The sequence below is a fragment of the Paenibacillus sp. MMS20-IR301 genome, assembly GCF_032302195.1.
Lineage (GTDB): Bacteria > Bacillota > Bacilli > Paenibacillales > Paenibacillaceae > Paenibacillus_AQ.
In genome coordinates, this window is the sequence record NZ_CP135275.1 from 7,484,043 (window position 1) to 7,692,718 (window position 208,676).

A 208,676-nucleotide genomic window follows, 5' to 3' on the forward strand; every position below is an offset into this window, starting at 1 on the left:
ACTTATTGAGAATGCAGCCGCCGTGCTGAATAACACACAGGGCATCAAGGCGGAGGAAATTCAGAAGCTGAAGAACTCTGTGGTCTCCTCCAGCCAGGCTGCTCTTAATAAAGCTGGTGAAGTAACAATCGCCAAAGAGAATGTGAAAGTGGATGGGAACGCTGTATCATCAGAGCTGAGTTCAGAGTTAATCAGCACACAGATTCAAACGGCAAAGCAGGCGCTGCAATCTGTCTCCGGGGACCTGACCAGCAAGCTTGGAGCAGGAACTGCTGCGGATCTGCAGCTGAACCTTACAGTGAAAGTGCCGCCGGTAAATGAAGGCATTCATAAATTGAATACTTCGCTTCCATCAGAGATTCTTACGCTGGTGAAGGAGAATGATATTACCGGATTAAAAATCCAAATGGATCAGACGGCATTCACCATTGAGCCTGATACGTTTGGTCCTGTAGCAGCAGGACAGAAGATCAACCTGGCGGCAGAGGTTGTTGAGAATGCTGTTATTAACAAACCTAGCCAAGCAGAGCCTCTGGCAAGCATTCCTGTAATGGAATTCAGTGCGTCTGTCGGAGATCAGCCTGTCAAGGACTTCGCGAAGCCTGTTGATGTGACTTTCGATGTGTCTTCCATTGATACATCCAAATATTCAGCGGCTAACCTTGAGAATCTGACCGTGTACCTCCTTAACGAGGAGAGTCTTACTTGGGAAGCAGTAGGGGGCAAATATGATCCTGTTACCCGGACTGTAACTGCACCAAGAGGTCACTTTAGCAAATATACTGTGATGATAGGAACGGCAAGCTTCTCTGATGTTCCGGGCACTCACTGGGCAGTACAGGAAATCAATTACCTGTCAGCCAAGGGGATTGTGGAGCATGGTGACAAGTTCAGACCATCTGATAAGATTACCCGTCAGCAATTCGCGGCCATGATTGCCAGAGCTTACGGCCTGACTGGTGCGGGGCAGACCTTGCCATTCAAAGATGTGTCCGCCACTAATCCTTATGCTGATGAGATTGCTGCTGCATATGCAGCAGGGATAATCACTGGCAAATCATCTGTTGCTTTTGATCCTGAGGCTACGATCTCCCGTGAAGAGATTGCGACAATGCTTGCACGGGCACTCACTGCATATAATGGTAAAGCAGCAGTTGCCGAGCCGGCAGCAGTGAATGCCGCCTTCACAGATGCAGCTAAGATATCGAAATGGGCAACATCAAGTGTGGCGTTGACGAAGAGTATCCAGCTATTCGAAGGGTTCGAGGATCAAAGCTTCCGTCCGGCCCAGACAGCCAGCAAAGCGGAGGCCGCTGCCTTGATCTACCGGTTGTATCAGCTGAAGTAACGGCTTATCTTCATCATTGAAACAGTATAAACCGCAGCTATAAGAGGCCCCATGCGCTCTTGTGGCTGCGGGTTTTTTTAATCCATAAATTACAATAAGCAATGCTGAACGACCATGCGTATGAGATAGAAAAGTGTTAAGAAGGAATAGCCTATTTCAAAGTGGACAATAGGGAGCAAGCTGATCCTGGAGAGCGGCCGGCTCTTGAAGGACAAGCAGGTCTAATTCTGGCGTCCAAATTAAAGCAATTCACTTTTTCTTATGCTGATTTGCCATAGGGCTGAACAGGGAGGGGAATGAAAATATCTATACCACATGACGAAGCATTTAAGAAACTGCTGGAGACATTTTTCAAGGAGTTTATAGAATTGTTTTTTCCTGAATTGGATTCTATGCTGGACTATACTGAAACAAGGTTTTTGATGCAGGAGCTGCTGGTAGATATTGTTGGTGAGGAAGCACGGGAATTAGATTTGTTACTGGAAACGCGCTATAAAGGGATGGACGGCTATATTCTGATTCACCTGAACCGCAGTCGTATAGAGATTCCAGGTTTCATGAGCGGATGTTTATTTACTTCAGCCGACTATTCGAGCGCTACCGGAAGGAGCATAAGCTGATTATCCCTATTGCCATTTTCACTTCCGAAGAGATCAGGGAAGAACAGGACATTCTGGAAATGAGTATTCCGGAGCACCAGATTCTGCGCTTCCAATTTCTGAAGGTGGAGCTGCGCAAGCAGAACTGGCGGCAGTTTATCAGTTCGGACAATCCGGTAGCTGCTGCGTTACTGGCCAAAATGGGGTATACTACAAAAGAAGCAAGAGAAGTACGCGGGGAGTTCCTGCGAATGTTCATGCAGTTAAGGACACGCCTGGATGAGGGACGGCTGGCGCTGATTATGTCAGTGGCCGATTTATATTTCAAGCCCGACCGGGCGTTGGATGAAGAGATTCTACGTGAATTAGTGAAACATTATCCGGAGGAGGGTGAAGCAATTATGGAACTCATGCCAGCCTGGAAACGTTGGGGATATGAAGAAGGTAAAGAAGAAGGAAAAGCTGAAGGTAAAGAGGAAGGACAGGCTGAGGTTATCCGTAAGTTGCTGCTTCACGGATTTACTCCGGAGGCTGTGTCCAAAGCTGTGGAGATCCCCCTGGATGAGATTAAGAAGTTGATGTAGGGCTTTTTATATATACGTATTAAATTTGAACTTGTGATCTTGTGATCTTGGGCTTGAGGCTGGTGAGGGAGCGGGCAATTCATTCTATTGTACTATGTGCAGCAGATCACGGTTAAATTGGCCTGAAATTAGAATCTATTGTAATTTGTACACTTGTTTTTTGTTATTCTGGCATTTTAAGCCCATTTCCCTGAAAAGCATTGTACGGAATACAATAGAATGGATTTTTCGGCTGTTTAGTGAGGAATCTGTTGTATAAAATGCAATTGCCCCCTTTCTATGGGCATTCTGCATTCGCAAGTTAACCTTGACGTTCCAGTTCAAGCTATATAGTAATTAAAGTGCAATAAACAAACCCGCAGTACGGGAGGCTGGATGCTCCTGGACGGCGGGTTTTATTTTGTTCCAATATGTGTAATGGAAAGACTGGAATACTAGCAGGAAGCTTCCCTACCCCCACACCCCGATAAGCAGAATGCCGCAGAAGATCACAATGGAGCAGGTAATCCGCCGCAGCCCCTGCTGCTCTTTCAGCAGCAGAATGCCGAGGAAGGTGGCGAAGATTGTGCCGCTCTCCCGCAGGGGGCTGATGTGGGCCAGCGGCGCCTGCTGCAGGGCGAAGAGAAACAGCAGGTACGAGCCCGGGTTAAGTACACTGCCCAGCAGGATGGTGAACTTGTTGTGCTGCCACTCTTCACGCAGCTTGCGCGAAGCCAGCACGGCAGGGGTCAGGCCGGCGACAAAGCCGATATTGGTAACCTCAAGCAGCGCCAGCGGAGAGACATGCTGGAGGTTGAGCTTGTCGATGAACACGTAACAGGTCGTACACAGCCCTACCGTTAATGCCATTAGCATGGGCTTGAAGCCCGGGCCGGTATGGCCTAAGGAGCGAGTATTGAATCCGATTCCGCTGAGCACGGCGAAGCCGCCGAGCATGAGGCAGATGCCCAGCCATCCGTAGAGGGACAGGGATTCCCCGAGGAACAGCACACCAATCAGCGGAATCAGCAGCGTGCCTGTTCCCCGCATAACCGGATAAATCTGTGACAGGTCTCCCATCTCATAGGTTTTGGATAAGAGCCAGGAGTATAGAGCCTGCAGCGCTACAGACAGCAGAAGCAGGGCATAGGCACCGGCAGAGAGCGGCTGTGTCCACAGCTCACGAAGCAGGACAGGGAGCAGCAGCAGCGTGGAGACCATCATAATTGACCACAGGAAGACGCTTTTACTTAAGCTTCTCTTGGTGAACATGCTCCATACCGCGTGACACATCCCGGAAGCAATAACCAGAAGAACGGGCAGCAGCATTGATTTTCAACCTTTCTTGTATACAGTCTTGACTTTGAATGTATGTCCCGGCACCGCACCAGTGATTCTGCTTGCAGCTTAGGGACAGAGCAGTCCTTATATCGAATTTAACTCATCATTACGCAAGCTAACGGACACCATGGGCTTTATTTGCTGATACTCCCTGTAATTTGTTCAGTTTGAGAGGTAATAAGACGGATTCTTATCACAATGAAGCAATAGCTATCTTCAGTTCCAGAAGGAAACTCAGGGATAACTGTATTGTGTGCAATTAAAAGAAGCGGTAAGGAGGTGCCGGATCATATAGCTGCATTCGGTACAACTAAATCCGTCCAAATACGTAATAACAAGCTACTCTTGGCAGTTTAGTTGCACGAAATACAGCTAAACCGGTAATGGGCAGACAATCAGATCATTTAGCTGTACGAAGTGCACTTATCATAACGTTGTTGGGATGAAACAAACCTGGCGCAAACGAGCTCTCCCTTTTCATTTCACTGGTTAAAATCTGCTGCCAATTTGCTGCTCGGTCAGTGTTCTGAGCCGTCAGCAACAGCAGGCGTGTGGACAGGCTGCTCCAGCAGCTGTGAGCCGTCCTCAAGCCGGAGCCAGGTCGTGAACTGCCGCTCACCCTGCGTTAACCGGATAACGCGTGCTCCGCGCATGAAGCCCTCACGGCCGTATGTATTGTAGCCGGTGGCCCGTCCATAGCTGAGCCGGATTCCGTGCAGGCTGCCGGTGAAGTCGTTCACATGATCATGTCCGCAAAAAGTCCCCATCACATCGCCCATCTCCACCAGTGCCGTGAACAATCCGGAATTCAGCACCGGAGCGCAGACCTGCTCATGCTTGTGTCCGTAACAGGTCTCCTTAGCCCACATCTCGGCATATTCCGGCAGCGGGATATGGAAGAAGGCCAGCGCAGGCAGCTTCTCCTGGCCGGGCCGGGAGTTCAGCTGTTCTGATTGTGCGGTCAGCCATTGAATCTGATTGCGCTGCACCCAGTTGTAGCCGGGGATCTGCTCCAGGCTGGAGTAAGCGCCTGTGTCCAGCATATAGAGGATTGCGCTTGTACTGCCGTCTGTGCCTGTAATTTCAAGGGTGTAGTTGCCCGCACCGGGCAGCTCCTCAGGGCCGGCTTCAGCCAGGCAGTGCGGGTGCTCCAGTGCCGTCTCCATCAGCTCGCTGTAAGTAACGCCTTTCTCGGTATCATGATTGCCGAAGACGAAAGCCCAGGGAGTGCCTGACGCTTCCACAGCAGCAACAGCATCGCGGAACGCCTGCCGGGGATTGCTGCATTCGGTGTCGCCCTCCGGAACGGGTCCGGTGTATACAAGATCGCCTGTGAAAATAACCAGGTCCGGCTGCTCCGCCTTAAGTACGCGCTCCATAAGCCCCCGGGTACGCTGGTCCTCGGCTCTTCCGTCCATCCAGTGAAGATCGGTGAACTGTACAATGTTGAATGTTCCATCCTGCCGGAATGATAATTTGTGATTCATGCAGCTTGCCCCCTTCTGATCATCCAAATCATGAGTTCAATTGAAGCTTTAGTGTTAAAATGTTGTTTTATATTGATTCATGTGTTTTCATGTTGATTCTATGACTGGAAGGTGATTCTGTCAAGCTCAAGTTTACAAGGATGAGTGTATCCTAGAGTTCTTATTGAAGCTGTGTCAAAAAAGCGCCAATCCCGGTGCACTCGAAAGTGAACAGAATTGGCGCTTGCTGCCTGTGCGGCTGATTGGACTCGAGAATAGCTTACCCGATCCAGATCCGCTGCGTACTGTGGTCGCCGGAGCTGCGGCCCAGCATAATATCGAATTCTCCGGGCTCGAAGATGAGCTGGTCATCCTGGCCGTAGAACATAAGCATATCTCTGGTAATCTCAAAGGTAACTGTCTGCTTCTCGTGCGGGGCAAGCGTAAGCTGCCGGAAGCCCTTCAGCTCCTTCACCGGGCGGACGACGCTTGCGGTCACATCGCGGATATAGAGCTGTACGGTCTCCTTGCCGGGAACCTCTGAGGTGTTCTCCACATCGATGGAGGCCAGCACCCGGTCAGCTCCTGCCGCTTCCACCTGGAGGCCGCTGTAGTCGAAGCTGGAGTAGCTCAGACCGTAGCCGAAGCAGAACAGCGGATCATTCGGGATATCCAGATAACGGGTTACATAACGCACGTTTGGATATTGCGGATCATAAGGGCGGCCGGTCTGGTAAGCATTATAGTAGACCGGAATCTGTCCTACAGAATAAGGGAAGCTCATGGACAGGCGTCCGGACGGATTGTAATCGCCGAACAGGACATCCGCGATCGAGTTGCCGGACTCGTTGCCCAGGAACCAGGCCTGTACCAGCGCATCGCTGGCATCCAGCACCGGTGCAAGCTCCAGCGGGCGGCCGCTGAAGATGATGGTGACCACCGGCTTGCCGGTATCCTTCAGGCGGCGGATCAGCTTCTCCTGATGGGCGGACAGCCGCAGGCTGGCTTTGCTGCCGCCTTCGCCGGTGTCCTGCTGATTCTCGCCGACAGCGGCCAGAATCACATCGCAATCCTTCAGCTGCTCATAGGCTGCCTCGGTCTCGTCTTCGACATCGAAGATGCCCTCCAGCATACTGCCCAGCTCGCCGGTCATTGCAGTAAGGATATCTCCTGCCGGGATTTTGCCGGTTATACCGGAATAGAGGGAGACCGCCGGATCCTTCTCGGTTCCGGCCCAGCCGCCCAGTACATTGACTGAAGTGGCGAACGGACCGGCGAGGCCGATCTTCATTCCCCGCTTCAGCGGCAATACCTGATTGTCGTTCTTCAGCAGCACCACCGAGCTTGCGCCCAGCTCCCGTGCAGCCTGCAGATGCTCAGGGCGGGGTTTGTCTGCTTCGTCTGCTTCCGGGTCTGCATCCTTGAACGGGTTCTCGAACAAGCCGAGCGCATCCTTAAGCTCCAGCACCCGGGTAACAGCTTCGTCGATCAGGGCGGTATCCAGCAGTCCTTCTTCAACCAGGGCGGCACCATGGTTCAGATAATGGGTGGACATCATCTCAATGTCGAGACCCGCAGCAATACTCTTCTGCGCGGCTTCGCGGCCGTCCCGGGCAGCGCCGTGCGGCACCAGCTCGTTCACCGAGTTGAAGTCGGCGATGGTTACGCCGTCAAAGCCCCATTCCTCGCGCAGAATGCCGCGGAGCAGCTTGCTGTTGCCGCTGGCCGGAATGCGGTCAATGGTGTTGAACGCGGCCATCACCATCGCCACACCCGCATCTACCGCCGCCTTATAGGCAGGCAGGTAGAATTCACGGAGCACACCGCTGGACATATCCACGGTGTTATATTCACGGCCGCCCTCAGGCGCACCGTAGCCGGCAAAGTGCTTCACGCAGGCAGCGATCCGCCCCGGCTCCTTCAGGTCCTTGCCCTGATAGCCCCGGACCATGCTCTCGGTCACGCGGGCATTCAGGTAAGGGTCCTCACCGGAGGTCTCCATGACCCGGCCCCAGCGCGGATCGCGCACGAGATCGGTCATGGGGGAGAAGGTGAGGTGAATACCGGCAGCGGCGCTCTCTCTGGCGGCAACTTCGGCGAACCGTTCGCAGGCTTCGAGGTCGAAGCTGCAGCCCAGTGCGAGCGGAATCGGCAGAATGGTACGGTAGCCGTGGATAACATCGGCCATGAAGAGCAGCGGAATCTTTTGGCGGCTTGCTGCAAGATGCCGCGTCTGCAGCTCAATTACATTCCGTGCTCCAATGCCGTTCAGAACGCTTCCGATTTTATCCATTACCTGCGGCTTGATGTTAAGTTCTTTGAATGGACCTGTTAAATCCACGGTATCATCCAGACCCCAATAATAAGGACCGAGCTGGGTTAGTTGGGCCAGCTTTTCGTCTAGCGTCATATCGTTCACTAGCTCTTGGATAAACGGTTTAGTCATGGCGTACTCCTTCGTAAGCGTACTGAAAAGTTATTGTCTCAAATAGATATGCAGTTCATCGCCAGGCAGCGCAAGCAGGTGGTTCTTCGCAAGGCTTACGGCACCCGGACGGTATGGGTTAGGCAGAATCTGGCCGGTAACTGCTGCTCCTGCTGCCAGCACCTCAGGGGTGCGGGCCGGGCCATGGCCGATATGATAGATGAAGCTCATCCGGCGGCCGAAGCATTCATAAGTGAAGCGCAGCCCGTCCAGGCTGGATGGCAGTACCGGATCAATAATCAGCTCTTCATCGCTGAAGCGGATGCCGAGCACCGCTGAGATGAGCTGGTTGAGATAGATTCCGGGACCGCTGGAATACAGGCGCCAGCCGCCTTTGACCTCTACGCTGCCGTCGCGCAGCTGGTCGAAGTTCTGCTGGTAGCTGTAACGGTCAGGGAAATCCCCGTCCGAGCTGCTGAAGTACATATTGCTCTGGCGCAGCTGGGCGTTAGGAACGGTCTGCCGGATGTTGATCGGATTGATCTGGAACAGCCCGTTCCAGGCGCGGTCCGCTTCGCCGAGCTTGGCGGATGCCTCAAGATAACGGATATGGGCATGCACATACTGCAGGCTGATCTCGCGGCCTACACTGGCTGCCTGCTCAGCACGGCGGAAGAAGGTGCTTACGCCGCCTTCATAACGGGCCGGGCGGTCCATCAGGCGGACGCCGTCCGGACAGTTCAGGTGCTCGTCGATCAGGCGCAGATTCTCTGCCGCCTGCTCCGGAGTGACCAGTTCAGCAATAATGCTGCGGGTCATCGGGAGCAGCCGGTAACGGATGCCGGTCTGCTCATCCAGCGGATGGAGCATATAATCGATGCTGCCGTCTTCCTGGAAGTACGCGAAGCCGGCGATGACGCCATCCTTGATCAGCAGCGTACGGAAGGATTCCTTCATCTCATCAGCCATCTCTGCAAGACTGGCGGAGAATTCAGGATCGGATACCGTCACCCGTGACAGGTTGCGGATGACCTGAAAGGCCAGAGCCACTGTCCAGGCGCTGACAAGCTTGGTCTTCAGCGCTTCATCAGCAGGCTGGAGGGTATCATCCCAGTCACCGCCTGCATAGTTAATCAGGGCTGTACCCGGTATGAAACGGTCACGGATCGTAACTACTGCATCCTTGACATGCTCCAGGATAGTCGCTGTCTGCCCGCTTGGCTGGGCATCAGCCAGATGGTGGTAGCCGACCTCTTCCTTGAGAATGGAGTAGTCACCTGTAGCGGTGATGTAGTCGCTGATGCATTTCAGCGGCCAGAGCACAACATCGCCATGCCATTCATGGGCCTGGACCGGATGCTGGTCGAACATGAACCATTGCGGCCATTCCCGGCTCTCCCACAGCTGATGCGAGTAGATCGTCAGCAGTACATTCCGGGCCAGCTCATAGTGCTGGGTCATCAGGAAATATTCTATCGGCCCCTGGCATACATCACGGGTGCCCCAGGCGGCTCCGCCCGGCTGTTCGAGGCCATGCGGCATAATGAAGTGGGTCATGGCATTGTGGGTATACCACCATACCGTTTCGTTCAGAATCTCAACCCGTGACTGCTCTGTACCTTCAAGCTGAAGCTGGAAGCCGGAGCTGAAGGCTTCGTAGAATTTGCTGTATAATGCCGTCTCAGTCTCCAGGGTGTAAGGGAGCGCCAGCGGCTCAAGATCACCTTTAGTAAGCCGGCCTTGCACAATCAGCTGGAAGCCGGCCGACTGCGTTACCGAGAGGGTCAACAGTGTTCCGTTACGCGGCTGATTATCCTGGTAGAATACCCGGTCATCGCTGTAGGTATAGGCTGTTCCGGGCAGCTGGATATCGAAATGCAGGCCGGGATAAGGATGCTGCGGCGGCAGGGCTTCCGCCGGAAGAATCCGCAGAATTCCGTCCTGCGGCTCCACTCTGACCGGATGCTGGAATTCATGCTCGCCCATAACGAGCTGATTCGTAATGTAATAATCGTAAGCCTGGCCGGTCTTCGATTGGACCTGCAGGGCAAGATCAGGCTGGCCTGCTGCTGTGAAGACGGTTACCGTCAAGACATCGCCCGGCAGCTGATAATGCCATTTGGCAAAGTTAACGCCCATTTCGTATGCCGCCGGCAGTGTGAGCAGCCGGTAGACACCGTCCAGACGGACATAGATACGCTGGCCGCTGTTATGCTGGATATTCAGCAGGCCGCGCGGTGTAGAGAGCAGCTTATGGAAAGAGGTATTCCCGGCAACGGTCTGGCCGTTGAACAGTCCGTACATATAGTTGGTGGAGGAGATCAGGTTATTGTCGACTTGTTTATCGTCCAGCAGAGTAGTGATGATATGGCCGTGCGGGCGTTCAACCCGCAGCTCCTTCGGCTGGAGAACTACATGGACATGCCCTTCGGTGAAGAAGGAGAGCAGCTCGCCATCCTCGGTCTCTTCAAGCTTCCGCTGCGGGTAGGCGGCATTAATCTCCGCCTGTGACCACTGCGGAGAGACATAAGGTGCGCCGATGGAGCTGCTGAGCACAGTTTCTTCTCCATGCCGGAGCTCTTCACCCTGGTTCCAGTCAATCTCTTCATAAGCCGCCTGCAGCTCGTCCTGGAACTCGAGTTCTGTAACCGCAGCCGGATGAGTAGGGCGGAACAGCCCGTAGAAGGCGAACGCCACAGGCTCACTCAGAGTTACAGCCTCAGTCTGCAGTGCAGTGTAGGCCAGCTCATATTGATAATTGCGGCTTTGCAGATTGCCCTCCAGCGCCTCAGGCACATAGCTGCCCTTGTAGGACAAGCCGAAGAACTGCGTGGCATCTGTCGAATAATGGATGGCCCGGGTGCCTGTAACTCCCTGCTGAAGATAAGGGAAGTCCTCGCCCTGCGGCTGATTCTGGCGGGAGCAGACGGCGTAACCGTGAGGACCTTCCCAGATGCTATGATCCAGATACTGGCTCATATACAGCTCGTTGGCAAGCACACCGCCTTTGCCGGCGACGCCGATATCCTGCCCGTATACCACATCCACTTTCTCGCCGCTGCCGGAGAGCTGAACCTGCCAGAACCAGATTCCGTTCCGGGCAGGCGCGAATGTCACACGGTAACCGATCGCTTCAATAGAGCCTGTATAAATTAGCCTGTCCTGGGAATAAGCCAGCTTGGAGCCGGAGCGGATGCCGAGCAGCGGATAACTGCGGATACCTTGCTCCGTATACACGCGCAGATAAATATTGTTAGCCGATCCGTCTGCCGGATTGCCTTGGAACTGATTGATTAGCGTAGCCTCATGGGTGAATTCGAAGATATCCCCCGAAGGCAGGAACGTATACTTAAGATCATCCCGGGTTAAGGTAATCAGGTTCATATGTTGTTTGAAAATCATAACAACCCTCTCTTTCAAGAATCATGGTTAGGACATGGATTAGAATAGGGGAATTCGTTATCAGCTGTCACAAATACAAACTGACATGTCCGTGTAAAGAATTAATAGAAACGTTTCCATAAGTGATACACCTCGATATTAGTCTGAAGATGAAAAAAAGTCAATTCTCAGCAAAAAAAAGGCTGTTTTATATTTTTTAACGGACTGTTTGTAATAATAGTACTTGTAATTCAAAAAAAAATTTATTTGACAGCGTATACAATCTGGAGTTATGCTCTGTGCAAGGGGAAACACAAAGAAATGATGGAAACGTTTCTATAACGTTCAATACGGTTAATAGTGAGTGACAAGTATTATTCAGTACAAGTAATAGTTAAGGGCAGATGCGCAAATGTTATTAAAGCTGCAGGACAAGAACTGAAACAAAGACAAGAAATGTATGCGGCTATGCATCGTTCAATTTGGAGGTGGGCTCATTGGCAAGAATTGTACAAGGGGGCAGGAATATTGCCCGGGATTTACTGAAGAACAAAGTGCTGTATCTCATGCTGCTGCCTGTTATTGTGTATTTCGCGGTCTTTCATTATGCGGTAATGCCCGGCGCTTACGTTGCATTCGTCGATTACAAGCTTAACAAAGGGATCTTCGGCAGTGACTTCATCGGGCTCAAGAACTTCGAATTCCTGGTGCAGACCGGAGAGCTCTGGAATATCACCAAGAATACACTGCTCTATAATCTGGTTTTCCTTGCTTTAGGTAATATTATTCAAATTGTGTTTGCCATCATGTTATCGGAGATTGCCGGTAAGTGGTTCAAGAAGATCTCCCAGTCGGTTATTCTCCTGCCGAACTTCATCTCAATGGTTATCGTCGGTGTATTTGCTTACAACCTGTTCAACTTCAACTCCGGGTTCATCAACACCATCATGTCCGGAGCCGGACTTGACCGGTATGAGTTCTATTCCGATCCTGGCATCTGGAAATATATCATTGTGGCTTTTAAGATCTGGGCCGGTACCGGTTACGGTATGATTGTCTATCTGGCAGCCATCACAGGCATTAACCATGACCTGTACGAAGCCGCCTACATGGACGGGGCAACCACCTGGCAGCGGATCCGCTACATGACCCTGCCGATTCTGAAACCGACTTTTATTCTGCTTCTATTGTTCGGTATGGGCGGAATCCTCAAGGGCTCCTTCGACCTGTTCTACAATCTCATTGGCACAAACTCCGTGCTGTATCCGCAGACGGATATTATAGATACTTATGTCTTCCGTTCCCTGGTGGGACAATTCAACTTCTCGATGGGTGCAGCTGTAGGCTTCTATCAATCCTTATTCGGCCTGCTTCTGGTGCTTGTGGTGAACTTCATTGTACGCAAGGTTGAACCGGACAGCGCGCTGTTCTAAGACAAGACACGAAACAGGGGTGATAAGCATGGCAAGTACGTCCACTAAAATTAAACAGGATTCCGGCAGCATTTTCATAAAACTGATCAGCTATATCTGCATCACAATCTTTGCACTGTTCTGTCTGTTTCCCTTTGCACTGATGATCTCCTCGTCCTTCATGAACGAGCAGGAAATTGTGCGCGAGGGTTACAAGCTTATTCCGAATGAGTTCTCCTTCAAGGCCTATGAGGTGCTGCTCGGCAGTTCCACCAAACTGCTCGATGCCTATCAGGTCACTATTTTTATAACAGTTGTAGGTACGGTACTGGGTCTGTTCATGATGTCGATGGCCGGATTCGTCCTGAACCGCAAGGATTTCAAATACCGTAACTTCTTCTCGTTCCTGATCTACTTCACAACGCTGTTCAGCGGCGGTCTGATCCCGACTTACATTCTGATGGTGAAGCATCTTCATCTGAAGGACAGTCTGTTCGCCATGATTCTGCCGGCTGTAGTCGGAGCCTGGTCGATCTTCCTGATGCGTAACTTCATGAAGGCGATCCCGGACTCCCTGTATGAATCGGCTACAATTGACGGGGCTGGTGACTTCCATATTTACTGGAGGATCTTCATGCCGCTGGCGGTTCCGTCTCTGGCAACGATCGGGCTGTTCTCGGCGCTCGGCTTCTGGAATGAATGGTATAACGGGATGCTCTATATGGATACCCCGGCCAAATATCCGCTCCAGTACTTCCTGCAGCGAATGGTGGCCCAGACTAATATGGGCAGCCTGATTAACTCGGGGGCGGTCATTAATACCGCTGATCTGCCGACGCAATCCATCAAAATGGCAACAGCAGTTATGGCCACAGGCCCAATCATTCTGCTCTATCCATTCGTTCAGCGTTACTTCGTAACCGGTCTGACGATCGGTGCTGTTAAGGGTTAATGGACATCTTCCTGATCAAAAGGTGTTTATTATAAATGCAAGACTTTTACAAACAGAAAAAGGGAGGCTTACCTAATGAAAGGTAAAAAGATTGTATCTTCTTTAATTACTGTCCTAATGCTTACCGGAGTGCTGGCCGCTTGTTCATCGAACAATAATGCTAATAGCAGCAATACCCCTGCAGCATCGGACGCTCCGGCAGCTTCTACAAATACTGGTGGTGTAGATACCTCCAAGGAAGCAAAACTGGTGTATTACCTGTGGGGCAGTGAAGGTGTAACCAATAAGGAAATTCTGGCAGCTATTAATACCAAGCTGAAAGCTGATATTAACGCTACTATTGAAGTGAAATATATTGACTGGCCGGATCTGGCGACCAAATATCCATTGCTGTTCGCTTCCGGTGAACAATTCGATATGTCGCATGCTTCCCCGGGTGCAGCTGTATCCTATTTCACCCTGGCCAGTGAAGGTGCACTGACAGATATCACGGATATGCTGGACACTGTAGCTCCTAAGCTGAAAGCAGAGATTCCTGAAGCCTCCTGGCAAAATACGAAATACAAAGGCAGAATCTATGGTGTGCCAAGCTTGTACAGCGAATATACGCCAGCAGGTTATGCATACCGTATCGACCTGATGAAGAAATACGGCATGACTGAAATCAAGACCATTGCTGATATGGAAAAATATATGGACAACGTTGTTGCCAACGAATCCTACCCGCCAATCAACGGCAAGGCTGAGGACGCAGCCAACATGTTCAGAATGCTGGTAGATACTACCGGCATGTGGCTTAACGCGCCTGGTATTTCCCTGAACGAATTGAACCTTGTAACGAAGAGCCCTGAGGACTACAAGACAGTCTTCCATCCGGCCTTCACGCAGGAATTCGAAGACTGGGCTGTGAAAATGCGTGAATGGGCAGATAAAGGCTACTGGAGTAAAGACGTTCTGTCCGCAACTCTCGGCAGTAAAGATAACTTCAGAGCAGCGAACTCTGCAGGCTACCTGACTCATGCCCAGGACTGGATCGGCCAGTACGGCGCAGATCTGAAAGCACAACCTGAGGGTGCTACCAACTTCTATACTTTTGCCGAAGCTAACAAGAAGATCAAACGCAAGATGGGTGTCGACAACTCCACTGTAATCAGTGCGAATTCCGAGAATCCTGAACGCGCTCTGATGGCTATTGAGAAGTTCATGACAGATGAAAGCTACTACAACCTGATTCAATACGGTATTGAAGGCAAGCATTATGTAATGGAAGACGGCGTGAAGAAACAGCCTGCAGGCTTCAACGAAAAAACAGACGGCGGCGGCTTCTCGGCCTGGTCTCTCAGAAACGATAAGTTCGTAGTACCTAGTGAAAGCGAGAACCCTATCCGTAACAGCCTGTTCGCAGACTGGGATAAAGTGGCTATCGATGATCCGTACAACGGCTTCAGCTTCGATCCGTCTAACGTGACTACAGAAATCGCATCAATCTCGAACGTTAACGCACAACTGGGTATTCAGCTCATGCTGGGTAAAACAAGCAAAGATCCGAAAGCAGCTGTTGCTGAATACCGCGAGCAGCTGACAAAAGCAGGAATTGACAAGGTTATTGCCGAAGTAGAGAAACAACTGGCAGAATTTGTACCTGTCAACTAAGCGGAATGTTAAAGGGTTCGGGGGGGCTATAACCTATAGCTCCCTTAACCCATAAATGGGGGAGTAGAGTGGACGTTAATATTAAGGATATCGCGCGGATATCCGGTGTCGGCATTTCAACAGTTTCCAGAGTCATTAACAACAAAGGCTTGGTGAGCAATGCGACCCGGGAGAAGGTTCTGAATGTCGTCAAGGAATACAATTATATTCCCAATTCCAACGCACGGAATTTGAAAACCACGCAATCCAAGAACATTGCGCTCATGGTCAAAGGGATCACGAACCCGTTCTTCGCCATCATGATTAAAGAAATTGAACGGCAGGTCAATCTGCGCGGATATCCGTTCCTCATTCATCAGGTAGAGGACGGGATCGATGAGATCAATGCCGCCATTCAACTGGTGAAGGAGAAGAACTTAAGCGGGATTATTTTCATGGGCGGTACTTATAATCACTCCGAAGAGAAATTCAAGCAGTTAACGGTTCCGTTTGTACTCACGACCATCACGACTTCACAGGAAGTGGATCCGTCTATATTCTCGAGCGTAACGATCAATGAATCGAAAGAGGCCTATAAGGCCACCAATTATTTAATCTCACTAGGACATAAACATATCGGTTTTCTGGCGAAGTCACCTTTACTTGATGAAACCACGGGCAGCCGGCGTCTATCGGGCTACAAGCAGGCCTTAGAAGAAAATAATCTGCCCTACAGTGCCGGACTTGTAGAGGATTGCGAATATAGTCCAAGCTCAGGCTTCAACGCTGCACGCAGATTGCTGAACCGGAACAGGGAGGTAACGGCGATCTTTGCTGCTGCAGATACAATTGCTATCGGTGCGGCCAAGGCTGTGCTTACCGCCGGATTGTCTATTCCGGATGATATATCCATTATCGGCTTTGACGGCATTGAGATGGCGGAGTATTATCATCCTGCACTTGATACAATCAGCCAGCCGGGTACAGAAATGGCGCTGACCAGTGTCGGGGTATTATTCGATCTTATTGCCAAGCGGTCAACCCATCAGCATATTGTCTACGATGCGGTACTGCTCAAACGGGGCTCCTGCAAGATGATTAAGGGCCGTTAGGGCAAGGCGCTGACTATAGAACTAATTCTTATAACAAGACAATGACCTCAGCCAGCCACGGTGAAGTGGAAGCTGAGGTCATTTTTCATGGCTGAACCTATACGAAACGCTTGATTGTCCAGTAGGGAACAGTGAAGCTGCCTTTGCTCGTATCAATACGCAGAACATCTGAGGTTTGATCTATGGTACATACTCCGGCGTAGGTTTCTCCGCTAATCAAGTGAACGCGTTGCCACAGATTGCTGAGGAGCGCATGTTGAATGTCCTTTTTTATCATATCGTTCACTTCCCTTAGCGGCGGTCTGTCTGAAAGCTTATGTACTTTATATTTAACCCGTAGTGAAAAAAAGTAACAGATAAACTGGTTACAGTTTTGTTCTAATTGCATAGGGGATTCTTGGCAGAAAATGGGGCGGACCGCCGTGCCCTGAAGCAATGATCTGCACAGAGGGTATATATATCCTAGGAGGTGTCACCTATGAACTGGACCACAAGATTACAGCAAATGATATCAACACTCCTTACCGTAAGCTTACTTGCCCTGCTGGGCTGGGGGGCAGCGGCTTCACCGGTTCAGGCGGCAGTACCGGCGCAGACAGCAGCTCCGGCGTGCGGCACCGGGGATCACGGGCTGCTTCAGGATCTGCAGAAGGCCCATAGCGGAGCTGACGCCGTGCCGCTGGGCTTCGCCGATGTAGAGTTTCTGAACGGGAAGACAGGGCGGGCAGCCGGGAACGGATTTCTGATCGGGACCTCGGACGGGGGCTGCCATTTCCAGGAGATCTACAAGGGGCAGTGGAACTTCCAGCAGATTGTATTCCCTGATAATGTTCATGGCTGGGCGCTCGCAGCGGTCAATGACGGTCAGGCCAAATATTTGATCCGTACCACCGACGGAGGCTCTACCTGGACAAGGCTGACGAATAAAGCGGTGACCTTTGAGCGCGTGGATTTTCTGGACGGGAGCAGGGGATTCGGATACAACCGTACATCGACGTATTATACGAGTGACGGCGGCGGGAGCTGGAGCCTGATCAAGACGCCGGCGAATACACGCGGGGCGTATTTCTCCAGCCGTAACAGCGGCTACGCCGTAGTGGTTGTCCCGGGCAGCGGCTACCGGGTGATGCGGACAACAGACGGCGGCGCGAACTGGAAGCTGCTGCTGAAGTCTGCCTATACTGATCCGGGCTATGGACAAATTTATGCCGACGGCAGCCAGGTCTATGCTCTGCTGTACGGCGGATTCGGGATGTCGCAGACCTCGTATTCGCTCTACGGCAGCGCGGATGCCGGGGCGAGCTGGACCCGGGTGATTGCCCAGGAGACCGCCGGCGGCGGGCCGGCTCCCGGCAGCGGTGCAGCCAAGGCTGTGAAGGGTCCTGCTTCCGGCACACCCGGGAATATGGTGCTGATCGGCGGCACTACCGCCTTCCTGGCGGGCTATCATCCGGCAGCGGAGCAGGCCGGTGTCGGAGTCACGAAGAACAACGGGGTGACCTGGAGCAACCAGCAGACGGTTCCCGGTTATGAAGCGTCGATTTCTTTCACCGATCATAATACGGGCTGGCTTGCGGTGCGGGACCTGAACAGCTCGACATTGTACTCCACCAAGGATGCGGGTGCTGCGTGGACGGCTAAGTTTTCTTTTGCGGGCGCCGGGAAATAAAGCTAATTGAGGAACGGGTACTGTCCCTTCGGGGGCGGCCCGTTTTTTTGTGTGGTACACAAGCAATTGTTGTATAAAGGAGACCATTTCATAGTTCACAACCAATACCCGCTTACCCTCACGAAGGCATATTGTATACGGTCACAATGAGCGGGGTAATGAGATAGATAAAGCATGGGGGTGGAGCATGTACAAGTCTGTCAGAGTGCTATGGATTAGCGCGGTTGTGGTGAATATTTCTTCATTTATCTTCTATTTCCTGTCGACATACCACTGGTTTAGCGAAGGGTTGGTCCTTGATATCATCAACACGCTGCTGCTGCAATTATTCGGCATTCCTTCTGCGGTTCTGATCATTGCTTCGCTCTGTATTCTTATATTCAACCGGAAACCGGCGGGCTGGGCGGTATACACTGTGGCCTTGCTCATTATTGCTGCATTGCTGTTGATCTCAGGGTATTTGATTTTGTTGGGCTCGTTGGGCTATTGAAGCCGGAGAGCAGGAAATATGAGAACGAGCGGTAAAAATAATACTTTACTGATCGTTCTCATTATGCTAACATGGCAAATGTAAGGCGGATATTTTTTTGATTATAATAGAACGATCAGTCTCAAAAGGTATTAAGTGCAGTCTGCATGAAGATAGTCTGACAAATAACAAGGGAGTGGATCATGATGGGAAAGCTTGACGGGAAGGTTGCATTGATTACTGGGGGAAACAGCGGAATCGGCTTGGCCAGCGCTAAATTGTTTGTAGCGGAAGGAGCCAAAGTGGTGATTACCGGACGCAATCCGGTGTCCCTGCAGGCCGCTGTAGAAGAGTTAGGTGCGGAGAATGCCGTGGCGGTTCAGGCAGATGTAGCTGATCCGGAAAGTGCTGTGCTGGCGGTGAACGCAGCGGTTGAAGCTTTCGGCAGACTGGATGTAGTCTATGCTAACGCTGGTATCGCCGGTTCTACGCCGCTGGGCAGTACGGAGCTGGCTGCTTTTGAGGAGGTGCTCCGCATCAATGTGACCGGCGTCTTCTTCACCGTTCAGGCTGCACTGCCTCATCTGCAGGCCGGAGCGTCGGTCATTCTGACCGGCTCGGTGCTCGCCAAGGCGGGCCGGCCGGGCAATTCCGCATATGCCGCCAGTAAAGGGGCGGTCAGCAGCATGACGAAAGTGCTCGCTTCGGAGCTGTCGCCGCTCGGCATCCGGGTCAATAATATTGCGCCGGGTGTGACGCGTACGCCAATCTGGGGACAGTCTGCAGTGGACAACTGGGCCCAGGTGGAAGCGGCGATGTCACTTTCGATTCCGCTGAACCGCGCCGGTGATCCGGAGGAGATTGCCAAGGTTGCCCTGTTCCTGGCGTCTGATGATTCCTCCTACATCCAGGGGGCCGATATTGCCGTGGACGGCGGTGCAGGCAGCTCACCGCTGGGCGCGCCGGTTTACCGGCAGAAGGCGTAAGGGGACAATGGCAGATAAGGGATTTGAGAAGGACCGGAGAGCTGCGGGAGATGAATCGTAGTGCACCGTGGCAGACTGTGGAAATACCGGAGGAGCACCTTAGAAGTACTGTAGGAGCATCTGAAAAGTAGATGGATAGCTGCCGGTGAAGTACTGACGAGGCATTGACGAGGCATGAAAAGCACCTTTACCGGTGCTTTTTTTCGTATGATCAACTGTAAGTTAACGGCCTATGCGAGATATCCGATTGTGGCTACCCACGCCGAAGCATTGGATCCCTTGCGGACTGAGCGGACCCTATTGCCGATATTCAGCTCATTTTCTCCGGCTAACGGACTGAGATGCACTTATCCTATTCCAATACGCCCTAATTTACTTAAAATCATCCAAATAGCGTCACTGGTGTCCGTTAAGCGCAGAAATAAAGGGTTTTTGGACAAATAGTTATCATGAACGAAACCGACATCGCAATTTGTTTATCTCGTAGGTTAAATTGGAAATCCTAAGAGTGAATGGCTCAAAGATCCCAATTCAGAGCTAACAAACAAAAAGGAGTCGGTTTACTAATGAGTATCGCCAAAAAGTATATTGGATTAGACGTATCCAAAGCCAAAATTGCTGTAGCCATCGCAGATGAGGGCCGTGGCGAACCCCGCTTTTGGGGGATTATTGAACATACCAAGGAACGCATACTAAAGCTTCTACATCAACTGCAAGGTTCCGGTGAATCCCGAGTGGAACTGGAAGTCTGCTACGAAGCCGGGCCCACCGGGTACATGCTTCACCGTTGGCTCCTCGAAGCCGGCATTGCCTGTACCGTTGTTGCTCCTTCTCTTATCCCTCAGCGCGCTGGGGACCGGATTAAAACCGACAAGCGGGATGCGCTTCGCTTGGCTCAACTCTTTCGGGCTGGCGAACTAACGGGGATCTACATCCCCTCTCCTGAGGAGGAAGCGCTCCGGGATCTCGTTCGAGCCCGCGAGGACGCCAAAGAAGATATGAACCGCCACAAGCAGCGCATGGGCAAGTTCCTGCTGCGTTTGCAGCTCTTCCCTCCAAGCAAGGTCAAGGCCTGGACCTTCGCCTTTGAAGAGTGGCTGGATACCCTCCGCTTCGAGAGTTCCTGCCACCGCATAGTCTTCCAGGAATACCGGGAGAGCATTCGAGAAACGGCAGAACGACTTCGGCGTTACGAAAAAGAGATCGAGCGTCTCTCTCACACCCATGTGCAGGCGCCACTTATTGAAGCCCTTCAGGCGCTGCGAGGAGTGGCCACACTCACCGCTACCACACTGGTGTCGGAGATGGTCAGTGTGACGCGGTTTGCCAGCGCCCCCTCGTTCATGAGCTACTGTGGGTTAGTACCCAGTGAACACTCCAGCGGTGTGAGCCGTAGTCAGGGAAAGCTGACCAAGGCAGGCAATGCACATTTGCGGCGGGTGCTGGTCGAAGCGGCCCACCATTACCGGCACTCACCGGGCGTACGGCGCAAATTGCGGGAGCGAATCAGCGGACTGCCGCCGGAGGTGCAGCGAATGGCCTTTGAGGCACAAAATCGACTTCATCGCAAATACATGACGATGCTGGGAAAAGGGAAGCACAAATCGAAAATCGTAGCCGCCATTGCCCGGGAGCTTGCCGGCTTTGTATGGGCTATTGCCAGAGTTCTGGAGAAGGGCGACCGAAACCCAGCCACGGATTCTCTAATTGCCGGATAACCCTTGCCGTACATGGACGACAAGGCCACACGTTACGTTACTGAAAAAAAGTCCCACCCTAAAAGAAAGGAAGTGAAAACCGGGAAGCTAGAGCATGACTTACCTTGGAGGCAAAATCGAGCAAGGTGAAGAGAAACGCCGCGGAAGACCTTTGTGCCCGTTTGCTTGCAAACGACGGACGAAAATAGTTAGCGGCAGGCTCTTCAGATGGATAGATACCATGTGTAAACCCACGAATATCAGGATGCCAACCAGCGAATGATTTTTGCCTCCAAGTTAAGAACATGCTCCTCCCTATGTGTTGAGAAGAAAGGTTAAACACTGCGTCAACCCTTTGGGAAAAAGGGAACCTCCTCTAAAAGACGTCAATTGATAGGTTTGTTTAAGTGCGCCAAAAACGGGATTGCTACTGCGGCGCTTGACTGTTTCGTTCATATCAAGGTCTCTCCGGTCCGTAACGGTCAGTATGCAATAACCTCATCATCCGCTCGCAGCACTCCACTGTATCCTAACCGTTACTTGGAGTATCTTATAGTTACTTTGCAATAAATTTACGCCCGCACACTGTACCCGGCATCGTACTCCCGCTGTCCCCGTCTATTTCTGATTAACCTTCCTGTAGACTGCCGGAGTCACGCCGTATCTTTTTTTGAAGGCAATGTAGAAGGTATTTAATGAAGCGAAGCCGTATTTCAGGACGATGGGCTCGATCGGTGCTTCGCTGGAGACCAGCTCCTCGCAGATCATACTCAGGCGCTGCTCAGAGATCGTCTCGGTAATGGATCGGTTCGTCTCGTTCTTATACAGGTTACGGATGTAGTTAACCGACAGGCCAAGTTCATCCGAGAGCATCTTGACGGACAGGTTGGCATCGGTCAGATGAGCTTCGATGAGCTGTTCTACCTGCCCTACCAGCCCGGCATTCCGGGAGATGCTGCGGACAGCCGCGACCTCATGCAGGAATTTGGCGGAGACCTCGGCCATCCATCCGATCACAGCTTCCAGTGTCTCAAGCTTCATAATCTGATTCTCCACCGAAGTCAGGCTCCAGGAGCTGGGCAGTGCCGGCTGGTGGGCAATCTCCTGCATCGAGCGGCGGATGGTCATGAATAAAGTGATCAATGACATTTTGCATTCAAAGTAAGGGCGTTCCCGGAGTGCGGCAATTGCGGTATCCAGGCTGTCCAGGAATGCGGGAGCATCCGCCCTGTGGATGGCCTGCATCATTTGCCGTTCCAGCTCCAGCGGCATATGGTACAGCTCGCCGGGACTTGCATCCGTATGCTCCCCGGTGATAAATGCGCCCTGCCCCAAGCGGAAACGCTCCTGGGTCATCTCATAGGTCTCCATATACCCCTCATGAAGCTCGTTTAACCCCTCTAAATATTTACCGCAAGCAACCGTGGTGCCGATGGACAAGAACTGCCCCACAAGCCGCTGCGACTGCTGCAGCTTATCTAAGTATGCGGCTGCTGATTGTCCTCTGCCTGCGGGAAGAAGCACGGCAACATGATCTTTGCCCATATCAACGGTCAGAATCTGCGTTACTGTGTCCGGCTGAAGCGACTCCTGAATAATATTAGCCATGGCAAAGCGCAGCAGCCGCTGGTCTTTGTCAGAATACCGTCCGGTGAAGCCGGTAAACTGGTCGATCCGGAAGATGGCTACGGATACTCCCCCGCCAGGCAATTCAATCCCAAGCTCCTTAAAGGTATTGCGGATCTCTGCAGCAGATAAGGTTGTTCCTCCTAATAAATCCCGCAGAAACCGCTCCTTGGCCAGAAACTTGTCCTTCCGGCCATGCTCTGTCAGCTCGTGTATCCGCTCATTCTGTGAGACGAACACCTGGGAGAGATACACCAGCTCATTGGCTTCATTTTGCCCGTCCAGCTGCTCCGCCTTATGCTGCTCCATCACATTGTGCACCAGCTCCTGAATTGGCGAATACACCCGCTTGGACAATAAAATAATTACCCAGAGGGAAGCGGCAAACAGTCCGGCGAACAGCAGCAGGGTCAAATTCCGCAGCCACGTGATTTTGTTCAGAATAACGGATTTGGGAATAGCCTCGATAAACTTCCAGTTCTGAATGCCGTTGATTGAGGTGTTGGCATAGACCAGCATTTGCTCCGGGAGGTTCTGCGGCTTGATGATCTTCCAGCCGTTCGCATTCTTCTCCACCGCCCGGCTGAACTCCTGGATCTGCCCTGCGTCCAGCTTCACGCTGCTGAAGACCAGCTCCTTCTTGTCATTGAGCACAAAGACGCTGGTCTCCAGCACATTGCTGTTATTTTGCAGCAGCGTCATGATCTTGTCCGCATCGACGTTCAGCACGAAGGCAGAGATGGATTTGCCTGTCTCATAGGGGACGATGGCTGTAATCACTTTCTTCTCCTGGCCGGATTCCAGCGGCAGCACAAGATTGCGGGGAATCAGAAAAGCACCGTCAGTCAGCTTCCGGGTCCGCAGCCGCGTGAGTACCTCCTGATCATAGAAGCTGGCGAATTCATTCATGCCCAGCCGGGAATCGATAATCTGCTGCGTATAATCATTAATCAGATAGACCGAATCAATGGAGGGATTGCCGTTCTTGATATTCATCAGCCGGCTCCAGACGGCATAGGTGTCCAGATCACTGTGCTGCTCTGAGAGTGCATATGCCTCAATTTGAACATCTGAGCTGGAGGAGTAGGCATAATTAATAGACCATTCCATGAGCTGGGCTGTATTCTTCGCACCATTCACTAACAGTGACTCGGAGTGGTCACCGATTTCCTTGAGCAGTGTTTGGGAGGATAGCGAAAAGAGGGCAATGAAGGATACCGCCAGTACGATCACATTGGCACTGACGAAATAAATGATGATTTTGAGAAAAGTCGGACGTTGCTTCACAAAATAGAGCCGGGATAGTTTGAATTTGGGCATGTCGTACCCCCGTCTGGGTCGCTGTGGATTGATAAGGCAGGTTTATTGTAACATATCGCTGCTTTTGATAAAGGCAATCGATGGTTCCTGAAAGGGTGATGCTTTTGGGAAGTCCGGCCATTCATGCATACAGTAGCCACAGTTAATTCCTGCAATAGCCGGAGTAAGCACCGGCCTGCTATATTTCTCCCAGACAAAGCTTTTACGAATGATTCAAGGGGGGACACGGGAATGCCAAATGTCCGGAAACGCGGGGCGGGCTACAAGCTGCAGCAAATTGCACGTAATCCTTTTTTATACGGGATGGCGGTGCCGGGATTGCTCTTCTTTCTTATCTTCAGTTATTTTCCGATTTACGGAATTATGATTGCATTTAAGGATTATGACTTTTCCAAAGGAATTACCGGGAGTGAGTGGGTGGGCTTCCGCAACTTCAATTATTTCTTCACCTCGGATGATTTCTGGATTATCCTGCGTAACACGCTGCTGCTGAATGTGCTGTTCATTATCTTTACTACCGTGGCGGCGGTGCTGATTGCGCTGATGTTCAATGAGATCCGGAGCAAGTATTTTAAAAGAATATCCCAATCGCTGATCTTCCTGCCTTACTTCATGTCATGGATTGTGATCGGGATGCTGGTCCAGTCCTTCCTGGGCGGAGAAGCTCCGCCGGTCAATACGCTGCTGCAGAATCTGGGCTTTGAACCGGTCAACTGGATGTTTGAATCGTCCCTGTGGCCATGGATTCTTACAGTTATCCGCGTATGGCAGGGCGCCGGGTATTTATCGATTATTTTCCTGGCGGCCATTACAGGCATCTCCGAGGATCTGTATGAAGCGGCGCGGATAGACGGTGCCTCCAAGCTGCAGATTATGCTGCGGATTACACTGCCTCTGCTCGTGCCGACCATATCCATTATGACGCTCTTATCGGTTGGCAAAATCTTCAACGGCGACTTCGCCATGATCTATGCGATTATCGGTGACAATTCGCTGCTGTATCCGACGACCGATGTCATTGATACCTTCGTATTCCGCTCCATGCGGCAGCTTCATGATTTCGGGATGTCCTCGGCAGTCGGGCTGTTCCAGTCGGTAATGGGTCTGATCTTCGTCATTATTGCCAATGCGGTCACACGCAAAATGTCCAAAGAATCCGCATTGTTCTAGGAGGGAAAACACTTGAAACAGACATTGTCTGACCGCTTATTCAGTTTTGTTGCCTATGCCATCCTCATGGTCTTCACGATATTCTGCATTCTGCCGTTTCTGCTGATGGTCATCGGCTCATTCACGGATGAGAGTGAGCTGATTGTTAACGGCTATACGCTGTTCCCGAAAGCGTTCTCGGTTGCAGCCTACAAGGCGCTCCTGCACTCGGACGCTCTATACAACGGATATGGAATTACGATCATCATTACCGTTGTTGGTACGTTAACGGCGCTTTGCATTTCAGCCATGCTGGCCTATTCCCTGGCCAATAAGCGTAATGTGCTGCAAACGCCATTCCTGCTGTTCTGTTATCTGCCTATGCTGTTCACGGGCGGGATTATTCCGTTCTACATCGTAGTCAGCCAATGGCTGCATCTGCAAAATACAATTTGGGCGCTGATTCTGCCGCTGCTCTGCCAGCCCTTCCTGGTATTCCTGCTCGTAAGCTTCTTCCGGACGGTACCGGAGGAGCTGGAGGAGGCGGCGCGCATAGACGGGGCCAATGAAATGAGAGTATTCTTTCAGATCATCCTGCCGATTTCCAAGCCGATTCTGGCCTCTGTGGGGTTATTCTATGCCCTTTACTATTGGAATGACTGGTTCATGGGCCTGATGTTTATCGATAACGAGAAGCTCTTCCCGCTGCAGCTGATTCTGCGCCGGATGGTTTCCAATATGGAAGCGGCCAAGAATCTGATTCCTTCTTCCGCGGCGATCTCCACCGTAGTTCCAACCTATGGGGTGCGTATGGCAACCACGGTTCTGACGATAGGCCCGATTATTCTCCTCTATCCGATGCTGCAGAAATATTTTGTCAAAGGGCTGACTGTAGGAGCTGTTAAAGGATAGGCCAGTCTCGGCATTAACCGGATTTTCCGGTTACCGCATATAGCTTTATAATTCATTTATGGGGGGTTATTGAAATGAAATCAAAGAAAATATTCAGCTTTACGCTCACTGCGTTACTCTCGCTGTCCATGCTATTGTCCGGCTGCGGGGGGAACAATGGAAGCAATAATACGGAAGCAGGGGCTGCGGATAACGCTAAGGGTACGGAACAGAGCAATTCCGCCGGCAGCCCGAAGGAAACTGTCGAATTAAAGGCTTATTTCCCGGGTGATAAACCTGCCGGCTTCGAGGATGTGCTGAAGGCGGTAAACGACAAGCTGAAGGCGGATAACATCGGTGCTTCGCTGAATATCAATTTTCTGCCCTGGTCTGATTACGGCAATTCGGTCTCGGTAAAAATGTCGGCGGGCGAGGAGTTCGACATGTATCTGGATGCACCGTGGCTGTCTATGTCGCAGATGATTGCCAGCGGCTCGATCATTGCGCTCGATGATCTGGTTGCTTCACGCAAGGAATTGAAGGAATCCATTCCTGACCAGATGTGGGAAGCCAACAAGTTCGGCGGCAAGATCATGGGAATTCCGCTTGGCACAGTACAAGGAACTTTATACGGCTTCGTAATCCGCAAGGATCTGCGTGAGAAATACGGGATGCCTGAGCTGAAGACGGTGGCAGATGTGGAGAAATTCCTCTATACCGTCAAAGAAAAGGAAACAGCGATCAAGCCGTTTGTTATTGACGGCCGCAAGGCGGATAAGCTTCCGGCGATGTTCAAGGATACGCTGAACACCAGCAAGGACAGCTACATTGAGACGCTGGTGCCTATGTTCTACTACTCGCTTGCGGACAAGAAGGTGGTTGGAGCCTGGGAAGACACGAGCTTTGACCAGTCCTTCGAAAGAGCGACTAAATATTATCAGGACGGTATCCTGTCCAAGAATATTGCCCAGGAGCAGAATGCCCAGACCTTGTTCAATCAGGGCAAATATGCAGCAACCTATTATGCGGCTGACGGTGTAGAAGGCCTGAAGTATCTGGATGCGCTTAAGATTGAAGGCGCTGAGCTTGAAGTGGTCGTTCCGCATGATGACAATTCGAAGCCTTATTCCAATTATCAGCAGTGGAACTTCCTCACTATTCCTAAGGCTTCAAAGCATGCCGAGCTGGTGATGGATGTAGCCAATTGGCTGTCGGTGAAAGAGAATCATGACCTGATGCAGTACGGGGTTGAAGGAAAAGACTGGGAGCCTGTAGGGGATTCGAGTTATAAGCAGCTCTCCGGTTACGTATTCCCGGGCTTTGTGCTCACCTGGCGTCCGCAGCTGGAGCGTACTCCGGATAATATGCTGGCCGGAGATAAGGAATGGGTTGAAAAGGCCGGCGCAGCGGAGTTCTTCACCTTAAGCCCGATTACCGGCTTCAGCTTTGATGCCGAGCAGGTAAAGACCGAATACGCCAAAACAACCCCGTTCTTCGACTCTGTGTTCCTGCCGCTGTCCCAAGGCGTTCTGCCGGCGGATAAGGGCAAAGCGATGCTGAAGGACAAGATTCTTGGTGTCGGCGGGCAAAAGGTCATAGATGAGATTCAAAAGCAGATTGATGCCGTGGTAGCCGAATAGCGCAGAAAGAGGAGATATTAATGCCAGTTATACGTGCTGAACAGAATCCGGTCGTAAGACCTAATGATGTGAAACCTTCGAGGCCGGACTTTAAGGTGCTGGGAGCCTTCAATGCCGGAGCCGCTGTGTATGGGGATGAGACCATTTTGCTGCTCCGGGTAGCTGAAGCGCCGGTCAGCAGCTCAGAAGCAGAAGTGCTGATCCCGAAGCTGAATGAGACTACAGGGGAGATCATCGTAGAACGCTTGTCTGCCGGTGATGAACGGTATGACTTCAGTGATTCCCGGTTTGTAGCGGAGAACGGCCAGGTGGTGATGCTGACCTCGATGTCCCATCTGCGTGTGGCCCGCAGCAGGGATGGTATTCATTTCACGGTAGAGGATCAGCCGGCGCTCTTCCCGCAGACTGCGCTTGAAGCCTGGGGAATAGAAGACCCGCGCATCACGCAGATCGAAGGCAAGTATTACATCACCTATAGTGCGGCTTCGTCCCGGGGTGTTGGTGTCGGGCTGGCTGAAACCGCCGATTTCCGCAACTTCAAGCGCCACGGGCTGATGATGGCTCCGGAGAACAAGGATGTCATGCTGTTTCCTGAGGCCATCCAGGGCAAATATTATGCCCTGACCCGTCCGGTGCCGCATGCATTCGGTGCTCCGGAAATGTGGATTGCCGAATCGCCCGACCTGCTGCATTGGGGCAATCACCGGTTCCTGATGGGGCTGCGCAAGGCATCCTGGGATGGCGGCCGGATGGGCGGCGGCGCAGTACCGGTCCGCACGGAACGCGGCTGGCTTGCCCTGTATCACGGGGCCGATTCCAAGCACCGTTATTGCATGGGCGCTGTGCTGCTGGACCTGGAGGATCCCGGCAAAGTGCTGGCCCGGTCCACCCGGCCGTTCCTGGAGCCGGAGGCTGATTATGAAGTGAACGGCTTCTTCGGCGGAGTGGTTTTCTCGTGCGGGGCTCTGCTGAACGGGGATACGATCCGTATGTACTACGGTGCTGCTGATGAGGTCATGGCGGTTGCTGATATTCCGCTGGAGGAGATTTGGGCTACCCTTGCACCTGAGGCGGATTAACAATCTGTTTAATAAAAAAGGGCAATTCTTCAGATTACTGAGGAATTGCCCTTCTTGCACATGGGTTTAGTTGCCTGTCTCTACAATCCAGACCTCCGGCAGATTGCGGTATTGCTCCGCGTAATCCAGGCCATAGCCGACGACGAATTCGTCAGGGATATCAATGCCGCTGTAATCAATCGGAACATCGACCAGCCGGCGGGACGGTTTGCTTAAGATCGTACAGATGCGGACGCTGGCCGCTTCGCGCAGCGCGAACAGCTGCTTCAGGTGCTGCAGCGTCAGGCCGGTGTCGATCAGATCCTCGACGAGCAGCACATGCTTGCCGCGGATATCCATATCGATATCCTTTTTGATCGTGATGACACCGGAAGAGGTAGAGCTTGCACCGTAGCTGGATACCGACATAAAGTCAATGCCGACCGGGAACGAAATTTCGCGCATCAGATCAGATGTGAACACGGCTCCGCCCTTGAGGATGCAGATGAGTACAAGCTCCTTACCCTCATAGTCACGCGATATTTCGGCTCCCAGCTCCTTAACTCTTTGCTGCAGCTGGTCCTTGCTGACCAGAACTTTGGTGATTTGGGTCATGATTTACTCTCCTTATGGCTCAGGATCGGATCAGGAAGATGATCTGTCCTTTTCCTTAAGCATAACATCATGTGCGCCGCCTTCAAAGATCGTCGTAGAGGAGACCAGTGTAATCTTGGCTTTCTGCTGCAAGGAAGGAATGGTCAGCGCGCCGCAGTTGCACATGGTGGATTTGATTTTGCTGATGCTGAGATCGAGATTATCCTTGAGCCGTCCGGCATAAGGGATGAAGGAATCCACGCCTTCCTCGAACTCCAGCTTGCTCTCCTTGCCCTCATTGCCGAAGTCATAACGCTGCCAGTTGCGGGCACGGCTCGAGCCTTCACCCCAGTATTCCTTCACGAAATTGCCGCCGACCAGCAGCTTGCGCCCGGGACTCTCGTCGAATCTGGCGAAATAGCGGCCCAGCATGACGAAGTCCGCCCCCATAGCCAGCGCCAGCACAATATGATAATCATGGACAATCCCGCCGTCCGAGCAGATCGGGACATAGATGCCGGTCTGCTCATAATATTCCTTGCGGGCCGCCGCGACCTCGATGACGGAGGAGGCCTGGCCGCGTCCGATGCCTTTCTGCTCACGGGTAATACAGATGGAGCCGCCGCCGATGCCGACCTTGATGAAATCCGCTCCGGCTTCCACCAGGTACAGGAAACCTTCCTTGTCGACAACATTGCCTGCGCCGACCTTCACATTGTCGCCGAAAGTATCCTTAATATAGCGGATGGTCTCGGCCTGCCACTCGGAGTAGCCGTCAGAGGAATCGATGCAGAGCACATCCGCCCCGGCCTCGACCAGCGCCGGAACGCGGTCCTTATAATCCCGGGAGTTAATGCCCGCCCCGACAATCAGCTGTTTGTTATCGTCATGCAGCTCCAGCGGGTATTCCTGGTGGCTGTCATAATCCTTGCGGAATACCAGATGGACCAGATGGCCGCTGGTACTGACAATGGGCAGGCAGTTCAGCTTATGATCCCAGATCATATCATTGGCTTCGGTTAAAGAGATGCCTTCTTCGGCGTAGATCAGCGACGATAGAGGCGTCATGAATCCCGTAATCGGAAATTCCGGAGGCAGGCGGTTCTCACGGTAGTCGCGGCTTGTGACGATGCCCATCAGCTTGCCTGTCGGTTCCCCGTTGTCCGTAATGGCGATGGTGGAGTGGCCGCTGCGCGCTTTAAGAGCAAGAACATCCTGAAGCGTATCCTCCGGACGGAGGTTGGAGTCACTGAGGACGAAGCCGGCCTTGAACTTTTTGACCCGGCGGACCATCTCGACCTGCTGTTCAATAGACTGTGAGCCGTAGATGAAGGAGATGCCGCCGCTTTTCGCCAGTGCAATCGCCATATTATGGTCCGATACCGCCTGCATCACCGCCGAGGTAACCGGAAGATTCATCGTCAGCGCCGGGGCCTCTCCTTGGCGGAATTTGGTTACCGGGGTCCTGAGATCGACATTGCCGGGAATACATTCCTTGGTCGTCAGGCTGGGCACCAGCAGGAACTCGCTGAACGTTCTTGACGGCTGCTCGTAATAATAAGCCATTGCTGCTCACTCCTTCACTTTTGTTATCCTTATACACTTTATACCTTCGACAGAAACCGCACGGGCACTCCGATGTCGCTCTCCAGCTGCTTGTAGTGCTCTCCTTTGGCCAGAATCGCCTGCACGCCGACAAGCTCAATCCCCATCACGGACATTTGCGCGGCTATGCAGCGGATCGTAGCGCCTGAGCTGATCACATCATCCAGCAGCAATACCCGGTCACCGGCAGAGAAGCCGTCAAAATAAATATAGTTCTCGTTATACGCCGTCTCCCGCTTGATGCTGACCTCGTAATTCTCATACAATTCCGTACTGAGGCGCAGGATATTCATCGGCTTCATCAGCTTGTAGGCGGCAAGCATGCCCCAGGTATGCCCGCCCGGTTCAGGCGACACGATGTAATCAAAGTCCGGGAACTGCTTCGCGGCGGCCTCAGCCAGACTGTCGGTGATCTCACTGATTAGCTCGGGGGCAATGTAGGTTCCGCGTTCACCGAAGGGATAGAGCTTGAAATCGTAAGCGGTGTCCTTATTTTTGTAAATCCTCACATTCCTGGCTGTACTGATCGATTCGCTTAACCGTGCGTAGGATGCACTCATTGCCCTCACTCCTTCTAATATTGTAGATGGTGCAGATGCCAAAAAACCCCGGGGTTCAAGAGGCACAGGCAAGACAAAGTACATCAGGGGAACTCGCGGCGGCAGCCGTGTCCCGCAGTCTGATATCTTCAACGTCTTATCTGGCCTCTTGTAGCCTGGGGCAATTAACGGTTGCCTGTAGATACGCTCATACCGGATTAATGAGCTTATACAAGAGATTTTGAGTCATATTATATGACGTGAGTATAACGAAGTAATTCGTTATCATATAAAAGTGCATATCGAATGTTAAATAATATTACTTTAATTATTTTTTAATATGCTAACACTCGCAATATTGTGTGTCAACAACTGATTTTATGTTAGTTTATATAACTTTAATTCTGTATTTGTATAATCGTCTGTAAGCACATGCGAAAAAGCATCCCGACATCCCGCTGTCTAACGGAATGATCCGGATGCTTATATAAGCTGCAGATTTTTTTGTGCAGATGCCCCGCTTCAGGATTTGACGGTCTCCGGCCTTCTGATTTGCAGCGGAGGCGGGATCAGCCAGCCCTTTTCCTTACTCAGCTTAAGAATGCGCGAGCCAAGCGCGGCCTTCGTCAGATGGTATTTGGCGAAAAGCGCGCCGACATCCTCCCGGATGCTCTGGGCCATGGCCTGACTGCACGCGACAAGTCCGGTGGCAATGGCGGTGGAGATGCTTGCGAATATTTCGGTATCTGCAAATCTTGCGCCTGCAGGAATATCTTCAAGTCTGGCCGCCGGACGGCCCGGCGGATTCGGAACGGTGGCAATACCGTTCTTGGTAAGCAGTGTATCGCATTCACTGACCTCAAGTTCAGCCTGGTCAATGAGTGCTTCGATGATTTTTTTCAGATCCTTGTCACCTGCGTGGATTAAATAAGCCCTGTAGGTCGAGATGGCCACTTTAGCTACCATGGAAGCCTGCCACACATTGTAAATTTCCCCGTAATGCATAGGCTCGTCGTGGGGGCTGCCGCCAAAAATTCCGATCATTATAATCACTCCTTCCGGTTGGTTCAGACTTGCAACAGTATTCCCTTAAGCAGCTGGCTTATGTACGGGGGAGATTCATAAATAAACTCCAAATAACTCATTCTAAAGCATGGTACTTTTGCTGATTTTTATTTATAATAATTATTATCTGCAATTCATAAATAGTTCATAGGTTTTGTAAAAAGCCGTATTTTGATGTGATATACTTAACACAGCGTTTTTGGAACTTGTGAATGTGATACTGAGATATGCTTTTAAGCTGTAACAGTGCCTACACCAATGAATAGAGATTAGGATGGTGAACAAGCGATGCATATTGTCGTCGTTGGCCTGAATTACCGTACGGCTCCCGTAGAGGTGAGGGAACAGTTCGCTTTTGCCGAGCAGGATCTGCCTGCAGCGCTGCATCAGCTGATGCAGACGAAGAGCGTTCTGGAAGGGGTCGTCGTTGCCACCTGTAACCGGACGGAAATTTATGTGGTCGTGGACCGCCTTCATATGTGCGGTTATTTCATCCGCAGCTACATGGAGCAGTGGTTCGGTGTAAAAAGCGATGTATTTGCGCAGCATATGTATATATATGAAGACGAGCAGGCGATTGCCCACCTGATGCGTGTAACCTGTGGTCTGGATTCGATGGTGATCGGCGAGACACAGATTCTCGGCCAGGTGCGCAATGCTTTTTTGACTGCCCAGGCGGAGGGCGTGACCGGAACCTGGTTCAACCGGCTGTTCAAGCAGGCGGTGACGCTTGGCAAACGTGCGCATAGTGAGACTTCGATCGGCGAAAGCGCGGTGTCGGTCAGCTATGCGGCAGTGGAGCTGGGCAAGCGGATCTTCGGGATGTTTACCGGCAAAAGAGTGCTCATTCTCGGCGCCGGCAAAATGAGCGAGCTGACGGTGAAGCATCTGTACAGCAGCGGTGCGGCGGAGGTGATTGTCGCCAACCGGACGCTGTCCCGGGCGGTAGAGCTGGCCGAGAAATTCTCGGGCAAGCCGAGTACAATTGAAGCGGCGCTGAAGCGGCTGGACGAAGTGGATATTGTCATCAGCTCGACGGGGGCTGACGGTTATGTGCTGACGGCTGCCCAAGTGGCTGAAGGCATGAAACGCCGGCCGTCACGGCCGCTGTTCATGATTGACATCGCTGTGCCGCGTGACATTGATCCGGCGGCGGCAAGTGTGCCGGACGTGTTCCTCTATGATATCGATGATCTGGAAGGTATTGTGGAGAACAACCTGGAGATGCGCCGCAGTGAGGCGGCCAAGATTGAAGTGATGATCCGCCAGGAGATGGATGAATTCCAGCTCTGGCTGAAGACACTCGGGGTCCGGCCGGTCATCCGGGCGCTGCAGGACAAATCGAACGGCATTTATGAAGAGACGATGGATAGCCTGTTCAACAAGCTGCCGGAGCTGGATGAGCATCAGCGTAAAGTCATCCGCCGGCTGACCAAAAGTATTGTAAATCAGATGATGCATGACCCGATTAATGTAATCAAGGAGCTTTCCGGCGGTAAGCAGGGAAATGAAGCGCTCGATTACTTCACCCGGATCTTCGCGCTGCAGGAGCAGCTGGATTCCGGCCCGGAGGGCAGTGATGCTGTGCCGGCCCCAGAGGTGCCTGCTGAAGTCTCCTCCGGCGGAAAGTTTGCCGTACCGGGGACGGTGTTTGCTCCGGCCGGTCTGCTGGGCGGGTGAACAACATGCAACTGCTGAACGGAATATATGATGCCGCTCTGCTGCTATATGCCCTGAGCCTGCTGTTTGTTTTCTCGGATTGCCTTCGGCGTAATCCGGGCGGAAAGCGGCTGGGCACAGGGCTTCTTGCTGCTACAGGCCTGCTGCAGCTCGCCGGGCTGGCGGTCCGCTTCTCCCAGGAGGGCGGGCTGCCGATCTTCACGCCGTATGATTTCCTGTTCTGGTTCTCGTTTAGCATCGTAGTAACCTCACTGGCGGTGGCATTTACGCGCGGCGGCGAGTTCACGATCCTGCTGCTCAGCATGGCCGGCTTCAGCGTGTTTCTGCTGAACCGGGTATGGCTGACCGCTGAGGATCATACGCTGCAGAGCTGGAGTGCGGTGCATGGCTGGCTGGCGATGCATGTGATTTTGGCTAATTTGAGCTTTGCCGCACTGACACTGGGAACGGTATTTGCGATAATGTATCTGTTCCTGCATACGAAGCTGAAGAATAAGAAGTGGGATGACCGGGTCCGCCGGCTGCCAAGCCTGGAGACGATGGACAAATATTCCTATACCGCCATCCTGGCCGGAGTTCCGCTGCTGCTGGCTTCGCTGGTGCTGGCCGGCTTATCCATCATCGCGGAGGGCCGGACGCTGCTGTTCCAGGATCTGAAGGTGCTGACTACGCTGGCCGGCCTTGGCGTCTACATCCTCTATATCGTGCTGAAGCACTCCGGCCGCAGAAGCGGTACCGCGATGGCCCGCTGGGCTATTGCCGGCTACGGCTTCATTATCCTGAACTTTCTGCTGAATTCATGGTCGGAATTCCATGGCTGGGGCGGGGAGTAGGGGCTGCGCGGGCTCCGGTTAAGGTAATATGAGGAAGTGCTGCTGGGCTAGCGCATGCGGATGAGTAGCGCTGTGAATAACAGGCGGATAGGATAAGCGGCTGTGCTGGAGTTATGGAGGATGTTTCTGAGGATTGAGTAATATATTTAGTTTCGGGCGGAAACTCTGGGATAGTTGTATCCTGTACAACAAAAAATGATATTGCGGTCTCCATGCAGCATATAACTGTATTCTGTGCAATTAAAAATGCCTGAACAGGCTGAAACACTCTATTGCCGCCAGTTTAATTGCATGAAATACAGCTAAACGGATGACAGGCGGAATTTATGAAGATTTAGTTGTACGAAGTGCACTAAAGCTATGCTGGTTGAGCTAAAATCAAAGTGCGCCAAAGCCGTAAGTAACTACCCTGCATGATCCTCGGGGCAGCAGGAGCGTCTTACGCTGTTGCAGTGCTGGGAGTGTATAATTCAGATTAAGCGAAAGATTAAGTTCTTGCTGGAAGTGTATCTTGATGCCGGCTGGAGGTGAAGGATGAGCCGCTATTTACCGATTATGCTGGATGTGCAGGGCAAGCTTGTCGTGATGATCGGCGGCGGCGCTGTGGCGGAGCGCAAAGCGGCCCCGCTGCTGGAAGCAGGAGCTGCGCTGGTGATTGTCAGTCCCGCGCTCAGCGGGACGCTTGCCGCAGCGGCTGCGGCCGGGCGGCTGCGCTGGATCAGCCGCCCCTATGCCCCCGGAGATCTCGACGGGGCTGTTCTGGTCTATGCCGCCGCGGATGACGAGGCGGTGAATGAAGCTGTGGCAAGGGAGGCCCGGAGGCTGGGACTCCCGGTCAATGTCGCCAGCCGGGCAGAGGCGGGCAGCTTCATAACCCCCGGCATCCTCCGCCGGGGGCGCCTGACGGTTGCGGTCACCACCTCCGGTGCGGGACCGTCGGTTGCCGCGGAGATTACGCGGCAGATTGCGGGGCTGCTGGGCGAGGAATACGAGCCCTATCTCGACTTCCTGCATGAGCTGCGGACGGCAGTCAAGCGGCTGGAGCCTGCGCCAGAGCCGCGCGCCCGGCTGCTGCGAAGGCTGGGTCAGCTTGATGTGTTGAATGACATGAGACAGGGTACCTTTATACCATGGACCCCGGAAGACATCGAAGCCTGGGTGGAGAGTAACCGGGAGGAATAGCCAGGCAATTAACTTTGCCGACTGAAGCTGCAGCTTGCGTTGACTACGGTGAAACCTAAGGCTACGGCACTCCCCGGAAGGAATGCTGCAACTGTTCAGGCTGCTTCTGGAATGAATGCCGGGGCGACTGGGTGAACTTAGCACAGCATATTGTTTGATGAATGGTTTAAAGTGAACGAAGACGGAGCTTGTTGCGCGGCAGGGGAACGTATGGGCTGGTATAAGTAGCTACTTAAAGTGTTGTTTACGGAAGACGAAACGTATTAGCAGGGGAAGTTACGGTCTGGCACGAGCATTCTGCCTGCTGGTGGCTGAAATGAGTGAAATAAGGGTAAAAGTGCCCTTAATTTCAGCGAACACGGCTAAAACGAGCGAAACAAGGGTAAAAGTGCCCTTAATTTCAGCGTAAATGGCTGAAATGAGTGAAATAAGGGTAAAAGTGCCCTTAATTTCAGCGAACACGGCTAAAATGAGCGAAATAAGGGTAAAAGTGCCCTTAATTTCAGCATAAACGGCTGAAATGAGCGAAATAAGGGTAAAAGTACCCTTAATTTCAAACGTAAGCGGGGTAGAGCAGGTGACTTGAACAGGAGGAATGGTTCATGCGGAAGATTATTGTGGGGAGCAGACAGAGTGCGCTGGCGTTAACGCAGACGGGGCAGGTTATTGCTGATCTGGAGCGGCTGAGCAGCGGGCATGGTTTGGATTTTACTTTTGAAGTGCATAAGATTGTTACTAAAGGTGATCGCATTCTGGATGTTACTTTGTCCAAGGTGGGCGGCAAGGGTCTGTTCGTCAAGGAGATTGAGCAGGCTATGCTGGCCGGAGAGATCGATATGGCTGTACATAGTATGAAGGATATGCCTTCCGAACTGCCGGAGGGTTTGATTAATGGTGCGGTGCCGAAGCGCGAGGATCCGCGTGACTGCCTGATCTCCGGCGGCGGGGATGGACTTGAGGAACTGGCACAGGGAGCACGGGTTGGAACGAGCAGCCTGCGCCGTTCCAGCCAGCTGGCTGCACTCCGGCCGGACCTGATCATTGAGCCGGTGCGCGGTAATATTGACTCGCGGCTGAAGAAGTTGGAGAACGGTGAATATGATGCGATTCTGCTTGCGGCAGCAGGCTTGTCACGCATGGGGTGGCAGGACCGGGTAACCGCTTATCTGCCGCCGGAGGTTTGTCTGCCCGCTGTGGGGCAGGGGGCACTCGGCATAGAATGCCGGGAAGATGATGCAGAGCTGCGCAAGCTGCTTGCCTTGTATAACGATGAGCAGACGGCGATTACGGTCACGGCTGAGCGGACGTTCCTTGGTGCGCTGAACGGCGGATGCCAGGTGCCGATAGGTGCTTTTGCGGTGCTTACGGAAGGTAATGCTGCTGCCGGCAACAGTACTGACGGAACGGCTGCGGCACAAGAGGATATCCCGGCTACAAGCGAGAGTAAAATAGCGGGTACTGCAAGGCCGCAGATCACATTAACCGGAATGGTGGGAACACCGGATGGCTCAGTGATCTTGAAGGAGACCTGTACAGGCGAAGATCCGGTGCAGCTCGGTATGGAGGTTGCCCGTAAGCTGATTGCCAGGGGAGCGGAGAAGATTTTGGCGGATGTTAAGCACTAGTCAGCCGCAAGCCAGCAGATGTACAGAATAGCTGATGTTAAGAGTAAGCAGATATTAGGAGCAAGAGTTGCAGGGTAGCGGATGAGGTTGGACAGTGCTGTGAATGGTGACGGATAAGGTGATAAGGGGATGACGGAAATGGCGGGGAAGGTTTATCTTGTAGGAGCAGGTCCGGGAGATGCGAAGCTGATTACAGTGAAGGGTCTGGAGTGTATCCGGAAGGCTGATGTGCTGGTCTATGACCGGCTGGCCAGCCCGAGACTGCTGAAGTGGATGAAGCCTGGCGGAGAGAAAATATACGTTGGCAAGCTTCCGGACCGCCATACGATGAAGCAGGAGGCTATCAATCAACTGCTGGTCGATCTTGCGCTTGAGGGCAAGACGGTGGTGCGGCTGAAGGGCGGGGACCCGGTGATTTTTGGCCGGGTGAGTGAAGAAGCGGACCTGCTGCGGCGGCATGGCATCTATTACGAGATTGTGCCGGGTATTACCTCGGCCATCAGCGTCCCGGCCTATGCCGGCATTCCTGTAACCCACCGGGAGGTAGCCTCCTCCCTGTCGATTATTACCGGCCATGAGAGCCCGGATAAGCTGGATCATTCCATCCACTGGGATAAGGTGACCAATGCCACCGGTACCCTGGTGTTCCTGATGGGCGTTGCCAAAATCGGCTATATCAGCGCCCAGCTGATCAAGCACGGGCGTCCGCCGGAAACGCCGGTGGCGCTGGTGCGCTGGGGTACGCGTGCCGATCAGGAGACGCTGACGGGTACGCTTGCCGACATTGAGGCGAAGGTCAAGGCGGCGGATTTCCAGCCGCCGGCTGTTATCGTTGTCGGCGATGTCGTGCTGCAGCGTGAGCAGCTCATGTGGGCAGAAGCGCTGCCGCTGTTCGGCAAGCGCATTGTCGTGACGCGGGCCCGGAGCCAGGCAAGCGAGCTGGTGGAGCGGATCGAGGAGCTTGGCGGCGAACCGTATGAGTTCCCGGTCATCGAGACGGTAATGCAGCGGGATGCGGACAAGCAGGCGGAGATTGCTGCGGCGCTTGGCGGGCTTGCAGCGTATGACTGGGTGTTCTTCACCAGTCCCAACGGTGTAGACTTCTTCATGCGCCATCTGACGCAGCTGAAGGCGGATATCCGCGGATTGCACCGTGCGCGGATATGCGCGGTAGGACCGGCTACGGCTGCAGCGCTCGCGGAGCGCGGGCTGATCGCCGAAGAGCTGCCTGGGCGGTTCCAGGCAGAGGGGCTGATTGAAGCCTTTGGCGGTCAGCTGCAGCCGGGGCAGAGGGTGCTGCTCCCGCGCGGCGATCTGGCACGCGAATGGCTGCCCGGCAAGCTGAGGGAGCTGGGGCTTGCGGTGACCGAGGTGGATACTTATGAGACGGTGGCCACCGGTGAGGATGATATTGAACTCATGAAGCTGCTGGAGGAGAAACGGATTCATGCCGTGACGTTTACAAGCTCTTCAACGGTGCGGAACTTCATGGATATCCTGAAGCGGATGGGTCTGGAAGACCCGCTGGAGCTGCTGGCGGGAGTCAAGATCGCCTGTATCGGTCCGGTCACGGAACAGACTGCAGTAGAGGCCGGACTGACTCCGGGACTGCTGCCGGACGAAGCGACTATTGAAGGACTGGTTCAGGAGCTGTGCCGCTGGAACGAATCCACAAGACTTAGATAATCCTGCGGCTCAGATGACGGGATGGGCTTAGTCTCAAGCGGATAGGCTGGATTTATATACTTACTGTACAGGAGGATTTAGCAATGAGCTTTCCAATCGTTAGACACCGCCGTTTGCGCGGTACAGCCGGAATCCGGGGGATGGTGCGGGAGACTGTCCTGAACGTGCTGGACTTTATCCAGCCGATTTTTGTCACCTACGGCACCGGTGTGAAGAATGAAATTGGCTCCATGCCAGGCGTGTATCACTTCTCGCTTGATACCCTGAAAGCGGAAGTGGATGAGATTGCTGCGCTGGGGATTCCGGCGGTGCTGCTGTTCGGGATTCCCGAAACGAAGGATGCTATCGGCTCGTCGGGTTTTGCAGAGGATGGGATTGTGCAGGAGGCCACACGGCTGATCAAGCAGTGGTATCCTGAGCTGCTGGTCGTCGCTGATACCTGTCTGTGTGAATTCACCGACCACGGCCACTGCGGCATGGTACATACCCATACGGTTGATGGTGTGGTGCATGGTGACGTGATTAATGATGCTTCGCTTACGCTGCTCACCCGCACGGCGGTGTCACAGGCCCGGGCCGGAGCCGATATTATTGCGCCTTCCAACATGATGGACGGGTTCGTGCAGGCAATCCGCACCGGGCTTGATGAGAATGGCTTCGAGCATGTGCCGATCATGTCCTATTCGGTTAAGTACGCTTCCGCCTTCTACGGCCCGTTCCGTGAAGCGGCAGATTCCGCGCCCCAGTTCGGCAACCGCAAAACGTACCAGATGGACCCGGCTAATCTCCGTGAAGCGATCCGTGAGGCTGATTCGGATGTGCTGGAGGGGGCCGATATGCTGATGGTTAAGCCGGCGCTGGCCTACCTCGATGTCATCCGTACCATCCGTGACCAGTTCGACCTGCCGCTCGTAGCCTACAATGTCAGCGGTGAATATTCGATGGTCAAAGCGGCTGCGCAGCAGGGCTGGATCGATGAGCAGGCGGTTGTGCTCGAAATGCTGACCGGCATGAAGCGTGCGGGAGCCGATATTATTATTACTTATTTTGCCAAGGATGCAGCCCGCTGGCTGCGCGGCTAAGGAAAACGTCCCACCAATCCAGCAGAGCAGGAGTGAACAAGCATGAGTGATATGCCACTTAAGCGGCGGGAAGAGGCTTCCCGGGCGGCTTTTGAAGAAGCGAAGCAATATATTCCCGGCGGTGTGAACAGCCCGGTCCGGGCGTTCAAGTCTGTAGGATTAACCCCGATTTATGCCGACCGGGGCGCAGGCTCGCGCATTTATGATATTGACGGCAACAGCTTTATCGATTACGTCTGTTCCTGGGGACCGCTCATTATGGGTCATGCCCACCCTGAGGTCGTGAAGGCGCTCCAGGAGACGGCAGTCAAAGGGACAAGCTTTGGTGCGCCTACTCTTTTGGAGACGGAAATGGCCAAGACTGTAGTTGAACGTGTAGCTTCGGTAGATATCGTGCGTATGGTGAATTCGGGAACGGAAGCCACCATGAGTGCGATTCGTCTGGCCCGCGGGTACACCGGACGCAGCAAGATCCTTAAGTTCGAAGGCTCCTATCATGGTCACGCCGACAGCCTGCTGATCAAAGCCGGTTCCGGGGTGGCTACGCTGGGCTTGCCTGATAGCCCTGGTGTTCCTGAAGGAGTAGCGGTTAACACGATTACAGTGCCTTATAATGACCTGGAAGGGGTCAAAATCGCCTTTGAGCGCTACGGCAACGAGATTGCTGCTGTTATTGTCGAGCCTATTGCCGGGAATATGGGCGTTGTGCCGCCGCTTCCGGGCTTTCTGGAGGGGCTCCGCAAGGTGACTACGGGGTATGGGGCGCTGCTGATTTTTGATGAGGTGATGACCGGTTTCCGGGTAGACCGCGGATGTGCGCAAGGGCTGTTCGGCATGGACCCTGACCTGACCTGCTTCGGCAAGGTGATCGGCGGAGGACTCCCGGTAGGAGCTTATGGCGGCAAAAAAGAGATTATGGCGCAGATTGCCCCGTCCGGCCCGATCTATCAGGCTGGCACGCTCAGCGGTAATCCGCTGGCGATGGCGGCCGGCTACAGCACGCTGAAGCTGCTGACACCGGAGGTCTATGCCCGTCTGGAAACGCTGGGTGCCCGCCTTGAAGCAGGACTGAAGCGCAATGCGGAGGAGACCGGGATACCGCTTACGATTAACCGTGTGGGCTCTATGGTCTGCCCGTTCTTCACGGAAGGGCCAGTGTTCAACTTCGAAACAGCAAAGACCAGTAATCTGGAGCTGTTTAACCGTTATTTCGGCGCGATGCTTGATCAGGGCATCAGCGTTCCGCCGTCCCAGTTCGAAGGGATGTTCGTCTCTGCTGCACACAGTGAGCAGGATATAGATGATACGATTGAGGGCCATTATAATGCCCTGAAATCGCTATGACGGCCGGGCCGGAGGATCAGTCCGGCAAGCACGGCAGCGCTGAAGCTGCCCCTGGCGGGGAAGCCGGCGCAGGGGCTGCCGCTGCCAACGCTATAGGCTTTGCCGGCGGCGGCAAATGGACCCGGCGCGGGGAATGGCTTGAGGCCATGCCGGGCCGGGTCATCACCGGCGCAGCCGACCGGCAGGCAGCCATCGACCAGTGGCTGCTCGGCACAGCCGGGATGCCGGAGAAGCTGCATGCGCGGCTGCGGCGTGAGGACGGCATCCAGTGGAGGGGCGACCGGCTGCGGCTGGCGCTGTTCCCTGAGCGGGAAGCGGGAATTGAGCCGGTCTGGCAAGACTTAACTGTGCTGTACGAGGATGATTTCTGCCTCGTGGTCCACAAGCCGGCTGGGCTGGCAGTTCATCCCGACGGCAGCGGTACAGGTGTAACACTGGATCATCTTGTAGCAGCGCATTATGCTGCTTCCGGCGGCGGTACAGCTGTGCGGCATATTCACCGGCTGGATAAGGACACAACGGGTCCGGTGCTATATGCCAAGAATGAATATGCCCAGCTGGTGCTGGATGAAGATATGCGCGGCAAAAGCGTGTCCCGGCTCTACGCCGCAATTGTCGCAGGCAGCGTACCTGCCGAGCTTACGGTAATTGACGCTCCGATTGGCCGTGACCGCCATCATGCGGCGCGCAGGCGGGTCTCACCTGGAGGGCAGGCGGCGGTAACGCGGATTATAGGGCGCGAGGTCCTGCCGGGCGGCGGAACGGTGCTGAAGGTTCAGCTGGAGACGGGCCGCACGCATCAGATCCGGGTCCACCTCAGCCATGCCGGCCACCCGCTGTACGGGGACAGCCTGTACGGCGGCCCGGGCTGGGACACGGCCGGCAGTTCAGCGGGCAGCAGAGCGAATGCAGCTCCGCCGCAGCGCACTGCGGCAGGCGGGGCGAAGTCGGCGATTACGGCCTGGTTTGAAGAGCAGGAGAAGGCAGGCAACACCTTCGGGCTGCAAGGGACGCTTAAGCCGGGAGCTCCGGCGAAACTGGAGCCGGGGACGAAGCTGGAGGCCAAGGGAGAACTGAATCTAAAGCCGGGCGCTTCCGACCGGCAGGCGCTGCATGGCGAGATGCTTGTATTTGCCCATCCCTGGACCCGGAAGCCGGTCGAAGTGGCCGACCCGTGGCCCGGGGATATGCTTCGCCTGCGCGGGAAGCTGGGCGGTGAACCGCAGGAGTAACTTATCATTCGCTCCTGATACATTTCCGCTGAAACGTTCGTCTTACTGTATAAGGAGATGAGCAGCCTGTGGGACTTAATTATAAAAAGATTCTAATTGTAACTGCCGCAGTAGTATTGGCCGCCGGTATTATGCTGGCGGTGCGGCTGGAGCAGGAGTTCGGCATATTGAAGCTGGCGGACCAGTTCCGCAGCTTCAGGGTTACGGTGCATAACCAGTCAGATTATAAGCTGAATATTACTGCTGCCGGAGTGACCACAAGCGCATCGGCCCTGGCAGGAGCGGAAGCTGCAGCCAAGGACGAGCTTGGGCACACGCTAAGCAGCGGACGCACTCTCACGATCAAGCCGGAGCTGAGCTTAAGCGGCGAAGGAAGCATTTATCTGCATTATACGGATCCGCGGGAGCCGGATGAAGTAAAGACAATTGGGGTATGCTCCTACACGGAATATTTGTCGGGATCGTCCACGGTAACCATCAGCAATGACGGAATAGAGGTTGAAGAAAACTGCAGCTGATTTTACAATCGGCTGCTTTTTCTTGGCTTTCAGGCCGATTTTCTCCAGATGCCCCCTTTTATTTCCTTCCGGCAATAGATGTACCAGGTATTTACATTTTCCTAGTAACATTTGTAACAGACGAATATCCAATATATTGATAAATATAGTATGTAAGCGTTTCTTATCACTTTAACTGGGGGAATCTTTGTGAAAAAATTAACAAAACTAATGCTCGTAGCCGGCATCTCTTTGGCGGTTGTAGGAGTAGGCAACAGCGGTGCTCTTAACAACGTAACTTCTGCAGCAAGCGCACCTCTTAAGGTAGGCCGTGTAGAAGCAGCAGCTCATGGTACCAAATGCTTTACAGTAGCAGTAGCTGTAGTGCAGAACGGCGTAATCGTTGCCGCTTCGCTGGATGATTATCAATTCCTGAGCACTGATGTAGCAACTGGCGTACCAAACTCCGATAAGGACTTTGGCACAAACGGCTACAAAGACCCTGCCGTAGTTCTGGCTTCCAAGAAAGCCAATGCTAAATATTACAGCGAGCATATGGCTGAAGCAGGAGGCTCTACCGTTGCTTATGACAAAAACCTGGCTGCTATCGAGAAATTCGCTACAGGCAAAACTATCAAATCCCTGGAAATGACTGTTACCAAGAAAACCGCTGAGCAGGTAGTTGATGCAGTAAGCGGCGCTACTCTGGTAGATACCCAAGGTTATCTGAAAGCGATTGTGGAAGCTGCCAAGGCTGCGAAGTAATTGCTGTTCTAACCATAGATAAACGTGACTCCTTCACGGCTCCGGCTGTGGGGGAGTTTTTTGTCGTACAGGAAATGATATAAACTGAACAATTGTGGATAGCAGCAGAACAATAGACCAAAGTAAGCAAAATGTGCGGAATTAAGATACGTTTATCCTGATCCGGATACTTGAGAGTAGATGTCCTGCAAATATGGGTATACAGTAATAAGATGAAATATATCCTGTAACCGGAAATAGACTTGGGGGTAAGACTATGAAATGGCAGGGCAGAAGAGGCAGCAGTAACGTGGAAGACCGCAGAGGCCGCGGGGGCGGAGGCGGCAAGCTGGTTGGCGGAGGGATCACCGGGATCATTGTGATTGTGATCGTTACTCTGCTGAGCGGCGGAAATATCGGTGACATCATGGGAAATCTGACCTCCACCGGCGGCTCAGACACCAGCTCGAACGTTCCCTACGAGCAGAGTGCGCAGGAGAAGGAATTGTCCGAATTTGTATCTGTAGTTCTGGCAGATACCGAGGATGTCTGGTCCGAGATGTTCCGGGAGCAGGGAATGACCTATCAGGATCCGACACTTGTGCTGTACAGCGGAAGTGTGAATTCTGCCTGCGGAACCGCCAGCTCGGCTGTCGGACCGTTCTATTGCTCAGGCGATGCCAGGCTGTATATTGATCTCAGCTTCTATGATGAGCTGCAGCAGCAGTTCAATGCGCCGGGTGATTTCGCGATGGCTTATGTAATTGCCCATGAGGTGGGCCATCATGTCCAGACGCTGCTTGGAGCTTCCGATAAGCTGAATTCCCTGCGCCAGAGTCTCAGCGAGACCGAATTCAACCGGTATCAGGTCCGTTTCGAGCTGCAGGCGGATTACTATGCCGGGGTATGGGCGAGTCATGCCCAGGGGATGAATCTGCTGGAGGAAGGCGACCTGGAGGAGGCCTTGACTGCGGCGAGTGCGGTCGGCGACGATACGATCCAGAAGCGGGCGCAAGGTTATGTGGTGCCGGACAGCTTCACGCACGGAACCTCCGAGCAGCGTAAGCGCTGGTTCTACAAAGGGTTCAACTCCGGCACGATTGAAGGCGGAGATACCTTTAATGCGGCTGAATTGTAACAGAAGCAGTAACTTGAACTGGATCTTGTACTGGAACTGGAACTGGAACTTGTACACCTACACTACAACCACATGAGCTGAAAAGACAAGAGGGCTGTCCAACGCCGTTATACGGTGGCGGGGACAACCCTCTTTTTGCTGTGATGCAGCGCTCCCGTACCTCGTCTTCACCGTTCTAAAGCCTTATTGCGGACGAAGGTCATTGCGGTACGAGAGCCGGTTGCGGCCGAGCTTTTTGGATTCCAGCAGCAGCTGGTCTGCGCAGACATAGCCTTTTTCCATAGACGACTTCTGGCCGGGGTCCGCCTTGTAATAATAGAGTCCGAAGGAGGCGGAATACGGCACACTGATCGGCCTGTCCTCGAACTCGGCAGTTACGCTCTGATTATGGAAGCTGTCGAGAATCCCCTGAATCTGCGCCTGGCATTGCCTGAAGGATTTATTGCGGAGGAACAGGGTGAACTCTTCCCCGCCGCTGCGGAACAGGATGTCCCCCTCCTGCAGATGTTTGGTCAGCGTGCCGGCAAAATGAATAATTACACGGTCGCCGACGGCGTGATTATACGTGTCATTGATTTTTTTGAACCGGTCGATGTCCGCTACTACAATTCCGATGTACTCCCCGCTCTGGTTAAGCTCCTTCATCATCTTATCCATGTAGGCCCGGTTATAGGTCCCTGTGAGGAAATCACGGTAAGCCATCTGCTCGAACTTGTCGCGTTCATATTTGTGCTGGGCGCTTTGCGCCTTGGAGTAGAAGGACAGGCTGACGATGTAGTTGAGCAGGAAGAGGGCGACCAGCATCTCCCATTTCTCCATTTGCAGCAGCCGCAGCAGCAGGGCATTGGTCAGGGCTACCTTGCTGAAGTCCAGCAGGCTCCGGCTTCTGAACAGCAGGTTCAGCGCTTCTTTGCGTGTCTTGATGTCTCCCGTGAGTGTAACGGCGATCACCAGAAACGTAGAAGAGAGCAGCGTTGTAACACAGACAACCAGCAGGAACAGCAGCCAGTAGCCAAACGGAATTCTCCCGGCCAGCGGGGTAAGCGCGGTGTACAGATAATAAGCCGCCGAGCCGCCCAGAGTGAAGGAGCCGATGTTGTAGAAGGTATCCAGGAATTCTCCGGGATCGGCGGTGCCTGTTTTCTTTTTGTAGAAATAGATGATGAACCGGTACACGGCCTCGAACAGAAACGTGCCCAGCGGTCCGGCAAAAATCCCAAACGAAGAAGTATAGCTGATAGCGTAATCTATTGTGGAATTCCCGCTCCTGGTTACGATCCGCAGTTGAAAGTAGAAGGTGGAGAAGAGTGTATAGAGCAGCATTGCCAGTATATATGTATGGTCCAGGGCCACAGGATATTCGGGGATGAATGCTATAGCCGCCGAAGCAACGAACAGAAAAAGGTCAAATAACCTTGCTTTAGCCATAAGCGGAGTGTTCCTTTCAGTATTTATAACGATTATAACCGAAAAGATGTTTTTTGATTAAAAGTTATTTTGGAATATTTATAGATTGAAACAGATACCCGTGTCCCATAGACTTCAGCATTCATATAATAATCTGATAATACGGGGCGGCGTAGCCCGTGCACAAGTCATTTGATAAGCAGGGGAGAGGAGATAAACGTATGAAGATACTGCTGGTTACCTACTGGGGGCTGACCAATATGGGCGGAATCTGGACGTATATGAGGCAGCTGGCTGACAAGCTGAGTGAGCAGGGCCACTCCGTAACGCTGATGGGCAGTCATGCAGAGAATAATACGTTGTATTTGCTGGACCGGAATGAAGCTTTTGATAAAAAAGCCTACTATACACAGCTGCTGCCGCAGCTTGATAGTGTCCGGTTTCCGCATCTGCATCTGGAGCACGGGATATTCAGCTTTGAGCTGGGCCGTTATGTGTTTGAAGGGGGAGCGGCCGTACTGGGCCTTGAGGAGTATGATGTTATTCACGCCCAGGACCCTATTGCATCGTATGCGCTGCGGCGGATTATGCGGCGCCGGATTCCGCTGGTCACAAGTGTACACGGAGCGTTAACCCGGGAATCATTCTATGAGTACAAAGGGCTGGAGCCTGAGCTCACCCGGGAGAGGTATGAGAGCCGCCCGATCTGGAAATATTTCCGCAGGATGGAGACGCTGGGCGCAAGGTCGGCGGATAGGATTCTGGTCTCTTCCAATTGGATCGGCGGGCTGACCCGGGATCTGGGGGTGGACGGGGAGCGGATTCATACCTTGCCGTACGGAGTGAATCTGGAGCAGTATGCCGCCAGGGCGGAGGAGCCTTCTGTGCTTAAGATTAGCGGCGGGAAACGTGTCATCATGTTCGCCGGGCGGCTTGAATATATCAAAGGCGTGCATGTGCTGATCGAGGCGCTTGGAATTCTGCAAAAGCGCTGTCAGGACTGGGTCTGCGTAGTGGCCGGCATCGGCAGCCTGCTGGAGGAGCTGAAGGAGCAGGCCGTCCGGCTGGGGGTGCTGGAGCAGATCCTCTTCACCGGGAAGCTGGATAATGTTCCGGCAGCGCTTGGGGATGCGGATATTTATGTCCAGCCCTCCCTGCAGGATACACAGCCCTTCTCGGTCACTGAAGCACAGCTGGCCGGGATTGCGCCGGTTGTGGCCGGAACGGCGGGGATGCCGGAGATGGTCCGGCATGGAGAGACGGGCTGGATTGTTCCGCCCGGGGATGCCGCCCGGCTGGCCGGCCTGCTGGAAGAGCTGCTCGGCGATGAGGAGCTGAGGGTAAGGACCGGCTTCCAGGCAAGGGAATGGGCTGCGCAGCAACGCTCACTGGATGTGATGGCAGCGGGCACGCTTGCAGTGTACCGCAAGGCCATTGCGATGCAGAGCCTTGCGGAGCGCCCTGATCCTGCAGCGGGGCAGGCGGCGGTAAGCATTCCCCATGCCTTCCATCCTGCCGATGTACTGAACGGGCTGCAGCCGGGGCTGCCGCTTGCAGATACGCTCCGCCGCAGGCTGCCGCAGCATTATTCTATTCCGGATTGCCGTACGGCGCTGCCGCTCGCCTGATAAATATCCTGTCCGCAGGTTAAGCCCAAAGTTGTCATGCCTTCCTGTTTGAAGCATATACATGAGTGGAGTAACATTTTGGGCTTATGCTCTGGGCTTGTCTCAGGGATAGATTATGCCAAGAAGGAGGACATTTCCCGTGTTTGACCAGTCACACGGCTTGCGGTTTGATATCTATGAGCGGATTCATCTTTCAGAAGAGCTTCCGGGAATAGCTGAGCTGGAGGAAGTCGAACTGATTCCCGACATCAAGGTAATCCAGCGGGAGGACCGGGCGGAGCTGTACGGCCAGCTGCTGCTCACCGGGCTCTACCGGGGGGAAGATGATCGCACGCAGCGTCTGGAGCATGCGATTCCCGTTGAAATCACAGTCCCGCTGACCCGGGTCAGCTCACTTGAAGACATAGGGGTGGAGATCGAGAATTTCGATATTGACCTGCTTACGATGCGAACTGTCAATATTACAGGAGTACTCTCCCTGCGCGGAATCGGCAGCGCGGATGCACAGCCGGCCTGGCAGCAGGAGGAATATACGGTAGCCTACTCGCCCGCAGCCGGGCCGGACAGCCGTGCTCAGGAGGGCGATGTTCTTTATGAGAACTCGCTCTGGACTTATGGCGAGGGGGTGGCAGAGGTGCCTGTGGAGGAGCAGGAGTATGCGGCTCCGGCAGAAGCCGCCGGTAACCCGCTGTTCCTGGAGGGCTCTGTGTATACCCAGCCGGCGGCCTTTGTTAGCGCACAGCTGAAGGACAAGGAACCCCGGGCAAGAACACATAGCCTGGACAGTGCCGGAGCTGGAGCTTCGCCGGGAGCGGCTGCAGCCGGACAGCCATCCTACAGCCAGCCGGCTGCAGAACCGGTATCCAGCTACTTCCTGTCCGCCAGAGAGAAAGCTGAAGCGCCGCCGGTGCGGGATACATTCCAGGCTGAGCCGGTATCTGCCGCGAATTACGCGAATCCGTTTGACCGGGCGGAAGCGTCTTATATTTCTGCCCTGCCGCAGGATGAGGACCCGGGAATTCCTGCAGGCACAGCCGCCCAGCACTGGGGGAATGTTAACCTGCATGCGGTCCAGCCGGCGGAGCCGGCAGTCATTTCTGCAGCCAGTGAGGCCGCTGAGGCCATAGCCGGTAATGAAGAACTGCCTGAAGTGCCGGAAGAGATTCAGGCAGCAGAGAATGTGAGTCTTGAGGCAGAAGAAGTTCTGCCGCTCCAGGAGGAGAAGCAGGATCTCAAGATTGGCCTGGGCAGCAAGCAAGAGCCGGGAGCAATAGGACAGGAGCCGCTGACCTTCTCGTCCCTGCTCAGCTCAAGCCGTGCCAACAAGGAGCTGGAGGTTCAGAATTCCGAGAGGAATGCCCCGAAGGAAGCCGCCATTCCTGAGCCCGGCAATGATACCGAATGGAAAAGCCGGTTCATCGGCGGCCTTAGCGGAGCGGAGCTGTTCCGCAAAGTGCGGCTCTGCATTGTGCAGCGTGAGGAAACACTGGATACGATCGCTGAGAAATATCAGCTCAGTGCAAGAGAGCTGTCTATGTACAACCGGCTCTCCGGGCAGAGTGTTGAAGAAGGCCAGGTTCTGTATATTCCCTGAGACAGAATATAGTAGGCAGCCCCCGCTTCCGGCGGGGGCTGTTTGTTTGAAGAAATGGCTGTGATGTCAGCTGATACGGCTTTTCTGTGCCGGCTGCCTTCAGGCAGGGCGTCTGCCGGTCAGACCGTTTGAAAACGGTTCAGGACGGGTTAATGGTCACTATCGACTCTAAATACATGCGTTGTTCAGACAGCTTCGTGTCGGTGTACCCTAATTGTGGAAGGATGAGATATCAATGAGGAAAAAAGTGACGGCAGCCGCGATCCTACTGGGCGCGGTAATGACGGCATCGGCCGGCTATGCCGCAGGCAATTTGCAGGAGATCCGGGCGTCGCTGAATCACAAGCTGGCGATTATCGTGAACGGTCAAGCCTATTCGCTCAAAGACGGAAACGGCAAACCGCTTGCCCCGATCACATACAACGGCATAACTTATCTGCCTATCCGCTCAGTCGGTGAAGCGGTGAATACCTCCGTCACCTACGATGCTCAGAACAGCCGCGTTATTATCGGCAGCTCTTCATCCTCCGGGACAACTTCCGGGGCCTCCCCGGCAGGAACGGCCGCAGCAGCGGTGCAGCGTCCGAAGAGTCTGCCGGCTGACTTCCCGCTCCCCTCTGACGCCAAGGTATTTGATCTGATCGAAGGCGCTGTGACCGGTACGCCGTCCGCGACATTCAGCTATTCGACGAAGCAGGACCTGGAGACGCTCGGCAATACGTATAAGGAATATTTTGCGCAGAAGGGTGCTGTCAGCAAATCAGAGGAGATATCTGCGGCAGCTTTCACCATTATTGATGCCGGAAGCACGTTTTCCGTTACGCTGGATGCCGCTCCGGGAACGGGCAGCAGCCAGAGCTATAATATCGTCGACGTGATCTGGAGCGGGAAGTAAGCGGTACTGCGGCGGGACGGTGTTTCATCCGCTGCGGTATAAACACAGCGATTTGTGCGTATGCTGGTTGACTAGGAATAGCACTAAATGTATTATTGAACTAAGTATTAACTACAATAAAGACTGGGAACGGGAAGAGTAGGCGGTCAGCCCTTCAGAGAGCGGAATGGTAGTTGCTGTGAACTTCCGCAGGATGCAGCCCCCGAAGTCGCCCCGGAGTCGCCCTTCTGAGCTTGTTTTTCCTATGGGGAGCAGGTTAGGATGGGCCGGACGCAGCCGTTATCTGCATGAGTGTCGCGCTGGGCTTCAGGGACCCGTAAGGGAGCCGGAGTGGAGGTGACGGAGACTGTCCTTAGCAGGACGGTGCAGCCGTTGTCACCCTGTTAGCGCGAAACAAAGGTGGTACCGCGAAAGAATGGCCTTTCGTCCTTTGAGACGAAGGGTCTTTTTGTATTTCCAGAAACTCACAGAATACAAAAAACATCTCATTATTATCTAATGGAGGGTTCACAATGGCTGATAACAACAACACAGCAGAGAAGCTGCCGGACCAGCTGGAAGCGGCGGAAGGCACCGCAGCTGCGGGTCACAAGCAAAGCGATATGCCGACCACCTATGATCCGGGAGCGGCAGAGAAGAAATGGTACGCCTATTGGATGGAGAACGGTTTCTTTGAAGCCGGCAAACGCCCGGATGCCGAGGCTTACAGCATCGTAATCCCGCCGCCGAACGTAACGGGAATGCTGCACATCGGACATGCGCTGGATTTCACCCTGCAGGATGTGCTGATCCGCACCAAGCGGATGCAGGGCTTCGATACACTGTGGCTGCCGGGCACAGACCATGCCGGAATTGCTACGCAGACCAAGGTGGAGCAGAAGCTGCGCCAGCAGGGCATTTCCCGTCATGATCTGGGACGCGAGAAATTCCTGGAGCAGGTATGGGCCTGGAAGGAACAGTACGCGGAAACCATTCATGAGCAGTGGGCCAAAATGGGTCTGTCGCTGGATTACTCGCGTGAGCGTTTTACCCTGGATGAAGGCATGTCCGCCGGCGTACGCCAGGTGTTCATCCAGCTGTATCAGAAGGGCCTGATCTACCGCGGCAAACGTATTATTAACTGGGACCCTGCTGCCCGTACGGCGCTGTCGGATATCGAGGTTGAATATAAGGAAGTGAACGGCCATCTGTACCACCTGCGTTATCCGCTTAAGGACGGCAGCGGCTACATCACTGTAGCTACAACCCGGCCGGAAACGATGCTGGGCGATACAGCGGTAGCGGTGCACCCTAAGGATGAGCGTTACAAGGATATGATCGGCAAGACGCTGATTCTGCCGATTACCGGCCGGGAGATTCCGGTTATTGCCGATGATTATGTGGATAAGGAGTTCGGCAGCGGTGCGGTGAAGATTACACCGGCCCATGATCCTAACGACTTTGAGATGGGCATGCGCCATAATCTCCCGCAGATTAATGTGATGGATGAAGGCGGCGTTATGAATGAGGAAGCCGGCATCTATCAGGGGCTGGACCGCAGTGACTGCCGCAAGGCGATTGTTGCCGACCTGAAGGAGCAGGGCGTGCTGGTGTCGATCGAGGATCATGTGCATCAGGTTGGGCACAGTGAACGTTCGGGAGCTGTAGTTGAGCCGTACCTGTCCACCCAATGGTTCGTGAAGATGCAGCCGCTGGCTGAAGCGGCTATCGCTGCGCAGAAGGATGGCAACGGTGTTAATTTCGTACCTGACCGCTTCGAGAAGACTTACCTGAACTGGATCGAGAATGTCCGCGACTGGTGTATTTCCCGCCAATTGTGGTGGGGCCACCGGATCCCGGCCTGGTATTCTGAGTCTACCGGTGAGATTGTAGTGGCGAATGATGAAGAGGAAGCACGCCGGATCAGCGGCCTGACGGACCTGAAGCAGGATGAGGATGTCCTGGATACCTGGTTCAGCTCGAACCTCTGGCCGTTCGCGACACTGGGCTGGCCTGACGAGAGCAGCAGCGACTATCAGCGCTACTATCCGAATAATGTGCTGGTTACCGGCTACGATATTATTTACTTCTGGGTAGCCCGGATGATCTTCTCGGCACTGGAATTCACCGGGCAGAAGCCGTTCTCCGATGTGCTGATGCATGGCCTGGTACGGGATGCGGAAGGCCGCAAAATGTCCAAATCCCTCGGCAACGGGATCGATCCGCTGGATGTTATTGAGCAGTACGGTGCAGATGCTATGCGCTACATGATTACTACAGGCAGCACAGCCGGCCAGGATCTGCGGTTCCGGATGGAAAAGGTAGAGCAGGCGCGCAATTTCGCCAACAAGATCTGGAACGCTTCCCGGTTCGCACTCATGAATCTCGAAGGCGTATCCTTTGAAGATATTGATATTACAGGTGAGCTCAGTACAGCCGACCGCTGGATTCTGCACCGCCTGAACGAAACTTCCCGCGACATTACGCGTCTAATGGACTCGTACGAGTTCGGCGAAACCGGCCGCCTGCTGTACAACTTCATCTGGGATGACCTGTGCGACTGGTATATTGAATTCGCCAAGCTTTCACTGTATGGAACGGACACTGCCGCCAAAGCCAAGACACAATCCGTTCTGGCCTATGTGCTTGACCGTACACTGCGCCTGATTCATCCGTTCATGCCGTTCATTACAGAGGAGATCTGGCAGCATCTGCCGCATCAGGGCGAGACGATTACGCTGGCTGAATGGCCGAAGTACGACACCGCGCTTGAGAATCCGCAGGCTGTAGCGGAAATGAATCTGCTGATGGATGTAATCCGTGCGGTTCGGAATATCCGTGCGGAAGTGAACGTGCCGATGAGCAAGAAGGTCGAGCTGATCATCAAGGCCGGCAGTGAAGAGACCTTAAGCATTATTTCCCGCAATGACAATTACATCGGGCGCTTCTGCAACACCTCCTCCTTCGAAGCGGGCCTTGCGCCGCAGACTCCGGATAAGGTAATGTCTGCTGTGGTTACCGGAGCCGAGCTGCTGCTGCCGCTGTCGGGGCTGATTGATATTGATCAGGAGATTGCCCGTCTGGAAAAAGAAGTGCAGACCCTGAACAGCGAAGTTGAGCGTGTGGAGAAGAAGCTCAGCAACCAGGGCTTTGTTGCCAAGGCACCGGCCAAAGTCATCGAAGAGGAGCGGGCGAAGCAGGCGGACTATTCCGATAGACGCGATAAGGTGCTGGCCCGCATCGCAGAGCTGAGAGGATAAGAGACATGGAAGAGATCACCCGGAGCGGCAGTGCCGCTCCCTTAAATTCTTATACTGAAGCGGTAGCATGGATCAACAGCCTGATCCCCTTTGGCATCCGGCCGGGGCTGGAGCGGATAGAGCTCCTGATGGAACGGCTTGGACATCCGCACCGCAGGCTTAAGTTTATTCATGTGGCGGGGACGAACGGCAAAGGGTCAACCTGTGCCTTTCTGACCCGGGTGCTCATTCAGAGCGGTTATACGGTGGGGACTTTTACTTCACCCTATATTACGAAATTCACGAACCGCTTCCAGTATAACGGAACGGATATTCCCGAGGAGACCCTGCTTGCACTCGCGAATAAGCTGCTTCCGCTCGTTCAGGAGATGGCTGCCGGGGAGCTCGGCTCACCGACGATGTTCGAGGTGTCGACTGCGCTGGCCATCCTCTATTACGGGGAAGTCTGTTATCCGGATGTAGTCGTATGGGAGACTGGTCTTGGGGGAAGGCTGGATGTAACGAACATCGTTACTCCGGTGGTGTCGGTCATTACCAATGTCGGGCATGATCATACCGATGTACTCGGCGATACACTGGAGCTGATCGCGGGTGAGAAGGCCGGAATTATTAAGCCGGGCGTTCCTGCGGTCAGCTGTGTAAGCCAGCCGGAGGCGGTTGCTGTGCTGAAGGCCAAAGCCGCGTCTACCCGTTCTACACTCTACTTGGCAGGAGAAGATTTCAGCTACAGCGGTGTAGAGCAGAAGGACGGCTGCCAGCATTTCACCTTCAAGGGCCCGTTCCGCAGCCTTGCGCTTGATATCGCTATGAGAGGCGAGCATCAGCTGGAGAATGCAGCCGGGGCCATGATGGTGCTTGAGGTGCTCCGGCAGTATATGGCTTTCATGCTGGAGGACGAAGATGTGCTGGAGGGCTTCCGCAGCACTTTCTGGGCCGGAAGGCTGGAGGAAGTAAGCACTTCGCCGCGAATTATTCTGGACGGGGCGCATAATCCGGAAGGTGCAGAGAGCCTGGCCAGGAGCCTGCCGCAGTTCCAGCCTTACGGTAAATTAAATTTGCTCATGGGGATGCTGGCAAATAAGCATCACGAGCCGTATCTCAAGCATATACTGCCTATAGTGGATACGCTCATCCTGACCGAACCGGATTTCCGGAAGAAAATGGACGCGGAAGCTCTGCAGGCTATCGCAGAATCTCTGCGGAATAAATATGCCAAGGAAAACTTGGAAATCATAGTAGAACGTAATTGGGGCCAAGCGCTAGAGCTGCTGAAGAGGATCACAGCGGATGATGACCTTGCCGTCGTATCCGGAACGCTGTATTTGATTTCTGATGTGCGCAGTACGCTTTTACGGCAACCCGATTCTGAAAAAGGCTGGTGACGAACTGTTGGATACTACTGAACGCGTGCATTTTATAGGGATCGGCGGCTACGGTATGAGCGCGATTGCCCGGGTGATGCTGGAGATGGGATATACAGTTACAGGCTCTGATGTAGCTGCCCAAGAGTTAACGGAGAAATTGATTGCCAAAGGCGCCAAGGTCTATATCGGACATACGGCGGAGCAGGTCAAAGGCGCAGACCTGGTCGTATATTCTACAGCGCTGGCTTCAGACAATGTAGAGTGGGTAGAGGCAGAACGGCTGAAAATCCCTGTGCTGCACCGTTCGCAGATGCTTGCCCGGCTGCTGAATGAGCGCAAAGGCGTAGCTGTCGCCGGTGCGCACGGCAAGACTACAACCTCTTCAATGATCGCTCTGGTCATGGAAGAGTGCGGTGTGGACCCTACCTATATCATTGGCGGGGAGATTATGAATGTCGGCACGAACGCCAAGGCAGGACAAGGGGAGTATGTTGTTGCTGAAGCGGATGAAAGCGACGGTTCTTTCCTGCAGTACCATCCCTGGCTGGGGATTGTTACGAATATTGAAGCAGACCATCTGGAGAATTACGGCGGCGACTTCGGCCGGCTGAAGGAAGCTTATGTGCAGTTTATGAATCAGCTGCGTGAAGACGGAACGGCCATTGTGTGTGCGGATGATGAGAATGTGAAATCGCTGCTGCCGCAAGTGACCGGGAAGGTGATCACCTACGGAATTCATTCCGCGACTGCGGACTACACGGCAACGGATATCGTTCTGGGCGACCGTCAGGTGTCCTATACCATGAATCACGGAACGGAGGTTCTGGGCCGTATTGAGCTGTCGATTCCGGGACAATACAATTTGTATAATTCGATGGCGGCAGTCATCTCCTGCCTGAAATCTGGAATTGCCTTTGAGGAGATTGCTGCGGCGATCGTGAAATTCCATGGAGCAAAGCGGCGCTTCCAGGTGCTCGGAGAGGTGGATGAGATTCTCGTCATTGATGACTATGCTCATCACCCTACGGAGATCCAGGCAACGATCAGTGCGGCGAAGGCCACCGGTAAACGGATTATTGCAGTATTCCAGCCGCAGCGCTATACACGGACCTTCTTCCTGCTTGATGCGTTCAGCCGTGCATTCAGTGAAGCGGATGAAGTAATTATCACGGACATCTACTCGCCTGCCGGCGAGAAGCAGATAGAGGGCGTTACCTCCGCCAGACTGGTGGAGCTGATTGTGCAGAACAGCAATGCGGGAGCGAGACATCTGCCGACCAAGGAAGCTGTGCTGGCAGACCTGCAGGGCCGCATTGCCCCTGGCGATCTGGTCATTACCATGGGGGCCGGCGATATCTGGAAGGTCGGATATGCGCTGGCGGACAGCCTCAAGAACCGTTAAGCAAGCCTGGTAAGTTATTCTTGGCCTTCCGGATGATAAGCATTGTTGCAGAAACGGCTTTCGCTCCTTGAACAAGGACGGCGAAGCCGTTTCTTTGTGTATCCGGAGGATTCCTGAAAATAGAAGTGAAATTATACACTCATTGTGCCGATATAGCTTGTGAAAGATTTCATTCCCGGGATAAGAGAATGTATCTCCGCACATTTGGTGGTGTATTTATGGACGTTCAGCTAGATATTGAGACCTTGTTATATTTGTTCATTCTGGGGAATTTATTTTCCGCGCTGCTGATTACTTTTTACCGCTATCATTTCTCCAAGGATACGGGCTCTATTCTGTTTATTATTTCCAAGTGGATTCAAGTTGTCTATTGGAGCTCTATTCTGCTGTGGGATTGTATTCCGCAGACGGCTGCCATACCGCTCAGCAATGCGCTGATCTTAGCCGGAGGCGGACTGGAAATAACATCACTGCTTAAGCTGATGGGAATGCTGGACCGCAAGGCCAAGCTCTATTATTCAGGGCTGGCTGCAGGGAGTATCCTCAGCTTTGCTATAATTATCCTGTTCTTCAATCATGCCAATCTGCGGGTAGCCTCGACCTCATTGTGGGTGCTGCTGTTTGTGATATATCCCGGATACCGCCTGAAAACAGCTAAGGGACGGACGCCTCTGCAGAACATTCTGGGCAGTATATTCTACTCCGTTGCCGCCGTAATGCTGCTGCGCACCTTCGTTGCCCTGTTCGTAGAACCGGGGATGGGACCGCTGACAGCTAATCCGGCGCAGTATTTATATTATATGGGGATGTTCATCATGCTGGCCGGAGGCATTGCTGCGTTCGTTATGCTCTCAAATGAGCATTCTTACGAGAAGCTGAAGCGTATAGCCACCTATGACAGCCTCACCGGTATTCTTGGCCGCAGGGCGTTCCTGCTGGAGGCCGAGCTGAAGCTGGCTCTGGCAGCGAGGAAGCAGGAATGCTGTTCCCTGCTGCTGCTGGATCTGGATCATTTCAAAAAAGTGAATGATACCTACGGGCATGATAACGGCGACAAGGTGCTCCAGGACTTCGCGCTGACTATTGAGGGCGCTCTGGATAACGGTGACCTGTTCGGCCGGGTAGGCGGCGAAGAGTTCGCCATCATGCTGTGCGGTCAGGATGTGCAGAGCAGCAGCCTCAAGGCAGAAGAGCTGCGGGAAGCCGTCAAGGCGGCCTCGGTGCACGGATTAGCCTGCCTGTATACCGTAAGCATCGGCATCATTACAGTACTGCCGGATCAGCAGACCGGTTTAAGTACCTTATTCAAGCTCAGCGACCGGGCGCTCTACCAGGCGAAGCAGGAGGGAAGAGACCGGGTGGTCAGAGCCGGATAAAGGATCAGGCTGAATGGTTATCATACATATTGATATCGCGGGGCAAGGGAGGGAAACGTTATGCCTGCCAGTCTGGATTTCGCAACACTGCTGGCTTGCCTTTTTTTCGGCAATTTTTTTACGGTTCTGCTCATTCTGGCTTACCGTTCGCATTATCCGAATGAACGCACAACCTTGCTGTTCCTTACAGCCAAAGTGCTGCAGCTGATCATTATGACCCTGCTGATGCTTTGGCAATATAATCATTTCAGATTCGCCATACCTGTCATTGTTCTCCTGAATCTGGCCGGAGGCATGATTGAAATCTTCGCGCTGCTGAAGCTGCTGGAGGTTTACTCCAGCCGGATTAAGCGGATTTATTATGCGGTTACCGGAAGCATAGCGCTTTGCCTGCTGCTGCTGTACCTGCTGCGTTCCGATATTCAGCTGCTGGTTGCCTCGGCTGCCCTGGCCGGAGCACTGCTGCTGGTTTATCCTGCCTATATTCTCGGCTGGAAGGTAAGAAAGACTCCGTTGCAGGAAATTATGGGCCTGCTGTACGGGATTGTCATACTGTCGCTGCTGGGCATGGCGAGCAGGCTGTTCTATCTTCCGCCTGCAGAATCACACGCCGGAGAGTGGGTGCAGTTTCTTTACTATATCGGAATCTATCTGCTCATGTTCCTTGGAACCGCCGGGTTCATGCTGCTCTCCCGGGAGCAGTCTTATGCGGAGCTGGAGCGTGTTGCCACCTACGATGAGCTTACCGGCATACTTAACCGCAGAGCCTTCGTGCTGCGTGCCCGGCCGCTGATTGCTGCTGCTGCCAGGGAATTCACCCCGTTTTCTTTCCTGCTGCTGGATGTGGACCATTTCAAGCAGGTGAATGATACGTACGGCCATGACACGGGTGACAGGGTGCTGCAGGACTTTGCCCGCAGAATTGAGCAGCAGCTGGGAAACGGCGACCTGTTCGGAAGATTTGGCGGTGAGGAGTTTGCCGTGCTGCTGCACCGGTCGGATGAGGCGGAAAGCGGGGAGACCGCAGAGCGGCTGCGCCAGGCAGTGCATGATGCCACAATTGAAGGCATTCCGCTCTCGTATACGGTCAGTATCGGCCTGATCACGATTGTCTCGGGTGAGCGGGTACCGCTTAATACGCTATACAAGCTAAGCGATACCGCGCTTTACCAGGCGAAGCAGCAGGGAAGAGACCGTGTCGTCAGAAGCTACGGATAACAGGGAGCAGGAGGAAGCTCCTGATTTTTGAAATATATTCAGCTTTCGAGTATGCTATAAGGCCAGCCAGCGTATCCGGTATTGTACCGGGAAACCGCCGGCTGGTCTTTTTGCATACAATCAGGCTGAATTACATTTTTTTGAAAATATTATATTAATGTCAAACTACGACAAAGGTCAGAGGGGATTTGGGGTAATATATGCTAGAGACAGCCGGCAGTGCCGGACACAAAAAGCTGAGTGGAGAGTAGGAGAAGAAGCCATGAGAGATCAATTGTTATTCATATCTGCAGAAAACCCGTTTCCGCAGGATAGCGGAGGCAAGCTGAGAACAGGCAATATTCTGAATATTGTACTCGCCAAATACGATGTGGACCTCCTGACCTACCGCGGTTCAGGTACGGACACTGCGGAGACAGCCATACCGTCTCTTACAGTGCATGAAGTAAAGCGTACAATGAGTTACCGCAAAGCTATGCTCCGCTCGCTGTACACCTGGCGCAATTGCTCTTACATGAGCCATGCCGATGTGGACATGAAGGAGAAAATCCGGGAGCTCTGCGGCGGACATGCTTACAGCCATGTATTTATTTCACACAGCCTGCTCGGCAGCTGTATTGATATTGTACGAAGCTGCCTGCCCGGAGCTGTCATTGTAGCCGACGCGCATAATTATGAGAGCGGCCTGTCCGCGCAGCTGGCCGGTAGGAAGAAAGGGCTGGCCCGGGCCTTTTATTCACTCAATGCGCTGTGGACGCGCCGGGATGAGCTGAGATTGATGAATAAGGTTAATCTTCTGCTGACTACCTCCGCGCAGGACGGCCTGGCATTCAAGGCGCTTTCCTTCCGTAATTCCTCCAAAGTCCATGTAATTCCTAACTTCATCCGTATGGAGGAATACCGGACAAACAGCATTCCCCCTAAAGAACCGTGGATTATTTTACCGGGTAATATGAACTATTTTCCTAATATTAACGCTGCTTTATATTTCTCCCGTGACATTTATCCGCTCATTAAGGCAAGGGTCCCGGGAATCAAATGGTATATTGTCGGCCGGGATGTTCATCCTGATGTAGCCGCTCTGGCCGGGAAGGATCCGTCTATCATCATTACCGGGTATGTGGACAGTGTAGCCGAGTATATAAGAAAGGCGCAGGTAGTCATTGCTCCTCTGAAGGAAGGCAGCGGAACGCGGCTGAAGATTCTCGAGGCCTGGGCCCTCAAGACTCCCGTAGTCTCAAGCAGCAAGGGGGCAGAGGGGCTGCTCTATGAGCATGGGGCCAATATTATGATCGCCGATGACCCGGCAGCTTTTGCCGCCAGTGTGACCGGGCTGCTCCAGGATCATGAGAAGGGGATTGTGCTGGCAGACCGCGCCTATCATACTTTGCTGGCAAATTACGAAGCGGAGAGCGTCAGGGATAAGCTTCTTAATTTGGTATAAATAACCTGAAAGCAAAATAAAGTTTTTTTTCTCCTATAAATCGACAATCTTCTGGTTAATTCTGCGTTACTATTGATCTACATCTTAAGTTTCATACATAAACCGGCTGGATGTAATCCGGCCTGTTTTTCTTTGTATACAATACTAACTTTCACATAGAACCAAGGAGCTATTGTCATGAGAGAGAGAATGCTGTTCCTGTCAGCCCAGAGTCATTACCCCGAAGATATAGAAGGAGAAATCCGGACAGAGAATTTTCTTGATATTCTGCTGCAGCGGTTTGATATTGACCTGCTGGAGTATTGCCATTGCCGCAAGGACTTGCCGGCCCAGCCCAGACCTGAGCTGACAGTGCACCGGGTTAAGCGGGCTATGGCCCCGCGCAGGCCGATGCTGGTACCGCTTAACAAGCTGCGGTCCTATTCTCCGCTGGTCCGTACGGACAAGACCCTGCGGGCTGAACTCACGGAGAAATGCCGCTTGAATGCTTATACCCATGTGTTCATTTCATACTGTATGCTCGGGAACTGTCTCGACGTTGTAGCCTCACTGCTGCCGGAAGCGGTCATTATTACCGATGCGCACCGGTACGGCAGCAGAACCCTGGAGAGCAGGACGGCAGGGAAACGCGGCATCAGCAACGGCTATCACAAACTCGGGGCCGCCCTGATGCGCCGGGAAGAGCGCAGGCTGATGAACAAGACCAGCCTGCTGCTGACCGCTACGGAGTGGGATGCCCTTTCCTTCAAAGCGGTATCCTTTGCGGATGCAGGCAAGGTGCATGTGGTTCCGCCCTATATCAACCTGAATGAGCCTAAGTATAATGCCGCTGAAATTGCCCCCAGGGATCATTCGGTTGTGCTCCATTGGAACATGCATACCAGTCAGGGCAAGAGTGCTGCGCTCCTCTTCCTGAAGAAGGTATACCCGCTGGTTAAGGCGGCGGTGCCGGACTTCGTGTGCCGGATCATCAGCGATAAAGTGCATCCGGAGATTGCGGCGCTGGCCGGCCCGGATGCTGCAATTGAGCTCGTGGCAGGAGCGGGCCAGACAGCGGAATACATCCGGCGGGCCAGCGCTGTGGTTACTTCACTGCGTGACGGCTGCGGCGGGGTAATCAAGATACTTGAGGCTTGGGCACTGCGCACTCCTGTAGTATGCGGCCCGAGAGGGGCGGAGGATCTGATCTGTGAGCCGGGCCGGGATATTCTGCTTGCGGGAACGACGGCAGGCTTCGCGGATGAACTGGTGAAGCTGCTGATGGCGCCGGAGCTGGGCTCCATTATTGCCGACCAGGCCTACCGGACGCTGGAGAAGCACTATTCTGCCGACGGTGTGAAGGAGAAAGTGCTCAGTCTGGTGTGATTATATTAAAATAGCATATCCGCCTCGCATCTATCATACATTTCAGTATAGAACTGAAGATAGCGAGGTGTAGGCGCTTGAGTAACGGAAGAATGACATTCAGATTTGACCGGGAGACAGATACCCGTATCAGTGATCCGGCAGTACGCCGGAGTACCAGTGTGCCTGGTACGGCTCCGGAGACGGAGCGGCGGGGGCAGGCGGAGAATAGCGGGCCGGCGCTGCAGCCCCGGGCAGACAGATATATTCTTGACATGGAGCGGGTAGAGCTGCCGGGAGCTGCTGAAGTTTCGTATATGAAACCTCCGGGCCCGCGCCGCCGGAACTGGGATGAGCCTGATGAACGCGGCGGGTATGACAATGGCTATGACGAGGAGATGGAACCGGGGTATGTGCAGTACAGCCAGCCCGTTAACCATGCGGGCAGATACGGCGGCTCTTACCGTACACGCCGGCCTTCTTACTGGTGGAAGCTTGCCCTGTCGGTTGCCGGCGCGCTGGGAACGGGAGTACTGCTCGGCTTTGCAGCCCTGTCCTTTATCGGCAGCGGAGGCACAGATACCGGTAGCAGGGTCGTCCAGCCCGCTGCGGAGCAGAGCCCCGGTGCTGTGGATGAAGCCGTGTCCGGCATCACCGGCCTCTCCATCACCGGCTCCGGAGGAGAAGCAGCCGCGCAGGTGCCGGTGATGGTCGCAGCGCAGAGTTATTATCTGCTGCAGTACGGCGTCTTCAGCACACCGGCCGGTGCGGCACAGGCCCAGCAGGAACTGCTGGCTGCAGGTCTTGCAGCGGGTCTGGATCCTGCAGACGGCAACCGGGTGTATGCCGGAATATCTCCTGACCGCGAGCAGGCCAAGCTGCTCAGCAGCGGCCTGAAGAACCAGGGCATAGAGCTGTATGTACGCGAAGTGCCGTTGCCTCCGGTAAGCGAGGTCAATTACGGCGGGACGGCGGATGCGGTGAATGAATATTTTGCTGTAAGCGGCAAGCTGTTAAGTGAACTCAGCGCCCTGTCCGCTTCGCTGCTGAGCGGTACAGGCAGCGCGGCAGACAACCAGGCGGTGAGCGACCTTCATATGCAGTGGACCCAGGCGGTCAAGCAGCTGGAGCCGGGGCTGTCTGCGGAGGGACAGGGCATATCCCTCGGGCTGGAGAAATCCATGAGCCGGGGAATTGCCGCACTGAACGAGTACGGCAAGAACCGGGCAGAGGGGCTGCTCTGGGAAGTGCAGGAAGCGATGATGAGCTTTCTGACCGGCCAGAAAAGCCTGCTTGCCGGCATGAGCTGAACCCGCAATAAATTCAATATAATGTTAAATATCCCCCGTTTCCGGCGGTATGCCGGGTGCGGGGGATTGCTTTTGTTAACGGTATGATAAAAACGGTTGCCTATTATGCCGGACTCGGCTACTGTTAATGAACTGCAGCTGCCTGGGCTCCGGCTGATTTATGCCTCCTGTGTGGTAAACATTCCCTGGGCGGATTTAGCGTTTGTGTTGGACTCCTTTTCACCGTATAATAATTAGGGTGTCAAAAAATGGCGAGGGAAGACTTAAATGAAGAAGAAAAATGTAGGAACACTGCTGTTATTTCTTATTCTGGGCTGGCTGGCAGGAGCATGGATTGCCAAGCTGCTGGAACCTGTGAAAGCTTTGTCTTTTCTTACAACCTCGACTGTACTTAAGTGGTCACCGCAAGCCGATTTGGACATCATAACCTACGACATCACTATTCAATTGAAATTGTGCCTGCTCAGTCTTGCGGGTATTATAACAGCTGTATGGCTGTACCGCAGGCTGTAGCTGCAGTTAGCCGGCACCGGGAAGGGACGTTTATTACAGTGGAGCAGTACAACCCGCGAATGATTATTCTTGCTTCGGGTTCACCGCGGCGGCGCGAACTATTAGCCTCGCTAGGCCTGCCTTTTGAGGTTCTGGCCAGTGATGCTGACGAGAGTACGCCGCCGGACTGGACGCCGGAGACCATTGTGCGGAATCTGGCTCTGCGCAAAGCGGAGGCGGTAATTCCTGCTGCCGGAGACCGTGATGCCGTAATCGTCGGCAGCGACACCATTGTTGTGCTTGACGGTCAGGTGCTCGGCAAGCCGGTGGACGCAGAGGATAGCGCTGCTATGCTGTCCATGCTTCAGGGCCGCACACACCAGGTGTACACCGGAGTAGCCTGTATCGGTCTTGCTGAAGGCCGGACTCTGGTAGAACACCGGAGAACGTCTGTAACCATGAGAGCAATGAGCAAAGCTGAAATCTCTGCTTACATAGCGACCGGAGAGCCTGCCGACAAAGCCGGCTCTTATGCGATACAAGGGCTGGGCGCAACACTGGTGGAAGAAATTGAAGGATGTTATTTTAACGTGGTCGGACTGCCGTTATCGCTGCTTAGCAGCATGTTGTCCGGGTTTGGCATTACGGTGCTGAACGGGCAGGGCTGACAGGAGAAGGAAGGTTAAGGGATGGAGCCGCAAACATTATTGCTGCGTGACCTCCCCCATGAAGAACGACCACGAGAGCGCATGATGCATTATGGGGCGGAATCATTAAGTCAAGCGGAGCTGCTGGCTATATTGCTGCGTACTGGTGCGCACCGTGAATCAGCTATTCACATCGCCCAGCGGCTGCTGGGTATAGCCGGCGGCCTCCGCGGACTGGCGGACCTAAGCATTGAAGAATTGACATCAATTAAAGGCATCGGCCCGGCCAAGGCCGTGCAATTGAAAGCAGGCATAGAGCTGGGAAGGCGCATGGCGAATTCCCGGCTTGCAGAGCCGGTGATTATCCGCAGTCCCCAGGACGCGGCGGAGATTCTGACCGAGCAGCTGCGTTATTTGCAGAAGGAGCATTTTATCTGTCTGTTCCTGAATACAAAGAATCATGTTATTGCGCAGGAAACATTGTCCATGGGCAGCCTTAATGCCTCCATTGTGCATCCCCGCGAGGTGTTCCGGGCAGCCATGAAATGCAGCAGCGCAGCTATTATATGCGCACATAACCATCCGAGCGGTGATCCGGCGCCAAGTCCGGAAGATATCTCACTGACCTCAAGGCTGATGCAGGCCGGCGAAATTGTCGGCATTGATGTGCTGGATCATCTGGTTATCGGCGACAGCAGCTACGTAAGTTTGAAAGAAAAAGGGTATATGTAATACAATTGTCTAGATTCACAAGGAAAAGGAGCATACAAGATGTTAGGTGGTTTCACGAAAGATTTAGGAATTGATTTGGGGACAGCGAATACGCTTGTCTATGTGCGCGGTAAAGGTATCGTAGTCAGAGAGCCTTCCGTGGTAGCTATTAACACTGATACTAAGACGATTGAAGCTGTAGGCGAGTCTGCCAAAAAGATGATCGGCCGCACACCGGGGAACATTCGTGCCATCCGTCCGATGAAGGACGGGGTTATCGCTGATTTTGACACTACAGCAACTATGATTAAATATTTCATCCGCCAGGCCCAGAAGCAGCGTTCCATGTTCCAGAGGCACCCGAATGTCATGGTCTGTGTTCCGTCCGGAATTACAGCCGTTGAACAGCGTGCGGTTGAAGATGCAACGAAGCAGGCGGGAGCGCGTGAGGCCTACATTATCGAAGAGCCTTTTGCAGCTGCCATCGGTGCCGATCTGCCCGTATGGGAGCCTACAGGAAGCATGGTCGTGGATATCGGCGGGGGGACAACTGAAGTAGCCGTAATCTCGCTCGGCGGTATTGTAACAAGCCGTTCTGTACGGGTTGCCGGTGATGAAGCGGATGAATCCATCATCCAGTACATCAAGCGCCAGTACAATCTTATGATCGGGGAACGCACCTCCGAGCAGCTGAAGATGGATGTAGGCTCGGCTCTGCCGCTGGAGAAGGCGGAAACGATGGAAATCCGCGGACGGGATCTCGTGACCGGACTGCCGAAGACGCTGACCATTACCTCGGATGAGATTTGTGAAGCTTTGTCGGATACGGTTAATGCTATTGTTGATGCTGTAAAAGTTACGCTGGAGAAATGTCCGCCTGAGCTTGCGGCTGACATCATGGACCGCGGCATTGTGCTTACGGGCGGCGGCGCACTCCTGCGCAATCTGGACAAGCTGCTGGCGCGCGAGACAGGAATGCCGGTTATCGTTGCTGAGAATCCGCTGGACTGTGTAGCTATCGGCACGGGGAAGGCGCTGGAGAATATTCACCTGTTCAAGAGCCGCAGCAGCTCCAGCCTCCGTTCCAAGCGCTAGGACAATTCTGACCTGTGAACGTCAACCCCTGAAGTGGGAGAAATACGGTTGTTAGAGGGTGTTGAAACTGTTTAAGCTGTTTAACAATAAACGTCTATTTATATTGCTGATTACACTGGTCATGTTCATCGTTGTAATGGGCTTCAGCCTGGGGACAAGAAAAGCCCTGTCCTGGCCGGAGAACTTTGTCAGGGATACGACCGGTTTCGTGCAGAATTTGTTCTACAAGCCCGCTGGATACGTAGCGGGCTTGTTCCAAGATATCGGCAATCTGCATGACCTGGCAGAGGAGAACAAGGAGCTCAAAATCCTGGCTGCCCAATACGCCAGGGATAAGGCGCAGTACAATTTCATCAAGGCCGAGAATGAACGGCTGCAGGAGCTTAATAATTTTACTGAAGCGCAGAAGCTGATTTATCACTATGAATATCATATTGCCCAGGTGCTTAGCATAAGTACGGAACCGAGCAACAGTACAGTTGTGATTAATCTGGGGTCCAAGGACGGCGTGAAGCAGAATATGTCTGTGATTTCAGTGGATGGCCTGGTAGGGGTAGTCAGCAACGTCAGCAACTTTACCTCAACGGTGAAGCTGATGACGATGATGGATATTAATGATCCGAATTCCCAGTCACCGATTTCAGCAACAGTGCTTAATAAGGAAGGCGAGACCTTCGGGATGATCGAGAGCTATGACCAGCAGACCGGAATGCTGATGATGAACAAGATTCCTGCAGGCAATCCGGTCGCCAAGGGAGATACGATTATATCTTCAGGAATTGGTGGACTCTATCCCCGCGGGCTGACGATCGGAACCGTAGAGAGTGTTGAAATCGGGAAATTCGGATTAACCTCTACTGCAGTCGTTAAGCCGCTGGCCGGATTCCAGGACTGGAAGGAACTGATCGTTGTCTTTACGGAGGAGCGTGCCGAATAGTGAATATGCGCAGATCCGTGCTAGTCTTGTTGCTGATTCTATTGTTTATGCTGGAAGATACGGTTCTCCCCTGGCTGATGCCTGATGCCTGGGAGATGCGGATCATTCCGAATCTTGTGTTTATCGTAATCCTCTTTGTAACGGTATATCATCACCGTCATACGGCTCTTATTCTCGGATTATCCTTCGGTATGCTGCATGATGTGGTGTTCTACGGGCGCATTCTGGGCGCGCACTCCTTCGCAATGGGATTGTCTGCTTACCTGATCGGCCTGGTATTTCAGATTCCGCGTGCCCCGCTGCCGCTGATGATGGGGGTAGTGCTGCTTGGCAGCCTGCTGGAGGACAGCGTACTTTTTGCTATATACAGTGTCTTCAATCTCGGCCAGCAATCCTATAACTGGGCGCTTCTGCACCATATGCTGCCTACTATGCTGTTTCATTTTGCTGCCGCTTTGCTGCTCTACATTCCGCTCCGGCGCCAGCTGGAGCTACTGAAGAAAGAGACCCGCAAAGAGGAAGCGGCCTGATGAGCTGCCCGTGCATTTTCTTATCCCTTAAAGAAGGAATTTGCCCGGCCCGGCACGAATGAATGAAGATGGGGGGGCAGGCATATGACAGTTAAATCCAAGCATGTAAGGATTAAGGGCATCAAGGATGGCCTGGTATTCCTGTTAGACGACAAGTGTCCCTTTGAAGATCTGTTAAGCGAACTCCGGTATAAGCTGGAGCACAGCCACCAAAATATTCTGACCGGACCGATTGTGCATGTGGATATTAAGCTGGGCAGCCGCTCAGTAACCGAAGAAGATAAAGACGCGGTTCTGGATATTCTCAAAAGCCAGGGGAATCTGCTGGTCCGGTCCGTTGAAGCACTGGAGAATCCGGTGGAGAAGGATCCGGACGCCTTGTTCCTGATGAGCGGAATTGTCCGTTCCGGACAGGTGCTGCATCACGACGGCAACCTGCTGTTCCTCGGTGATGTCAATCCGGGAGGGTCGGTTACCTGTTCGGGGGATATCTATATTCTTGGAGCACTGCGGGGAATGGCGCATGCCGGGGTAGACGGCAACCAGGAGGCGGTCATTGCAGCCTCTCTGCTGTCACCTACCCAGCTCCGGATAGCGGATATTATCAGCAGGCCGCCGGATGAATGGGGAACCCGGGAGAGCAGCATGGAATATGCCTATCTGGCAAGCGGGGCTATGCAGATCGACAAAATTCATAATATAGTTAAATTACGTCAGGGTTTAAATGTGTTCAAAGGGGTGTAGCCTCCATGGGAGAAGCGATTGTCGTAACCTCGGGCAAAGGCGGAGTTGGCAAAACAACCACAACAGCCAATATTGGAACCGCACTTGCATTGCAGGGCAAAAAAGTATGTCTGGTTGATACTGACATTGGACTGCGGAATCTGGATGTAGTCATGGGGCTGGAGAACCGGATCATCTATGATCTTGTCGATGTAGCGGAAGGCCGCTGCCGCCTGAATCAGGCGCTGGTCAAGGATAAGCGCTTCGATGAGCTGTATATGCTGCCCGCAGCCCAGACCAAGGACAAGACAGCAGTCACACCGGAGCAGGTTAAGGATATTATTCTTGAACTCAAGAAGGAATATGAATATATCCTGATCGATTGTCCGGCCGGGATTGAGCATGGCTTCCGCAATGCCATTGCCGGTGCCGACAAAGCCATTGTCGTTACGACACCGGAGCATGCTGCAGTACGTGATGCAGACCGGATTATCGGCCTGCTGGAGCAGTCGCATGTGGAATCGCCTAAGCTGGTGGTCAACCGTATCCGCCCGGGACTGGTGAAGTCCGGAGATATGCTCGATATTGAGGATGTTCTGCAGGTGCTGAATATCGATCTGATCGGGATTGTGCCTGATGACGAGCTGGTTATCAAAGCCTCCAACAACGGTGAGCCTACCGTGATGAATCCGGATTCTGCTGCTGCGATTGCTTACCGCAATATTGCCCGGCGTATCCTCGGTGATGCGGTGCCGCTGATGCAGCTTGACTACAAACTGGGTGCATTCAAGAAGTTCAAGAAGTTTTTCGGAATGGGCTGAAACCGGGCCAGGCACTTATAGTAGCAGTCATAACGCCAAGAGCCCGCCTGCTGAGAAATCTGCGGCGGGTTTTTTTTGTGAAGCTATATAGATGCAATAAAGCCTATAGTACATAGGAAATTGAAGTCCAGGCCTCACTTTGCGTGGGGTTATTTTGCGCGGCGTTCCCTCTGAGGATCACAGACTTCCCGGGGCTTGTTCTAAAGCTGCTTCCGCTCCTCATAAAATGGAAGTAAAACAAGCCCGTCCGGAGGGATCGATATGGAATACCCGAGAGATATCAAAAACCGGCGCAAGAAGCGCATACAGAGTCTGCTGGAAGAGCCGGCGGAGGCTGGAGCGGCCGCGCCCGCATTGTTCACGCTGCCGGAGAAGGCCCCGTCTTTCAGAGAGTGGGGGACCAATGCGGAAAAGGATTTCACCTCAACGCCTGAGCCAGACCCCGAGCTGGTGTGGAAGCAGCAGCGCAGCAGCTGGGAGGATGAGGGAGGGGGCGGCCCGCGCTTTGGTGCAAGCTTCATCCGGCGGACGGTCGCCAGTCTGCTGGTCTTCGGGGCGGTGTGGGGCATCTTCGCAGCCCGGGAGCCCTGGGCCCTGAAATCGCAGTTTTTCATTACAGATGCCCTCAGCAATGATATGGATTTTGCTGCGGTTCAGGTATGGTATGAAGAGCATTTCAACGGGGCTCCATCCTTTATTCCTATTTTTGGCGGCCGGGAGGAGCCGGCGGAGAAGGTAACTGCGGCCCATGAGCTGACCCCTCCGCTAGCCGGAAGTATTGCGCGGCCGTTTGCCGCTTCCCTGAACGGGATCGAAATTATTCCGTCAGCAGATTCAAGCGATAGTGTGACGGTGAAAAGTGTAGATACAGGCCGTGTGTTGTCCGTTTCCAAAGAGGCTCAGGGCGGTATCCGCATTACGGTCCGGCATACAGGAGACATTACGGCGGAATATGGCCATTTAAGCGGAACAAGGCTTGCAGTGGATGACTGGGTCCAGAGCGGGGATCCGGTGGGCTGGCTTCAGGGGACGGAGGATGCGCAGGTTCCCCTGCTGTTTTTTGCGATTATGAAAGACAAGTCTTATATTGATCCCGCTGAAGTGGTATCGTTTGATTAGGGTCCTTGGCATCGAGCTGTCGCTGCATCCGCTCTTCGTGCTAATTCTGCTGTTCTCTGTATTTACCGGGCAGTTCCTGGAGCTGATCACCTTGTTCTCGATTGTGTTTATACATGAAATGGGACATGTCTGTGCCGCTTATCTCAGCGGGGTGACCGTCAAATCGGTGCAGCTGCTGCCGTTCGGCGGAGTGGCGGTGATTGAGGATCACGGACGGCTCACCGCCGGGCGTGAAATCGGGATTGCCCTGGCCGGGCCGCTGCAGAACGGGATTATGATCCTGATGGCAGCGGCGCTCCGGCAGGCTGAGTACGGCAGCACCGCTTATCTGAATTATTTCATCGGAGCCAATGTGATGATTGCCTTATTTAATCTGCTGCCGGTGCTTCCGCTGGACGGCGGCAAAATCCTCCAGGCGGCCTTGAGTCTGCTGCTTCCGTATTATTACACCCTGCTGTGGACCGGCAGAGTCAGCATTGCGGCCAGTCTGGTTGTTGCCGTGTTCGCGCTGCTTCCGCTGGGTACAGGCGGAGGCCTCCGCCTCAACCTGCTGATGATCGGGGCATTTCTGCTCTATTCCAATCTTACGGATCACCGCAACCTGCCTTACCGGTTCGTTGCTTTTTTGATGAACAGGGAGCTTATCTATGAGCGGTACCAGCAGTCGGGGGAGGCTGCCCGCCCGATAGTTGCCTTCTCAGCGAAACCTTTAGATGAGATATTGCGTCTATTTAAACGTAACCATTATCATTTTATCTATGTAATGAACGACGACAGAAATGTAGTAGCCGTTGTCCCGGAGCAGCGCCTGATTACCTCTTACTTCGGAATGTGAAGCCGGAGGAGCTTGTTCTATGCGGGCAGCGGGAATGAATGATGCAAACCAGAGGTGAAGCCATGAAACAAATGATCGTTCATTGTACACAGCATATTACCCGGATGGCTCTTCTGGAGAACGGGAGGCTGGTGGAGTACGCCGCTGAACGCGATCAGCAGCAGGGTCTGGTCGGGAGTTATTATAAAGGTCGGGTTATGAATGTGCTGCCGGGCATGCAGGCGGCTTTTGTAGATATCGGACAGAAGAAGAATGCTTTTCTATACGTCGATGATGTACTGCATCCCCATCTGGAGAAGCAGCCGCAGGTCAAACCCTCCATTGAGACACTGCTTCAGCCGGGCCAGGAAATTATTGTCCAGGTGAGAAAAGAACCGCGGGGCGGTAAAGGTGCACGCGTGACTACCCACTATACCTTGCCGGGACGCTGGATGGTATACATGCCGTTCGCCGAATATGTCGGCGTATCCAAGAAGATCAGCCGCGAATCCGAGCGCAGCCGGCTCAAAGGCATCGGCGAGCGGCTGCGCCACGGGGAAGAGGGCCTCATTATGCGTACGGTCTCGGAAGACGAGCCTGCGGATGCGGTGGAAGGTGATCTGGCCTTCCTGCGGGCCCAGTGGGAGGTCATTACCCGCCGGGCTCAAGAGGCAACGGCGCCGGCGCTGCTGCACTGTGATCTCAGCATCGTCCAGCGCTTCATCCGCGATGCCTTCAATCCGCAGCGTGATGAGCTGATGATCGATTCAGCCAAGGCGGTGAAGGAAGCGGAAGCCTTCCTTACGGATATGGCCCCGGAAGGGTACAAGCCTGTAGGATTCTACCGGGGTCAGGAGTCTATCTTCTCCGCCTACGGCGTTCAGGAGCAGCTGCATAAGAGCTTTGGCCGCAAAATCATCCTCGAAGGCGGCGCTACGCTAATCTGGGATGAGACGGAGGCGCTGACTGTCATTGACGTCAATACGGCCCAGTATACAGGCGGGACGAATCTGGAGGATACTGTCACCCGGACGAACCTGCTGGCGGCGGAAGAGATCGGGCGGCTGGTCCGGCTGCGGGATACGGGCGGTATAATCATTGTTGACTTCATAGATATGGAGCGGGAGGAGCACCGCAGGCAGGTCACGGACAAGCTGGAGAGCATCATCAGCCGCGACCGGACCAAGACGCATATTCTGGGCTGGACCCACCTCGGCCTCCTGGAGATGACCCGCAAGAAGGCCAGGCATGACTCGGCCGGATTTGCTCCGGTGATCTGCCAATGCTGCGGAGGAACGGGCAAAGTAGGGGCATGGCTGGAGTAGTCAATCTGAGTTTTTAATTAGAGACACCGTTGACTCTGGTGAATTTCTATGATAATATCTTCAAGTATGTGTTTGGTTGTTATTTTCCTGCACATGCTGTAACCGCTCCGATCGGGTATATTAAGTGTAATTCCTGCGGGGGTTACCACCTAGACTAGGCGAGTCTGAGACATGAGGAGGTGCAAGTACAATGTATGCAATTATCGAAACTGGCGGTAAGCAATACAAAGTCCAAGAGGGCGATGTATTGTTCATTGAGAAGCTGGAAGCTGAAGACGGCGCAAGCGTAACGTTTGACCGTGTATTGGCTATTTCTAACGAAGGTGGTTTGACTGCAGGAACTCCGCTGGTAAGCGGCGCGTCTGTAACAGCCAAAGTCGAGAAACATGGTAAGGGTGCTAAGGTTGTAGTTTACAAATACAAACCTAAGAAGAACTACCACAAGAAACAAGGCCATCGTCAACCGTACACCAAAGTAACTATCGAGAAGATTCAAGCGTAAGAAGGTGCGTTAATGATTAACGTGCGGATTACACGGGCTTCTGCTCAAGGTGTCATTGTCGGTTTTGCCGTCAAGGGGCATGCGGAATTTGCAAGGAACGGCAAGGATATCGTCTGTGCAGGTGTTTCGACCGTTACGGTAGGAACCGTGAATGCGATTGAGAGCCTGACCGGTGTGGTTCTGGATACTTCGATGAAGGATGGATTCTTGAGCGGAACCCTGGTTCCCGTGAATGATCCTGAAGTCTCCGCCAAGGTACAGCTCCTGCTGGAATCCATGGTGCTAATGCTCAAGGATATCGCTAAATCTTACAGGAAATATGTTCAGATACAGGAAGTCATCATTTGAAGAAGGAGGTTGACAACATGTTGAAATTGGATCTTCAATTATTCGCATCGAAAAAAGGTGTAGGTTCCACAAAGAACGGACGTGATTCCCACTCTAAGCGTCTTGGCGTGAAACGTGCTGACGGTCAAGCAGTAACCGGCGGCAACATCTTGGTTCGTCAACGCGGAACAAAAATCCACCCGGGCACTAACGTGGGCATCGGTAAGGATGATACACTGTTCGCACTCGTGGACGGCGTAGTGAAGTTCGAACGTTGGGGTCGCGATCGCAAAAAAGTGAGCGTGTATCCGGTTGATGTCGCTCCGGTAGCAGCGGCACTGGAAGCGTAAGCTTTCGGAACCTATTTAGATGAGAAGCCTCCGGCATGAGTGCCGGGGGCTTTTTTTGAAATCTAAGCATGTATTTTCGGGGTCCCCGCAAAGTACCTGAGTCATCATCGAAGCGTTGGCCTCACTTTGTGGGGTTGATTTGTGGGGTTATTTTGAACGTGATTGCAGGGAATGCCTATGTTATACTGGGAAATGGTAATTATGAAGCAAGCTTAAGCAACTGCTACGTTGAAATGAATTTTGCGACCGAGGGACGGGGAGAAAGAATGAAATCCTGGAAAAGTATCATCTGGGCAGTCATGTTATCCGCAGTGCTTCCTTTAGGTCTCGTGTATTGGCAACCTTCCCTTTTCACTTGCCTGCTGCTGGGAGTTTGGGTGGCAGGAGTGCTTGCATTCAGCTCTGTTTACAACCGGCGTCATTATGAAGAGGAACTGCGCATACAGGAGAAAACTCTGCAGCAGGCGGCAAACCGGACACTGAATCATCATCGCCATGATTGGATGAACGATCTGCAGGTGCTTTACGGATATATCCAGCTGGGTAAGCCTGATAAATCCAAGTTATGTGTGGAAAGAATAAAGGAACGTATTGCGCTGGACAGCCGGATTGCCAAGCTGGGAGTTCCTTCACTTGTGTTCTATCTGCAATCGTTCCGTACCTTCAGAAGCAGTCTTGAGCTGGAAGTGCAGGTGGAAGAAGGGCTGACGCTTGAGGACAAGCTGAACCCCGGTACGGGCGAGGAGCTGACCTCAGTGATTATGCAGACGGTAAGAGCGTACCAGTACAGCGGATTAACACCGCAAGGAGACACGCGGAAGCTTCGGATCGGCTTTTCACAGGAGGGAAGAGATATTCTGATCTCTTTCGAAGGCGAGGGAGAGCATTGTAATCCTGAGCTGCTGCAGGGGCAAATTTATAATATAGTACAAGGAAAAATCATGAAGGCGGAGCAGGTTCAGCCGGCTGCAGGCTATGTGGAACTGCGTTTACCGCTGGAGATGTAAGGAAGGTGAACTTTAATGTTCGTAGATAAAGCTAAGATTTATGTAAAAGGCGGCGACGGCGGGGATGGCCTCGTAGCGTTCCGCCGTGAGAAGTATGTACCGGAAGGCGGACCGGCCGGTGGTGATGGAGGCCGCGGCGGTGATGTGATTTTCCGGGTAGACGAAGGTCTGCGCACCTTGATGGATTTCCGGTATCAGCGCCACTTCAAGGCTGAATGCGGAGTCAAAGGGCGCAACAAAAGCCAGCACGGGGCGAATGCTGATCATATGATCGTACGCATCCCTCCGGGCACTGTGCTGATTGATGATGATACCCAGGAGATCATTGCCGACATGACCCGTCATGGCCAGCAGGTTGTAGTAGCCCGCGGGGGCCGGGGCGGCCGGGGAAACACCCGGTTTGCGACGGCAAACAACACGGCACCTGAGCTTGCCGAGAACGGTGAAGAAGGCCAGGAGCGTTATGTAGTGATGGAACTGAAGGTTATGGCAGACGTGGGTCTGGTCGGATTCCCGAGTGTGGGGAAATCCACCTTGCTGTCCGTAGTCTCCGCAGCCCAGCCGAAGATTGGTGCTTACCACTTCACAACAATAACACCGAACCTTGGTGTAGTTGATGTTGGAGACGGCCGCAGCTTTGTAATGGCGGATCTGCCCGGTCTGATCGAAGGGGCAAGTGAAGGTGTGGGCCTGGGGCATGAGTTCCTGCGCCACGTTGAGCGTACACGGATCATCATTCATGTAGTGGACATGTCCGGCTCTGAAGGCCGCGATCCGTTCGAGGACTGGGTGCTGATTAATGATGAGCTGAGACAATACAACGCGAACCTGATTGACCGTCCGCAGATTGTAGCCGCGAACAAGATGGATATGCCGGATTCCGAAGAGAACCTGAATGCCTTCCGTGAGCGTGTCGCTGAGCTTCGTCCGGATCTTGAGATTATGCCGATCTCGTCACTGACCCGTCAGGGCATTCAGGAGCTGCTCTACCGGGCAACGGATGTTCTCGACAGCATTCCTGTTGCACCGGTGCTTGAAGAAGTTGCTGAAGCTTCTGAGCGTAAAGTATACAAACTCGAGGCGGAAGAGGATAATTCCTTCACCATTACCCGTGACAATGAAGCCTATGTGGTCACTAGTCCGCGGATTGAACGGATGCTGAAGCGGATGCAGCTGAGTACACATGATGCCATTCTCAAGCTGGCCCGCACGCTGCGTCATATGGGTGTGGATGCCGAGCTGCGTAAGCGCGGTGCTGTAGAAGGTACGATCGTGCGCATCGGCGAGTTCGAATTCGAATTTGTGGAGAACAGCAGCTACTACTAAAATCCCAGCTGCGGCTGAATATGCCGGTTGTGTTTCCCGTGAGGGAACGCAACCGGCTTTTTTTGAAAGATAAGAATTTTATGTTGCGGGGTTATTTTAGTTATTATGATTAATTGTGAAGCGAATGTTCGTAATTATCGTATATAATTAAGGATTATAAGCACTTATTTCCAGCTGAAAGAACCGATAACTATATTACATACCTGTCAGGAAAGAGGGAGAAGGCAGATGGCAATTATTGAAGTGGTCAAATATGACGGGCCTCCGGGAGTATTCGCCTGGAAATATCCTAATCAGGAGCTTGGCACATGGACACAGCTGATTGTAAATGAATCGCAGGAGGCGATCCTGTTCAAAGGCGGTCAGGCACTGGATTCTTTTACAGCAGGCCGCCATACACTGAGTACAGCAAACATACCGGTTCTCTCCAATGTCGTGAATCTTCCGTTCGGCGGCAGATCACCGTTTACGGCTGAAGTATGGTTCGTGAACAAAATGAACTCGATGAATGTCAAATGGGGCACAAGCTCGCCGCTGCAGCTGCAGGACCCCAAATACAAAATTATGGTTGGCGTCCGGGCATTCGGGCAGTTTGGGGTAAGGATTGATGATCCCCGCAAGTTCCTGCTGAAGTTGGTTGGGACTCTGCCTTTATTCGATCAGGAGACCATGGTAACTTATTTCCGCGGTCTGCTGATGTCTAACATCAATGAACTGATTTCTTCTTATCTGGTGCACAAAAAAATCAGCATCCTGGAGATTAACGCTTATGTTGTAGAGATTTCAAAGCATATCCAGGGACGGCTGGCGTCTTCATTCCTGGACAACGGGATTGAGCTGAACAACTTCTTCATTGATTCCATCAATATTCCTGATGATGATCCGGCGACTGTGCGCCTCAAAGAAGCCCTGGCCAAAAAAGCGGAGATGGACATCATCGGCTTCACCTACCAGCAGGAACGCAGCTTCAATACCATGGAGGAGGCTGCAGGCAATCCCGGTAATATGGGTGCCGGAATGATCAATACCGGCCTTGGACTTGGCATGGGCTTCGGCATGGCGGGTCCGGCGGCAGATATGCTGAACCGGATGACCCGGGGGATATCGCTGGACGGTGCTTCAGGCAGCGGGACAGGAACCGGAACACCGGCTAAAGCCTGCTCAGGCTGCGGAACCCCTAACCCGGCAGAGGCGCGGTTCTGTACGGGCTGCGGACAGAATCTGCAGCCGGCACCGGCGGCAGAAGGCGTTGCCTGCCACAGCTGCAGCCAGCCGGTTATGCCGGGAGCTAAGTTCTGCCCGCACTGCGGAGCGGGTCTGATTATCAAATGCACGGGCTGCGGCCGGGAGCTGAAGCCCGGCCAGAAATTCTGCGCAGAATGCGGAACACGCGCGGCAAACGGGCAGCAGGATGAATAAGCGCAGACCCGGCACCGGTCTTATTACTGTTATTTATATTGCCGTTCTGGCGGTCACTCTATTTGCTTTTTTTAGCCTGGGCTTCTCTGAATCGCTGATGCGGTTCATCATAACCCTGCTTGCCGTATGCGCAGCAGAGACAGCCGTATATGTATACAGCCTTTTTTGGCTGCGGACCGCTCCTGATGTCAGCCGGACTTCACCGGTTCTTCTAAGCGGTGCCTGGATTGTGCTTGTATATGTATTTGCGGTACTAGGCTCGGCTGTACTGTTTGACTGGCTGCTGGAGCTGAATCCTCTCTGGTATGCTGTGGAGCAATTCATTGTATTGATCATTGCAGCACTTGTCCTTGCGGCAGCCGGTGTATACGGCTGGAATGCGGCATCCCAGGAACGTCAGGCTGCGGACGCTTCGGGGAATTTGCGCCATTATCAGCAGGAGCTGCGTGAGATTACAGAGATTGCCCGCAGCTGGAAGCATCCGGAATCGGTGCATTTGCTGGAGCTGGTGGATGCGCTGGCGGAGAAATTCCGGTATAGTGATCCGGTGTCGCGGCCGGGACTGTCCGCTACTGAGGATATCATCGGCCAGCAGATCTCACTGCTCCATGATCATGTGGCCCTGCTGCTGGTCCTGAAGGAGCTGCCGGCGGATTGGGACAGGGAAACGCAGGAACTAACAGGGAGCATTGCCGGTACACTCCAGCGGCGCAACCGTGAGCTGGCGGCACTTAAATAGGAGGAAGAGGAAGAATGGGTACAGTGAATTCGCTGGGCGGCCTGCTGCCAGGCAGGGAAGGCCAGCCTTCGGACAGTCTGCCTAAATATGAGCGGACTACCTTTGATTATGTGATTATCGGAGTGGGCTACCTGTTTATGCCGCTCGGGCTTGTGCTTGCTTTAATACGCTTAATTGGAACGCACTATAAAAACTACCGCAAAGCCGTCAATCACAGTTTGCTTTACCATGTATTTGTGGGCGGTTTTGTGCAGATGATGGGCTTTGTGCTCTTTGGAATTTTCAGTACGGGGATAGATACCACAACGCTTATTATGATGCTGATTCTGTTTGCCCTTGCTTTGCTCTTGCCTGCTTCAGCCTTTGCCAAGGGAGCGGCCAAAGCCAGATTCCGGTTCTCACAGCTGGCGAACAATTATGTATACCTGATTACGGATGAAAGAATCCGCTATACCGGAAACCTGGCTGACCGCACCGGCCAAAGTGAGAGTGATGTGAACAGGGATCTGGAATATCTCCGCAAGTATGGAGTGCTGGACTCCGGGCTGCTGTTTAGCGAAGGAACGGATGCGCCTCCGCCTCCCCAGAGCCGGGCGGCGTTCTCAGCAGCAGGCGGACAACAGCCCCCGTATCAGCCGCCAAGGCCTCAGCAGCAGCCGAAATCGGTCCGTTGCCCGGGCTGCGGTGCACAGAATACCGTCTCGCCTGACCAGCCCAAGAGCTGCGACTATTGCGGCACGACCATCTCTTACAGCTGATCAGCAGTAGAGCGCATACCAGAAAAGGCTGTTCCTCCTGATTGTCTGGGAAGGAATAGCCTTTATTTTGAATTGAAAAGTTGTTGCAATTTCAGTCTGCCATCACGTATAATGTCCACTATGTACACACAAAAGTCTTTGGGGTGAGGACGTTCGTGAAAGAACGCTATTATTTGGTCCGGGAGGACATATTGCCCGATGCGGTACTGAAGACCATGCAGGTCAAGCAGCTGCTGGAAGCAGGAGATGCGAAAACGGTGCACGAGGGCGTGGAACAGGTCGGGCTTAGCCGCAGCGCTTTTTATAAATACAAAGACGGGATTCACTTAATCCATCAGCTGGAACGTGAGCGTATCGTGACGATTTCCATTGATCTGGAGCATGAGTCGGGTATGCTGTCCAAGGTGCTGGGTTCTGTAGCTGTTCACGGAGCCAATGTATTGACCATCAATCAGAGTATTCCGCTGCAGGGGCGGGCCAATGTGGTAATCTCCATCGAAATTTCCCATCTGAATGAAGAATTGGGTGATTTGCTGGACAGTCTAAAGGCGATCCCGGGCGTGAAGCGGGCGCTGATTATCGGACAGGGGTAGTAAATTTTAGGAGGAAAACAATGAAGCCGGTTAAAGTAGGTCTGCTGGGTCTGGGTACAGTAGGTACGGGAGTAGTCCGTATCGTTGAAGGAAATCAGGAGGATCTGAGCAGCCAGGTGGGCTCGCCGATTCTTATTGAACGTATTGCTGTGAAGAATACCGAGAAGCCCCGCGATATCCTAGTCGATCCGTCCAAGATCACTGATGATCCATGGGCCGTAATCCGCGACCCGGAAATTGATGTCATTGTTGAAGTGATGGGCGGTATCGCGGGAACGAAGGAGTACATTCTTGAGGCGCTGGAGCGCGGCAAGCATATCGTCACTGCGAACAAGGACCTGATGGCTCTGCATGGCTCAGAGATTCTGGCCAAGGCGCAGGAGAAGCAGTGCGATGTATTCTACGAAGCCAGCGTTGCTGGCGGTATTCCGATTATCCGCACGCTTATTGAAGGCTTCTCCTCCGATAAGATCATGAAGATTATGGGTATCGTGAACGGGACAACTAATTACATACTTAGCAAAATGAGCCGGGAAGGCGCTTCTTACCATGATGTGCTGAAGGAAGCACAGGAGCTTGGATACGCGGAGTCTGATCCTACCTCTGATGTGGAGGGCCTGGATGCGGCACGCAAGATGGCTATACTGGGTACGCTCGGTTTCCGGACTAATGTTGAACTGAGCGATGTCAGTGTCAGCGGTATTTCCAGTGTAAGCAAGGAAGATATCGCTTTTGCCAAAAGACTGGGCTATGAGATGAAGCTGCTCGGCATTGCCGAATGCCAGGATGAGGAATTCAGCATCAGTGTACAGCCGACGATGATCCGGGCCGGACATCCGCTTGCCTCGGTGAACGGGGTGTTTAATGCGGTGTATGTGTTTGGCGAAGCGGTCGGGGAGACGATGTTCTACGGCGCAGGTGCAGGGGCAATGCCTACCGCTACCTCGATTGTGGCTGATCTTGTAGCCGTGATCAAGAATCTGAAGCTGGGTGTGAACGGGCTCAAGCAGATTGTTCCCTACAAGCAGAAGAAGCTGAAGAGTGATGAGGATATTTTCTATAAAAATTTCCTGCTGCTGCATGTAGATGATAAAGCCGGTGTTCTGGCGAAGATTACTATGGTGTTTGCAGAGTATGATGTCAGTCTGGATTCCGTGGTACAACAGGCAAATCCTAATAACCCTGATGCAGAAATTATTATTGTGACGCATAACGCCAGCAAGGCGAGTATGAATAAAGTATTGCGCCATCTGGAACAGCTGAAGGTGATCCACCGGATCAAAAGCCATTACCGCGTCGAAGGCTAACCCCCGTGCATGCCCGGCTTCACCGGTTTGCCCGCAAAACTATTGAAGGAGATTTCAAGCGCCATGAGTATTTACGGAAGGTCTAGAGTTAAAGTCCCGGCCAGTACAGCCAATCTCGGCCCTGGATTCGATACACTGGGTATGGCCCTGCCGCTGTATGCCTGGATTGAAATGGAAGAGTCGGCGGAGACCGTATTTCACCTTTACGGTGATGAGATGGCCGACCTGCCCCGTGATAAAAGCAATCTGCTGTACCGGGTTGCCCAGATGGTCTTTGAGGAAGCGGGGGTTCAGGTCCCTGAGCTGTCCATTTCAATGTACTCGGATATTCCGCTGACCCGGGGCCTCGGCAGCAGTGCTTCAGCAATTATTGGCGCACTGGCCGCTGCAAATGCTATGATTGGTTCACCGCTTGATGATGCGAAGCTATTCGATATGGCTACTGCGCTTGAGAAGCATCCCGATAATGTCGGTGCCTCACTCTTCGGGGGAATTATCACGGCGGTCTGGGATGGTGAGCATGCCGATTATATCCGGATTGAGCCTCCGCAGGAGCTGGAAGTCCTTGTGATTATCCCTGAATTCGAACTGGAGACTGTCAAAGCGAGAAAGGCGCTGCCTGCTGAAGTTACTATGGGCGATGCTGTCCATAACATCAGCCGGACCTCGATGCTTACCGCCGCACTTGCAGCCGGCAGGCTGGATATGGTCGGGAGAGCTATGCAGGACCGGCTGCACCAGCCGTACCGTGCACCGCTCGTGCCCGGGATGGAGAAGCTGCTGGCCGAGGCGCCGGCGCATGGTGCCCTGGGGATCGCGCTTAGCGGAGCGGGCCCGACACTGTTATGCCTGGTTGAGCGGAGGGAGCAGCGGAAGCAGGAGCTCGAACGCTTCCTGCTTGCAACAATGCAGGAGCAGGGAATCTCTGCCCGCACCCTGTGGCTGACTCCTTGCAGCTCGGGTGTCACTGCAGAGCTGCTGGAAAGAAACGGGATGCAAAACGGATCATTTTTGGATATGATAAAAGGAGAATTACATTCATGAAGTCAATAGCGGTATTGCCTTTGGGCTCGGTGTCGCATGAAGCGCTGCTGCATCTGTTTGACGGTAAGCCTGTCCGCATTGAGCATCATAAGCTGATCTCCGATGTCTTTCTGTCTACCGCGGACGGAACCACTGATTACAGTGTCATTCCGATCGAGAATACGATTGAAGGCTCGGTTAGTCTGCATATTGACTGGCTTATTAACGAGGTGAACCTGCCGATGCAGGCGGAGTGGATCTTTCCGTCGGTTCAGAATCTGATCAGTAATCCGCGGGAATTTACGGGTGAAGACGGGCATAAGGATTATACGAAGCTTGTCAAAATCCTCTCCCATCCGGTCGCCATGGCCCAGTGCCTGCAGTTTATCCGCAAGGCGGCACCGTGGGCTGAACTGGAATCTGTAGGAAGCACTTCCGAGGCTGTGGAGATTGTCAAGAATAATCCCGGCAAAGGATGGGCAGCCATCGGCACTTCACTCGGTGCAGCAACGCACGGGCTGGAGGTTGTGGAAAGGCAGATTACAGACCACAACAACAACTACACAAGGTTTGTACTGGTGGGTCCGGAGAAGCTGGAGCTTCCGCGGAAGAGCAGCGGGGACAAGACAAGCATTCTTGTAACGCTGCCTGAAGATTTCCCTGGTGCACTGCATCAGGTGCTGGCTGCATTTTCATGGCGGAAGCTGAATTTATCGCGGATTGAATCACGGCCGACGAAGAAGAAGCTGGGTACTTATTATTTCTATATTGATGTGCTGGAGCCTATAGAGTCGGTGCTGCTCCCGGGAGCGATCGAAGAGATCAAAGCCCTGGGCTGTCAGGTACGGGTTCTGGGGTCCTATCCCACATACACCTATGAGGAAGAGAAAGCGGAGGTGCAGTAATTTCATGGCTGAACAATGGATCTATCTGGACGGGCAACATGTAACGAAGGACAATGCAAAGGTATCCGTATTTGATCACGGCTTTTTATATGGGGACGGCATTTTTGAAGGTATCCGTATTTATAACGGCAATATCTTCAAATGCAAAGAGCATCTGGACAGGCTGTACGATTCGGCCAAATCCATCATGCTGGAGATTCCGCTCACTTATGATGAGATGCTGGAAGCTATGGCTGAAACTATCCGCCTGAACGATATGCGCAACGGATACATCCGCCTGATTGTTTCCCGCGGTCCCGGCAACCTGGGGCTTGACCCGCGCCGCTGTCCCAAAGCGAGTGTCATCATTATTGTAGAGCAGCTGGCGATCTACTCGGAACAGGCCTATCTGAACGGTTTGCGCGCCGTATCTGTATCCCAGCGCCGTAACTTGCCGGATGCGCTCAACCCTAAGATCAAGTCGCTTAACTACCTCAACAACATTCTGGTGAAGCTCCAGTCCAATCTGGCCGAGGCCGATGAAGCGATTATGATGAACGCCCAAGGGTATGTGACTGAAGGCTCGGGCGACAACATTTTTATCATTAAAAGAGGGGTAGTATACACGCCTCCTTGCTATCTGGGTGCGCTTGAGGGCATTACCCGGCTCGCGATCATTGAGCTGTGTGAGAAGCTGGGCCTGCCGCTTAAGGAAGAGCCGTTCACTATGCATGATGTGTATATTGCCGATGAGGTCTTCTTCACCGGTACGGCAGCTGAAGTTATTGCTGCCCGGGAGATCGACGGCCGGATCATCGGTTCAGGCCAAGCCGGGCCAATCACCCTGCAGCTGCTTGAAGAGTTCCGTAATGTGGTCGATAAAGACGGTTATAAAGTCTGGGAATAGAATAGAGCATCAATCCTCTCATGGAGACATGGGAGGATTTTTTTTGTTTTTGGGATGTCATTCGCCCATGGGCTGCATAAGATGTAGTAACGAAGGAGGCGGCTGTACCGCATATACCGGTTCAAGCGGGGTGTAGGCGCCGTTCAGGCAGATTGGCATCCTGATGAACTCCGGCGCATGCTTCCGCTGGTGGTTGTCACAACACGGCCTGCGGATGCCGGGACTCAAGAAGTCTATGCTCATAAAAATTTAGGAGGTAAATGCTGCGTGAAAATACACATTGTGAAGCAAGGCGATTCGCTGTTTGCGTTATCGCAAAAGTATGGAGTGCCGCTGCAAAAAATAATTGAGGCTAACCCGCAGATCAGTAATCCTGATGTGCTTGCCGTAGGGGATAAGGTCAAAATACCTGCAGCCCCGGTACCTGTACCTGACAATAACAACATCTATTACAAGCATACCGTCAAGCAAGGTGATACCTTATGGAAGCTCTCCAAAGCATGGGGGATTACACTTAAAGATATGATCGATGCCAATCCGCAGCTTAAGAATCCCAATGCCCTGATGATCGGTGAAGTAGTCAATATTCCGAAGAAAGGGAACACCGCTCCTATCCAGGCTGAATCTGTAGCTGCTCCTGCAGTAATCGATAAAACAGCCATTGGCGGCAAAACCTATACGGGGCCAATTGAAAATCCGCCTGCCGCAGTATCGCCCGTTGCTGAAGCTGTTCCGCTTCCAGCGCCTGTTCCTAATAAGGCACCGGAAGTTATGCCCATTCAGGAAATCACCCATGAGTCCAAGAGCTTATTTGTGCAGATTTCTGTTCCTGCCCAGGAAGCAATGACGTATGAAATGCCTAAGGAAGCACACAAAACGAAGACAGAACCTGCAGTCTTCAGCGAAAATAAGCCAGCTCAATGTGAGAAGTCGGAGGGATACCCGGGACTAAACGAAAATCCGTACTTTATGAATTGTCCGCCGGTCTACCCTGTGTATGAACCGATGGGAATGATGGATGTAAATGCGGCCCCGAATTTCATTCAGCCGGCAGCATTTATGCCGGATTGCCCGCCACCGTTCATTTATCCGGGCAGCGTATATCCCGCGAATGAATATCCTGGCGGCTGGAACGGCTGGAATCCTAATATGGCTCCGGATTATAACAATATGTCTATGCCTGCTGTTAGTCCTGTCAGTGATAATGCTTCGTTTGTATCTCCTGATTACAGCAGCCAGCCGGTCAATCTGCCTTGGCCTTCCTGCGGATGCGGAGGAATGCATATTCAGCCTTATCCGTATGAGCAGCCTATGCAGCCTATGTACAACACTATGCCGGTCTACGGCATGCCGCAGGCAGGAATGGTGTCACCATATATGGCTGGGATGAATTCAATGCCTAATGCTGTATCCCCGCTATATGAGCAGCCTATGGTTTCGAATATTCCGCCATATCCAATCTATCCCGTAGCTGAGAATGCTGTCCATAACCGTGTGCCGGAAATTCAGGTTCCGGAATTAGCAGTTCAGGAGCAGATTAATCAAGCGGAAGCTTCACCGGCCAAGAATGTAAAAGGCGGGTCAGCCAAGGCAGCAGCTAAGGTGAAAACCTCAAGCCAGCCGGCAGCGCCTAAAGCCAAATCCGGCTCCAAGTCACGCACAAACACTAATAGCCGTTCAAGCGCAGCCAAAAAGAATAAAAATCCGTGGATCTCCAATTAAGCTGCCTTTAAGTGAGGTTGTGATTATGCAGGCGGGTACCGCAATAGGAATTGCGGACCTGCCTGCGTTTTTCATGTGATTTATAGCGTACGAAAGGCTGGTAGAGAATCGGAAAAGTTGCATTAATAGATTGAATCGGATAGTATACGAGACACACGCTTGTGTATATTAGGGATATGGTAAATTTTGATGGTTGTATTTTGTGGTAAGTCCATGGTATATTATAAATCCAGTCATAAAGCGGATATTTGAAGCGTGATTGGACATGTTATTCTAAGCGAAATGCAAGCATCTTATCAAAAATAAGTGTTGCATTCGAAAAGAAAACATGATATATTATAAGAGTTGCTGGTGACGAGATAATCGCCGCTGACAACGAGATAATCGCCGCTGACAACGAGTTTGATCTTTGAAAACTGAACAACGAGTGAGTATCGGAATTCACTTATGTGATTCCAAAACAGAGAATGTAAATTCTCGTCAGATGTTTCAAAATGAGCAATCGCTCTTTTCAATACAAATTGGAGAGTTTGATCCTGGCTCAGGACGAACGCTGGCGGCGTGCCTAATACATGCAAGTCGAGCGGAGTATTCCCTTCGGGGAATGCTTAGCGGCGGACGGGTGAGTAACACGTAGGCAACCTGCCCTCAAGACTGGGATAACTACCGGAAACGGTAGCTAATACCGGATAATTTCTTTTTTCTCATGGGAGAAGAATGAAAGGCGGAGCAATCTGCCGCTTGAGGATGGGCCTGCGGCGCATTAGCTAGTTGGTGAGGTAACGGCTCACCAAGGCGACGATGCGTAGCCGACCTGAGAGGGTGAACGGCCACACTGGGACTGAGACACGGCCCAGACTCCTACGGGAGGCAGCAGTAGGGAATCTTCCGCAATGGGCGAAAGCCTGACGGAGCAACGCCGCGTGAGTGATGAAGGTTTTCGGATCGTAAAGCTCTGTTGCCAGGGAAGAACGTCCGGTAGAGTAACTGCTACCGGAGTGACGGTACCTGAGAAGAAAGCCCCGGCTAACTACGTGCCAGCAGCCGCGGTAATACGTAGGGGGCAAGCGTTGTCCGGAATTATTGGGCGTAAAGCGCGCGCAGGCGGTCATTTAAGTCTGGTGTTTAAACCTTGGGCTCAACCTGGGGTCGCACTGGAAACTGGGTGACTTGAGTACAGAAGAGGAAAGTGGAATTCCACGTGTAGCGGTGAAATGCGTAGATATGTGGAGGAACACCAGTGGCGAAGGCGACTTTCTGGGCTGTAACTGACGCTGAGGCGCGAAAGCGTGGGGAGCAAACAGGATTAGATACCCTGGTAGTCCACGCCGTAAACGATGAGTGCTAGGTGTTAGGGGTTTCGATACCCTTGGTGCCGAAGTTAACACAGTAAGCACTCCGCCTGGGGAGTACGGTCGCAAGACTGAAACTCAAAGGAATTGACGGGGACCCGCACAAGCAGTGGAGTATGTGGTTTAATTCGAAGCAACGCGAAGAACCTTACCAGGTCTTGACATCCCAATGAAAGCATTAGAGATAGTGCCCCTCTTCGGAGCATTGGAGACAGGTGGTGCATGGTTGTCGTCAGCTCGTGTCGTGAGATGTTGGGTTAAGTCCCGCAACGAGCGCAACCCTTGACTTTAGTTGCCAGCAGGTAAGGCTGGGCACTCTAGAGTGACTGCCGGTGACAAACCGGAGGAAGGTGGGGATGACGTCAAATCATCATGCCCCTTATGACCTGGGCTACACACGTACTACAATGGCCGGTACAACGGGAAGCGAAGCCGCGAGGTGGAGCCAATCCCAGCAAAGCCGGTCTCAGTTCGGATTGCAGGCTGCAACTCGCCTGCATGAAGTCGGAATTGCTAGTAATCGCGGATCAGCATGCCGCGGTGAATACGTTCCCGGGTCTTGTACACACCGCCCGTCACACCACGAGAGTTTACAACACCCGAAGTCGGTGGGGTAACCCGCAAGGGAGCCAGCCGCCGAAGGTGGGGTAGATGATTGGGGTGAAGTCGTAACAAGGTAGCCGTATCGGAAGGTGCGGCTGGATCACCTCCTTTCTATGGAGAATCGTCTTCTGCAATGAAGACATTCAAATCTTAAATCTAACCGGTCGGTTAGTTACTCACTCGTTGGTCAGTTTTGAGAGTTCAAACTCTCAAGTAAGACTTGATCCTTGAAAACTGGATACCGAAACGAATTTGCGTTTTAGAACATTCCTTTAAGCTGAACTTGTGCAAACAAGTTTCAATATTTTAGTAATGCTAAGCGAAGATTTTGGATGATGAAGCGACCTTTGGCTTTGAAGGCAATAACGAGTAGAGCAATCTGCGAGTGGCCTTCAAAACAAGATGAGCGAATCAGCCAAACATCGTAGCGCTGGTTAAGCTAATAAGAGCACACGGAGGATGCCTAGGCGCCAGGAGCCGACGAAGGACGTGGCGAACAACGAAACTGCCTCGGGGAGCTGTAAGCAAGCTTTGATCCGGGGGTGTCCGAATGGGGAAACCCAGCTGTGGTAATGCACAGTTACTCATACCTGAATACATAGGGTGTGCAGAGGCAGACCAGGGGAACTGAAACATCTAAGTACCCTGAGGAAGAGAAAACAATAGTGATTCCGTCAGTAGCGGCGAGCGAACGCGGAACAGCCTAAACCAAGGGGCTTGCCTCTTGGGGTTGTGGGACGTCTCACATGGAGTTACAAAGGAATATGGTAGGTGAAGAGGTCTGGAAAGGCCCGCGATAGAGGTAAAAGCCCTGTAGCCTAAACTGTGTTCTCTCCGAGACGGATCCCGAGTAGTGCGGGGCACGTGAAACCCCGTATGAATCCAGCAGGACCATCTGCTAAGGCTAAATACTACCTGGCGACCGATAGTGAAACAGTACCGTGAGGGAAAGGTGAAAAGCACCCCGGAAGGGGAGTGAAATAGAACCTGAAACCGTGTGCTTACAAAAAGTCAGAGCCCGATCTATGGGTGATGGCGTGCCTTTTGTAGAATGAACCGGCGAGTTACGTTTAACATGCAAGGTTAAGGTGAGAAGCCGGAGCCGCAGCGAAAGCGAGTCTGAATAGGGCGACTGAGTATGTGGACGTAGACCCGAAACCGTGTGATCTACCCCTGTCCAGGGTGAAGGTGCGGTAACACGCACTGGAGGCCCGAACCCACGTATGTTGAAAAATACGGGGATGAGGTGGGGGTAGCGGAGAAATTCCAATCGAACTCGGAGATAGCTGGTTCTCCCCGAAATAGCTTTAGGGCTAGCCTCGGTGAATGGAGTGATGGAGGTAGAGCACTGATTGGGTGCGGGGCCCGCAAGGGTTACCAAGCTCAGTCAAACTCCGAATGCCATTACCTTCTTGCCGGGAGTCAGACAGTGAGTGCTAAGATCCATTGTCAAAAGGGAAACAGCCCAGACCATCAGCTAAGGTCCCCAAGTGTGTGTTAAGTGGGAAAGGATGTGGAGTTGCACAGACAACCAGGATGTTGGCTTAGAAGCAGCCACCATTTAAAGAGTGCGTAATAGCTCACTGGTCGAGTGACTCTGCGCCGAAAATGTAACGGGGCTAAACACACCACCGAAGCTATGGCTTGATGCAATGCATCAGGGGTAGGGGAGCGTTGTATGTGGGTTGAAGGTGTACCGTAAGGAGCGCTGGACAGCATACAAGTGAGAATGCCGGTATGAGTAACGAAAAGATCAGTGAGAATCTGATCCGCCGAAAGCCCAAGGTTTCCTGAGGAAGGCTCGTCCGCTCAGGGTAAGTCGGGACCTAAGGCGAGGCCGACAGGCGTAGTCGAAGGACAACAGTTTGAAATTACTGTACCACCGTAATCCGCTATGAGCGATGGGGTGACGCAGGAGGGTAGTGACGCGGACTGATGGATGTCCGTCTAAGCAGTGAGGCTGGTGTGTAGGCAAATCCGCACACCGTAAGGCTGGGCTGTGATGGGGAGCGAAAATTATAGTAGCGAAGGTCATGATCTCACACTGCCAAGAAAAGCCTCTAGTCAGGAGAAGGTGCCCGTACCGCAAACCGACACAGGTAGGCGAGAAGAGAATTCTAAGGCGCGCGGAAGAACTCTCGTTAAGGAACTCGGCAAAATGACCCCGTAACTTCGGGAGAAGGGGTGCCTCGGTAGGGTGAATAGCCCGAGGGGGCCGCAGTGAAAAGGCCCAAGCGACTGTTTAGCAAAAACACAGGTCTGTGCGAAGCCGTAAGGCGAAGTATACGGGCTGACGCCTGCCCGGTGCTGGAAGGTTAAGGGGAGTGGTTAGGGGTAACCCGAAGCTATGAACCGAAGCCCCAGTAAACGGCGGCCGTAACTATAACGGTCCTAAGGTAGCGAAATTCCTTGTCAGGTAAATTCTGACCCGCACGAATGGCGTAACGACTTGGGCGCTGTCTCAACGAGAGATCCGGTGAAATTTTAATACCTGTGAAGATGCAGGTTACCCGCGACAAGACGGAAAGACCCCATGGAGCTTTACTGCAGCTTGATATTGAATTTGGGTACGATCTGTACAGGATAGGTGGGAGCCGTAGATAGCGGAGCGCAAGCTTCGCTGGAGGCGCCGTTGGGATACCACCCTGATCGTATCTAGGTTCTAACCTGGTACCCTAAGCGGGTACGGGGACCGTGTCAGGCGGGCAGTTTGACTGGGGCGGTCGCCTCCTAAAGAGTAACGGAGGCGTTCAAAGGTTCCCTCAGAATGGTTGGAAATCATTCGCAGAGTGCAAAGGCATAAGGGAGCTTGACTGCGAGACCTACAAGTCGAGCAGGGACGAAAGTCGGACTTAGTGATCCGGTGGTACCGCATGGAAGGGCCATCGCTCAACGGATAAAAGCTACCCTGGGGATAACAGGCTTATCTCCCCCAAGAGTCCACATCGACGGGGAGGTTTGGCACCTCGATGTCGGCTCATCGCATCCTGGGGCTGAAGTAGGTCCCAAGGGTTGGGCTGTTCGCCCATTAAAGCGGTACGCGAGCTGGGTTCAGAACGTCGTGAGACAGTTCGGTCCCTATCTGTCGTGGGCGCAGGAAATTTGAGAGGAGCTGTCCTTAGTACGAGAGGACCGGGATGGACGTACCGCTGGTGCATCAGTTGTTCCGCCAGGAGCATGGCTGAGTAGCTACGTACGGACGGGATAAGCGCTGAAAGCATCTAAGCGTGAAGCCCCCCTCAAGATGAGATTTCCCAGTATGTAAGACCCCTTGAAGACGACGAGGTAGATAGGTTGGAGGTGGAAGTGCAGCAATGCATGGAGCTGACCAATACTAATCGGTCGAGGGCTTATCCAAAGAATTAATTCGCAGATTCGTTTCGGATTCAGTTTTCAGGAATCAAATTGTAATTTATTGTGCTCAAGCAGCACTGTAAAGAGAATTTGTTTTCAGCATTTGGCGATGCTGAGACCTGAACATGCATTTGTTGCACAAATGCCCGTTTGGTGGCGATAGCGGAGGGGTTCCACGCGTACCCATCCCGAACACGACCGTTAAGCCTTCCAGCGCCGATGGTACTTGGACCGAAGGGTCCTGGGAGAGTAGGACGCCGCCAAGCACTTAAGATCACCGTTGAATATTCAACGGTGGTTTTTTGTTTTGTTAGACAAGCTTAACTTTAAAATTATGCTTACAGCTTGCTGCTGCCGAAAGTGAAATAGTAACGCTACCATAAATCCCTGCCCATAATACAACAATCTGTCCAAATACCCTAAATTATTGGAGCCTAAGTTGTAGTTTGTACAACACTGGGGCTAATGTTCCGTTTAAGCTGACTGAGCCAGAGTGTCAGTGAGTGAAGGAGTAAGGGGCATATGGTAGACACAGCTTATTATTATTTTGCCTTACCAGCATCATCAGAGACCCTGCTGTGCAGACTAGAGCGCCTATATAAGGCAGAGCAATACCAGGCAGCAGCTCGAATTGACAGAGGGGGGAGAGGGGTGGAGGATGAGGGCAGTTACTATATAGATCCTGGACATAAGTCTATTCCACAGACAGGGAGATTGCTAATTTTTATAATAGATTTAAATAATACTGTTATTTCTATTGCATTTTTATTAGATGTTTGATATAATATTTTTTGTTGTCATAAGAATAATTGTTTTGCGGCTCGTTGGTCAAGGGGTTAAGACACCTCCCTTTCACGGAGGTAACATGGGTTCGAATCCCATACGAGTCATTTCTTGAAAAAAATTAGTTGTAAATCTTATGATTATGTGTTATGATCATTAAGTTGCTTCTTCAATGGAGGCTTAGCTCAGCTGGGAGAGCATCTGCCTTACAAGCAGAGGGTCGGGGGTTCGAACCCCTCAGCCTCCACCATCTATTTTAATTGAATAGATTATTGACAATGACGCGGGGTGGAGCAGCCCGGTAGCTCGTCGGGCTCATAACCCGAAGGCCGCAGGTTCAAATCCTGCCCCCGCAATTAATCTCAAACAAGAGATTTGCTTATCTGGAACCGTGGTGTAGTTGGCCTAACATGCCTGCCTGTCACGCAGGAGATCGCGGGTTCGAATCCCGTCGGTTCCGCCATCTTTATTTAGTAACATAATACATACCGTGTGCGGACGTGGCTCAGCGGTAGAGCATCGCCTTGCCAAGGCGAGGGTCGCGGGTTCGATTCCCGTCGTCCGCTCCATAATTTGCGCCCTTAGCTCAGCTGGATAGAGCGTTTGACTACGAATCAAAAGGTCGGGAGTTCGAATCTCTCAGGGCGCGCCATCATAACTTCATTGAATTTACAAAGTGTCCTCAGGATTCGAACGAGTTCGTTGGAGCATTAGCTTCGGTAGAATAACTTCGCAATCGGATGTGTAGCATCCGTATCTCTCAGGGCGCGCCATTATAACTTCATTGAATTATATCCCCTAAACTTAACAATTAATACGCCGGCGTGGCGGAATGGCAGACGCGCTCGACTCAAAATCGAGTGGGAAACCGTGGAGGTTCGAGTCCTCTCGCCGGTATATCATAGCCAAGACAGTTCATTAGATAACTCTAATGAACTGTTTTTTTATTTTTATGACTTCATTCATTGTATTTGCTGAAGAAGAGTATGCGGCTAGCTTTATTCTTCGTAAGGTTTTTGGCGATGGTTACAAGCCTGCCATTGAGAGATCCAGTAGTTACAGTATGCTTTACCGTAAATGTACAGTTTATCTGTAGCAGACCATTTAGTACTTTATCAGCCGGATTAATTGAAACGTTTCCAAAATACTTATTGAAACGTTTCCAACTTAGTGTTATTATATCACTAGAAGAGTTCGGGGGTGTTAAATGACAAGCATTAAAGATGTAGCTAACCTAGCCGGCGTTGCTGTAGGAACCGTATCCAGAGTCATTAACAACTCTGGCGCTGTGAAACCCAAGACACGCAAGAAAGTGGAGGAAGCCATACAAGAACTGAATTATTTCCCTAATGAAGTGGCCCGGAACTTTAAGATGCAGAAATCCAAGATGGTAGCTCTGCTGCTTCCGAGTATCTGGAATCCCTTCTTTTCAGAACTTGCCTATTACATTGAGGATGAATTGGACCGGGAAGGCTTCAAGCTCATGCTGTGCAACAGCGGTGGAAAACCTGAGAAAGAGCTATATTATCTGGAGATGCTCCGGCAGAATAAAGTAGCTGGTATTGTTGGCATAACTTACAACGATATCGAGAATAATGTAAGCAACGACATTCCGATTGTAAGTATCGACAGACACTTTAACAAGAAGATTACCTGTGTGACCTCAGATAATTATGAGGGAGGACGTCTTGCTCTAAGGGAGCTGGTGAAGGCGGGGGCCAGAAAACCGGCTTTCATGGGCAGCGTCACCTCCGTATTCAGCGAGACTATGAACCGGAGACAAGGATTCATTCATGAAGCGGAAGCATTGGGAATCGATTACGTGATCTTCGAGAAGCCGGACCCCATCATGGATACGAATGCCTATATTAACGAGTTTCTCAAGGAGCACGGCGATGATGTCGATGGCGTTTTTGCCATTACCGATATGGTGGCTGCACACTATATAGACGAAGCGCGCAGGCGCGGCATTCGTGTTCCTGAAGATGTGAAGGTGATCGGTTATGACGGTATTCAGGATAATCCCTATTTCCATCCGATTCTGTCCACGATTAGGCAGCCGGTGGAAGAGATGGCACGTATGACAATCAAATTGCTCTATAACAAGATTGAAGGGATCCCCTTAGACCGCCAAGTATACCGGATTCCCGTTATGTTCAAGCAAGGGGAAACGACATGATCCCCTGTGGATCGGAAAACTTCAGCGCATCCTGTGGAAGTCATCTGCAAACTGATGTTTTTCCTTCTAAATTGGAAACGTTTCAAAAATAACTTCACATAGAATTGGAAACGTTTCAAATAAGATTATTTTTTCACGAAAGGGAGAATAAGCGTGAATTCAACAACCCGCGGGGCGGATCATTCTATGATTCAGGCCAGACGTAAACCATGGAGCAGGTTCAAGCGTGACTTTGAGCTATACCTGTTTTTACTGCCAATCATTATTCTTTACCTTGTATTTAAATATTACCCGATGTACGGGGTGCAAATTGCGTTTAAGGATTTCTCACCAAGTCAGGGGATCTGGGGGAGTGAGTGGGTAGGCTTCCAGCACTTTAAAGATTTTTTCAATTCCTATAACTTCTGGACCATTATCACGAATACGCTATCGCTCAGCTTCCTTTCGCTGCTGTTTGGTTTCCCGGCGCCCATCATCATCGCCATTATGCTGAATCAGATGCTTGGCAAGACGTACAAGAAATTTGTACAGACCGTGATTTATGCTCCGCACTTTATATCTACTGTTGTGCTAGTCGGCATGCTTAATGTGTTCTTATCGCCAAACAGCGGCATTGTAAATCATGTTATTACCTTGTTCGGAGGCAATCCCATTCTGTTTATGGCGGATGAAGGCTGGTTCCGCCCATTGTATATTCTGTCGGGCATTTGGCAGGAAACAGGCTTCGCTACCATTATCTATCTTGCTGCACTGGCCGGGGTTAATCCTGAACTGCATGAGGCAGCCATAGTAGATGGGGCTAGTAAATGGAAGCGGGTATGGTATGTGGATATCCCGAGCATTCTGCCGACAATCGTTATCCTGCTGATTCTCGCACTCGGTAATATTATGAGCATCGGCTTTGAAAAAGCTTTCCTGATGCAGAGTGATTTGAATTATGCCACCTCCAATATTATCCCGACCTATGTATATGAAATGGGGATTCAAAAGGCTCAATACAGCTTTTCAACGGCAGTTGGCCTATTCAACTCCCTTATCAATATCATCCTGATCTTCAGCGTTAACCGGATCGCCAAAAAAATGACAGAAACCAGTCTCTGGTAAGGAGGAGTACATTATGAATTCTTTGATGAAGCGAAAGAGCAGAGGAGACGCATGGTTTGACATCATCAACTATGTCCTGCTGACCCTCATCATGCTGCTCGTGTTATATCCATTGTACTTTGTACTGGTTGCATCAATAAGTGATCCCAATTACATCTACTCTGGTGAAGTCTGGCTGTTTCCGAAAGGCTTTACGCTGGATGGCTATGAGCGGATTTTTAAAGATTCCTCCATATGGATCGGATACGGGAATTCCATTCTGTACGCAACAGTCGGAACGTTAATTGGAGTAGCTGTAACGGTATTTGCAGCTTATCCGTTAGCCCGTAAAGATCTGGCAGGCAAGTCTGTGATTATGTGGTTTTTGCTGGTCACGATGTTCTTTAGCGGCGGGCTGATCCCAACCTATCTGCTGATTAAGGATTTGCACATGCTGAATTCGATGTGGGCACTGGTTATCCCGGGTGCTGGCGGTGTCTTCAACGTCATCATTGTAAGAACCTTCTTTCAGTCCTCCATACCGGATGAGATGTGGGAAGCAGCCTCTATTGACGGATGTTCCAACACGAGATTCTTCTGGAGCATTGTACTGCCGTTATCTAAATCCATTCTGGCGGTAATGGTGCTGTACCATGTGGTGGGCTTCTGGAACGGATTCTTCGACGCATTGATTTACCTGAATGACGGGAACAAGTATCCGCTGCAATTGGTGCTGCGCAACATTCTTGTTCAGAATCAGGTCAGTTCCGGCATGATGATCGATGTAGAGTCCTATGCAGCTAAGATGCGCGTTACAGAACTGATTAAATACGGTGTCATCATGGTATCCAGTTTGCCGCTGCTGATTCTGTATCCTTTCCTGCAGAAGTACTTTGTGAAGGGTGTAATGATTGGCTCCATTAAGGGCTGATACGGGACAATTCTTGAGAGGGGGGATGTACAGGATCAGATGAATACTAAGGAAAGCAATATATGATTTTCGCTTGGGGAACGAAATAAGGGGAGGTTATGTACGAATGAAATCTTTATTCAAAGGTGCTGGAATTGTAATGCTGGCTGGAGCGTTTGCGGTAAGCGGATGTTCTGGAAATGGTAACGGGGTAAACAACCAGGCAGGGATTAATCAGACGGGGAATAATGGGAATCAGGAGGCGAATTTCAATCAAACGGGTCTGCCGATTGTTAAAGAAGCTGTGACTTTACGAATAGTATCCCCGAAAGCTGCATTGGCACCTGAATTTTCGGAAATGGAAATTTTCAAACGCCTGGAAAAGGAAACCAATGTGAAAATCAACTGGGAGAACATTCCTGACACCGATTATACAGAGAAGAAAAACCTGCTGCTCGCCAGCGGAGATTTGCCGGATGCCTTCTATGCAGCGGGATTCACGGATTACGAGTTAATCAATTACGGCAAGGATGGAACCATTATTCCGCTGGAGGATTTAATTGATCAATATGCGCCTAATTTGAAAGCGCTTCTCGACCGCCGCCCTGATATCAAATCATCGATTACAGCGCCCGACGGGCATATCTACGGGTTGCCATCCTTTGAAGAGAATAACCTGGGAACCAATCCCTTCTTCCACGTCATCAATAAATCCTGGCTGGATAAGCTTGGACTGAAGGTACCACAGACACTGGATGAATATACGGAAGCGCTGCTTGCATTCAAAACGCAGGATCCGAATGGCAACGGGAAACAGGATGAGATTCCGCTTAGCTTCATGCACATGCAGTGGTGTATGGATATTGCCGGTCTATTCGGAGCTTTTGGACTTCCGGATAATCTGGAGCACCGGGTCGTGCGTGACGGAAAGGTTATTTTTACCGCTGCCCAGCCTGAATATAAGGAAGCGCTTAATTATTTTCATGAACAATGGTATAAGCAAGGCTTGATTGATCCGGAGTCCTTCACCCAGGATGCAGCACAATATCTGGCCAAGGGCAAAACAACGGATGAGACGCTGGGATCTTATGTCTGGTGGGAAGTAGAAGAAGTTGTAGGAACAGAGCGCGCCAAGGATTATGTTCTGTTATCTCCACTGAAAGGACCGGATGGGGACCAAACCATTGGACGCGGCAATGGCGGTGGCCCTGGACGCGGATCTTTTGTAATTACCAAAGAAAACAGCAACCCCGAAGTCACTATGCGCTGGGCCGACCAGCAGTTTGAACCTTACATGGCCGCTCAGATCCACTGGGGTCCGCTGGATGTCGTATATAAGAAGGACGAAAACGGAAAACTCGTAAATCTGCCGCTTCCTGAGGGAACCTCTGCAGGTGAATTCCGTCAAAAGGTTGCTCCGGGATCGGGCGCACCTGGTGTTATTACCATAGAAGATCTGGGGAAAGTTGTGGATCTCGAGCCGCGTGCCCAGCAGCGTGTAAAAGATCTGGAGCAATATTACGATCCGTATATGGAAAAGGAGAACTATCCGAATATCTTCTTTGAACCTGAGGAACTGGACAAAATCAATAAGATTGAGCCTGAACTGATTAAGTATGTAAATACCCAAAGAGGAAGATTCATTGTTGACGGCGGAGCAGATAAAGCATGGGATAACTATCTGAAGACACTAGATAAAATGGGCCTGAAAGAATTGATGGACATCTATCAAACAGGTCTGGACCGTTATAACGCGAACCTGAAAAAATAAATAAATAGATGATAGGTGGAGAGAAACTGTGCTTGATGTTATCGCTATAGGAGAGGTATTAATAGACTTTACCCCGGCGGGGCGTTCAACTGGGGGGAACGAGCAGTTTGAATGCAATCCAGGAGGAGCTCCGGCTAACGTAGCCGCTGCACTATCCCGGTTAGGAGCCAGAACTGCTTTGATCAGTAAAGTAGGGGAAGATCAATTCGGTTCGTTGCTGTACAGGACACTGCAAGACAGCGGTGTTGATGTATCTGAGATTTCCGTTACGAATGAAGCGAGTACAACGCTGGCCTTTGTCCATTTGGATGAGCAGGGAGACAGAACATTCAGCTTCTTCCGGAAGCCGGGAGCAGACACCTTCCTAGACGCGAAGGATGTTCCCCTGGGCCTGATTGAATCCAGCAGGTTACTCCATTATGGCTCATTGTCCTTGACTCATGAACCGGCCCGGACAGCAACCAGAACGGCAGTTCTCAAGGCTAAGGAAGCTGGGGTGTTACTCTCGTTTGATCCGAATATCCGGTTTGCGTTATGGGAGAGCAAGGAGGAAGCCAAGCAACAGATATTTTGGGGACTGAAATATGCTGATATCCTAAAAATTTCAGAAGAAGAACTCTTCTTTATCACAGGAACCAGTGAGGTTGAGAAAGGTTCACTGGAGCTCCAGAAGCGATTCGATATTATGCTCATTGTCGTTACTTTAGCGGAAAAGGGCTGTTATTACCGTTTAGCCGGTCAGGATGGATATGTGCCGGGATTTAAGGTCAAGGCCATTGACACGACGGGGGCCGGCGACGCTTTTCTGGGCTGCTTGTTATCTAAGCTCCTGGAGAACGAAAATTCTCTGCATGATCTAACGAGCCAGCAAATGACTAGCATACTGACCTTTGCCAATGCCGGAGGAGCGTTAGTTACAACACGGAAAGGGGCTCTTGGGTCTATGCCGACGACAGATGAGATTAACCAGATGATAGATTCCAATCCGCAGGATATTGCCGATTGTTATAGACCGGGATTTCATTTCTCACCTCCCACTGGCTGGGCGAATGATCCGAATGGATTAGTCTATTGTGAGGGAAGCTATCATCTCTTTTATCAGAATCATCCTTACAGTAATAAATGGGGGCCGATGCACTGGGGGCATGCTATAAGTAAGGACCTGATTCACTGGGAGCACGCACCTATTGCTCTATATCCGGATGAGCATGGAGCTATTTTCTCAGGCTGCTGTGTAGTGGACTGGAAGAATAGCAGCGGATTATTCGGAGATTCCTATGGACTCGTCGCGATCTTTACCCATGCGGATTCAAATCCGGTAACAGGTCAGCCGCGCCAGCGGCAGAGTTTGGCTTATAGCAGTGATAAGGGCGAAACTTGGCACAAGTATGAAGGGAATCCTGTTCTCGCCGAGGATGAACTGATAGACTTCCGGGACCCGAAGGTGTTCTGGCATCCGCAGAGTGCGCGGTGGATTATGGTTATTGTTGCGGGAGACCACGCACGGTTCTATGAATCTGCTAATTTGCTTGAATGGTCGCTTACCGGTAAATTCGGCAGCGGAGAAGGCTCGCATGACGGTGTTTGGGAGTGTCCTGATCTGTTTGCATTGCCGGTTGATGATACCGGACGATCGAAATGGGTGCTTATCATTAGTATCGGGGATCATCCCGATTGTCCGGAAGGCTCACGCACGCAATATTTCATTGGAGAATTCGACGGGAATACATTCATTAATGACAATCCGGCTGATCATATCCTGTGGCTGGATTATGGCAGGGACAACTATGCAGGCGTTACCTGGTCGGATATTCCTGAGCAGGACGGACGCCGCGTAATTATCGGTTGGATGAGCAACTGGAAGTATGCCAACGAGACACCTACCGGTTCCTGGAGAGGCGCAATGACCCTGCCCCGGGCCTTGTCGTTAACCAGCAAGGACGGAAGTGTAGTGCTGACCCAAATGCCTGTCCGGGAAGTAGCCAGGCTGCGCAATGAATCTCTGAGCTGGGAGGCCATCACCGTTACGCCGGAGGTCCCGTTTAAGCAGGAGACGAATAATGATCTGATAGAGATTGAGGCTGAGATTGATGTCCGGTCCGGGGAGGAGGTGCAGCTTCAGCTGAAATCCTCCGGTCAGAGCGTAATCGTGATTGGATACGACCCTGCCAAGGAGTGGCTGTCCATCGACCGTTCGAAATCAGGTGTGACTGATTTCCATCCGGAGTTCGGATGCAAACATAGTGCCCGCATAGCTGCGGTGAATGGACAACTCAAACTCCATATCTGGCTGGACCGCAATTCGGTTGAAGTGTATGCGAATCATGGACTGGTTGTGCTGACCGATCAGGTTTTCCCTGATGCTCCGATTGAGAAAGTTGAGATAAGCACCAAATCAGGACAGATTGTGCTGGATTCACTTCAGATTCATACACTTCATTCCATTCATATTCCGGCTGGTATTACAACGCAGACTGAAGGGAGGAACGAGGCATGAGCCGTCAGGCAGGCGATTCGGGGTTGATGATGCACTGGGCTTTTGATGAAGGTAACGGAGCAAGTGCTCTGGAGAGCGTATCCGGGGTCAGGGATGATATTCAATATGTTTTTAATCAAGCTGAATTTACTGAACCGTGCACTCCGCAGTGGACACAGGGAGTGACGGGCAGCGGGCTCTTCTTCGATGGTTATTCCACATCCATTGCCCATCCCGTCCGCAGGGAAGTGCGAAATAGCGAGCAAGGATATCTCTCGTCTCTCAGCATCGGAGTCTGGGTGGCGCCGCGCACCTATGATTGGGGTCATGAAGGCAAGCTGACGGCTATTGTGAACCGCCACAATATGGAGCGCAAACAGGGTTATCTGCTGGGTATGTTCAAGCATGGGGCCTGGTCCTTCCAGGTTGGACTTGAAGGAGGAGCGTGGAAGGAGGTCTGGTCGCCGGACGGCTGCGAACTGCCCAAGAATGAGTGGTCTTACGTGAATGCTGTATTCGATGGCAATGAGGGTGGACTCAAACTCTATTTGAACGGCAGCGAAATTGCTTCGAATGACTTGCCCCGCGGCTCCCGTCTGGCGGAGGCGGCAGGAACAGAACTGCTCATCGGCAAGAATAATCACAGCAGCCTGCTGGCAGGCGTGTTCAACCTTCAGATGTTCAGTGGTATTATCGGTGAGCTGAAGATTTATAACCGGGCCTTAAGTGCGGAGGAGGCAGCAGCTTCTTATCAGGAAGTCCTGGCTTCCGCACCCGGAGGCATCCGGCCGCAAGTGCAGTATGACGAAATTAAGCTGGACCGCGCTCCCCTGCTACAGGACCGGCACAGACCGCAATATCATGTCAGTCCGCCCGCTCATTGGATGAACGAACCTCATGCACCTATCTATTTTAACGGGCAATATCACTTGTTCTATCAGCATAATCCGTTAGGGCCGTTCTTTTATCATATCCATTGGGGGCATTGGGTAAGTGAAGATATGGTGCATTGGCGTGATCTTCCGGTAGCCCTGGCGCCTGAGAAGGATCAGCTTGCACCCGACGGGATCTGGTCAGGAAGCGCCACCTATGATGCAGAAGGTCTGCCTGTCTTGTTCTTCACCGCGGGCAATGACAATGCATCGCCGAATCAGAGCGTGGCGCTTGCCAGAAGTACTTACCCGCAGGATGGAGACGCTGATCTGATTCAGTGGATTAAACATCCTGAGCCGCTTATCGTACAGAAGAAAGGTATGGGTGCCTTCGGGGATTTCCGCGACCCGTTCGTGTGGAAGGATGATGACAGCTGGTATGCCTTGGTTGGGTCAGGGATGGATGGCGGAGGCGGAGCAGCGTTGGCCTTTGCCTCGCAGGATATGCTGAATTGGACGTACAAGGGGCCGTTCTATCAAGCGGATATTCAGAGGTTCCCTTATCTTGGACCTATCTGGGAGCTCCCTGTATTTCTTCCTCTGGGTAAGGACAAACAAGGTGTGAGCAAGTATCTCCTGTTGGTCAGTCCGGTGGGAAAGGGGGCAGATGTCGAGGTGTTCTATTGGATCGGGCAGCTTGACAAGCACAGCCTCTCGTTCCTTCCAGATCAGGAGGAACCTCAATTGATTGATGTCGGTGATTTCCATTTCACCGGACCAAGCGGCATGGTTGATCCGAAGACGGGACGGAATATCGTCTTTACGATCGCGCAGGGTGACCGCACATCCGAACTGGAATACCAGGCGGGCTGGGCCCATAACGGCGGCTTGCCGCTAAGCGTGTATTTGCGTGAGGATGGACGGCTGGGCATTGAGCCGGTTCAGGAGCTGGAGTCGCTGCGCGGCGCGAAGCGTTTATCGATTCAAGATAAGTCATTAGCGGAAGCCAATAACCTGCTCAAGGATGTTCAAGGCGACATGCTTGAGATTCAATTGGAGCTTGTGCCGGGCAGTGCGGGACAACTCGGAATCAAGGTCCGGCAGTCACCGGATGGAGAGGAAGAAACACTGCTATTTTATGATTTGAATGAAGCTATGCTCTCAGTGGACCGGTCAAAAACAACGCAACATCCTGGAGAAAAATGCAGTGGAGTTCAAGGTGGCAAGTTAGAACTGCTAGGAGAGAATCTGAGGCTGCATATCTATTTGGACCGCTCTATGGTCGAAGTCTATGCCAACGGATTGAAAAGCCTGACAACCCGGGTGTATCCAAGCCGTACGGATGCCTTGGGGCTGGAGATCTGGGGAGATGGTGCGGCGTTGGTGAAGTCGATGGAAATATGGGACATGCAGTCTATATGGTAATGCGGGGCGCCTAGGCGCTCCTTATCCATGGATACAACAAAACTCTCATGCAAGCTCATTAAAAATGGAAGCGCTTCAATTTTTGTGAAAGAAAAAGCGAAGAAGGAGGCTTATTAATGAGGGAAGCCAAAAGAAGTAAATCGTGGTTCTCCGGAATGATTGTGTGGGTTATGGTTCTTCAGGTTGTGGCTGCAGGAATCCCGGCTGCACCCGCTGCCGCAGCCGGAGTTGAAGTTGATGGCGGGGAAGCTTCTGTTTCAGCAGCCGACACGGGATCATCAGTTACGGATACGGTCTACCAAATTGAGAACCCGGGATTTGAAACTGGGGATATGTCAGGCTGGACGGTTGTCAGAGGCCAAGCGTTTGGTGCAAACAGCGTATCAAACGAAACTGCCTGGTGGGCGGAACAAATCCCGTATAACCAAGAGGGGAATTATCATTTAAATGGTTGGAAGTACAGCGAAGGTGAGACAGGTGTACTCCGGTCCAGTATCTTCGAGCTGGGAGGCAGTGGCTGGATCAGCTTCAAGCTAGGTGCTGCTAAAAACCCTGATAAGGTATATGTGAACATCGTAGAAGCAGATACAGGCCAAGTAATCGCCAGGTATGGTAACAGCAAATTTTCAGATGCTGGCTTCCCTAATCCCGCTCAGGGAATGAGGCTTGCCAATATGGAGCAATACAAGGCCAATCTATCTGAATATTTGGGCAAGAAGCTGTATGTTGAAATCGTAGATAATGCAACCTCGGATTGGGGATTGATTTTTGCAGATGCATTTTTGATGTACCATGAATCAGAGCCAGCCGAAGGTAGTGTTGCTGCCGATATTAAGCCGGATTCCAAACGCTATCAAATCCAGAATCCAAGCTTTGAGTCGGGTGATTTGACCGGATGGACCGTTGTGGAAGGTGAGGCCTTTGGGCCGGACAGCGTATCTGATGAAGCTACCTGGTGGGCGGAACAAATTCCGTATAACCAGGAAGGCACTTATCATCTGGACGGCTGGAAATACGCCGAATCTGAGACAGGAGTGCTTCGTTCCAGCACCTTTGAGTTAGGAGGAACCGGCTGGATCACCTTCAGATTAGGCGGAGGCAAGCATACAGATCAGGCTTTTGTCAGCATCAGTGATGCAGATACAGGGAATTTGATCGCCAGATATGGCAACAGTGAGTTTAATGATTCCGGCTTCCCGGACCCGGCACAGGGGATGAGACTCGCGAATATGCAAGAGTACAAGGCTGACCTGTCCAAGTATATTGGCAAAAGACTCTATATCGAAATTGTCGATCAGGCATTCTCTGATTGGGGGGTGATTTTTGCGGATGCCTTCCACACCTTCAATGAACTGGTTCCGGAAGAGGGTGTTATGGCTGAGAACATCATTCCAACTGAAATCGCAAACCGCAGTTTTGAGACGGGCACCCTTGAAGGTTGGACGGTTGAGGGAAATGCCTTTCAAGTGACTGATCAAGCGGCCGCTGGTAAAGAAGGCAGTTTCTATGCTAAATCCTCTATGGAAGGAGAAGGAGCAATCACTTCCAGTGCCTTTACTCTTCAGGGTAACGGGACAATTACCTTTACTGTTCTGGATACTGTTCAACCTGCGGATGCGTATGTTGCCCTTTATGATGCGAGCACCAATGAATTGCTTAAGCAAACCGGCGATATCAGTGCAAATGAGAAGATTTCATGGAATGTATATGAACACTACAACAAGAGGCTTTATATCAAGGTAGCCGATCAGTCAAATCAGTCCAGCATTTCCGTTGATGCCTTCCAGGCAAACAGCACAGGGAATATCTTCTATATGAATTTTGATGAAGGCGCGGGCAAGATGGCGCTTGAGCAAGTAAGCAATCTTGAGCACGAGGTAAACTATGTGTTTAACAGCGCCAGATATATGGCGTCCAAGGATCCAAGATGGACCCCGCATGGAGTCAAAGGCGGTGCCTTGTTATTTGACGGATATTCAAATGATGTTGAGGTTAATGCAGAGGATACCCTTCCGGTAAGTGACGCGGTAACGATTGAAGCCTGGGTTGCTCCGCGCAGCTATGAATGGGGAGACGGCAATAAGCTTTCTGCCATTGTAAATCAGTCCGATCAGGATAAGGCCGAAGGTTTCGCGCTTGGTATGTACCGGCACGGTACATGGTCATTTCAGGCTGGAATCGGCGGACAGTGGATTCAGGTATGGGTTAATGATCATCCGCTTGAGAAGTATAAGTGGAATTATATCGCGGCCACATTCGATAAGGGGACTGGAGAAATCAAACTATACCTGAACGGTAAGCAGGTTGCTTCTCAGGCAACCCCCCTTAATGTTCCAATCACATCATCTACAGCAAATCTGATTATCGGTAAAAATAATAAATCTGTAGAATTCGCAGGCCTATTCTCTTACAACATGTTCAGCGGACTCATCGATGAAGTGAAGCTGCAGAACAAAGCACTCACAGGTCAAGAAATCCTTGCAGAATACGATAGTGTAAAGACGCTTCACGGCGGCACGGTTCCGGATATAGCAAACGGAGATATCGCTGAGGATCCCGGTGTGTTCGACGGTGATCAGCAACGGCCACAGTACCATGCGATGCCTCCTCAAAACTGGATGAATGAAGCGCATGCGCCTATCTATTATAACGGCCAGTACCATTTGTTTTATCAGCACAATCCGCAAGGTCCATACTGGCATCAAATCCATTGGGGACATTGGGTGAGTGATGATATGGTGCATTGGGAAAATGTGAGGCCAGCACTTGCACCCGAAGCCGGTACCCTCGATCCGGATGGAGCATGGTCAGGCAGCGCAGCGTATGACCGGGATGGAAATCCGGTTCTGTTCTACACCGCCGGCAATGACTCCCTGTCTCCGAACCAAAGAACAGGCTTGGCAACACCGGCTGATTTGACGGACCCTAATTTGGAGGAGTGGGTGAAATATCCTGAACCGGTTACTGAGCAGAACGGAAACGGTATCCATAACGAGTTCAGGGACCCGTTTGTATGGTATGACCAGGAAGCCGATAAATGGTATCAGTTAGTAACCTCTGGTCTTAAGGACTTCAGCAGCGGTACTGCGTTGGTATACGTGTCCGATGATATGTACAACTGGGAGTACAAGGGGCCATTATACGTCAGCGACAGAAGCTTGTATCCGGAGCTCGGTACGGTATGGGAACTGCCGGTGCTTCTGCCTTTAGGCAAGGATAGCACAGGCAAACAGAAATATATTTTCATGATTAATCCGCATGAGAAGCCTGAGCAGGTTCTGCCGGCAAACGATGTGCAACGGGATGTTGAAGTTTTCTACTGGATCGGAACCTGGGATCGGGATAATTTCAAATTTATACCCGACCAGGATGCACCATCCAAAATGGATGTGGGCGACGGCTATTTAACCGCAGAGAGCGGTATGGTGACCCCTGACGGAAGAACGGTCGTGTTCTCCATGGTGCAGAATGTAAGAACACCTCAGGCTGAGTATCAAGCCGGATGGGCTCATAATCTGGCACTGCCGGTTTCCCTGAGCCTGGATGAGCGCGATGAGTTGCGCATAGAGCCGATTCAAGAATTGCAGAGTCTGCGGGGGACCAAGCTGGTTGATTTTGCAGACAAAAATCTGCAGGCTGCCAATCAATTGATTCAAAATGTTAAAGGTGACATGCTGGAGATTGTGATGGAGATAGATCCGGGCGAAGCTCAGAAATTTGGTCTTAAGGTACGGCGCTCCGATAACGGCCAGGAGGAAACGCTGATTTACTACGACAAGACGAACGAGACCTTCAATGTGGACCGGACCAAGAGCAGCGTCGACCCGGATGTCCGGGTGGATGGTATCCAGGGCGGATATGTCGATTTGCATGGAGAAAATCTGAAGCTCCATATTTTCCTGGACCGCTCAGTTGTTGAAGCTTTTGCCAATGACAAGAAAAAGCTGACCACGCGTGTCTACGTAGAAAGATACGATTCTTTGGGCCTCAAGGTATGGGCGGACAACGACATTACGGTCAAGTCGATGGAAGTATGGAACATGAATGCCTTGACGGGTGAACCGGCGGCTTCGGTCGATGTGCCTGACAACTGGGATAATTCCGTATACACCGATATTACAGATTTGCCTAACCATGATTTTGCCACAGGTGACTTAACGGGCTGGATTACAGAGGGGGATGCCTTCCAGGATGTCCATGTGACGGATGCACAGTTATTCTGGGATACGATCTATTTCAATCCGTCACATAAAATACCGGGCGGCTATCATTTGTGGGGCTTCAATGAGGCAGCCGGCGGTGACAGCTTAACGGGAACACTGAAATCGCAGCCTTTCGTCCTAGGCGGTAACGGCAAGATCAACTTCCTGGTTAGCGGAGGACGTGATATCGATAAGCTCTATGTTGCGTTAGTCCGGGCAGCGGACGGCAAGGAGCTCTTTAAAGAGACAGCAACGAATTATGAGGAATATCAGCGGAAGATCTGGGATGCATCAGTGTATATCGGCCAAGAGCTATATATTAAAGTGGTTGACCAATCCACTGGCGGGTTCGGACATATTAACGTGGATGATTTCAATGTGCCGGTTAAGATGCAGAATCCAACGGGTCCAACAGACCCGACAGACCCGACAGATCCGACGGACCCGACGGACCCAACGGATCCAGCAGATCCAACGGACCCAACTAGCCCAACGGATCCGGCTGGTCCGAGCAATCCAACCCCTACACCAAGTCAGCCAGCAAATCCGGTTAGCAAACCGGGCAATCAGAGCAGCCTGTCGTTTGAACTGGCAAGTGGAGAGCGGCAAGTGCTATTCCCTGTGTCCACGGCTGCAAATGACGGCAAAAATACGTTTAAGATTAAAAATACAGCCGTTGAAATTGAAGTTCCCGCAGGGGTATTGAAGGATTTACAGGCAATGGTTACGAGCAGTGAGCTTGGACAGGCGAAAATCTCTTTTGAATTGGATGCTTTAACTTCAGAGCAGAGCAAAGAGCTAATTGGGCAAGCCGGACTTAAGAATCATGCTGCCATCTCTGCAGCCGGAGAGATTTACGACTTCAAATTGTCCATTATTAAAGCCGATGGAACAAAATTGACGCTTGAGAAGTTGTCCAGACCCGTCACCATCAAATTGAGTGCGCAGGAGAATCCGCACCAGAATCTGACGGGGATTTATTACATCGCTGATGACGGCAAACTGGAATATATGGGTGGAACCTATGCGGAAGGTAAATGGACTGCAAAGGTGAGTCATTTCAGCAAATATGCCGCCCTTACTTTTGATAAATCATTTGATGATGTGAGCGCCTCCTATTGGGCCTATGATGTCATAAAAAGGATGGCGGCCAAGCAGATTGTCCTGGGTGTGAGTGAAACGGCATTCGCACCAAAGCAAACGGTAAGCCGGGCTGAGTTCGCATCTTTAATTACCCGTACACTCGGTATAACTGGGAAGAACTTAAATACATTCAAGGATGTGGAGTCCGCGAAGTGGTATGCTTCCTCCGTTGCCGCAGCGTACGAAGCAGGAATTGTAACGGGAAGAAGCAAAGATATTTTTTCGCCGGAGGACACCATAACCCGTGAAGAAATGGCGTCTATGATTCACAAAGCATATTTGTTTCATACAAGAGAGACTGCTGCCCTTAATCGTCAAAGCACTTTCAAGGATGCCGATACAATAAGCGGTTGGGCTGCAGATGCAGTAGCTGCCTTACAGGAGCTTGGATTAGTTAACGGACGCGGCAACCAGTTATTCATGCCAAATGAAACGCTGAATCGTGCGGAGAGCGCGCAAATCATCTCGCTGCTGCTGGACAAACACTTAGCTACTTTAAAATAACGGGAGGAATAATTTAATGAAAGAATTTTTCTATCGTCCGGAGAACGCCTGGGTGGGGGATGTAATCCCGTACTATGAAGATGGGGAGTTTAAACTCTTTTATCTTCATGGCTGGAGAGAAAATTATCGTGAAGGGCTTGAGCAAGGCTGGCATTTGCTTGGAACGAAGGATTTCGTAAATTACAGGGAAGATGGGGCTTGTAAAATCGAAGGCGGGACGGGCCATATCCTCAAGGTTGATGATATCTATCATATGTTTTATTGTATTTTTCCTGAAGGCAAACAGTTTGCCTGTCATGCTGTCAGTAAGGATCTGCAAACATGGGAGCCTGTTCCTGAGGACACTTTCGGTCCTGACGGTAAAATCTATGAGCTGGCAGACTGGCGTGATCCCTATGTGTTCTGGAATGAAGAAGAAGGGCAATATTGGATGCTGATTGCAGCTTTGGCTAAAGGACCAACGAATCGGAAAGGTTGCACGGGATTACTGTCTTCTAAAGATCTCAAGCATTGGGAATACCGGGAGCCGCTTTATGCGCCGAATCTGCACGTAGGAGCGCATGAGTGCCCGGACTTGTTCCGGATGGGGGACTGGTGGTACCTCATTTATTCATCTTATACGGGGCGCTTTGGTACCTTTTACCGGATGAGCCGTTCCTTGAACGGACCCTGGATTACACCGCCGGAAGAAGCCTTTGATGGACGGGCTTATTATGCGGCTAAATCGGTATCCGATGGACAAAAGCGTTATTTGTTCGGCTGGAATCCGACAAAGAATGATGATCTGTTTGGCTGGAATCCCCCTAAAGCTTCCGGCAAGGATTATGACACCTGGGATTGGGGAGGCAATATGGTTGTACATGAAATCCTGCAGCGCCCGGACGGGACACTAGGGGTAAATGTTCCAGAAACCATAGACTCGGCTTTCGCCAACCAGTTACCTGCTCATTTTCATGGAATTGCCGGGGAGTGGTCAATTACAGAGGATACAATCCGATGCGATTCCCCCCATTCCTTCGCAGGCTGCATTACAGAGGAGGAAATGCCGGATCTATGCAAAATCTCAGCCAGCGTTTCTTTCACAGGTTCTACCCAAGGTCTGGGCATGTTGCTCAGGGCAGATGAAGGGCTGGACATTGCCTACTACATCACGCTGGAACCTGAAAGAAGCCGGATTACCTTCCGTGGATCGATTATGCAAACGGAAGAGGGGGGCAAAACCTTTCCTTACGATGTGGAACTGGAACGTCCGCTAAAGCTGCTTCCAGATCAGGAGTATGAACTGAAGGTATTCATAGACGGCACGATTTGTGAAATTTATGTCGGAGGGGAAGTAGCTTTGAGTGCGAGAATATATGATATTCAGCAGGGAAAGCTTGCCTTATTCGTAAGTCAAGGTACAGCAGAGTTTAAACAGGTTAAGATAGAAACTCTTTAAGCAGTTTCAAATTCAATACTTACAATTATTTGATCAGTGCCATAGACTGCCCGCTTCTGATAACGGGCAGTCTCTTTTATATTTTACAAATGCGCAGTATTCCTCTATCAACCTCTGTCCTCTATAGCCTTGATCCCCAGCGCCAGGGCACCGCACAAGCCCGCGTTATCACCCAAACCTGGAGGGACGATATAAGAATCCGTGGCCTCCAGAATTTCCGGGGCTGCCACATATCCGTTCAGAGCCTTGCGGACTTCCTTACGGATCATCGGGAACAACTGCTCCTGGTGCATTACGCCTCCACCCAGAATCACCCGCTTTGGAGACAGTAGCAGGATTACTCCGGCGATGGCTTGGCCCAAATAGTAAGCCTCTATTTCCCACGCCAGATGATCAGCTGGCAACGCAGAGCCTTTAATGCTCCAGCGCTTCTCAATGGCCGGTCCCGCCGCCAAGCCTTCCAGGCAGTCGCCATGATAAGGACACAACCCTTCGAAGACATCCTCTGCATGCCGCCGGGTCAGTACATGTCCGCCTTCGGGATGAACAAGCCCGTGAATCAGTTTGCCCTCTGCATACACGCCCACTCCAATGCCTGTCCCGATTGTATAATAGACGCAGCTGTCCAGTCCTTGAGCCGCGCCCCATTTCACCTCACCAAAAGCAGCAGCATTCACATCCGTATCAAATCCGATCGGCACAGGGAAATACCGCTTCATATACCCGACGAAGTCGAATCCCCCCCAGCCCGGCTTGGGCGTAGTGGTCACATGCCCGTACAAGGGACTGGAGAAATCCATATTCAGCGGCCCGAATGAACCAATCCCGATGGCTTCGACACCTGTATGCTTAAAATAAGCAACAACCTGCTGCATGGTCTTCTCCGGAGTCTCTGTCGGAAAGCTGATCCGGTCCAGAATTTCGCCCTCCTCATTGCCCACTCCGCAGATGAATTTTGTACCGCCAGCTTCAATCGCCCCAATAATCATATTTGTTCTCCTCCTGAAAGGAAAGGATGCCCTTTCCCGTTTGTTTTTTTGGTAAACGTTTTACAATGACTTGATTGTATTGTTGTGTATACTATCTACAATCCCACTATACAAACAATTGTAACCGTTGACAAGGTGAAAAAATATGTTAGTATATGTTTGTAAAACGTTTTACTAATGGAGATGATGCAAATGAGGAAAATATTCAACAGACCTGCAGAGGGCTGGGTCGGAGATGTAATTCCGTTTTATGACCAAGGGGAGTACAAGCTGTACTATCTTCACGATGAGAGAGTGGGGGGGGACTATGGCAATCACACCTCATGGAATTTGCTGGCCACGAGAAACGGGCTTGACTTTGAGGATTACGGAGAGGTTCTTCCGAACGGTGATGAAAGCGCTCCAGACCGGAATGCGTACACCGGCTCTGTAATCAAGGACAAAGAGGGCATGTACCATCTCTTCTACACGGGGCATAACCCTAACCCAGCGTTTTGTAAGGATGGCAAGCCCCTGCAAGTAGTGCTGCGGGCCACCGGCACCGACGGGATTCATTGGACGAAAGATCACGGCTTCAAGCTTTACGGGGATGAAGTGATTTATGAGCAACATGATTGGCGTGACCCCTTTGTGTTCTTCAACGAAGAGAAGCAGGAATACTGGATGCTGGTCACGACCAGGGAAATGAACTCTTCCGAGAAAAGAGGCGGGTGCATCGCTCTTCTGACTTCAGATGACCTGATGAACTGGAAATACGGTGAACCCTTCTACAGCCCGGATAAGTATATCACGATGGAATGTCCCGATTATTTCAAGATGGGGGAATGGCACTACCTGGTCTACTCCACCTTCAGTGAGAAGTTCGTCACCCATTATAAAAAGAGCAGAACGATTGATGGACTGTACACATCACCGGTGCTGGACACTTTTGACGGCAGAGGATTTTATGCAGCCAAAACAGCCTCAGACGGCGAGAAGCGGTACGCTTTTGGCTGGGTGCCTTCGAAGAAGGGTTCGAATGATTATGGAGATTGGGAGTGGGCAGGCACGCTCGTTGTCCATGAGCTGCACCAGAACGAACAGGGAGAACTGCTGGTGAGAATGCCGTCTTCCATCTATGGACATTTTAATAGGGAAGAACAAATTCTGCCGCAAGCGGAGAAAAATTGCATTCAGCAGGATAACAGACTGCAGCTCTCGTGTCTGGATGGACTGGCTTATAGTGTGCTTAACCCGCTGCCTGCTCAGGTCATGCTTGAAGCATCTTTTGCAGATTGGCAGCAGGTGAAGGACTTTGGTATTGCAGTCCGCACAGACAAGTCGCTGGACAATGGTTATTTCATCAAATTCGATCCTTTTCATAACCGGATCACCTTTGATATGTGGCCGAGAAGAGAACCGGGATTCTTTCAATGGCAAATTGCTGGAGACAAGCCGCAAGTTATCGAGCTGGAGCGTCCGTTTGATTTTGGAAGCCACAGCCGGATTGGATTCCAGCTGATTCTCGAAGAAGATATCTTATGTCTCTATGTCAATAATGAAGTTGCAATGACTACCCGGATCTATAACTTTAAGGACGGCCATTTTGGTTTTTTTGCCAATGAGGGCGCTGTAAGCATTCAGGATATCACCCTGAAAACGGCTGCTGAGCGTTAATCACAGGATGGTTACACGGCATTTATAAGATAAATATATTTGGAGGGGTTTAAAATGACAAAAAAAATGTCAAAGGTGTTCACCGGGCTTGCAGTTTTCTCCTTGGCCGGCGCTGCTCTGGCAGGGTGCGGCAGCTCTTCGGATAACAAGAATACAGACACTGCCGGATCGCCCAATGCGCCTAAGGAGCAAACCGTGACCTGGCTCTCGGCCAGACCGGAGAACGGGGCCATTGTCCAGACGGTTAAGGAGCTTGCCGACCAGTTCGCCGCCGATCATCCCGGCTTCAAGCTGGACCTTCAGGTGACGGCGGACAGACCCTCTTACCTGACCAAGCTGAGAACGCTGGTTGCTTCAGGACAGATGCCGGATTTCATTGATAGTGATGCCGACCCGTTCGCCCAGGAACTTGTCAGTGCTGGCTTGCTGGTGGACATGGAGAAATTCCTGAAGGATGAGGGGCTGTATGATAAGTTCTATGAGCCTGCACTGAAATACCAGGAGCTGCCGGACGGAAGTCTGTATCTCCTGCCCATGGAATATCACATGGAAATGACCTGGTATAACAAAAAAATATTTGCCGACAACAACCTTGAGGTGCCTAAAACCCTTGATGATCTGCTTGCAGTCAGCAAAGCACTCGAAGACAAGGGGGTTACGCCAATCGCGGTAGATGGTGTTGATGTATGGCCGGTATTGCGTTATGCGGCAATGTATCCTTTCCGGACCACAGGCAATCAGTTCATCCGGGATTTGAGCCAGGGCAAAGCAAAAATGTCTGATGAGGCAGGGATGCAGGCGGCTAACTTCTCTTCTGAAATCGGAAAATACTTTCAGGAAGGATTCGCTACAACCGATTATACGACAGCTAAGAATCTGTTCCTGAACGGACAGGCTGCCATGTACAATATGGGCACTTGGGAGATCCCATCCTTCGTGGAGGAGAGTCTGCCGGAAGGACTTAAGGGCAACGTCGATTATTTCTATCTGCCGACCACAAGCAATGCGGTCACGCCGGACAATGAATTCTTCGGCAACAGCGGGATCGGGCTTGGAGCTTCGGCCGCAACATTCGACGGGCTGCCTAAGGAGTTTCTGAGCTATGTGCTGAAAAATTACAGCGACGTTTATGTGGCCAAGCAACAGATGTCTCCACTTAAATTCACCATTGATGACGAGTCCAAATTCTCCGCGCTGTTCCTGCGCATTAAACAGGATATGGACAACTATGGCTCAGAATTCGCCAAGCCTTGGGATACGCTGCTTGATCCGAACACCAACTCGGTAATGAGCGATCTGATAACTAAGCTGACCATGGGCTTTATTACTCCAGAGGATTTTGCCAAACAAATAGATGCTGCCATTGCCAAGAATACAGCCGGCAAATAAAATTCCGGCACAAGCAGAATTGTCTCTGCCCGGTCCTTAAGGGCCGGGTGGAGAGTTTCTTCCAAGTAGAGTAATTACACAAGTGGGGTGACCCTGGAAATGAATGTGCTTAAGGACAAAAAGGCGTGGCTGATCTTCATCTTGCCGGCTCTGATCTTTTATCTGGGAACGGTCTTCGTTCCCATTATCCAATCTCTTAAATATAGCTTCCAGCAATGGAACGGCATTCAGGAACCAGCCTATATCGGCTTCGATAACTATATTGCGATGTTCAAGGATTCGTATTTCTGGAATTCAGTGCAGAACAATTTGCTGTACGTGGTAATCGTAGTATTTATGCAGGTATTCATTGGCTTGTTCTTTGCTCTGCTGCTCTCCTATGTCACCAAAGGAGCAGGTATCTTCAGAACGCTGTATTACTTGCCGGCGGTGGTTGTGACCGTGGCGATTGCCCAAATGTTCCGTAATTTGTATTCCCTGCAGCCTCTCGGTCTGCTGAATATGTTTCTGGATTTTGTGGGCCTCGGGCACCTCCAGTCCGCCTGGCTCTCCAATCCCCATACGGCTCTGATCGCCGTCTCCATCCCTGAAGGATGGCGGTTTATCGGGATGTATATGGTTATCTTCTATGCTGCTCTGATTGCAATTCCCAAAGAAATTGAAGAAGCCGCCAAAATTGACGGCGTAAATGGATGGCAATTAATCCGTTATATTAAGCTTCCGAGCATCGTGCATGTGCTGAGCCTGGCTTTGATTATGTGTACCACAGGGGCTCTGCGGGGCTTCGATATTCCTTATATTATCGGTGTGCCGGGATCGGCTACTGAACTGGTTACTACCTATATGTATAAGCAAGCGTTCTCCACCATCCAGTATGGATACGGAAGCTCGATTGCAGTGTTCATTGTTATCGAAAGCCTTCTTGCCGTGTTGCTTATCCGGGCTATTTTCAATTTAAGGAAAGGAGATGCCTGACATGCCTGGAAACAAAAAGCTCTCCTCTTCTCTGCTGTATATCCTGGTGATTGCGATTCTGCTGATTCAGATATACCCCGTAGTCTGGCTGATGCTGTCCAGCTTCAAATCAAGCATCGAGCTGACCACACAGCCGTTTGCGATGCCGTCTTCCTGGTCATTTGACAATTATGCCAGTGTATTCCGGGAGAGCAGTCTGCTGCTGTATATCAAGAATACGGCGATAGTTACTTTTGCCTGTCTGGCCTTGATTATTTTCCTGAGTGCAACCGCTGGTTTTGCTCTCGTTAAAATGATTAACCGGCTGAATTCAAAGCTGCTGCTGTTCTTCACCATCGGCATCATGATTCCGATTCAGGTTACACTGATTCCACTCTTTATTATGTACAAAGATTACGGGCTGCTGAATTCGTATCCGGCTCTGATCCTGCCCCAGGTGGGTTTCGCGCTGCCCTTGTCCATTTTGATCTTCACCAGCTTCTACCGGTACGTGCCGGATGAGCTTCTTGAGGCTGCAGTGATTGACGGCTGCAACATCTATCAGGTGTTCTTCCGGATCGTTTCGCCACTTACTATTAATACCACCATTACGGTGGCTTCCATTAACTTTATTTTCATCTGGAATGACTTCGTATTCTCCAATACGTTCACGAACGACAAGGCTTATAAGACCATTGCCGTCGGACTGCAGGAGTTCATCGGCGCCTTCGGGGCTACGGATTGGGGCCAGACCTTTGCGGCAATCAGCATCAGCATTATTCCCATTATTATTACGTACTTGTTCCTGAATAAATATGTGATGGCCGGTGTATCAGACGGTGCAGTCAAAGGATAAGGAGAAGATAAACCATGCAATCGATGAATCAGCTGTTTGGCAGAATGAAAGGCAAGAGCAGAGCAATTACAGCGGAGAATCCGCGGGGTCTGAAGGGTCAAGGCGGCCAGGCGGAGGGTCCGCTAGGCGTTGCCCGCAAAGGCAAGGCGTTCATCTCGCTTGCGCAGGGGGAAACCGCAACGCTTGTTGATATTGAAGGGCCCGGAATCATTCAGCATATCTGGATGACTGTTACCGATAAGACGGAATCCGGCTGGTTCGTCCTCCGCGATCTGGTGCTGCGCATGTATTGGGATAGTGAAGAACATCCATCTGTTGAAGTGCCGCTGGGGGATTTCTTCTGCAACGGCTTTGGAGCGCGGGCGGTTGTCAATTCACTGCCCGTAGTGGTGAATCCGGTCGGCGGCATGAACAGCTATTTTGCCATGCCTTTCCGCCAGGCTGCCAAAGTGACCATTACGAATGAGCATCCGCAGAGCATTGAGGCGTTTTTCTATCAATTTGACTATATGCTGGTGGATGAATTGGATGAGGATACCGAGTATTTTCATGCCCAGTACCGCAGAGAAAATCCCACAGCCCTGAGGCAGGATTATACCCTGATTGATGGAATTAAAGGAAGAGGGAAATTCATCGGCACTTATATGTCCTGGACTTCCCTGTCCCGTTACTGGTATGGTGAAGGGGAAGTGAAATTCTATATCGACGGCGACCGGGAGTGGCCAACGATTTGCGGCACCGGGGCGGAGGATTATTTTGGCGGGGCCTGGGGATTCGTGAAATATGACAACGGGAACCCTGTGCAAGAGCAGACGTATTCGACTCCATTCATGGGCTTCCCTTATTTCGCTGCCAGAGATGATACCCGGTCCCATATATATGACGGGGCGGCTTGCCCGATGCGGGGCTTCTACCGCTGGCATATTCTCGACCCGATTCTGTTCGAAGAGGATCTCCGTGTGACGGTACAGCAAATAGGGCATGACGGCCAAGCCTTATTTGAACGCAGTGACGATATCAGCTCGATAAGCTACTGGTATCAGACTGAACCGCATCAGGTCTTCCCGGAATTTCCCGCTGTAATGGACAGACGTCCGCGATAACCGCGGGAGTACAGGCTTGCAAGTAAATTCGCAGAGGTGCAGCAAATGGCAAAACAAAGAGTTACTTTAGTACAGGTTGCTAAAGATGCAGGCGTATCGCCGGCGACGGTCTCTCATTTCATGAATGGCAATTTTCACCGGATGGGACCGGAGACCCGTGAGAAAATAAGCAACTCGATTACAAAGCTTGGGTATCAGGTAAATCCCGTTGCCAAAAGCCTAATCACCGGCAAAATGTATACCATCGGACTCGTTCTGTCAAACAGCACTTATGACGGATATTTCGAAGATTTATATTTCCTGCACTTTGCCAAGGTGCTGAAACAGCACTTAAAGGCAATGGGGTATAAGCTGATTCTTCTGGACTTTGATGAAATCTTCATGAATATCCAGATGGTAGATGGAATTATTGTAAAAGCAACTCTGGAGACGGAGAAATTCATGCCACGGCTCATGGATCTCAATGTTCCCGTTATCACCATCGGACGGCATAATTTATCCTACGGGGCTCATATCGTGCGGGTGAACGACTATCAGTGCGGACAGGTTGGTGTGGACCATCTAATGTCCAGGGGATATCAAAAAATTATTATTCTGACTCACCCGCATGGACAGGTCCCCGGTTTCGATGACCGGTTGAATGGCGCCTCCCGATCTATGCAGGAGAAAGGCAATCTCACAACGGTAATTACCGGAGATATGACGGAGAGCTTTGGATATGATACGGTGATGCAGCTACACGCCAATGGCCAGCTGCCGCAGGCGCTTTTCTGTTTAAACGATATCTCTGCTATCGGGGTGCTGAAGGCCTGCAAGGATCTGGGCCTGTCCGTACCGGAGGAGCTTGCTGTACTTGGAGTGGATGACATGCCAACTGTATCGGAGCTGCTCAGTTTGTCGACCATCCGGCATCCGATCAACGAGCTGGCACTGAATGCTTCAGAGCTGATGATTCAATCCGTTGAAAAAAAGGAGGACCCTGGCCAGCCTATGGACCGGATGTTCCCTATCGAACTAATGGTAAGACATACCAGCTAAGTTTGTTCCAAAACCGTCCATTGGGGCGGTTTTTTTGGGTTGCCGTGTGCTTTTGGGCAAATGAGGGGAGGCAGCGGGAAGCCGGAGCGGTCATAAAACCGGCCTTTCCGCAGGTCTAATTATAAGTTGACAACGTATACAAATCATGGTAATTTCTAGTTGGGAAACCGGTTTCTCAATGCGGAAAGACAATTTAATATCCCCCAATCCACACCGGATTGTACTGGCATGCGCAATAGGTTCGGCCAATGCAATTCAGCGATCAGCAATGCAAGGAAATGGCATCATCTGCTTTTTGTATGCGCTTTAATCAAGAAAGGGAGATGAGGAATGAAACGTAAAGCCTGGCTTGTACCTGTATTAATCGCATCGATGTTTTTGTCGCTTGCCCTGCCGTTATTTACGGTTGCCCCGCAGAAAGCCTATGCTGCCAGCATCGGCACTGTTGACGAGAATGACACTATCTATCAGATTATGGTTGACCGCTTCCATGACGGAGACCCTTCCAATAATGCCACCGGATCGGCGATCCGGTACGGGGAGACGTCGGAAGAGGATTTCCGCTACATGAAGGGCGGCGACTGGCAGGGAGTCATTGACAAGCTCCCGTATATCCACAATATGGGCTATACCGCCATCTGGATTTCGCCGGTTGCCGAACCGCAGATGACCAATCGTGAGAATAACGGAACAGGAAGAAATACGGCGTATCACGGATACAATGTCAAGGATCCCAACAAGGCCAATCCTTTTTTCGGAACCAAGGAGAAGCTGAAGGAGCTGGTGGATTCCGCGCATGCGCTGGGCATTAAGGTTGTAATCGATGTAGTGCCGAATCATATCGGCGATTATATGCTGGGCACCCAGGCTTATTATGATATTCCAGGTTTGCAGCCTGCGGCTCCGTTCAATAACCCGGCCTGGTACCACCATAACGGGGATATCAACTGGAGTCTGGCGGACGGACGTTATGACCAGTGGGCGCAGGATTACATCGAAAATCATGATCTGGCCGGGCTGGATGACATCGATTTTGATGTTCCGGCCGCCAAATCCGCTATTTTTGGTTCAATCAAAAATTGGTTTGACTATACAGGGGCAGACGGCGCACGTGTAGATGCCGCCAAGCTGATGAAGCCGACGGATATCGGCGAACTGCAAAATCTGCTCGGCGTCAATACCTTCGGCGAGAATTTTGACGGCAATGCTGAGTTTGTCTCCCGCTGGGTCGGCCAGGGCAAGGAGTGGGGTATGCTGGACTTCCCGCTGTTCTTCTCAGTGCTGAACAGTTTTGCATACGGGCAGTCTTTTGAATCCAATATCAAAAGCACGCTGGCTTTGGATTCCTATTACAAAGGAAATGCGGGGCATATGGTTACGTTTATCGATAACCATGACCGCAACCGCTTCCTGACGGAAGCCGGGGGAAGTGTGGCGAAGCTTCAGAACGCGCTGACCTTCATCTTTACCGTTCGCGGAACTCCGGTTGTTTTCCAGGGAACGGAGCAGAACAAGGGCAACGGCAACGGCCAGATTATGACGGGCGGCATCGCCGATACCTGGAACCGCTGGTCCATGATCAAACGCGATGCGAACGGGAACGTACTGGAGAATTATTTTAACGAGAATACCAGCACTTATGAATATATAGGCAAGCTTAACACAATCCGCAAAAATTTCGCCGCCCTGCGTACAGGCACTCAGCGTGAAATGTGGTCGGCGCAGAATCTGTATGCCTTCTCCCGCCGCGTTGACAGCGGTACCCATAAGGGACAGGAAGTCATTTCCGTCTTCAGCAACGCTACCGGCGGAACACAGACGGTGACTCTGCCGCTGCGGGCAGAAAGTACCTTGGCGGCGGGAACGCTTTTGACCAATCAGCTGAATCCAGCGGATACGGTGACCGTGCAGTCCGGAGGTGTAACCGGCAAGCAGATTACAGTCAGTGTAGGCGCCAATGCGGCCAAAATCTATGCCGAGCAGCCGCAAATTACAGATACTGAAGCGCCAACCGTGCCGACTAATGTAACGGCAACTGTAAAAAATGCCTCCAGTGTGCAGGTCAATTGGACAGCGTCTACTGACAACGTGGGCGTAACGGGGTATGAAGTATACCGCAACGGGGTTAAAGTGGGCACAACAACTTCCACTTCGTATACGGACAGCGGACTGTCCGGAAGTACAACTTACAGCTATACAGTAAAAGCTTTCGATGCCGCAGGCAACCTGTCCGGCCTCAGCCTGGCTGCGGCAGTGACAACACCGGCGGGCAACAATGTTACGATCTATTATAAGCAGGGGTATGCCACGCCTTATATTCATTACCGGCCGGCGGGCGGCGTCTGGACGACGGCCCCGGGGGTAGCCATACCTGCTGCGGAGGTTGCAGGGTATAACAAGATCACGATCAATATCGGTGCGGCCACTGGGCTGGAAGCCTGCTTCAACAACGGCAGCGGCACCTGGGACAGCAACGGCGGCAGCAACTATACCTTCGGTACCGGCACGTGGACGTATACGCCGGCCGGGAACATTACTTCGGGCGGGCCGGTGACGCCGACGGTAGCGCCAACGGCCACGCCAACCGTGGCGCCAACGGCCACGCCGACCGCGACGCCAACAGCCACGCCAACCGTGGCTCCGACGGCCACGCCAACCGTGGCTCCGACGGCCACGCCAACCGTGGCTCCGACGGCTACGCCAACCGTGGCTCCGACAGCCACGCCAACCGTGGCGCCAACAGCCACGCCAACCGTAGCGCCAACGGCCACGCCGATTGGCAACACGGCGACGATCTACTATAAGAACAGTGCTTACAGCAGTTCTTATATCCACTATAAGCTGGACGGGGCAAGCAGCTGGACGACCGTTCCAGGCGTGCAGATGGGCGCCTCCGCCTACAGCGGATACAGCTCAGCCACGATTGCGCTGGGCAACGCTGCGGGACTGACCGCAGCCTTCAACAATGGCAGCGGCACCTGGGACAATAACGGCGGCAGCAATTATCATTTTGGCACGGGAGCCTGGAGCCTGGTGAACGGCAGCATCGCCGCGGGTGAGCCGCAGGCCGACAGTGTGAAATTCCGGGTCAGCGTGCCGTCAGGTACGCCGGCCGGCGGCCCGCTGTACCTGACGGGTTCCTTCAACAGCTGGAATGCGGCGGACAGCGCCTATCAGCTGACGAAGGAGAGCGACGGGACGTATTCCGTTACGCTGAATCTTCCGGCGGGAACCGCGGTGCAGTATAAGCTGACGCGCGGCAGCTGGGCGACGGTGGAAGTGAGCGGCAACGGAGCCGACATCGCCAACCGGACGCTGACACCGGCGGGCGGAGCACAGACGGTGAATCTGACGGTGCAGCGCTGGAAGGATCAGTAGAAAAGGAGCCGGGGAGTGGGATGGAGACATGGACACTCCCTGGTTTTTGACAAACATCAAGGAGACGAGGAGGGGGAGCGTTTCTTTTTTTCAACAAGCCGGATCAAACCAGTAAGGACAATGAAAGGGGTTGAGAATGGCCGTGCACTTTACAGGACTAAGGCGTAAAATCACCGTTACTTTGTTAAGCCTGCTTTTGGCTGCTCAGGCCGCCGCGGCGGGAGTGTCGGCAGATATTGCTGCTACCCATGTATATCATAACCACATGCCCAATTTCTGGGCGTATTATGACCTGAACTCCTACAACGCTGCACCTGTAGGCAGCCCGATCCGCTATACGTATGATGGTGATGTGATTCAGCTGAAGCAGAGCCCGCCTGCCTTATATCCTTATTTTTTGCCGAACGGTTCCCCGATGCCGCACGATGATCTGGTCTCCTATTATTCCCATCATGCCAAAACCGGCGCGTATCTGACCTGGCCGTGGAGTGTGGCGAATACGCTGCGCAGCAATTATCCCCAGGCGCAGATGCATGTGACAATGTCCGGTTCTGTTGTAAACAATGTGAACAATATTATCCAGCGCGGCAATGTCAGCGGCTATTCCAACCCGTCCTGGGGAACACCATGGAGAACAGCATACCGTTCGCTGAAGACTACGAGCGGCCAAAATACGTTGGATATGATTCATTTTTCAGGCCATCATTCTATGGGTCCCCTGGTTGGCAATGACTATCTGCTGAAGGATATGATTTACCATGGGGCGACGCTGGCGCAGCCGTATTTTTTGGGGAATGACTATAAGTCTTCCAAGGGTTTTTTTCCGACAGAGCTGGGATTCTCTGAACGGATCATTCCGGTGCTGGAGCAACTGGGCATCCAGTGGTCGGTTATCGGCAATAACCATTTCTCGCGGACGCTTAAGGACTATCCGCTATTGAGCAGCCCGGGAGCCGATACGATGGTGTCCCCGCCTAACCGCAGCGATCTGCAAAATACCAGCACAGCCGGTGCCTGGGTCAGCGAGCCCATGTTCAATGAGCAGCAGGTGGTGCACAACAAGTATCCGTTTGCTTCGACTGCCCACTGGGTCCGGTATGTGAATCCGAGTACGGGCATCGAATCAAAAATAGTGGGCGTGCCGGTGGCTCAGGCCCAGTCCTGGGAAGAAGGTTATCTGGGGCAAGTAAAGGCAGATGCTTTAAAGCCGTTTGAAAATCTGTCACCGCAAAAACAAATCTTTGTCGTCGCCCATGACGGGGATAATTCCTCCGGCCGCGCCGGCTCGGAAGAGACCTGGCGCAATGCGGGTAATGTGACTTATGCCGGCAGCGGCGTGACCGGGATGGGGATCGACGAGTATCTTAAGTACAATTTGCCAGCGGCATCCGATGTGGTTCATGTCCAGGACGGCTCGTGGATTGATACCCGGGATTCTTCTTCCGACCCCACCTGGTATCATTGGCATTTGCCTTTTGGCATCTGGAAGGGGCAATTCGCGGCTTTTAATCAAGTGAACGGCACTTCCCTGTCGCCCAAAAAGAATTTATCGGGCATTGAAGAAGGAATGACCGTATCTTTGGAAAAAGGCTACCACTATCTGGAACGGAACTTCGCCCTGCTTCAAGCCTCCTTGAATTATGCCAAAACCGCCGAGCAAATCTGGCTTGACGAGCATCCGAATTACTGGAAGCCGGCTACGCCGCTGGATAAGGAGATTACGTATGACGGAAACCAGTTGAATCCGTGGATGCTTTCTTTTCCGGTAAAAGGGGATGCGCTGAACGATTATGCGGGCGGAGCGAACCCCGCCGAATTGGCCTGGTATTTCCTGCTGCCGGCGATGGATTCCGGCTTTGGTTATTACGATGAGAACGTGGATGACAGCGTAAAGCCGGCCCTTTCCTTTAGCCAATCGCTGTACTTCTCCAAGCCGTATGTAGAATCGAAGCTGGCCAAAGACAAAATTGGCCCGTCGGTATGGTGGCCGCAGCGTTATCCGTACAATCCGGGCAGCGCCAATGTCAGCAAAGCTGAGGGGTGGACGCTTCAGCACTACAACAACGTTTTCTCCATTTATACGTATGCCCACGATGCCAGCGGAATCAGTGATATTAAGGTTAAGGTGCGCGCCCACCGCGACAAGACGGCGGATGCGGCGGACAATACGTTTAAAGTCTACGATCCGGCCTCATTGGCGGCCTCCGGCGTAGCCGGAATTGATCCGGCCAAGGTAGGCGAGTGGGTCACGTACCCGATGAAGACCCGCGATCTCAGCACGGATATTAACGGCGTTGACTGGCAGCCAAGCAGCAAAACGATCATGCAGAAGGTACCAGTGTCGGATATCGGCAATCTCTATTACAGCTATATTTCCGATTACCGCGACCAACTGCTCGACTACTATATTGAAGCGACGGATGCAAAAGGAAATGTAACCCGCAGCGATATTCAGCAGGTGTATGTCGGAGCGGGCAAATACAATCTGGCGAGTGGAAAATATACCGAGAGCATGCAGGGGACCATCGAGGGTACGCATCCGTTTATTACGGATCAGCCTGTTGTGCCTGACGATGAAAGTCCCAGCACACCGGAGAATGTCAAAGCGGCAGTTATTAATGCCTCCGCCATCAGGCTGACCTGGGATGAGGCGACAGACAACGTCCGGGTGGCCGGTTATGAGATTTACCGCAATGGTGTCAAAGTGGGCACCGCCGCCGGGCTGTCGTACACGGATAACAATCTTGAAGCCAGCACTGCCTATCGCTATCAGGTAAAAGCCTTTGATGCCGCAGGCAACCTGTCCGGCCTCAGCCTGGCTGCGGCAGTGACAACACCGGCGGGCAACAATGTTACGATCTATTATAAGCAGGGGTATGCCACGCCTTATATTCATTACCGGCCGGCGGGCGGCGTCTGGACGGCGGCACCTGGGGTAGCGATGCCTGCTGCGGAGGTTGCAGGCTATAACAAGATCACGATCAATATCGGTGCAGCTGCCCAGCTCGAAGCCTGCTTCAACAACGGCAGCGGGACGTGGGACAGCAACGGCGGGAGGAATTATCTTTTTGATACTGGTACGTGGATGTATACGCCGACCGGGAACATTACTTCGGGCGGGCCGGTGACGCCGACGGTAGCACCAACAGCCACACCGACCGTGACGCCGACGGCCACGCCAACCGTGGCGCCGACGGCCACGCCGACCGTAGCACCAACAGCCACGCCGTCCGTAGCGCCAACAGCCACGCCAACCGTGGCGCCGACAGCCACGCCGACGGTAGCGCCAACCGTGGCGCCAACGGCCACGCCGATTGGCAACACGGCGACGATTTACTATAAGAACAGTGCTTACAGCAGTTCTTATATCCACTATAAGCTGGACGGGGCAAGCAGCTGGACGACCGTTCCAGGCGTGCAGATGGGTGCCTCCGCCTACAGCGGATACAGCTCAGCCACGATTGCGCTGGGCAACGCTGCGGGACTGACCGCAGCCTTCAACAATGGCAGCGGCACCTGGGACAATAACGGCGGGAGCAATTATCATTTTGGCACGGGAGCCTGGAGCCTGGTGAACGGCAGCATCGCCGCGGGTGAGCCGCAGGCCGACAGCGTGAGATTCCGGGTCAGCGTGCCGTCAGGTACGCCGGCCGGCGGCCCGCTGTACCTGACGGGTTCCTTCAACAGCTGGAATGCGGCGGACAGCGCCTATCAGCTGACGAAGGAGAGCGACGGAACGTATTCCGTTACGCTGAATCTTCCGGCGGGAGCCGCGGTGCAGTATAAGCTGACGCGCGGCAGCTGGGCGACGGTGGAAGTGAGCGGCAACGGAGCTGACATCGCCAACCGGACGCTGACACCGGCGGGTGGAGCACAGACGGTGAATCTGACGGTGCAGCGCTGGAAGGATCAGTAAAGCTGAGGCTGGGCTTCTTTGGCAGCTGTTAATGCGCTGCTGTCAAGATGCCCGGCGTAACACCGGCTGGTTACCACCGGGGGCAATCAAGAACCTCTCAAGCGACAAAATCCCGTAAACTGCCGAAGAAAAATCCGGCAATTTACGGGATACGGCTGATTATAAGCGGGTTTCGATCTAATTGTTATGGAGCTCAGCTCAGCCCCGGTTCCTCCGGGTTGACTCACGTACAATCAACTCCGGTTCCAGCAGCAAATGCCGGACCGGGCCGTGCTTATCATTGTTGGCGCGGCCACTATCGCTGTCCGCCGCACCGCCCGCCTTACCGGCACCCATAGCTCCGGCTTCGCCGAGCTGCTCCATCAGCAGCTTGCCGGCGCAGACACCGAGCTTGAAGGTGTCGATGTTCAGCGAAGTAAGGGGCGGCGTGGTGTAGCGGGACAACGGATATTCGTCGAACGCGGCGATGCCGAGTTGTGCGGGCACCTGAACGCCAAGCTCCCTGGCGGCCTGCAGTGCGCCGAAGGCGGCGTAGTTAGTCATGCAGACCATGGCGTCGGGCGGCGCGGTGCTGGTCAGCAGCTTGAGCGCCGCCCGGTAGCCTTCGTGCTCGTCGGCTCTGCCGTACGCGATAAGCTCCTGCCGGACCGGGAGACCCGCCTGCGCCAAGGCCTGGGTGTATCCGCTGTAGCGGTGCCGGAAGATTTTTTCTTCCGGCTGGCCGCCTACAAAAGCTATCGTACCGTACCCCTGCGCAAGCAAATGTCCGGTCAGCATGCTGCCGCCCCCGGCGTTGTCGAAATCGACCCAGCTGCCGGGCGCCGGAATCTCCCCGATGGCAATGTAAGGGAAATCCAGACGGTCCAGTTCAGCGGACAGCTCATCGGTCAGCACCGAGTTGTTGGCGATCAGCCCATCGACCCGTTTGCTGTGCACCAGCCTGTTCAAGAAATGCCCCTCCGGGCCGCTGTGCTGCACATTTGCGATGGTCAGCTCGTATTTCAGGGAACCGATGACACTTTCAATGCCGCCGATGATGTTATAGAAAAACTGGTTCAGAAATTCACTTTCCTTGGACATGTCGATGAGCAGGCCGATGTTATAGCTGCTTTGGCGGGCGAGGCCTGTGGCGATGCTGCTGGGAGTATAATTCATCTGCTTCATAATCTCCCGGACCTTGAGCTTTGTATCCAGGGAGATGCGCGGAGAATCGTTCAGCACTTTGGAGACGGTTGATTTAGCTACATTGGCCGCTTTGGCAATATCTGAAATGGTTACTTTCATTGTGATCCCTCTTAATACGGAAGTGGTATTTGTATCCATAATAACACAAAACCAGCAAACTGCTTTACACCGTTACTTTATACAGAATGCAAGATTTGGATAAAAGGAGAGCTGTAATCAATGTCTAAGCAATGGTTTATGATCCATGCCAGTGAAGATCCTTATGCGTTTCCCGTCGGCCCCGGCCTTCTCAAGCTGCGATTGTTCGTACAGAGCGGGCAGGCGCTCATCTGCACCGTCGTTCATGCCGACCGTTACGATTCTCCAGGAAGCGAGCTTCCCGTGGAGATGGAACGCATCGGCTCCGCCGGGAGTTATGATATCCATGAGGCGGTAATTCAGACTTCAGCGGGTAGAAGCCGCTATTCATTCCATGTGGCCGATGCTGGCGGAGACTATCGCTGGTTTGGCGAGAGAGGGATGGCAAGAAGCCGCGAGCATGCAGGTGTTTTTCAATATGCGTATATACATCGCACCGACGCGCTGCAGTTGCCTGCCTGGGTTCCGGGTTCAGTGGCTTATCAAATCTATCCGAGCAGCTACTATCAGGGAAATCTGCAAGGCATCTCCGCCAAAATGCCCTATTTGCGTGAGCTTGGCGTAACCCTTGTCTATTTGACCCCCATCTTTACTTCACCTTCTGAGCACAAATACAATACTTCTGATTATTACACGGTGGACCGGGCATTTGGAGATTTGCAGGACCTCAGAGAACTGGTGCAGAGCGCACACCAGGAAGGGATCAGAATTATTCTGGATGCGGTTTTCAACCATTCCGGGGATACGTTTTTTGCTTTTCAGGACGTTCTTGAGCATGGGGAAAACTCTGCGTATAAGGACTGGTTTTTTGTACGCTCCTATCCGGTAACCCAGACTCCCGAGCTGAATTATGAGACCTTTGCCAAGGCCGAGGCCTACATGCCCAAGCTGAACATGAATCATCCCGAAGCAGCCGATTATATGCTTGCCGTAGCCAAGTATTGGGTGCGGGAGACCGGCATTGACGGCTGGCGGCTCGATGTGGCCAATGAGGTCCATCCGCAGTTCTGGACCCGGCTGCGCCGCGAGCTTAAAGCCGAATGGCCGGACTTGCTGCTGATCGGCGAGATTATGCATGCCTCCGGTCCCTGGCTGCGCGGTGATCAGTTTGACGGAGGCATGAACTACTTGCTGCGCGACAGCATGCTGGAGTTTTTCGCCGAGCAATCGGCGGGACCGGTGCGCTTCATGGAGCAGCTGCTGCATCTGGAAGCGCTGTATAACGATCAGGCTAACACGGCTATGTTCCAGCTCTTGGGCAGCCACGATACGCTGCGGTTTATGACGGCCTGCAAGGAGAGCGGGCGGGGGTGGGACATCGAGCGTACAGCGGGACTGCGGATGCGGCTGGCTGTATTTTTTCAAATGACCTATCTTGGGGTTCCCATGATTTATTACGGGGATGAGGTTGGCATGGAAGGGGCTACCGACCCGCATTGCCGCAAGCCGATGCTGTGGGAGGGGCAGGATGAGGAACTGCTGCAGTGGTACCGCCGCATGATCACATTAAGAAGGAACCACAGGGTGCTGCAGCAAGGCTCCTTCCGGCCATGGTTCACGGATGAACCGCGGAATACGTTCGGATACATACGGCGCAGCGGGCAGGACAAGATCGGGCTGATGCTCAACAACTCCCCAAACACTTATCGCCTGAAGCTGCCCCGCTTCCGTTCCGATAAACAGGTGCTGACAGACCTGCTGACAGGAACAACGATCCCGAATACCGACCTGCTGGAGGTGGAGATTGAACCGTTTGGATGTTTGATGTGGTCTTAATGGAATACATTGAACGAATTGTACGCATTTATTCAAAAATCATCGAAGCGAGAACCCCACTTTGTGGGGTTATTTTACGTAACCTGGCGGAGAACGATGCCTCCGTTAGCAGTAACAAATGTATCCTGAAGTCATATTTATTCTTTCAAATGTTATCTTGCAGAGGGCGGTTTCAAATAAAATCTTATATTTTATATAGGCTGATTGTAAATAGAGCAAGGTTTGAATATGTGTCATAAGGTTTGATTTTGTATTTAAGAAGCAGATGTAACCTGAAGATAATGATTTAATTCATATTTTACAGAAGTGAAATAGCAATAACATGAAATAAATAGAAAAATGTATATATAATTTAAAGTAATAACGATTAATTAGAGGGAATTCCTATGAATATCCTCTTTTATTCATTTGTTTTTAATAATATATAAATATTTTTATATTTACATAAAAGTATTGCTGTGCTACTTTGGTAATTGCATGCACCGAAAGAAATACCGGCCGGTAAATATGGGGAATTCTTGAAATAGCTTCCGTGGCCGGCATCCTAGCAAAGAGGAGAGATCATTATGCCTGCAAACAAAATATTTACCAATCCGCTGGTGGAGCAGCGTGCCGACCCTTGGGTATACAAGCATGACGACGGCTGGTATTATTTCACGGCATCCGTCCCTGAATATGACCGGATTGAGGTAAGGCGCTCAAGGACACTGGAGGGTCTGGCGGAAGCACAGCCTGTGGTGGCTTGGCGTAAAAATACTGCGGGACCGCTCAGTGCCAACATTTGGGCCCCGGAAATTCATTATATCCAAGGCAAGTGGTACATTTATTTCGCAGCGGCTCACACAACAGAGACAAATGAAGGGTTATTCGACCACCGCATGTATGCACTGGAGAATGAGTCGGTTAATCCGCTGGAAGGGGATTGGGTTCTGAAGGGGCAGGTGAAGACCGCCTGGGAATCCTTCGCCCTTGATGCCACGACGTTCCAGCACAAGGGGATACTGTATTATGTGTGGGCACAGAAGGATCCTGACATTGACGGAAACTCTAATTTATACATTTCGGAAATGAGTAATCCGTGGACACTGCGCGGCAAACAGACGATGATATCGACTCCGGAGCATCCGTGGGAGATTATCGGATTCAAAGTGAACGAAGGAGCGGCAGTCCTCAAACGGAACGGCCGGATCTTCATCGGCTTCTCGGCGAGTGCGACAGATTACAATTATTGCATGGGATTGCTTGAGGCGGATGAGGACAGTGATCTGCTTGATGCAGCTTCATGGACTAAGCATCCGGAGCCGGTATTCCAGACAGCGGAGGAGAACAGCCAGTACGGCCCGGGACATAACAGCTTCACGGTAGACGAGGATGGCCGGGATGTCATTGTCTATCATGCGCGGAGCTACAAGGAAATTACGGGTGACCCGCTGTATGATCCGAACCGTCATACACGGGTTCAGCTATTCCGCTGGAAGGAAGACGGCACGCCTGATTTCGGTGTGCCTGCAAGAGATAACCGGGGTTAACGCCTGTCACCATAACCGCAATTACACTGCCAGCCAGGCTGCCGAGAACATCTCGACAGCCGTATTGGCATTGAGAACCGGGCCATAAGACAATAAATCATAGTATAGGAGAATGCATAGATGACTACATTTCATGGACAAATGATTGCCCATTACAGGTTTGATGATGCGCAGCAAGCCGGCAGGGACAGCTCCGGCCGGAATAATCACGGGGAAGTGTCCGGCAAGCTGCCGCCGGTGGTCTCTACAGTCGGCGGCAGATCCGCAGTTACTTTTACAGGAGGCCGCAACGGTTCATCCTTCATCCAGCTTCCCCCTGATTTGCTTGCAGGAGTCAGCGACCACACCGGGCTAACCGTTGCCGGTTGGGTATATTTCGGCAAGGGAACCAGCGTGTGGGAACGGATTTTTGATTTTGGTACCGGGGAGAGCGGACCTGCTGTGTTCCTGACCCGGCAGCTGCGCGGAACCTTATCTGCGGGTGAAGCACTCGTTGCGGATGCGGGCAAGGGCTTGCCTGCCGGTGAATGGATGCATATCGCTATATCCGTAACGGGAACGGATGAAGGACAAGCAAGCAGTGCCGGCCCGGTTATCTATTTGAACGGTGAGGTTGTTGCTGACGGCTCTATCAGCCAGACCGCAAGCGGCAGTTATGCCCAGCTGCGCCGCTGGTTCAAGACGTTAGCGGAGGCCTCTAACTACAGCAGCAATTATATCGGACGCTCCCAGTTTGCGGCGGACGATGATTTTACCGGCTCCATTGCAGATTTCCGGATGTATCAGGCAGGCTTATCCCACGATAAAGTAATTGAAATCATATGCGACTCGCTGACCGATGAGGAGATCCTGAAGCTTGCTGCGGATAAATACCTGTCCCTGCCGGCAAGCATTGTGGCCCATAACCTTACCCTGCCGTCTTCTCTAATGGGGGGGACTATAGCAGCGGACTGGAAATCCAGTCATCCGGAGGTGATTTCGGACCAGGGTGTAATTCAGGATATTACGGCGGTGCAGGGGGTAACGCTTGCCGGGATTTTGAGTAAGGGAGACAGCTCTTTCCGGAAGAATTTCGAAATTTCAGTTATTCCTCCGGGGGTGCCGCCGTATACCTTGAACGTTCACGGCAGCCGGGATATTGCGGATGTCAGCGAAGTGATGTACGGATTATTCTATGAGGACATTAACAATGCGGCGGACGGGGGGATTTATGCGGAGCTGGTGCAGAACCGGTCCTTCGAATCCTTCGCCTTCGATACCTATTCCCATGCTTCCGGCGAATGCGGCTGCTCTACCGGACGGAACCGTGAGCCTTTATTTGCCTGGTCGGGGGATACAGAGCGGATGATTCCGCAAAGCAGCGGCGGGCTGAATGAATTCCTGGGCTGTACAGATAAAGAAGTGAATGCCTATTATGTAAAAGTAGCTGACGGGGCGGTGATCCGGAACAGAGGGTTCGCTGATACCAATCAGCATTGTGCAATGGCAGTCCGGACCGGAGCGCAATATGATTTTACCATCTGGGCCAAAGCCGAAGCCTCTGGCCTGATATCGGTACAGCTGCAGTCACCGGAAGGTGGAGCTGTCAGCGATACCGTTATTGTCCATGTTGAAGGCGGCGGTGTATGGAAAAAGTATGGTGCGGACACCAAGCTGTCTTTAACCGGATCAGACACGGTTCTGGGCCAGCTGGCGCTCACTTTTACCGGTGAGATCTCAATTGATATGGTCTCATTAATCCCGCAGGCGGTGTGGGGAGCTGAAGAAGAAGGGCAGTCTGCATCGGCGCATTCCAATTATCTGGGCAATCCGAATTACCGGCTGCGCAGAGATCTGGTCCAGGCGCTGGTTGAGCTGCATCCGAAATTTCTGCGTTTTCCCGGCGGCTGTATCTCTGAGGGCTCCTTCATCTGGGAGAATGTCTATGACTGGAAGGACTCCGTAGGAGATGTTGAGCTCCGCAAGGAAAACTATAATGTCTGGGGCTACATGATGACTATGGGTCTCGGCTATATGGAATATTTCCAGCTGGCTGAGGATCTGAATGCGGTCCCACTCCCGGTGATGGCTTGCGGTGTGCTGTGCCAGGCCCGTTCGGATTATGCCCATCCCGCCGGCGGCAAGCTCAGGGAGCAGTATATTAAGAACTTTACGGATTTGATTGATTTTGCCATCAGCATGGATTTTGCGGGCAACGAATGGGCTGCGCTGCGCAAAAAAATGGGCCACGAAGGGCCGTTTGACCTGCGTTATCTGGGAGTGGGCAACGAAAACTGGGGCACTGAGTTTTTTGCCAACTTTGAAGTGTTCAAGGCGGCAATCGATGCATACATGGCAGAGCATTATCCGGCTCATGAGCTGCACATTATCTCTACCGTGGGTGCCCAGGCGGATGACGATGCCTATCAGGCGGGCTGGAAATTCCTCAGCGGCAATCTGGAGGGGACATCTGAGGTTGCTTTTACCGATGGTCATGAGGTCATTGAGGAAACCGTTACCTGGTACGGGCAGCAGCAGAACTATATGGACACCATTGCGGATGAGCATTACTACCGTTCCAATGAATATCTGCTGAACAATGCGGACCGTTACAATTACTATTACAGGGCAAAGAGCCCGGACGGAAGCATCAACTGGAAGGAAACCTCGAAGGTCTTTGTAGGAGAATATGCTTCTACGGATAAAAATACACTCGCGGGAGCCGTAGCAGAGGCAGCGCTGATGACCGGGTTCGAGAATAACGCCGATGTCGTGCGGCTCTCAGCCTATGCGCCTCTGTTCAATAAAGTATTGACAGACGGAACGTACCGGTGGACACCGGACTGCATCTGGTTCGACGACGAAACCGTATGGTTCACTCCGAACTATTATGTACAGCAGTTGTTTGCGAAGTATCTGGGCGATAAGGTGCTGCTAACATCATTCGGGTCATACCGAAACGGCAAGAAAGCCGAATATGTTCCCCATGGCGGAATTGAGATCGCTGCCGGCAACGCTGAGGTGGCTGTAAAACGGGTAACGGTTACCTCTAACAGGGACGGCCGTATCCTGCTTGATCAGGACTTCACACTAGCGCTGGACCCGGCATGGCAGGTCATTCCGGGCTCTGCAGGCTCAGTAGTCCGGCCGGGTGTGGGGCTTGTGCTGGAGGCCCAGTCCGCCGGGCTGAACGGCTTGTACATCCTGAATGATGAATGGACAGACTACAAGGTAGAGGCCGTTGCTTCAAGGCTTGCGGGTGAAGACGGCTTCTATGTAGGGGCAGGCCTGACGGATATCACTCCGGGAAGCAAGGATGTGATTGAATATGCAATCGGCTATGGCGGCAATGCCACCGGAGTCAAAGTGTATAAGCAAGGGATTGAAGCCTACACCCTGGGGGATTACTCATCAAGCACTGCAGCCGGCAACCTGAGGGCGGCCAGTTACGAACCGCTTGCTGACAACACTGAATATACCATTACAATGAATTACGGCGGCGGTACCGGCGGGCAGCTGATCTGCTCATATACAGACGGCAGGACCACCAGCCGGATTCTGGATTATAAGCTGGAGGCTTATAACCGGGAGATATTCAGCTCTGTCACGAAAGACGCCGGCCATGTATATGTTAAGCTTGTGAATGCGGACAATGTAGACAAGGCTCTGACGCTGAATCTTCTCGATCTTCAGGCAGAGGCGGAGGCCGAGCAGATTACATTAACCGGGGAGTCCTCGCTGGTGCATGTGCCTAATGTGAATAAGAAGAATGCGGGAAAGGTTGTCCCGCACACGGGCAAGATTGTCCTGGCCGGTAACAGTACACTCGTGAACTTGCCGGCGAACTCGGTAAATGTGCTGGTTATTAAGCTTAAAGGGTAAAGCGGAGTAATCCGGCATAGCGGAATTGTCCCGCGTCATGACTTGACGTGAGGACAGTTCCGTTTTTAACATAGACCTATATAGGGCAGTGGCTACCGGCACCTTAACTACATATTTATCTAAAAAGTCTCAGGAATAGGTAAAGAAAAGATACAGAATGTAAAAGGATACCACTCGCCGTTGTTAACGCTTTCTTAATACAATAAGGATGTAGATAACAAGGGAGGTTCATCAGATGAAAAAAAAGCTTAAAGCATTGCCGGTGCTGGCTACAGCAATCGTTGTCTCACTGGCACTCAGTGCATGCTCCAGCGGGAACAATAGTAACAGCGGGAACGGCGGCGCAACGAACGCAACTGCCAAACCGGAGAATGCAGCGGCGGCAGCGGCCGGCCCATTGACCAAATATGATCCGCCGATCAAGCTAAGCTCCACCATGGCCGAGACGGGTAAGGAAACCTTGGCCGAAGGAGATACATTTGCTAATAATATCTGGACCAGAGGTTATGAGAATGAGCTTGGTATCAAAGTAAGCTATGACTGGATTGTTCCAGGTGCCAACTATGATGAGAAAATGAATGTGACCATGGCGAGCGGAGACCTGCCTGACCTGCTGAAGGTCAATATGGTGCAGTTCGAACAGCTGCATGAAGCGGACATGCTTGAAGATCTGACTCCATACTTTGAGCAGTATGCTTCCGATCTGGTCAAAGGGTATTATGCGGAGGAAGACGGAGCAGGCCTGAAGCCGGTTACGAAGGACGGTAAGTTGTATGCCCTGACCAGCTTTGGCGGTTCACTGGACTCCTCGGATATGATATGGATCCGTAAAGACTGGCTTGACAAGCTGGGCCTGGCAGAGCCGACGTCGATGCAGGATATTATCAAAATTGCCGAGGATTTCACCTTTAATGATCCGGACGGCAACGGGAAAAAGGATACCTTCGGGATCTTTATGAATAAGGATCTGCCGATTAACGGTTTCCTGCTGGGCTACCATGCGTACCTTGAAACCTGGATCAAAAACAGTGACGGCGAGATTGTTAACGGTACAGTCCAGCCTGAAGTGAAGACCGGTCTGGCAGAACTGCAGCGGCTGTATAAGGAAGGGGTCCTCGATCCTGAATTCGGCGTTAAGGAATTCGCCAAGGCGATGGAAGATGTAAATGCGGGCAAAATCGGAATGATGTTCATGCCGCAATGGGCACCGTTCCAGGTCATGAATATGTTTAAGAAGGATCAGACGGTAAACTGGGTGCCTTACCCGGTACAATCAATTGACAGCGAGCCGGCCAAAACGCAGAATCACCTCGGAATCGGCGGTGTGTTCGCAATCCGCAAAGGATATGAGCATCCTGAGGCTCTGATCAAACTGCTTAACTTCCAGGCTGAAAAAATGTTCGGGGAGTCAGCTGCTAAAGAGCGGGCCGCCTATCTGAACGGTGAGACCGGTCTCGGATTCCAGAACGCAACGGTTTCCAATCTGCCGCCGAACAAAAACGTGAAGGCGCAGGATGAAGTAGAGAAGGCGATTGAGAGCAAGGATACGTCGAACATGGGACTGGAAGCAGGCCTGTTCTATCAGGATATCATGGATTACCGGGGCGGCAATCTTGATAAATGGAACATGGAACGGATCTTCGGGCCGCTCAGCTCACAGGGCATCATCAAGCACTACCGTGATAACAACCTGATTGTGATGAACCAGTTCATCTATGCGCCGACCAAAACGATGAACAGCAAATCAGCAACACTGGATAAGCTTCGTGCTGAGACATTCCTCAAAATCATCTACGGCAATCTGCCGGTGGATGCCTTCGATAAGTTCGTAACGGACTGGAAGAAGCTTGGCGGGGATCAGATTACCCAGGAAGTGAATGAAGTAGTCGGTAAATAACCAGTTTGGCGAACAAACGGGACGGCCGGTGTCAGGGATCTGACGCCGGAGCCGTCCCTTTCTTTGTCTGCAGTAGGCCCTTCGCCCCAGCTTGATTCATCCCGGCGACAGGTCATCAAAAGATACCAAATGTCAACAGGCTCCACTGTCAGCGGCCTTTTAGGGTGTTCTATAATTTAGAATATAAGGAGGAGACAGAGATGCGCTTTAATACCAAAAAATTCGTACGTAATATTCCGCTGCATGTAATGATATTGCCGGCCTTAATTATCATTATTATCTTCAGTTATGTGCCGATGGCGGGGCTGGTCATCGCCTTTCAGGATTTTTCCCCGGTGGCAGGCTTTAAACATATTACTTGGAACGGCCTCGACAATTTCCGTTACCTGTTTGATCTGCCCGGCTTCAGCACGGTTGTGTGGAATACGGTGTTTATCTCCACCATGAAAATCGTAGCCGGACTTACCGTGCCGGTGATCACCGCCCTGCTGCTCAACGAAGTCCGTGTGAACGGCTTCAAGCGTACAATACAGACCATTATATATATGCCGCACTTTTTCTCCTGGGTTATTCTGGGGGGGATCGTCGTCGATGTGTTATCCCCGAGCTCCGGGATTGTCAATATGCTGCTGAAGGCTCTGGGCATGCAGCCGATTCAGTTTCTGGCGGATAATAACTGGTTCCCGTACATATTGGTCATTACTGACCAGTGGAAGGAATTCGGCTTCGGAACGATTATCTACCTGGCAGCACTGACCAGCATTGACACCTCGCTTTATGAAGCCTCTATTATCGATGGTGCCGGCAGATGGAAGCAGACATGGCATATCACGCTGCCCGGGATCCGCCCGATAATGATTCTGATGCTTACGCTGAGTCTTGGCAATGTCCTGAACGGGGGATTTGATCAGGTATTTAATCTGTACAATCCGCTGGTGTATGAATCAGGAGACATCCTGGATACAATGATTTACCGGATAGGTCTTCAGGAAGCGCAATATTCGGTATCTACGGCGCTTGGTTTGATTAAGTCCGTTGTATCCTGCGGCTTCATCGGGCTTGGCTATTACCTGGCTTACCGTTTCGCCAAATACCGGATCTTCTAGGGAAGGAGCACTATCCATGCAATTCACATCCAAACCGTACCGCTGGTTTCTCCGTATCAATTATGTCATTCTTGTTTTGCTCGCGGTCCTGTGTTTTTTTCCAATCATCAATGTGCTGGCGATCTCCTTCAGTTCAAGTGAGGCGGTCAGTGCGGGACGGGTTACGTTCTGGCCGGTGGAGTTTACCTTTTCTTCCTACCGGTACATGCTGGAAAATAACCAGTTTATCCGTTCCTTCGGAACCAGCCTGCTTAGAGTAGTGCTAGGGGTATCCGTTAACTTGATCTTCACGGTTCTGGTTGCCTACCCGCTCTCCAAAGAGGCGGCGGTATTCCGCTCGCGGACCGTTTACGCCTGGATCTTCGTATTCACCATGCTGTTCAGCGGCGGGCTGATTCCCGGTTATCTGGTCGTTAAGGAGATGCATCTGCTGGACAGCATCTGGGCGCTCATCATTCCCGGAGCAGTGCCGATCTTCAATGTGCTGCTGATGCTGAATTTCTTCAGGGGACTCCCGAAAGAGCTGGAGGAAGCGGCGTGGATGGATGGTGCAGGCCATCTGCGGACCTTATGGAGCGTGTATCTGCCCGTGTCTATGCCCAGTATTGCGACAGTAACGCTGTTCGCGCTTGTCGGCCACTGGAATGCCTGGTTCGACGGAATGATCTATATGCGGAGCCCGGAGCATTATCCGCTGGCTACTTATCTGCAGTCAATTCTTCAGCAGGTAACGGCTTCGATGGAGAATGTTACCCTTGAGGAAGCCTCCCTGCTGAATCTGGTCTCGGACCGGACGACCCAGGCGGCGCAAATCTTCTTGTCCATTTTACCGATTATGGCGATTTATCCGTTCCTGCAAAGATATTTCGTACACGGGCTGGTCGTCGGCAGCGTGAAGGGTTAAAGTATAAAGGTACTTGAGAGAAGCCGGCGACGGCTTCTTTTTTGAAAGCTAAAGCAAACGCAAAGGAATCTATGAAATGAAATCAAAAGTATACCGCTTAAACCGCCATTCAATCGTGCATAAGCTGCTGGTTGCTTTCCTGCTGGTAGTGCTGCCGCTATACATTCTCGGAATCTCGATTACCTTCTACAGCTCCAAGCAGATGCAGGCGGAGGTGGAAAGAGCGAATGAGTCGAAGCTGCAGTTTTATTACAGCCACCTGGAGTTTGAGCTTCAGCGGATCACCCGGCTCGTTGAGGAATATTCCGTTGATGATACGCTGGCCTCCTTCAGCGCCCGGCTGCCGATTATGAGCCAGTACGAAGTGGACAGCAATCTGAATACTATTGCGGTCAAGCTTAAGCAGATCAGGGAGACCAGCCCCTACATCGGCGATGTGGTGTATTATTTGCCTGAGATCAACAAGCGGGTCAGCGTGCAGGACGGTGTCCGGAATGTCGAGCAGCAGGATTGGCAGAGCCTGGGCGATACGATGGGCAATCTCGGCGGACCAGTATCGGTCTATAACAATGAGCTGTATGTGCTGCGCCGCAGCCCGTTCAATATGGACAGCAAGGTGCTGCCTAATTTTTTGCTGGGGATTAAGCTGTCGAATCCGGAGCTGGAGCTGCGGCTGAAAGAATACGCGGTATCCGGCGGAAGCGATATTACCCTTGTGTTCGGCAGTCATGATGAGTACGTCCTGTCGACAGCAGAAGCCGTGCCTGAGCTGCTGCCGGCCCCGGACAGCCCGCCGGAAGAAGAGACGGTCAGCGTGCAGCGCTACCGGCAGAATGATTCCTTCAATTATTCACTCTACGATCACAGCAATCATTTCAGGCTGACGGCCAGCATTCCCAATTCCATCCTGCTCAAGCCGATCCGTGTGTTCACCGGCCTGCTCTGGCTGCTGACCCTGCTGTCGCTGATCATTATCCTGCTGTTCTCGGTATGGCTGTTCCGGGCGATCCAGCGGCCTATATCTATCCTGATCAGAGGCTTCGAGAAGGCGGAGCAGGGGCAGACAGGGCTGCATATTACCCATTCGCGGAAGGATGAATTCGGATATCTGTATATCCGGTTCAATGACATGCTCCGGCGCCTGCATATTCTGATAGAAGAGAATTATGTCCAGCGCATCCGTACCGGGGAAGCGGAGCTGAAGCATCTGCAGTCGCAGATTACTCCTCATTTCCTGTACAACAGCCTTTTCAGCATCAAGCAGATGGCGGAGGTGGAGAATGTGGAGCTGATTAAAGAGTTCTCCGATTATCTGGGCCAATATTTCCGCTATATGACACGCGACTTTGCCCAGGAGGTTACGCTCGGACAGGAGCTGGACCATGCGCTGGTCTATCTGTCGATTCAGGGAATCCGGTTTGGGCCGCGGATCCGCGCCGAGGTGGACAGCCTGGAGCCGGATTGCCGGGGGATCAAGGTTCCGCGGGTGCTGCTGCAGCCTATTCTTGAGAATGTATTTGAGCATGGCCTTCACCGGAGGTCCAGCGGCGGCCTGCTTAGCCTGAGCTATAAGAAAACAGGAGAGACTCTGGTCATTTCGATTGAGGATAACGGGGATACCTTGACCGATGAAGGCTTGTTACGGCTGCAGCAGCAGCTGACCAGGCAGGAAATCATTAGAGAAGAAGAAACCACAGGACTTCTGAATGTGCACCAGCGGCTGCGGATCAAGTTCGGCTCTGCCTACGGCCTGCAGGTTGAACGGAGCCCGCTCGGCGGCTTATGCGTTAAAGTTAACATTCCGCGAAAAGGGGAGGTGTTATCCGGTGCGGCGGATGATGATCGTTGATGATGAACCGGTTATTCTGGACGGGTTATACGAATTTTTTGTAAAGGCTGATTTTGCCGACCTGGAGATCATTAAAGTGCATTCGGCAGATCATGCGATTGAATGGCTGAATTCGCTCAGAATTGATATTGTGCTCAGTGATATTTGTATGCCAGGCATGGACGGGATGGAGCTGATCCGCGAGATCGTTGACCGCTGGCCGCGCTGCAAGGTTATCCTGCTGACCGGCCATAACGAATTCGATTATGCCCATCAGGCCATCCGCAACCCTTGTGTCATTGATTATCTGCTGAAAACAGAAGGGATGGACAAAATCCGCGCTGCCGTAGCCGTGGCCCTGGAGCAGATAGCTTCGGAGGAGGAATATAATTACCAGACCCAATGGTTCCGTGACAAGCTGCCCCGGACGCTGCCCCAATTGCAGCAGCAGCTGCTGCATGACATTCTGAGGCGCACCGACAAGATTGATTACCGCTCCCTGCAGGAGGAATTCGATACGATTCAGCTGCCGTTTCAGGCGGCTGAGCGAGTGCTGCCGGTCATTATCAGGATTGAAGCCTGGAGGAACTATGAAACGCCCTCAGACCGGACGCTGATCCGCTATGCTGTAGCGAACATCTCGGCGGAGCTGCTGGGAGACAAGGCGGAGATTAAGGCTGTCGACCTTGATCCGGTCACGATTGCCTGCTTCGTTCAACCCGGGCCAGCTACTGTATCTGCACATACCCGCGAAGAGGCGTGGCTTAAGACGCACCGCTTCGTGCATGGTGCGATGGAATCCATCCAGCAGGCCTGTGACACCTGGCTGCAGCTGTCTGCTTCGGTCATTGCCAGCAGTAATACGGTGGACTGGCATGAGCTGAATTACAGCCTTAACCGCCTGCGGCTGGCCGGTTATGACAGCATGGGGCTCGGCATGGAGAAGCTGCTCAAAATCAATACGCTGGAGCCGGAGCCGGTCCATGGGATTATGCAGAGCCGGCTGGCTTCATCGGGACTGCTGCTTGACTATGTGAAGCAGCGGCTGCTGGAAGGGAGTTCGGACTGGGCGACTCCGCTGCGCAAATGGGTGGAGCTGGCCGGCGAGGACGGTCCGGAAGATCCTTTGATCCGATGGAGAATGCTCTCGGGAATCAGCGGCACCCTGCTGGAGGTTGTGCAGGAGCTGGGCCTTACAGAACAGGCGTTAAGCCAGCAGGATTTGTCGCGGCTGCTGCAGTTCAATATCCACACGCCGTGGCCGGCCGTGATCTCCTTCTGCCATTCCTTTTTCGAATGGATTACCGCTAACCGCAAAGCCGCCTCCAGGCATGATGAATTCAGCATCCTGTCGATGATCCACCAGTATATCAAGCTCCATCTGGCGGATGATCTGTCCCTGACCCGGATTGCCCGGGAGGTATCGCTGAATCCCTCGTATCTCTCGCGCTGGTACAAACGGGCAACCGGCAAAAGCCTGTCGGATTATATCGCGGATAAAAAGCTGGAGCTGAGCAAAGAGCTGCTGCTGGGCACAGCATTGAAGATGCACGAGATCTCGGTCCGGCTGGGCTTCAGCGACCAGCATTATTTCTTCCGGTTCTTCAAGAAAACAGCCGGCTGCACCCCGCAGGAGTTCAGGGAGCAGCGGAAGCCGAGGGATTGAGGGCAAGCTGAAATAAGCCGCCGCTTCACAGGGAAGTGCTGATCACTTCATCCTGATGAAACGGCGGCTTTGCTGTGCCTGCAGCTGATCAGCCAATAGTGCAGTCAGCGTATCCGGTTATAAATACTCCAGCTGTTCACCAGATGGCCGATAGCAAACAGCAGGGCCGGGATTATAAACAGCCAGGATTGCAGCCAGAACCCGAGCAGCAGGAAATAGATTGCCGGGAAGAGGGCCATAGGGACCGGAATCCCCAGCCAAGGGCTGAACAGCGCCGAGAACTTCCGGCCGCTCCGGTAATAGCGGACCCAGCAGCCATAATAAACCAGCAGGCACACGGCCATTCCTGCAGCGGACAGGCCAAGTGATTGCCCGGCAAGCTCGCGGCCGAAGAGAATCGGCATCATGAAGCAGGAAATCTGGCCAGCCCGCTCCAGAGAAGTGAAGATCAGCGGTGTGGGGGGCACAGACTCCGGGGCATTCCGGGGCTGGAAAAATATAAAAAGCAGGTTCGGCAGTAAAACAAGCAAAGGAACAATAAATCCTGTACTGTGCAGGCCCATGGGCAAGCTCCATCCTATTCATCCGTATGTATCTTTCAGCTCTAAATTACATTGCAGGCCAGAACCTGTCAACCAGATTTACCAGGATGCGGAAGAGGAGGCAGGCTTGGCGGGTGCCGTGTGGAGAATACCCGGGTGGAATAGGCTATGATAGGCTATGGTATATGCCATGCCTGATCCCACCCGGCCCGGGGCAAAAAAAACAGCCGCCCCGTGAAGAAGGAGCGGCTGCTGTATGCCAGTCAGGACATTTTATACCATGTTAGGAATATCCACTGCAGGATCAGTGTCTGCTTCGTAGTCCACGCCTTCGGTGCGGAACCCGAACAGATGGAAGAAATCATCGCGGTAGCCCTCAAGATCAGCCAGCTCCGGCACATTATCTGTCTCCAGCTCGTTCCAGCGCTGCATCACCTCGATTTGTACATCCTCACGCATTTCCCAATCATCAATCCGGATCAGATGGCTTCCGTCAGCTGCAGCTTTGCCGCTACTATACAGATGCTCGGCGAACAGGCGGTACATCTGCTGAATGCAGTTCTCGTGCAGCTCCTTCTCCTTCATGACTCTGTACAGGGCGGAAATATACAGCGGCACTACCGGAATAGCAGAGCTGGATTGAGTGACCAGAGCCTTGTTCACGGACACGAATGCCCGTCCGCCTGACGCGGAGAGCTTGTCATTCAGGGCAATTGCCGTCCGCTCCAGATCATTCTTAGCCTGGCCGATGGTTCCGTCACGGTAGATCGGATGGGTCACCTTCGGTCCGATATAGGAGTAGGCAACCGTTGTTGCCCCGTCTGCCAGCACACCGGCAGCCTGGAGCTGATCCATCCACATGCCCCAGTCTTCTCCGCCCATAACGGCGATAGTCTGGCGGACCTCGTCATCCGTTGCCGGCTCGATGGTCACTGTGGACACTTCTCCGGTGTGGAAATTCATGGTTTTGTTGCTGTAGGCTTCACCCACCGGCTTGATGACCGAAGAGAATACTTCTCCGGTAACCGGGTGGGTACGGCGCGGAGACGCCACGCTGTACACTACCAGATCCACGGTGCCGAACTCAGCCTTAATCAGGTCGATGGTCTTCGTCTTGATGGCATCCGAGAAGGCATCGCCGACGATGCTGAAGGATTTCAGACCCAGCTTGGAAGCTTCCCGTTCAAATGCAGCTGAATTGTACCAGCCGGCAGAGGCTGTGCGTGCTCCTTCAGCAGCTTTGTCAAAGAATACGCCGATCGTGTTGGCTCCTGCGCCGAAGGCAGCGGCAATCCGTGAAGCCAGGCCATATCCCGTTGAAGCGCCGACGACCAGCACGTTAACCGGACCTGTAAGTTTCTTCTGTGCTTTTACATAATCGATCTGTTCCTGTATTTGTCCGGCACATCCCTCCGGGTGAGCTGTTGTACAGATAAAGCCGCGTGTTTTTGGCTGAATGATCATCAAGGATATCCCCTTTGTTTTAGTTTTTAACTTTTTTCGCTAATATAGAGTATAGCAAATGATGGCACAGAAAGATAAGCTTGAATCTTAGATTAGAGCCGCAATTCACTGTTCGGCTTTCCGGGAGGCACGGGGATATGATTATTATTAATGAAAAAGAGGTTGCTGAGCTGCTGACGATGGAGGCCTGCATCACTGTCATGGAGGCCGTTCTCGCAGATCTGCCTGACGGCGGGGCGGTGCAGAGCCTCCGCCAGGTGGTGCCGCTTGCGGACCGGAATCTGCTGGGCCTGATGCCGGGATACCTGCGGCGCGAGGGCGTGGCGGGTGCCAAGCTGATTAGCGTATTCCCGCATAATCACGATCTTGGCCTGCCCTCGCATCAGGGGATGGTGGCGCTGTTCGACGCCGCCTCCGGTACCCCGCTGGCCATAGTCAACGGCCAGGCAATCACGGCCATCCGCACGGCGGCGGTCAGTGCGGCGGCCACGAAGCTGCTCGCCCGGGAGGACGCGGCGGCCCTGGCGGTGCTCGGCACCGGGGAGCAGGCCCGGTGCCATGTGGAGGCGATGCTGCAGGTGCGGAGGATCAGCCGCATCGCGGTGTGGGGCAGAACGCCGGCCAAGGCCGCGGCGCTGGCCGCAGAGATGGGCAGCCGCTGGAGCGTAGCGGCTGCGGCGGCGCCCACGGCAATGGACGCGGTGCGAGGCGCGGACATCATCTGTACGGCAACGGCGGCGGTGGAGCCGGTGCTGCAAGGCGCCTGGGTGAAGCCAGGCGCCCATATCAATGCGGTCGGCGCCTGCCGGGCGCATGAACGGGAGCTGGACACGGCGCTGGTCGCAGGGTCCAGGCTGTACGTGGACCGCCGGGAGTCGGCGGTCCATGAAGCGGGTGATTACCTGATCCCGCTGAGCGAAGGGGCCATTACGGCCGGACATATCACCGGGGAGCTCGGTGAGCTGCTGACAGGCCGTATACAGGGCAGGACGGACAACAGTGAGATTACACTGTTCAAGGGGCTGGGACTGGCGGTCGAGGATCTTGCTGCAGCCTTTTATATTTATAAACAGGCGGCCCTGCTGCACAAAGGCACGGAAATCAAATTCTAGGGGAGCGAAGCATATGGGATTACAAGAAGGCTGGTATGATTTCGGGCTGAGCAGCGCACAGGAGGAGCGGGCGAAACGCCTGCATGAAGAGAACATCAATATCGATCTGTTGTTTCAGGGACCGTTGTCACCCAAGGCGATTCCGGAGCATATCTCCCTTAAGGTGAAGGAGCTGTGCGAGCCGTACAGGGATGAACCGATGGTCTACAGCGCGATGCCGGCGCAGCTCATTACCCGGATGTCAGCTGCCGGGGAAATACCGGAGTATAAAGAGGAATGGTACAAGTCCGGGATTACCGCCGGCAACCGGGAGCTGCATCTGAATGATACGGAGAGTCTGATTACCAGCATGGCTGAGGTCCAGCTGCAGTTCGATTCCGCAGACTGGCTGGTGAAGGCATTGAAGGCGGAGGATATCCGCAGAGCGAAACGCGAGGGCAGGAAGGCGGGGATCATAACCGCACAGGAGACGGATGCGCTGGGGACGAACCTCGGGCTGCTGGATGCCCTGCACAGCTTCGGTCTCAGAATTCTGCAGCTGACGTACAATAACCAGAACCTCATAGGCTCAGGCTGTGCGGAGCCGGGCAACAACGGGCTGTCCAAGTACGGCCGGCGGGTAGTTGAACGGATGAATGAGCTGGGAATCATCACCGATACCGGACATTGCGGCAAACAGACGACCCTGGATGCCTGTGCGGTCTCAAGCGCGCCTGTGATCGCCTCGCATACCGGTGCGGAAGCCCTCTACCCTCATATGCGCTGTAAAAGTGATGAGGAAATCCGCGCCATTGCGGCGACCGGAGGGGTCATCGGGATTTTTGCCATGCCGTGGTTCGTGCATGAAGATCCCGGACACACCACGATTGAGCATGTGCTGAATCATATCGATTATGTGATCCGGCTGGCAGGCATCGATCATGTGGGCATCGGTACGGACTGGCCTATGAGTGACCTCGAATGGTCATTGGTCTTTTTCAAAGAGCAGATTGCTCCTAAGCTCGGCTTCGCCAAAGGGGACGGGCCCTCCACGGAAACCGTTGCCGGCCTTGAACAATACAGTTATTTCAGCAACTTCACACGGGGGCTGGTGGCACGCGGTTACAGCGATGAGGATATTGCCAAAATTATGGGCGGCAACTGGCTGCGTGTATTCGAACAAATTTGCGGATAGGAGACTTTTACAATATGAATACATATTTGCAGCAGACTGACTTTCATTTCTATTGCTCGGGAATATACAGCGGGAAGATCCGGTTTACGGGTCAGAAGGGCCAGCCGGTGATGCATGCCAAGGTTGATCCACGCAGACGTACGCAAATGCAGGAAAATGTACTGGAGGCCGGAGCCAAATACGTGCTTCCTCTGACCACAATTGCCGGGCAGCTCAGCGTGTATGCTTCAGCGGAATGGACCGGGGATGAGGTGGTGCTGGAGAACGGGGATAAGTATCAGAAGCATGTCACCTATCAGGCGGACATTGCCGGTACTGTGCAGACATCCCAGGTGTGGGCTTACCGCGGCGGGACGGCGCTGGATATTGTGACGCTGGACGGGGAGGTGATTGCGTTCCTGTCCCCTAACCGCTACGGCATCGAGCTGATTGTCAAGGCAGGCTACGAGCAGCTGACCCCGCTGGCCGTCTATGCTGAACCGCTGCTGTCACAGCCGGAATACGGTGTGAATGATCTCGGTACGTATCTTGTGCCGATGCGGGACGGTGTGCGGCTGGCTACCGATGTGTTCCTTCCCGAGGGTCTTGAGGCGGGGACTAAGGTGCCGGCGATTCTGGTGAGAACCTGTTATGACCGCAACGGGAAAAAAGAGATTTTCATGCGCTGGGCGAACAAAGGCTATGCCGTCGTCTCCCAGGATGTGCGCGGCCGCGCCGATTCGGAAGGCGAGCTGATTCCCTTCTATAATGAACGGGATGACGGCTACGATACGATTGACTGGATTATCGCCCAGGACTGGTCGGACGGCAAGGTGGGCATGTGGGGAGCCTCCTATCTCGGCTATGTTGTTGTAGCTGCCGCTACCAGCGGCCATCCGAACCTGCTGGCGGTAGTGGACGAGGTCAATGTGGGCTCGCCGTTTGTCGATACCGCGCGCAAAGGCGGGACGCTCTGCTCCTGGCCGCTGCTCTCCTGGACACTGGCACAGTCGGTGGGGACGCGGACGGACTTTGATATCTTCGGCGGCATTACGGTGAACCCGGAGGCGGCGGTCGATGCCAGACCCGTCAAGGATATTCCGCAGCAGATGATCGGCCGCACCTCCGGCCCCTGGGAGCTGTGGAGCCAGCATCCGGAGTATGACGATTTCTGGCGTAATTGTACCTTCACCGAGCGCGGCGCCCAGGTTAAGGTTCCAATGTATGTAATCTCCGGCTGGTATGACGGCGACAGTCCCGGGGTGTCCGAGACCTGGCGGATGCTGACCGAGCATGATGTGCCGCACCGCAAAATCCGCCTCGGCGCCTGGGAGCACGGTCCGAACCGGGCGCGCGACCTGCAGGGCGTGGCGTTCGGCAACGATGCGGTCGTCTACGATTATGATGTATCCGTGCTGCGCTGGTTCGACCGGTTCCTGAAGGGGATCCGAAACGGGATCGACGAGGAGCCGCGTGCTGCCTACTATGTGGTGGGCGAGAACCGCTGGAGAACCTCAGCGGACTGGACACCGGCGGAAGCAGTGGTTACTCCGTTTTACCTGGCCGGGGAGGGCCGGGCGAATTCGTCGCTGGGTGACGGCCGGCTGGCCATGGCGCCGGAGGAGCACTCCGCTGCCGATACTTACATCTATAATCCGGCTGATCCGGTGGCCGACAGCGGTGAGCGGGAGCCGGAGAATATGCGGAAGCATGAGCTGCGCAGCGATATTGTTGTCTACACCGGCGAACCGCTGGCCGAGCCGTTAACGATAGCGGGCGAGCTGTCGGCGGTCATCTATGCGGCAAGCTCGGGCCTGGATACGGACTGGGTGGTGACGCTCAGTGATGTTAATGAAGGTGGCGATTCCATCCGCCTGTCCAATTATATCGTGCGGGCCAAATACCGGCACGGGCTGGAGCAGCCGCAGCTGCTGACGCCGGGGCAGGTGGAGCGCTATGATATTTTCCTGCAGAATATTGCCCACACTTTTGCCGCCGGACACAGGGTCCGCTTCACCGTGACCTCCTCCAGCAAATTTGTCGCCTTCCCCAACACGAACACCGGGCATAATCCGTATGAAGACACGGAGGCCGTCATCGTGCAGCAGACCATCTGCCATAACCGCGAGTATCCTAGCCACATTAAACTCCCGGTGGTGCCGAATGCCTAGCTACGGACATCAGCGCCCTTATTTTCTGAAATTGGACTCTGCAGCGGGGCTAACGGACACCATGGGATTAACATCTCTGCAATAGCCTGATTTCCGCTGAAAAATGCTGAATAAGTGCGCTGATGTCCGTTAGGAGTAAGAAAGTTGCTTTTAACGGGAAATAAGGGCGTTCTTGTCCGTTAGCCTGCTACTAAATAGATTGAACTTACGAAACTGATCAGGAAGCCGGCTGTGATTTTGCAACTTTTCCCAATTCGGACCGTCAATGAATGGGAATGGCAATTCTGCCATCCTGTACATATCAATAGCGCGCCGGATGAATCCAAGGGGGAATGCGGAATTATGGCGATGTTCAAAAGAATACCAATACTCTTGTTAGCCGTGCTGTTCTTAACTACGGCCGGCTGCAGCAGGGGAGGAAATTCAACGATGAGCTACTCAGAGAGACAGGCAGCCGCAGCGAAGCTTGATTTCGGGCTGGCTGAGAAAAGCAACCGGCTGGGGGTGCAGCTGTTAGGGGAATTGTGGGAGCCGGGCGGCGGTAATCTGACGGTGTCGCCTTATAGTGTCGCTGCTGCGCTGTCACTTGCTTATAACGGTGCTGCCGGAGGAACCGCAGAGGAGCTGGGGGAAGTGCTGGGCTATGCTCCCGGTGAGCGTTCCGCGCTGAATTCAAGCCAGCAGGCGCTGCTGCAGGTACTGAATCATGCCGGGCCGGGGATTGAGCTGAAGATTGCCAACTCGGTCTGGGGTATGGAGGGGCTGCCGCTGCGCAAGGAATATCTCCAGGTAAGTGAGGCGAGCTATAACGCGGAGATTCAGACAACGGATCTCGCTGCAGCGAAATCCGTTACGGTGATTAATGACTGGGTGGCGGATCATACGGAGCACAAAATCAAAGAGATGCTGACAGAGCCGCCGGGGCCGCAGGCTGTGGCTGTACTTGTCAACGCGCTTTATTTCAAAGGCGGCTGGACTGATGTGTTCCCGGAAGCGGCTACTGCACCGGCAAGCTTTTATCCCCCGGATGGTGCGGCTGTGCAGGCGATGATGATGCAGCGGAGCGGGTTGTTCCAGTATACCGCTAACGAAAAGTGGCAGGCAGTGAAGCTGTCTTACGGGGAAGGCCAGATGGAGATGGTGGTCATTCTTCCGGATGAGAAGTCTTCACTTCAGGAGCTTGCGGCACAGCTTGCTTCAGGCGGCCTTTCGCCGGATGAGGGCTTTGCCGGCACCAGAGGCACGCTCCGCCTGCCGCGGTTTACTGCCAGCTACGGGACAGAACTCAAGCCGGCGCTGCAGCAGCTTGGCGTGAAGCTTGCTTTTGACCAAGACCGGGGGGATTTCTCACAGCTGGCGGATTTGGACAGCCCGATCTACTTCAGCAAGGTTATTCATAAGACCTATATCGATGTAAATGAACGGGGGACAGAGGCAGCTGCTTCCACTGTAATTGAGATGCGTGCAGGGTCAGCTCCGCCTGCGGAGGCGCCGTTTGAGATGACGGTTAACCGGCCGTTCCTGTTTATGATCAGGGATGTACAGACCCGGCTCGTGTTGTTTCTTGGAGTTATTGAGAATCCGGTTAGCACAGGCTCATAGCCCGCAGATTCACAGGATATGGGATGAAATTCACTCAGAGGCGCATAAATGCTCCCTTCACAGGTCACAATAGGAAAAAACCAGATTGAAGGGATTAACGTGAATGCTTTCCGCTTGAAAAAACAACTGTGGCGGCGATGGAGACGTTGGAAAAAAGCTCCCTGGGTAGGCGCGGCTTGCATTGTGCTTACGGTGCTGGCCTGGCGCGGCATGCAGGTACCGGAAGAGATCAGCCTGCTGCTTAACCATACGGCCTGGACGTTACCTGGAACAATCAGCGATAAGGTGGAATCCGGCAGCAGCCTGCCGGCTGTGGCAGCTGTATATAACGATATGGAAGCAGATAGAGAACCTGAAGCGGCTATACTGGACAGCCAAGAGCTGCTGAAGGCGGTTAACGGGGAGCCCGTTAGCAGAACGGTGCATCTGAAGACGGTGTATGTATCCGGTGAAGAGGTGCAGACACTGCCCGGGAAGCGCACTCCCGCCCAGCTTAAGCTGCTGATTGCCCGTTATGCCGGGTGGAGCGGATGGTTCGGGCGTGAAGGTGATCTGTGGCTTGAGCAGAGAGTCGAAGATCTGTCGCCGCTTACCAAGAAGGAAGCCTACTTCGGCGTGGATGAGCAGGGGAATCTTACGTTGTTCAAAGGCCGCCCGGAGTCGGAAAAAGTCATGAAAACCTTCTTCCAGCTGGACATGGGCTCGATGAAATCATCGCTCCCGGCGGACATCTGGGAACAGCTCCATCAGGGGATCCGGGTACAGGATATGGAGGAATACAACAGCGTGCTGTCCACCTTCAGCGACTATGCGCGGGATTCTGCGGAGCAGGTAATGCAGGCGGAATGATGATAGGGCAGCTGTGGGATTAAAATGTAGCATAGCAAATGCAACATATGAAGAGAGCGCAGAAGTAATATACGGCTCGCGGGCAGATTGCCCGCGGGTTTATTTTGTTGCCGGGAGAAGAACAGGCAGAGCGTGGGGCACAAGAGCTGCAGTAATCGGGCAGATTTAAAATTGAGGCCTCAATAAAAAAGCAGGGAGAATGGACGGAGAAGTGCCGCTGAAGCAACAGATGTTATAGTAACCAGCTTTTGGCGGAATGAGGGGCAATGTGCTCCTGAATTACTCCGTATGCCGACTTATGTTGAAATGAGGGGCAGTTGTGCTCCTGAAATTGGCGAGAGGTGGGTACGAGGAGAGAAATAGAGTGAAAAATCCCACTATGTGGGCTGAAAACAGGCGGAAGCAGCGAAATAGAGTGAAAAATCCCACTATGTGGGCTGAATATAGGCAGAAGCAGCGAAATAGAGCGAAAAATCCCACTATGTGGGCAGCCGGAACCGGGCAGCGGACAGCTTTTGCACTCGCCTGGCCGGGTAGGCGCATAAGGAACGTCTTCTTTCGGAGAGCGTGCAGAACCGAAGCTAGATTTAAGTGTCTAAAAATTTGGCTGTATTTATCTTCCGGAACCATCTGGAGCAATTCTTCAAAGGAAAACAGTTCCTCTAAGTCGAAGGCCAGGCTAACGCTGCTTTAACCCTGCTGTTAATTTCCCCGGGACAAAATTTTGTTTTTGTCTCCCCGGGGAATTTTTTTTGCTATAATGGGGGGAAGGAATACATATGTTCGCTTTACAGAGGAGAGAGAAGGAACTTGCGCATCTTGGGAATTGACCCGGGGCTGGCGATTGTCGGCTTTGGTTTTGTAGATAAGACGGGAAACAAGCTGACCCCGGTACAATACGGCTGTATCCAGACTGAGGCGCATACGCCGGAAGAGGAACGACTGCTGCATGTCTATGAAGGCATGGTGCAGCTGATAGACAAATATAAACCGGATGCGGTTGCGATAGAGAAGCTGTTCTTCAGCCGCAATGTGACCACGGCGCTGCCGGTGGCGCAGGCGCGGGGAGTATTGATTCTGGCGGCCGTGCAGCGTGGGCTTCCGGTTGCCGAATACACGCCAATGATGGTGAAGCAGGCCGTGGTAGGCTACGGCAAGGCCGAGAAGAAGCAGGTGCAGGAGATGGTCAAGCTGCTGCTTAAGCTGTCCGCCGTACCGAAGCCTGATGATGTGGCGGATGCACTGGCGGTGGCGGTCTGCCACGCCCATTCCGTAAGTCTTAATTCCAAATTAAATGAGGTATTGCGAAAATGATAGATTTCCTAAGAGGACCGGTTGTACATTTGGAGTCAGAGTATGTCGTGCTGGATGTTCAAGGCGTCGGATACCGGGTGTTCTGCCCGAATCCGTATGCTTTTGCCAAGGCGGAGGGTCCGGTGATGATCTACATTCATTATCAGACCCGCGAGGATGCTACGCTGCTGTTCGGGTTCCCGACCCGCGAGGAGCAGAAGCTGTTCCGCAAGCTGATTGAAGTATCGGGCATCGGGCCGCGTGTGGCGCTGGGCATTCTGACCGGCGGGTCGCCGGATCAGCTGATCTCAGCGATCTACCAGGAGAACATCACCTTCCTGACGAAGCTGCCGGGCATCGGCAAGAAGACGGCGCAGCGGATGATCCTGGATCTGAAGGACAAGCTGGACGGCTTCGGCGGGGCTGCCCTGCAGACAGGGCTGTTCGCTGTTGCGGCTGAAGCCCAGGCGAAGGCCGAGGCGCTGCCGTGGGAAGAGGCCCGGGATGCCCTGAAGGGACTTGGTTATACTGATGCCGAGCTGGACCGTGTCTGGCTGACGATGAAGAAGGAAGGGACGGATACCGGCCCGGTTGATGTACTGATGAAGAAAGCGCTGGGACTGCTGTATACCGCCAAGTAGGACCTTGGACGTCCCGAAGAACGGAGTGAGACATGATGGATGACCGGATTATATCAGCCAATCTGATGATGGACGAACAGGCGGTTGAATTAAGCCTGCGCCCCCGTTATCTGGGTGAATACATCGGACAGAACCGGGTTAAAGAGAACCTGAAGATATATATTGAAGCCGCCAAGATGCGAAGCGAAGCGCTGGATCATGTGCTGCTCTACGGGCCTCCCGGCCTCGGCAAAACCACGCTCGCCAACATTATCGCTAATGAGCTGGGCGTCAATCTGCGCACCACCTCCGGCCCGGCCATCGAGCGGCCGGGCGATCTGGCCGCTCTGCTGACCAACCTGCAGGAAGGCGATGTGCTGTTCATCGACGAGATTCACCGCCTGCACCGCACGGTAGAGGAGGTCATGTATCCGGCGATGGAGGATTTCGCGCTGGATATTATGATCGGCAAAGGCCCGAGCGCCCGCTCGGTGCGGCTGGATCTGCCGCCGTTCACGCTGATCGGGGCGACGACCCGCGCCGGGCTGCTGTCCGCTCCGCTGCGTGACCGCTTCGGCGTAGTCAGCCGCCTCGAGTATTACACGACCGATGAGCTGAGCTTCATCGTGTCGCGTAACGCCGAGCTGCTGGGCATCGAGATTCTGGGCGATGCCGCCGAAGAGATTGCCCTGCGGGCCCGCGGGACTCCGCGGATTGCCAACCGCCTCCTGAAGCGGGTGCGGGATTATGCGCAGGTCCGGGGGGACGGGATCATCACCCCGGACATCGCCGCTGAATCGCTGAAGATGCTTCAGGTAGACCCGCGCGGCCTGGACAGCATCGACCATAAGATGCTGCAGTCGATGATCGGCTCTTTCCGCGGCGGCCCTGTCGGACTGGATACTATCGCCGCTACCATCGGCGAGGAGAGCCAGACGATCGAGGATGTCTACGAGCCGTATCTGCTGCAAATTGGTTTCCTGCAGCGTACACCGCGGGGGCGCATCGTGACTCCGGCAGCCTATCATCATCTGGGGCTGCCGCTGCCGCCGCAGCAGAATTGATGCCGGATGGAACAAAACTGTCCGTGCAACCGTTGATAGAGGTGCAGAATGCTAACACAACTAAGGAGTATGCTTCCGGAACAAGTTCTAAATGAAGCTTTCATAGGATGCCGTGCTCTATAAACTTTTAGGAGGCCTACAATGAAGCTTGCCAAGCGGAAAAAAACGGGGATGGGGCTGCTGGGCCGCGGCGCACTGGCTGCGCTGCTGGTTGCAGCCAGTGTCCTGGCTCCTGCAGGTACCACTCATGCCGACGCAAACGGGACGATCCGGGTTGCGTTGTACGCCGATATAGGCAGTAAATACAAATCAACAGTACCGCTGATTACATTGCAGTCGGATTCGGGCTTCAGCCTGCTTCCGGCTGCGGGCGGAGCACCGCTGCTTGCGGTTCCGGCCCAGAACAAAGTCCGCATCAGCCTGGACGGCTACCGGGTGAAGGTGCTCGAAACACCGACCTGGCAGGTAGCGGCGGATGCGGCCAAGAAGCTGCAGTCTACTTCGGACAAGCCGCAGCTGTTCATGGCAACGCGGGGCGGTGCCAAGGTCTATCAGCTTTATACCGGAGGCTACGCCAGTGAGAGTGCAGCTACTAACGGGCTCGCCTCGGTTCAAAAGGCAGGGCTGGCTCTTCCTGCCGGCCAGACGCCTGCAGTAGCCGGAACGAAACATCTGTCCGCTGGCGCCTTCACGACGCTGGAGGAAGCGCAGGGAGTTGTCGGAAGTTTTACGGCTGCGGGCCTCGACGCCTGGCCGGTGTTTGTCTCCGGGGCGGATGGCAGTACGCGGACTGAAGTATGGGTGGGCGAGGCAGTTAACGACAGCAGCCTTGCCGCAATCTCTGCTTCAGCGGCCGCTGCACTTCCCCAGTATGCACTGACCCCGCTGGCTGCGGGCAGCTCCGGGTTAATCGTCCGGATGGATGCGGGACTTGATTTCACCACGGAGACCCAGGCGTTTCATTATCTTCTGTCCGGCAGTGAGGCCAAGTTTGTTGCCGCCGGCAATGAGAAGGGAATTCTGCTTACCGAAAGATCAAAGCGGATCTACCGCGGCGATCTGGAGCTTGGCAGTCTGAACGGTTCCTTGTCAGTAATCAATGTAGTGCCGCTGGAACAATACCTGTATGCGGTAGTCGGCGGTGAAGTATCCTCGGGATGGCCGGAGGAAGCGCTCAAGGCCCAGGCGGTCGCAGCACGCAGCTATGCGCTGGCTCAAGGCAACCGTTTTGATGTAGCGAATGTAGTAGACACTACACTAAGCCAGGTATATAACGGTATTAGTGCCGAAGCTCCTGTCATCACAAGAGCAGTGGATGCTACCGCCGGTGAAGTACTGATGAGCGGCGGCAAGATTGTCGAAGCCGTGTTCTCCTCGAACAGCGGCGGGGTCACTGCAGATCCGTCGGAGGTCTGGAATAACGGCGGAGATACCTTCGTCAGTGTAGCCAGCGCCGAGGATGCTGCGGCAGTGGCCTCATCCAAGAAGTGGTACTATCTGCTGCTGGACAGCGGCATTTCCGGTTATGCGCGTGAGGATAATATCAAGCTGACCGGCAACTCCACCGCAGCAGGTCTTCCGCTGGCTACAGCAACGGCCAAGGATGTCAATATCCGGCCGCTGCCGGTTATTGAGAGCAGTGTAACGCCGACAGGCAAGCTGAACCCCGGCGATAATGCCGTAGTGCTGGATCAGGTTTTTGAATCCGGCAGCTATAGCTGGATTAAGGGGCCTTATACTTCCGCTGATCTGCTCAAAAGCCTGACCGGCAAAGTCAGCGGTACGCTGCCCTCCTCCATCACCAGCCTTCAGGTCACCAAGCGCGGGCCTTCTGGAAGAGCGGTTGAAGTTAAAGCAAACGGCCAGATCCTGCAGGTGAAATACCCGGATTTATTCCGCTCTTCGTTTGGCGGACTGCCCAGCACTTTGTTTGATATTGTACCTGCCGGAAGTTATACTGTACTAGGCGCTGACGGCAGTACAGCTGCTATCGGCAGCTCAGCAAGCGCCGGAGTGCTCTCTGCAACCGGTAAAGTAACAGCTGCCGGCAGCGGAACCGTTGTTATGGGTGCGGATCAGACATCCAGAGTGGTTACGAACAGCCCCGGATTCTATTTCATCGGCTGGGGGAACGGCCACGGACTCGGTATGTCCCAATGGGGTGTGAAGGGTATGGCGGACAGCGGGTATGATTATAAGCAAATATTGCAACACTATTTTAATAACGTTACTATAGTTAAGGAATGAAGATCCCATCATGAATGTAGATAATTATGATTTCCATTTGCCGGAGGAACTGATTGCCCAGACTCCGCTTGCCGACCGCAGTTCTTCCAGGCTGCTGCTTGTGAACAAGGAGAATGGTCAGCTGGAGCACGGGCATTTCACGGATATACTGCAGCAGTTCCGCCCGGGAGATACACTGGTACTCAACGATACACGGGTAATTCCCGCCAGGCTGTTCGGTGTCAAGGAAGACACCGGTGCCAAGGCGGAGGTGCTGCTGCTGAAGAATCTTGGGGAAGACCGCTGGGAGGCGCTGGTGAAGCCCGGCAAGAAGCTGAAGACAGGCGCTGTAATTATCTTCAGTGAAGAGCTCCGTGCGGTAATAGAGGATGAGGCGGATATGGGCGGACGGACGCTCCGCTTCATCTATCAGGGAATCTTCCAGGAGATTCTGGACCGGCTCGGCTCGATGCCGCTTCCGCCATATATTAAGGAAACGCTGGACGACCGCGAGCGGTATCAGACAGTCTATGCTCGGCAGGAAGGTTCGGCAGCCGCACCTACGGCCGGATTGCATTTCACCAAGGAGCTGCTGGAGCAGATTGCCGCCATCGGCGTTAATATTGCCTATATTACGCTGCATGTAGGGCTTGGCACCTTCCGCCCGATGTCCGTAGAGACAGTGGAAGAGCATGTCATGCATGCGGAGTATTTCGAGCTCTCCTCAGAGACGGCAGATTTGCTGAATGAGGCCAGAGCAAGAGGCGGACGTATTATCGCGGTCGGCACCACCTCCTGCCGGACGCTTGAAACCGCAGGAAGACAGTCAGCCGGCGGACTGCTGCAGGAATGCAGCGGCTGGACGGATATTTTCATCTATCCGGGCTATGAATTCACTGTTGTCAATGCACTGATTACCAACTTTCATCTGCCCAAGTCTACCTTGGTGATGCTGGTGAGCGCTTTAGCCGGACGGGAGCATATTCTCGCCGCATATGAAGAAGCCATCAGGCAGAAGTACCGGTTCTTCAGCTTTGGCGATGCAATGTTCATTTATTAAGCAAGAGGAAGGGTTAAACATATGGCAGCCATTACGTATGAACACATTAAGACCTGTAAGCAGTCTGGAGCACGGCTCGGCAGGGTCCACACTCCGCACGGAATTATCGAAACACCGACCTTCATGCCGGTCGGTACACAGGCAACCGTCAAAACCATGAGTCCTGAAGAGCTCAAGCAAATGAATGCCCAGATTATTCTGAGCAACACCTACCATCTGTTCCTTCGTCCGGGTCACGATATCATCGGCGAAGCCGGGGGCCTGCACAAATTCATGAACTGGGACCGGCCGATCCTGACTGACAGCGGCGGTTTTCAGGTATTCTCACTCAGCGACATGCGCAAGATTACCGAAGAGGGTGTTCATTTCCGCTCCCATTTGAACGGTGATAAGAAGTTCCTCTCACCGGAAGTAGCGATGGAGGTTCAGAACGCACTCGGTTCCGATATAATGATGGCCTTCGATGAATGCCCGCCCTACCCGGCAGAATATGATTATGTCAAAAAATCACTGGAACGCACCACCCGCTGGGCGGAAAGATGCCTCAAGGCGCATAGCCGTCCAAATGACCAGGGCCTGTTCGCCATCGTACAGGGAGGCATGCATGAAGATCTGCGCCGCCAGAGTGCTGCTGATTTGACTTCCATGGATTTCCCGGGGTATGCTATTGGTGGACTCAGCGTCGGAGAGTCCAAGCAGCTTATGTATGAAGTGCTGGATTATACAGTTCCTCTTCTGCCGCAGAATAAACCGCGCTATTTGATGGGTGTAGGTTCACCGGATGCGCTGCTGGAAGGGTCAATCCGCGGAGTGGACATGTTCGACTGTGTTCTGCCTACCCGTATTGCCCGTAACGGAACTACGATGACCAGCCAAGGAAGACTCGTTGTGCGCAACGCGCAGTACGCCCGTGATTTCGGGCCGCTGGATCCGGAGTGTGACTGCTACACCTGCCGGAACTATTCCCGTGCCTATCTGCGTCATTTGATCAAAGCTGATGAAACCTTCGGCCTGCGGTTAACGACATACCATAATTTACACTTCCTGCTGGATTTGATGCGTAAAGTGCGTGAAGCCATCATGGAGGATCGGCTGCTTGATTTTCGCGATGAGTTTTTTGCACAATACGGATTATATGATAATCTGAAAGGCTTCTAGAAATTAAATGAGGCGTTAAGTTTGTTGAAAGGGGGGAAATAATATGTCAAGTTTTCAACTGGCAGCAGCTACAGGCGGCGGGGGCAGCATACTCGGCCTTGTAGGTCCATTTGTACTTATGTTTGTTGTATTCTACTTCCTGTTGATTCGTCCGCAGCAGAAGAAGACCAAAACACGTAATGCCATGCTTAAGTCGCTGAAGAAAGGCGATAAGATTGTTACAATTGGCGGTCTTCACGGAACAATCATGGAGATTTCGGATGACATCGTGGTTTTGCGGGTGAATGATGTTACCCGTTTGACCTTCGACCGCGGCTCCATCAGCCACGGCGTAGTAGAAGCAGACGACAAAGAATAGGTTGTCCTGATTCAAGTACATAAAAACCGGCGTTTCTCTTAGGAGAATACGCCGGTTTTTTTCGGAGATAAGAATTTATATGTTTCTGGGTCCCCGCAAGTACCGCTTTGTAGAGATGTTTTAACGGGTATGGGTGGCGCGGCTTCTGACCCGCAAGCGGTCTTCGCCGCTGCGAAGCGTAAGTTTGGCAAGCTTGACGGCAACAGTTGTAGATACAACTGCCAGCAAAGTTCCCCCAAGCATATCAGTCAGCCAGTGAATCCCCAGATAGAAGATTCCGAACACAATAACTACAGCCGAGATTCCGCTAATGACCATCCAGCGGCGGTTGCCGGAGCGGAAGGCCAGGAGAGCCATCGATACAGAGATTGCCGTATGCAGACTCGGGAAACAGTTATTCAGGCCGGACAACGGCCGGTACTCCTGTTCAAACCTCGGAAATACCTCCAGCATGGTGAATTTTACTCCGGCGGGCACATAGGACCACACTTCGTTGACCGGGAAATACAGATAGAAAGGTATGGCGATCGCATAGGTCAGTATAATGGTATAGCAGGTCGCATAGAGCAACACGCGGTTTTTATCAAGCAGATAAATGCCCAGCGAAGCAGCGAGTACGGATTGCAGCATGAAAATATAGAAGAATACGATGACCGGCGTCAGCCAGGGGGCATAGAACAGCTCCTGAACATGTCTGACGAAGTGACCCTCTAGTCCGAAGACGAAAGAAGTATAATCAGCAGCCAGATGCATCTTCCGCTCAATCTGCAGCTCATATTTATTGAGTGCAAGAACGCTGAACATTCCAACAATAATCAGAATGAATTTGTAGGACCTCAGCATTTCTCTTCCGATTTCGACTAATGCCATCAGCGGATTGCGCCGGGCGCCGATCCAAATGAGCAGTACAACAATGAGAGTGGTGTAGACAGCAATTAAATTCATGGAATGGTAAAGCAAAGTATCGTAAGCCTCCTTGATCAATTACGCATAAGTCAGATGATCACAGTGTATCACATTTTCAAGGAGAGATTTCAAATTTTGAAAATTATATATTTTAGTTCTTTTGTAAATTAACACCAAATATTCCTCCGAGTGCGCTGATCCCTGCGGCAGCCAGTACCCATAACAGATCCATGCCGGCTGGTGCACTGTCCAGTGCCAGGAAGCCGACCAGCAGGACAATCAGTCCGTAGAATGCTCCGGTGAGCGCCCCCTGATACCACCCTTTACTGGAAGCCCTGCTGCCGGCGGTCAATCCGCCGAAAGCGGCAGCGATGCCGTGGACGATATAAGTGTACATGGTGAGATCCTGCTCCTGCAGCCCGCTGCCCCAAAGAAGAAGGGAAAGGACAAATGCTCCGAGCAGCATCCACAGGAAAGCCCGGCATAAACCTGATAATACAGGACTGGATATTTTCCATGAGAACAGACGCCTGATCAAGGACATGGTACAACCTCCTAAAAGTTTTGTTAGCACTCACTACTTCCGAATCCGCTTCGTACAAAACTTGCTCCGGAAGCATATGCTTAGTTTTGTTAGCATTTCGTTCCGGTTAGAAGCTTGGTCTGTGTGCTGGTACTAATCATTGTATGGGGAGGCTTGCCCCATTAGTACAAGACATCAGATATGACTTTTACCAGTAATTTATCAAACAGCTTCCGAATGTTCCCTTGGCAGGCAGGCCAGAATAGGGTTACATTACTCCGCCCGGACGGCTGAAGCTGACGGGTGAGAAGCGGAAGGGGAGCGAAGAGAATATGTTGTTCCAGCATATTACTGCCCATATCTTTCTGACCGTGCTGATGTATATCTTCATTTTCCTGAGTATGCGCATCATGGGCAAACGGGAAATCGGCAAACTGTCCGTATTTGATCTGACGATTTCCATCATGATTGCCGAGATCGCTGTGTTTGTCATTGAAGATATGGAGCGGCCCATTTACGACGGATTTGTGCCCATGGCAACGCTGGTTCTGATTCAGGTACTTGTCGCACAGCTCAGCCTGAAAAGCCGGAAGCTGCGCCTGCTGGTGGACGGCAAGCCAAGCATCCTGATCTCCGGCGGCAAGCTGCACCGGGGCGAGATGCGTAAACAGAGATATAATATCGATGATCTGCTGATGCAGCTCCGCGGGCAGAATATCGACAGCCCGGCGGATGTGGAGTTCGCCATTCTGGAGACGAGCGGGCAGCTTACCGTTATTGAGAAGAATAAAGGCGTCTCCTCATCCAATCAGACGGGCAACAGCAGTTCAAGCGCAGAGCAGAAAGAACAAAACAGCAGCAGCGGGGACAGCAGCTCCGGGAATTCAAGCGGCGGGAAATCCGGAAGCTCCGGCGATGCCGTGAAGCTGCCCAAGCACAAAATCCGTTATGAAGGCCTGCCGATTCCCCTGATCATGGATGGTAAGGTTCAGGACGGGAATCTGGAGATGATCGGCAAAAACCGGTTTTGGCTCAGAACCCAGATCCGGCAAAAAGGCGTTTCTGATTTCCGTGATGTCTTCCTGTGCTCTGTTGATCACAAAGGCCAGCTCTATATCGATCCGATCAACCCGAGGTAAGGGACGGCTTAGCTGTGCCACCTTTTCATAAAGGGCAGCCGTTCCAGATCACGCCCCGAGATCAGCCCTGACAACAGGCAGATGCTAAGATAGATGCCCATCCCGCACGCAGCGGCAACCAGAAACTGTATCCACTGTGAAGAGGAGACGGGGACAGAAGTATAGACGTAGGACATCCCGGCAGCCATGATGATTGTAGCGGCTATGATCTTAACCGGATCCGCCCATCTCAGGGACATGGCGGTCAGGCGGATCACGCTGTAGCCGTGCAGCACGGTGACGAGGAGGCTGTTGACAATGATGGCGGCAATGGCACCTTGTATTCCGTACTCGGGGCGTGAGGCCAGCAGGAGAATCAGCAGAATTTTCACAACAGCTCCTATCAGCGTATTGACCAGCGCTTTACCCGGACGGTCCATAGCCTGAAGGGCTGCCTGCAGCGGAGCCTGAACATATAGAAATAAAGCAAACGGCGCCATCATCCGCAGCATTGGTGCCGTATCTGCTGCATTGCCGTACATCAGCGTACATAACGGTACGGCAAGAATATACATAACGGCTGCGAACGGGGCACCGGTAACCATGGCGAGCCGCAATGCCTGATGCATTCTTTTATGAATGGTGGGCAGGTCATTGCGCGCAGCTGCCTCAGATAAGGAAGGAACGAGGGAGACGGCCAGCGAAGAGCTGAGCACACCCGGCAGCAGCAGCAGCGGGATGACCATTCCCTGCAGGGAGCCGTATTGCGCAGTTGCGGCAGCGGCAGCTATTCCGGCAAGAGCCAGACTGCGTACAGTAATAATCGACTCCAGCAGGTAGGAGAAGGAGCCGATCAGCCGTCCGGCAGTCACAGGTACGGAGATCCCGATCAGCCGTTTGAGCATTGGCGTTGTATTGTCTTGTGTTTGCTGTACAGAGGCCTGGCCGGAGTCTGTTGCTTCGGAAGGCGGAGGTGCTGCCTCCTTGCGGTCTTTGCCTGCGATATAATAATATTGCCATAGCAGAGCCAGCATTCCGGCAATTTCACCGACCGTTACCCCCAGCATTGCCCCCGCCGCCGCAAAGGCGATGCCCTTGGGCAGCAGCAGCCAGGAGAACCACAGCATGAAAAAAATGCGGATCAGCGACTCCAGCACAGAAGAGTACGCTGAAGGCAGCATGTTCTGCCTGCCCTGGAAGTAGCCGCGGTACACTGCGGAGACCGCTACGATTGCAATCATGGGAGTCATGCTGACAAAGGTATAATATACCCGCTTGTCTGTAAGGAGAACACTGGATACCCATGAGGCGCTGAGCAGGGCAACGAAGGTGAAAATAATACCCAGTGTCAGGCTTAAGGCAAGTCCGGTGTGCAGAATCCGGCGTGATTGCTCAGGGCGGTTCTCGCCTTCAGCCTCTGCGACCATTTTGGCGACTGCAAGCGGGATTCCACCGGTAATGACTGTTACCAGCACAATGAAAAACGGATAGCCAAGCTGATATAGTCCTACACCCTCAGCTCCGATAATCCGCGGCAGGGCAATCCGGGGGATGAAGCCAAGCATGCGGTTAATGATACCGGCGAGCAGCAGAATTAATGTTCCCTGAATAAAGCTTTGCTTCTTCAACGGCACTCCTTCTTCCCAAGTTAAATGAAAACGGCAGCCATTTTTGTTTTTCACGAGAAGGCTTGTATAAGGATATGCCGGACCAGCCCCGGTCCATGACAAGCATTCTTTGTGACAAGTTTTTGGCCGAAAGAAGGAATGGCCGGCAGCTAAAGCGAATATTTATTTTGAGCATATAAACGAGGAATCTTTGGAGGTGTTGGGCACGTGGAATCGGAACATTGGAATTATGGCGCGCTTAGTGAAGAAATCGAAGCCATGTGCATCAGCAAAGCAGAGGAATTCCGGCTCCTCGGCTATGAATATGTGAGCGGTAAGGATATCTGGGACTGCGTCAGCCGTAATTACGATAAGGAAGGGGTACCGCCGCTGCACAAGCTGGTCAATGATATCTATTCACTGAAATCAAGCAGTTATATGAATTATCTGACCATTGCGGCTTATCGGGGGTACACTTGATCCAGGCGGATGCTGCCCGGGAACGATTTTCTTTTGCAAACGGGTACAGGAAGCAGTAAAGTAAGAGAAGAGTATTTCAACATTTCCTATTCCGACGGATGGTTTCTTGCAGAAGCAGAGCCGGCCGTTTTCTTTGTGTGAATTCATGTACCGTCATTCCTTCTGAATTGACGGTCATTTCGCACGTAGCTATAATAGGAATATTGAGTAATGAAAGGGGAACTAGCTAGAGCATGAAGAGAATGTTGAGCTTTATCATTACCGTGGTCGTTCTAACCGGCGTCATGGTATTTACAACTCCAGGGCTGCTGGACAAGGTCCGTCTGGGGCTTGACCTGAAGGGCGGATTCGAAATTCTGTACCACGCCGAGCCGATGGATACGGGAGGTACCCTGACCCGTGCTTCGCTGCAAAAAACGGCGGAAAGTCTCGAGAAACGGGCAAACGCTCTGGGAACAAGCGAGCCTGAGGTTACTACTGAAGGTACAGACCGCATCCGTCTGAAGATTGCGGGCGTTACCGACGAAGCCGAGGTCCGCAAGAAAATGAAAGAACCGGCAGTTCTAACCTTCCGCAGTGCCGCTGACGGTGATGCACCTGGCGTCTACAGCAAGATTGAACTTGTCGGCAGTGACTTCGTTGAGGGCGCGGCAGAAGTACAGCGCGATAACCTCAACCGTCCCGAAATCAGCATCTCCATTAAAGACAAGGATAAATTCGCAGAAATTACCGAGCGCCTGCTGGGTAAAGAGCTTGCCATTTACCTTGATGAAAATTTACTGTCCTCCCCTCCAACAGTAAGAGCTGTATTGACTGACGGTAAAGCTTCTATTTCCGGGGGATATACACTAGATGAGGCCCGTGAGATCGCTGATACGATCAATCTGGGTGCACTGCCTTTGAAGCTTACTGAGAAATACTCCCAGAGTGTAGGGGCAACCCTCGGCAAGCAGTCCCTGGATCAAACGGTCAAGGCCGGTATTGTCGGTTCCGTGATCATTCTGATCTTCATGATCTTCATGTACCGCCTTCCGGGCGTTCTGGCCAGCTTTGCGCTGATCCTGCATACCTGGCTGCTGATTCTGGTCTTCGTGGTAGCTGACTTTACCCTGACCCTCCCCGGTATTGCCGCGTTCATCCTCGGTATAGGGATGGCGGTCGATGCCAATATCATTACCAACGAACGGATCAGGGAAGAAATGCGCAGCGGCAAGAGCATTATGTCTTCCGTTAAAGCTGGTAACAAGACCTCTTTCCGCACGGTCATGGATGCCAATGTCACCACTATCATTGTAGCGGCTGTAATGTTCGCCTTTGGTACAGGTGCGGTTAAAGGCTTCGCGCTGATTCTGATTGTGGAAATTGTGCTTAGTATTGTAACAAACCTTTATTTTGCCCATTGGCTGCTGACAGTGCTGGTTAAAGCCGGAGCACTCAAAAAGCCGAAGCAATTTGGGGTAAAGGAGAGTGACATCAGTGCGCTTTAAGAAAGAACTGGATTTTGTACATTTAAGCAAGTATTTCTATATCTTCTCCATTGCCCTTACGGTAGCCGGACTGATCTTCCTGGCAACCTTCGGTTTGAATTACAGCGTTGATTTCAAGGCCGGGTCCAATGTGGATGTGTCCCTCTCCAAGAGCATTACGCAGGATGAATTGAAGCCAGCCCTAGCGGAAGCCGGCATTGGACATGATCCTACGATTACTATCGGGGACAAGCGGGTTAACATCCGCTATGATGAAGAGCTGAATGATACACAAAGTGAAGCCCTGAAAACAGCAATTACCAAGATTGATGATCAGGCTTCGTTTGAAATCAACACAGTGGATACTGAGATGGCTAAGGAGCTTGCCCGCAATGCAATCTATTCGGTGCTCCTCTCCAGTATCGGGATTATCATCTATGTAAGTATCCGTTTTGAATGGCGGTTTGCGCTTGCTTCGATCGTGGCACTGCTCCATGACGCATTCATGGTTGTAGCGATCTTCTCCATCTTCCGTCTGGAGGTGGATTTGACCTTCATTGTCGCGGTGCTGACGATTATCGGTTATTCCATCAATGATACGATCGTTATCTTTGACCGGATCCGCGAGAACCTGCGCTTCGGCAAACAGAAGTCGTATGAGGATCTGAAGGTTCTGGTTAACAAGAGCGTATCCCAGACGCTCATGCGCTCGCTGTACACAGCATTCACAGTATTCATTGCTGCGTTCTTCCTCCTGATTATGGGTGGAGAATCGATCAAGATGTTCTCACTGGCTATGGTTATCGGTTTGCTCTTCGGAGCGTATTCTTCCATCTTTATTGCAAGCCCGCTCTGGCTGCTGCTGAAGAAGCGCCAGAAGCCGGCGGTAAAGAGTCCGGCCAAAGTCTAAAGCGTAAGTTTCCAGGGAAGCCGCGTCTGAAGCGACGCGGCTTTTCGGAATCTTTGGATCTGCATCTTAAGCTGATTTCATCATCATGAGATTACTTGCTAGTGGTAAGGAGGGCCTCGTTATGAATGACAAACCATTACCCCGGAGAGAAGCTGCTGTTTGGACTGGAATACTCAGTGATGTAGCTCTGGCTGTGGCTAAAGGAAGCATTGGTTATTTTGCAGGCAGCAAAGCATTGATGGGGGACGCTTTCTACTCCGGAGCAGATGCTGCAGCCAAGCTGGCAGGGGTTATTCCATGGAATCCAAAGCAGAGTAACAAGACTGCGGCAGCCCGCAGCCGGACAGTGCAGGGCAGTAAAGAGCCGATGGCGGCTATTCTTTTAGCTGTACTGATTCTGATGGGCGGCCTGCAGATTGCTTTCTCCGCGATCCGTGATTTAACGAGAGGAAATTTATCGGCACCGGGACAGTCGGCACTTATCGCCGTTTTGCTGTGTATTGTGTTCAAAGAGGCTATTTTTCAATATCAATACCGTTACTTCAAAAAAAAGGGCGACGGCAGCCACGCTGCTTATGCCGATAACCACCGTTTCAGCCTGTATACATCCATAACCGTATTTATCGGCATCGCGCTGGCGATGACCGGAGGATACCTGAACTGGCATCCGCTGCTCTATATGGACCCGATTGCCGCACTCCTGGCAGGCTGCCTGATTATCCGCAAAGGTTATGCATTGATTACTTCCTCTGTATATAGCAATAAGCAACCCCAGGAGCTTCCCTCCAAGGAAGCGGCCAGCTTCATTGAGACCGTTCAGCGTGTCCACGGCGTCATTCGTGTGGAGCACCTGAAGGCACTGGAGCAAGGAAGCTATGTGAACCTGCATGTCAAAATCAGCGTTAATCCGCGGATTAGCGTCATGGAAGCCCAGGACATATCCGAATGTGCCCGGAAGCTGCTGCAGCACCGGTTCGTTCATGTGGGCGAGGTGCATATGGATGTTGTGCCGTATGATCCGGGTTATCCTTATAAAAGCAACCATGAACTCGCGGACAACGATGTTCCCACACTGCTTCAGTAGTCTGCAAGGTTGAGAGAAAGGTGAGCTGTATTGCTTAATTCAAAAACAAGATGGCAATCTCCGGCAGCCGATCCCGAGACCACCTCGGAACTGGCCCGGAGCCTTTCTATTTCTCCGCTGCTTTCCTCATTGCTGGTGCAAAGAGGCATGAATACCGCTGAAAAGGCGCTGGTATTCATGGACGGCGGAGCGGAAGATAGCCATGATCCCTATCTGCTGAAAGGAATGGCCGCGGCCGTGCCGCGGATTAAGAAGGCACTGCAGGAAGAAGAACATATTCTGGTGTACGGCGATTATGATGCTGACGGAGTATCCAGTACAGCGCTGATGATTCAACTGCTGCGTCATTTGGGTGCATCTTTTGATATTTATATTCCGCATCGTTCGAATGAGGGCTACGGCCTGCATAATCACGCGCTCGATTGGGCGCTGCAGCAGGGTGTATCTCTTGTTATTACTGTAGATACTGGTATCAGTGCCTATCATCAGATTGCATATGCTTCCGGGCTCGGCATTGATGTTATTGTCACAGATCATCATGAGCCGCCGGAGCTGCTGCCCGAAGCGTATGCCTTAATTAATCCGAAGCTGCCGGATTGCCCGTATCCGTTCAAGGGTCTGGCCGGTGTAGGTGTGGCTTACAAGCTGGCTGAGGCGCTTCTTGGCGGCGGAGTGCCGGAAGAATGGTGTGAGATTGCGGCAATTGGTACAGTGGCGGATCTGATGCCGCTGCAAGGCGAGAACCGCAGCCTTGTACGCAAGGGACTGAAGAGCATGCAGAATTCACCGTTTCCGGGAATTCGGGCACTGCTGTCTGTCAGCGGAATTACAATGAGCACAGTGAGTGCTGTGAATATTGCCTTTGGTATGGCTCCGCGCATCAATGCCAGCGGCAGACTGGATCATGCAGGCCGGGCGGTCACCCTGCTGACCACGGAAGACATGGAAGAAGCAGAACAGCTTGCCGGGGAGCTCGATTTGCTGAACAAAGAACGCCAGCTGGTTGTCGAACGTATTGTTCAGGAAGCGGCTGCCAAGCTCGAGCAGCGGATCAGCCGCAGCGGACTGCCGGATATTATTGTACTGGCCGAGCAGGGCTGGAATGTCGGTGTAGTCGGCATAGTGGCCTCCAAGCTGCTCGAACGCTACTACCGTCCGGTAATTATTCTGGATATCCATCCGGATACCGGAATGTGCAAAGGCTCAGCCCGGTCCATACCGGGTCTGGACATTTATGCAGCCTTATCCTCCTGTGCCGGACTGATGGATCACTTCGGCGGCCACCCGGCAGCAGCCGGCATGAGTCTGCCGCAGAGTAAGCTCGAAGAGTTCGATGCAGCGCTTAATGCGTACGCAGAAGCAGTGCTGACACCAGACGATTTCGTAGCCGTTGCTGCCGCAGACGGGGAGGTGGCTATTGCGGATCTGACCCTGCAGGCTGCTCTTGAGCTGGAGCGGCTTGCCCCGTTCGGCATGGCCAATCCGCTGCCGAGATTCATTCTGCGCGGAGCTGCCGTGAAGGAGACGCGCAAGATGGGCCAGGACGGCAAGCATCTGAAGCTTGTCCTGCAGCAGGACAAGCTGACCATTGAAGCCGTAGCCTTCGGCAAGGGGCCGCTGGCTGACCTGCTGCCCGGAGGAACAGTTGTTGATGTGCTTGCGGAGCTGTCCATCAATGAATGGAACGGCTCCCGCAAGCCGCAGCTGATGCTGCAGGATCTGGCGGTACCGTATGCGCAGCTATTTGATCTGCGCGGCGCTGCCGATGCGGTCAAGGGCGCGGCGCATCTCCACGAGCTGTTCAGCCTGTACAGCGGAGGCGGTCCGGTAAAGACTGCTGCGGTATTCCAGAACAGCCGGACTTCACCGCTGCGTGAGCTGAGAGGCATGTCGCTGTGGGTTTACGATGAGAATGGCGGGATTTCGCCTTTACAGCCTTCTAAGCCGGAGAGCGGAGAGGCTGGAACCTCGCTGCTCTGCCTGCTGGATATGCCGGAATCACCGGAGCAGCTGGAGGCGCTGTTCACTGCCTTTCCTGAGGCAGAGAATATTGCCCTGCTGCATCCGGTCCGTGACGGCCGTGACCGGCTGCAGATCCCGACGCGCGATCATTTCAAGTCGCTATATAAACTGCTGGCTTCCATAGCGGCGGTTGCTACACCTGAGCATGAAGTGCTGCTGCGGCTCAGCCGCCAGTCCCAGCTGGGGGTGCGCATGCTGAACAGAATGCTTGATGTGTTCACTGAGCTGAACTTCATCGAGCGCAGCAGCGGCAGAATTACTTTTGTTACCCAGCCTGCGGCGAAGAGCCTGAGCGCGTCAGAGCATTTCGTAAGGCTGGGGAAGACTGCCGAAATGGAGCAGTACTTTATGGAAGGCAGCCGGAGCGAGCTGCAGGAATTCATGCTCTCACACCGCTTAGGCGGCGTATCGTAGAGGTTGTTATGCTTACGAAGTAAAGTTTGTTTAAGGAATTCAGGCGAGGGTTATCCTCACCCCATTTTAGGAGATGATTATGTTGGATTTCAAAGACAGTATTCGTGTGATTCCGGATTTTCCGCAAGCTGGAATCAGCTTTAAAGATATTACTACCCTGCTCAAGGATGGAGCCAAGTATCGCGCAGCTATCGATGAGCTTAAGAAGCTCGTTGCCCATCTGGAGATTGATGTCATTGCCGGACCGGAGGCGCGCGGCTTCGTAGTAGGTGCGCCGCTGGCTTATGCACTCGGCGTAGGCTTCGTGCCGATCCGCAAGAGCGGCAAGCTTCCTTACGAGACGATTGAAGCAGGCTATGCTCTGGAGTACGGCAAGGACACCCTTGCCATGCATACCGATGCTATCCAGCCGGGCCAGAAGGTTCTGATTGCCGATGATCTGCTGGCTACCGGCGGTACAATCGCTACCTCGGTAAATCTGGTAGAGCAGCTGGGCGGACAAGTTGTCGGTGCGGCCTTCCTGATTGAGCTGACAGCTCTGGCTGGGCGTAATAAGCTGACGGATATTGAAGTGGTTACACTGCTGACTTACGAGGACTAGAATCAATTTAGGCCGGGACAACTTTTCCCGGGAAATATAAAGCGGACTGCTGTCGAATGTGACAGCAGTCCGCTTTTTGCTTTCCGGTTTGAAATTCAACTATGAGATGAAAGTAACTATTTAATGCGCCGATTTGTCAGCTTCCTGCTCATTGGACAACCCAAGAACTTCGATCAGCTTGAACAGCAGGGCAAGAACCATACCGACGATTGTAGCCAGTGCCATACCTTTGAGCACTACACCGCCGATAGTCAGCGAAATGCCGCTGATGCCGACAACCAGAACCAGAGTAGCAAGAATCATGTTGGTTGCTTTGGAGAAATCAACCTTCTGCTCTACGAAGATACGCAGACCTGAAGCGGCAATGACACCGAACAGCAGCAGGGATACACCGCCCATTACCGGCTGGGGAATATTGGCAATGACTGACGAGAACGTTCCGGAGAACGAGAGCACAATGGCAATCACCGCAGCGCCGGCAATTACGTATACTGAGTAAACCTTGGTAAGGGCCATAACACCGATATTTTCACCATAAGTGGTATTCGGTGTCGAACCCATAAATCCGGAAAGCACCGTAGAAATCCCGTTACCCATCAGCGAGCGGTCCAGTCCCGGATCCTTGGTCAGATCCTTGCCGACAATATTGCTGGTAACCAGCAAGTGGCCGATATGCTCAACAATAACAACAAGCGATACAGGGATAATCGTGAAAATTACCGACCAGTCAAAGGATGGGGTGATAATTGTTGGATGGGAGAGGAAAGAAGCTTCGGAAATCGCCGAGGTGTTGACCACACCCATGAAATAAGCGAGTACGTAACCGGTAACGATACCGATGAGGATATGAATGATTTTGGGGAAACCGCGGAATAACACGGAACCGATAACAGTGACACCGAGTGTAACCATGGATAAAATAATAGCTTTGCTATCAGGAGTCCAGTCCGCAGCAGCAACGCCTTCAGGAGCAATCAGCCCGGCCATGCGTGCGGCTACAGGAACAAGCTCAAGTCCGATGGTAGCAACGATAGCACCCATAACTGCCGGAGGGAACACTACATCAATCCAGCCGGTTCCGGCATAACGCACGAGCAAAGCAACAAGAATGAAAATAACACCGGTAACAATAAATGCGCCAAGTGCAAGCGAATATCCATGCTCATGATCGCCTTTATGATCGGCAAGAACACTTAATACCGGCGAGATGAAGGCAAAGCTTGAACCAAGGTATGCGGGAATTTTGCCGCGGCAGATCAAAATGTAAAGCAGGGTGCCGATACCATTCATCAGCAGGATCATGCCGGGATCTACCCCGAACAGATTGGGGACAAGCACTGTGCTGCCGAACATGGCGAACAAATGCTGAAGACTCAGGAGGAAGCCCGGGCCCCAAGGGAGTCTTTCGTTAACTTGAATTTCGCGTTGCAATGGAGTTCACTTCTCTTTCTGATCTAATTTGAGATATCACTTTCAGCAGGTTGAAAAAACCGCCTTTACTAGATTAAATAGATCGGCGGGTTTTTACAACAACATTTTTATGCATGCCACAAAATTGTCTATTCTTAGGGTCTTTATCTTACAGGAATGTCACGCTATGGCAAGTGTTGACGTAATCCTCCGCAAGCGTCATAATTATAGACAACTTTAATCTGTACGTACTGCAGCTTTGAACATATGGAACCTGCAAATTCTGCATAGCTTGCGGGTTCATTTTATTATAGAAGGGAAACGGATACGACGAGAATGGGCATAGAGCAATTAACCGAAAAGGCCGGCGCCTATATAAAAGAAAAAGATCTTCTCCGCATCCGCGAAGCTTACGAGTTTGCCGATCAGGCCCATCACGGGCAGGTCCGGAAGTCGGGGGAGCCATACATTCTGCATCCGCTGGCGGTCGCAGATATTGTCGTCAATATGCAAATGGATGTTATATCCATTATTGCTGCGCTGCTGCATGATGTTGTGGAAGATACGACGGTGTCCCTGGACCAGATCCGTGCGAAATTTGGCGATACCTGCGCCATGCTGGTGGACGGTCTGACGAAGCTGGAACGCATCCGCTTCCGCTCCAAGGAAGAGCAGCAGAACGAGAATTACCGTAAAATGTTCATCGCCATGGCCCAGGATATCCGGGTGATTGTGATCAAGCTGGCGGACCGTCTGCATAATATGCGCACGCTGAAGTACCAGTCAGAGGAGAGCCAGCGGCGTATTTCCTATGAGACACTGGAGATTTTTTGTCCCATTGCTGACCGTCTGGGGATCTCGGCGATTAAATGGGAGATGGAGGATATTGCCCTCCGTTATCTGAACCCGCAGCAGTATTACCGGATTGCCAATCTTGTACACAAGAAGCGGGCTGAGCGTGAGCAGTTCATCGACAGCGTTATCGGCCGGATCCGCGCCAAGCTGGATGAAATGGGCATCGAAGGCGATCTTTCCGGACGCCCGAAGCATATTTACAGTGTATATAACAAAATGAGCACGAAGAACAAGCAGTTCAATGAGATTTATGATCTGCTGGCGATCCGTATCATCGTTGATAATATTAAGGATTGTTATGCCACTTTAGGAATTATTCATACTCTTTGGAAGCCGATGCCTGGCCGGTTCAAGGATTATATTGCTATGCCCAAGGCGAATATGTACCAGTCTTTGCATACAACGGTAGTCGGTCCCGGAGGGGAGCCTACAGAGGTACAGATCCGGACCTGGGAAATGCACCGTACAGCCGAATTCGGGATTGCCGCCCACTGGGCGTATAAGGAAGGCAGCAGCAACAATGTCAATCCGGAGAACCGGATGCCGTTTTTCCGTGAGATTCTGGAGCTGCAGCATGAGGCGAAGGACGCGGAAGAATTTGTGGAATCGCTCAAAATGGACTTTTTCTCCGACCTGGTCTTCGTATTCACGCCAAAAGGTGAGGTTGTGGAGCTGCCGGCCGGTTCGGTGCCGCTTGATTTCGCCTTCCGCATTCATACCGAGGTCGGCAACCGGACGATCGGCTCTAAGGTGAACGGCCGTATTGTGCCGCTGGACCATAAGCTGAAGACGGGAGATATCGTGGAGATTCTGACCTCGAAGAACTCGTACGGACCCAGCCGGGACTGGCTGAAGATTGCCCAGTCTTCCCATGCGCGGAGCAAGATCAAGCAGTGGTTCAAGAAAGAGAAGCGTGAAGAGAATGTCGAAAAAGGCCGTGAGGCCATTGAACGCGAGCTGAAGCGCCTGAATGTAGAGGTCTCTGACTGGCTGACGGAAGATAAATTGTCGGAGGCAGCGAAGAAATTTGCCTTCAACGATGTGGAGGATATGCTGTCTGCTGTAGGCTTCGGGGGCATTACCGCTTCACAGATTGCCTCCAGGCTGACGGAGAAGCTGCGTAAGGAGCAGGAAGAAGCCGCAGGCCACTTAGAGCTGACTTCAGAGATGAAGGAGATCAAGTCCAGCGGCGAGAAGCGCACCCAGCCGACCAACGGCGTACGCGTCAAAGGCATTGATAATCTGCTTGTCCGCTTCGCACGATGTTGTAATCCCGTGCCGGGCGACGATATTATCGGTTATGTAACCCGCGGACGCGGGGTGTCGGTACACCGTGAGGACTGCCCGAACATTCCGAGTGAAGGGGACGGGGAAGAATCTGCACGCGTGATCGAAGTGGAATGGGAAGGCAGTATGGAGGCCAACTACAGCGTCGATATCGAGATTACCGGCCATGACCGCAACGGGCTGCTGAATGAAGTGCTGCAGGCAGTATCGGAGAGCAAGACGAATATCTCGGCGGTTACGGGACGCTCCGACAAGAACAAGATGGCGATGATTCATATGACGATTCTGATCCGCAACACCGATCACCTGCAGTCTGTGGTGGATAAGGTGAAGCGTGTAAAGGATGTATATACGGTTAACCGCATTATGCAATAGGGCAAGGAGCTGAAGTTAGGCATGAGAGTAGTTGTGCAGCGCTGCAAGGATTCCAGCGTGACGGTAGACGGAACCGTAACCGGGGCGATTGGCGAAGGCTTGATGCTGCTGGTCGGCGTAACCCACGAGGATACGGAGAAGGATGCCAAATATTTGGCGGACAAAGTAGCGGGACTGCGCATTTTTGAGGATGAAGCCGGTAAAATGAACTTCAGCGTAACCGATACCGGAGGAGCTATCCTGTCGGTCTCGCAGTTCACATTATACGGCGACTGCCGCAAGGGGCGCCGCCCGAACTTCATGGCTGCTGCGGCTCCGGCCGAGGCAGAGCGGCTCTACGACTACTTCAACGAGGAGCTGCGCAGAGGCGGGCTTCAGGTGGAGACCGGCGTGTTTGGTGCGATGATGGACGTTGCCCTGACGAACTGGGGGCCGGTTACCCTGCTGCTGGACAGCCGGGCCTGAGCGCTGAAGCGGGCGGCTCCGCGGACAGACGCAGTTAGCAGGTGAAGGAACAGTTGAGTTGAATAGCAAGCTGAGAGAATTACAGCGAACTTCCGGACCCCGTGTTGGGGTCTTTTTGCTGTGCAGCCTTGTCCGTCCCGGCGCGTCTCTGCCTGTCCGAAGGATTTTGCCCGGTGGGATATTGCTATCCGCCTATGGATAAACTAGGGATGGACCACCAATTATCGTTATTAACGGGGAGCATAGAGCATGAGATATTCGCAAAAAGCTTGGACGTGGAACAGTATTCAGGGCTATACGGCGGGCTCGATGCCTGAGGCCTTTGCGGTAGCAAGAGCAGGCGGGGATGAGAAGGAGCTGCAGATCCTCAAGGGCAGAAGCCGCGGCCTTCTGCCGCGCACTTAAAGGGCAGGGGCTGCGGTTTTTGGCAAAGTACTTGGATAATCACCCTGAGTCAGAGCTTCACTTTGCGGGATTAATTTGTGGGGCATTTTACTGTGCACAGAAAGGGTTTGTATAGCAGAATTTGCAAAACTGGCCAGGCCTCGTTAGAAATCCGCTTATTGCGGGTAATAGAATGACGAGAACAGAACAGCGTAGAGAGGAGAACTCCATCTCATGAGTAAAGTAGCATTTCTGCTCGCAGACGGTTTTGAAGATTCGGAAATGAAGGTGCCTTATGATGAAGTCCTGCAGGCAGGCCATCAGGCAGACATTATTGGCCTGAAGGCGAATGAGACGCTGCTGGGCAAGAAGGGGAACGTCTCTTATGCGTCCGACAAGGCTATCAGCGACGTACAGGCACAAGATTATGACGCTGTAGTCATTCCGGGCGGTTCCTCGCCGGAGAATCTCCGCCTGAACCCGGATATCCTGCAATTTGTGCAGGATGCCGATGAAGCAGGCAAGCCTATTGCCGCCATTTGTCACGGGCCGCAGATTCTGATCAGCGCCGGGCTGCTGCAGGGCCGTACCCTAACCTCCTATCCGCCGCTGAAGGATGACATCATTAATGCCGGGGCGGAATTCAAGGATGAAGAGGTCGTGGTGGACGGAAATTATATTACTTCACGCACACCCAAGGATGAGCCCGCATTTGTGCGTGAGCTGCTTAAGGTGTTGTAATACAAGCTTGACGGGAATGATTAAGGGAATGGTTACTCAACTAACTTAGGAGGGATTAACATGACGAAAAGAATCCAAGCCTATTTCAGCTCAGAAGACGCGGCGGAAGGTGCCAAGACAGCATTGATTCCTTATGGTGTAGAAGGTATTGAAGTATCTGCGTTAACGGATCCCCTGGATACCGGCCGCAATAGCCGGCGCAACATTCTGGTTCCGCTGGCTCCTTTTAATACCTCGGCTACAGCTGCCGGAGGAGTATACAGCACAGGAGGCGCGGCAGGACCGCTCACTGGGGCGGCGATTGTTCCGGGCGTAGCTTTGGATGATGATTCGGGGCGTGTGGATGATGAGCGTACAGCAGGAGAGGTCCATAACGGCTCCGATCTCAAGGATAGCGATCTGGAGAACCTGCATTATGTAATGGACCTAAAAGTAGCTGAGAACCACTACAATGAGGTTGTAGAGGTTCTGCGCGGCAAGCAGGCTTATGTGGAGATTTTTGATTAAGCAGGTATAGGCATAGCTTAGTCCGGTCGTACCGATAGCTCCAGTCCTCCGCTGCGGAGAGGCTGGAGCTGTTGTGTTGTCAGGAGATCCGCTGCTGCGAGGGGAAGCGGAATGAATTCCCTAGACAGGGAATAGGGATGTAGTGTAATCTAATGTGTAGAGTTTTACACGGGCCTGGACGACGCAATAAAACGCTTTCTTTTCTGTAATGCAACTGTAATATTACATTCATGATTCCGAAATATAGCGTGTTTATAATAGAAGCATGACCCCCTTTTTTATAATATATGATGATGGACCTGCAGCAATCGGCTGCAGGTCATTTTTTTTGAAATGTGTGCGGAAAATCGAATACAATATGCCACCGCGTGGGGAATCAAGCCAAATGTATGCGGAAAACCGAATACAATGCCGACCGCGTGGGGAATCAAGCCATTTCGCTCTTGGGCAGCTGTGCAGAACAGGGTAACAGCGCAGTTTGAGCACGTGGCGGACTGAGAAGCGCTTATTTCCTGAAAATGCTCAATATACAGGGTTAAGCGGACTGGAATTCCGCCATTTAATTGATTTGAGCCCGAAATAGGCATAGCAGGCCTGTTAACGGATTCTGAGTCCGTTTGCCCCGTAATTTCGCCGGATTTCACCCAATAGCGGATGCTCAGTCCGTTTCGTCAGGGTTTGACCGCTGAAGTCCTGACGCAATTCGACTGAAATTGCGCTCTTTCGCCAATATCTGCCTTTATATGCCATGCGCGCGGTTTTGGCAGGCAAATTCAATTCATTCCTTGACTTTAGCGCAGTGGTTCAGTAGAATCTAACAATATACGATATGTTATAACGTTTTGATGACGGGACCAAGTAATCCGTAACCCACAACCCCAGAGAGGAATCCCGCTGGTTAAGCTGCCGCCCAGGTGAAGGACGGTACAGCATAATCCGCATGGCTGTAAGGATTCTGTTGATGAGCGGATGAATGACCTCCCCGAGAACGCACGGTGAACGCAGGCAGCAGCAGGTTGCCTAAGGCCAGTAACCGACTTGCGCGTAGGCGGGCGTTAACCGCTTTGAGCGGATTATGAAGCAGCGCAGCTGCTGCACTGATCCGGAATGTGGGTGGTACCACGGGTGAATTATTGGTTATGATAATCCCTCGTCCCTGTTTGTAATGAACAGGGCGGGGGATTTTTTGTTGTTTTTTGATGAGGGGTTATTTTCAGGAGGGATAGGCTGTGGCTAAAGAAAGATTCGAGAAACCAACCGGTACGCAGGATGTGCTTCCGGGTGCAGTGGAGAAATGGCAGGTTGTTGAGGGGAAGGCCAGAGATCTGTGCCGCCGGTTCAACTACCGGGAGATCCGCACGCCAATGTTCGAGCACACCGGGCTGTTCGAGCGCGGCGTAGGTGAAACAACGGATATTGTCGAAGGGGAAATGTACACCTTCAAGGATAAGGGTGACCGTGATCTGGCGCTGCGTCCCGAAGGGACCGCCGGTGTTGTCCGGGCGTATGTGCAGAACAAGCTGTATGGCGAGCCGGATGTCAGCAAGCTGTATTATATCGGCCCGATGTTCCGTTATGAGCGCCCCCAGGCGGGCCGTTACCGCCAGTTCCACCAGTTCGGCATAGAAGCCTTCGGAGCGGTTGATCCGGCAATTGATGCCGAAGTCATCTCGCTCGGCTACCAGTTCTACATTGACCTGGGGCTGAAGGATGTACGGGTGGAGCTGAATTCTGTAGGCAACGCGCCGAGCCGTGCGGCTTACCGGGAGAAGCTGCTCGATTTCCTGAGACCGATGAGAGACAATCTGTGCAGTGACTGCCAGCGCCGGATGGAACGCAACCCGCTGCGCGTGCTGGACTGCAAGGTCGACCAGGATAAATTCGGCGGTGCACCGTCGATTCTGGACAGTCTGGATGAAGAATGTACAGAGCATTTTGCCAAGGTAAAAGGTCACTTGGACGTTATGGGCGTGGAGTACAGCATCAATCCCCGTCTCGTGCGCGGCCTGGATTATTACACGCATACAGCGTTTGAGTATAAAGCAGCGGGTATCGGTTCTATCGATACAGTTGGCGGCGGCGGCCGGTATAACGGCCTCGTGGAGGAAATCGGAGGACCGGATCAGCCGGGCATCGGTTTCGGTATTGGTCTGGAACGCATTCTGCTGATTCTGGAGAATCAGGGTGTGGAGCTGGAGCAGGCGAAGCCGCTTGATGTGTATTTTGTCGCACTGGGTGAAGCCGCGGACCTGGAGATTACGAAGCAGCTGTTCCACCTGCGCAGCCTGGGCTTCTCCGCCGAGCGCGATTACCTGGGACGCAAGATGAAGGCACAGATGAAGTCGGCGGACCGCATGTCGGCCCGGTATACAGCGATTCTTGGCGAAGATGAGCTGAAGGGCGGCGTGATCGCCCTGAAATCGATGGAAACCGGCGAGCAGCGGACAGTGAAGCTGGATGAGCTGGCGCAGGCGCTGAACTAGGCTTAGAACGTTGTGCAAGGCGGATGCAGCCATCCGCTCAAATACATGTAATTTTAACGATGAAGGGGTAGGATAAAAGATGAGCAGAACCCATAACTGCGGACAATTAACAACGGCAAGCATTGGCGAGACCGTAACACTGAACGGCTGGGTACAGACCCGCCGTGACCTTGGGGGCGTACTATTTATTGACCTGCGCGACCGTACAGGGATTGTGCAGATTGTATTTAACCCCGACTATTCCGGAGAAGCGCTGCAGATTGCCGATAAGGTTCGCAGTGAATACGTGCTGGCTGTAACAGGTAAAGTGGTTAAACGGGATGATGAAACGATCAACCGCAACCTGCCGACCGGCGAGATTGAAGTACAGATTACAGACATCGAAGTGCTGAATGCTGCGAAGACCCCTCCGTTCTTCATTGAAGACGGTGTGGAAGTCGATGAATCGCTGCGGATGAAATACCGTTACCTGGATCTGCGCCGTCCTGAGATGCACAAGACGCTGCTGCTCCGCTCCAAAGCGGCGAAGATCTTCCGCGACTTTCTGGACAGTGAAGGCTTCATTGATATTGAAACACCGATTTTGACCAAAAGCTCACCGGAAGGCGCACGTGATTATCTCGTGCCAAGCCGTGTGCATGAAGGCGAATTCTTCGCGCTTCCGCAGTCTCCGCAGATCTATAAGCAGCTGCTGATGGTCGGCGGGATTGAGCGTTATTACCAGATGGCCCGCTGTTTCCGCGATGAGGACCTGCGCGCAGACCGCCAGCCGGAATTCACCCAGTTCGACATCGAGACCTCCTTCATGCCGCAGGATGAACTGCTGGCCATGATGGAGCAGCTGATGCAGCGCCTGCTGAAGGAAACGATCGGCGTAGAGGTTGCCCTGCCGTTCCAGCGTCTGACTTATGCTGAAGCGATCGGCAAATATGGTTCTGACAAGCCTGACCTGCGGTTCGGCCTGGAGCTGGTTGAGATGAACGACATCGTTGCTGCCAGCGGCGTGAAGGTATTCGCTTCCGTAATTGAGAAGGGCGGAGAAGTGAAATGTCTCAATGCCAAGGGCTGCGGCACTTGGACCCGTAAGGAGATTGATGACCTCGGACCTTATGCTGCCCGCTATGGCGCCAAAGGCCTGGCCTGGATTCAAGTCAAAGACGGTGAGTTCAAAGGACCGATTGTGAAGTTCTTCTCCGAAGAGGAAATTGCTGCCGTGAGAGAACGTACAGGTGCCGAAGAAGGCGACCTTCTGCTCTTCTCCGCTGATACGAAGAAGGTCGTAGCTGATGTGCTTGGTGCACTTCGCCTGAAGATCGGACGCCAGCTTGGCCTGATCGACGACAGTGTGTTCAAATTTGCCTGGGTAACTGAATTCCCGCTGCTCAGCTATGATGAAGAACAGAAACGTTATATGGCTGAACACCATCCGTTCACCCGTCCAATGGACGAAGACCTGCACCTGTTTGACACTGATCCGGGTGCGATCCGTGCGCAGGCTTATGATATCGTGCTTAACGGTTATGAAGTGGGCGGCGGCTCCCAGCGTATCTACAAACGTGATGTTCAGGAGAAAATGTTCGATGCCCTGGGCTTCTCGCCGGAGCTGGCCTATGAGAAATTCGGCTATCTGATGGATGCCTTCGAATATGGCACGCCTCCGCACGGCGGCATCGCGTTTGGTTTCGACCGTCTGATTATGCTGCTGGCCGGCCGCACCAATCTGCGTGAGACGATTGCCTTCCCTAAAACGGCAAGTGCAACCGATCTGCTGATGGATGCCCCGTCCCCGGTGGATGCAGCACAACTGGAGCAGCTGCACATCAAATTGGCACCGAAACCGGAAAAAGAAAAGAAATAAATTATAAATATGCGGCGGGGTGACAGAGGCGGACTCAAGCAGCTGCGCCCCGCAGGCTTGCATAAGGAGGCTGACATTATGCTGAATCAGTTCTCGCGTACAGAACTGGCAATTGGACCGGAAGGCCTGGATATTATGAAGAACAGCACAGTTGCTGTGCTGGGGATTGGCGGAGTAGGCGCGATGGCTGTGGAAGCTCTCGCCCGGACCGGTATCGGCCGTATTATCCTGATTGATAAGGATTCGGTCGATATTACCAATATCAACCGCCAGATTCATGCGCTGACAACGACAATCGGCCAGAACAAAACCGATCTGATGGTTGACCGCATCAAGCTGATCAATCCGGAATGCGAAGCGATTGCGCTGAACATGTTCTACACCGAGGAGACTTACGAAGAGCTGTTCAATTATAAGCCGGACTATGTTATTGACGCTTCGGATACGATCATCTACAAGATTCATCTGATCAAGGAATGTCTGACCCGGGGGATCCCGATGATCTCCAGTATGGGGGCGGCTAACAAAATGGACCCGACCCGGTTCCAGGTAGCCGACATCTCCAAGACGACGATGGACCCGATTGCCCGCGTGATCCGCACGAAGCTGCGCAAGGAAGGCATCAAGAAAGGCGTGAAGGTGGTATTCTCCACCGAGAAGCCTGTGAAGCCGCGTGAGGATGTAACAGAGCAGATTGTTCCTGCCAATGCGCCGGACCGGCGCAAGGCGAAGCAGCCACCGGCCAGTAATTCCTACGTACCGCCGGTAGTCGGCCTGATCATGGTCAGTGCGACAGTTCGTGACCTGCTGGACGCTGGCGGCATAACGTTTGAGTAGAGTTTAACAGGACCTAAAGGGCGTGCAGGCCGGTTCCCGGCTGCATGCCCTTTTATTGCGGTCCTCCGGCTGTGCAATAATGAATCACCCTATATAATCCGGGATTACCGGCATACTAGCTATACCGGCCCGGCTGATTACGAAGCAGGCAAACCGGGTAATAGCCAGCGGAACTTAACATTAGTTGGAGGTTGTTACATGAAAGCGAATTTTTGGCGGAACAGCGTAGGGATGGAACCGGGCGATAACTGGAAACAGGAATGGGCGGCAGGAATTCTCTCGTATTTCGCTTCAGTATATATTGTTATGGTCAATGCGGCGATTCTGCATGATGCAGGCATGCCGCTGCGGGCGGGAATGGTGGCTACCCTGCTGACAGCCATTACAGGCTGCCTGCTGATGGCTTTTGGCGGCAAAACACCGATCATCGTTGTCCCGGGCATGGGGATTAACGCATTTTTCACCTATACGCTTGTGCATTCCATGAAGCTGGACTGGCGCGAGGCACTGGCCGTTGTTGTAGTAACGGGTGTACTGTTTGCCGTTGTGGCCTTTACCTCACTCTACCGCATCCTCAGCGACGCGATTCCCCATAATCTGCAGCATGCGATTACTGTCGGAATCGGGCTGTTCCTGACATTTATCGGGCTGCAAAAAAGCGGGATTGTTATCGCCCACGCCACGACCTTCGTCGCCATCGGGCATTTCAGTGATCCGGCAGTGATCACTTCGGTGGTAACACTGCTGCTCGCGCTGGTCCTGTTCATCCGCGGTACGCGCGGCGGCCTGCTGATCAGTATGATTGCCGGGACAGGGCTTGCCTATCTGCTGGGAGCGGCTCACGCCCCTGCGGCTAAGGAATCAGGGCATGTATTCAGCGGCTATGGCGGTGTGTTCGCCGGGATGGACTGGAGCGGCTTCATCAGCCTCGTCTTCTGGATTGCCGTGTTCCTGCTGCTGCTGATCGTGGTCTTCGAGAATATCGGGCTTATCTCTTCACAGACCTTGATGGCAGGCCGCCCGGAACGCTTCAAAAGCAGTCTGCGGGCACTGTCTCTCGCCAACATCGCAGCAGGCCTCTTCGGCAGCAGCCCGGTCGTAGCCGCAGCCGAGTCTACTGCCGGTATCGCCGCAGGCGGACGCTCCGGCCTGACCTCACTGGTCACCGGCCTGCTGTTCGGGGCCACGTTCCTGTTCATTCCGCTGCTGGCCTACGTGCCGGACAGCGCAATTGCGCCGATTCTGATCGTAATCGGCGGACTGATGGTCCAGAGTGTCCGCGAGATGGATCTCAGTGATATGACTGAGCTGTTCCCGGCGTTTCTGGTCATGGTCATGATCCCGTTCACCTATAGCATTGTGGACGGTATGGCTTTCGGCTTCATCACTTACCCGATTGTGAAGCTGGCCGTAGGCAAAGGCAAAGATGTGCCCCCGGCACTGTACGGCATTGCCGGGCTGTTCGTAGCGAACTTTGTACTGCATGCGCTGATGGGATAACTGCTGACTGTCCATTACGCTAGTGTAATCATTTCGCCAGCAGCCGGCTGCAGCTTGAAATATCTGGCTTTCCCTGTCCCGGTGTGATATGATGTACTGCTCACACACACTTAAGGTGCATGCTTCCGAAGCGAGTTTTGCACGAAGGAAAGTCGGGTGCAGTATTGCTCGCAAAACTTTTAGGAGGTAACTGAAATTGGAAGACAACTTTCAAAGTGCCTATCAAGAGGAAGAAGACAGGCTGAACCGCGCGCTGACAGAGATTGACTCCACCCTTGAGCGGCTCCGTAACACTCCCGTGTACACGGGACACGATTACACGGAGCAGGTGCTGGAGGACTCGAGGGAACAGAGGCGCAAAGATCTTGCCAAGCTTAGGCAGGAGCCATATTTCGGACGGCTTGATTTTCAGGGCAATGACGAGGAAGAACGCAAGGCGCTGTACATTGGCAAAATCGGCGTAGACCGCGAGCAGGTAAGCGACCGTCCGCTAGTGATTGACTGGCGGGCACCGGTGGCAAGCCTGTTTTATTCTTTTACCGGAGGAACAGAAGCAGCTACCTACGAAGCGCCGGAAGGGCTGATTGAAGGGCTGGTCTATCTCAAGCGCAACGTGGTGATCCGCAAGCAGATTCTGGAGCGGGTTGCTGATACGTACAACCGGGAGAGCGATGCGCCGGCCGTGTCCGACGAATTCCTGGTCTACCGGCTGGGCGAGAACAAGGATAACCGGCTGCGGGATATCGTCTCGACGATCCAGGAGGAGCAGGACAAGATTATCCGGGCGGCCAAGAATACGGCGCTGATCATCCAGGGCGTGGCGGGAAGCGGTAAAACGACCGTGGCCCTGCACCGGCTGGCGTTCTTATTGTATCAATATAAGGATCAGGTTTCGGCGGAGAAAATGATTATTTTCGCCCCGAACCGGATGTTCCTGGACTACATTTCGGATGTGCTGCCGGAGCTCGGGGTCGGCAATATCGCCCAGAGTACCTTCCCGGACTGGGCGGCGGAGGTGCTGGGCGTAACACTGCCGGAGCAGAATGCATCGGAGGCCATGAGCCGCTGGTTCGAAACCGCAGGGGCAATGCCCGTCATTACGGAAGAGACTCCGGGGCGGTTCAAGGGCTCTACAGTGCTGATGAGCGTCATAGAGTCCAGCGTGAAGCTGCTGGAGACGAGTGCCGTACCTGAAGGGGATTTCAGCCCGTGGGAAGGGGCGGTGCTGCGCCGATCGATGATTCTGCGCTGGCATAATGAGGAATACGCGCCGTATCCTCCGGCGAAGCGCAAGGAGCGCGTGATGGCGCGGATTCACCGCTGGATTGAAATGGAGCTGAAGAAGAGCCCGTCTGCAGCCGCGCTGAAGGAACGCAAGAAAAAGGGTGCGGCACGCGAGAAGGCGTACAGCGCCAAATGGCCCAAATATGAGCCGCTGAATATTTATAAGCAGATTTTCCGGGCAGCGAAGACGCCGGAGGATTGGCCGGCGGAAGCGCCTGCTGAAATTCCGCAGAGCGTGCTGAAGGAAACGGTCAAGGAGCTGAAGAAGGGCATTCTGCGCGAGGAGGATCTTCCGCCGCTGCTCTATATTCATTACCTGCTGAACGGCAGCGAGGGCAGTGAGCGCTTCGATCATATCGTGATTGATGAAGCGCAGGATTTCTCCCCGTTTCAGATCGCTGTGCTGGACCTCTATGTAAAGGGGCATTCCTTCACCATCCTGGGCGATCTGTCCCAGGGGATTCATGCCTACAAAGGGGTTCATGAGTGGAAAGAGATGCAGACGCTGTTTGCTGATGAATACACGGCGTATCACGCGCTTACCCGCAGCTACCGTTCGACGATGGAGATTATTGAGTTTGCCAACGGCATTCTGTCCTCCGGCGTCGGCAGCGGGCTGCTGGCTGTTCCGGTCTTCCGCAGCGGAAATCCGGTACGGCTGATCTCTTATGAGGATGCACTGCCGGAAGAGGCTGCAGCAGGCAGCACTAAGCGGCTCAGTGCTGTCAGAAGCGCTCTCACGGCGCTCTCCGGCCGTGAATACCGTACGGTCGCTGTCTTGACCCGCAGCCTGCGGGAAGCGGCGGAGCTGTACGGTGAGCTGGCCGGGCATTTCGACGATATTCATCTGATTGACGGCAGCATGACCGAATACCGCGGCGGCTTGTCCATACTGCCTGTATATCTGTCCAAGGGGCTGGAGTTCGATGCCGTCATTCTGGCGGATGCGGACAGCACGCACTATGGAACGGCAGCCTGGGATGCCAAGCTGATGTATGTCGGCTGTACACGCGCACTGCATGAGCTGTGGCTGCTGCATGACGGCGGGCTGCCGGCTTATATACAGCCGTCTGGAGAGGAGACCGTCTCCGGATGGCCGCTGCCTGAAGAAGCAGGGGACGGCCCCTCTGCAGACTGAACACGTAGGACGGATTACTGAAGATGCATAAGAATAACAGCAAACGGGTGCCATCCTTAGGATAAGGAGGCACCCGTTTTTTGCCGATCAGGAAAGTATACAATTTACAATATGAATAACTCTGTTGAGTTGATGCGGCTAAAGTTACCGGGAACTGCATTAGCATTAGCATGAGCCTGGCTGTCGCTGTAACTGTTGCTGTGGCTGTCGCTGTCGCTGGAATAGTTGGATTTTCTCCACTTACTCTATGAAGGAAAGCGTCCTTCTCAAACAACAGTTGGAAAAATAGCACTTAATCTAAGGCATATTAGTTAAAGTCGGGGAAATACCTGAAATTAAGATACGATTATCCAATTAATTTCCTCAAACGCTCCAAAAGATCTAAATTAAGATACGTTTTTCCAACTACTGTTGTAGAGGTTATTGCCTAAGTCCGCCAGTTCGATCCAAATGCTGATATCGCCTTGCGGGCGGAGTTTGTTCTAGCCGGAGGGGGAATATTGCACCCTGCCCTGAAGACGGTTCAGGCCTTGGCCTTAGGCTCGAAGTGGAAACGCTCCACCTGCCCCTGCATGTCGGAGGCCATTGCGGAGAGGGCGGCAGAGGAGGAGGTGATCTCCTCCATGGAGGCAAGCTGCTCCTCCGTCGCTGCCGTCACGCTCTGGAAGGAATCGAGCGCTGCTCTCGCGATGTTGGCCATCTCTTGAACGGATGCGGCTACTTCTGAGCTGCTGGCTGACATTTGCTCGGTAATCGCCGACACCTCATGGATCTGCTCGTTCACATGCCGGGTGGACTGCTCAATCTGCAGGAAGGCTGCGCTTGCTTCCTGCGTAAGCGTCATTCCCTGCTCCACATCACCCACCACTTTATGCTTCATTACATCATAGGCACTGGCAATCAGGTCGACCATATCCGAGATGGTCTCCTGGATCTGGCCTGCACTGACGTTGGAGGCCTCAGACAGCTTGCGCACCTCCCCGGCCACCACCGCGAAGCCTCTGCCGTGTTCTCCGGCGCGGGCCGCTTCAATGCCGGCATTCAGCGACAAAAGATTGGTCTGCTTGGCAATAGCGGAGATAGCCGTACTGGTCTCAGCTATCCTTGCACTTAGCCCGTTAAGCTCAGCGATCAGCGTGCCGGACTGCTGAACCGATTCACGGATCGTTTTCATCTGTTCCTGGACATGCTGCACTTTGGCGCCGCCGGCTGCAACATCCTTTTCAGTCAGCATAGCAGCATTCACAATCGCTTCTGAGGCCGAAGCAATCTTGAGAATACCGGTTGACATCTCATCCATCGTTGTGGCTACCTCGGCCGATGCGTAAGCTTGGGTTTCCACTCCGCGGGTCGATTCCTCGACCAGCTCGGTTACATACTCAACAGCCTTGCTGTTCTCCCCGGTGCTGGCTGTAAGCTGCTCGCTGGCAGCCGCCAGCTGGCCTGACGTCTCCGCAACCTCCTGCACCATGCTGCGCAGTGAGGCAACCATGGCATTGTAATTGGCGGCCAGCTGCCCGATCTCATCCTTGCGTTTTGAATGGACGGCCTCATCCAGGTACCCTTCACTTACCCGCTTGGCGGAACGGTTCAAGCGCTCCACAGCCCCGGTAATCCGGCGGATAATCAGGAAGGTTACGACAGTGGCAAGCAGCAGGGCTGCAGCAAGAACGATCGCCGACTTGTACAGAATCGGGTATACTGCCTCCCGGTACTCATCCTCAGGCAGGACACCGGCCATTTTGAAGCCAGTCTGTTCGTTGGTAATATAGAAGCCGGACATTTGCGATCCCGCAGCCTCATCATTATAGGAGATTCTTCCTGCCGGGCCTTTGCTCATTTCACTGATGATCTGATCTGTTGCTGCAGCGGCAATTTCCATGGAAGGGTGATAGATTACCTTATTGTTGCTGTCAAGAATGTATACATAACCGCTGTTGCCGAGACTGACATTTTTCGTCAGCTCCATAAGCTCATTCATGCTGATGCTGATCGTAATCGCTCCCTTGCCATCCGGAAAAGCTCTGGAAACCGGCAGGATATAACTGTTTGTCACCTTGGAGAAAATAGGATTAATCACCGAGGTTTTGTCCGGTGCCTTAAGTGCATCTATGTACCAGTCACGGACGCGGGGATCATAATCCGCCAGCTGTGAGTCGGGAGAGAACATATACTGGCCCTGGTCGTTACCGAGCGCCACGATGTCCACTTCAGGATGCTCCAGTTTAAATTTATCGATCAGATTCCGCAGTTTTGCCGGATTGCCGGTGAGGTCTGCAGCACTAACCTGATAAGCAAGCTCATTAACACTTGCACTCTCCAGCATGATTAATTGCGAGAGTGTTTTATCCAGGATATGAATGCTTGAATTGGTGGTTTCCTCCATCTTGGTGCGCAGCGCCGACTCAGCGGTCTCTGTGGAAATGAGAACCAGGGCAAGTGAAGGGAGCACAATGGCCAGAGTGATCAGCAGCATCAGTTCCGTTCTGAGCTTGGTGATGCGGAAAAAGCGTTTAAAGGACTTCCGTGGCGTTGTCATTGAAGGTTCCTCCTGGATTTGTGAATAAATAGGGTATAGATTAATTTAATTTCCATATCTCGAATTAACTAGGTGATTAATTATATATTTCGACATTAATCGACTAAAAAATTAGTTTTTCGTCAAAATTCTTCTGCGGCCTAAGGTGGAGAACGATTATAACTATTCTTGAACTTGTAACTCACTTGCACCTATGGCTTAATAATAAGTGTCCGGCCGGGCAAGATTACTTCTGGAAGGAGGCTGATTGGAATGTTTTCAGTATACGAGGTGGTTTCCGTCTAAGACGGAAGCCTGATTAACGGGAGGCCGCAAGGCCTCCTTATGTATAACTATTGAGCAAGCAACCTTAGCAAATATATAGAATAGCACTGATAAATTGCTGATAAGCAATGCTGAACAATGAATGTAGACGCTAACCGTAAGGTTTAATATAATGAATTTAGGGTTTTTACCAAATTTGAGGAGACGAAAGGAGGCAGGTGCAATGATTAGCACTAATTTTGCAGTGATCGGGCTTAACGGAACACACCTGTTGAAGGAGGAAATAGAACGTGAGTTACGTCAATGGAAAGGATGTGCTCCCCCCGGGCTTGCTCGAAGAGCTTCAGGGCTACATCCAGGGGGAATTGCTCTACATCCCTAAGAAAACAGAGCAGCGGGTAAAATGGGGCGAGAACAGCGGCTCCCGGCAAGAAATTGCTAACCGCAATGAGGAGATCTTCTGCAGTCACAGCAGCGGCTGCTCGGTGAACGAGCTGCAGAAACGATACCACTTATCTGAAGAAAGTATCCGCAAAATCATTTCAAAAATGCGGCTGGCGCTGAACAGCTAAGCCTGTATCTTTTGAACATAATCCCATAAAGTTCTAATATTAGAACGAAGAGCATGGCTCCCGCCGGTGGTGGCGAGGTCATGCTCTTTTTTATCTGGATGCGGCAGGTATGGTATGATAGAGCAGACAAGATTACAGCAGGGAAGTGGAATAATGGATTTATTTTCGCTTGGTGAAGATACGGGAAGCGGGAACGGACGGCTGCTTGCCGACCGGATGCGGCCCGGGAATCTTGATGAATATATCGGCCAAGAGCATATTGTAGGCCAGGGCAAGCTGCTGCGCCGGGCGATCGAGGCTGATCAGGTTTCTTCTATATTGTTATACGGACCTCCCGGCTGCGGCAAAACAACCCTGGCCCATATCATCTCGCATCATACCCGGGGAGAGTTTGTCCGGCTGAATGCGGTCGAGGCCTCGGTAAAGGATGTGCGCGAGGTCATTGAACGTGCCCAGAGCAATAAGGCGCTGTACGGTACGAAGACTATCCTTTTCCTGGACGAGGTGCACCGCTTCAACAGCTCGCGCCAGGATGCGCTGCTGCCGGCGGTGGAGAAGGGCACGATTACGTTCATCGGCGCCACAACTGAGAACCCGTTCCATTATGTGAACGGGGCGCTTATGAGCCGCTCCACGCTGTTCCAGCTGGAGTCACTGACCAGCGAGCACAGCCTGATCGCGATGAAGCGGGCGCTTGCCGACGAGCAACGCGGACTGGGCTTCATGGATCTGCAGGCGGATGAAGCAGCGCTTGCGCATATCGCTGCGATGGCTAACGGCGACATCCGCCGCGCCTTGAATGCGCTGGAGCTGGCGGCGATGACCACGGCTCCTCAGCCGGACGGCAGCGTGCATATTACCCTGGAGGTGGCGGAGGAGTCCATCCGCCGGCCGATTGTCAAGGCGGATGAGTCTACACAGTACGATGTGCTGTCCGCCTTCCATAAGAGCATCCGCGGCTCCAGTGATGCCGCCCTGTTCTGGTTCCTCTATGCCGTCGAGAAGCTTGGCATGGACCCGATGACCTTCATCCGCCGGCTGATTGCCGCCAGCAGCGAAGATATCGGGCTGGCTAATCCGCAGGCGATGGTCCAGGCGGTCAGCGCGCTGGATGCCTACCGCAACAACGGCTGGCCGGAGGCCCGGCTGAACATTACGCAGGCGATCCTGTTCGCGGTGGAGAGCCCGAAATCCAACGGCGTCGTGACGGCAATCGCCAACGTTATGGATTGCCTGGAGGATCTGAAATCCGCCGAGGTGCCGCTGCATCTGCGGGATACGCATTATAAAGGCTCGGCCCAGCTCGGCCATGAGGGCTACCAGTATCCGCATAATTTCCCCGGTCACTATGTGAAGCAGGACTACCTGCCGAAGGCGATTGCCCGGAGGACCTTCTACGAGGCTACCGAGCAGGGCAATGAGGCGAAGATCCGCCATAACCAGCAGCTGCGGCGCGGGCAATAAACGCAGCGACGCTGTAGCCGGCAGGCGCGGCGGGGGGCGGTGAGGATTTGAAGTAACTGGCAGGTGTGGTGCGGGTGGTGGGGCGAGGATTTGGAGTGACTGGTTGGCGCGGTACGGGTGGTAAGGTGAGAATTGGGAGTAACTGGTTGGCGCGGCACGGGTGGTAAGGTGAGGATTGGGAGTAACTGGCGGGCATGGCGGGGCAATAGCTCTTCCTATGCTGCTCATGCGCTGTAGCAACAAACCGCTCAGGGATGAATCTAACCGCTTACCAAGGTTAAGCTAACTTGTCACTTCCTGTGTCGAGTAAAATAAAGGGAAAAGTCCCTTTAAATTTGCTCAAAGTGGGCGAAATGAGAGAAATAGAGTGAAAAGTCCCTTTAGAATGGGCTGAAAGTGGGCGGGATGAGTGAAATAAAGGGGAAATTCCCTTTAAGTTGGCTGAAATTGGGTGGAATGAGTGAAATAGAGTGAAAGTTCCCTTTAAGTTCGCTGAAAGTAGGGAATTAGAGGCACTTCTACCCCTAAAAGCGCGCTGCAGCCCGCAGTCGCCCTGGACCACGCCCCGCAGCCCGCATTTGCCCATCTTTCCCCCTAAATGCGTTCCGCAGTCCGCCCGGCCAACACAAAAAAACCTCCGTCCGCTATTCTAACCGGAAGGAGGTTTTTTGCTCTGTCACACCTGAAACTTACACCTGCGAAGCCGGCACGACCTTCTCCGCCGTTTCAATCGTTCCGCCGCCCAGGCATTGCTCGCCGAGGTAGAAGACCACGGCCTGGCCCGGCGTAATCGCCTTTTGCTGGACATCAAAAGCAACATGCACCGTTCCATCCGCCTGCTTCGTCAGGGTAACACCCTGATCGGGCTGGCGGTAGCGGAATTTGGCGGTGCATTTCAGCGGTGTATCGCCAAGGGTGCCGGGATCAATCCAGTTCACGCCTGAAGCCGTGAGGCTGGTGGAGTAGAGACTGACATGCTTCTCTCCTTGCACCACGTACAGGATATTGCGCTCCAGATCCTTTTCAGCCACAAACCAGGGTTCACCCGTGCCGGAGCCGCCGATGCCCAGGCCCTGGCGCTGGCCCAGTGTGTAATACATGAGGCCGTCATGCCGGCCTTTGACCTCGCCAGTGGCGATATCGACCATATTGCCCGCCTGTGCAGGCAGATACTGGCTGAGGAATTCGCGGAAGTTGCGTTCCCCGATGAAGCAGACGCCGGTGCTGTCTTTTTTCTTCGCGGTGTAGAGGCCCGCTTCCTCGGCAATTCTCCGTACCTCCGGCTTCGGCAGATGCCCGATCGGGAACATCGCCTTGGAAAGCTGATACTGGTTCAGCGCATTAAGGAAATAAGTCTGGTCCTTATTGTTGTCTACACCGCGCAGCAGCTTGAACATGCTGTCTTCTTGAATTACCCGGGCGTAATGTCCGGTAGCTACATAATCTGCGCCAAGCTGCAGCGCCTTGTTCAGGAATTCCCCGAACTTGATCTCGCGGTTGCACATGACATCCGGATTCGGTGTCCGGCCGGCCTTATATTCTTCAAGGAAATAGGAAAAGACTTTATCAAAGTATTCCTTCTCGAAATTAACGGTATAGTAAGGAATATCGATCTGCTCGCATACGCGGCGTACATCCTCGGCATCGGTCTCCGCCGTACATACGCCGAACTCGTCGGTATCATCCCAGTTCTTCATGAAGATGCCGATGACGTCATAGCCCTGCTGCTTGAGCAGAAGCGCTGTAACAGAGGAATCGACCCCACCCGACATGCCGACGACGACACGGATATCCTGATTTGCTTTTGTCATCGTAATCACCATTTTCTATGCACAAAATACCGGCGTTCCCACTGAACACCCGGCTCATTGTGTATTATATCATACCTGTCTACCCCAAACAGGACAAGGCGGACACAAATTGTAGCGAAAAAGAGTCCAAAATTGACAATTTGTCCACCACTGGTGAACAAAATCACGAATTATTGCCGTTTACTGTTCCAAATGTGTCTAAAGATATGATAACATAAGCTGAGAGCAAACATCGGAATACGTAGATATGACATTTCTCATGTCTCTGCAGCTAATATGTACCCCTAGAACAGCAACTAAACCGAAAGAGGTGTCCCTTTGAAAATATCAACCAAAGGACGTTACGGATTAACCATTATGATGGAGCTTGCCCTGAAATTCGGCGAAGGTCCAACCTCGCTTAAGAGCATTGCCGAGAAAAACGGACTCTCCGAGCATTACCTGGAGCAGCTGATCGCCCCGCTGCGCAATGCCGGACTTGTGAAGAGTATCCGCGGCGCATATGGCGGCTATATTCTGTCCCGCGAGACCGGCACTATTACCGCCGGGGACATTATCCGCGTCCTGGAAGGCCCGATCTCACCGGTCGATTTCACCGAAGAAGACGACCCGGCTAAGCGCGACCTTTGGCTGCGTATCCGCGACAGCATTGCCGATGTGCTGGACTCCACTACCTTATCTGATCTGATTAATTATAAGGAAGAGAGTAAGGCGGACAACTATATGTTCTACATATAGAAAAAAATGGAAGTTAACTAAATCCCTGTAAAGTCCGCCGCGACTTTGCAGGGATTTTTTTTGTACATAATCCCGTTTAAGCGAACCTGCTCATTTGCTATTCTAAAAATCATTCGAAATGCATAAGTTATGATTGACAACACAAGAACACCTGTTCTATTTTACCATTGCTTAAAAATCTTAATCCTGGTTATAATACAAACAAATGTTCTTATTTTACCCGGAGGCGATCAATCATGCGAATGAGCATCGGCCAAACCCTTGAATGTATAAATGTCCCGATTGCCTGCTGCCTGCTGCTGCATTCCGCACGGGGGCAGTGTTATGCCTAAGGACCGGATTATTCTGCTCTCGGACTGCCAGGCGTTTTATGCCAGTGTAGAAAAAGCGGCTCATCCTGAATATCAGAATCTGCCGGTCGCTGTCGGTGATCCTGCGCGGATGAACGGTATAGTTCTGGCAGCCTGCCCGCTGGCCAAGGCTCAAGGGGTCACCACAGCCTCACGCGTAGGTGAAGCTAAGACCAAATGCCGTGATCTCGTGGTCATCCGGCCGCGGATGGCTACATATATCACGGTTTCGCTGCTGATTTCGGAAATCTATAAGCAGTATACCGATCTGGTGGAGGCGTTCAGCATTGATGAGCAGTTTTTGGATGTGACCGGCTCGCTGAAATTTCAGGGCGTGGATCTGCCGGAGCTGATCCGCTCCATACAGCATCATGTGCTGTTATCCACCGGTGTCTGGACCCGGGTGGGAATCGGGCCGACGAAGATTCTGGCCAAGATGGCCAACAATTTTGCCAAGAAGCAGCCAGGCGGAGTATTCCGGCTGGATTACGACAATTTAGAGACGGAGCTGTGGCCGCTGCCGGTATATGAAATGTTCATGGTGGCCAGCCGGATGACGAAGAATTTTTACCGTATGGGAATCACCACGATTGGCGATATTGCCCGGATGGAGCTGGGGGAATTCAAGCAGAGAATGCGCACGACGATGGGCAAGCAGAGCGATATCCAGGCGGAATATTACTGGCAGACGGCCCGCGGCATCGACCCGAGCCCCGTTGTTACCGGGATACGCCATCAGATCAAGTCAATCGGTCACGGGAAGGCGCTGCGCTGGAATCTGTATACCCGGCTGCCGGAGATTGAGGTGGTGCTGCTGGAGCTGGTGATTGAGGTATGCCAGCGGGCGCGGAGGCAGCGGTATATGGGATCGGTGGTATCTGTCGCAGTAGCAGAAACGGACGGCAACAAGGCGTATTCATACAGCCGGCAGGTGACCCTGCAGGAGCCTTCAGCATTAACGCATGAGATAGCAGCGGCGGCGTACCGCTTATTTGTGGACCATTGGACTGGCATGCCGCTGAGCCGCCTGGCTGTATCCATATCGCAGCTGACGGATGACTGCGTTATGCAGCTCACCTTATTTGACGACCGTAGCCGTACCTTGAGCAGGGAGCGGGCCGTAGACCGGATCAAGACCCGCTATGGAAGCGGGGCACTGATCCGCGCGTCCTCTTTGCTTGAATCCGGGGTTGCGCTGGAACGGGCACAGCAGATTGGGGGACATTATAAGTGAGTAAATTAAACGGAAATGAGAGATGGAAATCCAAAATGTTAATGACAGAGCATGTAGAGCAGTACGAGCAGAAGCAGACGGAGGGAGCAAGGAGAATGATTACGGTGGAGGAGCGGACGATGGTCCGTGACCTCATTTTGCTTCCTTACATAGACACGATGGTCAGCAAAAGCCTGAAGGAGCTGGAGCAATCCGGCGGCATTCTTAAGCGTGCTTATTTAATAGCAGGCCAATCGATACAGCGGCGGATCATGCAGGATACCTACCAGCTGCAGCGGGAGCTGAAGCAGCGCAACATCAAGGTGCTGGCGGATGAGCAGGAGGATTTCCTCGTGTATTACAAAATCTTTTGCCGCGGCTACCAGGAACGCTTCGGGTTAACCCGGGACGTGATACGGACCGAGATCAGCTTAAGGCTGACCAGGTATACAGCGGAGCTCGGAACCCTGCTCAAGGATCAGCTGAAATGATCCCGGCTTCCCGCCTGGTCCGGCAGTTCATCTCTGCCTCAGGGCCCCTGCCTGGTCCCATTGTTCATCCCGCCCCCAGGCTTCCCGCCGTTCCCTGAACCGTATACTTCTTGGGTGTGGTCCGGCTGAATTCCTTGAACTCTTTGATGAAGTGGTTCTGGTCGAAGTAGCCAAGCTCGAAGATATGCTCAAGGGTTTCTTTGTAGTTGTTATGCTCCATTAGCTCCAGCACATGCTGGAACCGGATAATCCGGCTGAACAGCTTGGGGGAGGCCCCGATGTACTGCTCGAAGGCTTTGATCATATAACGGCTGGAATAGCCGGTATCCCTTGATAAATCAGTAACCTGCAATGTACCGCGGCTGTGGATAATCTGATCGGTTAAATACTCAATCAGCCGCGGGATGGCCAGCCGTCCCCGTATATAGATTTCGTAATATGCTTCGAAAGCCCGGACCCGCTCCTCAAATGTCTTCTGCTCCACCACCCTCTCCAGTAGTTCCGCCGCATGAGGGAGGACATCCCCGACCGGAATCTCCTGTTCGCTGAACCCGCCTACCGGATAACGGAAGAAATGCTCGGCATAACCCGGAAGAAACCGGATTACAAAGTACTCGCACTCGGAACGGGCGAACAATCCCTGCCTGCCTTTGTATAAAGTGCCGCATATATTGGCCGACGGCCGATCCGGATAGCAGCAAATAACGAGGCTCATGCAGCCTTCGGGAATGACGAACATTTGTCCGGCGTTCAGGTCATCCATATAAAATCCGTAGAATTGAATACCTCCGCCGAAAGGAGCGCTAAGGGAAGGTTTGTATTCGGCATAGGAACTCAGCTGCTTTTCGAAAGCGGGCTGAAAGGGATGATAAAGCACGGATGGTCTTGCCGGTACATACATATTGAAGCAACCTCCTTTTTCCACAAAACCGATTTAATCAATATGAATAATAAGTTTTGGTAGAGTTATTCACATTAAAGCGAGTCCTGCCCTTCAAGTCAAGCAACGAAAATGTGAACGGGGGTTCCGTTTTTTACTATAAGTGAGAATCTATCCGGCCTATAATCATATAAACCGATGAAGTTAGTCGGAAATTAAGATCCGGAAATTAGTGCCGCGCAAAGTTAAAGAAGTCTGTGCTGTGTTAAGCGGCGGGGATTTACAGGAGGTATGGATAATGAGTACAGCAAATGAAAAGCACCCCGTATTTGCCGCTGAGCTTAAGGCAGACGGCACCTTCGTACCGCAGGCCAATCTGTTTACCACTCCGTTTGGCTACAGGCCAGGTGAACACCGGCCGGAGGCCGGGCGTTACCGGCTGCTCTGGATGAAGGCGTGCCCCTACGCTCACCGTGCTGTGATCGTCCGCAGGCTGCTTGGCCTGGAGGAGGTAATCAGCCTCGGGACGGCAAGCCACTTCCGTACGGAATCCGGCTGGGAATTCTCCCTGGATGAAGGCGGCGTTGATCCTGTACTGGGCATCCGCTACGTTAAAGAGGTTTATGATGCGGAGGACCCGGAATACAAGGGGCGTCCGACCGTACCCGTTATTGTAGATGTGCAGACCGGCCGGGGAGTGAACAGCGACTACTTCCGGCTAACCAACTATCTGGAAACCGTATGGTCACCCTTTCACAAGCCGGGAGCGCCGGATTTGTATCCGCAGCGGCTCCGCGGTGAGATCGACCTGCTTAATGAGGTTATTTTCAAGGATATCAACGCCGGTGTATATAAAGCGGGCTTTGCTCATTCCCAGGCCGCCTACGAACAGGCCTATGACGCCCTGTTCGCCCGGCTGGATGAGCTGGAGCAGCGGCTGGCACGAAGCCGCTATCTGTTCGGTGATTTCCTTACGGACTCCGATGTCCGGCTCTATACCACGCTGGTCCGGTTCGATGCGGCGTATTACCCGGTATTCAAGACCAACCGTAACCGCCTGACCGACTTCCCTAACCTGTGGGGGTATGCCCGGGATTTGTATCAGATCCCGGGGTTTGGGGATACCACAGATCTTGCGGCTATCCGCAGCAGCTACCACGCCTCACCGCACTTAAGAGGCTTTGCCGGCAATCCTTACGGTATTTATCCGCTGGGTCCGGATGAGCGGGACTGGGCGGCCCTCCACGGGCGGACGCATCTCAAAGGAGGATATTCCAGATGAGCAATAACGTACATTCAGCTTCAGCACCTGCAGAAATTGCTGCTAGCGGTGCTTTTGTAAGACAGGCTAACCGGTTCTCTGCCGCATTCGGCGCCGGTCCGGGTGAGCTTCCGGCGGAGCAGGGGCGTTACCGGCTGATTTGGTCTGCAGCCTGCCCGTGGGCACACCGCGCGGTGATCGTCCGGCGGCTGCTGGGGCTCGAAGAAGCCATCAGCCTCGGCACGGTTGATCCGCTCCGGCCCGCACTGCCGCATACGGACTGGGCGTTTACGCTGGATGAGGGCGGGCAGGACCCGGTGCTGGGCATCCGTTACCTGAGTGAGGCCTACCTGAAGGCCGACCCTGCATATTCCGGGCGCCCGACCGTTCCGGCCCTCGTGGAAATTGCGACAGGTAAGGTCGTCCAGAATGATTATTTCAAGCTGACTAATCATCTGGAGACGGCCTGGGCTCCGCTTCATAAGCAGGGTGCACCGGACTTGTACCCTGTGCATCTGCGCGGTGAGATTGACCGGCTCAATGAGGTGATCTTTCACGATGTGAATAACGGCGTGTATAAGGCAGGGTTTGCCCGCTCGCAGGAGGCTTATGAAGCGGCGTACTATACTTTATTCGAACGGCTGGATGAACTCGAGGAACGGTTATCCCGGAGCCGTTATCTGCTCGGGGATGCCCTGACCGATGCGGATGTCCGGCTGTACACTACCCTGGCCCGCTTCGATATTGCCTATTACACGGCATTCCGGGCGAACCGGCAGCGGCTGGCGGATTACCGTCATCTTTGGGCTTATGCCAGAGACCTGTATCAGACGCCGGGCTTCGGGGATACCACCGATTTCGCCGCAATCAAGCAGCATTATCATCTGTCTGTGCTAATCTCCGCCGAAGGCTCGAACCCTTACCGGATTCTGCCCAAAGGGCCGGACCTCAGAGAGTGGAACACTCCGCATGGGCGTGACCGGCAATATCCGGGGCAAGCATGACGAACATTTATAGAGTAGATGCCGTGTGGCAGTTAGCCGGTGTATACGAGGTCCGGACCAAAGCCTTCGTCGAGGGACAAGGGATTCCGCGGCAATCAGAGTTTGATGAGGCCTACGGCGGGCAGTATCACTACCTGCTGCTGGAGGAAAACGGGCAGGCTGTCGCTACGGCCAGGATCAATCTGAACCCTGCTGAATATGCCAAAATCGAGCGGGTCGGTGTCATTCCTGAGCACCAGCACAAGGGCTATGGCCGGATTCTGATTGGAGCCGCCGAGGACTGGATCAGAGAGCTGGGCATTCAGCGGATCGTCATTACGAGCCAGCAGCAGGCTGTAGGTTTCTATGAGAGCCTGGGCTATACGGCGAGGCCGGAGATTGTAATCAACTCCTCCATTCCTGTTGTCCATACCGAGAAAATAATCCACCGATCAGAGGAGTCCTATCATGCCTAATAACAATACTATCAAAGGCTTAAACATTGTGAACCACGAGATTGCGAAGGAAATTACTAAGGACGGAGCTTTTAACCGGCAAAAGAACGCCTTTACTACCCCGTTTGGTACCCGGCCCGGCGAGCTGCCGGTGGAAACGGGACGTTACCGCCTGCTGTGGGCGAGAATCTGCCCCTGGGCGCACCGCGCGGTTATCGTGCGTGAGCTGCTCGGGCTGCAGGAGGTCATCAGCCTCGGCACAGCCAGTCCGGTGCGGACGGAGAACGGCTGGGCGTTCTCGCTGGACGAGGACGGTGCTGATCCTGTGCTGGGCATCCGGTATCTGCCGGAGATTTATGCCGAGACTGATCCGGAATACAGCGGCAGAGCGACCGTGCCGACGGTGGTGGATGTGCTGGAGCGGAAGGTCGTGAACAACGACTACTTCCGGCTGACCAACTACTTCGAAACGGCGTTCAAGCCTTTTCATAAGGAAGGCGCTCCGGACCTGTACCCGCAGCATCTGCAGGCGGAGATCGATGAGTTCAACGATACGCTGTTCCATGAAGTGAACAACGGGGTCTATAAGGCAGGCTTCGCCCATTCCCAGGCGGCTTACGAGCAGGCTTATGATGTGTTATTTGCGCGGCTGGATCAGCTGGAGGAACGGCTCTCCTCGCAAAGATATCTGTTCGGCGGCGCTATCACCGACTCCGATGTCCGCTTGTATGTAACGCTGGTGCGTTTCGATGCGGCGTACTATTCCGTGTTCCGGACGAACCGGAACCGGATCATTGATTTCCCGAACCTCTGGAATTATGCCAAGGATCTGTACCAGACGCCGGGCTTCGGGGATACGACAGACTTTGATGCGATTAAGAGAGGCTATCAGCTCGGCAACCACGCGAACAATCCCCATCAGCTGCTGGCCAAGGGACCGGAGCTCTCCGTCTGGAATGACCCGCATGACCGCGGCCGGTTCAACAAGTAAACCATAACCATGAGGAGGCATTATCTATGAGTACTGAAGGAAGTGTACGTGTCCGGCCGAAGGAAACCGAGCATGAGATTGATGAACGGGGCTATTTTATCCGCCAAAAAAATCATTTCACCACCCCCTTCGGCGAAGGGGAGGGCAAGCTGCCTGTGGAAGCGGGACGTTACCGCCTGATCTGGGCCAAGGGCTGCCACTGGTCCAACCGGGCCTCCATCGTCAGGGAGCTGCTCGGCCTTGAGGAGGCCATCAGCATTAATCTGGTCGGCCACGGCAAGCATGAGCAGAATCTGGGCTGGGAGTTCGTGTTCAATGAAGATCAGACCGACCCGGTGCTGGGCGTGCAATTCTTAAGTGAGCTGTATGCGAAGGCCGACCCGGACTATAAGGGCAGACCGACGGTTCCGGCGGTCGTCGACGTTCACACCGGCAAAGTGGTCAATAACGACTATGTCTGGCTGACCAACTATCTGGAGCAGGAGTTCGCCCCGTTCCATAAGGCTGGTGCACCCGATCTGTACCCGGCGGAGCTGAGAGCAGACATCGACAGGTACAATGATTTCCTGTTCGACAATGTAAATAACGGTGTCTATAAGGCGATGTTCGCCCAGTCGATTGAAGCCTACGACGACGCTTATGAGCATCTGTATGCTGCGCTGGACACGATTGAGGAACGGCTGGAAGACCGCAGGTTCCTGTTCGGCGACTACGTGACCGACTCCGATGTCCGCTTATTCGTTACGCTGGCCCGGTTCGATACTTACTATTTCAGGAATCTGGGCCCGCTGCGTAACCGGATTATCGATTTCAAGAATATTTGGGGCTATGCGCGTGACCTGTACGAGATCCCGGCGTTCAAGAACAATACATACCTGCGGGATCTGGCCAGAGGCAACGGCGACAAATCAACGATTTTCATCGACTATAATACACGCTTCTGGAACCAGATTGATTACGAAGGCCGCTGGTCCCAGCCGCATGACAGAAGGGCAAAGAGCAGTGATCCGGAGCAGAAATTCAAGACGAGATTATAGGAAATCAACAGACCATAGGGGGAAATAGACATGAAAACATGGAGAAAGCTTGGACTGGGACTTACGGCGGCGGTGCTGCTGGCGGGGGTTGTGGCTTGCGGGAATGATACGAAGGAATCAGGAAGTGCAACAGGCAAAGATTCATCAAACAACGATAAAATAACAGTTAATATTGCCACTGGCGGGGCGCCGAAGCCCTTCTCTTATGTGAATGACAAGAATGAAATCGACGGTTACGACATTCAGGTGGTCAAAGCGATCTTCGAGGGGCTGCCCGGTTACGAGATTAATATTGAGAAAACTGAATTCCCGTCCATCTTCGCGGGCCTGGATTCCGACCGTTATCAGATCGGCGCGAATAATTTCGCCAGCAATCCGGAGCGCAGGGAGAAGTACAACTACTCTGACCCGATTTTTAAGAACCAGTTTGTCATTGCCGTGAAGGAGGACCGTGAGGATATCAAGTCCTTTGCCGATCTGGAAGGGAAGACAACGGAGGTCAGCCCAAGCGTAAACTATACGGTGGCCCTGGAGAAATACAATAAGGAATCCGCCAAAACGCCAGTGGAGCTGAAATATAGCGATGCCGAGCTGGTAACGATTCTGCAGAACGTCGAGAGCGGCGCCGATGACTTTAACCTGATTGATGCGGCGATGCTGCAGCTCTACATCAAGGAGTACGGCCTGAAGCTGAAGGCTATTCCGCTGTCCCAGGAGGATACCGACCGGATCGGCGTGCCTTACAGCTATCTGATTCTCAGCAAGGGCGGGAACAGCGACCAGCTGCTGAAGGATGTCAACGGGCAGATTCAGGAGCTGATTAAGGACGGTACAATTTCGAAGCTGAGCGAGCAGTATTTGAATGGTGATTTTGCACCGGAAATTCAATAGGTGGACAGCGCCATGCCTAATATATTTGATCTTGAGCTGGTCTTCACCCTGATTCCGAAACTGCTGAAATATTTGCCGGTGACCCTTGAACTGACGGTCATTGCTATGCTGGCGGGGCTGCTTCTCGGGCTTCTGCTGGCGGTTATTAAAATGAAAAGAATTCCTGTGCTCTACCAGCTCAGCGCGGTCTTCATTTCGTTTGTCCGGGGAACCCCCATTCTGGTACAGCTGTATCTGTCCTATGCCGGGATACCGCTGATTCTGAAATACTATAACTTTTATCATGAGACCAGCTATAACGTCAATTCCATTCCTTCGATCTTTTATGTGCTGCTGGCGTTATCGCTGAATGAGGCGGCGTATAACTCGGAAGTGATCCGTGCGGCGCTGCAGTCCGTCGACAAAGGGCAGATTGAAGCGGCCCATTCACTCGGCATGACGTATGGCCAGGTGCTGCGGCGGATCATTCTTCCGGAGGCCTTCATTGTAGCGCTGCCTACACTCGGGAATGCGCTGATCGGGCTGATGAAGGGCACCTCGCTGGCCTTCGTCTGCTCCGTGGTGGAGATTACCGCGCAGTCGAGGATTCTGGCCGGGAACAATCTGCGCTTCTTCGAATCCTATTGCTCGCTGGCGCTGATCTACTGGGGAATGACGATCCTGATTGAGCAGGCCATTGCCTGGCTGGAGAAGCGGCTGGATATTGACTTCAAGAGTCTCAGGAAACGTAAGGGGGATGCCATCCTTGATTGAGATCCGCGGGTTAACGAAGTCTTTTCAGCAGCATAAGGTTCTGGATCAGATTGACCTCCGGATTGAAAAAGGGGATGTCGTCGCAGTCATCGGCTCGTCCGGCGCCGGTAAATCCACCCTGCTGCGCTCGATCAATCTGCTGGAGGTGCCGGATGCCGGGACGATCAGGCTGGATCAGCTGGAGGTCGATTTTGCCCGGAAAAGCAAGGCGGATGTGCTGGCGCTGCGGAAGAGTACAGCGATGGTGTTCCAGCAGTTCAATCTGTTCCGCCAGAAGACGGCGCTGGAGAACGTGATGGAGGGACTGATTGTCGTCCGGGGCATTCCGAAGGAGGAGGCGCAGCAGCGTGCTGCCCGCCATCTGGCCGCTGTGGGACTGGCGGACCGGATGCACCATTATCCAAAGCAGCTGTCCGGCGGCCAGCAGCAGCGGGTCGGGATTGCCCGGGCGCTCGCCATGCAGCCGAAGATTCTGCTGTTCGATGAGCCGACCTCGGCGCTTGATCCGGAGCTGGTCGGCGAGGTGCTGGATACGATCCGCAAGGCTGCGGAGGAAGGGAATACCATGCTGCTGGTCTCCCACGAGATGAGCTTTGTCCGCAAAGTGGCAACGCGGGTGCTGTTTCTCGATCAGGGTGTAATCGTGGAGGACGGCACCCCGGAGGAAGTCTTTGCCCATCCGAAGTCGGAGCGCACCAGGCAGTTTCTGGCCAATTATTACCGGGATCAGGAACCGGAATTCAGCATTTAACCATTTTTCACAAAGAGGAATCCAGATGACAACATATACCTACCGGAAAGACCGCACGGATATCGACTGGACACAGGTCACCCGCCTGCTGAACGGCTTCGGCTTAACCCGCTTCACACCGGCAGAGACGGAGAAGGCCTTCAGTAACAGTGCTGTGAATGTATTCATCCTGGACGGCGGGAAGGTGATCGGCTGCGGAAGAGCACTCTCGGACGGGATCTCGCAGGCGGCAATCTATAATATTGCTGTAGACGAAGCGTATCACGGGCAGGGCCTCGGCAAAAAGCTCATCGCGCTCATCCTGGAGGAGACGGCGGACTGCAACGTGATCCTGTACACACATCCGGATACAGTAACCTGGTACGAAGAGCAGGGCTTCCGCAGAATGAAGACGGGGCTGGCGCTGTATCATCCGGATAAGCTTGCCGCGATTACCCGGATGGGGTTCATTTAAAGGATGACTGCCTGCGCTGGAGGAAATAAGTGGATAAACGTCATCTAAATTTACCGGATTTGCTGATTGCGCGAAATTAGTTGGATAAACGACACTTAATTCCGCTATAGTTAGCCCAAGCCGGGGGTTTGGAGCGGAATTAAGTGTAATAAATCCACTTATTACCCGTTAAATGGGTTGTAATGAGTAATTAGGTGGAGGAAATCCACTCGCATTGCATTAACCCTAACATGAAATCTATATATACCTATTTATTGGTTTTAAAGAATATTTTTACATCCACTTCTTCTCTCAAAAGTTAAAAAGAGTAGGAGGGAATAGATGTAAGACGCGTTTGTCAATTAAATCCATATTTGCGTTCGAATTACTTTTTGCTCGGCCGTAGCTTGCCTACCGTCGTTCGTAGAATTTTTGGTTTTGGACGGACGCCCGTGGGTTTCCCTTTGGACGATTTTCGCGGACGTAACACCTCTTGCTCCAATGCAGACCACGGCAGATAGAGATACACCCGCATCAGTTTAAGCAACTGCCAAGGCGTTAGCTTCCGGGCGAAAGAAGCATTGGCCTCCTGCACCAGAAGCGCCGTAATTAAGACCAGGAACAACTGATTCCAGATCGCCTGCGGTTTGTAGCTATGCACGTGCACGGCTCGCAAATGCTGCTTCATCCATTTAAAAAACAACTCAATGAGCCAACGGTTTTTGTAAATCTGTGCGATCTCTTCCGCCGATACCTCCCAGATGGAAGTGACAAGCCGGTAGAGGCGCCCTTTTTCATCCAGAAATTCAATGAGGCGTAAGGTTTTCTTGTCCGCCCGATCCGCACGGCCCATGTGGACCTTGGCGTCCCGAAGGATTCGGCTTCCGGCAGGCACCGTAGATTCTTCAAGGACAGTGGTGTATGCCCGGTCCCGCAGACGCATCACAAATCGAATCCCTTGGGTACTCCACGCCTCCATCTTTTTGTAGTCATCGTACCCCCGGTCCATGACATAAGTCGTGTCCGAAGGAATGACCAATTCTACGGCACACGCTCGATCTCCGACATTGGCAGTCGTGGGAACCATAGCATCGGGAAACACGGTGTCGGGCGAGGCCACAACCAGACGAAGATGCATTTTGACGCTGCTGGCCTTACGAGTCACCTGTGCCCAATTCCCCAAATTCAGGGGTAACGAAATGGTGGAAGCATCTACAATGCTCAGTTTACCAATGGTTTTGGAAATCCCACTTAACGATGCTGTCCGCTCTTTGGCCCGCAGAGCCAGTTGCTGAAAAAGCCACTCGAGCAGTTCGGTAGGCAGACGATCTAAGGAACGGGATAACTGAGAGCCGCTAATACTTTCCAAATGAAACAAACGCTGCAGTTCGGTTTGTGCACGGATTTGAGCTTCGATTTCGCTGTAAGAACCCCATCGATTCAACTGGGCGGAAACAAAAATCAAGATACTTTTCATCACAGTTAGCTTTTTAGTGTAGTAATCGAACACGGTGGGGTCTAGAGCATTGACCGGAAGTAAAGATAAGAATTGACGTATGACTGAATTTGCTTTAACGTTATCCATTGAGAGCTCCTTTGTAAGGGGGTATGGACAACGCGCCTACCTTCTTACATTAGAGTTTTTTTCTGTTTCTGGACAGGTAGTTTATTCCATTCGGATAATGTTAGCTTTTATGCAACGCTAGTGGAGGAAATCCACTTATTTCGGGCGGAGCGGCGTATCCGGCAAGCAGAGGTGTCTGCGGGGAGCTGCTGCAAAGCTGGCGAATGAAATGCGGGTGTGAACCGGCAGCGCGGGCGACCGAACGATGCTCCCGACACGAATGCCGCTGTTAGCGCGCACAGGAGGTGTTCCCGGAAGCCAGTAATGGCTCCGGGAACGCCTTTTTGTGCAAGCATAAGCATTAATATGTTTTACGCTATATTTTAATTTAGCAGGGTGGGAGCGAAGAAAAGGGTTTGACGGAGCGGGAGAGAATATTTTACCAGTGTTGAATACTTCTACCCTACATCCTATGAAATTTGAGGTGGCTCATCCGGTGAATGCCAGACTATTGAAATTTGCAACATTATTATGCTTGAGTCTGCTAGTAGCAGCGTGTTCTGAGGATAAGGCGCTGCCGGCCAAAGCCTCCGCAGAAACAGCCGCTCCTGCTGCTGCGGAATCCTTGAATAAATCTCCAGAACCGCCGGAGCCTGCAGCTGCTGAGCAGTCCACGGCAGCGCCGGACCCGTTCCCCGCTCCCGGGAAGCCGGAGCAGCCGGCCTCCAGTCCACCGGCCGTTCCCGCCCCTGCTTCCAGTGAAGAAGTACAGCCGCTCCAGAATTACATGGATGCTGTCCATGGAGACAGGAAGGGGGATTTGATTTTCTCGGCCAAACAGGACCTGGATCTTGACGGATATGATGAAATTGTGCTTGGATACGGTGATCTTGATGAGGCCGAGCCGCAGTATTCAGTTGTTAGCGAGCTGTATGTTCTGAGAGATATGGACGGAGAGGTAGTAGAGCTTGCACACGATCCAGGAGGCGGATATCAGAAGCTGGGATTCAAGCTGATCCGGCTGCAGGACCTGCCGCAGACCTTCATCTATTGCGGTCTTACCAACGGCGGAGGGATGAGCGGGTTTGAGGTGCAGGAGGTGTCCGGCAATCAGGTACTGGATAAGGTGTATAGTGCTTCCCCCACGGGTACGGGCGAGGATGAGATTCTGGACACTAATAACGATGGCCAGTTGGATACATATATGCAGTATAGAAATGACTATAATACTTTCAATTATGCCCTGAACAGGACATATGAAATGGAGTCCGGAGAATTTGTTCTGCAGGCAACCAAGGTGGAGATTCCCGAATACCCGCAGGAAATTAAGGAAGTGATTCTGCAGTATCTGAGTCTGACCGTGCTTGAAGTTGAGCAGTCTCCGGAAACGGAGGAGCGTCTGGCCCGGCTGTGGACCGGCAGTGCGGGGACAGCAGCTGCTGCAGAGGATTTGGGCGGCTGGAGGGAAGCCTTGGAAGGCTATCATTCGGAGATCCGGTTTGATATTAAGGAGAAGGGGCCGGAGGCGGAGGCCTCCTTATCCTATACAGACGGGAATAAGCAGAAGGAAGAGCATGCCATGCAGCTCCATCTTGTTAAAGGCGCTGCCGGGTGGCAGATCGACGGCTTGGAGCTGATTCCAGGGCAGGGCAGCGTGCAGTAAAGGCTATACCGCATCTGCCCCGGCTCTGTGAAGCAGCTCACGATAGTCATTGCGCACATTGCCTACGGCTGGGGAGACCGGATAAGCGAGCATCTGCCCGGAGTCATACGGCTGCAGCAGCTTCATTAGTGCGGGAATGTCCCGGTTGCTGCGGTCCAGCCACTGCGCTTCCGTATCCCTGTTCAGGATCACCGGCATGCGGTCATGAATATCAGCCATCAGGCTGTTCGCAGCTGTAGTGATAATGGTGCATGTAGAGATTTTTGCGCCGTCCGGGCCTGTCCAGATATCATACAAACCCGCCATGGAGAATATCCCCCCGTCCTGCAGCATAATGCGCAGAGGGTGCTTCCCGTCCTCCTTAACCTGCCAGTCGTAGAAACCGTCTGCCGGAATTACGCAGCGGCGGGAGGCGACGAGGCTTTTGAAGGAAGCCTTCTCCAGCAGCGATTCACTGCGGGCATTAATCAGCTTCGCGGCATTCTTATCCTCCTTGGACCAGGAGGGCAGCAGGCCCCAGCGCAGCGCACCGAGCTTATTGCGTTTGCCGTCATGAATGACCGCCGGGATATACTGCATCGGAGCGGCGTTGAATTTCGGCGCATATTGGTCAAAGGAAGGATCATCGATGAAGTATCTTGTCATCAGCTCTTCAAAGGTTACGGTAATGGTATATCTTCCGCACATCTTATTATGCCTCCCTTAAGGGGTTGAAGGTTTACAGCAGTCCGGCTGCGTGCTATGCTCGCCTATATTTCTCATGATAGCATTACATTGCTGAAGATGACACTTATGTGATAATAAAGGAGGGCGGCTGCAATGATCATCGTAAGCTCCTGCCTGGCCGGAATGCAGGTCAGATATAACGGCACGGATTGTCTGAATGAACGTATCCGGCAGCTGCTGGACAGCGGACAGGCGGTTGCTGTCTGTCCTGAGCTGATGGGGGGCTTCTCTACCCCGCGCGAACCGGCCGAAATCATAGGCGGCAGCGGCAGGGATGTGCTGGAGGGCCGGGCGCAAGTGGTCGACAGAACGGGAAACGATGTAACTGCAATGTATATAGCAGGAGCACAGGCAGCGCTGGAGCAGGCAAAAGGCTTGAAAGCGGCAGTAGTAGTGCTTAAGGAGAACAGCCCTTCCTGCGGCAGCTCTATGATCTATAACGGTAAGTTCGCCGGTGTAAAGATGCCGGGTGAGGGTGTAACTGCGGCCCTCTTGCGGCTGCACGGGATTGAAGTGATTTCCGAGGAGCAGCTGTCCTCCCGCCTGGGACTGCAGGAAGCGGCAGATACAGCCGGATAAGCTGGAGGAAGCCCGGCCGGGACAGCGGATCAGCCGCCGGTAGATCTGTGCGTCAGTGATGGACAAATGTTACAATATTGTGTTTATTAGCAGGTAGTAAAAGCGCTTGTTCAGCAGTATAATCGAGTAAAATCCTGAATATTAAGAAGCGGAGAATCTTGTGATGAAATCCATCTATTTGGACCACGCCGCCTCAACACCGGTTCATCCGGAGGTGGCAGCGGTCATGTACAATATGTTATTGAACCAGTACGGCAACGCGTCCAGCGTGCACCAGTTCGGACGTTCAGCCAAAAGGATCGTGAATGGGGCGCGCGACACAATCGCGGGCTTTTTGGGCTGTTCCCCTGACGAGTGGGTGTTCACCAGCGGCGGCACAGAGAGCGATAACCTTGCCCTGTTCGGCGCAGCGTACGCTTCTGCTCCTAAGGGTAAACATATCATTACTACAGCGGCCGAACATCATGCGGTACTGCATACCTGTGAAGAGCTGGAGCAGCAGGGCTTCGAGGTCACGTATCTTCCTGTGGATTCCACAGGACTTGTCTCCCTTGCGGATGTGGAGTCCGCCTTGCGTGAGGATACGATACTGATCAGCGTAATGTTTGTGAATAATGAGGTCGGAACTGTGCAGCCTATAGAAGAGATTGGCAGACTTGCGGCCGGGCGGGACATTCTTGTTCACGTAGATGCTGTACAAGCCCTGGGTACGCTGCCTATAGTGCTCCGCGAGCTGCCTGTCGACTATATGAGCTTCTCGGCCCACAAGATTGGCGGTCCGCAGGGAATTGGCGGATTGTATGTCCGGCGCGGAGCACCGCTTACGCCAAGACAGCATGGCGGACTTCAGGAACGCGGCAGACGGGCGGGTACAGAGAGTCTGGCTAATACAGCCGGGTTCGCCCGGGCGGTAGAGCTGGCAGTAGGGGGCCTAGCGGCACATCATGAGCAGGCGCTTGAGCTGCGCACCACGCTGCTGCAGGAGCTGGACCGGCATGCCGGCCCGGACTCGTATGTCATCAACGGAAATGAACAGCATAGGGTGCCGGGAATTCTCAATGTGAGCTTTCCCGGTGCCGCGACAGATGTGCTGCTGATGAACCTCGATATGGAGCGGATTGCGGCGGCCAGCGGCTCAGCCTGCACCTCGGGATCACTGGAAGTCTCGCATGTACTCCGGGCCATGAAGCTTCCGGAAGAACTTTTGAATTCAGCGATTCGCTTCAGTACAGGTTTGGGTAATACTAATGAAGAAATGCAGGTTGTGGCCCAAAAAGTTGGAACCATTCTGAACCGGCTGCGTACTAAGGACTAGGCATTCGTGCAGTCTGGCATCCTGTTCTAAGGCTCTAGCTTACGGGAACTTATAGGCACGACTTAAGGTGAAAGGACTTTGGATGCCATGAAACTTCAAGATCTGATTGGTCTTACTGTATATGAAGTTGAAGAAGGTACTGAAGTCGGTGAAATAATCGATATTGGACTGGATTCAAACTGGAATATTACGGGTATTGAACTGGAAAGCAAATCTTTTTTCTCCAGTCATGTGAAAGTTGTGGCATGGGATGATATTGTCGCTTACGGCGAAGATGCTGTCATGATTCGCAATAAAGAGTCGATTATTAAGACCGATGCTGAACATATACCCTATACTTTCCTTACAGGAAAGAACAAACTTAAGGATTTGCAGGTGCTGACGGCATCCGGAACGGTGCTGGGACGAATATCTGATGTTTATTTTGACCAAAAGTTGGGAAACACAATAGTAGCGCTGGAAATCAGTGACGGGCTTGTAACTGATTTGATCGAAGGCCGCAAATGGCTGCCTTGTTCTGAAGGAATGTCTATCGGGGAGAATTCGGTACTGGTTCCTGCGATGAGTGAAGAACGGCTTCAAAAAGCCATTAATATTGTTAACGGATAGGTGGAATGTATTATATGAAGTGTCCAAACTGCAACTCCAAGGATATCGGCAAGATCGGTTCCCACCAGTTCTACTGCTGGGGATGTTTCATCGAACTAACGGTCAATGGCGAGAAAATGTCGGTGTATCAGGTTGAAGAAGACGGCACGCTCAGTTCGCTTGACGATCTGTTCTCGGGTGAGGATATTGCACAGGATTTCCCGCAGATCCATGCATCCTCCTGATCCGGTAACGGCATTGCTCAATTAACCACTGGGTACATATTATGTGA

158 protein-coding genes, 7 tRNA genes, 3 rRNA genes, 1 pseudogene, 1 riboswitch and 2 other annotated features (1 of these 172 only partly in view) are annotated in these 208,676 nt (G+C 52.8%); of the genes and pseudogenes, 145 read left to right on the forward strand and 24 right to left on the reverse strand.

The window, feature by feature from the left end:
• The 3 genes from LOS79_RS32180 to LOS79_RS32190 form a co-directional block, all read left to right on the forward strand.
• On the forward strand, positions 1 to 1,348 hold the 3' portion of the coding sequence (locus tag LOS79_RS32180; RefSeq protein WP_315415125.1) for an S-layer homology domain-containing protein. Its footprint begins 3,887 nt before the window's first position; 1,348 of the gene's 5,235 nt are visible here — the last part of the coding sequence; the start codon falls outside the window, past its left edge; it ends in the stop codon at positions 1,346 to 1,348.
• Positions 1,349 to 1,644: 296 nt separating this feature from the next.
• Positions 1,645 to 1,968: an RpnC/YadD family protein gene (locus LOS79_RS32185; protein ID WP_315415127.1), complete on the forward strand. Its 324-nt coding sequence runs from the start codon at positions 1,645 to 1,647 to the stop codon at positions 1,966 to 1,968.
• Complete coding sequence (locus tag LOS79_RS32190; RefSeq protein ID WP_315415128.1) at positions 1,914 to 2,531, forward strand: RpnC/YadD family protein; 618 nt, start codon at positions 1,914 to 1,916, stop codon at positions 2,529 to 2,531. The genes LOS79_RS32185 and LOS79_RS32190 overlap by 55 nt, the downstream gene beginning before the upstream one ends.
• Before the next feature lie 450 nt (positions 2,532 to 2,981).
• On the opposite strand, the gene LOS79_RS32195 is transcribed toward LOS79_RS32190, so the two are convergent.
• The 4 genes from LOS79_RS32195 to LOS79_RS32210 all read right to left on the reverse strand — a co-directional run bounded on the left by LOS79_RS32195 (position 2,982) and on the right by LOS79_RS32210 (position 11,144).
• Complete coding sequence (locus LOS79_RS32195) at positions 2,982 to 3,839, reverse strand: DMT family transporter (protein ID WP_315415129.1); 858 nt, start codon at positions 3,837 to 3,839, stop codon at positions 2,982 to 2,984.
• Positions 3,840 to 4,369: 530 nt separating this feature from the next.
• Positions 4,370 to 5,338 carry a metallophosphoesterase family protein gene (locus LOS79_RS32200; RefSeq protein WP_315415130.1) on the reverse strand — a complete coding sequence of 323 codons (969 nt, stop codon included), beginning with the start codon at positions 5,336 to 5,338 and terminating at the stop codon, positions 4,370 to 4,372.
• A gap of 259 nt (positions 5,339 to 5,597) precedes the next feature.
• A complete protein-coding gene (gene bglX, locus LOS79_RS32205) occupies positions 5,598 to 7,763 on the reverse strand; it encodes a beta-glucosidase BglX (protein WP_315415131.1) in 2,166 nt (721 codons plus the stop codon).
• Positions 7,764 to 7,793: 30 nt separating this feature from the next.
• Positions 7,794 to 11,144 (reverse strand): GH36-type glycosyl hydrolase domain-containing protein, encoded by a 3,351-nt coding sequence (locus LOS79_RS32210; RefSeq protein WP_315415133.1) that lies wholly within the window; start codon positions 11,142 to 11,144, stop codon positions 7,794 to 7,796.
• A gap of 476 nt (positions 11,145 to 11,620) precedes the next feature.
• Between LOS79_RS32210 and LOS79_RS32215 the strand changes: the two genes are divergently transcribed.
• The 8 genes from LOS79_RS32215 (at position 11,621) to LOS79_RS32250 (ending at position 21,073) form a co-directional block, all read left to right on the forward strand.
• On the forward strand, positions 11,621 to 12,556 hold the full coding sequence (locus LOS79_RS32215; RefSeq protein ID WP_315415134.1) for an ABC transporter permease: 936 nt from the start codon (positions 11,621 to 11,623) through the stop codon (positions 12,554 to 12,556).
• A 28-nt stretch (positions 12,557 to 12,584) separates the two neighbouring features.
• Positions 12,585 to 13,487 (forward strand): carbohydrate ABC transporter permease, encoded by a 903-nt coding sequence (locus LOS79_RS32220; protein WP_315415136.1) that lies wholly within the window; start codon positions 12,585 to 12,587, stop codon positions 13,485 to 13,487.
• Positions 13,488 to 13,562: 75 nt separating this feature from the next.
• Positions 13,563 to 15,140 carry a DUF3502 domain-containing protein gene (locus LOS79_RS32225; protein ID WP_315415138.1) on the forward strand — a complete coding sequence of 526 codons (1,578 nt, stop codon included), beginning with the start codon at positions 13,563 to 13,565 and terminating at the stop codon, positions 15,138 to 15,140.
• A 68-nt stretch (positions 15,141 to 15,208) separates the two neighbouring features.
• A complete protein-coding gene (locus tag LOS79_RS32230; protein ID WP_315415140.1) occupies positions 15,209 to 16,231 on the forward strand; it encodes a LacI family DNA-binding transcriptional regulator in 1,023 nt (340 codons plus the stop codon).
• 478 nt (positions 16,232 to 16,709) lie between these two features.
• Entirely contained in the window at positions 16,710 to 17,900 is a 1,191-nt protein-coding gene (locus LOS79_RS32235) for a WD40/YVTN/BNR-like repeat-containing protein (RefSeq protein WP_315415141.1), read from the forward strand.
• Between the two features lie 187 nt (positions 17,901 to 18,087).
• Positions 18,088 to 18,390, forward strand: coding sequence for a hypothetical protein (locus LOS79_RS32240; RefSeq protein ID WP_315415142.1), 303 nt, complete (start codon positions 18,088 to 18,090; stop codon positions 18,388 to 18,390).
• A 182-nt stretch (positions 18,391 to 18,572) separates the two neighbouring features.
• A complete protein-coding gene (locus tag LOS79_RS32245; protein ID WP_315415144.1) occupies positions 18,573 to 19,355 on the forward strand; it encodes an SDR family NAD(P)-dependent oxidoreductase in 783 nt (260 codons plus the stop codon).
• Positions 19,356 to 19,921: 566 nt separating this feature from the next.
• Positions 19,922 to 21,073: an IS110 family RNA-guided transposase gene (locus tag LOS79_RS32250; RefSeq protein WP_315411724.1), complete on the forward strand. Its 1,152-nt coding sequence runs from the start codon at positions 19,922 to 19,924 to the stop codon at positions 21,071 to 21,073.
• A gap of 597 nt (positions 21,074 to 21,670) precedes the next feature.
• Here the strand turns inward: LOS79_RS32250 and LOS79_RS32255 are convergent.
• Complete coding sequence (locus LOS79_RS32255) at positions 21,671 to 23,998, reverse strand: helix-turn-helix domain-containing protein (RefSeq protein ID WP_315415146.1); 2,328 nt, start codon at positions 23,996 to 23,998, stop codon at positions 21,671 to 21,673.
• A 231-nt stretch (positions 23,999 to 24,229) separates the two neighbouring features.
• Between LOS79_RS32255 and LOS79_RS32260 the strand changes: the two genes are divergently transcribed.
• From LOS79_RS32260 to LOS79_RS32275, 4 genes are all read left to right on the forward strand, one after another.
• Positions 24,230 to 25,168 (forward strand): ABC transporter permease, encoded by a 939-nt coding sequence (locus tag LOS79_RS32260; protein ID WP_315415148.1) that lies wholly within the window; start codon positions 24,230 to 24,232, stop codon positions 25,166 to 25,168.
• Between the two features lie 12 nt (positions 25,169 to 25,180).
• Entirely contained in the window at positions 25,181 to 26,059 is an 879-nt protein-coding gene (locus LOS79_RS32265; RefSeq protein ID WP_315415150.1) for a carbohydrate ABC transporter permease, read from the forward strand.
• Positions 26,060 to 26,133: 74 nt separating this feature from the next.
• The gene (locus LOS79_RS32270; protein ID WP_315415152.1) at positions 26,134 to 27,678 is read left to right on the forward strand and encodes a DUF3502 domain-containing protein; all 1,545 of its coding nucleotides are present in this window, start codon (positions 26,134 to 26,136) and stop codon (positions 27,676 to 27,678) included.
• Between the two features lie 20 nt (positions 27,679 to 27,698).
• Complete coding sequence (locus LOS79_RS32275; RefSeq protein WP_315415154.1) at positions 27,699 to 28,757, forward strand: glycoside hydrolase family 130 protein; 1,059 nt, start codon at positions 27,699 to 27,701, stop codon at positions 28,755 to 28,757.
• Between the two features lie 66 nt (positions 28,758 to 28,823).
• Here LOS79_RS32275 and hpt read toward each other — a convergent pair whose 3' ends face one another.
• From hpt to LOS79_RS32295, 4 genes are all read right to left on the reverse strand, one after another.
• A complete protein-coding gene (gene hpt, locus LOS79_RS32280) occupies positions 28,824 to 29,354 on the reverse strand; it encodes a hypoxanthine phosphoribosyltransferase (RefSeq protein ID WP_315422559.1) in 531 nt (176 codons plus the stop codon).
• A 27-nt stretch (positions 29,355 to 29,381) separates the two neighbouring features.
• Positions 29,382 to 30,896, reverse strand: a complete 1,515-nt coding sequence (locus tag LOS79_RS32285; RefSeq protein WP_315415156.1) for an IMP dehydrogenase — start codon at positions 30,894 to 30,896, stop codon at positions 29,382 to 29,384.
• A gap of 38 nt (positions 30,897 to 30,934) precedes the next feature.
• Positions 30,935 to 31,495, reverse strand: coding sequence for a phosphoribosyltransferase (locus LOS79_RS32290; RefSeq protein WP_315415157.1), 561 nt, complete (start codon positions 31,493 to 31,495; stop codon positions 30,935 to 30,937).
• Positions 31,496 to 31,626: 131 nt separating this feature from the next.
• A riboswitch (purine riboswitch) is annotated at positions 31,627 to 31,729 on the reverse strand.
• A gap of 267 nt (positions 31,730 to 31,996) precedes the next feature.
• A complete protein-coding gene (locus LOS79_RS32295; protein WP_315422561.1) occupies positions 31,997 to 32,515 on the reverse strand; it encodes a DUF3231 family protein in 519 nt (172 codons plus the stop codon).
• Between the two features lie 312 nt (positions 32,516 to 32,827).
• Between LOS79_RS32295 and hemA the strand changes: the two genes are divergently transcribed.
• The 11 genes and pseudogenes from hemA (at position 32,828) to LOS79_RS32350 (ending at position 45,582) form a co-directional block, all read left to right on the forward strand.
• Complete coding sequence (gene hemA, locus LOS79_RS32300; protein ID WP_315415159.1) at positions 32,828 to 34,219, forward strand: glutamyl-tRNA reductase; 1,392 nt, start codon at positions 32,828 to 32,830, stop codon at positions 34,217 to 34,219.
• 5 nt (positions 34,220 to 34,224) lie between these two features.
• Complete coding sequence (ccsA, locus tag LOS79_RS32305; RefSeq protein ID WP_315415160.1) at positions 34,225 to 35,052, forward strand: cytochrome c biogenesis protein CcsA; 828 nt, start codon at positions 34,225 to 34,227, stop codon at positions 35,050 to 35,052.
• 534 nt (positions 35,053 to 35,586) lie between these two features.
• Positions 35,587 to 36,234 (forward strand): precorrin-2 dehydrogenase/sirohydrochlorin ferrochelatase family protein, encoded by a 648-nt coding sequence (locus LOS79_RS32310; RefSeq protein WP_315415162.1) that lies wholly within the window; start codon positions 35,587 to 35,589, stop codon positions 36,232 to 36,234.
• A 602-nt stretch (positions 36,235 to 36,836) separates the two neighbouring features.
• On the forward strand, positions 36,837 to 37,859 hold the full coding sequence (hemC, locus tag LOS79_RS32315) for a hydroxymethylbilane synthase (RefSeq protein WP_315415164.1): 1,023 nt from the start codon (positions 36,837 to 36,839) through the stop codon (positions 37,857 to 37,859).
• Positions 37,860 to 37,997: 138 nt separating this feature from the next.
• Positions 37,998 to 39,545, forward strand: coding sequence for a uroporphyrinogen-III C-methyltransferase (gene cobA / locus LOS79_RS32320; protein WP_315415166.1), 1,548 nt, complete (start codon positions 37,998 to 38,000; stop codon positions 39,543 to 39,545).
• An 83-nt stretch (positions 39,546 to 39,628) separates the two neighbouring features.
• Entirely contained in the window at positions 39,629 to 40,627 is a 999-nt protein-coding gene (gene hemB / locus LOS79_RS32325) for a porphobilinogen synthase (RefSeq protein WP_315415167.1), read from the forward strand.
• Positions 40,628 to 40,669: 42 nt separating this feature from the next.
• The gene (hemL, locus tag LOS79_RS32330) at positions 40,670 to 41,971 is read left to right on the forward strand and encodes a glutamate-1-semialdehyde 2,1-aminomutase (protein WP_315415168.1); all 1,302 of its coding nucleotides are present in this window, start codon (positions 40,670 to 40,672) and stop codon (positions 41,969 to 41,971) included.
• Between the two features lie 146 nt (positions 41,972 to 42,117).
• Positions 42,118 to 42,846, forward strand: a pseudogene (locus LOS79_RS32335) (RluA family pseudouridine synthase); the annotation flags it as partial.
• A 425-nt stretch (positions 42,847 to 43,271) separates the two neighbouring features.
• Complete coding sequence (locus LOS79_RS32340) at positions 43,272 to 43,721, forward strand: hypothetical protein (RefSeq protein WP_315415170.1); 450 nt, start codon at positions 43,272 to 43,274, stop codon at positions 43,719 to 43,721.
• A 189-nt stretch (positions 43,722 to 43,910) separates the two neighbouring features.
• Positions 43,911 to 44,465 carry a hypothetical protein gene (locus tag LOS79_RS32345; RefSeq protein WP_315415172.1) on the forward strand — a complete coding sequence of 185 codons (555 nt, stop codon included), beginning with the start codon at positions 43,911 to 43,913 and terminating at the stop codon, positions 44,463 to 44,465.
• Positions 44,466 to 44,721: 256 nt separating this feature from the next.
• Entirely contained in the window at positions 44,722 to 45,582 is an 861-nt protein-coding gene (locus LOS79_RS32350) for a KPN_02809 family neutral zinc metallopeptidase (protein ID WP_315415174.1), read from the forward strand.
• Positions 45,583 to 45,765: 183 nt separating this feature from the next.
• Here LOS79_RS32350 and LOS79_RS32355 read toward each other — a convergent pair whose 3' ends face one another.
• Positions 45,766 to 47,010: a GGDEF domain-containing protein gene (locus LOS79_RS32355; RefSeq protein ID WP_315415176.1), complete on the reverse strand. Its 1,245-nt coding sequence runs from the start codon at positions 47,008 to 47,010 to the stop codon at positions 45,766 to 45,768.
• A 200-nt stretch (positions 47,011 to 47,210) separates the two neighbouring features.
• Between LOS79_RS32355 and LOS79_RS32360 the strand changes: the two genes are divergently transcribed.
• From LOS79_RS32360 to LOS79_RS32630, 55 genes are all read left to right on the forward strand, one after another.
• Positions 47,211 to 48,617 (forward strand): glycosyltransferase family 4 protein, encoded by a 1,407-nt coding sequence (locus LOS79_RS32360; RefSeq protein WP_315415178.1) that lies wholly within the window; start codon positions 47,211 to 47,213, stop codon positions 48,615 to 48,617.
• Between the two features lie 139 nt (positions 48,618 to 48,756).
• Positions 48,757 to 50,211 (forward strand): LysM peptidoglycan-binding domain-containing protein, encoded by a 1,455-nt coding sequence (locus tag LOS79_RS32365; protein ID WP_315415179.1) that lies wholly within the window; start codon positions 48,757 to 48,759, stop codon positions 50,209 to 50,211.
• 235 nt (positions 50,212 to 50,446) lie between these two features.
• A complete protein-coding gene (locus LOS79_RS32370) occupies positions 50,447 to 51,106 on the forward strand; it encodes a stalk domain-containing protein (RefSeq protein WP_315415181.1) in 660 nt (219 codons plus the stop codon).
• Between the two features lie 116 nt (positions 51,107 to 51,222).
• Positions 51,223 to 51,540: a binding site (T-box leader), on the forward strand.
• A 168-nt stretch (positions 51,541 to 51,708) separates the two neighbouring features.
• Positions 51,709 to 54,345, forward strand: a complete 2,637-nt coding sequence (locus tag LOS79_RS32375; protein ID WP_315422563.1) for a valine--tRNA ligase — start codon at positions 51,709 to 51,711, stop codon at positions 54,343 to 54,345.
• Between the two features lie 5 nt (positions 54,346 to 54,350).
• Entirely contained in the window at positions 54,351 to 55,727 is a 1,377-nt protein-coding gene (locus LOS79_RS32380) for a bifunctional folylpolyglutamate synthase/dihydrofolate synthase (RefSeq protein WP_315415182.1), read from the forward strand.
• A gap of 7 nt (positions 55,728 to 55,734) precedes the next feature.
• Complete coding sequence (murC, locus tag LOS79_RS32385; RefSeq protein WP_315415184.1) at positions 55,735 to 57,111, forward strand: UDP-N-acetylmuramate--L-alanine ligase; 1,377 nt, start codon at positions 55,735 to 55,737, stop codon at positions 57,109 to 57,111.
• A 218-nt stretch (positions 57,112 to 57,329) separates the two neighbouring features.
• Positions 57,330 to 58,487, forward strand: a complete 1,158-nt coding sequence (locus LOS79_RS32390) for a GGDEF domain-containing protein (protein WP_315415186.1) — start codon at positions 57,330 to 57,332, stop codon at positions 58,485 to 58,487.
• Positions 58,488 to 58,547: 60 nt separating this feature from the next.
• Positions 58,548 to 59,705, forward strand: coding sequence for a GGDEF domain-containing protein (locus LOS79_RS32395; protein ID WP_315415187.1), 1,158 nt, complete (start codon positions 58,548 to 58,550; stop codon positions 59,703 to 59,705).
• 262 nt (positions 59,706 to 59,967) lie between these two features.
• Positions 59,968 to 61,149 carry a glycosyltransferase family 4 protein gene (locus tag LOS79_RS32400; RefSeq protein ID WP_315415188.1) on the forward strand — a complete coding sequence of 394 codons (1,182 nt, stop codon included), beginning with the start codon at positions 59,968 to 59,970 and terminating at the stop codon, positions 61,147 to 61,149.
• Between the two features lie 177 nt (positions 61,150 to 61,326).
• The gene (locus LOS79_RS32405) at positions 61,327 to 62,514 is read left to right on the forward strand and encodes a glycosyltransferase (protein ID WP_315415190.1); all 1,188 of its coding nucleotides are present in this window, start codon (positions 61,327 to 61,329) and stop codon (positions 62,512 to 62,514) included.
• Between the two features lie 92 nt (positions 62,515 to 62,606).
• The gene (locus LOS79_RS32410) at positions 62,607 to 63,803 is read left to right on the forward strand and encodes an SPOR domain-containing protein (RefSeq protein WP_315415191.1); all 1,197 of its coding nucleotides are present in this window, start codon (positions 62,607 to 62,609) and stop codon (positions 63,801 to 63,803) included.
• Positions 63,804 to 64,070: 267 nt separating this feature from the next.
• The gene (locus LOS79_RS32415) at positions 64,071 to 64,316 is read left to right on the forward strand and encodes a DUF4321 domain-containing protein (RefSeq protein ID WP_315415193.1); all 246 of its coding nucleotides are present in this window, start codon (positions 64,071 to 64,073) and stop codon (positions 64,314 to 64,316) included.
• A 59-nt stretch (positions 64,317 to 64,375) separates the two neighbouring features.
• Positions 64,376 to 64,963: a Maf family protein gene (locus LOS79_RS32420; RefSeq protein ID WP_315422565.1), complete on the forward strand. Its 588-nt coding sequence runs from the start codon at positions 64,376 to 64,378 to the stop codon at positions 64,961 to 64,963.
• 21 nt (positions 64,964 to 64,984) lie between these two features.
• On the forward strand, positions 64,985 to 65,674 hold the full coding sequence (gene radC / locus LOS79_RS32425; RefSeq protein ID WP_315415195.1) for a RadC family protein: 690 nt from the start codon (positions 64,985 to 64,987) through the stop codon (positions 65,672 to 65,674).
• A gap of 39 nt (positions 65,675 to 65,713) precedes the next feature.
• Complete coding sequence (locus tag LOS79_RS32430) at positions 65,714 to 66,748, forward strand: rod shape-determining protein (RefSeq protein ID WP_315415196.1); 1,035 nt, start codon at positions 65,714 to 65,716, stop codon at positions 66,746 to 66,748.
• Positions 66,749 to 66,806: 58 nt separating this feature from the next.
• Positions 66,807 to 67,685, forward strand: coding sequence for a rod shape-determining protein MreC (gene mreC / locus LOS79_RS32435; protein WP_315415197.1), 879 nt, complete (start codon positions 66,807 to 66,809; stop codon positions 67,683 to 67,685).
• A complete protein-coding gene (mreD, locus tag LOS79_RS32440; protein ID WP_315415199.1) occupies positions 67,685 to 68,215 on the forward strand; it encodes a rod shape-determining protein MreD in 531 nt (176 codons plus the stop codon). Before mreC ends, mreD begins: the two co-directional genes overlap by 1 nt.
• A gap of 84 nt (positions 68,216 to 68,299) precedes the next feature.
• On the forward strand, positions 68,300 to 68,959 hold the full coding sequence (minC, locus tag LOS79_RS32445) for a septum site-determining protein MinC (protein WP_315415200.1): 660 nt from the start codon (positions 68,300 to 68,302) through the stop codon (positions 68,957 to 68,959).
• Positions 68,960 to 68,964: 5 nt separating this feature from the next.
• Positions 68,965 to 69,759 carry a septum site-determining protein MinD gene (minD, locus tag LOS79_RS32450; RefSeq protein WP_315415201.1) on the forward strand — a complete coding sequence of 265 codons (795 nt, stop codon included), beginning with the start codon at positions 68,965 to 68,967 and terminating at the stop codon, positions 69,757 to 69,759.
• A gap of 261 nt (positions 69,760 to 70,020) precedes the next feature.
• On the forward strand, positions 70,021 to 70,878 hold the full coding sequence (locus tag LOS79_RS32455; RefSeq protein ID WP_315415203.1) for a peptidoglycan DD-metalloendopeptidase family protein: 858 nt from the start codon (positions 70,021 to 70,023) through the stop codon (positions 70,876 to 70,878).
• The gene (locus LOS79_RS32460; protein ID WP_315415205.1) at positions 70,871 to 71,713 is read left to right on the forward strand and encodes a M50 family metallopeptidase; all 843 of its coding nucleotides are present in this window, start codon (positions 70,871 to 70,873) and stop codon (positions 71,711 to 71,713) included. Before LOS79_RS32455 ends, LOS79_RS32460 begins: the two co-directional genes overlap by 8 nt.
• Before the next feature lie 62 nt (positions 71,714 to 71,775).
• The gene (locus LOS79_RS32465) at positions 71,776 to 73,017 is read left to right on the forward strand and encodes an Rne/Rng family ribonuclease (protein ID WP_315422567.1); all 1,242 of its coding nucleotides are present in this window, start codon (positions 71,776 to 71,778) and stop codon (positions 73,015 to 73,017) included.
• A 90-nt stretch (positions 73,018 to 73,107) separates the two neighbouring features.
• Positions 73,108 to 73,193 (forward strand) — a sequence feature (ribosomal protein L21 leader region).
• Between the two features lie 14 nt (positions 73,194 to 73,207).
• The gene (rplU, locus tag LOS79_RS32470) at positions 73,208 to 73,519 is read left to right on the forward strand and encodes a 50S ribosomal protein L21 (protein ID WP_315415206.1); all 312 of its coding nucleotides are present in this window, start codon (positions 73,208 to 73,210) and stop codon (positions 73,517 to 73,519) included.
• Positions 73,520 to 73,531: 12 nt separating this feature from the next.
• Positions 73,532 to 73,867, forward strand: coding sequence for a ribosomal-processing cysteine protease Prp (locus LOS79_RS32475; RefSeq protein WP_315415209.1), 336 nt, complete (start codon positions 73,532 to 73,534; stop codon positions 73,865 to 73,867).
• Between the two features lie 17 nt (positions 73,868 to 73,884).
• A complete protein-coding gene (gene rpmA / locus LOS79_RS32480; RefSeq protein ID WP_020429282.1) occupies positions 73,885 to 74,196 on the forward strand; it encodes a 50S ribosomal protein L27 in 312 nt (103 codons plus the stop codon).
• Between the two features lie 266 nt (positions 74,197 to 74,462).
• Positions 74,463 to 75,203 (forward strand): Spo0B domain-containing protein, encoded by a 741-nt coding sequence (locus LOS79_RS32485; RefSeq protein ID WP_315415217.1) that lies wholly within the window; start codon positions 74,463 to 74,465, stop codon positions 75,201 to 75,203.
• A 15-nt stretch (positions 75,204 to 75,218) separates the two neighbouring features.
• The gene (obgE, locus tag LOS79_RS32490) at positions 75,219 to 76,529 is read left to right on the forward strand and encodes a GTPase ObgE (protein WP_315415219.1); all 1,311 of its coding nucleotides are present in this window, start codon (positions 75,219 to 75,221) and stop codon (positions 76,527 to 76,529) included.
• Positions 76,530 to 76,757: 228 nt separating this feature from the next.
• Positions 76,758 to 77,948: an SPFH domain-containing protein gene (locus LOS79_RS32495; RefSeq protein ID WP_315415221.1), complete on the forward strand. Its 1,191-nt coding sequence runs from the start codon at positions 76,758 to 76,760 to the stop codon at positions 77,946 to 77,948.
• Positions 77,941 to 78,687 (forward strand): hypothetical protein, encoded by a 747-nt coding sequence (locus LOS79_RS32500; RefSeq protein WP_315415223.1) that lies wholly within the window; start codon positions 77,941 to 77,943, stop codon positions 78,685 to 78,687. The genes LOS79_RS32495 and LOS79_RS32500 overlap by 8 nt, the downstream gene beginning before the upstream one ends.
• Positions 78,688 to 78,701: 14 nt before the next feature.
• Positions 78,702 to 79,445: a zinc ribbon domain-containing protein gene (locus LOS79_RS32505; protein ID WP_315415225.1), complete on the forward strand. Its 744-nt coding sequence runs from the start codon at positions 78,702 to 78,704 to the stop codon at positions 79,443 to 79,445.
• A 155-nt stretch (positions 79,446 to 79,600) separates the two neighbouring features.
• Complete coding sequence (locus LOS79_RS32510; RefSeq protein ID WP_315415226.1) at positions 79,601 to 80,038, forward strand: ACT domain-containing protein; 438 nt, start codon at positions 79,601 to 79,603, stop codon at positions 80,036 to 80,038.
• Positions 80,039 to 80,058: 20 nt separating this feature from the next.
• Positions 80,059 to 81,345, forward strand: coding sequence for a homoserine dehydrogenase (locus tag LOS79_RS32515; RefSeq protein WP_315415228.1), 1,287 nt, complete (start codon positions 80,059 to 80,061; stop codon positions 81,343 to 81,345).
• Between the two features lie 63 nt (positions 81,346 to 81,408).
• Positions 81,409 to 82,389 carry a homoserine kinase gene (gene thrB, locus LOS79_RS32520; RefSeq protein WP_315415231.1) on the forward strand — a complete coding sequence of 327 codons (981 nt, stop codon included), beginning with the start codon at positions 81,409 to 81,411 and terminating at the stop codon, positions 82,387 to 82,389.
• A complete protein-coding gene (pheA, locus tag LOS79_RS32525) occupies positions 82,386 to 83,273 on the forward strand; it encodes a prephenate dehydratase (protein WP_315415233.1) in 888 nt (295 codons plus the stop codon). The genes thrB and pheA overlap by 4 nt, the downstream gene beginning before the upstream one ends.
• Before the next feature lie 4 nt (positions 83,274 to 83,277).
• Positions 83,278 to 84,159 (forward strand): branched-chain-amino-acid transaminase, encoded by an 882-nt coding sequence (ilvE, locus tag LOS79_RS32530; protein ID WP_315415234.1) that lies wholly within the window; start codon positions 83,278 to 83,280, stop codon positions 84,157 to 84,159.
• Between the two features lie 267 nt (positions 84,160 to 84,426).
• Positions 84,427 to 85,881 carry a LysM peptidoglycan-binding domain-containing protein gene (locus tag LOS79_RS32535; protein WP_315415235.1) on the forward strand — a complete coding sequence of 485 codons (1,455 nt, stop codon included), beginning with the start codon at positions 84,427 to 84,429 and terminating at the stop codon, positions 85,879 to 85,881.
• Positions 85,882 to 86,399: 518 nt separating this feature from the next.
• Positions 86,400 to 87,947 (forward strand): 16S ribosomal RNA (locus tag LOS79_RS32540).
• Positions 87,948 to 88,268: 321 nt separating this feature from the next.
• Positions 88,269 to 91,194, forward strand: a 23S ribosomal RNA gene (locus LOS79_RS32545).
• A 145-nt stretch (positions 91,195 to 91,339) separates the two neighbouring features.
• Positions 91,340 to 91,456: ribosomal RNA gene (rrf, locus tag LOS79_RS32550) — 5S ribosomal RNA — on the forward strand.
• The 16S, 23S and 5S rRNA genes sit together here, the layout of an rRNA operon.
• Positions 91,457 to 91,712: 256 nt before the next feature.
• Positions 91,713 to 91,970 carry a hypothetical protein gene (locus tag LOS79_RS32555; RefSeq protein WP_315415236.1) on the forward strand — a complete coding sequence of 86 codons (258 nt, stop codon included), beginning with the start codon at positions 91,713 to 91,715 and terminating at the stop codon, positions 91,968 to 91,970.
• 38 nt (positions 91,971 to 92,008) lie between these two features.
• Positions 92,009 to 92,080: transfer RNA gene (locus tag LOS79_RS32560), tRNA-Glu, on the forward strand.
• 67 nt (positions 92,081 to 92,147) lie between these two features.
• Positions 92,148 to 92,223, forward strand: a tRNA-Val gene (locus LOS79_RS32565).
• Between the two features lie 32 nt (positions 92,224 to 92,255).
• Positions 92,256 to 92,329, forward strand: a tRNA-Met gene (locus LOS79_RS32570).
• Between the two features lie 29 nt (positions 92,330 to 92,358).
• Positions 92,359 to 92,436: transfer RNA gene (locus tag LOS79_RS32575), tRNA-Asp, on the forward strand.
• Between the two features lie 31 nt (positions 92,437 to 92,467).
• Positions 92,468 to 92,542 (forward strand) — tRNA-Gly (locus LOS79_RS32580).
• A 6-nt stretch (positions 92,543 to 92,548) separates the two neighbouring features.
• Positions 92,549 to 92,625: transfer RNA gene (locus LOS79_RS32585), tRNA-Arg, on the forward strand.
• Positions 92,626 to 92,791: 166 nt separating this feature from the next.
• A tRNA-Leu gene (locus LOS79_RS32590) sits at positions 92,792 to 92,870 on the forward strand.
• Between the two features lie 310 nt (positions 92,871 to 93,180).
• Positions 93,181 to 94,152 (forward strand): LacI family DNA-binding transcriptional regulator, encoded by a 972-nt coding sequence (locus tag LOS79_RS32595; RefSeq protein ID WP_315415238.1) that lies wholly within the window; start codon positions 93,181 to 93,183, stop codon positions 94,150 to 94,152.
• A 186-nt stretch (positions 94,153 to 94,338) separates the two neighbouring features.
• Positions 94,339 to 95,256, forward strand: a complete 918-nt coding sequence (locus LOS79_RS32600; protein ID WP_315422569.1) for an ABC transporter permease — start codon at positions 94,339 to 94,341, stop codon at positions 95,254 to 95,256.
• Between the two features lie 13 nt (positions 95,257 to 95,269).
• On the forward strand, positions 95,270 to 96,166 hold the full coding sequence (locus LOS79_RS32605) for a carbohydrate ABC transporter permease (RefSeq protein WP_315415240.1): 897 nt from the start codon (positions 95,270 to 95,272) through the stop codon (positions 96,164 to 96,166).
• Between the two features lie 106 nt (positions 96,167 to 96,272).
• Entirely contained in the window at positions 96,273 to 97,916 is a 1,644-nt protein-coding gene (locus tag LOS79_RS32610; RefSeq protein WP_315415242.1) for an ABC transporter substrate-binding protein, read from the forward strand.
• A 28-nt stretch (positions 97,917 to 97,944) separates the two neighbouring features.
• Positions 97,945 to 100,413 (forward strand): PfkB family carbohydrate kinase, encoded by a 2,469-nt coding sequence (locus LOS79_RS32615; protein ID WP_315415244.1) that lies wholly within the window; start codon positions 97,945 to 97,947, stop codon positions 100,411 to 100,413.
• Positions 100,410 to 102,689 carry a GH32 C-terminal domain-containing protein gene (locus LOS79_RS32620; protein WP_315415245.1) on the forward strand — a complete coding sequence of 760 codons (2,280 nt, stop codon included), beginning with the start codon at positions 100,410 to 100,412 and terminating at the stop codon, positions 102,687 to 102,689. The genes LOS79_RS32615 and LOS79_RS32620 overlap by 4 nt, the downstream gene beginning before the upstream one ends.
• A 116-nt stretch (positions 102,690 to 102,805) precedes the next feature.
• Entirely contained in the window at positions 102,806 to 108,538 is a 5,733-nt protein-coding gene (locus LOS79_RS32625) for an S-layer homology domain-containing protein (protein WP_315415247.1), read from the forward strand.
• 16 nt (positions 108,539 to 108,554) lie between these two features.
• Positions 108,555 to 109,976, forward strand: a complete 1,422-nt coding sequence (locus LOS79_RS32630) for a glycoside hydrolase family 32 protein (RefSeq protein WP_315415250.1) — start codon at positions 108,555 to 108,557, stop codon at positions 109,974 to 109,976.
• 107 nt (positions 109,977 to 110,083) lie between these two features.
• On the opposite strand, the gene LOS79_RS32635 is transcribed toward LOS79_RS32630, so the two are convergent.
• Complete coding sequence (locus LOS79_RS32635) at positions 110,084 to 110,965, reverse strand: ROK family protein (RefSeq protein ID WP_315415252.1); 882 nt, start codon at positions 110,963 to 110,965, stop codon at positions 110,084 to 110,086.
• 192 nt (positions 110,966 to 111,157) lie between these two features.
• On the opposite strand from LOS79_RS32635, the gene LOS79_RS32640 reads away from it, so the two are divergent.
• The 8 genes from LOS79_RS32640 to LOS79_RS32675 all read left to right on the forward strand — a co-directional run bounded on the left by LOS79_RS32640 (position 111,158) and on the right by LOS79_RS32675 (position 125,255).
• Entirely contained in the window at positions 111,158 to 112,621 is a 1,464-nt protein-coding gene (locus tag LOS79_RS32640) for a glycoside hydrolase family 32 protein (protein ID WP_315415253.1), read from the forward strand.
• Positions 112,622 to 112,675: 54 nt separating this feature from the next.
• A complete protein-coding gene (locus LOS79_RS32645; RefSeq protein WP_315415254.1) occupies positions 112,676 to 114,010 on the forward strand; it encodes an ABC transporter substrate-binding protein in 1,335 nt (444 codons plus the stop codon).
• Positions 114,011 to 114,109: 99 nt separating this feature from the next.
• Positions 114,110 to 114,985: a carbohydrate ABC transporter permease gene (locus LOS79_RS32650; protein WP_315415255.1), complete on the forward strand. Its 876-nt coding sequence runs from the start codon at positions 114,110 to 114,112 to the stop codon at positions 114,983 to 114,985.
• A 1-nt stretch (position 114,986) separates the two neighbouring features.
• A complete protein-coding gene (locus LOS79_RS32655; protein WP_315415256.1) occupies positions 114,987 to 115,820 on the forward strand; it encodes a carbohydrate ABC transporter permease in 834 nt (277 codons plus the stop codon).
• A 14-nt stretch (positions 115,821 to 115,834) separates the two neighbouring features.
• On the forward strand, positions 115,835 to 116,923 hold the full coding sequence (locus LOS79_RS32660) for a glycoside hydrolase family 172 protein (protein WP_315415257.1): 1,089 nt from the start codon (positions 115,835 to 115,837) through the stop codon (positions 116,921 to 116,923).
• A gap of 45 nt (positions 116,924 to 116,968) precedes the next feature.
• Positions 116,969 to 117,961, forward strand: a complete 993-nt coding sequence (locus LOS79_RS32665) for a LacI family DNA-binding transcriptional regulator (protein ID WP_315415259.1) — start codon at positions 116,969 to 116,971, stop codon at positions 117,959 to 117,961.
• A gap of 330 nt (positions 117,962 to 118,291) precedes the next feature.
• Complete coding sequence (locus tag LOS79_RS32670) at positions 118,292 to 121,339, forward strand: alpha-amylase family glycosyl hydrolase (RefSeq protein WP_315415261.1); 3,048 nt, start codon at positions 118,292 to 118,294, stop codon at positions 121,337 to 121,339.
• Positions 121,340 to 121,475: 136 nt separating this feature from the next.
• Positions 121,476 to 125,255 carry a carbohydrate binding domain-containing protein gene (locus tag LOS79_RS32675; protein ID WP_315415263.1) on the forward strand — a complete coding sequence of 1,260 codons (3,780 nt, stop codon included), beginning with the start codon at positions 121,476 to 121,478 and terminating at the stop codon, positions 125,253 to 125,255.
• Positions 125,256 to 125,453: 198 nt separating this feature from the next.
• Here the strand turns inward: LOS79_RS32675 and LOS79_RS32680 are convergent, their stop codons facing one another.
• On the reverse strand, positions 125,454 to 126,539 hold the full coding sequence (locus LOS79_RS32680; RefSeq protein ID WP_315415264.1) for a LacI family DNA-binding transcriptional regulator: 1,086 nt from the start codon (positions 126,537 to 126,539) through the stop codon (positions 125,454 to 125,456).
• A gap of 120 nt (positions 126,540 to 126,659) precedes the next feature.
• Here LOS79_RS32680 and LOS79_RS32685 point away from each other — a divergent pair, with 120 nt between their 5' ends.
• From LOS79_RS32685 to LOS79_RS32720, 8 genes are all read left to right on the forward strand, one after another.
• On the forward strand, positions 126,660 to 128,354 hold the full coding sequence (locus LOS79_RS32685; protein WP_315415267.1) for an alpha amylase N-terminal ig-like domain-containing protein: 1,695 nt from the start codon (positions 126,660 to 126,662) through the stop codon (positions 128,352 to 128,354).
• Between the two features lie 566 nt (positions 128,355 to 128,920).
• Entirely contained in the window at positions 128,921 to 129,883 is a 963-nt protein-coding gene (locus tag LOS79_RS32690; protein WP_315415269.1) for a glycoside hydrolase family 43 protein, read from the forward strand.
• Positions 129,884 to 130,003: 120 nt separating this feature from the next.
• Positions 130,004 to 133,744: an alpha-L-arabinofuranosidase C-terminal domain-containing protein gene (locus LOS79_RS32695; protein WP_315415271.1), complete on the forward strand. Its 3,741-nt coding sequence runs from the start codon at positions 130,004 to 130,006 to the stop codon at positions 133,742 to 133,744.
• 235 nt (positions 133,745 to 133,979) lie between these two features.
• A complete protein-coding gene (locus LOS79_RS32700; RefSeq protein ID WP_315415272.1) occupies positions 133,980 to 135,641 on the forward strand; it encodes an extracellular solute-binding protein in 1,662 nt (553 codons plus the stop codon).
• Between the two features lie 200 nt (positions 135,642 to 135,841).
• Positions 135,842 to 136,747, forward strand: a complete 906-nt coding sequence (locus LOS79_RS32705) for an ABC transporter permease (RefSeq protein WP_315415274.1) — start codon at positions 135,842 to 135,844, stop codon at positions 136,745 to 136,747.
• A 16-nt stretch (positions 136,748 to 136,763) separates the two neighbouring features.
• On the forward strand, positions 136,764 to 137,651 hold the full coding sequence (locus LOS79_RS32710; RefSeq protein ID WP_315415276.1) for a carbohydrate ABC transporter permease: 888 nt from the start codon (positions 136,764 to 136,766) through the stop codon (positions 137,649 to 137,651).
• A 76-nt stretch (positions 137,652 to 137,727) separates the two neighbouring features.
• Positions 137,728 to 139,500, forward strand: a complete 1,773-nt coding sequence (locus tag LOS79_RS32715; RefSeq protein ID WP_315415278.1) for a sensor histidine kinase — start codon at positions 137,728 to 137,730, stop codon at positions 139,498 to 139,500.
• A complete protein-coding gene (locus LOS79_RS32720) occupies positions 139,487 to 141,145 on the forward strand; it encodes a response regulator transcription factor (protein ID WP_315422571.1) in 1,659 nt (552 codons plus the stop codon). Before LOS79_RS32715 ends, LOS79_RS32720 begins: the two co-directional genes overlap by 14 nt.
• Before the next feature lie 104 nt (positions 141,146 to 141,249).
• On the opposite strand, the gene LOS79_RS32725 is transcribed toward LOS79_RS32720, so the two are convergent.
• Together LOS79_RS32725 and fabV are read right to left on the reverse strand one after the other, a co-directional pair.
• The gene (locus LOS79_RS32725) at positions 141,250 to 141,708 is read right to left on the reverse strand and encodes a hypothetical protein (protein WP_315415279.1); all 459 of its coding nucleotides are present in this window, start codon (positions 141,706 to 141,708) and stop codon (positions 141,250 to 141,252) included.
• Between the two features lie 252 nt (positions 141,709 to 141,960).
• Positions 141,961 to 143,151 carry an enoyl-ACP reductase FabV gene (gene fabV, locus LOS79_RS32730; RefSeq protein WP_315415280.1) on the reverse strand — a complete coding sequence of 397 codons (1,191 nt, stop codon included), beginning with the start codon at positions 143,149 to 143,151 and terminating at the stop codon, positions 141,961 to 141,963.
• Between the two features lie 137 nt (positions 143,152 to 143,288).
• Between fabV and LOS79_RS32735 the strand changes: the two genes are divergently transcribed.
• The 12 genes from LOS79_RS32735 to yajC all read left to right on the forward strand — a co-directional run bounded on the left by LOS79_RS32735 (position 143,289) and on the right by yajC (position 157,817).
• Positions 143,289 to 144,263, forward strand: a complete 975-nt coding sequence (locus LOS79_RS32735; protein ID WP_315415281.1) for an ornithine cyclodeaminase family protein — start codon at positions 143,289 to 143,291, stop codon at positions 144,261 to 144,263.
• Positions 144,264 to 144,276: 13 nt separating this feature from the next.
• Positions 144,277 to 145,437 (forward strand): dipeptidase, encoded by a 1,161-nt coding sequence (locus LOS79_RS32740; protein ID WP_315415283.1) that lies wholly within the window; start codon positions 144,277 to 144,279, stop codon positions 145,435 to 145,437.
• 14 nt (positions 145,438 to 145,451) lie between these two features.
• On the forward strand, positions 145,452 to 147,587 hold the full coding sequence (locus LOS79_RS32745) for a CocE/NonD family hydrolase (protein ID WP_315415285.1): 2,136 nt from the start codon (positions 145,452 to 145,454) through the stop codon (positions 147,585 to 147,587).
• Between the two features lie 429 nt (positions 147,588 to 148,016).
• On the forward strand, positions 148,017 to 149,189 hold the full coding sequence (locus LOS79_RS32750; protein ID WP_315415287.1) for a serpin family protein: 1,173 nt from the start codon (positions 148,017 to 148,019) through the stop codon (positions 149,187 to 149,189).
• Positions 149,190 to 149,303: 114 nt separating this feature from the next.
• Entirely contained in the window at positions 149,304 to 150,038 is a 735-nt protein-coding gene (locus tag LOS79_RS32755; RefSeq protein WP_315415288.1) for a BofC C-terminal domain-containing protein, read from the forward strand.
• 810 nt (positions 150,039 to 150,848) lie between these two features.
• Positions 150,849 to 151,352 (forward strand): crossover junction endodeoxyribonuclease RuvC, encoded by a 504-nt coding sequence (gene ruvC, locus LOS79_RS32760; RefSeq protein ID WP_315415289.1) that lies wholly within the window; start codon positions 150,849 to 150,851, stop codon positions 151,350 to 151,352.
• Positions 151,349 to 151,972, forward strand: a complete 624-nt coding sequence (gene ruvA / locus LOS79_RS32765) for a Holliday junction branch migration protein RuvA (protein ID WP_315415291.1) — start codon at positions 151,349 to 151,351, stop codon at positions 151,970 to 151,972. The genes ruvC and ruvA overlap by 4 nt, the downstream gene beginning before the upstream one ends.
• A 35-nt stretch (positions 151,973 to 152,007) precedes the next feature.
• The gene (gene ruvB, locus LOS79_RS32770) at positions 152,008 to 153,015 is read left to right on the forward strand and encodes a Holliday junction branch migration DNA helicase RuvB (RefSeq protein ID WP_315422572.1); all 1,008 of its coding nucleotides are present in this window, start codon (positions 152,008 to 152,010) and stop codon (positions 153,013 to 153,015) included.
• A gap of 141 nt (positions 153,016 to 153,156) precedes the next feature.
• Positions 153,157 to 155,262: a SpoIID/LytB domain-containing protein gene (locus tag LOS79_RS32775; protein ID WP_315415293.1), complete on the forward strand. Its 2,106-nt coding sequence runs from the start codon at positions 153,157 to 153,159 to the stop codon at positions 155,260 to 155,262.
• Positions 155,263 to 155,272: 10 nt separating this feature from the next.
• Positions 155,273 to 156,301 (forward strand): tRNA preQ1(34) S-adenosylmethionine ribosyltransferase-isomerase QueA, encoded by a 1,029-nt coding sequence (gene queA, locus LOS79_RS32780; RefSeq protein ID WP_315415294.1) that lies wholly within the window; start codon positions 155,273 to 155,275, stop codon positions 156,299 to 156,301.
• 21 nt (positions 156,302 to 156,322) lie between these two features.
• Complete coding sequence (gene tgt / locus LOS79_RS32785) at positions 156,323 to 157,459, forward strand: tRNA guanosine(34) transglycosylase Tgt (RefSeq protein ID WP_315415296.1); 1,137 nt, start codon at positions 156,323 to 156,325, stop codon at positions 157,457 to 157,459.
• A gap of 43 nt (positions 157,460 to 157,502) precedes the next feature.
• Positions 157,503 to 157,817 (forward strand): preprotein translocase subunit YajC, encoded by a 315-nt coding sequence (yajC, locus tag LOS79_RS32790; RefSeq protein WP_315415298.1) that lies wholly within the window; start codon positions 157,503 to 157,505, stop codon positions 157,815 to 157,817.
• A 120-nt stretch (positions 157,818 to 157,937) separates the two neighbouring features.
• Here yajC and LOS79_RS32795 read toward each other — a convergent pair whose 3' ends face one another.
• Positions 157,938 to 158,762 (reverse strand): phosphatase PAP2 family protein, encoded by an 825-nt coding sequence (locus tag LOS79_RS32795; protein WP_315415300.1) that lies wholly within the window; start codon positions 158,760 to 158,762, stop codon positions 157,938 to 157,940.
• 112 nt (positions 158,763 to 158,874) lie between these two features.
• Positions 158,875 to 159,267 carry a TIGR04086 family membrane protein gene (locus LOS79_RS32800; RefSeq protein WP_315415301.1) on the reverse strand — a complete coding sequence of 131 codons (393 nt, stop codon included), beginning with the start codon at positions 159,265 to 159,267 and terminating at the stop codon, positions 158,875 to 158,877.
• 311 nt (positions 159,268 to 159,578) lie between these two features.
• Here LOS79_RS32800 and LOS79_RS32805 point away from each other — a divergent pair, with 311 nt between their 5' ends.
• Positions 159,579 to 160,385, forward strand: a complete 807-nt coding sequence (locus tag LOS79_RS32805) for a YetF domain-containing protein (RefSeq protein ID WP_315415302.1) — start codon at positions 159,579 to 159,581, stop codon at positions 160,383 to 160,385.
• Between the two features lie 8 nt (positions 160,386 to 160,393).
• Here the strand turns inward: LOS79_RS32805 and spoVB are convergent, their stop codons facing one another.
• Positions 160,394 to 161,992 (reverse strand): stage V sporulation protein B, encoded by a 1,599-nt coding sequence (spoVB, locus tag LOS79_RS32810; protein ID WP_315415303.1) that lies wholly within the window; start codon positions 161,990 to 161,992, stop codon positions 160,394 to 160,396.
• A 207-nt stretch (positions 161,993 to 162,199) separates the two neighbouring features.
• On the opposite strand from spoVB, the gene LOS79_RS32815 reads away from it, so the two are divergent.
• The 6 genes from LOS79_RS32815 (at position 162,200) to LOS79_RS32840 (ending at position 168,948) form a co-directional block, all read left to right on the forward strand.
• A complete protein-coding gene (locus LOS79_RS32815; protein WP_315415305.1) occupies positions 162,200 to 162,451 on the forward strand; it encodes a post-transcriptional regulator in 252 nt (83 codons plus the stop codon).
• A gap of 233 nt (positions 162,452 to 162,684) precedes the next feature.
• Entirely contained in the window at positions 162,685 to 163,938 is a 1,254-nt protein-coding gene (gene secD, locus LOS79_RS32820) for a protein translocase subunit SecD (RefSeq protein ID WP_315415306.1), read from the forward strand.
• Positions 163,928 to 164,827, forward strand: coding sequence for a protein translocase subunit SecF (gene secF / locus LOS79_RS32825; protein ID WP_315415307.1), 900 nt, complete (start codon positions 163,928 to 163,930; stop codon positions 164,825 to 164,827). Before secD ends, secF begins: the two co-directional genes overlap by 11 nt.
• A gap of 121 nt (positions 164,828 to 164,948) precedes the next feature.
• Positions 164,949 to 165,911, forward strand: coding sequence for a cation diffusion facilitator family transporter (locus LOS79_RS32830; RefSeq protein WP_315415308.1), 963 nt, complete (start codon positions 164,949 to 164,951; stop codon positions 165,909 to 165,911).
• Positions 165,912 to 165,941: 30 nt separating this feature from the next.
• The gene (recJ, locus tag LOS79_RS32835; RefSeq protein ID WP_315415309.1) at positions 165,942 to 168,347 is read left to right on the forward strand and encodes a single-stranded-DNA-specific exonuclease RecJ; all 2,406 of its coding nucleotides are present in this window, start codon (positions 165,942 to 165,944) and stop codon (positions 168,345 to 168,347) included.
• A gap of 82 nt (positions 168,348 to 168,429) precedes the next feature.
• Positions 168,430 to 168,948 carry an adenine phosphoribosyltransferase gene (locus LOS79_RS32840; RefSeq protein WP_315422575.1) on the forward strand — a complete coding sequence of 173 codons (519 nt, stop codon included), beginning with the start codon at positions 168,430 to 168,432 and terminating at the stop codon, positions 168,946 to 168,948.
• A 120-nt stretch (positions 168,949 to 169,068) separates the two neighbouring features.
• Here LOS79_RS32840 and uraA read toward each other — a convergent pair whose 3' ends face one another.
• On the reverse strand, positions 169,069 to 170,379 hold the full coding sequence (gene uraA, locus LOS79_RS32845) for a uracil permease (protein WP_315415310.1): 1,311 nt from the start codon (positions 170,377 to 170,379) through the stop codon (positions 169,069 to 169,071).
• Positions 170,380 to 170,694: 315 nt separating this feature from the next.
• Between uraA and LOS79_RS32850 the strand changes: the two genes are divergently transcribed.
• The 5 genes from LOS79_RS32850 to LOS79_RS32870 all read left to right on the forward strand — a co-directional run bounded on the left by LOS79_RS32850 (position 170,695) and on the right by LOS79_RS32870 (position 174,972).
• A complete protein-coding gene (locus tag LOS79_RS32850; protein ID WP_315415312.1) occupies positions 170,695 to 172,875 on the forward strand; it encodes a RelA/SpoT family protein in 2,181 nt (726 codons plus the stop codon).
• Between the two features lie 21 nt (positions 172,876 to 172,896).
• Complete coding sequence (dtd, locus tag LOS79_RS32855) at positions 172,897 to 173,340, forward strand: D-aminoacyl-tRNA deacylase (protein WP_315415313.1); 444 nt, start codon at positions 172,897 to 172,899, stop codon at positions 173,338 to 173,340.
• A gap of 249 nt (positions 173,341 to 173,589) precedes the next feature.
• Positions 173,590 to 173,745 carry a hypothetical protein gene (locus LOS79_RS32860; RefSeq protein ID WP_315415314.1) on the forward strand — a complete coding sequence of 52 codons (156 nt, stop codon included), beginning with the start codon at positions 173,590 to 173,592 and terminating at the stop codon, positions 173,743 to 173,745.
• A 213-nt stretch (positions 173,746 to 173,958) separates the two neighbouring features.
• The gene (locus tag LOS79_RS32865; RefSeq protein ID WP_315415316.1) at positions 173,959 to 174,465 is read left to right on the forward strand and encodes a type 1 glutamine amidotransferase domain-containing protein; all 507 of its coding nucleotides are present in this window, start codon (positions 173,959 to 173,961) and stop codon (positions 174,463 to 174,465) included.
• A 60-nt stretch (positions 174,466 to 174,525) separates the two neighbouring features.
• A complete protein-coding gene (locus LOS79_RS32870) occupies positions 174,526 to 174,972 on the forward strand; it encodes a hypothetical protein (protein ID WP_315415318.1) in 447 nt (148 codons plus the stop codon).
• A gap of 898 nt (positions 174,973 to 175,870) precedes the next feature.
• On the opposite strand, the gene LOS79_RS32875 is transcribed toward LOS79_RS32870, so the two are convergent.
• Positions 175,871 to 176,095: a hypothetical protein gene (locus LOS79_RS32875; protein WP_315415320.1), complete on the reverse strand. Its 225-nt coding sequence runs from the start codon at positions 176,093 to 176,095 to the stop codon at positions 175,871 to 175,873.
• Between the two features lie 106 nt (positions 176,096 to 176,201).
• On the opposite strand from LOS79_RS32875, the gene hisS reads away from it, so the two are divergent.
• From hisS to LOS79_RS32900, 5 genes are all read left to right on the forward strand, one after another.
• Positions 176,202 to 177,455 (forward strand): histidine--tRNA ligase, encoded by a 1,254-nt coding sequence (gene hisS, locus LOS79_RS32880; RefSeq protein WP_315415321.1) that lies wholly within the window; start codon positions 176,202 to 176,204, stop codon positions 177,453 to 177,455.
• Between the two features lie 79 nt (positions 177,456 to 177,534).
• Positions 177,535 to 179,313, forward strand: a complete 1,779-nt coding sequence (gene aspS, locus LOS79_RS32885; RefSeq protein ID WP_315415322.1) for an aspartate--tRNA ligase — start codon at positions 177,535 to 177,537, stop codon at positions 179,311 to 179,313.
• A 78-nt stretch (positions 179,314 to 179,391) separates the two neighbouring features.
• Positions 179,392 to 180,150, forward strand: coding sequence for a tRNA threonylcarbamoyladenosine dehydratase (locus tag LOS79_RS32890; protein WP_315415323.1), 759 nt, complete (start codon positions 179,392 to 179,394; stop codon positions 180,148 to 180,150).
• Positions 180,151 to 180,348: 198 nt separating this feature from the next.
• Positions 180,349 to 181,650 (forward strand): NCS2 family permease, encoded by a 1,302-nt coding sequence (locus LOS79_RS32895; protein ID WP_315415324.1) that lies wholly within the window; start codon positions 180,349 to 180,351, stop codon positions 181,648 to 181,650.
• Positions 181,651 to 181,846: 196 nt separating this feature from the next.
• Positions 181,847 to 184,072: a HelD family protein gene (locus LOS79_RS32900; protein ID WP_315415325.1), complete on the forward strand. Its 2,226-nt coding sequence runs from the start codon at positions 181,847 to 181,849 to the stop codon at positions 184,070 to 184,072.
• 523 nt (positions 184,073 to 184,595) lie between these two features.
• On the opposite strand, the gene LOS79_RS32905 is transcribed toward LOS79_RS32900, so the two are convergent.
• Positions 184,596 to 186,611, reverse strand: a complete 2,016-nt coding sequence (locus tag LOS79_RS32905) for a methyl-accepting chemotaxis protein (protein ID WP_315415327.1) — start codon at positions 186,609 to 186,611, stop codon at positions 184,596 to 184,598.
• 554 nt (positions 186,612 to 187,165) lie between these two features.
• Between LOS79_RS32905 and LOS79_RS32910 the strand changes: the two genes are divergently transcribed.
• Together LOS79_RS32910 and LOS79_RS32915 are read left to right on the forward strand one after the other, a co-directional pair.
• The gene (locus tag LOS79_RS32910; RefSeq protein ID WP_315415329.1) at positions 187,166 to 187,447 is read left to right on the forward strand and encodes a CD3324 family protein; all 282 of its coding nucleotides are present in this window, start codon (positions 187,166 to 187,168) and stop codon (positions 187,445 to 187,447) included.
• A 153-nt stretch (positions 187,448 to 187,600) separates the two neighbouring features.
• Complete coding sequence (locus tag LOS79_RS32915; RefSeq protein ID WP_315415331.1) at positions 187,601 to 188,911, forward strand: replication-associated recombination protein A; 1,311 nt, start codon at positions 187,601 to 187,603, stop codon at positions 188,909 to 188,911.
• A gap of 689 nt (positions 188,912 to 189,600) precedes the next feature.
• Here the strand turns inward: LOS79_RS32915 and mnmA are convergent.
• Positions 189,601 to 190,722 (reverse strand): tRNA 2-thiouridine(34) synthase MnmA, encoded by a 1,122-nt coding sequence (mnmA, locus tag LOS79_RS32920; RefSeq protein ID WP_315415333.1) that lies wholly within the window; start codon positions 190,720 to 190,722, stop codon positions 189,601 to 189,603.
• Between the two features lie 318 nt (positions 190,723 to 191,040).
• Here mnmA and cymR point away from each other — a divergent pair, with 318 nt between their 5' ends.
• The 3 genes from cymR (at position 191,041) to LOS79_RS32935 (ending at position 193,514) form a co-directional block, all read left to right on the forward strand.
• Complete coding sequence (gene cymR, locus LOS79_RS32925; RefSeq protein WP_315415335.1) at positions 191,041 to 191,460, forward strand: cysteine metabolism transcriptional regulator CymR; 420 nt, start codon at positions 191,041 to 191,043, stop codon at positions 191,458 to 191,460.
• Positions 191,461 to 191,784: 324 nt separating this feature from the next.
• The gene (locus tag LOS79_RS32930) at positions 191,785 to 193,044 is read left to right on the forward strand and encodes a DNA polymerase IV (RefSeq protein WP_315415337.1); all 1,260 of its coding nucleotides are present in this window, start codon (positions 191,785 to 191,787) and stop codon (positions 193,042 to 193,044) included.
• 35 nt (positions 193,045 to 193,079) lie between these two features.
• Positions 193,080 to 193,514, forward strand: a complete 435-nt coding sequence (locus LOS79_RS32935) for a YhjD family protein (RefSeq protein WP_315415339.1) — start codon at positions 193,080 to 193,082, stop codon at positions 193,512 to 193,514.
• A 64-nt stretch (positions 193,515 to 193,578) separates the two neighbouring features.
• Here the strand turns inward: LOS79_RS32935 and LOS79_RS32940 are convergent, their stop codons facing one another.
• On the reverse strand, positions 193,579 to 194,415 hold the full coding sequence (locus LOS79_RS32940; RefSeq protein ID WP_315415341.1) for a helix-turn-helix domain-containing protein: 837 nt from the start codon (positions 194,413 to 194,415) through the stop codon (positions 193,579 to 193,581).
• A 277-nt stretch (positions 194,416 to 194,692) separates the two neighbouring features.
• Here LOS79_RS32940 and LOS79_RS32945 point away from each other — a divergent pair, with 277 nt between their 5' ends.
• The 9 genes from LOS79_RS32945 to LOS79_RS32985 are packed head-to-tail and all read left to right on the forward strand — an operon-like array spanning position 194,693 to position 201,970.
• Positions 194,693 to 195,676 (forward strand): glutathione S-transferase family protein, encoded by a 984-nt coding sequence (locus tag LOS79_RS32945; protein ID WP_315415343.1) that lies wholly within the window; start codon positions 194,693 to 194,695, stop codon positions 195,674 to 195,676.
• On the forward strand, positions 195,673 to 196,659 hold the full coding sequence (locus LOS79_RS32950) for a glutathione S-transferase family protein (protein ID WP_315415345.1): 987 nt from the start codon (positions 195,673 to 195,675) through the stop codon (positions 196,657 to 196,659). Before LOS79_RS32945 ends, LOS79_RS32950 begins: the two co-directional genes overlap by 4 nt.
• Positions 196,656 to 197,114 carry a GNAT family N-acetyltransferase gene (locus LOS79_RS32955; RefSeq protein ID WP_315415347.1) on the forward strand — a complete coding sequence of 153 codons (459 nt, stop codon included), beginning with the start codon at positions 196,656 to 196,658 and terminating at the stop codon, positions 197,112 to 197,114. The genes LOS79_RS32950 and LOS79_RS32955 overlap by 4 nt, the downstream gene beginning before the upstream one ends.
• Entirely contained in the window at positions 197,107 to 198,084 is a 978-nt protein-coding gene (locus LOS79_RS32960; protein ID WP_315415349.1) for a glutathione S-transferase family protein, read from the forward strand. Before LOS79_RS32955 ends, LOS79_RS32960 begins: the two co-directional genes overlap by 8 nt.
• Positions 198,085 to 198,110: 26 nt before the next feature.
• Entirely contained in the window at positions 198,111 to 199,121 is a 1,011-nt protein-coding gene (locus LOS79_RS32965; protein WP_315415350.1) for a glutathione S-transferase C-terminal domain-containing protein, read from the forward strand.
• A 30-nt stretch (positions 199,122 to 199,151) separates the two neighbouring features.
• Complete coding sequence (locus LOS79_RS32970; RefSeq protein WP_315415352.1) at positions 199,152 to 200,012, forward strand: transporter substrate-binding domain-containing protein; 861 nt, start codon at positions 199,152 to 199,154, stop codon at positions 200,010 to 200,012.
• Between the two features lie 12 nt (positions 200,013 to 200,024).
• The gene (locus LOS79_RS32975) at positions 200,025 to 200,765 is read left to right on the forward strand and encodes an amino acid ABC transporter permease (RefSeq protein ID WP_315415353.1); all 741 of its coding nucleotides are present in this window, start codon (positions 200,025 to 200,027) and stop codon (positions 200,763 to 200,765) included.
• Positions 200,758 to 201,516, forward strand: a complete 759-nt coding sequence (locus LOS79_RS32980) for an amino acid ABC transporter ATP-binding protein (RefSeq protein ID WP_315415355.1) — start codon at positions 200,758 to 200,760, stop codon at positions 201,514 to 201,516. Before LOS79_RS32975 ends, LOS79_RS32980 begins: the two co-directional genes overlap by 8 nt.
• 25 nt (positions 201,517 to 201,541) lie before the next feature.
• Positions 201,542 to 201,970, forward strand: a complete 429-nt coding sequence (locus LOS79_RS32985; protein ID WP_315415356.1) for a GNAT family N-acetyltransferase — start codon at positions 201,542 to 201,544, stop codon at positions 201,968 to 201,970.
• A gap of 364 nt (positions 201,971 to 202,334) precedes the next feature.
• Here LOS79_RS32985 and LOS79_RS32990 read toward each other — a convergent pair whose 3' ends face one another.
• Positions 202,335 to 203,534: an IS4 family transposase gene (locus LOS79_RS32990; protein ID WP_315415358.1), complete on the reverse strand. Its 1,200-nt coding sequence runs from the start codon at positions 203,532 to 203,534 to the stop codon at positions 202,335 to 202,337.
• 451 nt (positions 203,535 to 203,985) lie between these two features.
• Here LOS79_RS32990 and LOS79_RS32995 point away from each other — a divergent pair, with 451 nt between their 5' ends.
• Positions 203,986 to 205,176: a hypothetical protein gene (locus LOS79_RS32995; protein WP_315415360.1), complete on the forward strand. Its 1,191-nt coding sequence runs from the start codon at positions 203,986 to 203,988 to the stop codon at positions 205,174 to 205,176.
• Between the two features lie 3 nt (positions 205,177 to 205,179).
• Here LOS79_RS32995 and LOS79_RS33000 read toward each other — a convergent pair whose 3' ends face one another.
• Positions 205,180 to 205,863, reverse strand: a complete 684-nt coding sequence (locus LOS79_RS33000; protein WP_315415362.1) for an SOS response-associated peptidase — start codon at positions 205,861 to 205,863, stop codon at positions 205,180 to 205,182.
• Positions 205,864 to 205,995: 132 nt separating this feature from the next.
• Between LOS79_RS33000 and LOS79_RS33005 the strand changes: the two genes are divergently transcribed.
• The 4 genes from LOS79_RS33005 to LOS79_RS33020 all read left to right on the forward strand — a co-directional run bounded on the left by LOS79_RS33005 (position 205,996) and on the right by LOS79_RS33020 (position 208,629).
• A complete protein-coding gene (locus tag LOS79_RS33005) occupies positions 205,996 to 206,481 on the forward strand; it encodes a 2-thiouracil desulfurase family protein (RefSeq protein WP_315415363.1) in 486 nt (161 codons plus the stop codon).
• 163 nt (positions 206,482 to 206,644) lie between these two features.
• Entirely contained in the window at positions 206,645 to 207,796 is a 1,152-nt protein-coding gene (locus tag LOS79_RS33010) for a cysteine desulfurase family protein (RefSeq protein WP_315415364.1), read from the forward strand.
• A gap of 87 nt (positions 207,797 to 207,883) precedes the next feature.
• Complete coding sequence (locus LOS79_RS33015; protein WP_315422577.1) at positions 207,884 to 208,405, forward strand: PRC-barrel domain-containing protein; 522 nt, start codon at positions 207,884 to 207,886, stop codon at positions 208,403 to 208,405.
• Positions 208,406 to 208,419: 14 nt separating this feature from the next.
• Entirely contained in the window at positions 208,420 to 208,629 is a 210-nt protein-coding gene (locus LOS79_RS33020; protein ID WP_054941855.1) for a hypothetical protein, read from the forward strand.
• Positions 208,630 to 208,676: the final 47 nt, after the last annotated feature.

Coding starts and splice junctions, on each gene's coding strand:
- LOS79_RS32185 (WP_315415127.1), top strand. CDS start 1,645: ATGAAAATATCTATACCACATGACGAAGCATTTAAGAAACTGCTGGAG.
- LOS79_RS32190 (WP_315415128.1), top strand. CDS start 1,914: ATGTTTATTTACTTCAGCCGACTATTCGAGCGCTACCGGAAGGAGCAT.
- LOS79_RS32195 (WP_315415129.1), bottom strand. CDS start 3,839: ATGCTGCTGCCCGTTCTTCTGGTTATTGCTTCCGGGATGTGTCACGCG.
- LOS79_RS32200 (WP_315415130.1), bottom strand. CDS start 5,338: ATGAATCACAAATTATCATTCCGGCAGGATGGAACATTCAACATTGTA.
- bglX (WP_315415131.1), bottom strand. CDS start 7,763: ATGACTAAACCGTTTATCCAAGAGCTAGTGAACGATATGACGCTAGAC.
- LOS79_RS32210 (WP_315415133.1), bottom strand. CDS start 11,144: ATGATTTTCAAACAACATATGAACCTGATTACCTTAACCCGGGATGAT.
- LOS79_RS32220 (WP_315415136.1), top strand. CDS start 12,585: ATGGCAAGTACGTCCACTAAAATTAAACAGGATTCCGGCAGCATTTTC.
- LOS79_RS32225 (WP_315415138.1), top strand. CDS start 13,563: ATGAAAGGTAAAAAGATTGTATCTTCTTTAATTACTGTCCTAATGCTT.
- LOS79_RS32235 (WP_315415141.1), top strand. CDS start 16,710: ATGAACTGGACCACAAGATTACAGCAAATGATATCAACACTCCTTACC.
- LOS79_RS32240 (WP_315415142.1), top strand. CDS start 18,088: ATGTACAAGTCTGTCAGAGTGCTATGGATTAGCGCGGTTGTGGTGAAT.
- LOS79_RS32245 (WP_315415144.1), top strand. CDS start 18,573: ATGATGGGAAAGCTTGACGGGAAGGTTGCATTGATTACTGGGGGAAAC.
- LOS79_RS32250 (WP_315411724.1), top strand. CDS start 19,922: ATGAGTATCGCCAAAAAGTATATTGGATTAGACGTATCCAAAGCCAAA.
- LOS79_RS32255 (WP_315415146.1), bottom strand. CDS start 23,998: ATGCCCAAATTCAAACTATCCCGGCTCTATTTTGTGAAGCAACGTCCG.
- LOS79_RS32260 (WP_315415148.1), top strand. CDS start 24,230: ATGCCAAATGTCCGGAAACGCGGGGCGGGCTACAAGCTGCAGCAAATT.
- LOS79_RS32270 (WP_315415152.1), top strand. CDS start 26,134: ATGAAATCAAAGAAAATATTCAGCTTTACGCTCACTGCGTTACTCTCG.
- LOS79_RS32275 (WP_315415154.1), top strand. CDS start 27,699: ATGCCAGTTATACGTGCTGAACAGAATCCGGTCGTAAGACCTAATGAT.
- LOS79_RS32285 (WP_315415156.1), bottom strand. CDS start 30,896: ATGGCTTATTATTACGAGCAGCCGTCAAGAACGTTCAGCGAGTTCCTG.
- LOS79_RS32290 (WP_315415157.1), bottom strand. CDS start 31,495: ATGAGTGCATCCTACGCACGGTTAAGCGAATCGATCAGTACAGCCAGG.
- hemA (WP_315415159.1), top strand. CDS start 32,828: ATGCATATTGTCGTCGTTGGCCTGAATTACCGTACGGCTCCCGTAGAG.
- ccsA (WP_315415160.1), top strand. CDS start 34,225: ATGCAACTGCTGAACGGAATATATGATGCCGCTCTGCTGCTATATGCC.
- LOS79_RS32310 (WP_315415162.1), top strand. CDS start 35,587: ATGAGCCGCTATTTACCGATTATGCTGGATGTGCAGGGCAAGCTTGTC.
- hemC (WP_315415164.1), top strand. CDS start 36,837: ATGCGGAAGATTATTGTGGGGAGCAGACAGAGTGCGCTGGCGTTAACG.
- cobA (WP_315415166.1), top strand. CDS start 37,998: ATGGCGGGGAAGGTTTATCTTGTAGGAGCAGGTCCGGGAGATGCGAAG.
- hemB (WP_315415167.1), top strand. CDS start 39,629: ATGAGCTTTCCAATCGTTAGACACCGCCGTTTGCGCGGTACAGCCGGA.
- hemL (WP_315415168.1), top strand. CDS start 40,670: ATGAGTGATATGCCACTTAAGCGGCGGGAAGAGGCTTCCCGGGCGGCT.
- LOS79_RS32350 (WP_315415174.1), top strand. CDS start 44,722: ATGAAATGGCAGGGCAGAAGAGGCAGCAGTAACGTGGAAGACCGCAGA.
- LOS79_RS32355 (WP_315415176.1), bottom strand. CDS start 47,010: ATGGCTAAAGCAAGGTTATTTGACCTTTTTCTGTTCGTTGCTTCGGCG.
- LOS79_RS32360 (WP_315415178.1), top strand. CDS start 47,211: ATGAAGATACTGCTGGTTACCTACTGGGGGCTGACCAATATGGGCGGA.
- LOS79_RS32370 (WP_315415181.1), top strand. CDS start 50,447: ATGAGGAAAAAAGTGACGGCAGCCGCGATCCTACTGGGCGCGGTAATG.
- LOS79_RS32375 (WP_315422563.1), top strand. CDS start 51,709: ATGCCGACCACCTATGATCCGGGAGCGGCAGAGAAGAAATGGTACGCC.
- LOS79_RS32380 (WP_315415182.1), top strand. CDS start 54,351: ATGGAAGAGATCACCCGGAGCGGCAGTGCCGCTCCCTTAAATTCTTAT.
- LOS79_RS32390 (WP_315415186.1), top strand. CDS start 57,330: ATGGACGTTCAGCTAGATATTGAGACCTTGTTATATTTGTTCATTCTG.
- LOS79_RS32395 (WP_315415187.1), top strand. CDS start 58,548: ATGCCTGCCAGTCTGGATTTCGCAACACTGCTGGCTTGCCTTTTTTTC.
- LOS79_RS32400 (WP_315415188.1), top strand. CDS start 59,968: ATGAGAGATCAATTGTTATTCATATCTGCAGAAAACCCGTTTCCGCAG.
- LOS79_RS32405 (WP_315415190.1), top strand. CDS start 61,327: ATGAGAGAGAGAATGCTGTTCCTGTCAGCCCAGAGTCATTACCCCGAA.
- LOS79_RS32410 (WP_315415191.1), top strand. CDS start 62,607: ATGACATTCAGATTTGACCGGGAGACAGATACCCGTATCAGTGATCCG.
- LOS79_RS32415 (WP_315415193.1), top strand. CDS start 64,071: ATGAAGAAGAAAAATGTAGGAACACTGCTGTTATTTCTTATTCTGGGC.
- LOS79_RS32420 (WP_315422565.1), top strand. CDS start 64,376: ATGATTATTCTTGCTTCGGGTTCACCGCGGCGGCGCGAACTATTAGCC.
- radC (WP_315415195.1), top strand. CDS start 64,985: ATGGAGCCGCAAACATTATTGCTGCGTGACCTCCCCCATGAAGAACGA.
- LOS79_RS32430 (WP_315415196.1), top strand. CDS start 65,714: ATGTTAGGTGGTTTCACGAAAGATTTAGGAATTGATTTGGGGACAGCG.
- minC (WP_315415200.1), top strand. CDS start 68,300: ATGACAGTTAAATCCAAGCATGTAAGGATTAAGGGCATCAAGGATGGC.
- minD (WP_315415201.1), top strand. CDS start 68,965: ATGGGAGAAGCGATTGTCGTAACCTCGGGCAAAGGCGGAGTTGGCAAA.
- LOS79_RS32455 (WP_315415203.1), top strand. CDS start 70,021: ATGGAATACCCGAGAGATATCAAAAACCGGCGCAAGAAGCGCATACAG.
- LOS79_RS32465 (WP_315422567.1), top strand. CDS start 71,776: ATGAAACAAATGATCGTTCATTGTACACAGCATATTACCCGGATGGCT.
- rplU (WP_315415206.1), top strand. CDS start 73,208: ATGTATGCAATTATCGAAACTGGCGGTAAGCAATACAAAGTCCAAGAG.
- LOS79_RS32475 (WP_315415209.1), top strand. CDS start 73,532: ATGATTAACGTGCGGATTACACGGGCTTCTGCTCAAGGTGTCATTGTC.
- rpmA (WP_020429282.1), top strand. CDS start 73,885: ATGTTGAAATTGGATCTTCAATTATTCGCATCGAAAAAAGGTGTAGGT.
- LOS79_RS32485 (WP_315415217.1), top strand. CDS start 74,463: ATGAAATCCTGGAAAAGTATCATCTGGGCAGTCATGTTATCCGCAGTG.
- obgE (WP_315415219.1), top strand. CDS start 75,219: ATGTTCGTAGATAAAGCTAAGATTTATGTAAAAGGCGGCGACGGCGGG.
- LOS79_RS32495 (WP_315415221.1), top strand. CDS start 76,758: ATGGCAATTATTGAAGTGGTCAAATATGACGGGCCTCCGGGAGTATTC.
- LOS79_RS32500 (WP_315415223.1), top strand. CDS start 77,941: ATGAATAAGCGCAGACCCGGCACCGGTCTTATTACTGTTATTTATATT.
- LOS79_RS32505 (WP_315415225.1), top strand. CDS start 78,702: ATGGGTACAGTGAATTCGCTGGGCGGCCTGCTGCCAGGCAGGGAAGGC.
- LOS79_RS32515 (WP_315415228.1), top strand. CDS start 80,059: ATGAAGCCGGTTAAAGTAGGTCTGCTGGGTCTGGGTACAGTAGGTACG.
- thrB (WP_315415231.1), top strand. CDS start 81,409: ATGAGTATTTACGGAAGGTCTAGAGTTAAAGTCCCGGCCAGTACAGCC.
- pheA (WP_315415233.1), top strand. CDS start 82,386: ATGAAGTCAATAGCGGTATTGCCTTTGGGCTCGGTGTCGCATGAAGCG.
- ilvE (WP_315415234.1), top strand. CDS start 83,278: ATGGCTGAACAATGGATCTATCTGGACGGGCAACATGTAACGAAGGAC.
- LOS79_RS32555 (WP_315415236.1), top strand. CDS start 91,713: ATGGTAGACACAGCTTATTATTATTTTGCCTTACCAGCATCATCAGAG.
- LOS79_RS32595 (WP_315415238.1), top strand. CDS start 93,181: ATGACAAGCATTAAAGATGTAGCTAACCTAGCCGGCGTTGCTGTAGGA.
- LOS79_RS32600 (WP_315422569.1), top strand. CDS start 94,339: ATGATTCAGGCCAGACGTAAACCATGGAGCAGGTTCAAGCGTGACTTT.
- LOS79_RS32605 (WP_315415240.1), top strand. CDS start 95,270: ATGAATTCTTTGATGAAGCGAAAGAGCAGAGGAGACGCATGGTTTGAC.
- LOS79_RS32610 (WP_315415242.1), top strand. CDS start 96,273: ATGAAATCTTTATTCAAAGGTGCTGGAATTGTAATGCTGGCTGGAGCG.
- LOS79_RS32620 (WP_315415245.1), top strand. CDS start 100,410: ATGAGCCGTCAGGCAGGCGATTCGGGGTTGATGATGCACTGGGCTTTT.
- LOS79_RS32625 (WP_315415247.1), top strand. CDS start 102,806: ATGAGGGAAGCCAAAAGAAGTAAATCGTGGTTCTCCGGAATGATTGTG.
- LOS79_RS32630 (WP_315415250.1), top strand. CDS start 108,555: ATGAAAGAATTTTTCTATCGTCCGGAGAACGCCTGGGTGGGGGATGTA.
- LOS79_RS32635 (WP_315415252.1), bottom strand. CDS start 110,965: ATGATTATTGGGGCGATTGAAGCTGGCGGTACAAAATTCATCTGCGGA.
- LOS79_RS32640 (WP_315415253.1), top strand. CDS start 111,158: ATGAGGAAAATATTCAACAGACCTGCAGAGGGCTGGGTCGGAGATGTA.
- LOS79_RS32645 (WP_315415254.1), top strand. CDS start 112,676: ATGACAAAAAAAATGTCAAAGGTGTTCACCGGGCTTGCAGTTTTCTCC.
- LOS79_RS32650 (WP_315415255.1), top strand. CDS start 114,110: ATGAATGTGCTTAAGGACAAAAAGGCGTGGCTGATCTTCATCTTGCCG.
- LOS79_RS32655 (WP_315415256.1), top strand. CDS start 114,987: ATGCCTGGAAACAAAAAGCTCTCCTCTTCTCTGCTGTATATCCTGGTG.
- LOS79_RS32660 (WP_315415257.1), top strand. CDS start 115,835: ATGCAATCGATGAATCAGCTGTTTGGCAGAATGAAAGGCAAGAGCAGA.
- LOS79_RS32665 (WP_315415259.1), top strand. CDS start 116,969: ATGGCAAAACAAAGAGTTACTTTAGTACAGGTTGCTAAAGATGCAGGC.
- LOS79_RS32670 (WP_315415261.1), top strand. CDS start 118,292: ATGAAACGTAAAGCCTGGCTTGTACCTGTATTAATCGCATCGATGTTT.
- LOS79_RS32675 (WP_315415263.1), top strand. CDS start 121,476: ATGGCCGTGCACTTTACAGGACTAAGGCGTAAAATCACCGTTACTTTG.
- LOS79_RS32680 (WP_315415264.1), bottom strand. CDS start 126,539: ATGAAAGTAACCATTTCAGATATTGCCAAAGCGGCCAATGTAGCTAAA.
- LOS79_RS32685 (WP_315415267.1), top strand. CDS start 126,660: ATGTCTAAGCAATGGTTTATGATCCATGCCAGTGAAGATCCTTATGCG.
- LOS79_RS32690 (WP_315415269.1), top strand. CDS start 128,921: ATGCCTGCAAACAAAATATTTACCAATCCGCTGGTGGAGCAGCGTGCC.
- LOS79_RS32695 (WP_315415271.1), top strand. CDS start 130,004: ATGACTACATTTCATGGACAAATGATTGCCCATTACAGGTTTGATGAT.
- LOS79_RS32700 (WP_315415272.1), top strand. CDS start 133,980: ATGAAAAAAAAGCTTAAAGCATTGCCGGTGCTGGCTACAGCAATCGTT.
- LOS79_RS32705 (WP_315415274.1), top strand. CDS start 135,842: ATGCGCTTTAATACCAAAAAATTCGTACGTAATATTCCGCTGCATGTA.
- LOS79_RS32710 (WP_315415276.1), top strand. CDS start 136,764: ATGCAATTCACATCCAAACCGTACCGCTGGTTTCTCCGTATCAATTAT.
- LOS79_RS32715 (WP_315415278.1), top strand. CDS start 137,728: ATGAAATCAAAAGTATACCGCTTAAACCGCCATTCAATCGTGCATAAG.
- LOS79_RS32720 (WP_315422571.1), top strand. CDS start 139,487: ATGATGATCGTTGATGATGAACCGGTTATTCTGGACGGGTTATACGAA.
- LOS79_RS32725 (WP_315415279.1), bottom strand. CDS start 141,708: ATGGGCCTGCACAGTACAGGATTTATTGTTCCTTTGCTTGTTTTACTG.
- fabV (WP_315415280.1), bottom strand. CDS start 143,151: ATGATCATTCAGCCAAAAACACGCGGCTTTATCTGTACAACAGCTCAC.
- LOS79_RS32735 (WP_315415281.1), top strand. CDS start 143,289: ATGATTATTATTAATGAAAAAGAGGTTGCTGAGCTGCTGACGATGGAG.
- LOS79_RS32740 (WP_315415283.1), top strand. CDS start 144,277: ATGGGATTACAAGAAGGCTGGTATGATTTCGGGCTGAGCAGCGCACAG.
- LOS79_RS32745 (WP_315415285.1), top strand. CDS start 145,452: ATGAATACATATTTGCAGCAGACTGACTTTCATTTCTATTGCTCGGGA.
- LOS79_RS32750 (WP_315415287.1), top strand. CDS start 148,017: ATGAGCTACTCAGAGAGACAGGCAGCCGCAGCGAAGCTTGATTTCGGG.
- ruvA (WP_315415291.1), top strand. CDS start 151,349: ATGATAGATTTCCTAAGAGGACCGGTTGTACATTTGGAGTCAGAGTAT.
- ruvB (WP_315422572.1), top strand. CDS start 152,008: ATGGATGACCGGATTATATCAGCCAATCTGATGATGGACGAACAGGCG.
- LOS79_RS32775 (WP_315415293.1), top strand. CDS start 153,157: ATGAAGCTTGCCAAGCGGAAAAAAACGGGGATGGGGCTGCTGGGCCGC.
- queA (WP_315415294.1), top strand. CDS start 155,273: ATGAATGTAGATAATTATGATTTCCATTTGCCGGAGGAACTGATTGCC.
- tgt (WP_315415296.1), top strand. CDS start 156,323: ATGGCAGCCATTACGTATGAACACATTAAGACCTGTAAGCAGTCTGGA.
- yajC (WP_315415298.1), top strand. CDS start 157,503: ATGTCAAGTTTTCAACTGGCAGCAGCTACAGGCGGCGGGGGCAGCATA.
- LOS79_RS32795 (WP_315415300.1), bottom strand. CDS start 158,762: ATGAATTTAATTGCTGTCTACACCACTCTCATTGTTGTACTGCTCATT.
- LOS79_RS32800 (WP_315415301.1), bottom strand. CDS start 159,267: ATGTCCTTGATCAGGCGTCTGTTCTCATGGAAAATATCCAGTCCTGTA.
- LOS79_RS32805 (WP_315415302.1), top strand. CDS start 159,579: ATGTTGTTCCAGCATATTACTGCCCATATCTTTCTGACCGTGCTGATG.
- secD (WP_315415306.1), top strand. CDS start 162,685: ATGAAGAGAATGTTGAGCTTTATCATTACCGTGGTCGTTCTAACCGGC.
- LOS79_RS32830 (WP_315415308.1), top strand. CDS start 164,949: ATGAATGACAAACCATTACCCCGGAGAGAAGCTGCTGTTTGGACTGGA.
- LOS79_RS32850 (WP_315415312.1), top strand. CDS start 170,695: ATGGGCATAGAGCAATTAACCGAAAAGGCCGGCGCCTATATAAAAGAA.
- dtd (WP_315415313.1), top strand. CDS start 172,897: ATGAGAGTAGTTGTGCAGCGCTGCAAGGATTCCAGCGTGACGGTAGAC.
- LOS79_RS32860 (WP_315415314.1), top strand. CDS start 173,590: ATGAGATATTCGCAAAAAGCTTGGACGTGGAACAGTATTCAGGGCTAT.
- LOS79_RS32865 (WP_315415316.1), top strand. CDS start 173,959: ATGAGTAAAGTAGCATTTCTGCTCGCAGACGGTTTTGAAGATTCGGAA.
- LOS79_RS32870 (WP_315415318.1), top strand. CDS start 174,526: ATGACGAAAAGAATCCAAGCCTATTTCAGCTCAGAAGACGCGGCGGAA.
- aspS (WP_315415322.1), top strand. CDS start 177,535: ATGAGCAGAACCCATAACTGCGGACAATTAACAACGGCAAGCATTGGC.
- LOS79_RS32890 (WP_315415323.1), top strand. CDS start 179,392: ATGCTGAATCAGTTCTCGCGTACAGAACTGGCAATTGGACCGGAAGGC.
- LOS79_RS32895 (WP_315415324.1), top strand. CDS start 180,349: ATGAAAGCGAATTTTTGGCGGAACAGCGTAGGGATGGAACCGGGCGAT.
- LOS79_RS32905 (WP_315415327.1), bottom strand. CDS start 186,611: ATGACAACGCCACGGAAGTCCTTTAAACGCTTTTTCCGCATCACCAAG.
- LOS79_RS32915 (WP_315415331.1), top strand. CDS start 187,601: ATGGATTTATTTTCGCTTGGTGAAGATACGGGAAGCGGGAACGGACGG.
- mnmA (WP_315415333.1), bottom strand. CDS start 190,722: ATGACAAAAGCAAATCAGGATATCCGTGTCGTCGTCGGCATGTCGGGT.
- LOS79_RS32930 (WP_315415337.1), top strand. CDS start 191,785: ATGCCTAAGGACCGGATTATTCTGCTCTCGGACTGCCAGGCGTTTTAT.
- LOS79_RS32935 (WP_315415339.1), top strand. CDS start 193,080: ATGTTAATGACAGAGCATGTAGAGCAGTACGAGCAGAAGCAGACGGAG.
- LOS79_RS32940 (WP_315415341.1), bottom strand. CDS start 194,415: ATGTATGTACCGGCAAGACCATCCGTGCTTTATCATCCCTTTCAGCCC.
- LOS79_RS32945 (WP_315415343.1), top strand. CDS start 194,693: ATGAGTACAGCAAATGAAAAGCACCCCGTATTTGCCGCTGAGCTTAAG.
- LOS79_RS32950 (WP_315415345.1), top strand. CDS start 195,673: ATGAGCAATAACGTACATTCAGCTTCAGCACCTGCAGAAATTGCTGCT.
- LOS79_RS32955 (WP_315415347.1), top strand. CDS start 196,656: ATGACGAACATTTATAGAGTAGATGCCGTGTGGCAGTTAGCCGGTGTA.
- LOS79_RS32960 (WP_315415349.1), top strand. CDS start 197,107: ATGCCTAATAACAATACTATCAAAGGCTTAAACATTGTGAACCACGAG.
- LOS79_RS32965 (WP_315415350.1), top strand. CDS start 198,111: ATGAGTACTGAAGGAAGTGTACGTGTCCGGCCGAAGGAAACCGAGCAT.
- LOS79_RS32970 (WP_315415352.1), top strand. CDS start 199,152: ATGAAAACATGGAGAAAGCTTGGACTGGGACTTACGGCGGCGGTGCTG.
- LOS79_RS32975 (WP_315415353.1), top strand. CDS start 200,025: ATGCCTAATATATTTGATCTTGAGCTGGTCTTCACCCTGATTCCGAAA.
- LOS79_RS32985 (WP_315415356.1), top strand. CDS start 201,542: ATGACAACATATACCTACCGGAAAGACCGCACGGATATCGACTGGACA.
- LOS79_RS32990 (WP_315415358.1), bottom strand. CDS start 203,534: ATGGATAACGTTAAAGCAAATTCAGTCATACGTCAATTCTTATCTTTA.
- LOS79_RS32995 (WP_315415360.1), top strand. CDS start 203,986: ATGAAATTTGAGGTGGCTCATCCGGTGAATGCCAGACTATTGAAATTT.
- LOS79_RS33000 (WP_315415362.1), bottom strand. CDS start 205,863: ATGTGCGGAAGATATACCATTACCGTAACCTTTGAAGAGCTGATGACA.
- LOS79_RS33005 (WP_315415363.1), top strand. CDS start 205,996: ATGATCATCGTAAGCTCCTGCCTGGCCGGAATGCAGGTCAGATATAAC.
- LOS79_RS33010 (WP_315415364.1), top strand. CDS start 206,645: ATGAAATCCATCTATTTGGACCACGCCGCCTCAACACCGGTTCATCCG.
- LOS79_RS33015 (WP_315422577.1), top strand. CDS start 207,884: ATGAAACTTCAAGATCTGATTGGTCTTACTGTATATGAAGTTGAAGAA.
- LOS79_RS33020 (WP_054941855.1), top strand. CDS start 208,420: ATGAAGTGTCCAAACTGCAACTCCAAGGATATCGGCAAGATCGGTTCC.